Raw genomic sequence first — 230,686 nt, forward strand, 5'->3', positions numbered from 1 at the left:
GGTCGCGTTGCCACCCTTGTCGGCGACGGCGACGGCGGTGCCGGCGTTGCTGGAGTCCTCGGCGAATGCGGAGCTACCGGGGCCGGCCTTCGCGCCGCAGCCACCGTTGGCGATGGTGCGTTCGATCTGCCGGCCGTCGTTGGCGGAACAGGTGTTCGCCGACGCGTTGCCGCCACCGATTCCGACCAATGCGACACACGCCGCCCCGCCGAATACGAGCACTGCGGCCCGAGCCCCAAGTTTGTTGACACGCATAGTATTCGACTCCTCGATCGCCACCCGAACACACCGATCCGGCGCGTGAGATCAGCGTACTCATCGCGCGGTGTCACCCGCGGTCGGGGTGGACTTCCCCGACCACTGCGAAATGCGGGTGGGACTCAGCCCGCGGCGCGCCGCTCGACCTCGGCGGTCAGTCCTTTACGCGCGGTGTCGACGGCCATCTTCTGTGCGCGTTTGACGATCAGGCCGGGCATCTTGATCTTCAGCTCGACCTCGAGGGTGAACTCCACGTGCGAGCCGTCGTCGGTGGGCGTGACGACGTAGACGCCATGCTGTTCGCTCAGCTGATTCGCCTCGATGAGATCCCAGGTGCACGAGTTCTCGGTCCACGTGTAGGCGAGTGTCTGTTCGTCGGAGATACCGGCTGCGGTCACCACCACCCGAACCTTCTGGGGCGCTCCGTCATCGTGCTCGCTGAGGACCTCCGCTTCCTTGTGCGGGCCCGACCATTCCGGCAGGGACGCCACATCCATCAGCACCTCCATCACGACGGACGGGGGCGCGGCGACATCGAACTCGGTTTTCGCGGAGACAGCCATGGGAAGAACCTACCCTCCGCCCGATTCCTCGATGGGTGGAACCGGAACGCTTCGGCGGACGGTCAATGCTCGCGGTCGACGAGTTCCAATGGCCAGGCCTCATCGGGTATGTCACGCAATGTGCACGGCTGATCGGCGGCGGTGAACCAGCCGCGGAAATGCAGGATCTCACCGATCACCGGGTTGCGTACGGTTGCGTCGCACCGGAACCGCTGCCGCGACTCGTCCCAGCCCTCGATGTACTTCATCTGCGTGGCGAACATGCCCTTCATGCCGAGCTTGGGTCCGCGCAACCATCGCATCGGCCCGCTCTCGAGCAGCAGTTCGCCCGCTCGGGTCACCGACGGCTCGATCGGATAGAGGAGTTCGGGCCCGTCGCCGAAGTAGTCGACGAGACCCTCACGGCCAGACACCAGCAGCGAGTTCAGATTGCGGGTGCCGTTGGTGTACTCGAAGGCGCGCAACACCGCGAGACACTCTCGCCCCAACTCGTCGACGTAGCAATAGTGGCCCTGAGTGAAGGGAACCATCCGGCTCGTCTTCGGCGGCAGCGCGTTGCGCTTGGCGTAATGCCAGAAGAACGGCGGCGGCAGGGCGGACGTCACGTAGACCGACTCGTAGATCCCCGTGCCGACCTGCGCCACCCCCGATGTCGAATCGATGCTGTACCGCCACGCCACGTTGGGATGCAGCCGGTCGAAATCCGAGCCCAGGATCTGCCGGTACACCGGCGCCATGACCTCAACCTCCCCGTTCACCCCGGCGTCGACGCGGTCGGACCGCGAAACGCCCCGTGCTTTGGGGAAAGAACCTACTCGATCGGTGTGGTGGCGGTCACGCCGGGCCTGCGCTCGCGGCGGCGGCCGAATCGCAGAGGCGGGCGAGTTCGGCGATCACGCGGTCGAGCGGTTCGACGCTGCGTCGGGTCTGGCAGAGCCCGACGGCGCCCTCGATGGCCGCGATGATCAACTGCGCCAGCGAATCCGCCCGGTCGATCTCCACACCCTCGTGGACCAGACGGGTCGAGATGAGCCCGGTCCATCGCGCGAAGATGCCGTCCGCCTCGTCGGCGACCTCGGGCTCCGATCGGCGCGCCAGTCCACCTGCCAGCACCGGACAACCGAATTCGAAGTCGGTGTTGACCAGCATGCGACGCCACACATCACCGATTTCGGCGACGGCCCCGGCCGGCGTGGCCGAGCTCTCCCGGCTGATGCGGTGCGAGATGAAGTCGCCGCCGTACCGGACCGCCTCGATCATCAGTTGCGTCTTGCCGCCCGGGAAGTGGTGATAGATCGAGCCGCGCGGCGCGGAGCTCGCCGCGATGACGTCTCCGATCGAGGTGGCCGCGACACCGTCACGACCGATCAGATCGGCGGCATGCACCACCATCCGGTCCCGCGGGCCCCGGTTGGCAGCTGTCCCGGACGCCACCGACGTCGGGTCCGATGTCATCGCTCACTCCTCGCGTTCGCAAAGCCCGGCCGAGTGTTCACGGCCACAGTTCTATGCAGACCTTCATATTCCCAGGCTTCTATGCAACCATACATAATCATGACGACCTCACCGCAGACTTCGGTCGAATCCCCCGCCGCAGATTCCCCCTCCCCCGTCGATCCCCTTTCCATGTCCGGACTCGACCTTCTCCGCGCGTGGATGAACGACCCGAATCGGGACTCGCGACCCAGCATCGGCCGACTACTCGGCATGACGCCGAAGGAGATCGATGAAGGGTCGGTGACGTTCGCCGTCACCCCGCAGGCCGACTTCGCCAACCCGCTCGGCACCGTGCACGGCGGGATCTGCGCGACGCTGCTCGACTCGGTGATGGGTTGCGCAGTCCACACCACCCTGCCCGCCGGGGTCGGGTACACGACGCTGGAGTTGAAGATCAACTACATCCGCTCGGTGGCGACCGATGCGGGCGACCTGACCGCGACCGGAAATGTCATCCACGTCGGCGGACGCACCGCGACCGCCGAGGGCAAGGTGTTCTCCGACGACGGCAAGCTCGTCGCGCACGGCACCACCACGTGCATCGTGTTCCGCTGACCGGGCGTGAGTCAGGGGCGGGCGGGGACGTCTGGGGCCGATGCCCCGTCGTCGCCGGTCCCTGACTTCTTCGCATCGGGGAAGAACCTGTGCATCAACCGGATTCCGACCGCACCCACCACGACGAGAATCCACCCGAGCACGTTGGTCGTGGCATCGGTGACCAGACCGGCGATCCCGACGATGAGCACAAAGACCGGCACCCAATCGAAGAGCCGGGCAATCGATACAGGCGGGTCGGTGTCGAGGCCCATCTGCTGCATCGCCCTGGGCGGACCATAGTCGGGATAGAACTCGGTGAACGCGATCGCGAACACCGTGGCGCCGATCGGGATGATCCATCCGAGCCAGAAGTTGTCCGAGGTGCCGAGCACCGCATCGCCGATGAGTCCGGCGATGGCCGATACGCCGAACGCGGCCACCCACGCACACGTGATCACGTAGTTGGTCCGGATGAAGATCGGTGAATCCCAGAACTCTTCGGGCGTCTGCTCCTTGGCGTACTCAAGGGTGAACGGCCGCCGGATCAGGACCGAACCGAGCGCGAACGAGACCAGCGCGAGATTGACGATCTCTCCGGCCCAGAGCTCGAGCCAGGTGATCATGGACGGCGACGCGAACAGCCCGATCCCGCACAGGACCGCGAAGAACGCGACGTCGAACCACTCGAGCAGCTTGATCGAGTTGCCCAGACGCCAACTCGCGAAGAGGACGAGCAACGCCAGACCGAGTGCCGCCGAGACCGATTCCTCGAATCGGCCCGGCCCGCTCAGCACCGCCATCAGAATCCACGGCGCCAACCCGGACAGCGGCGAGTTGACGAAGGCACGCACGAGCGACGAGCCCCTGGCCGGATGTGCGGAGCCGCCCGATGCGGATGTCACACGACAAATCGTACGGCCGCTATGGCATCGTCGCAGGTCATTGGGCAGGAAGCCGGGGCTCGAGACTGTTCGTGCCGGCTACTGGCCCGCGTCGAGGTATTTGTCGCGGAGGGCTCGCTGCCCGTCGGCATCGATGCCCAATCCCTCGGCGAAGTAGTTCTCGAACGTCCCGAAGCGATCGTCGACCTCGGCGAATGCGGCGTCGAGATACGCCGCCTGTACCCCGAGCAGCGGACGGAGCAGGTCGGGATTGCCGCCTGCGGCCTCGAATCCGTCGAACACGTGCCCGATCGCGGGCAGGAACATGTCGTTGGTGAGCAGGTAATCGGCGTAGACGGCGTCGCGGTCGACGCCCAGGATCGTCAGGAAAGACGCTGCCGCCCAACCGGTCCGGTCCTTCCCGGCGGTGCAGTGGAAGAGCGCGGGCGCAGCGCCGTCGAGCAATTGGGTGAACAGCCCCTGGTAGGACTTCTGTGCGCTGGGCAGGTTCACGAGATCGCGGTACGCGCCGTACATGTGCTCGACGCCACTGCCGTCGGCGAGCTTCTCGTTGGCCGCGGCAACCGTCTCCGGATCGGACAGCACCTTGTCCAGATTGGCGGGGGCGCTCACCGACTCGGCGTCGGCGAGTACGTCGAGGTGCACGCCGACGGCTCCGTCGATCGTCGGGTCGGGCTCGGCATCGGTCTCCGCCACCGAACGCAGGTCGAAGACGGTGCGGATACCGAGCCCCGAGAGGAATGCGCGGTCGGCGTCAGACGCGTCGTGCAGCGCGGCCGATCGGAACACCCGACCGATCGCCACCCGCCGCCCGTCGGCGGTTTCGACCCCGCCGACGTCCCGGAAATTGGCGACGGTGGTGAGTTCGAGGCGGTCGACGCTGCGTTCGGTCATGGGTTCATCGTGGCAGAACGTGTCCGATGCGACGCACTCGAGCGTATCGACATCACAGACCGTAGACGTTCACCCAGTCGACGAACATGGCTCCCGTCGGGAAGGTGGGGCCGCCGAAGTGGTCGAGTTGGAGGGCCAGACGCATCGGTCGGGGTGGGAGCCGTCGGGTGTCGGTGCTGGTCGCCCAGCGCTGCCCGTCCCGGTAGACCGCGATCCGTTGCGGGGTCCACTCTACGGCCCAGCTGTGCCAGCGGGTGGCGTTGACCCTGGTCACGTGCTGTTCGACATGGTTGGCCGCGCCGTAGTGCAGGTTGTACTCGACGCGCTGACGCCACGGATCCGAGATCTCCATGAAGTCGATCTCGCCGCCGACCGGCCAGTCCTCGGCGACCGGCCACAGCAGGGCCACCGGGTGCCAGGTGGACGCCGCCATCGTGGAGCGCGCACAGATCTCCCAGCGTCCGTATTTCTGGCCGACCCATCGTGGTGTGAGTCCACCCGAGTTTCCGCGCAGGTCGGAACGGATGACCAGGTCACCGCCCGAGACCGACACCGCATCGGGTGTGCGACGGCCGTTGCCGTCGTGTCCGGGACCGTCGTAGAGGTGCCAGTTGTTCAACGACGCAGAACCGGTGAAGTCGTCGGATCGCGCGGGGCTCCCCCATCCGTGTGTGTCCGCCGCGCTCGCGGGGCACTTGCCGGCCGCCACCGGCGTTGGTCCGGTCGACGGCGCTCCGGCCGCGCGGTCGTTGCCCGCCACCACTCCGAGCGAAGTCAGGAGTACGACGAGTATGCCGCGAATCAGATTGTGGGCGTTGAGAACAGGAACCGCTGATGTCGGACTGATCACAGGGAGAACGTAGCAGCGGAATCTGGTACGCGTGTCCGAATTGCGACAATCGCAAGCAGGACCTGGAGATGGCGAACCGCGGGGTGCGCGGGGATGTCACCGTGCGGCCTGAACCGGGAGGCCCCGAACAGCACTGAACCCGGCCACCTGATGGTGACCGGGTCCAGTTGGTTCACGAAAGGCGAAGCCTGGGTTTCTGGATCAGAAGCCCATTCCGCCCATCTCGTCGCCACCCGGCATGGCCGGGGCCGGGTTCTTCTCCGGCTTGTCGGCGACGACGGCCTCGGTGGTGAGGAACAGAGCCGCGATCGAGGCTGCGTTCTGCAGCGCCGAGCGGGTGACCTTCACCGGGTCGTTGATGCCGGCCTTGAGCAGGTCCTCGTACTCGCCGGTGGCGGCGTTGAGGCCGGTGCCCAGCTTGGAGTTGAGGATCTTGTCGGCGACGACACCGGGCTCGAGGCCCGCGTTGATCGCGATCTGCTTGGCCGGGGCCGACAGCGCAACCTTGACGATGTTGGCGCCAGTGGCCTCGTCACCGGAGAGCGTGAGCCCCTCGATGGCCGGCTCGGACTGCAGCAGGGCCACGCCACCGCCGGCGACGATGCCCTCTTCGACGGCAGCCTTCGCGTTGCGGACGGCGTCCTCGATGCGGTGCTTGCGCTCCTTGAGCTCGACCTCGGTGGCCGCGCCCGCCTTGATGACCGCAACACCGCCGGCCAGCTTGGCCAGGCGCTCCTGCAGCTTCTCACGGTCGTAGTCGGAGTCGCTGTTCTCGATCTCGCTGCGGATCTGCGCCACGCGACCGGCGATGGCGTCGGCATCACCCGAGCCGTCGACGATGGTGGTCTCGTCCTTGGTCACGACGACCTTGCGGGCGGTGCCGAGCAGCTCGATGCCGGCGCTCTCCAGCGAGAGGCCGACCTCTTCGCTGATGACCTCGCCACCGGTGAGGATGGCGATGTCGGCCAGCATGGCCTTGCGACGGTCACCGAAGCCCGGGGCCTTGACGGCGACGGACTTGAAGGTGCCGCGGATCTTGTTGACGACCAGGGTCGACAGGGCTTCGCCCTCGACGTCCTCGGCGATGATCAGCAGCGGCTTGCCGGCCTGGATGACCTTCTCCAGCAGCGGCAGCAGATCCTTGACGGTCGAGACCTTGCCCGACACGAGCAGGATGTACGGGTCCTCGAGGACCGCTTCCTGACGATCGGCGTCGGTCACGAAGTAGCCCGAGATGTAGCCCTTGTCGAAGCGCATGCCCTCGGTGAGCTCGAGCTGCAGGCCGAAGGTCTGAGCCTCCTCGACCGTGATGACGCCTTCCTTGCCGACCTTGTCCATGGCCTCGGCGATGAGCTCGCCGATGGACGGGTCGCCGGCCGAGATGCCCGCGGTGGCAGCGATCTGCTCCTTGGTCTCGACCTCCTTGGCGCTCTTCAGGAGGGCCTCGGTGACGGCCTCGGTGGCCTTCTCGATGCCGCGCTTCAGACCCATCGGGTTGGCGCCGGCAGCGACGTTGCGCAGGCCCTCGCGGACGAGCGCCTGAGCCAGAACGGTGGCGGTAGTGGTGCCGTCGCCCGCGACGTCGTCGGTCTTCTTGGCGACTTCCTTGACGAGCTCGGCGCCGATCTTCTCGTAGGGGTCCTCGAGCTCGATCTCCTTGGCGATGGACACACCGTCATTGGTGATCGTGGGGGCGCCCCACTTCTTCTCCAGAACGACGTTGCGACCCTTGGGTCCCAACGTCACCTTTACTGCGTCGGCGAGGCTGTTGAGGCCACGCTCGAGACCGCGGCGGGCCTCTTCGTCGAACGCGATTTGCTTGGCCATGGGTAAGTGATCCTCCGATAGGGGGTGACACCAGGTATCTATGGCCGGACTCGGTGCCCGCGACGGACGACCGGTGTGTCATTCGGTACCGGTCTCACCGTCCCGACCTGGCACTCACAGCTTGCGAGTGCCAAGGTCGTTTTTAGCACTCACCAGGGGCGAGTGCAAGGTGTGGTCACTTCCTCAGCAACCGCACCAGCACACCGGCGGCGTGGGCCTTCGCCGCGCGCTCGGCCTCGTCCGCGTCACCGGCCTCCAGGGCCGCGACGATCCGGCGGTGCTCGGCGACGGCGAGCCTGCGGTTGACGTCGTGGCTCCACATGTCCGAGCGATAGAGGTGCGACTGCGTGTCCAGCCGGAACAGCGCGTCACACAGCGGTTTGTTGCCCGAATGTGCCCGTACCGCGGTGTGGAAGTCGAGGTCGAGGTCGGCGTCGCGCCGATGATCGGCGGAGGTCTCGAGGTACGCCTCCTGCTCACGCACCCGCTCCCAGAGTTCCGCCAGGTCGGCGAGGGTGACGCGGGTGGTGGCCTCTCGCGCCGCGAGCCCGTCGAGGACTTCGCGGACCTGGAAGACATGACGCAGCATCTCGTCGTCGAGGTGGGCGACCTTCGCTCCGGCGCGCGGCGTATAGACCGCCAGCCCGTCGACCACGAGTTGCTGCACCGCCTCCCGTACGGGGCTACGGGACACCTCCAGGCGCGCGGCCAGTCCGGGTACGGAGAGCGACGTCCCCGACTCCAGCGTCCCCGCGAAGATCTCGTCGCGAAGCTGCCGCAGGACCGCCTCGGTGAGCAGGGCACCGTCGGAACCGGACGCGCGCAGCGACTGGAGGCTGTCGGAGATGCTCATGATCCACCCATTCTGACCCGTCGCCGGGTCACAGTGCCGCCTTCACGCGCTGGGCTTCGCGTTCAGCGAACTCCGGGGCCACCCCCGCCTTCATCCCGGCGAGTTTGGCGTCGATGTTCTCCGCCACGGTGATGGGTGGGTATCCGGGGCGCTCGGCGCTCGCGCAACCGGGCAGGGTCTCGATGAGCGCGTCGTGGTTGCCGTCGAAGAAGAAGGCCGCCGACCGGCGACGGATGATGCGGCCGTCCACCACGGGCGGATCCACCCGGTGGACAGTGGAGCGCCAACGGTCGTTGGTCCAGCGGGCCATCGCGTCGCCGAGGTTGACGAGAAGGGCACCGTCGGCGGGCTGCACGTCGTGCCAGACGCCGTCGACGTCGAGGACCTGCAGACCGGGCACCTGGTCGGCCCACAGGACGGTGAGGATGCCGAAGTCCGTGTGCGCGCCCATGCCGGTGAGTTCACCCGCCAGCTCGATCTCCCCTTCCGGCAGCGTGTAGTTGTTCATCTTCAATGCGTCGATCGAGTGGTCGGTCATGTCGTCGAAGTAGCCGGCCGGCAGGCCGAGCGCATCGGTGCAGGCGGTGAGCAACACCCGCGACACCGAGCGGACGGCATCGAACCAGGCCTCGACGGCCGGACGGAAGCCCGGCGCGGCGTCCGGCCACGTGTTGCTCGCGTAGCTCGACTCCGGCAACCCGGAGTCGGCGAACCAGGACCGCTCCGAACCGACGGTGAACGCCTCGTAGAAGTCGTTCATCTGATTCGCCGCCGCCACACCGAGACTCATGCTGAGTGACTCGCTCTTGGGTGGGCTGTAGCCCCGGTTCTCGCCGGGCCGGGTGTAGCGCTTCTTGACGTCGAGAGGCAGGGCGTAGAACTCGTCGAGGGCCGTCTTGAGGCCGTCGATGGTGGTGTCGTCGACGCCGTGCCCGACCACCTGGATGAATCCGACAGTGCTGCATGCCTCGTCGAGCGCTCGGGCGACGGGAGCGCGGTCGGCCGGGGTGCTGCTCGGGTCCAGGTATGGCGAGATGTCGATGGTGGGGACGGTGAACATGTTGTGCTCCTTGGTAGTTGGTGGCGGGTGGACTGAGCGATCTCGACTTCGACAAGCTCAGCCCGGCGGATACGGCTCCTCGCTGCCGCTCGTCACCTACTCGATCAGCGGGAGATTGCCACCTCCGCTGGTCGAGTAGTTTCGAGCCGCTAGGCGAGAAACGTATCGAGACCTCACCGCCGCCGGTTCACGAAAGCGTTGAGCACGCTGAAGATTCCGAATACCACGATCCCGAAGACGGACGCGAGCACGATCGCGGCGATGAGGTCGTCGGACTGCAGGCGCGCCCGGTAGATGTCCAGGAGGGTGCCGATGCCGGGCTCGCCCTTCGCGAAGAACATGTCGCCGATGATCGCGCCGACCACGACGAGTCCGGATGCGGTCCGGAATCCGGTCATCATCGACGGAAGTGCCGACGGGAACTCGAGTTTCGCGAGCCGCTGCGCAGTCGAGGCCTTCGTCAGCGTGAAGAGCTCATGCGCACCCTTGTCGACCGACACCATGCCGAAGTGGGTGTTGGCGATGATCGGGAAGATCGCGATGATGACGCAGACGATCGTCCGGGCGACCATCCCGTAGCCGAACCACAGGCCGATCAGCGGGACGATCGCCAGCACCGGGATCACCTGCAGCACAACCGCCCAGGGGTAGATGGCACGTTCGAGGAAGGACCCCCGGCTCATCACCACACCGATGGTCACGCCGATCAGCGCGGCGAACAGGAAGCCCACGAAGCTGACCTTCGCGGTCACCCACAGCGCGTCGATCATCGGTCCGACATGGTCGGGATCGAGCAGCGAGTTGGTCAGCACCTCGTGCGGCGGCGGCAAGAGGAAGCGCCGCTCCGGGCTGAGGATCAGGTAGCTGACGCAGTACCAGAGTCCGATCGCGGCGGCGAATGAGAGTGCCGGCGGCAGGCCGTAGCGCACAACGGCTTTGAGAACCCTCCTGCCGCGTGCGGATTCGGCGACAGGGGTGCCGGGCATCTGGCCACCGGTCGTTGTCGGGTCAGTCGTGGTGCTCATCGGGGTCGACGGTGCGGTCGTGGTCATCGTGCGCCTCGCAGGGTCTCGGAGATCTCGGCGACGTGTTCGGTGAACCGGGTGTCGTAGCGGAGATCGGCATTTCGCGGATAGGGAAAGTCGATTCGGATGTCGGCGACGATGCGGCCGGGTCGTGCGGACATCACGATCACCCGATTGGCCAGGAACACGGCCTCCGACACGGAGTGGGTGATGAACATGGCGGTGAAGCGTCGGTCGGCGTAGAGCCGCTGCAACTCGAGTTGCATGTCGAGGCGCGTCATCTCGTCGAGCGCACCGAACGGCTCGTCGAGCAACATCACCTGCGGTTCGGAGGTCAGCGTCCGGGCCAGCGAGGCGCGCATCTTCATGCCGCCCGACAGCATGCGCGGCAGCTGCTTCTCGAATCCGCTCAACCCGACCGCGTCGATCGCGCGCTGCGCCCGGGCGCGACGTTCCGCCTTCGGCAGGCGGGCGATCTCGGCACAGAGTTCGACGTTGGCGCGCACCGACCGCCAGGGCAACAGTGTCGGCTCCTGGAAGATGAAGCCGACCGAGTCGGTGGCGAGTGCGACGCTGCCGTCGGTCGGCGTCTCCAGGCCGGCGGCCATCCGCAGGAGCGTGGACTTTCCGCATCCCGACGGACCCACGACCGCGACGAAGTCGCCGTCGGCGATGTCGATGTCGATACCGTCGAGAGCCCGGGTGCCCGACCCGAACTGCTTGGTCACGCCGGACGCCGAGATGACGATGCCCTTGGTGAGGTGACGCGCGTCGGCGTCGTTCATGGTGTCGAAGAGGCTCATGAGCAATCCAGTCGTCGGAAGTACATGTAGATGGCGACCCATCCGCTGGCCTCCATACTTCGTTACATGTATTTCGCACCGGTGTCGCTGTGTTAACTCTGGATGACAGAACATGCAGGGAATCTGCGCCGGTCAAGCCAATTCGTGCACTTAGAGCAAGATATTCGCGCGACAGCGACCCCGATGCTGCACACGGCGACTACATGCAACCGGTTGGCATCTAGCCCCGACTGCTCTTAGCTTTACATGTAGATCGCACAAAGCGACGATTCCGGCACGGCCCCACAGGAGATTCGATGACCAGACGTACACCGTTCGCCGCGCGCAGCACGCGCGCCCTCGCGGTCGCGACCGCCGCACTCTGCGCCGCTGCGCTGGCCGGATGCGGCAGCGACTCGGACAGCGACACGGCCGCCGCCTCGAGCCTGCCGCCGGCTCCCGCCGAATCCGCGCTCGCCGACGTGTGCCCGTCAGACCTCGTGGTGCAGCTGCAGTGGCAACCACAGTCGGACATGGCAGGGGTGATCGGACTGCTCGGTCCGGGATACAGCGTCGACGGCGACGCCAAGTCGGTGACGGGCCCCCTCGCCTTCGACGGAATGGACACCGGCATCGACATCACGCTGCGCGCCGGCGGCCCCGCGATCGGCTTCCAGTCGGTGCCGTCGGCGATGTACGCCGACGACTCGATCGACCTCGGTCTTGTCCACGGCGATCAGCTCATCGCGGCCGCCAAGGACCAGCGAGTGGTCGGGGTGACCCCGCTGCTGCAGTACAACCCGTCCATCCTGATGTGGGATCCCGAGACGCATCCCGATCAGCAGACCATCGCCGACATCGGCCAGACGGACGAGACCGTGGTGGTCAGCAAGGATCAGATCTTCCCGCAGTGGTTGGTTGCCAAGGGCCTGCTCAAGGAAAGCCAGCTCGACCGGAGCTACGACGGCGCGCCGGCCCGCTTCGTCGGCGACCCGAGCATCGCGCAGCAGGGTTTCGCCAACTCCGAGCCCTACACCTACGAGAACGAGACCCCGTCGTGGAACAAGCCGATCGCCTACGAGATGGTCAAGGACGCCGGCTATGACGTGTACGCATCCAACCTCTCGGTGCGCGCCGACCGCCTCGACGAGATGACGCCCTGCCTGCAGAAGCTGGTTCCGATGATCCAGCAGACCGGCAAGGACTATGTCGCCGCCCCGGACGCGATCAACACCACCATCGTCGATTGGGTCTCGCAGGACACCAGCTTCAGCCCGTACACCGAGGGTGAGGCGCAGTACTCCGCACAGATGCTGAAGGACGAGGGCGTCATCGGTACCGGTGCCGACGGCGTGTGGGGCAGCTACGACCCGGCGAAAGCACAGTCGATCGTCGCCGATCTGGTGCCGATCCTGAACGACGGCGGCGCGGATCTGCCGACGCAGCTCCCGGCGGACCAGCTGTTCACCACCGAGTTCATCAGCGGCGACGTGCGCTGACGCTCCTCACGGTGGTACCGGCGTGCAACTCCTGCCCGCCGGTACCACCGTTGCTGTCATTCACGTCCGCTATGTCGGTGTCGTCGCAAGGGCAGTATGGTCGGCGGCGTGGAGATCTTGCTGATCATCATCGTTGCCCTGCTGCTGATCATCGCGGTTGTGGTCGTCTTCAGATTCCTGAGCGATCGCAAGGCGCAGAAGGCGGATGCCGACGCGCTGCGCGACCGCGCCTACGGCCCGCGCGACCCGTTCTCGACCGCCGACGACGACGCCGTGCGCGGAGATCCGCGGCAGCTCAAGCCCGGTGATCTCGTCGAACTGCGCGGTGAGACGTTCGCGGTCCGCGGGACGCTGCGGCTGTCGCAGAGCGGCTTCGAATGGACCGAGAACTTTCTCGACACCGGAACCGGCCGCAAGGCCTGGATCTCGGTCGAGGACGATCCGGACCTCGAGGTCGTGCTGTGGCATGAGTGCAAGGGCGTCACGGTGAGCCCGGGCCCCGACGCCGTCGAGCTCGACGGCCGCCGCTACCACTCCGACGAAGCGGGTTCGGCGGACTTCGCCTCCACCGGCACCACCGGGCTGGGCGGCCGCGGATCGATGCGCTACCACGACTACGAGGCCGGCGACGAACGGCTGTCCTTCGAGGACTTCGGCTCGGGCTGGGAGTGCGCGCGAGGCGAGGTGATCGCACGCAGCGAATATCGCATCTATCCCACCAACCCCACGCCGGGTTCGTGACGGCGCCCGGCATTGCGGCCGGTCACGTCCGCCTGGACGTCGCCTACGCCGACACGAGTGCTCGACAACTCGCCTTCTCCCTGTCCGCCGCCATCCGCGAACCCCTGGCGCGCTGCGACCATCGGTTCGAATCGGGGACGGTGTCACTGCGACTGCTCGGAGCGAGCCACCAGATCCTCGTCGACGACGGAGACCGGCAGATCTGCGAAACCGTCGCCTGCCTGCCGGGTCTGGACCGGCCGCTGCCCGGTTCGGTCAGCGACGAGTCGTACTCGTTCACGTCGTCGGTCGAGCACTGCGACGCCGAACGCCTCGCCGAGGTCGTCGGCGACCTGCGCGATCGGACGGCCGCCCACCGCTCCGCGGGCCTCCCGGCTCTCCTCGGCGAGTTCCCCGGACAGCCCCTCGCGGTGACCGCGGCGATCGCGTCGGCGCGCGGCGACGACATCGTCTGGCAGACGTGGCACACGTATCCGCAGTCGGCCGAGGTGGTCACGACCACCGGTGAGCTACGCGGTGCGGGGAGCAGCCGATGAGTTACCCACCGCCACCCGGAGGTCCGCCACCGAGTGGTCCGCCCCCCGGCGGACCGCCACCCGGGGGTCCCCCTCCTCCTGGTGGTCCCCCTCCCGGCGGACCTCCCGGAGGTTTCCGTCCGACCCCGGGTTTCGGCGACGATCCCCGCCGCGGCCTGCATCGAACCCGCAACATCATCATCGGCGTGATCGTGGTGATCGCCCTGTTCGCGATCGTCGGCGCGTGCTCGGTGCGTGCGCTCGGCGGACTCACCGGCGACGATGCCAGTGCCCGCAGCTACATCACCGCGAACTACCAGCGCGACACCTCGCTCGACGAGGGCAGCGTCGACGCCTACGTCGCGCAGGGAACCCCGGCGTCGGTGGCGAGCGAACTCAGCGGCGTCGAGCAGCCGGTCGATCAGCGTGCGGGTGACACATCGAACGCGGCCGATGCCGAGGGCACCCAGTTCCTGCAGTACCCCGACTACGTCATCGGCCTGTTCCCCTTGGCCGCGGATACGACGAAGGTCATGCTGAGTCGCGACTACCGGTCCGGTTACAACCACTTTCTGCCCTTCGTCGGCGCATTCTGGGTTCCGACACCGAACTTCGGCGGATCGGGCAGCGATTTCCGCGGCGGCGGCTCCGGGAGCGGGAAATGACGAACCCACGACCCAGGACCGCCACCCCATGACACCGACGTCCCCTCTCCCATCCCTCACCCGACGCGCTTCACGACCTGAACCGGAGGACACGTGCTCGAAGATCTGATCCGAAATGCCTACTCCGCCGCCGCATACGGCGCGACGGGGATGGTGCTCATGTTGCTGTCCTTCGCGGTCATCGACGGTCTGACGCCGGGCAATCTGCGGCATCTGCTGTGGGCGGACCGCAACCGCAACGCGGGAATCCTGGTCGGCTCCAATGCCTTCGCGGTGGCGATCATCGTCACTGCGGCGATCGTGGCCAGTGAGGGCCGACTGTTCGAGGGTCTCACCTACACGGTCGTGTACACGATCATCGGGGTCGTCATCATGACGGTCACGTTCTTCATCATCGACCTGTTCACCCCGGGCAAGCTGGGTGAGCTCGTCGTGCACCCGGAAAGTCATCCCGCGGTGTGGATGCACGGTGTGGTGCACGTCGGCATCGCGATGATCGTCGCCGCCTCCATCCTGTAGCGCCAACCCCGCAGTTCCACCGTGACCACCTTCGACGAACCCGAACCCGGCGTGTCCGAACCGGGCGCGCCGGGCACCTCGTCGGCGCACGGTCGGGCGCGGTGGTCGCGTGCGGCGCTGCTGGCCGTCGTCTTCGTCTGCGCGGCATGTGGTCTCGTCTACGAACTCGCCCTGGTCTCGCTCGGCTCATTCCTGATCGGCAACACCGCCACGCAGGCCTCGATCGTGCTCTCGGTGATGGTGTTCGCGATGGGTGTCGGGTCGCTGGCCGCCAAACCCCTGCAGTCCCGGCCGATCACGTCGTTCGCGGCGATCGAACTCGGTCTGGCCCTGCTCGGCGGGCTGTCGGTGATGGGCCTCTACGCCGCGTTCGCGTATCTGTCGCTCTACACACCAGCGCTCGTGGCGGTCGCATTCGTGCTCGGTCTGCTCATCGGCGCGGAGATCCCGCTGCTGATGGTGCTGCTGCAACGGATCCGGCGTCAGGATGCCGGTAGCGCGGTCGCCGACATGTTCGCCGTCGACTACATCGGCGCACTGGTCGGCGGACTCTGCTTCCCCTTTCTACTACTCCCCCTGTTCGGTCAGCTCGAGGGAGCGCTGGTCGTCGGCCTCGTCAACGCCGCCGCCGGCAGCTTCCTGGTGTTCGGCGTGTTCCGCAAAGACCTCGGACGCCTGGCGCGCGGGATTCTCGGCATCGCCGCGGTGGCGGTGATCGCGGCGCTGGTCGCCGGGATGATCTGGGCCGACAGGTTCGAGGTGACCGCCCGGCAGGCGATGTTCCGGGATCCGATCGTGGCGGCCGAACGAACGCCGTACCAGGACATCGTGATCACCGAGCGGGGAACTCGACTCGGCACCGATACCCGTCTGTATCTCAACGGCGACCTGCAGTTCTCGTCGATCGACGAGTACCGCTACCACGAGTCGCTCGTACATCCGGCGATGGCGGGACCTCGTGACGACGTGCTCATCCTGGGCGGCGGCGACGGTCTCGCGCTGCGTGAGGTTCTCCGCTACCCCGACGTCTCCTCGGCCACGCTGGTCGAACTCGACCCGGAGATGATCCGGCTCGGCCGCGAGGACGACCGGCTCACGCGACTCAACGACGGGTCGTTGGACGATCCGCGGGCCTCCGTGGTCACCGCCGACGCCTTCTCGTGGCTTCGGGAGAACCGGCAACTGTTCGACGTCGTCATCGTCGACATGCCCGATCCCGACGAATCGGCAACGGCCAAACTGTATTCCACCGAGTTCTACAGCCTCGTGAGCGCCCACCTCGCCGACAGCGGACGGGCGGTGGTGCAGGCCGGATCACCGTACTTCGCGCCGAAGTCGTTCTGGTGCATCGAATCCACCCTGCGTGCCGCCGGTCTCGCCACCACCCCGTATCACGTCGACGTCCCGTCGTTCGGCGACTGGGGATACTTCCTGACCGGTCACACGCCACCCGAACTGGGCCTCTCGGCGCCGGCGCCGCTGCGCTTCGTCACCGACGATGAACTCGTCGCCGCCGCGGTGTTCCCGGCCGACCGGCCGCGCCTCGACCTACCGCCGTCCACCCTGATGGACCCCCGCATCCTGCGCTACGCGCAGTCGGAGTGGGCTGCCTACTGATCGGCGTGCGGTCGGTACCGACCTTTCGTGAACACGACGACCCTCAGGATGGAATCGTGGAGTCCATGTCCGGCCAGTTGGCGATAGCACTCGCGATCATCGCGGTGGTTGTCGTCGTGGCCGCGGCCGTGGTGCTCATCCGGACCCGCCGAGTCGTCACGACGCCGACGGAACGGGCCGTTCACTTCGCCCTGCAGACGGCGTCGCAGGCCGCGCGCTCACTGCGCACCGGGCTCTCCGCCGACTCCGCTCGTGAGGCGCTGCCCCACCTGCGCGACCTCACCACGGCGGACGCACTCGCCCTGTACGACTCGCACGGGGAACTGCTGGCATGCGAACCCGATGACGACTCACTGTGGGGCGGCGCTCTCACCGACGCCACCGCGCACGCGGCACACACCGCCGAGGTCGACCAGCGTCGCGTCCTGGTCAACGATCCCTGCGGGACGGAATCGCGTGTGCGAGCGCTGATCGCGCAACCGCTGGTCGCCGACGACGCCGGGGTCGGCACCCTGGTCGTCGTGACCAATCACCGTCCGGGGCCCGGCATGATGGGCGCGGTCGGCGAGGTCGCGCGGTACGTATCGAGCCAGATCGAACTGGCCGAACTCGAGGCGTCCCGAGCTCGGCTCGACCGCGCCGAGGTGCTGGCGTTGCGCGCCCAGATCAGCCCGCACTTCATCTACAACGCCCTCAACACGATCGCGTCGTTCGTCCGCACCGACCCCGACCGCGCCCGCGAACTCATCCTGGATTTCGCCGACTTCACCCGATACTCCTTCCGGGCGGCAGGCGAGTACACCGTCCTCGCCGACGAACTGCGCAACATCGACCGCTACCTCACCCTCGAACGAGCGAGGTTCGGGCCGTCCCTGGACGTTCGGCTGCAGGTGTCACCAGAGGTGCTCAACGTCGTCGTACCGTTCCTGGCGTTGCAACCACTGGTGGAGAACGCCGTACGGCACGGCCTGGCCGGCAAAGGCGGCGGGACCATCACGATCACCGCCGCCGACGAGGGTACCGACTGCGTGATCACCATCGAGGATGACGGCGTCGGGATGGACCCCGAACTGCTGCGATCGGGAGACATCGACGCGCTGGACGGCGGCAGGGACCCGGCGCAGCGGAGTGAGTCCGACGGCGCACACGTGGGGCTCACCAATGTGGACCATCGGCTGCGCGCCGCATTCGGCAACGACTACGGTCTAGTGGTCGACACGGGCGTCGGCGCCGGTACCCGGGTCGGAATGCGGGTCCCCAAATTCCGCGCCGGTATCCGGGCCTGACGATCCCGGTCGAGTCGAAGGAGGTGGGTCATGTCCCTGGTCGTCCTCGCGGTCGACGACGAACCGCCCGCGCTCGACGAACTCGCCTACCTCCTCGGCAGACAACCCGAGGTCGACGAGGTGTTCACCGCCGGTGACGCCACCCATGCGCTTCGCGAACTCAGTGAGCGGCGCATCGACGCGCTGTTCCTCGACATCAACATGCCCGGTCTCAGTGGCCTCGAACTCGCCGGCGTGCTCCGGCAGTATGCCGAGCCACCTGGCGTGGTGTTCGTGACGGCCCACGAGGACAAGGCCGTCGACGCGTTCGACGTCGGGGCCGTCGACTACCTCCTCAAACCGTTGCGCGAACAGCGTCTCGCGCAAGCGATCTCGCGCCTGACCGCCGCACGTGACAGTGCACAGCAGCGCCCCGCCGATGGGCCGTCACGCATGCCCGCTTCCGACGAGGTCATCCCGGTGGAGCTCTCGGGGGTCACATCACTGGTCCGCCGCGACAGCATCTCCTGGGTGGAGGCCGTGGGCGACTACGCTCGCCTACACTCGGACTCGGGCGCCCATCTGGTTCGAATCCCGTTGTCCACGTTGGCCACGCGTTGGCAGGACCACGGATTCCAGCGGGTACACCGCTCCTACCTGGTGGCGGTGCGGATGATCACGGGCCTGCGGGCCAAGGGATCGTCGACGGTCGTGTGCGTGCGCGCCAACGGCGCGTCGGAGGCCGTGGAGCTGCCGGTGAGCCGACGCCAACTCCGTGAACTCAAGGACCTGCTCGTCCGGGACCCGATGCGCCAGATCCGCGCTGACAGCGAAACATAAAGGCGATGAACCGATCTCGAGTGGCATCATGACCGACCACCCCCCGCGCCGCGAACGCGTCGTCCTCGCGCAACGCCGCGGAGCGCGCATGATGCGCACCCGCATGGAAGTCCAGGAGCAGACCGAGGTCGGCGATGCGCTCGTGCGGGGCCTGATGCGAGCACAGCTCGGCCTGGCGCTGCGCCTGGCGGTGGCCGTCGTCGTCGTGATCGTCGCGATCCCGCTGACCGGCACCCTCTTCCCTGCCCTGACGACCGTGAGCTTTCTCGGCATCCGACTGAACTGGCTGGTCCTCGTCTTCGCCCTCTACCCGCTGCTGTACGTCGCGGGGCGCATCTATGTCCACTTCGCCGAGCAGGCGGAGCGCGATTTCCTGCGCGTCGTCGACGACGAGACCTGAGCGCGTGAACACCGACGTCGACGCCCTCACCGCGGTCGCACTGGCACTCGCTGCGATCGCGACGGTCGCGGTGGGCGCCTACGGTGGCCGCCTGTCGCGGACCACGTCGGACTTCCTGGTCGCCTCCCGCAGCGTCGGCCCGCGGTGGAACGCTGCGGCCATCTCCGGTGAGTACCTTTCCGCGGCCTCCTTTCTCGGCGTGGCCGGGCTGGTTGCGAAGTACGGCGCCGACGCGTTGTGGTACCCGATCGGATTCACCGCCGGGTACCTGGGGCTACTGCTGTTCGTCGCCGCCCCGCTGCGACGCTCCGGCGCCTACACGGTCCCCGACTTCGCCGAGTTTCGGCTGAACTCGCGCGCCGTCCGGCTCACCGCCATGACCGTCGTCGTGGTGGTGTGCGTGCTGTACCTGATTCCGCAGCTACAGGGGGCGGGGCTGACGCTGAACATCCTGCTGGGTGCGCCGGTGTGGGCGGGTGCGGTCGGGGTCGGCGCGATCGTCATCGTCAACGTCGTCGGCGGCGGCATGCGATCGATCACGTTCGTCCAGGCGTTCCAGTACTGGCTCAAACTCACCGCCATCGCGGTGCCCGCCCTGGTGTTGCTGATGGTGTTCCTGAGCGACCGGTCGGCGCTCGGCGACCCGGTGCCGCCGCGGGTCGATCAGGCGACCACGGTAGACGTGACCACACCCGTCACCGTGACCGTGCCCGAGACCGGCGGCCTCACCGTCACCGGGATGCTCGACGGCGAGCAGGTCGAGGCGGCGCCGATCCCGTCGACCGGCACCCACGAACTCGGCGCCGGCACGGTGATCCGTCTCGAGGCGGGCGCCGCCACACCCGTCGTCGAGGGCGCGCCGACGACCGGCGAAGGGTGGATCACCTCCGGCGGCGGGCTCGGTGGGCGTCAGCCGTTGTTCGAGGTGTTGTCGCTGATCGTGGCCACCTTCCTCGGCACCATGGGGCTGCCGCATGTGCTGGTGCGCTTCTACACCAACCCGGACGGACGGTCGTCGCGCCGAACCGCGCTCGCGGTGATCGGGCTCTTGTCGTTGTTCTATCTGTTCCCCACCATCCTGGGCGTCCTTGCCCGGCTGTACGTGCCGCAGCTGCTCATCACCGGTACCTCCGACGCCGCGGTGCTGCTTTTGCCGGCCGCGGCGGTCGGCGGCATACCCGGCCAGATCCTGGCGGCGATGGTCGCGGCCGGTGCGATCGCGGCGTTCCTGGCCACGTCGTCGGGCCTGTTGGTCAGCATCGCCGGCGCACTCTCCACCGATGTGCTGCGCGGCCGGGTTCGTGACTTCCGGATCGCCGCGCTCATCGGCGGCCTGATCCCGATCGGACTGTCGCTGGCGGCGGCGTCTCTCGAACTGTCGCGTACGGTCGGGCTCGTCTTCGCCGTGGCCGCGTCGACGCTGTGTCCGCTTCTCGTGCTGGGCATCTGGTGGCGTGGGCTGACCGCGCCGGGAGCTGTCGCGGGGCTCGTGGTCGGGGGACTGAGTTCAGGCGCCGCGACCAGCCTTGCGATCGCCGGCGTGGTGCGCAACGACATCCTCGGCGGCTGGCCTGCCGAGATCATCGGTTATCCCGCGCTGATCACCGTCCCGCTGGCGTTCGCCACAATGATCGTCGTCAGTCTGGCGACCCGACGCAGGGTGCCCGACGACCTCTCACGCACCTTCGCCCGCATGCACGTCCCCGAACGGCTCGGGATGGGAATCGAGCGGTTGCCGAGCGAGTAGGTCCGTTCGCGTGGCCTCGATCTCGACAGAGCTCGATCCGGCGGATCCGCGTCGGGCTCGCAAGCTCGCACGCCGCTACTCGACCGGCGGAAATCGCTCGCTGGTCGAGTAGCCTCCGAGCGCAGCGAGGACGCGTATCGAGACCTCCCACTCGACCGCTCGTCGGCCGTCACCGACCGCCCGTCGCACAGTCAACCGACTTCGACGTGTGACCCGCGCCACGGCATTCTTCTGTGACCTGCACCTCAATACGCTTGCAACCCGAGAGTCATCACAGACATTTTCAGGAGGTAGGCGTGTCCACGACCGAACATCCGCCCGGCGCGGCGGCGACCTCGCCGACGGGCGAGCAATGGCTTGAGGTCCAAGCCAGCCCGGAGTTCCAGGACCTGCGGCATCGACTGCGCCGGTTCGTCTTCCCGCTGACGGCGTTCTTCCTGCTCTGGTACGCCCTCTACGTGCTGCTGGGCGCCTTCGCCCACGACTTCATGGCCACGAAGGTGTGGGGCGACATCAACATCGGGCTGATCCTCGGACTCCTGCAGTTCGTGTCGACGTTCGTGATCACCGGGCTGTACGTGCGGTTCGCCAACCGTGAGCTGGATCCGCGGGCCACCGCGATCCGCGAGAAGATGGAAGGAGAGCTCACGGTATGAGCTCCGTACAGACCTACGACCTCGCCGCGACCGTCGGCAGTCCCGTCGCCAACATCTCGATCTTCCTCGCGTTCGTCGCGGTCACCATGTACGTGGTGATCCGGGCGAGCAAGAACAACAAGTCCGCGGCCGACTTCTTCACCGGTGGTCGCGGCTTCTCCGGACCACAGAACGGCGTCGCGATCGCCGGTGACTACCTGTCCGCGGCGAGCTTCCTCGGTATCGCGGGCGCGATCGCCGTCTACGGCTACGACGGGTTCCTCTACTCCATCGGCTTCCTGGTGGCGTGGCTCGTCGCGCTGCTCCTCGTCGCCGAATTGCTGCGTAACACAGGCAAGTTCACCATGGCCGACGTGCTCAGCTTCCGGTTGCGGCAGCGACCGGTGCGCTTGGCGGCGGCCATCTCGACACTGATGGTGTCGCTGTTCTACCTGCTCGCTCAGATGGCCGGTGCCGGTGGCCTGGTCGCGCTGCTGCTCGACATCGAGAGCCGCGTCGGTCAGTCGATCGTCATCGCGATCGTCGGCGCGCTGATGATCGTCTACGTGCTCATCGGCGGTATGAAGGGCACCACCTGGGTGCAGATCATCAAGGCGGTGCTGCTCATCGCGGGCGCCGCGATCATGACCGTCATCGTGCTGGCCAAGTTCGGCATGAACCTGTCGAGCATCCTCGGGTCCGCGCAGGACGCGATCAGCGGATCGTCGGATGAGCAGGTCGCCGCGCGTGACGTTCTCGCACCGGGCGCCCAGTACGGCGGGTCGCTGGAGTCGCAGATCAACTTCATCTCGCTGGCCGTCGCCCTGGTGCTCGGCACCGCGGGTCTGCCGCATGTGCTGATGCGCTTCTACACCGTGCCCACGGCGAAGGAAGCGCGTAAGTCCGTCGTGTGGGCCATCGCCCTGATCGGCGCGTTCTACCTGTTCACGCTGGTCCTCGGTTATGGTGCGGCCGCGCTGGTCGGGCCGGACGAGATCCGCAATGCGGCTGGCGGACAGAACTCCGCGGCGCCATTGCTGGCGTTCGAGCTAGGTGGTGTGGTGCTACTCGGCATCATTTCCGCGGTGGCGTTCGCGACCATCCTCGCCGTGGTCGCCGGCTTGGCGATCACCGCGTCGGCATCGTTCGCCCACGACATCTACGGCAGCGTGATCAAGCGCGGCCAGGCCAGCGAGGACGATCAGGTGAAGGTGTCGCGGTACACCGTCGTGGTGCTCGGCATCATGGCGATCATCCTGGGCATCCTGGCCAACGGGCAGAACATCGCCTTCCTGGTGGCATTGGCATTCGCCATCGCCGCCGCGGCCAACCTGCCGACGATCGTGTACTCGCTGTACTGGAAGCGGTTCAACACTCGCGGCGCCCTGTGGAGCATCTACGGCGGTCTGATCTCGACGATCGTCCTGATCGTGTTCTCGCCGGCCGTGTCCGGTTCGGAGTCGGCGATGATCCCAGGCGCCGACTTCGCGTGGTTCCCGCTGTCCAACCCCGGCATCATCTCGATCCCGGTGGGCTTCATCCTCGGTATCGTCGGCTCGCTGACGACACCGAAGGACGCCGGCACCCCGGAACGCAACGCCGAGATGGAGGTTCGCTCGCTGACCGGTGTGGGTGCGGAAAAGGCTGTGGCGCACTAACACTGCCGCTCCCGCGCATTCTCGTTCCGTTCCCGCTCCCTCGACCGAAGGAGCGGGAACGAAACGTGTGAGCGACAAGCTTCGACTCACCGCAGGGCGATGATCTCCGTCCCTGAAGGCCGTTGCTCGTCAAAGGGAAGCGGACAGACCAGGAGAAGTGAGCCGGGAACCGGCACCAAGCGGCCGGACGCGCGACCACACGGTGACGGTCGACGGCTGAGCGTGTTGTCGGGATGCACCGTCACCATCTGGTACGGCCTGTCACGGGCGAACACGGTCGCCGTCACGAGGTCATCCCCGACCATCGCCCACCGACCGGTGTTGAGCGCCGGACTCGACCATGAGGTCCGCGCCTCGACGCCACCGATCCGGCGCCGCTCCCCCGAAGGCATCATCAGCACGTCGGTGACATCGTCACCGGGATGCGCCACCAACTGCGCCACGTCGCCCGGAACCAGCCCCTCCTCCGGGGCCAGGTGAAGCCACTCGACCTGCCCCCAATCGACTCGCGCTGTCGCGGTCGCGGTGTCGATCACCGCCAGGGCCTCGTTGCGCGTGACGCGGTCCAGGTTGTAGCGAACCGCCACCCGCGACCCCATCACAGCGAGAACGTCCCACATGATGACAGCGTCGGCATCTCTCCATCGCGGAAGGTCGATGGGTATCCGTTGTGGTTCACCGGTTGTGAGATCAAAGGAGACGGCCGCGACATCCTTCGGACCCGGACACAGCTCGAACACCACCACGGAGTGCGTCGCAGTCGTGGCGCTCCAGCGGTCGGCGCACTCGGGTATCGACCGATTCCACCGCACGTGTCCGGTTCGGATGTCGAGGGCACCGATCCGCGCATCAGCACCCTCGCCACGCACCACGCCGACGGCTCCGTCGCCGTCCGACACCGCCCGCGACCGCACGGCCCAGCCCTCGGAGTTGGTCCACAGGTGCCGGCCGGACATGGCATCGAATGCGATCAGGCCGGCATCGGCCTGCTCATCGAGCGCCGCAGGTGTGTAGTCGTCGTCTTCGGCACATTGCACGACGACCACACTGTCGACGTCGGTACCGGTCGACCACGCCGCATAGGGGGAACACCCCTCTGGCAATTCGTCGGTCGCGAATCGCCAGCGGCTCCGACCAGACGCTCCGTCATAGGCGGTCACTGCTTCCTCGTCGACCGTGACAAATCCGGGGCCGGCCGGGACCATGTGCTGCGAGATCGTGCTTCGAAGTCGGTAGGCCACCTGGTGACCGACCGAAGTCGGGGTCATCGGTATGGCGATCGGGGCGGCGAGTGCTGCGCCGGCACGGGAAGCGGACGCAACCGCGACACCCGAAACGCTCACCGCCAGCGCGACGACGAGTGCGATGACGGTCCCGGTCCATCGACTCCTCGGACCAGAGCGGGCGCGCACGTCGTCGGTGACGGCAGCCGTGAGCAACGCGAGCGATGCCACGGCATACAGCACCCACGTCAACCGGGAGAGTTCCACGACCGGATACGCACCCGGACCCGAGAGCGCGAATTCAGCATCCTGCGCGGGCTCACCCAGGTAGACGAACGCCACCACCGCAGTGACACAAGCAGCAAACGCCGCCACCGGCATCGTGATGGGTCGGCGGTGCACCAGAAACACGGTGAGTGCAATTACTATCGCGCCCACCGCAACTCCGGCACTGAGCGAGATCGCCAGGTACGTGGTCGCGGCGCCGAAATCACCGCCAATCCAATTCTCCGGCCTCCGGAACACGAGCGCGACAATCGCCAAAACAGTTGCGCCGACGGCTGTGCCGACGGCCACACCCAGACAGACCCGACGCAGCACCGCGGGTCACCCCCGATCGATTCAGTATGTGACAGTTCAGTCTCAGGTCCCGGACCCATGCCTCCCCCAGCGGGGTCCTGCCGTGAGAGTGTCGCATCAGTGCGACGAGTGCTTCGGTCTGTCGTCCGAGCGAATGACCGGGCGGAGGCGGCCGATACGCTCACGTGGTGGGGGAACAGACGGTGGAGGAACGCGACCTACCCGACGAGCAGAACACTGACGCCGTCGACGACGAGACGATATTGCAGCCGGGACTCTGGGTCGGTCTCCTCATCGGTCTCGTCGTCGTCTCGATCGGCGCCGTGAGTTGGGCGTGGCTCAACCGGACGCCACCGGTGGTGGTGGACGACCTCGACGACACGATGACCGCACTACGTCAGACCTCCACAGTCGTCGTGACAACTGCCCTGCTGACTGCCGTCTACCTCACCGCGGGCGCGTTCAAGGCCACCGACACCGCTCGTGCCAAGTTCTTGGCGTTCACGTCACCCACGCTGATCGCGGGTGCCGTCATCGTTTTCATCGGATGGCATCGGTCTGAGACCCGCGAAGTACTCGACGATGCGTCGGCCGAGCAGGCGATTCCCGGGGCGGCTGACATCCAGCCGGTCCTCACGGTCGCATGGCTGATCGCGTGCGCCACACTCGTGGTGCTGGCCTTCGTGGCGGCACGGTCCTACCTGCCCTTCTATGAGCTTTCATTGGACGAGCCGACGTCCCGTCGGCCGATCCGCGTCGCCGTCGTCACCGTGACCATCACCGCGATCGTGGGCAGCGTGATCGTCGCCGTTGTCGACTACCGCATGTCGCCCTACGAGGGAGAGGTCGCAACAGACGTCGTGGTCGCGCCGATCCCCGGTGTCCCTGTCCAAGAGAACTACCCACTCGAGTCGGTGAACGGATTGACCATCACCGGGGCCGGATACGCACTCCGCGACTCCTATGCGATCGGCGCATCCGACCGGCAGGAGACGATCGAGGGCTTCGACGGCAAAACGGGCGAACGATTGTGGTGGTTTGCTGCGCGCGGCAACGAGGTGACCGAGCTGTGGACGACCGGCACCGGCGAGAACAGCGTCCTGGTGGCCAGAGTCGACGGAAAAGGTGCAGACGGTTTCGCAGGCTCACCGTTCATCGGCCTCGACGCAACCACCGGAGAACGCTTGTGGACAAAGTGGTTTCAATCTCTTGTCAATTACGGGTACCCGTTCGTTCTGACCACCGCCGACGTCCTCCTGCTCCGCGAACGGACTCCTGGGACGCCTGCCCGAACGGTCGCCACGCCGTCGGAACAGTGGACGGCGCTATCGCCCCGAACGGGTGAGGTCATGTGGACGCGCCGCCTCCCCGACGACTGCCGAACTGAGGCCCACGCCGCCGCCGACGCAATCGTGATGACGACCTGCGAGGGCGACCCTGACATCATCGCAACGCTTCTCGATCCCGCGACCGGTCGCGATATCCGGACCATCCGACAATCGTCACTCGGTGTCCACGCTCCGCCGGGCACCTCTGTCCGGGTCCGTGAGACACAGGGCAAGCACGCGGTGGTGAGCTTGAGCGGTCCGCACGACCACGACTGGGTCGACACCCTGCTCGACCTTGATACCGGACGCGTGGTCCGTACCTTCCCGGACGCCGCCCTCGTTCGGTTCATCGGCCAGGGCTCACTGTTCGTTCAGACATATCGGCCGGATCACGGCTACTCGGTGTCAGTTTTTGACATCCTCTCCAGAAGGACAACCGAGACCGGCCTCTATGTGGGGGAGGAAATTTCGCCTACGCAGCCTCTGCCGTGGGTCTCGCTGGGAGACAGCGTGGTCGGTACCGCAGCGGACACGGTCAACGATGAGGCCCGATCACGCGGAGCACGATGGGACTACGACCTGTGGGTCGTCAGCTCCACGGGCGAACACACACCGCTACCCGATCCCTGCGGTTCGGATGAGACCGGGTTTCCGCAGGTTGCGCCAGGGGCGCTGCTTGTCAGCTGCGACGGAGACGTCACGGCCATGAACTGACGTCTCAGCGCAGCCCGATGACCTCGACACCATCCCGAGTGGGTTCGTCATTCCGTCCCGGGTAGCACACGAGAACGACCGAGCCGGGCACCACCGTGACACCTCCCTCGACCTCCTCCCCACAGGGCGACACCCGACGATCGACGATGCCGCCGCGATCAACCGTCACGAGTTCGTAGTCCCCGTCATACGCGGCGGCGGTCATTGACTGATCGCCCACCTGAGCCCATATCTGATCGGCATAGAGATCGTCGCGCGCCAACATGCGCACACCCGGGATTCGTCGAACGTCCCCACCGGGCATCGTCAGCAGCTCGACGAAGTCCGGATAAGACATGTTTCTCAACTGGGTCACCTCGCCCGGATAGCGCCCCTCCCGCAGCTCTCGATAGCCGGGATCCGTGGCGTCGCCGTACAGCGGCTCCGGAGTGTCCGCTTCGGTGTCGAGCAGGAAGCTCAGTTGTTCGCCGTAGTCGTCGTCGGGCTGTAGTCGAATGGCGGCCGACGCACCACTGACGGCGAAGATTTCGGCGGAAACGCGCTCGGCTCCCGCAATGGCAGGTGGTGCGGGCAACCGCAGACGTCGCTCATTCCCGCTCGTCGCATCGAACACGTGCACTGCTACCGCCTCACGCCGAGCGCATGACTCGGCCACGACGACGGATCGGTCTACAGTGGCCATTCCGGCCGGGTCGAAGCAATTCGGCGCCGACCTGCTCCACCGAACGGTCCCAGTGCGGGTGTCGAGTGAACCGATCTCGATGTCGTCGGCGGCGACGCGCGAGACCGCAACGGCAACACTGTCGGTGACGGAACGAGCTCGCACCGTCCAGTTCTCGGCGTTCGTCCATAGGCGCTCTCCGGTCATCGCATCCACACCCATGATGTAGCTATTCGACTCCGGATCGTCGACATCCACAGCGCAACCGACCAGGACCACGCTCGTTGTCGAGGTGCCGGTCGACTGCACCCGGGAGGGCGCACACTCGTCGGCGAGATCGGCCGACGTGCTCCACCTGGCGGCTCCGGTGGCTCCGTCGTGGGCGGTCACCGTTTCACCGTCGTAGGTGACGAAGCCCGGTCCGGCGGGGATCACCTGCATCCCGCGCACGCTCTCGATCCGGTAGGCGACCTGGGTTCCCACGCTGGCGGGTTCCTCCGGGATCGGAACGGGGGCTGCCGAAGTCGCGGTGTGTGCCACGACAGCCGCTGCGCCACCCACTCCGACCGGAACAACGGCTGCAATGACCACACTCGCTGCGATGAACGAGATGCGTCCGGCACCGCGAACCGGTTTCGACTCGGGCACAACCGACGCCGCGAGTAGGGCGATAGCCGAGCACGCCAGGACAACCCAGGACAGCTGGGCCAGCGCGATCGAAGGATGTGCGCCGGGGACGGAGAGATCCGAGTACGCGGCATCTGTGATGTCGGACAGGTACACCCACGCGGCGATACTGACGTAGGCGGCGAGAATCCAGGCGGCCGATTTTGCCGTCTGACGGCCCCGTACGACAGACCAGCAGCAGAGGCCGACGAGCACCATCGCCAGACATGTCGACGCCAAGGAGAACGCCAGGAACTCCGACGCGGAGCTCAGATCACCGCCGACCAATCGGTCGGGCCGTCGAGAGACGAACGCGTACAACGATGTCAGCGACGCGCCAACCGACAGGCCGACGGCGCACGCAACGAAGATCCCACGCCACATGGCGTCGGAGAGTTGAGGCCTCACTCAGCTCTCCTGAATCCGCGCGAACGGCCTCGCGGCCTCCAGTTCGAACGCCAGTTCCAGCAGGAGGCGCTCCCGCCCGAAGTCCGCGGCGAAGTGGATGCCCAACGGCAATCCGTCCGAGGTTCGGCTCAGTGGCAGACTCATCGCGGGTGTGCCGGAGGTGTTGTTCGCCGGGGTATAGGCGACGTAGTGCACCAGTCGGTCGAAGATCTCGTCGAAGTCGCCTGCCGGGTCCAGGTATCCGATCCTCGGTGTGGTGTGTGCCAGTGTCGGCGACAGCAGTAGGTCGTATCGGTCGTAGACGGTCCGGAAACGTGCAGTGGCCCGCTTGAGTCCGATGATGGTCGACGGCGTCCGCCAGAATACGCGCGCGAACCTCCGCGACAGCCCTCGGGTGAACGGATCGAGGGCGTCCGGGTCGAAGCCTTTGCCGACCAAGAGCTTTCCGGCACGCTCCATCGAGAACGCGAGCATCGACCAGTAGTCGGTGAACTGTCGCACGAATGTCTCGTCGAGCGGAACCGGCGTCGACTCGACGATATGTCCCAGCGAAGTGAGCAGGTCCGCGACGTCGGCCATCGCCGCCGACGTGTCGTCGTCGATCGGACGGCCGGTCACCGTGTCGGTGATCATCCCGATTCGCAGTCGCCGCGTGCCCGGACCCTCCACGAGCCCGACGATCGGCATCCCGTCCGGCCGCCGGAAACGTTCGGCGTCGGCGATGAAATGCGCTGTGTCGCGGACGGTTCTGCTGAGAATGCCGTTGGAGATGATGTCGACCGGGAGAATCCGGCCCGTCTCCGACGGCGCCACCCGCCCGCGACTCGGTTTGAGCCCGACCAGTCCGCACGCTGCCGCCGGGATACGGATCGATCCACCGCCATCGTTGCCATGCGCGATCGGCAGGGCGCCCGCCGCCACGAGCGCGGCCGATCCGCCCGACGACGCGCCGGCGGAATAGTCGGTATCCCAAGGGTTTCGCGTTGGCGGTCGGTCGACGAACTCGGTCGTGGCCGTGAGCCCGTAGGCCGGCAACGTCGAGGCGCCGACGATGTTGATTCCGGTCGCCAGGAACTGCTCTGTGAACGGTTCGTTGCCCTTCGCCGGTAGATCGGGCATCGCTGCCGAGCCGTTGCCCACCGGTAGTCCCTCGAACACGGTGTTGTTCTTGATGATCGACGGCACACCGGCGAACGATCCGGTGGGGAAACGACGGTAGAGGGCACGGTCGCGGGCGCGTTCGCGGTCGTCGACGGCGATCGCGTTCAGGTGGGGTTCGACTTTGTCGATCCGGCCCAATGCGGCCTCGAGCGCCTCGTCGGCCGACATCTCCCCGGACCTGATCGCGGCAGCCACCCCCACCCCGTCCAGGTCTCCGAGTGCATCATCGCCGAAGGCATGAACGCAGCGCATCAGCCGAGCCTAACGCCCGGCACCGCCCCCTAGCGCGATGCGCTGCCCGATTCGGTCATGCGCATGACATCGGCGGTCAGCGTCTCCGCGTAGGTGTCGTCGAGCGCGAGGCCGAACACCGCATGGTGGTAGAGGGGCGCGATCACATGGTCGAGGATCTGACGCACCGACGGCGTCGCCTCGCCGCGCTGCGCGGCGCGGCCCACCATCTCCTCGGCCTGCTCGCGGCGGATCTCCCAGCACGGGCATTCCTCGACGACATCGTTGCGGGCGAACACCATCGCGCGCAGGTACGCGCGGCGTTTCGGTCGGCCGATGTCGGCGGCGATGATCCGCGACCACTCCGCGAGGTCGTCGTCGAGCACGCCGGTGTCGGGCAACGGCTCACCCTGGGTCAAGGCGGCGACGGCCACCTCGCCGAGCAGAGTCTCGATGGAACCCCAGCGCCGGTAGATGCTGGTCGGGTTCACGCCGGCGACCTCGGCGACCTCCGGGATGGTCATGGTGTCCCGCTGCCCGGAACCCACGAGTTGCCCGACCGCGGAGAACACCGCCGACTGCACACGCGCACTGCGTCCGCCCGGTCGCCGCGCCCTGTCCGCGGAGGCGGAAGGACGCGGGGAGGCGGCGCTGGAACCACTCATACACGCCATTATTGCAAATCCAGTTGCTTTAGCGAAGGCGTCTGGCTAGGTTGAATCTAACGCAAATGGCTTTGCTTTAGGAGATCGGCATGACTCGGCTACACCCGCACCGCGCGTTCTGGGTGATCGCAGCCACGTTCGTGATGGTCCTCTTCTCCTCGGCCGCGCCGTCGCCGCTGTATCCCGTCTACCAGGAACTCTGGGGATTCTCGGCCTTCACGCTGACCGCGGTCTTCGCGATCTATGTGGTCACGATGCTGGTCAGTCTGCTCACCGTGGGATCTCTGTCCGACCACATCGGACGACGACCCGTGCTCGCGGTGGCACTCGCGCTGTTGATCGCGAGCATGATCCTGTTCGTCGTCGCCGACGACGTCGGCGTTCTGATGGCCGCCCGCGCACTGCAGGGCCTCGCCACCGGCGCAGCCATGGGGACCTTGACCGCGACCGTCGTCGACCTACAGCCGACACCCCGACTCGGGTCCGCGATCACCGGAGCGGCACCAGCCATCGGACTCGCCGGCGGCGTAGCAGTTGCCGGACTTCTCGTCGAGTACGCCCCGGCCCCGCGCTTCCTGATCTACGAGGTGATCCTCGGCCTGTTCGCGGCCCTCCTCATCGCCCTGCTCGTGGTGCCCGAGACGTCCGAGCGCGTGGGCTTCACCTCCCGACGACACCTGGTGACGACCCTCGCCCCGCAGGTACGCCTGCCCGCCGCGGTGCGTGGAGCCTTCTTCGCCGCGGTGCCCGCCCTGGTGGCCACCTGGTCGCTCGGCGGACTGTATCTGTCCCTCGGCTCGTCGGTGGTGGCCCGTGTCTTCGGGGTCGACAACCACGCCGAGGCCGGAATACTGCTGTTCGTCTTCTTCGCCTCCGCGGCCGTCACCTCACTGCTGATCACCGGGCGCGAGGCGAGCACCAAACTCGCCTACGGCTACCCGGCTCTCGCCGGCGGCGCGGTCATCTCACTGGCCGGCGTTCTCACCGAGACGCTGCCGCTCTACATCGTCGGCTCGATCGTGGCGGGCTCCGGATTCGCCGCCACGTTCCTCGGCGCGCTCGACAGCATCATCGCCGCGACACCGACACAGCAACGCGGACAAGTGTTCTCATCGGTGTTCGTGGCCAGCTATCTCGCGTTCAGCCTGCCCGCGGTGGTGGCCGGACTGGTGGTGTCCCACATCGGACTGCGGGAGACCGTCGTCGGGTACGTGGCCTACGTGCTGACGCTGGCGGTGGTCGGCGCGCTAGTGACCGCGGGCATCCGCCGCCGGTCGACGAGAGGCAACCGGCCGGACACGGCACTCACCACGGAGTCGGAGGACGCGATCTCAGCGCGGAGCTGACCCTTCGGCCCGAGCACCGACGATCCGCGCGGCCATGTCTGCCTGGAACTCACCGATCTGCTCGGGCGTCATCACGCCGGACTCCCGGTACCAACGCGCGACGTCGACGCCCATCGACAGCAGCAACGTCGTGGTCGCCTTCGGGTCCGCGACGTCGAAGACCCCGCTCTCGATCCCTGCATCGACGATCGCGCCGAAACGTCGGGCCACCTCTTTGCGCAACACCCCGATGGCGTCGCGATGCTCCGTCGACAGCGAGTCCAACTCGTAGTTGACGACCCTCGACCACACGTGATCACGGGCGTGATGGGCTGCCAGCGCGCGGATCACGGCCCGCAGCCGCGCGGCGGGCGGTTGGGCAGGGTCGTCGGCGTCGTCGATCAGCGACAGGAACGAGCGATGTCCGGCGCCGGAGAGCTCGTAGAGCACTTCCTCTTTGGACCGGAAGTGCACGTACACCGCCGCCGGGCTCATCTGGGCCCCGGTCGCGATGTCACGGGTGGTCGTCGCGGCGAACCCCTTGGCAGCGAACGCCTCGACAGCGGCTCTCAGCAGTCGCGAGCGAGCCGCCGCGCTGCGGGACGGCTGTTCCACGACTGACACCGCACCGGCTCCATTTCCGTTGACTTTGCGTTGACATTGACAGGGGCCGCTGGTCGCGGCATAGTGCACAGTATCACTAAGCAAGCGCTTAGTCAGCAGACGTCGGGCCACCGGCACGACCGAGTTTCGCGTCTGCGCCCCACATCCCCTGACCAGGAGTAAGACAGAACTCATGCAGCTGAAATTCAGTCCCGAAGAAGAGGCGTTCCGCGATGAGTTGCGGGCCATCTTCGCGAAGGTTCCCGAGGAAATCCGCCGTCGCTCCGAGGCGGGCCAGATGAACTTCCCCGAGGACCTGGTCACCACCACCCGGGTTCTGAACGAGCACGGCGTCGCGGTTCCGGGCTGGCCGAAGGAGTGGGGTGGCCGCGACTGGACGCCCATTCAGAGCCACATCTACCGCGAGGAGATGAGCCTGATGCACGTCCCGGAGCCGCTGGCGTTCAACGCCAGCATGATCGGGCCGGTCATCGCGCAGTTCGCGTCGCAGGAGATGAAGGAACGATTCCTGCCCAAGACCGCGAACCTCGACATCTGGTGGTGCCAGGGCTTCTCCGAGCCCGAGGCGGGCTCCGATCTCGCGTCGCTCAAGACCCGCGCGGTCCGCGACGGTGACCACTACATCGTCAACGGCCAGAAGACATGGACCACGCTCGGACAGTTCGCCGACTGGATCTTCTGCCTCGTGCGCACCGACCCGGAGGTCAAGAAGCAGGCGGGTATCAGCATGCTGCTGTTCCCGATGGACACCCCGGGTGTGGAGCTGCGTCCGATCCAGCTGATCGACGGCGGCTTCGAGGTCAACGAGGTCTTCTTCAACGACGTCCGTGTGCCGGTCGAGAACCTCGTCGGCAAGGAGAACGAGGGCTGGACGCAGGCCAAGTTCCTGCTCGGCAACGAGCGCAGCGGCATCGCCCGCATCGGCTACACCAAGACCAAGCTCGCCAAGGCGAAGGAACTCGCCCGCGAGATCACCACCGCGTCCGGCGGCACCCTGCTCGAGGACCCGCTGTTCGCGGCCCGTCTGGCGGAACTGGAGAACGATCTCCTCGCCCTCGAGATGACCCAGCTGCGTGTGGCCGCGTCGTCGGCGGACGGCAAGCCGAACCCGGCGTCGTCGCTGCTCAAGCTGCGGGGCAGCCAACTGCAGCAGGACGCCATGGAGTTGCTCGCCGACATCGCCGGCGCCGACTCGCTGCCGGTCGCCGGCCTCGACGCATCCGCCGACAACGGCACCGCCGACATCGCGGCGCCCGAATGGGCGCAGCTGTCCGTCCCGACCTACCTCAACTACCGCAAGGTCAGCATCTACGGCGGATCGTCCGAGGTTCAGCGCCAGATCATCGACAAGGCCGTGCTGGGCCTCTGACAGCCCACCGCCTCAACACTTTTCACGACTCACGAGAACCTGGGAACCTTTCATGGATTTCGAACTTTCCGACGAACAGACGATGCTGCGCGACACCGTGCGCGAGGTGCTGACCCGCAAGTACGACGTCGAGACGCTGCGTAAGGTCACCGACACCGAACTCGGTTGGGACAAGGGGGTGTGGAAGTCGTTGGCCGAGATCGGCATCCTCGGCCTGACCTTCCCCGAGGACGACGGTGGCATGGGCGCCGGCCCGGTGGAGTTCACCAGCGTCATGACCGAGATCGGTCGTGCCCTGGCACCCGAGCCCTACCTCGACGCCGTCCTCGTTCCGGGCTCGCTGGTCGCCGCGACCGCCGACGACGACACCCGCGCCGAGCTACTCGGCGGGCTGGCCTCCGGTGAACTGCTGATGGCGTTCGCTAACCTCGAGGCCGGCGACCGCTGGCCGGGCGCGAAGGTCGCCACCACCGCCACCGGCGACAAGCTCAACGGCACCAAGGTGCTTGTGGGACACGGCGACTGCGCAGACAAGCTGGTCGTGTCGGCGCGCACCGACGACGGCGTCGGCCTGTTCCTGGTCGATGCGAACGCCGACGGCGTCACCCGCACCGCGTACCGCACGCACGACCGTCGCCGGGGCGCACAGATCGAGTTCGCCGATGTCGCCGCGGTCCGCCTGGGCAGCGGCGACGCCACCCAGGTCATCGCCGACGCCGAGGTCGGTATCCAGACCGCGCTGTGCGCCGAGGCCGTCGGCGCCATGGAGCGCTCCCTCGACCTCACCGTCGAATACCTGAAGACCCGCAAGCAGTTCGGCGTCACGTTGTCGCACTTCCAGACGCTCACCCAGCGCGCCGCGGACATGTACACGCAGCTGGAGCTGGCCCGCAGCATGAGCCTGTACGCGACGACCGCACTCTCGGACGGCATCTGCGACCCGACCATCGCCTCGCGCGCCAAGCTGCAGATCTGCCGCTCGGGCCGGGCCATCGGCCAGGAAGCGGTGCAGATGCACGGCGGTATCGGCATGACCGCCGAGTACCCGGTCGGCCACTACCTGAGCCGGCTCACCGCGATCTCGCACACTCTCGGCGATGCCGCCGACCACGTGTCGGTGCTGGCACGCTCGGTCGGCGACCACGAGATGGTGATGGTCGGCTGAGGCCGATTCGACGCTGATCGTCCAGGCCCCTGCCGCCCCTTACGGGAGTGATCCCCACCGGGTGGCGGGGGCCTGGGCGTTTTCGGGCGCCGTGCACCGTCTCGGATCGCTACTGTTTCTGCCATGGATCAACTGCGCGACAACCTGGGCGACGCGGCCGCCTACAGCCTCATGGGAATCGTGTTGCTGGTCCTCGGATTCGTGGCACTGGACCTGGTGACCCCCGGCCGGTTGCGCAACCTGATCTGGCTCGACCACAACCGCAACGCGGTGATGCTCGCGACCGCGCAGGTCATCGGTCTCTCCCTCGTGCTCGTCGCCGGTGCACGCGATTCGGTGGCCCTCGAACTGTGGCGGGGCGTTCTCTACACCGCCATCTATGTGGTGCTCGCGATCGCGGTGATGATGTGGTCCTTCGTTCTCGTGGACTGGCTCACGCCCGGCAAGCTCGGCACCCTGCTCCTGGAGGACGACGGACATCCGGCGGGCTGGATCTGCGGTGCGGTGTTCATCGGGATCGGCGCGGTCATCGGTGCCGCCATCGGGCTGTAGGGCGCTCGAATCCGGTCTCCGGTGACCGGCTGGATCACCGCTGCGCATCGTCGGATGGATTATCCAGTCGACGGCTGCGAGGCGTGATACTCGCGGACATTTCGCAGGGCGCAGACGCCGTCGAACGCTATTGACTCGTGGACAGTTAGATATTGACCGCCAGACAACAAGCTCTTAGTCTCGTGGCAATCGCATAGCCACTCACCGAGGAGAACAGCATGGCCGCGCCCCTGATCGAGGAATCCATCGTCGTCAACGCCTCTGCGGAGGACGTCTGGGCGGTGATCTCCGACCTCAAGCGCATGGGCGAGTGGAGCCCGCAGTGCAAGAAGATGATCGTCCGTGGCGGCAGCGTCGGCCTGGGCACCAAGACGATCAACGTCAACCGCCGCGGCCCGCTCGTGTGGCCGACCACCTCGAAGGTCGTCCGCTTCGCCCCGAACAAGGAGCTGGCGTTCCGCGTCGCCGAGAACCGCACCGTGTGGAGCTACACCATCGAGCCGTCCGAGTCGGGCGTGAAGGTGACCGAGAAGCGGGAGGTCGGCGACGGCACCACCGCGGTGTCGGCGTTCCTGGTCGACAAGGTCATGGGCGGCACCACCAACTTCGAGGCCGAGCTGAAGCTGGGCATGGCCGAGACTCTCGGCAAGATCAAGCGCGCGGCCGAGGCGTCGGCGTCGCGAGCTGCGTGAGCCGGTCCTCCTCGCTGGTCGAGTAGTCGCAGCTGGTCGAGTACTTCCGAGCCGCCCTTCCTCGCTGGTCGAGTAGTTCCGAGCCGCCCCTCCCGCTGGTCGAGTAGTTCCGAGCCGCTAGGCGAGGGACGTATCGAGACCTCTTGCCGCACAGGAGGTCTCGATACGCGGGCTCGCCTAGCGGCTCGCCCGCTACTCGACCAGCGGAAAAAGACGAATCTCGACCAACGGAAGAAGGACGACTCGACCAGCGGAATAAAGACGACCCTCGACACCGAGGGGCCCGACCTACTGCTCTGACAACTTCTGCATCAGGTCCGGCAGGTCGGCGACCGAGTCGATGACGTGGTCGGGAACCGGTCCGAACTCGTCACGCTGCAGCGCCCGCAGCGCCTCCTCGCGGAACTTCCCGGTGCGGACCAGAACTCCGATCAGCGCCGCCGCCTGCGCCCCGAGCACGTCGTTGTGCATGTCGTCGCCGACCATCACGACCTGCGTCGGCTCGAGCTGCATGATGTCGACCGCGGCGCGAAAACCGAGTGGGGACGGTTTGCCGATCGCCTTGATCTTGCGGCCGCCCGCCTTCTCGAGCCCCTCCAGGTAGACCCCGGTGTCGATGGACAGGCCGTTGGCAGTCGACCACGTCATCGACCGGTGCATCGCGACGACCGGCACCCCCGACACCATCAGCTCGAGCACCTGCGAGAGCGACCGATGACCGAAGGCGGGTCCGGCGCCGCCGAGGACCACCACCTCCGCGTCCGAGGGCTCGTCGGTGAGGTCGACGCCCCTCATGTCGTCGGCAATCGGCCCCTCGTTCAGCACCCACACCCGCTTGCCGGGATGGGTGGCGGTCAGATACTCGGCGGTGAGCTTCGCCGCGGTGAGGATCTCCTCGGCCTCGACGTCGAAACCGCAATCGTTGAGCGCATTGGCGATCTCGCTCTGCGACCGCGAGGTCGTGTTGGTCAGGAACATGCGCGGATAACCCCGCTCATACAGCTCGGCCACCGCGACGACCGCTCCCGGCAGCGCTTTCCACGAGGTGACCATCACCCCGTCGATGTCGAGCAGCAAACCGAGCGCCATAGTCCAAAGTTAGTCCCGTCGGCGGCACCCTGCACGGCCGACGGGCCGGGATGGCATGCTGTGCGCATGCGATCGGTGTCCGACCACCAGGCCGTCGTCGCCGCGCTGTTCGGCGATCCCACGCCCCGGACCGTCCCGGTCGTCGAGGCCCTTGGATCCGTCATGGCTTCCGACGTCGTCGCACCGCTCGGGCTGCCCGGTTTCGATAACTCAGCGATGGACGGCTATGCCGTTCGTTCCGCCGAAACACACTCGGCCACAGCCGAATCGCCGATCGCGCTGCCGGTGGCCGAAGACATACCGGCAGGTCGGACCGATCACCTGACGCTGGCGCCGGGAACGGCCGCGCGCATCATGACCGGCGCGCCGATGCCGACGGGCGCCGACGCCGTGGTCCCGGTCGAGATGACCGATGGTGGCGTCGACGAGGTGCGCATCCGTGCCGCGGTTCCCGAGGGCAAGCACATCCGCCTCGCCGGCTCCGACATCACCGCCGGTGAGCCGGCCATCCCTGCCGGCACGAGGCTCGGCGCCCCGCAGGTTGGTCTGCTCGCCGCGCTCGGCATCACCGAGGTGGCCGTCATGCGACGTCTGCGGGTCGTCGTGCTGTCCACGGGTTCCGAGCTCGTCACACCGGGTGAGCCGCTGAGCCACGGCCAGATCTACGAATCCAACGGACCGATGCTGACCGCCGCGGCCACCGAGGCGGGTGCCGATGCGACCCATCTGCACTACGTGACCGACGATGTCACCGCGTTCCGGGCCAGACTCGACGAGATCAGCAGCTGGGCCGACCTGATCGTCACCTCCGGCGGTGTCAGTGCCGGAGCCTTCGAAGTCGTGAAAGACGCGTTGACCGGCGCCGACGACATCGAGTTCGTCAAGGTCGCGATGCAGCCGGGGATGCCCCAGGGCTGCGGCCACTACCCCGGTCCGAACAGTCGTCGGGTGCCGATCATCACGTTGCCCGGCAATCCGGTGAGTTCGCTGGTGTCGTTCGAGGTGTTCATCCGGCCGTCGTTGCGAGCCGCGATGGCTCTACCCGACGATCGCCGCCGACTCACCGCCCGACTCAGCGCCGACGTCCGCTCGCCCGCCGGTAAGCGGCAGTTCCTGCGGGGTGTGCTGTCTTCCGACGACTCCGGGCCGGTCGTCGACCCGATCGGTCCGCCCGCATCGCATCATCTGCGCTACCTCGCTCGCGCCGACGCGCTGATCGACATTCCTGCCGACACCGACGCCGTTGCCGCAGGCTCATCGGTCCAGGTGATCGTGTTGTGAGCGTCCTCTGCAGCGGTCTCGAGGGGCGTCCGACACGGGGTCGGCGCGATCGCACACTCTAAGCTGGTGCCTACGGGCCATGACGACGCATGTGCCCGGTCGATCTTGCAGGAGGTAGATGGTGGCCAGGCGTCCGCGGCCGAACGGAACGCGCAGCGGAGCAGGTCATCTCGTCGACCTGGCACGTGAGACCATCCCGCCCGTGCACAAGTCGGGTCTGCCGTTCGTCGCCGTGCCCGCAGCGGTGGCCATCGTGGGCCGCCGACACAGGTGGATCGCCCGCCCGGCGGCGATGACCGCAGCCGCCTGCGCCCTGTTCTTCCGTCACCCGCGGAGGGTCCCGCCGACCCACGTGGGCGCAGTCGTCGCCCCCGCCGACGGCACCATCTCACTGGTCGACACCGCCGTCCCGCCACCGGAGGCCGGCCTCGGCGACGACCCGCTGCCCCGGATCTCCACATTCCTCTCCATCTTCGACGTCCACGTCCAGCGTGTTCCGGTCGCCGGCCGGGTCACCTCGGTGACCCACACCCCGGGCGCATTCGTCTCCGCCGACCTGGCCGAAGCCAGCTCGATCAACGAGCGCACCACGATGACGCTGCGCTGCCCGGTGTGCCCCGAAGCCGAACGCGACGTCGCGGTCGTGCAGATCGCCGGTCTCGTCGCCCGCCGCATCGTGTGTGAGCCCACCGTCGGCGACGACCTGCAGATCGCCGACACCTACGGCCTCATCCGTTTCGGCTCGCGAGTCGACGTCTACCTGCCTGCGGGAACGACACCGCAGGTGCGGGTCGGACAGCGCGCCGTCGGCGGCGAGACCCTGTTCGCGACCCTCGGCTGAGCCATGGCCACGACCCGACGGCCCGAGCGCCCCACGTCGCATCGCACGCCGACCACGCATCCGACACGCGGCACCCGCACCACCGTCACCACGGCGGCCCAACCCGAGCGAAACCGATTGCGCGGACCGGCGGCGGCCGGTCGCCTGTTCGTCCCGTCGGCGCTCACGATTTTGGCGATCTGCGCCGGCCTGACCGCGATACGGGTCGCCGACGGCGGTCAGATCGACCTGGCGATGGCCCTCGTCGTCGCGGCAGCGCTGCTCGACGGCATCGACGGCCGGGTCGCCCGGATGATGGGCGCCACCACGCGGATCGGCGCCGAGATCGACTCCCTCGCCGATGCGATCAACTTCGGCGTGGTCCCGGCGCTGATCGTCTACCTGACGCTCACACCCGACAAGGACATCGGCTGGGCGTTCGCCCTCATCTACTGCTGCGCGATCGTCCTACGCCTCGCGCGTTTCAACACGATCATCGACGACGAAGAGGCACCCGGATACACCCGCGACTTCTTCGTCGGCGTTCCGGCGCCGGCCGCGGCGATCATCGCGCTGCTGCCGGTCGGGCTGTCACAACAGTTCGGTTCGGGCTGGTGGACCTCGCTGCCCGTCGTCGGCGGTTGGCTCGTGTTCGTCGCATTCCTGGCCGTGAGCCGCATCCCGACCGCGTCACTCAAGACGACGTCCATCCCGCCGCGGGCGCTCGCCGGTCTACTGATCCTGGTCGCGATCGGCGCGGCCCTGCTGCTGACCTTCCCGTACACGCTGATGATGATCGCCATCGCGGCCTACCTGCTGCACATCCCGTTCGCCTGGCGCAACCAGCGATGGGTCGCGTCGCGGCCCGAACACTGGGAAGCCCACCCGTCCGAGCGTCGAGCCGAACGCCGCGCCGATGCACGCGCACAACCCCGCCGACCTCGCCTGACCCCCGCATCGCGCTCACAGGCCCGACTGGGGTTGCGGCGGCCCACCGGCGGCGAGGCGGGTGGTACCGACCGGCCGGGCCCCGAACCGACCACCGAGGAGTCACGGCGATGACCAGCCCCGGACAGCTGACCCTGACCGCGCGCGTCAACACCTCTGCCACCGATGCGCGACGCGGCATCGTGCGCGTTCACCCGGAGGTTCTCGCCGCACTCGGCCTGCGGGAATGGGATGCGGCGTCGATCACCGGGGCCCGGGCAACCGCGGCGGTCCTTGCCGCGGCCGGCCCCGACAACCCGCCCGGCATCGCCCTGCTCGACGACATCACCTTCGCCAACGCCGGCATGCGGGAGAACGCCTCCGTCGTCGTCGCCCCGGTCGAAGTCCACGGTGCGGGACGCGTGACGGTGTCCGGGTCGGCCCTGGCCACCGGCTCCGTCGACGAACCCACGCTGCGCCGCGCCCTGCTGGGCAAGGTCGTGTCCGTCGGCGATGCGGTCTCCCTACTCCCCCGCGACCTCGGTCCGGAGTTCACCGCCGCGCCGGCGACCCGGGCGCTCGCGGTGTCGGTCGGGATCACCTGGACCAACGAACTGCTGACCGTCACCGCCACCGAGCCCGGCGGCCCGGTGAGCGTCCAGACCAACACCGCCGTTCTGTGGGCGGGCGTGGAGGGTGCCGAATCGACGCGCCGGTCGGTGTCGACGCCGCCGGCGTCCACGGCACTGGGGTTCGCCGCCTCGTCGGCCGAGTCGGCGCCGGCACGACCGGCGAGTTCGACGGGGGTGACGTCGCATCGTGCGCAGGCAGGCCCGCCGGTTCGTCCGGTGTCCACCCTGGTCGGCGTCGACTCCCAGGTGAACCGGCTGACCGAATGGTTGGCCATCACACTGGACGAGCCGGAGGTCCTGCGTACGCTCGGGGCATCGCCGCGGTTGGGTGTGCTGATCACCGGGCCGGCCGGCGCGGGCAAGGCCACCCTCGTGCGTTCGGTGTGCGCGGACCGGCCGCTGACCGCCGTCGACGGGCCGACCGTCGGCGCGCTGGAGAGCAGCGCCCGCCTGGCCGCCGTACGGTCGGCGATCGCCGACCTGCGCGACACCGGTGGGGTGCTGCTGATCACCGACGTCGACGCGTTGCTGCCGGCACCGCGCGAGTCCGCGACCGCCGATCCGGTGTCCACCCTGATCCTCGACGAACTGCGTGCCGCGATCGACGGCGGCCACATCGCGCTCATCGCCACCACCGCCGAGGCCGTCCGGCTCGACAGCCGGCTGCGGGATCCGTCGCTGTGCGATCGCGAGCTCATCGTCGGGCTCCCCGATTCCGCGACGCGGGCCCGTCTGATGGGAGTCATCCTCCGCGACGTGCCCACCGACGGGCACCTCGACCTCGACATGATCGCTTCCCGCACACCGGGTTTCGTTGCCGGCGATCTCGCGGCGGTGGCCCGCGAGGCGGCGCTGCGGGCGGCGGCCCGCGTGACGGGTGCCGCCGACGATCGCCCGGCGCCCAGCTTGCGCACCGATGATCTGCTCGGCGCCCTCGAGGTGATCCGCCCGGTGTCCCGGATGGACTCACCCGAGGTGGCCGTCGGGTCCATCACCCTCGACGAGGTCGGCGACATGGCCGAGACCAAGCAGTCGCTCACCGAGGCGGTGCTGTGGCCGTTGCAGCATCCGGACACCTTCACCCGACTCGGCGTCGCACCTCCACGAGGTGTGCTGCTGTTCGGCCCACCCGGCTGCGGGAAGACGTTCGTGGTCCGCGCGCTCGCCGCATCCGGCCGGCTGTCGGTGCACACGGTCAAGGGCGCCGAGCTGATGGACAAGTGGGTCGGGTCGTCGGAGAAAGCGGTGCGCGACCTGTTCGCCCGCGCCCGCGAGTCCGCACCGTCGCTGATCTTCCTCGACGAGATCGACGCGTTGGCGCCGCGCCGCGGACAGTCCAGTGATTCCGGGGTCGGCGACCGGGTGGTGGCCGCGCTGCTGACCGAACTCGACGGCGTCGAACCGTTGCAGGATGTCGTCGTGCTCGGCGCGACGAACCGACCCGACCTAATCGACCCGGCGCTGCTGCGGCCCGGGCGACTCGAACGGCTGGTGTTCGTCCCGCCGCCCGACGCCGACGCCCGCGCCGAGATCCTGCGTACCGCCGGACGCAACGTGCCGCTGGCCGACGGGGTCGATCTGCGCTCGCTGGCCGACGACCTGGACGGCTACTCGGCGGCCGACTGTTCGGCGTTGTTGCGTGAGGCGGCGCTGTCGGCGATGCGGCGTGACATCGACACCGCCACCGTCTGTCCCGAGGACGTCGACGACGCTCGCCGGCGGGTGCGGCCGTCGCTGGATGCCGCGCAGGTGGAGAACCTGAGGGCGTTCGCGGAGCGGCGGGTTCAATAGCCGGTTTCGGGGTAACGATGATTCGGAGGATCCCGGGTAGTCAGTCCTGACGGAACTGTGATCAGAGGAGATCCGATGACCGATTCATCGATCGATGAGCTGTCGCCCATCCTGGGTCGTTGGCACAGCACCGGTGCGGTCCGCGACGAGCAGGGCTCGGTGATCGCCGAGATCGACGGCACCGATGAATACACCCTGCTCCCGGGCGGCACCTGGATCGCACACGAGGTCGACGTCCGGATGGGCCCGGACCGCGCGGTGGCTCACGAACTCATCGGAGGTGTCCACCCGGATGGCGGGTGGTGGATGTATGCCTTCGACGAGTCGCCGACCGCCGGCGTGATGCGGTTGACCCTCCACTCGCCGGACATGCTGTTGCTCAGCGGTGAGGGAATCCGCAGCTGGTTGTCGTTCCGGGCCGGGCGCGATCTCATGACCACCGAGTGGGAACGCATCGTCGACACGGAGTGGACGCCGTGGATGTCGATGCGGTTCGACCGGCTGTGAGACGTTCACACCGGTGACCGGCCGGCCCTCCGTAGACCGCGGACGACGGCCTCGGCAAGCGGGGTCGGCTCGTCGGCGTCGAGATCGAGTTCGCCCACGGGTTCCAGCGGCGGCTGGGCCATGAACCGCGGCACCCGGCCCCGATGCGCTTGAGCGGAGTGCACCAGGAACGGGTGGCACAGGAAGACGTCGCCGATCTGTCCGGTCGCGGTCACCACCTCACAGTCATCGGTGGCCGGGACGACGTCGGTGCAGACATCCATCCATGGGCGACCGTCGGGTCCCGCGTCGGCGAGAAAAGGCGGGACCGCCAGATGCGAGCCCACCCGGATGAGGGTCGGGGCGTCATCGTCGCCGACGTCCGAGAAGAGATACAGCATCAGCAACGCACGCCCGCGGGAACGCAGGCTGACGCGCGGAGCACCGGCGTCGTCGGCGAACGAGGCCTCGATGTGCCAGCCCGCGGCCTCCGGGGGTTCGGTGCTGGGGAATCGCAGTGGAAAGGTGCCAAGACCCAGCCGCGGCCGCCAGCGTCCGGGGCCAACCAGGGCGTCGTACGCGGAGGTCGACACCTCGGTGTTGGCGACCTCGGTGAACGGCGGCGAGCTCATGCCGTTCACCCAGATCAGCGACTCGGTCCACGACGACGGGTCGTCGGCGCTCGGTTCGATCTGATCCCACAGTTGTGCCGCACAGCGCTCGCCATCCGCGCGGTCGAATGCGCCGTCGACCTTCACGAACCCGTCGGTGATGAACCGGTTGACGGCTGCGTCGTCGAGGGCATGCATGATGACGATGGTCCGGTACCGGTGCCGGAGCGCTCAACCGGTTTTCGTCGCCGGCCCTTCGTGACTCGCAAGCTCACTCCACCCGATGATCGAGTAGCCCGCGAGCCGCCAGGCGAGCGTGCGTATCGAGATCGAGTTCCGAGGTCTCGATACGCCTCGTCGCAAGCTCCTCGGCTACTCGACCAGCGGTTGGGGCGACCCTTCGATACCCTTCGGCGCGCGCGCAAGCTCGCTACTCAGGGACCGAGGGTCACTCCGCACTCACCTGATAGAACACCGAACCCGGACCACCGGCGGCACCCGAGGTCGAACCGACCTGCACCCAGTAGTCGGTCCCCTCCTTGGTCGCCGACAACACGACGACCCGCTGCGCTCCCTCGGTGGTCCGCTGGGATTCGGTGAACCCGTTGTCGGTGAGGGTCGTCACCGCGGCGTCGAGAGTGTTGCCCTCGCCGGGCGCCGACTGGACGGTCACCGACCAGCCGTCGGCGCGCGAACCGTCGGCGCTCAACACCGTGCCGTTCACCAAAGGCACCTGGTCAGCAGGGAAATCCTGCGGAAGAGCAGCACCTGCGGGAGGGGCCTCCTCGGCCTCACCGCAACCCGCGAGAACCACGATTCCCGCCACCAGGACGACCAGCAGGCCCACCATCCTGTCGAAGCGCATCATCTTCGCAACGGTAAAGTAGTCGACGCGGGCCATGCCCGTGACACCCCGCCCTACACGTGAAAGACGGTGTGCCCACTTGATCGGTGTGCTGGTTGCGCTAGCGCTCAGCGCGCTGTGTGCACCCCCGATCATCCGCTGGTTGGGTACTCGGGGCTTCTACGTCCTCGCTCTGGCCCCGGCCGGGGCGCTCGTCTGGGTGATTCTCAACTGGCCGACCGCGGGCGAACCGCCGGCCGTCCAGACGATCGAGTGGGTCCCTGTCCTCGACATGGAGATCGTCACCCGGTTCGACACGCTCAGCGCGATTCTCTCGGTCCTGATCCTGGGCGTCGGCGCACTGGTGCTCTGCTATTGCGCCCACTACTTCGACGACGCCCGCCCGCGGGTGGCGGTCTTCGGCGGCGAGATGATCGCCTTCGCGGCCGCCATGTTCGGCCTCGTCGTCAGTGACAACATGCTGGTGCTCTACGTGTTCTGGGAGCTCACCACCGTGTTGTCGTTCATGCTGGTCGGCTTCTACGGCATCCGCGCCACCGCACGCCGCGCCGCCACCCAGGCCCTGCTCGTCACCACCGCAGGCGGCCTGGCGATGCTGGTCGGCATCATCATGCTCGGCGAGCGGACCGGCAGTTATCTGCTGTCCGACCTCCTCGCCGATCCCCCTGCCGACGGCGTCTACGTCAGCGTCGCCGTCGTGCTGCTGCTGATCGGTGCGCTCAGCAAGTCCGCGATCGTGCCGTTCCACTTCTGGCTGCCGGGCGCGATGGCCGCACCGACCCCCGTCAGCGCCTACCTGCATGCCGCGGCCATGGTGAAGGCCGGCATCTACCTGATCGCCCGCCTGGCGCCGGCGTTCTCCGAAACCCCGAGTTGGCACGTCGCGGTCGTCGTCCTCGGCATGATCACGATGGTCCTCGGCGGTTGGCGATCACTGCGCGAACTCGACCTCAAGCTGGTGCTGGCCTTCGGCACGGTGTCTCAGCTCGGGTTCATCGCCGTACTCGTCGGCATCGGCGACGCGAACGTCGCGATGGCGGGCCTCGCGATGCTCGTCGCACATGCCCTGTTCAAAGCTGCCCTGTTCATGGTCGTCGGCATCATCGACCACTCAACCGGTACCCGCGACATACGCAAGCTGGCCCGTCTCGGCCAACGACTGCCCGTCCTGGCACTGACCGCGGCGGTGGCGGGCGCCAGCATGGCCGGACTGCCGTTCACCATCGGATTCGTCGGCAAGGAAACCGCGTTCGCCTCCGTGTGGGACACCGGCGCCTATCTGCCATGGCAGTCGGAGACCATCGACATCGTCCTGGTCATCGGATCGGTGATCACCTTCGCGTACACGTGCCGATTCCTGTGGGGCGCGTTCGGCCGCAAGGTCCGCTCGACGCCGAGCCCGGCCGTCGCCAAGATGCACCCGCCGGGCCCGATGTTCTACTTCGCGCCGGTCATCCTGGCCACCGCCGGTGTGGCTGCCGGGTTCCTCAGCCCACAGATCGGCTCCCTGTTCGAACCGTATGCCGAGACGCTGCCCGCCTACGGCCACAAGCTGGAGCATCTCGCCATGTGGCACGGCTTCGGGCTGCCCGTGGTGTTCTCGATCATCGTGGTGGTCGGCGGTGCGCTGCTGTTCCTGCTGGTCCGGCAGCTCCGCGGACAGATCTTCCGCTATCGGCCGCTGGTCAACGCCGACCGCATCTACGACGCCGCGCTGCGCGGTGCGGACACCCTGTCCCTCATGCTGACCCGCAACACCCAGCGCGGGTCGTTGCCGATCACCCAGGGCGTGATCCTGTCGACCGCGATCATCCTGCCGACAGTGGTCCTCGCCTGGGGCGGCCGAAACCAGCTCGACTGGCGCGGTTTCGACTCGGCCACGCAGGCCGTCATCGGCGGCGTCATCGCAGTGTGCGGCCTGGCGTCGGTGATCCTGCGCAACCGTCTGGCATCGGTACTCGTCGTCGGACTGACCGGCTACGGCGCGGGCATGCTGTTCGCGCTCTACGGCGCCCCCGACCTCGCGCTCACCCAGTTTCTGGTCGAGACGCTCACCCTCGTCATCTTCGTGCTGGTGCTGCGCAAGCTGCCCGCCGAACCCGAACCGCGCCACACCACCGGCTTCAAGCCGCTGCGGGCGCTGATCGGGGTGGCGTTCGGCGCGAGCCTGGTCGTGATCGGACTCTTCGCGGCGGCCGCCCGTTCCGAACAACCGGTGCAGGTCGACATCCCGGCCGCCGCCTACGAGTTCGGGCAGGGCGCCAACGCGGTCAACGTGCTGCTCGTCGACATCCGCGCGTGGGACACCCTCGGTGAGGTGTGCGTACTCATCGTCGCGGCCACCGGGGTGGCGTCGATGGTGTTCCGCAACCGCCGCTTCGGCGCGGTGCCGCGCGTCGCCGACGCGGCACGCATGCAGGCCGGGATCAACGGCGAGGACGTCGACGACACGGTGCCACCCGACCGCACCCGGTGGCTGCTGGGCAGCGACTTCCGCGATCCGCGACACCGCTCGATGGTCCTCGAGGCGACCACCCGGCTGATCTTCCCGACGATGGTGGTGCTGTCGGTGTACTTCTTCTACGCCGGCCACAACGCGCCGGGCGGTGGCTTCGCCGGCGGCCTGACCATGGGTCTCGCGCTCGTGCTGCGGTACCTGGCCGGCGGCCGCTACGAACTCGGCGAGGCACTGCCGGTGGAACCCGGCCGCATCCTGGGAGCCGGCCTCGCGATCTCCGCGGGCACCGCGGTGACGTCGTTGTTCCTCGGGGCGCCGGCACTGTCGTCGGCGGTCTTCGAGGTGACCCTGCCCGTCCTGGGCGACATCAAACTGGTGACCGCACTCTTCTTCGACCTCGGGATCTACCTGATCGTCGTCGGGCTCGTGCTCGACGTGCTGCGCAGCCTCGGCGCCCGTCTCGACATCGAGCGCACGTCCGCCGAGCGGCAGCCGGCACCGACGCCGGCGACGGCCTCGGAGGTGCCGGGATGAGCATCAACCTCGGTTTCCTCCTCGTCATCGGCATCCTCGCCGCCAGCGGCGCCTACCTGCTGATGGAACGCAGCCTCATCCGGATGCTGCTGGGTCTGCTGCTGTGCAGCAACGCGGTCAACCTGCTGATCCTGGTGGTGTCCGGCGGCATGGGTAATCCGCCGATCATGGGTCGTGCGTCGGAGAACCGCGTCGCCGACGCCGATCCACTGGCCCAGGCGATGATCCTCACGGCCATCGTCATCACGATGGGCATCGCGGCGTTCGTCCTCTCGCTCGTGTACCGCCTGTTCGTGATCAACCGCGACGACGTCGACGTCGACGACGACCCCGAGGACCGCAAGGTGGCCACCGGGTCGCTGCACTCGGCGCCCGACCGTGACCGCAGTGACGACCCCGAGACCCTCGCCGACACCTCCGCCGGCGACCTCTTCGACGACGAGGGCAACCCGCTGACCGCTGAGGAATTCGCGGAACTACATCGCGAGGTGATCGAGACCGACCTGATGCCGGAAGACTCGGACGTCATCGACGAGGTCGGGCCCGAAGGCCGCGACTCCTCGTCCTCCGGCTCGACCGACGGTGGTGGCCGATGACTCCACAACCGTCCTGGATCCCCGTGCTCATCGTGCTGCCGACGCTCGTGCCGATCGTCGCGGCCGCCCTCACCCTGCTGCTGGGCCGCAGCCCACGCATCCAACGGCCGGTCACCGTCGGCGCCATCCTCACCGCGTTCGTCGCCTCGTGTGCCCTGCTCTATCTGACCAACGAGTACGGGACCTTCGCGGTCAACATCGGCGGCTGGGGCGACCGCGGATTCCCCAACGGCCCACTCGGCATCACCCTCGTCGTCGACCAACTGGCGGCGTTGATGCTGGTGGTGTCGACCATCGTGCTGCTGTGCGTGGTCATGTACGCCATCGGGCAGGGCATCCGGGACGGCACGACACATCAGCCGGTGTCGATCTTCCTGCCCACCTACCTGATCCTCACCGCCGGCGTCTGCAACGCATTCCTCGCCGGCGACCTGTTCAACCTGTTCGTCTCGTTCGAGGTGTTGCTGGCGTCGAGCTTCGTACTGCTGACCCTCGGGGCCAGCGCCGAACGTGTCCGCGCGGGTGCGTCGTACGTGATGGTGTCGATGGTGTCGTCGCTGATCTTCCTGTCGGGGATCGCCTTCGCCTACGCGACCACCGGCACGCTCAACCTCGCGGAGATGGCCGCGCGGCTCGACGACGTCCCCGACGGCACCCGCAACGCGCTGTACGCGGTGCTGCTCGTGGCCTTCGGGATCAAGGCAGCCGTGTTCCCACTGTCGAGCTGGCTGCCCGACTCCTACCCCACCGCCCCCGCCCCCGTCACCGCGGTGTTCGCGGGCCTGCTCACCAAGGTCGGTGTGTACGCGATCGTGCGTGCCCACACCTTGCTCTTCCCCGGTGGTTCGCTGGACACGATGTTGCTGATCGCCGGGCTCGCGACGATGTTGATCGGCATCTTCGGCGCGATCGCCCAGTCCGACATCAAACGGCTGCTGTCGTTCACACTGGTCAGCCACATCGGCTACATGGTCTTCGGGATCGCCCTGTCGTCGCGCTTCGGATTGTCGGCGGCGATCTACTACGTCGCCCACCACATCCTGGTGCAGACCACCCTGTTCCTGGTCGTCGGACTGATCGAGAGACAGGCGGGGTCGTCGTCGCTGCGTCGGCTCGGTGGGCTGATGGCCAGCCCGCTGCTCGCGGCACTGTTCCTGATACCCGCGCTCAACCTGGGTGGGATTCCGCCGTTCTCCGGATTCGTCGGCAAGGTCGCGCTGCTCGAGGCGGGCGCTCAGGACGGCTCGGTCCTCGCCTGGACCCTGGTCGCTGGGTCGGTGGTGACCAGCCTGCTCACCCTCTACGTGGTGGCACGCGTGTGGACCAAGGGATTCTGGCGTCCGCGCGCCGACGCGCCGGAGGGAGACCTGTCCGACAAGGCCCCGTCCGCGTTGCTCGACGAGAGCACCGACGTCGCGTTCGACGACCGCGACGATGTCGGGCGCATGCCGGCCGGCATGGTGGCGCCGACCGTGGTGATGGTCGCCGCCGGACTGGTCCTCACCCTGTTCGCCGGGCCGATCTTCGGTTTCACCGACCGCGCGGCCGCCGACATCACCGACCGCGGCATCTACATCGAGGCCGTCCTGGGAGGTGACCGATGAGCGACCGAGAGCCCGTGCGGTTGCGGTCCCGCGTCATCACGGTGTGGCGGGTGTCGTTGCTGTTCCTGTTCTGGCACACGGTGAAGGTGTTCGTGTGGATTCGCGAGCGGGTGCGCATCCCGCGCTGGCTGGGCAGCGACTCACGCGAGGTGGCGGTTCGCCTGTGGACGCTGGCATGGTTGACGTTCGTCTGGGTGTTGTTGTGGGGCACCATCTCCTGGGCCAACATCATCGGCGGCCTGGTATTGGCGATCGCCATCGTGACGGTGCTGCCACTGCCGCGGGTGCCCGTCGAGGGCCGCATCCATCCCGTGGCGGTACTCGCCATACTCGTCCGGCTGGTCGTCGACTTCTTCGTCTCCAGCGCTCAGGTGGCGTGGGCGGCGATCCGGCCGGGGAAGCCGCCGTTGGGTGCGGTCATCCGCGTACGGGTCGCGATCAAGTCCGACATGGTGCTGACGCTGGCGGTCGACTACCTCAACCTCGTGCCCGGCACCATGGTGCTCGACATCGACCACCGCCGTCGCATCCTCTACATCCACGTGTTCGACGTGCGGACCGAGAAGAAGGTCCAGTCGTTCTACGACACGGTCGCTTTCGTCGAGCGGTCGTTCATCCGGGCTTTCGAGCGGGACAGCGAATGGCATCCCAGCCCCTACCACGGCATCGACGACGACTACTACCACCGGGTGCAGGAGATCGGGCGCGCCGAGACGGAATCCACCGGCACCGAGATCTATGCCGATGGGAGTTCAGGCGATGGGGTTTCCGGCGATGGGAGCGGCCGGTGAGTTACGTCTGGATCCTCGTGAGCGCGTTGCTCATGGTTGCCGCGGTCCTCACCACGGTGCGGGTGCTGCGCGGTCCGTCCTCGCTGGATCGTCTCGTCGCGCTGGACACCATGATCGCGCTGTGTATGTGCGGTCTCGCCGCGTGGGCCGCCTACAGCCGTGACTCCACCGTGGTGCCGGCGATCGTCGCGCTGTCGCTGCTGAGTTTCGTCGGTTCGGTGGCCATCGCGCGGTACCGGGTGAGGGACGACGAGACATGATCGGCGACATCATCTCCTCGGTCTTCCTGGTGCTCGGGGCGCTCCTCGCGCTGACCACCTCGATCGGCATGCTGCGGTTCAAGGACACGTTGAGCCGGATGCACGCGTCCACCAAGCCACAGACCTTCGGGCTGCTGCTGATGCTCATCGGCGCCATGATCCGTCTCGGTCAGCACGTCGATGTCGGGATGCTGGTGCTGGCGGGACTGTTCGCCCTGATGACCGCGCCCGTCATCGCCCACCGCATCGGCCGGCTCGTGTACCAGGAGCAGCGCGCCCGCGACGGGCTGATCTCGCGTGACGAGATGGAGAATCCGGCGGAGGATTAGTACGCCGCCGATGAGTTCCGACCACGGTCGCGGTCCATCTCATCGGAGCGTTTGTCGGCAGACGAACGTCGAGCCGAGCTGACAGCTGACGAATGGGGCCATGGCGTGCGACAAGACCGAGACCTGATGGCGTCGATCCACGCAGAGCGTGCGGCGCTGGCCGCGGATCTGACCGGGCTCGATGCCGCACAGTGGCATCATGCGACGCTCTGTGCGGAGTGGGATGTCGAGCAGGTGGTCGCTCACCTGACCGCTGTGGCGAGTGTCGGGCGCTGGCGGTGGATACGGAGCATCGTCGGCGCACGATTCCGGCCCGACGTTCACAACCGACGCCGGCTGGCGGAGCACCTCGGCGCCACCCCAGAGGAGACGCTGGACCGTTTTCAGCGAGTCATCACGAGTACGGTCACCCCATCCGGGCACATACCGGCCTATCTCGGCGAGGTCGTGGTCCACGCCCAGGACATCCGTCATCCGCTCGGACTGACTGCCACACCGAGTGCCGATGCGCTGGTCCCGGTCGCCGAGTTCTACGCGCGACGCGACTTCACCGTCGCCGGACGCACTCACAGCGCCGGCCTGCACCTACGCGCAGACGACGCGCCGTTCTCCGTGGGTGACGGCGCGACCGTCACCGGGCCGATACTTGCGTTGGTGATGGTCTTGGCCGGCCGGACCGCCTACCTCGACGAGCTCGACGGTGTCGGCGTCGAGGTCCTTCGACAACGGCTGGACCCCGTCGCCGCGGTATGACGGCGGGCTCGGGACGTCAGCCGAGCTCCGCGACCACCGACGCCACCACCTCACGCAGGCTGCGGGACCGCCGATACACCTCACGCTGCCGTTGATAGCTCGTGCCGTGTTCGGCGATGTGGGCGACACGACCGAGCTCGGTGACGCAGTTGAGTTCACGCGCAATGGGTTCGAGGCGGACGAGCAGATCGGCGAGGTCGTCGGTGACGAGCCGCTCGGTGCAATCGGCATCGAGAATGACGATGGCGTCGAGTCCGTACCGCGCGGCGCGCCACTTGTTCTCCTGGACCAGCCAGGGCGCCATCTGCGGCAGTGTCTCGCCTGCCTCGAGCCGACGGTCCAATTCGACCACCAGACAGTGGATCAGCGCGACGATCGCCGCGAGATCGGTCAGGTTGGTCATCCCGTCGCACACCCGGACCTCGATGGTGCCCAGATGTGGCGAGGGTCGGATGTCCCAACGGATCTCGTTGATGTGGTCGATGATGCCGGTGGTCTTCTGGTCGGCGACGAAGGCCTCGAACTCTGCCCAGGTACCGAACTGGAACGGCAGCCCCGCAGTGGGCAACTGTTGGAACATCATCGCCCGGTTGCTGGCGTAACCGGTGTCCTGGCCCGCCCACATCGGTGACGACGCGGACAACGCGAGCAGATGCGGGTAGTAGTTCAGCAGCGCGTCGAGAATCGGCAACACCTTGTCGCGGTGGCTGATCCCCACATGGACGTGGACACCCCAGATGAGCATCTGCCGACCCCACCACTGTGTGCGCTCGATCAGTTCCGCGTAGCGATGCCCCTCCGTGAGGAGCTGGGTCGACCATTCGGCGAACGGGTGGGTACCTGCGCCGTAGAGATCGACACCGAGTTGCTCGGTGTGGTCACGCACCGAATCGAGCGTGCCGCGCAGATCCGCCATCGCCTCCGGTGTGTCCCGGCAGACCCCGGTGACTATCTCGACGGTGTTGCGGAGAAGCTCCTTGTGCACCTTGCCGCGCCGGTCCGGTGACTGCTCGGACACCAGCGCGAACAGGTCGGCCGCCGAGTTCGACAGATCGCCGGTTCCCTTGTCGGTGAGGGCGAACTCCCATTCGACTCCCAGGGACGGGGTCGGTGATCCGTCGAACTCGATCGGGGTGATCACGGCGTCAGCTCAACCGAGCTGCCAGGGTCACTCTTGTGCCTCGATGACCCCACACGCGATGCGGCTGCCGGCGTCACCGGTCGACATCGTCTCCTCGTCGGGGGCCGGGGCATAGCGGGTGGGGATGTTCGCGAAGTTGCTGGGCCGCTCGTGGATGATGATCGACTTGCCCACGATCTGTTCCAGCGTCACCCAATCAGTGGTGGTGACCGTTTCGGCCGTGCCGTCCTCGAGGACGTTGACGTTGACGAGGTCTCCGCTGGCCGGGTGCCCGGTGTTGCCGTCGACCTGCAGGTGACCGCCCGCGCTCGTGAACGCGCTGTCGCCTTCGGTCTCGCAGACGCCGTTCTCGTGGATGTGCATCCCGTGGAATCCGGCCGGGATCCCGCTGTCGGCGTTGAGACGCACGGTCACCTGCACCGACGAACCGCTGGGCATGAACATCGCCTCGCCGACGGTCTCGCCCTGGTCGTCGATCAGGTCGGCGGTCGCTTCCTCTTCGGGCGACGGGCCGATGCCGTCGGCGTCGTCGACCTCACCCGGAGGTGCCTGGTTGCCGGTGACCACCGACGGGGTCGTGCCGGGTGCGTCCGTCGGCTCCTCGTCGGGGCTGCACCCGGCGAGCGCCGCGCCGGCGATCCCGGCCGAGGCGAGCACGGCGAGCGTGCGACGGATGCGGTTGGTCCTGGCGGTCATGTCACTCCTTGGTCGTCAACGGGCCGAGATGTCAGGGTCGAAGAGTTCGCGGGGTCATCTGTTGACCACGATGACGGGAATGCCGTCGGCACACTCGGTGAACGACGACGGACGCGGATCGACACTGGCGTCGCCGCCGAGCGCTTCGGCGACCTCGTCGGCGGCCGAACGCTGCCCGTCGTCGTAGAAGATCGTGTTCTCGGTGATCGACGCGGTGGAGAGGTTACCCGGCTCGGCGGTCTCAAAACCCGCTGCCTCCAGCGTTTCCGTGACCTCGGCGGCCAGCCCGGCGATCGAGCCGGCGTTGAAGACGCACAGCTGGGGACTGTCTGCGGAGACCGACGGCGACGACGGCGCCGAGGAGGCTGTCGTGGTGGCGACCTGGCTCTGCGCCGCCTCGAGTTCCTGTTCGGGATCGTCACCGCTCGTCGCTGCGGAGTGCCAGCCGAGGCCGAGGAAGACGATGGCCACCGCCATCAACAACATGGCCCCCGCCCGCAGCGGCAGGCGACTCGGCTCGCGATCAGGATTCATCACCGAGAACCATACTTCACATCCGAACCTCTGCCCGTCGCGGTCGCGGCAGCCGCGGATGCGGTCGGATCAGGTGATCTCGAAGCCGAGACGGCGGGCGGCGCGGGCCTTCTGACGCGAGGCCCGCAGACGGCGCAGACGCTTCACCAGCATCGGGTCCGCGGCCAGCGCCTCCGGCCGGTCGACGAGGGCGTTCAGCACCTGGTAATAGCGGGTGGCCGACAGCCCGAACAGCTCCTTGATGGCTTCTTCCTTGGCGCCGGCGTACTTCCACCACTGCCGCTCGAACGACAAGATGTCGTGCTCCCGACGGGACAGACCGTCGGAGCCGACCTCATGCGGATCGACCGGGTTCGTCGTTTCGGCGGATGTATCTGTGGGTGTGGGTTGATCGCCCTGCTTCTGGCTTCGCGCAGCTGCGCCGTCCATCTCGCTCCCTCAAGATCGCCTCGTGCACATCACATCACCGACCTGACCGGCGACCACCGCCCCGATCCGATTCGGTCACACCGGCCGGATGATTCAGGTCACCGAACAAATCACAGCAATGTGGTTCGGAGATCATCTAACCACGATCGGCCATCGGCTTCGCGGTGTGACTCGCCACGAGAAGGGGCGACCCGCGACGACCCGGCCGAGGGCGGGAAGTCGCTCGGTAATCTGTCCCGCATGGCAATTCTCCCGATCTGCATCGTCGGCGAACCGGTTCTGCACCATCCCACCGAACTCGTCGAACTCGATGCCGACCGCCGGCCGGCGCCGGAGCTCGTGCAGCTGCTCGACGACATGTACGAGACCATGACCGCCGCCAACGGTGTCGGACTGGCCGCCAATCAGGTCGGGGTGGCCAAGCGGATGTTCGTCTACGACTGCCCCGACGGCGATCGCCACGAGCCGCGCCGCCGCGGCGAGGTCATCAACCCGGTGCTCGAGACCTCCGAGATCCCGGAGACCATGCCGGATCCCGACGACAACGACGAAGGCTGCCTCTCGGTGCCGGGCGAACAGTTCCCGACCGGACGGGCCGAGTGGGCTCGGGTGACGGGCCTGGATCGCAACGGCGACGAGGTGATGATCGAGGGCACCGGGTTCTTCGCGCGGATGTTGCAGCACGAGGTGGGTCACCTCGACGGATACCTCTATGTGGATGTGCTGATCGGGCGCAACGCCCGCGCGGCGAAGAAGGCCATCAAACGCAACGGCTGGGGTGAGCCGGGCCTGACGTGGCTGCCCGGTTCGGTCGATGACCCGTTCGGTCACGACGACGACTGACCCCGGTCGCGCGGTGACTCCCGACGACTCCGATGTCCTCCCGTCCGGCGACCGGGTCCCGTTCGTCGGCGACCGAGTGGTGGTGCGCTACCGCCTCGGCGACGCCACCCCGGCCGACTGGCGTGGCGATGCGTCCGCTGCCCTCTCCGATGTCACCGGCATCCTGCTCGACGACGGCGACCCGCTGGTCGTCGACCGGGACGGGCCGCAGTCGATCCCCCGCTCAGCGGTCGTGTCGATCCGACAACTGTCCCGCGTGACGGTGCGCAATTCCGAGATCCGCAGGTTGGAATCCGCGGCCGCCGACGGCTGGCCGGGTACCGACACCGCGACGATCTCGGGATGGATGCTGCGCGCAGGCGGCGGGTTCACCCGGCGCGCCAACTCGGCGCTGCCCCTGGAGTTCGGGTCGGGCACCGACGAGACCACCCTGGCGGCCGTGCGTGGCTGGTACCGGGCGCGGGGTCTGCCGACACTCGTGGCGCTGCCCGAACGGCTCGTCCCGGCGGGCCAGATCGACGGCCGCCCCGTCAGCGGCGAGATCCAGATGCTGGTCCGCGACATCGAGGTCGGCGTCGAGAACTCCCCGACACCGACAAACGTGCGGCTCGACGAGGCGCCGACCGCGGCGTGGTTACGGGCCTACCGAGGTCCGGAGGTCGACGTGCCGACCGCCGCCGAAGTCGTCGCGGCCTCTCGCGGACCGGTCGTGTTCGCATCAGTGGGCGACGCCGAGCCGCAGGCGATCGGCCGCGCCACCGTCACCTCGTCGCCCGATGGCGCCCGTTGGCTCGGCGTGAGCGCGCTCTGGACGGCACCATCGAGGCGACGGGAAGGCCTGGCGAGCTCGGTGCTGTCCGCGCTCATCGCATGGGGTGCCCGGCAGGACGCGACGCGGATCCATGTGCAGGTCGAGTCGGAGAATCGCACCGCCGGGACCTGGTACCGCAGGCACGGTTTCGGCCTGCACCACACGTCCCGCTATCTGGAGCTCTGATTCGAGGACATACGCTGAGCGCGTGACGACGGGGAACTCAGCGACACGACGGCGGACCGTGTGGTCGGGCCTCGGACTGCTGGTTGTGGTGGCCGTCATCGCGTTGACCTGGGGATTCACCGGGTCCGACAACTCCGGGCAAGAGCAAAGCACTGGCCGGGCCGCCGTCGGCACCACGTCAGCGCAGTCGGCCGGGGTGCCCGATCATGTGATGGCGACGTTGGCGTTGATCGACGCGGGTGACTGGCCCGAGGCAGCGGACGCTCCCGGCACACGTGGCGGGGGCGTCTTCCGCAACAACGAAGGACTCCTCCCCGACTTCGACTCGCAGGGTCGGCCGATCAGCTACCAGGAGTGGGACGTCAATCCCAAGGAGCCCGGCCGGAGCCGCGATGCCGAACGCATCGTCACCGGCAGCGACGGCTCCGCCTGGTACACCGACGACCACTACCGGTCCTTCGTCCCGATCCGGGGTCCCGACCAGTGAGCACCCCGCGAATCCCACGAGTACCCACCGAGCGCTTCCTCACCGACGCCGGACGCGACGGCCCCGTCGTCGGTGTCGTCGTCGGTGTCGTCGTCGGCGACCGCACACCGGGCGACGCGGCAGGGGTTGTGGTGCGCCGGGTCGACGGTCGCGAGATGCCCACCATCGCCAACCTGCTGGACGAGTTCGCGCGGGCGTGGCAGTTCCCGGAACACTTCGGGCACAACCGGGATGCCTTCGACGACTGCATGCGTGATCTCGACGGGATGCTGGGCGACGACGAGCCCCGCCCGACGGCCTTCGTCACCGTCGTCGACCACGCCGAGAGCCTGCTGCGCCGCGAACCCGACCAGTTGCGCTGGCTCGCGAACTCCCTGTCGTTCTATCGGGAGCACTACCGCGACGTCGCGACCCCGTCGGCCGGGTTCGCGGTGCTGCTGCTGACCCCGCAGCCGTTGGCGACGTGGGTGGAGAACCGCTGGCAGGAGGCTGGTTCCGACATCGCCGAGATCGAGGATCTGTAGATAGATGCGTATCGCCACCTGGAATGTGAACTCCATTCGCGCGCGGTCGGAGACCGTCGTCGGATGGATGGAACGCAACGACATCGACGTGCTGGCCATGCAGGAAACCAAGTGCCGTGACGATGAGTTCCCGCTGATGAGTTTCCTGGCCGCCGGCTACGACGTCAGCCACATCGGTACCGGTGGGTTCAACGGCGTCGCGATCGCCTCACGGATCGGGCTCGAGGAAGTCGAGATCGGCTTCGAAGGGCAGCCGACATTCGGCGCGGAGACCACCACGCCTGCGCGCGAGGCCCGCGCGATCTCCGCACGCTGCGGCGACGTCCGGGTGTGGAGTCTGTACGTACCCAACGGGCGTGCCCTCGACGATCCGCACTACCGGTACAAGCTCGACTGGCTCGGCGCACTGCGGGACATCTCGGCGCTGTGGCTCGCCCACGATCCGGCCGCACAGGTGGTGCTCGCCGGCGACTGGAACGTGATCCCGACCGACGACGACGTCTGGGACCCCACGGTGTTCGACGGACACACGCACGTATCCGACGCGGAACGCTCCGCGGTGCAGGCGTTCGGTGAGATCGGGTTCCGAGACTCCGTACTGCCGTATGCCGACGGCTACACGTTCTGGGACTACCAGCAGCTCCGCTTCCCGCGGAACGAGGGCATGCGCATCGACTATCTGCTCTGCTCACCGGCTTTCGACGACCGGGTGAGCGGCGCTTTCATCGACCGCGAGGCCCGCAAGGGCAAGGGCGCCAGCGATCATGCGCCGGTGGTCGTCGACTGTTGATCCATGCAGGTGAAGCCTTAGGTTAGGCTGCACGCATGACCCGTGCGTTGCGTGTGCTGCTCGTGTCGATCGCCTCTCTGTTGGTGGCGTCTCTCGCACTGAGTGCCTGCAGTTCTCCGGATGAATCGGCCGATGAGGGCGCCCCGATCCAGGTCAACACGTCCAAGGGATCGGTGACCATCAACGGCGTCCCCCAACGGATCGTCGCGCTGGGGGCGCAGTGGATCGACGTCACCCTGGCGTTCGGGATCACCCCGGTCGCATACCTGGACAACATCCAGATCCTCACCGGTAATCCGCCCCCGTGGTCGAACAACCAACTGCAGGAATCCACTCCGCTCACCACCGATGACATCGTCGCGCAGGTCGCGAAGGCCGAGCCCGACCTCATTCTGGCCACCTCGTACATGGCCGACGGGCAGCCGGAGCTCTACGAGAACGTCAGCAAGCTCGCGCCGACCATCCCCGGCATCACCGGCCGGCAGATCGATCCGTGGCAGGACATGGTCACGTTCCTCGGCACGGTTCTGCGCGAACCCGACAAGGCCCAGGAGATCACGGCCGGCGTCGACGAGAAGATCGCCGCCGCCAAGGAGGACATGCCCGGGCTCGAAGGCAAGACCTACTCGATGGCCTACATGTTCTCCAACGATCAGATCCAGGTGATGGCCGATCCCGAGGACGGCGCCACCTATCTGTTCCGATCGCTGGGGATGAGCATCGCCCCGCAACTCGTCGAACAGTTCCGGCGCAACGGGCAACCCCGGTACCCGATCTCGACCGAGAACGTTCCGATGCTCGACTCGGATCTGCTTGTGGTGACCGCGAACACCGATCAACAGATGAGCACGTTGGAGGGGCTGCCGGGATATCAGGGCCTGCGGTCGGTGGAGAGCGGAGCGGTCAGCCGGCTCTCGGTGGCCGAGATCAGTGGGCTCAACGAACCGACGCCGCTGTCGATCCCGTACGTGCTGGACAAGATGTATCCGGCGTTGCAGCGCGCGGCCGCCTGATCAGCTCTGATGGCCGACGGCGGTACGGTGCAGACCGTCTACGCGCTCGCGCCGGGCGCCCGCGTCCTGCTGGGCGGCGGCGGCGTCGCGGTGATCCTGCCCGCGAAGGTCCGGCTCGACGGACTGACCCGAGCGCAGATGGTGCTACTACGGTCACTCAATGCGGGTCCGGTGACTTTGCCTGAGGGGCCCGATGCGGACGTCGACGGCCTCGTCGAGCGGCTGGTCGACGCCGGCGCGCTGTCCATGACCGTTTCTGAGGGCAGCCGAGAGTTGTACTCGCTGCGACCCTTCCGACGACCGCCGACTGCGCGTCCCGCGCCCGCCGACGTCCGCGCCGGCGCCGGCGTCGAGTTGTCGCGCTTCACGGTGATCCGACGTGAGGATGGCACTGTCGTCGCCGAGAATCCCCGTAGCTGGTGCGACATCGAGATCCACGATCCAGAGATCCTCGCCGCCGCGAGTGGCCTTGGTCCCGATTCGTCGGAATCGGCACTGCATCGGCGGCTGCAGTCCGATCTCGTCTGGTCGGGTCACGCGGTCACCGCCGGCCGCGAGCGGGCCGAGTTCCCCACCCGCAGTTGGAGTCCCCACGAACTGTGGTTCCATCGCCACAGCACCGTCGGCGACCGGGCGACCAACTGGCAGCATTTCGGCCCGACGCGTTGGGCAGACGGCACCTTCGAGCCCGTGCCCGCCCGGCGGCATGTCTACCCCGGCGAGCCGATCCCCCTGCCCGTGCCCGACCTTGCTTCGCTGAGGTCCGCCGACCGCCCATTGACCGCCGTGGTCGAAGACCGGAAGTCGGTGCGCGACTTCGACGACGCGCATCCGATCTCGTTGGCCGAACTGGGTGAGCTGCTGTTCCGGTGCGCACGTACCCGCGGCGTCCGGACAGTGAACGCCGACCGCCCGGTCCCCGAGGAGCTCCCGTCCCGGCCGTATCCGTCGGGCGGATCACTGTACGAGCTGGAGATCTACCCGGTCGTGCGGACCGCCGACGGCGCGGAACCGGGGATGTACCACTACGATTCGTTCGACCATGTATTGCGGCCGGTCGCGTCCTACGACAGTCCCCCGGTCTCCAAGCTGGTCGCACCCGCGTCGCTGACCCTCGCCGATGGCCAACCGCCGCAGGTACTCCTGGTGTTGGCGGCACGGCCCGGCCGGATCATGTGGACCTATGAGCAGATGCCCTACGCGGTGATCCTCAAGCATGTCGGCGTGCTGACCCAGACGCTCTACCTCACCGCCACCGCCATGGGACTGGGTGGCGTGGCCCAGGGCTACGGGGACACCGCCGCATTCGGCGAGGCCACCGGGGTCGATGAGCTCGTCGAATGCAACGTCGGGAGTTTCGTGGTGGGGACTCCGCGGAGGTAGTTGCGCTGCGATTCGAGGGTCACTCAGCGTGCGGACCATGCCGATTGACGGAGTAGACGCGCCCCGTTGAGTGCAACGAGAATGGTGGAGCCTTCGTGACCGGCGACCGCCAGAGGCAACGGGAGGCTGCCCACTAGGTCCCAGGTGACCAGTGTGAGTATGACGGTGGCGGCAATGCACAGATTGGCGGCGACATACCGTCGCGCTCGGCGCGACAAGCGAATGAGAGCGGGCACCGCGCCGAGGTCGTCGCGCGTGATGATGGCGTCCGCGGTGTCGAGCGCAAGGTCTGATCCGTAGCGGCCCATTGCGATGCCGGTGCTGGCGGCCATGAGCGCCGGCGCGTCGTTGATGCCATCGCCCACGAGGAGCACGCGTTGGCCCGCACACTCGGCATCACGAACGATGCGAGTCTTGTCCTCGGGGAGGAGTTCTGCGTGGATCGACCCGATGTCGCAACTCTCGGCGACCTGCGCTGCCGCGGAAGCGTGGTCTCCGGTGAGCACGTGAACTGGCTCGGCGGTGAGACCGCTGACAGCTCGAACAGCGGCCGGAGCGCCATCCCGCAGTTGGTCGGAGAGCTCGATCCGTCCGATCTCCTCACCGTCGACGAACACCCCGACCACGGTGCCGAGCGAATCAGCCGCGGTCGCGCGCTCGACCGTGACCCGGTGCCCGTCCACCCGGCCCACTACGCCATGGCCGGGTAAGGCACGGAACTGCGCCACGGGGGACACATCGAGGGATCGCTCGACAGCCGCTCTCACGAGGGCGCGTCCGAGTGGATGTTCGCTTGGTGTTTCGACTGCGGCCGCGTAGGCGAGGACTTCGGAGCTCTGCCACCGTGACAGCGTGGTGACGTGTGTGACTTCTGGCCGGCCTTCGGTGAGAGTGCCCGTCTTGTCGAACGCGACCAGGGTGGTCTGGCCCACGGTTTCCATGACCGCAGCCGATTTCACCAGTACGCCATGTCTTCCGGCGTTGGCGATCGCGGCCAAGAGTGGTGGCATCGTCGAGAGAACAACGGCGCACGGCGATGCGACGATCATGAACACGATCGCTCGCAGCAGTGCGTCTTCGAACGAGCTGCCGAACACCATGATCGGCACGCTCAGAACCAGCAGCGTCGCAACGATCACGGTCATCGAGTAAGCCTGCTCGACCCTGTCGACGAACAACTGGGTCGGAGCCTTGGTCGCAGACGCTTCTTCCACGAGCGCAACGACGCGGGCGATGACCGATTCCGACGCCGGTCGAACCACCTCGACCGTCAGCGCCCCGGTTCCGTTCACGGTTCCCGAGAGCACTTTATCACCGACTTCTCTTGCAACCGGCACTGATTCGCCGGTCACTGCCTGCTGGTCGACCTCGCTCACGCCGCGCACGACCACCCCATCGGCACCGATCCGCTCGCCTGGGCGGACGAGGACGTGCTGCCCGACCTGCAGTTCCCGGCATTCGATCAACCTGGTCGTCCCGTCGGCATCGACCAGAGTGGCTCGCTCGGGAGCCAAGCCGAGAAGTGAGGTGACGGAGTCTGCGGTGCGTTGGGTCACGACGTTCTCCAACGCCCCCGATGCCGCGAAGATCACGATGAGCAGAGCACCGTCGAATACCTGACCGATCGATGCCGCAGCGATCGCAGCGACAATCATCAGCAAGTCGACGTCGAGAGTCCGCTCGCGCAGCGCCTGCAACCCGGCCACCGCAGGACCCCAGCCGCCGCTGATATAGCACGCCAGATACGCCATCCACCACAGCCATTCAGGAGCGTCGGCAAGCTGCAGTCCCCACCCGAGAACGAACGCCGCAAAGGAGATCGCCGCCCATCGCACAGCCGGCAACCGCATTCCGGTCCGGACGATCGACGGGGGCGGCGCAAGCACACGTCCGGCGCCCTTCTCGGCGACCCGTGTCGTCGCGGTCATCGCTGGCCCTCCTCCGGTGACTCGGCAACTGGCTGACCCTCAAGACAGAATGTATGAAGATGTCTTCATATTTCAAGTCGGCGGTATGATCGTGTTTCATGGGACACGGAGTCGAGGGGCGACATCGTCCGAGCGCTCGCTTGGATCCGGACTCCGCCGCCCATGTCGCGACGACGCTGCAAGCGCTCGCCACGCCGAGTCGCCTCCTCATCCTCACCGAACTACGCCAGGGCCCCCGATCGGTGACCGACCTCGCCGACAGCATCGGAATGGAGCAATCGGCGGTATCCCACCAGCTGCGACTCCTGCGCAACCTCGGCCTGGTGACCGGCACACGCGCGGGCCGATCGATCACCTACAGTCTTTACGACAATCACGTCGCTCAACTTCTCGACGAGGCGATCTATCACAGCGAACACTTGCGGTTGGGCCTCGCCGACCGCCCGCGGGAAGCAACCTAGACGCCCCAGACGGTGCCACGGGAAAATTGGCGTCCGTCATCTCGCAGGACATCGGTGCCAGTCCGATGCGTCTTGGTGGTGACACTTCTTCGTCGGCACACGGCCCCAGGTGGCTGATCAAGCGTCTGTTGTGTGCGCATGTGCGCACATGTATGGTTAGCTCATCCGGTTTGCTGCGGATGGAGTCGTGTCGTGTGGGATGTGTTGCGCTACAGGACGTATCGACAGCTGTTCGTCGCTCAGGTTGTCGCTCTGATCGGTACGGGGCTGCTCACGATCGCGTTGGGTCTGTTGGCGTTCGATATCGCCGGCAGTGATGCGGGCGCGGTGTTGGGTACCGCGCTGGCCATCAAGATGCTCGCCTACGTGGGTGTGGCTCCGGTCATCACGGCGGCGACCGAACGTTTCTCGCGCGTGAGGGTCATGGTGAGCGCTGACCTCATCCGAGGCTCGATCGCGCTGCTGCTACCCTTCGTCAGCGACGTGTGGCAGATCTATGTCCTGATCTTCTGTCTTCAAGCCGCCTCGGCAACGTTCACCCCCACTTTCCAGGCGGTCATACCTGTGGTGCTCGAGCGCGAGGACGACTACACGAAAGGGCTGTCGCTGTCGCGGCTTGCCTACGATCTGGAGTCGGTCACCAGCCCGGCCATCGCCGCGGCGTTGTTGACCGTGGTCGGCTACACCCAGGTGTTCCTCGCGACGTCGGTTGGGTTCATGCTCTCGGCGATCCTTGTCGTGAGTTCCCGACTGCCACAAGCGTCGTCGAACGATCAGCACCGGCAACCGCTGCGTGCGCGGATCACCAAGGGTGCCCGTGTGATGCTGCACCGTCCGCAGCCACGAGGCCTACTTGCGCTTAACTTCGTCGTCGCGGCCGCCACCGGGGTGGTCGTGGTGAACACGGTGGTCTACATCCGCGACATGCACGGGGGATCCGACACAGGTGTGGCGATCGCGCTGGCGACCTATGGGGCGGGATCGATGCTCGTGGCCCTGGCAACACCCAGACTGCTCGCCATCTTCACTGATCGACAGGTGATGCTGGCCGGCGCCGCCATCGCGCCCGCCGGGATCACGCAGCTGTGCGTGCTCATCGCTTCTGGCCCGTCGCCTCCCGTCGGCTGGGGGCTACTGATTCTCACCTGGGCGATCTTGGGTATCGCGACCTCGCTGATCAATACCCCCTCCGCCCGACTGCTGCGCGCATCCTCTGACGAGGGCAACCGTCAGGCGGTGTTCACTGCGCAGTTCTCGCTGTCGCACGCGTGCTTCCTGCTCACCTACCCCATCGCGGGATGGGTAGGAGCCGGCGTCGGTCAGCTCTATGCTGCGCTCATTCTGTCCTGCCTCGCTACACTCGCAGCCAGCACAGCCGCCACGCTGTGGCCGGCACGCGCCCCTCTCGACGTGCCGGCAGAGGCCGAAAGGTGAGCGTCATCGATACTCGAGACCGCCGACGCGACCGCGGCGCCGATTCCGCGGCGAGTCTGGCCCACCTGAATGAACCAGACGACGCGCGCCTGGCGGTGGCCACCGAAACATTCCGCATGCTCGCCGACCCCACCCGCCTGCACATCCTGTGGCTACTCGCCCACGCAGAGGCCGACGTCACCACCCTCACCGAGGCCTGCCACACCTCACGCACCGCTGTCAGCCAGCACCTGGCGAAACTTCGATTCACCGGCCTCGTCGCGAGCCGCCGCGACGGCCGACGCATCATCTATACCCTCGCCGACGGTCACCTCGCCCGCCTCGTCCGAGAAGCCCTCAACTACGCAGACCACCAAGTCACCGGCGAAGCCCCCCACGGCTGACACGCCCCGCCTGAACACCCACAACGCTGGCACCCTGGTCCTCAGGTTCACGCTCGACGCTCGACGCTGGCCGTTGATGAACCTATCGACCCTGTCGCGCGGCTGGCAGTCTCGCAGTGGCCTGACGATACACCCGGCGGAGCAGTCTCGATTTCTTGCACCGAGCACCGGGTTTTCCGAAAGTCGTTCTACGAGTTACGCAAACAGGCCAGATAATAGGAGCCATCGCCGATCCTCGAACCCCAGACCCGCCGCCCGAAATCGAGCCCGTCAGCACTGAGCGACGGGGTCAAAACGCTGGCGGTAGCCGTGCGCGCCGCGCTGGAGGCCTCCGGCCTGGATCACGGACCGATCAGCGTGCACGACAAGATGCAGTCGATGGGCGAGTGGGATCGCATCTTCGGCTCGTGCCGGAACCGTCACCGATGACCCGATACAACACTCGGAAAATTGGCACCACAAAAGGGTTGACATCGAACACAAGTTCGAATACCTTGGTTGTCAGCAGGCCGAGATGATGACGAAGAAACCGCACCGGATAAGCACGCACAGGAGCGAATGCGCTGCTCGGGCGCGGTAGGAAACCCAGAACGGCCGCCTGCATCACCGGTTACACCGGTGCCGTTGTCGTATCTGCTGGGGAGTCGTCATGTCTGTTGCTGCTGAACTGTCTGTCACTGCTGAACTGTCCGCATCTGCGGATCTGTCTCCATCTGCTGAGTTGTCCGCGGTGGGATCGATACTGCGCGAGCTACAGTGCGATGATCTGTCCGGCCGCGCCACCTTCGACGCCATGGGTCAGCTGCTGACGCTACGCAACCTCGTCGATCACCAGGCCGCCCGTCTGGCCGCGCAACTCGACCGACTCGGCGTGGCCCGCGACCACGGCCGCAGCACCCGCGAATTGCTGATCGTGATGGGCTTCGCACCATCGGTCGCCCAACGGCTCCTGCGGGTCGCCGGATCGCTGGAGGCGTTGCCGACCCTGGATGCCCACGCCGCCGACGGCGCGATCCCCGCCGAACACGTCGACGCCATCGCCCGCGGAGTCAGCCACATCGCCGGCAGAACAACGGAACCGATCGACGACGCGCTGCGTCTAAACCACGTGACCGACCTTCTCGGACAATACTTCTCCGGCGCCACCCCCGCCGACATCGACAAACGTGCCCGCACCCTGGGCAACCAACTCGCCGACGACACCGACGGACTGCCCGCCGCCGAAGACCGCCAACTCAACGAACTCGCCACCCACACCGACGACGACGGCCGCCTCCACCTCGAAGCCAGCCTCGACATCGAAGTCGGCGAAAAACTCTGCGCCGCACTCAACGCCCTCGGCGCACCCCGCCCCCAACCCGACGGCTCCCGCGACCCCCGCACCATCGCCCGCCGCCACGCCGACGCCCTCGACACCATCCTCGACATCGCCGCCCGCATGCCCAGCGACATCGCCAGCGCCGCACCCAAAACCCAACTGCTGCTCACCATCCCCGCCGACACCCCGACACTGGCCGAACTCGACCTCATGGGCTCGGTCACCCAAGCGACCCTGCGCCGACTGTCCTGCGATGCCGCCACCACCACCCTGCTCATCGACGACGAACGCGTCCCCCTCGACATCAGCCGCGAGAAACGACTGGTACCGCCACACATCCGAAAAGCGTTGCACGTCAGAGACGAATGCTGCGTCAAATGCGGCGCACCCGCCAACCGCACCCAAGCCCATCACCTCACCCACTGGATCGACGGTGGCGACACCAGCCTCGACAACAGCTGCCTACTCTGCAGTGCCTGCCACACCGACATCCACCACAACGGCTGGGAAGTGTTCCTCGGCAACGACCGACACCCCTGGCTCATCCCACCCGCCGCCGTCGACCCGCAACGGCGACCGTTGCCCGCCCACAACCGGCGGACCCTGAATCTCGACAACCTGACCGCCGCCGCCTGACGCGCTCGCCCTGAACAGCCCGACCTCGCACCCGACCTCGTCGGGACCGCATCTGTACCTTGACAACTCCACAGTGTGAATGAGTCTGCTGATCGACTGACGCGAACGTCAGCGACGGGCGCGACGCCGTCGCGGCCAGTCGATCAGCAGGCTCGGTCTGCAACCACCGACGCCAACACGGTCACCGACAGCTGCCACAGCTCGGTGAGTCGCTCGGCCTCAGCTGCGGTCAGCAGGTTCTCGCCGTAACGCCAGTTGGCGACAATTTGTGGACCGTCGTCAGTGGCGCGCACCACGGCCACCACGTCGAGTGTGTAGCGCAGCGGCAGTTCGGGTTCCGGATCGGTGGGGAGTCGATCGTTGAGCTCGAGGTCGGTGATCGGACTCCAGGGCTGCCACGGAACGTCACCACTGCTCGAATCCCCACCAGTGCGCGGATCAGCACCGTGCAGATCGAAGCGGCCGAGATAGTTGAACTCGATCTGTGGTTCGCGCGCATCGACCAGTTCGTCGACGCCGCGGACATACTTGAGGATGCCGAAATCGATTCCGCTGCCGGGGATCGTGGACAACTCTGTGGCGACAGCGTCGAGCAGACGGCGGCCAGCGGCGCGATCGACGGACGCCTCCGCAGGATCGAGATCGTGTCCGGCGCCGAGCCGAACCGGATAGACGGTGGTGAACCATCCGAGGGTTCGGGTCGTGTCCACCGATGGGCCGGCGAGTTCGTCCTCGCGTCCGTGTCCTTCGAGTGCCACGTAGGCGCCCTGGGTCGGGTCGTCGCCGCGTTCCCGCCGCCATCCGGCGATCGTCAGGGTCAGTGCGGCCAGTAGGAATTCGCGCAGGCCGGTGCGCTTGTCCAGCGCGCCGAGGATGGTCCCGGTGATGTCGACGGGCGTCAGGGTGACCGCGGACCGCAACGACGACCAGGTGTCGACGGACGGGTCCGGCATTCGGGCACCGATCGGGCCGTCGGGTGCGGACACCTGCGAGATCCAGTGGTCGAGTTGCGCCGACAACTCCGGACGTTCGGCGCGGGCACGGATCTCGGTACACCAATACCGATAGTCGGTGCGTTCGGCGTCGATCGTCGGGGTTGTACCGGCGGCCAGAGCTGCCCCGGCGCCGGCGAGGGCGCCGAAGATGATCTGCCAACTGACCGCGTCGACGGCCAGGTGATGAATCGCGAGCAGCAGGATGTCCTGGGCGCCCAGTCGGTTCAGTCGAACCGCGGCCAGCATTCGCCCCTGATCGGGGTCGACGGCGTCATTCGCGCGTCGGGCGGCGGTGGTGATGGTCGTGGACAGATCGGCGCTCGGCATCGAGTGGAGAACCGTTGCGGCGTCAACGGTTCCCTCGTCACGGGTGACGACCCCCGCTGGGGTACGCGTGGCCCGCAGCATATCGTGACCGTCGATGAGGGTCTGCAGGACCGAACGCAGGTCGTCGTCGGCGAGGCCATCCGGCAACGCGAACAGCACGGTCTGGGTGAATCGCCGATCGTTGCCGTACTCGTAGAGCCATTCCACGATGGGCAGGGCGGGCACGATGCCGGGACCTGCGCGCGTGGCGTCGGGTTCGTCGACGTAGCGGTCGATGGCATCCGCGAGGTCGGCGACCGTGGGATGCGCCAACACCATCCGCGGTGTCACGGTCAGGTCGTGCTCGCGCAGTGCGTGCACCGCCGCCATCGCGACGATGCTGTCGAGGCCGAGGTCGAAGAAGTCTTCGTCGGCCGCCGGGGTACTCCCCAAGACCGCAGCGATCACCGACGACACCACGCGGCCGGTGGGGGTCAGGTCGGCGGTGTCCGCGGCGGAGCGCGCTTGCAGCGCCTGCGCCGCAGACTGGGCCAGGGCACGGCTGTCCACCTTGCCGTTGCTGTTCATCGGCAACACCGGCAGCGTGACGATCCGGGTGGGCACCATGTGCGCGGGCAGCAGTTCGCCCAACTCCGAGCGCACCCGGCGCGCGTCGAGTTCGGTACCGGCTGCGAAGCCGACGAGCGCCGGACCGGCCGTACGGTCGACCACCACCACAGCGGCCGCCCGAACCCCGGGCAGCCGCCGCAGCGCCGCCTCGATCTCGCCCGTCTCGATACGGTAGCCGCGGATCTTCACCTGATCGTCGCGGCGACCGACGAAGATGATGTCGCCACGTTCGTTGCGCCGCACCAGATCTCCGGTGCGATACATCCGTTCGCCGACGACAAACGGGTCCGCCACGAAGCGGCCGGCGGTCATCGCCGCCTTGCCCGCGTAGCCGCGGGTGACCTGCGCACCAGAGAGATACAACTCCCCGGCGATCCCGGTGGGCACCTGACGCAGACGGGAGTCGAGGATGTAGGCGGCCATCCGGTCGGTGGGTGAACCGATCGTCGGTACGGGCGAGTCCGGAATCCGCGCCACCACGGCCTCCACCGTGGTCTCGGTGGGGCCGTAACAGTTGTGTGCGGTGGTGCCGGGAAGCGCACTCAACTGACGCCAGAGTGCGGGTCCGATCGCCTCACCACCGAGCGCCAGCACGGACAGATGGGCATGGCCGACGCCCTCGTCGCCGACCAGCCCGGCCGCGGCGAGCTGACCGAACATCGACGGTGTCGTGTCGATCATGTCGATGGCGCGGTCGGCGAGTCCGGCGACAAGGCGGCCGGCGTCGCGCATCTCGTCCTCCCCGAACAGGTGGACGGCGTGGCCATCGAGGAGCGCCGCCAGTGGCTGCCACGATGCATCGAAGCTGAATGTCCAGGCGTGCGCCACCCGCAGCGGCCGGCCGAGCCGCTGGCGCGCCGGGGTGAGCATGTGGTCGCGGTGGTCGCGGCAGTAGCTCACCAATGCCCCTTGGGTTCCGATGACACCCTTGGGTTCTCCCGTCGACCCCGACGTGAAGATCACATATGCGGCGCTGTCGGGACATAGTGCGGGAGGTGCGATCTCAGCAGGGCGGGCGGCAATCCGGTCGGCTGTCACCGCGTCGTCGAGGGCCACCGCGGTGACCCTGCCGGAGGTCTGGAACCGCGCCAGATCGGCCAGATCGGTCACGACAACCCGCGCACCGGATTGCTCGAGCATGTTGGCCACACGCTGATCGGGTAACGCGAGATCGACCGGGACGTATGCGCCGCCGGCAAGCATGATGGCCAGGATGGTGATGACCGAATCCGCTGATCGCGGCAGCGCGATCGCGACCACCGACTCGGGTCCGACGCCGAGGTCGCGGAGTTCGCCCGCGAGCCGCGCGGCACGTGCGCCGAGTTCGGCGTAGCCGAAGGTCTGTGTGGCATCGACGAGCGCCGGCGCCTCGGGTGTCCGGCGGGCCTGATCGAGGAACGCCGCGATCACCGACGGTGCGAGGTCTGCGGCTGCGGCCCGCCGCACGGAGGTCCGCTCGATCAGTGCGCGCTCGGCCGGTAGCAGCACGTCGAGAGCGTCTGCGGGACCGTCACCCGCCGCGGGCAGCTGTTCGAGCACCCGCAGCAGTCGTGCCGCGATCTCCGCCGGCCGGAGATCGCCGAGCGCACCGTCGACCGCCTCGGTGGTGATGACGAGTTCACCGTCGAGCACGTAGGCCACGACGGTGAGGGGGTAGTGCGCCAGGCTCTCCATGGCGAGCGGCAGAAAACGGGTGCCGTCGGGCGCGGAGACGGGCTCGGTGGCCGACCCGATCGGGGCGTTCTCGAACACGAAGAGGGTGTCGAACAATGCGGAATGCCCGGAGGCCCGTTGGATGTCCGACAGACCCAGGTACCCGTGGTCGCGCATCTCGCTGGACGTGCGTTGCAGGACAGCACAGTTCGCGGCCACCGTGTCGGGTGCACCGGGGACCGCGGTGAGTCGGACGCGCGCCGGGACGGTGTTGATGAACAGGCCGATCATCTCGTCGGCGCCGGCCAAGTCCTGTGGACGCCCGGAGATGGTGGTGCCGAACACCACGTCGTCTCGATCGGTGAGTCTGCCGAGCACGGTGGCCCACGCGTATTGGACGGCCGTGTTGACGGTCAGGCCCGCCGATCTGGCCCATGTGATCAGACGTTCGGTGTCGGCGACCGGCAGGCGATGACGTGTGCGCACGGGTTCGGTGATCGTCGTCCCCGCTTCACCGAGCATCAACGGCTCGATCCCCGCGAGGTGGTCCACCCAGCGTGCGCGGGCGGCGGCGACGTCCTGCGCGGCCAACCATGCGATGTAGTTGCGGTACGGCCGAACCGGCGGCAACGTCGCGCTGGAGGCGCCCGCGGTGTAGATCGTGAGAAGTTCAGAGAAGAACAGCGCGATCGACCATCCGTCCATCAGGATGTGATGTGCGGTGACCAGCAGTCGCCATCGGCCGTCGAGCTCGACGAGCTTCACCCGGATCGACGGCCCGCGACGCAGATCGAACCGGCGGGCGCGTTCGGCGGTGGCCAACTCATCGAACTCTGCCGCGGTGGCGCGGAGCTCCTCCCAAGGCACCTCGACGCGACTGGGCACGATCTGCACCGGCTTCGGAAGGTCCTTGTCCCACAGGGACACCCGGAGATTGGGGTGTCGGTCGATGATCGCGTCGACGCTCCGATGCAGCCGGTCGACGTCGAGCGGGCCGGTGATCTCCACGACGAACTGCATCGAGTAGACGTCGAAGCCGTCGTCGGACATCTCCGAGAGGGTGAACAGCCCGTGCTGCAGCGGACTGAGGGCGAGAACATCCTCGATCTCGGGCGCGGCGCTCACTGCTGTGATTTCCAGGCCGCCCCGAGAGATTGGAGCATGTCATCGCTGAGCCCGGAAGCACTCATCGGCGCGGCGTCGGTCGGCTCGGCGCTCGATCCTGAACCGTTCGGCCCCGAATCGTTCGTCCCTGAACCGTTCGAATCATCCACCGCAGCAGCGAGTTCGGCGATGGTGTAGTAGTCGAAGATCTGCGCGGGTGCCAGCGGCAAACCCTCTGCGGCGGCTCGGGCCGCCCACTGGATCGAGATGACACTGTCCCCGCCTACGGCGAAGAAGTTGTCGTCGCGGCCGAGGCCGTCGATGCCGAGCAGGTCGGACAGGATCGCGATGAGCCGCTCCTCGGTGGGGGTCTGCGCGCCACCTCCCGCGGTTGCCATCGCCATGACGGTCGGCGCCGGCGCCGCGTCGGCAAACGGGTCGGTGAGTCGCGATCCGGGTGCGAGAGCCGCCAGGGTTTCCGCAAGGTTCGGAGCGGCACCCGGTTCGGTGGCCACCCACTCGCGGACCGCGTCAAGGTCGGTGATGCCGGTGTGTGGGAGCGCTGCCAGGGTTCTGGGGGACGCATGAACGCGGTGCGGACGTTCGCGGGTGATGATCGCGGCCAGTCCGGCTGGGTCGTCGAGGTGCTGGTCGACGGTGACGACGCCGGGCAGCGGCGGGAGTGCGATCGCTCCCACGTGAGTGTCGGCGCCGGTGGCCATGGCGTCGATCATCGCGGTCAACGTCGCGGCGATTCCGTCGATCGTGTTCTGCTCGTACAGATCTGCGCTGCCGACCACGCGCCCGTCGTAGCCGCCGTCCGCGGTGACGGTGAGGATGACGTTCAGGTCGAGGAACGACGTGTCCTGTTCCACGGGCAGCAGCGAGATGGACGTGTCCGTGCGCTGGAGGGTCGGGTCCCCGAGGGGGCGGCCGTCAACGTTGCGGTCGCGATCCCGGAAGTGGATCATGCTCTGGAACAACGGGTTACGCGAGCGGGTTCGGCGGGGATTGAGCGCTTCGACCAGGCGCTCGATCGGCACGTCCTGATGGGCGAAGGCGTCGAGGACGGTGTCGCGACACCGGCGGACGAGGTCGCGCACGGTGGGGTCGCCGTCGGTTCGGGTCCGCAACGCAACCATGTTCGCGAGGAGACCGACGAGGTTCTCGGTTCCGGGGTCGAGACGACCCGCGACGGGTGTGCCGATGGCGATGTCGTCGCCGCCACCGAGGCGCGACAACACCGCCGTGAGCGCCGCGGTCACCATCATGAACTCGGTGGCGCCGCACTCGTCGGCGACGGCACGCAGGCGTCGGCGCGGATCGGGGGGCAGCGTGAGGTCGGCCAGCACTCCGCGCTTGCTCAGCGCCTGCGGCCGCGGACGGTCGGTGGCCACGGTGATCTCGTCTGGTTGACCGTCGAGCACGGAACGCCAATGGTCGATCTGCCGTCGGCCGAACTCCGCGAATCCGTCGGCGGCGGTATCGCCACTGTCGACGGTCACCGGGAAGACGCGGTGCTGCCACAGGGAGTAGTCGGTGTAGGTGAGTGCAGGGGCGGGAAGATCCGGCGTCGCCCCCGCGGTGCGTGATCGGTAGGCGGTGACCAGGTCGTCGAGCACGACGTCGGTCGACCAGTGATCGATCACCATGTGATGGACCACGAGTGACAGCACGTGCCGGGTGTCGTTCTCCCGCAACAAGGTCGGATGCAGGAGCGGCCCGGCGGCGAGGTTGAACACGTGACCGCGCGCGGAGGCGAGCGCGGATGCCAGAGCATCGGCGCCGTCGACGTCGACTGTCGGTAGGTCGATGTCGGCGGCCGGGGCGATTCGCGCGGTCGGGAGGCCCTCCTGCTCGACGAAGGTGGTGCGCAGAGACTCGTGCCGCGCGACGACGTCGGTGAGCGCCGACCGCAGCGCGGTGGCGTCGAGGGGGCCGTCGATGCGCAACGTGAGCGGGATGTTTCCGGCGGCACCGGGACCTTCGAACCGATGTTGGAACCACATCGCCAGCTGCGAGAACGACAACGGAATCGGATCGGGCGGCTCCGCATGGCGCAGCGGCGGTCGGGCGGAGCCATCAGTTGCCGGGCGGGGCGAGACGCCGGTGATGCCCGACACCGCGGAGGTTCCCGGTTCGTCGGCGTTCCCCAGATCGCCGGCGTTCCCCAGATCATCGAGGTCCCCCAGGTCGTCGAGATCCCCCAGATCGTCCAGATCAAGGCCGAACTCGTCGAAGACGGCGGCGTTCACCGCGGAAGCGAGATCGGCGACGCTCGGATTGTCCAGCGCCAGCCGGACATCCACGTCGATGCCGAACTCGGTGGTCAGCGTGGTGACGAGTCGTGCGGCCAACAGTGAATGGCCGCCGAGGTCGAAGAACGACGATCCGGCAGTGATGTCGTCGCGACCGAACAGTTCCGCGTAGACCGCGGCGATCCGCTTCTCGGTCGGTGTCCGCGGGGCGCGGGCCGACTCCGGACTCGTGCCGGCGGCAACGGTGGTGACGATGGGCAAGGCGTCACGATCGAGTTTGCCGTGTGTGGTCAACGGGACCTCGTCGATCACCGCCAGTCCGGACGGCACCATGTACTCCGGCAGACGGGTACGGGCGTGGCGGATGACGGCGGCCACATCGATCGTCGACCTGGCGTGCGATTCGGGGATGACGTAGCCGAGCAGTCGGGCGCCGCTGTCGTCGGCTTCCACGATCACCACCGCGTGTGCGACGTCGGGGTGGTCGGTCAGGCCGGCTTCCACTTCGCCGAGTTCGATGCGGTACCCGCGGACCTTGACCTGTTCGTCGGCGCGGCCCACGAACTGCAGGTTGCCGTCGGCGTCGCGGAGGGCCAGGTCTCCGGTGCGGTACAGCTGGCCGCCGGGGGTGAAGGGGTCGGCGATGAAGCGGGTGGCGGTGAGGATCGGACGCCCGAGGTATCCGCGTGCGAGTTGTGTTCCGCCGAGATAGATCTCGCCCACGATGCCGTCCGGAACCAAGTGGAGGCCCGGGTCGAGAATGTAGGCGGTGACGTTGGTGTTCGGGGTGCCGATCGGCACCACCGTGTTGCCTTGCGGCGTGGTGATCGGGAAGTGGGTGGCGGCTACGACCGCCTCGGTGGGCCCGTAGTTGTTGGACAGCGCCGCATCGAAAGTAGTGGTGAACGCGTCGGCGACCTCGCCCGAGAAGGCTTCACCGCCGACCGGGACGGTGCGGAGCATGGTCCACTGCTTGACCTCGGGCACCATCAGCAGGCTCGACAGCAGTGTCGGAACCATGTGCATGACGGTGACCCGTTGCCGCACCAGCAGATCGGCCATGTATGGGATGTCGTGTACCGCGCGGGGTTTCGGTATGACGAGGGTGGCGCCGACCGAGAGGGTGGCGAAGATCTCGAACATGGAGGCGTCGAAGCTCACCGACGATGTCTGCACGAGTCGGTCGTCGCGCCCGAGGATCTCGCCGGCCCCGAAGCCGAACAGGTGGTCGGCGATGGCGTCGTGCGCGACCGCGACACCCTTAGGGGTGCCGGTCGACCCGGATGTGTAGATGACGTACGCGAGGTTCGTGGGCCGCAGCGGGGCACGACGATCCGCGTCGGTGGGTGTCGCGGCGGACAGCATTGCCGCCGCGACCTCGGCGGCTCGGAGGTCGGTGGCGTCGAGCACCAGCCGGGGCCGGGCGTCGGCGATGAGGAACTCGGTGCGATCCGCCGGATAGTCGGGGTCGATGGGCAGGTAGGCGGCGCCCGCCTTGAGGACTGCGAGAGCTGCGACCACGAAGCCGACGGTGGCGCCGACGCGAAGCCCCACCACGTCGTCGGGCCCGGCGCCTTCACGGATCAGCCAGTGCGCCAGACGGTTCGACCGTTCATCGAGTTGACCGTAGGTGAGCGTGAGATCGTCGGCGGCGATGGCCTCATGATCCGGCCGCTGTGCGACGGCGGTCGCGAACAGGTCGACGACCGTGGTCGGTGGGACCGGTGCCGAATGGCCGGCCGAGGTCGCCACCACTGCGATGCGTCGGTCTGCGGTGAGCAGTTCGTGATCGCGCACCGGCCGTCGGGGTTCGGCGAGCATCCGTCCGAGGAGGTGCACGTATCCGTCGGCGATGTCTGCGGCGAGGTCGGGACCGAACTGTGCGGTGTCGTACTCGATCTCGAGTTGCGCGGGATCGTCGGCGACGATGCTGAACTCGAGTGGCAGCTGCCCGTTCGGGGTGCCGAGTTCCGCGAGGTGCGTGGTGGTGAGATCGGGCAGCACGAACTCGCCGACACTGCTGCGTGCGCTGAGGCTGACTTCCACGAGGCGGCCGATCGCGTCGTCACCGGCGCTTCGCGGCGGGTTGAGCGCTCCGACAACGGTGTCGATCGGTGCCGTCTGGTGTGTAAGCCCGGCAGTCAGCCGTCGACCGGCAGCGGCGACGAGGTCGTCGAAGGTGTCAGTGGTGGCCACGCGGGTGCGGGGCAGGATGGTGTTGCCGAAGTAGCCGATCAGGTCGACGGCGCCGGCCGGGCGGTGGGCGACGGGCACGGCGACGGTGAAATCGGTTGCGCCGGTGAGCCGGTGGATTAACGCGTCTAGACCGGCGGCATACACCGTGAAGGGGCTCACCGCAGCCGCGCGTGCGACGCGGTCGACGTGTGCGGTCAGCTCGCCGGGCAGTGCGCGGGTGAGCCGCTCGCTGGTGCGGCGCCCGCTCCCGGTTGCCGCGGGTAGGCCGAGCGGTTCGGGCAGCGGGGACAGTTCGGCACGCCAGTACTCGAGGTCGGTGTCCACGTCGGCGGCTGCCACGTCGGGCAGGTCGACGTAGTGCCGGGTGAGAACCGGCAGCGGGGTCGCGTCGCCACGGTAGGAATGGCCGATCTCGCGGAACAGTATCGGCCACGACTCGTCGTCCCAGGCGATGTGGTGGACGGTGAGCATCAGTACGTGCTCTGCCTCGGCGGTGCGGACCACCAGCACCCGGATCGGCGGCTGCGTGGAGAGGTCGAACGGTGTGCCGAACTCGCGTCGGGCCAGCACCTTGAGTCGTCGGTCCAGGCGGCTGCCGGTGAGGTCGGAGACGTCATCGGTGTGCCACGGGAAATCGGTGGTGCCGTGGTGGCGTACGCGGGGCACGCCGTCGGGACCCATCTCGTAGGTGGCGCGCAGGATCTCGTGACGACCGACGACGGCGGTGAACGCGTCGTGGAGCCGTTCGAGGTCGAGGGGTCCGGCGAGACGGTAGGCGACGCCGACGTTCAGGGTGGTGTCGGCGGCGTCGCGGTGCGACACGAACCAGAGACGACGTTGGGCTGCCGACAGTGAGCTGGTGGCACCATCGGGCCGTTGTGCCGCGGGTTGCTCGGGGTGGGCGCCGGTCAGTCCGTCGGCCTCGAGTCGGCGGCGGAGCAGCTCTTTACGTCGGGTGAGGTCGTCGGTCATGCCGTCAGAGGCTGCACGGGATCTGCGCGTACGACCCGATGTCGCAGATCGACCGGTTGGACAGCTTCCATCGCCCGTCCTGCCAGACCCAGTACACCGGCATCCGGGCCGGCTGATAGCCGGGCGAGCGCAGCTCCATGGTGGCCTTCGCGGTGTTGCCGTTCACCGTGACCGGTCCGGCGACCGTGAACTCGAAGCCGAGCGGCTTGAACCGCTGCAGCAGCATGATCACCGGCTGTGCCTGGTTGACCGCACGCTGCCCGCCCTCCAGGCGCTGCGCCTTCTGTCCGTTGGGTGCACCGCCGACCAGATAGTCGAGGTCGTTCTGCAGCTGTCCCACGGTGGGGGCCGAACGCGATCCGCTTTGGGTCTGTGACTGGGGCGCCTGCTGTTGTGGCGCCTGCTGTTGAGCGGGGGGTGCGGCTTCCGGGACTGCGCCGGGCGCGAGGCCGCCGCCGGATGCACCGCCACCGGCCGGGAGGTCGGCGCTGCTTCCTTCGCCGGGCGGACCGAGAGGCTCGCCGAGGGCGCCGCCCCCACCCTTCGGGCCGGGGGGCATCGCCGGATCGGCGGCGCCGGCGGCCGGCGGGACACCCGCCGACGGCACGGCGGAACCGGGCGCTTGCGGAACCTGTCCCTGCGCCGAGCCGAGATTCACCACGGTCGGCTGCGCCGACGACGCGCTCGACTCCTGGCCGATGTCGGACAACAGCAGGCCCACCACACCGATGGTGACCACGAGCGCGGAGATGATCGCGGCGACACCGCCGGAGACCAGCACCGTCGGCCAGTTGACTCCGCCACCGCCCTGGTCGCCACCGTCGGGTTCGGTGGGCGGGGTCGACGACGCGGAGTCGTCGCCTGCCGATGGCGCGGCCGACTGATCGGGTGCGGCCGAGTAGGCCTGGGCACCGATCGGCCCGGTGTCGGTGTCGTCGAACTCAGACGACATGGTGCGCTCCCCTCGCTGCGTCGCGGTCCGTCATTTAGCCTGACCTTACTGGATTTGCTGTCCAGGTCAGTCCGTGCCCATCAGGTCGATGACCTCGCGCAGGCTGGCTCCGCCGAGGATCGCCTCGACAGGCAGGTCGCGCCCGAGCACTGCCTGCACTCGTTTGCGGAGGTCAAGGGCCTGCAGGCTGTCCAGGCCCAGCGCCACCAATGGCAGATCGGGATCGAGGTCGACGTCGCCGTCCGAGAGTCCCATCGCCGCGGCGAGCTCGGCTTTCAGCACATCGCCGGGCGCCGACGACGCGGTCGGGTTCTCCTGCGTGACCTGCGGCGCGGGGTCGCCGGCCGGCCGCGCCGGGCTCGGCACGGTCTCCGGATCAGCTTGTTTGACCTGGGCCTGCGTAGCCGACCACTCGGCGGGGATCTCCGCGAGGATCTGCTGGGCTCCCAGAACCCCCAGCAGGTCACGCAGTTGGTCCCAGTCCGCCGACATGACGATGCTGTCCGACCCGAGACTCCTCTCCGTCCCGAGGGTGTCCGTACCGAGGCCTGCGGCGATCGCCGACGGCGGGGCCATCGGGATCACCCCGGCACCCGCGACCCGGGACAGGGCGGTGTCGTCGAGGGGCCCTTGGACCCGCCACAGGCCCCACTGCACCGATGCAGCGCGGACGCCGTCCGCCCGCAGTTCGGTGGCCATGATGTCGGTTATCCGGTTCGCGAGTGCGTAGAGCGCCTGGTCTCGGCCGCCGAGGGTGGCGGCGACGGACGAGCAGATCAGGACGGAGCAGTCGTCGGCGCGGGGTGCCGCCCGGACGATGTGTCGTAGGCCGGCGACCTTCGCTGCGATCGCGGTGTCGATCTGATCGGCGGTGATGTCGTCGAGCGACGTCGACACATAGTTCATCGCGGTGTGCACGATCAGGCTGACCGGCACCGTCATGGTGCCGACGAGTTCGTCGATGGCTGCCTCGTCGGTGATGTCGCAGGCGAGGGCGTGGACGTCGACTCCGTACCGGCGGGCGACGTCGTCGACACGACGCCGCACGTCTGCCGAGCCGCCGGACCGGCTGAGCAGCGTGATGCGGCCGGCGCCGGCCGCAGCGAGATACTCGCAGAACTCCATGCCGAGTTTGCCGGTTCCTCCGGTGATCAGGATGTGTGCGAAATCCGGGCTCGCCGCATCCGCCGGGACCTCGACAGGGGCCAGCCGCTTGACGAACACGGTGCCGCCGCGCAGTGCCATCTCGGGTTCGTCTGCGACGTGCAGCGCCGACACCACGGCTGCCGCGGAACCGTCGGCCGACTCGGTGGACCTGGCGTCGAGGTCGAGATGGCGGAACCGGACTGCCGGGTGTTCGGTGGCTGCGCAGCGCAGCGCCGAGGTGATGGCGCCGTGCACGACGTCGGGCGTCGGGTCGTCGGCGGTCACCCGTTCGCCGCCGACGGTCAGCCACCAGAACTGTTCGGGCAACCGCGCCGCTCCGGCGCGCCATCGGCCGCCGGCCAGGATCGCGGTGAGGTGATCGGTGACCGCATCGGGTTTCGTCCCCGCCGTACCGGCGAGCATCAGGACGGTGTCGGCGTCGAGGCCGGGCGTCTCGAGCGACCCGACGACCTCGGCGACCGCACCCTGGTCCGCAGCCGCGGCGGCAATCTCCGCGGCGAGTCCCGCGGCCTGACCGGTCGGATCGATGATGGCGATCCGTCTCGGCCGCAACAGTTTCCGTCGCTTCAGCGGTCGCCACTCGACCGCCAGCCGTCGGACTGCGGACCCCGCGTGACGCGCAGCCCATTCCGGCGAGTTGACGTCGTCGCCGACGCCGGATTCCCGGTCCGCCCACAGGTGTACGCGTCGCATCACCGTGTTGGGGAACCCTTCGAGCGGCAGTGCGGGGGCCTCGTCGACCGTCCCGGCCAGCGCTTCCCACCGGAAACCGGTGTCGGCCACTGCCACCGCGGCGACGTTGCGGGTGAACTCGGCGAGTCCGTCGGCATCGCGGCGCGAGGTGCCGATCACCTGTCGCGCACCGGTGGTCGAGTCGCCGACCTCGGCGAGGGTCTCCCCGATCGCCAGCAGCAGCGTCGGATGCTCGGACATCTCGACGAAGTAGTCCGCGTCGTGGCGGGTCGCGGCGTCGGCGATCGCCTTGTCGAAGCGCACTCGGTTGCGCAGGTTCCAGAACCAGTAGTCGGCCAGGGACATCTCGGGGTCGGTGGCGGCTCCGAGGGTGGCTCCCACCGACGGGATGGTTCCGGGCAGCATGTTCGGGTTCTGCAGCGACGTGCCGAGGGCGTCGATGAACAGGGGCTGGTACTCGCTGACGTAGCTGGTGTGGGCGGGGTATTCGACGCGGATCTCCTTGGCGAATCTTCCCTGGGCGGTGAGGGTTTCGACCATGTCGAGGACGTCGTCGCGTTTCCCGGAGATGCACAGGATGTGCGCGGAGTTGACGACCGACAGTTGCGCCCACCCCGAGTGGCGGGCCAGCATGTCCTCACATTCGTCGACGTCGATCCCCACGACCGCCATGGTGTGACCGCGCGGCGAGTGTTCGTGGACCAGGCGCGCACGGATGGTGACGATGAGCAACGAATCCGCCAGGGTCATAGCGCCGCTGCGATGACATGCCGCGATCTCGCCCTGTGAGTGCCCGACCGTCAACGCCGGGGTCACGCCCGCCGCATCCCACATGGCGGTCAGCCCGACCATCTGCATGAACAGTGCCGGCTGGACCACGCGGACATCGGCGGCGGACGGGTCGTCGGCGGCGACGTCGCCGAGCACGTAGTCGCGCGGCGAGGTGCCGAACAGCCGCATCGACTCGATGTGGCATTCGTCCACGGCACGTCGATAGTGTTCCGACAGTTCGTAATACCCGCGACCCATCCCCGGTCGCTGGCCGCCCTGTCCGGGAAAGGTGTAGGCGATGCGGCGGCGGGTCGCGGCTGTGGCGCCACGGACGACATCGGGGTGTGCGCGGTCGTCGGCGAGGGCGTCGATCGCATCGATGAGTTGGTCGCGGCCGGTGGCCAGTACGAGCGCGCGGTGGCGGCGCGCGGGTCGGGTCCGCAGGAGGTGAGCGGCCACCGCCGTCGGCGATACGTCCGGATGTGCGCGCAGGTAGCCACCCAGCGCGGCCGCCTCGGCGGGCACGAGTTCGGCGGCGTCGGACGACACCAGGACGGGCACACGGCCGTCAGGAAGGCGGGGGCCGGACAGTATCGACTCAGACCGTAGCGAATCAAGCACTGACGGCCTCACTCTCGACGCCGGGTCGATCGGCCGCCGGCATGGCGACGATGGCGTGTGCGTTGGTTCCGGAAACCCCGAAGCTGGACACCGCGGCGTATCGCTGTCCGTCGCCGCGGGGCGCCCAGGGGCGCAGTTCGGTCGACAGCGCCAGGGCGCCGCGATCCCAGTCGAGCGCGCCGGTGGGTGTGTCGGCGTAGAGGCTGGGTACCGTCTGGCCGTGCCGACCGCAGAGCAGCACCTTGATGAGTCCCAGGATGCCTGCCGCGGCCTGCGCATGTCCCGCATTGGATTTCACCGAGCCCAGCAGCACCGGCCGGTCCGGCGGGCGGGACGCACCGTAGGTGTTCTGCAGCGCCTCGAGTTCCATCGGATCACCGAGCGGGGTGCCGGTGCCATGGCCCTCGATGACGTCGATGTCGGCTGAACTGACACCGGCTGCGGCGATGGTGCGTTCGACGAGCCGTTGTTGGGCCAGCGCATTCGGCACGACGATCGGACCGCCACCGCCGTTGTGGTTGACCCGGGTGCCGAGCACGGTGCCGAAGATGCGATGACCGAGGCGGCGTGCCCTCTCTTCGGGCTCCACGATCACCACGCCCACACCTTCGCCCCACAGGGTGCCGGTGGCGGCCGAGCTGTAGGACTTGCAATGACCGTCGGCGGACAGCCCGTTGTTCTTGGCGAACTCGAAGAACGCGCCGGGCGAGCCCATCACGCACACACCACCGGCGAGCGCCCAGTCGCATTCGCCGGTGCGGATCGCGTTGGCGGCCAGATGGAGTGCGGTCAACGACGACGCGCACGCGGTGTCCACCGTCATCGACGGTCCGACGGTGCCCAGCACGTGGGAGATCCGGCCGGCCACGGCGCCCAGCGCGGTACCGGCGACCCGGTGCCCCGAGTAGTCGTTGACGGCGGCGGCGCGCGGCCCGTATTCGGCGATGGAGGCGCCCATGTAGACGCCCACCTCTTGGTCGCGCAACGTCGTCGGGTCGATGCCGGTGTTCTCCAATGCCCGCCACGCCACGCGCATCGCGACGCGCTGCTGAGGATCCATCGCGACCGCTTCACGAGGGCTGACCCCGAAGAATAGTGGGTCGAATTCCGCTGCGCCATGCAGGAATCCGCCGGCATCGGGCACGTCACCCCACCCGTCGAGCGCACCGAGGGCGAGGACCTGGTCGACCGGCCAGTCCCGGTCGCGCGGAAAGGGTTCGACGAGTTCGACACCGCCCGCCAGCGCCGCGTAGAAGCCCTCCGGCGTCTCGATGCCGCCGGGCGCCTCCACCGCCATGCCGGCGATGACGACGGGCCCGGTGGTGGTGATGGCAGTGGTGGTGCTCATCGGCCGGCCGCCCGGTGGGAGTCGGCCGCGTCCCGCGTCTCGGTGAGCACCTCGAGGATGTCGGGGCCAGCGGTCTCGAGGTAGAAGTGTCCGCCGTCGAGCACGCTGACGGAGACGTCGTCGGAGTGGGCGGACCAGGTGTGCAGGTCGTGCGGTCGGATCACGGGGTCGTCGACGCCACCGAGAACCGTGATAGGGGCGGCGATCCGGTCGACGTCGGTGGTGCGGTAGGCGTCGAACGCCTGATAGTCGGCGCGCAGCACGGGCAGCGCCATCCGCATCACGGCGTCGCTGCCCATCACACTCTCGCTGGTCCCGGACAGGGCGGATAGGTGGGCCATCAGCCCTTCGTCGTCGGTGGGATGCGGCGGCAGGTCGATGACCTTGCTGGGTGCGGTGGCCGACGAAACCACCAGACCGGTGAGCGGCGGCCCGGACACCTCGGCGCGCCGGGCGAACTCGAACGCGACGATCGCGCCGAGGCTGTGGCCGAACACGGTCAGTGGCGCCGTCTGGGCATCCGGTCGCTCGAGGTAGGCGGCGTGCGCTTCGGCGGCGAGGTCCGGCAGGGTGGTCGCGGCGGGTTCGCGCATGCGGTCCTGCCGGCCCGGGTACTGCATGATCAGGACGGTGAACTCGCGGCTGAACAGTTCCGAGGCCGACCGGTAGGCGGATGCGCCGGCGCCGGCGTGCGGGAAGATCAGCAGTGGCGGCAGGTCCGGCCGCAGCGGCTGATGGAACTGGCGGAGCGCGCCGAGGGCGGGTCGGGCGGTCTGGTGCTGCGTCATGACGCCTTCCTGGGTGGGTTAGCCTGGCCGGGACGTCCCCTCGACACCGAACGGAGCCGACCGCAATGGATTCCGCTGACACCGGCGCGCACGACGAGTACACGATCGGGCGTGAGATCACCGATGTGAGTGCGGAGGTGGCGGCCGCGGGCGGTCCGGTGGTGCCGGTGCTGACCGGCCGATTCCGGTTGCGTCGGGTGGACCCGGACGGGACCGATCCGGCGATGCTGGTGTCGTGGTTCGCCCGACCGCATCTGGTGCAGACGTGGGAGCAGGAATGGACCGAGCAGCGCTGGCGGGCCGATGCGGCGCATCGTCTCGCCGGTGACTACTCGGTGCCCTTCATCCTGTCGTTCGACGGCGTCGAGGTGGGGTACGTGGAGTTGTACCGTCCGGCGCGCGACGAGATCGCCCGGCTCTATCCGGCCGATCCGCACGACATGGGATTCCACATCGCGACCGCCGACCCGGCGCTCACCGGCCGCGGCCTGATCTCGGCGTGGCTGGCCGAGCTCGCACAGGCCATCTTCGATGCCGATTCGCGTTGTCGCCGAATCGTTCTCGAACCCGGCGCGAGCAATGGGCCCATTCGTCGGGCGTTGACGAAACACGGCTGGGTCGACCTCGGCGAGTTCGACGTCCGCCCCGATCGGCGGATCGCCCTGCACGCCATGGGCCGGGAACCGGGCGACCTTCCCGTGCTGTGATTCGGTCACCGCACGCCCTCCTCACGTGCGGCGGCGGCACGCGCGCCGCGTCCCCGCCGTTCGGTGATGCGCAGGATGCGGTTGGAGAGTTCGCCCAGTGAGCTGAGGTTGGGGAAGCCCGGGCCCTGGGCGAAGCCGGCGAGGTTGGGCAGGTACAGCTTCGGCGTCAGTCCGGTGACCGCGAGGTCGTGGCCGATGGCCGCCTCGATGTTCTCCAGGGTGGGTGGCCATCCGAGGGTGAGTTCGAGCAGGTCGGCGGCGTCGTCGGTGAACAGGTCGAGGAACCACAGTGGTTGTCCGCCGGTGGCGTCGACGACGAGGTCGAAGGTGAGGGTCTGCGGTGGCCGCCCGTCGTTGTGCAGGGTCACCGCGACCACGTCGCCGGCGCGTCGCGCCGACACCACCCGGCCCTGGAGGTGATGAATCCGTTCGTCGCCGAGCAGGTTCTCCTGGACCCGGACGGAGAAGACGCCGCGATCGGTGCGCCGGATGACGTCACGCCGCTCGGCCGCCGAAATGGCCGCCCACCCGGTCGGATCGCTGAACATGGCGTTCTCGAAGTAACTCTCGCCGCGCGTGTAGATCGTCGCACCCGGGGAGATCACCGAAACCGACATGACCTCGTGGCGGGCCAGTTCGTCCAGCGCCGACCCGGCGGTCTCGCCGCCACCGACCACCGCGGCCCGCGAGGCGACCGGCAGATCTCGTCGTGACACCCGGTCCCAGAACGCGGCGATGGACAGCACGTGTTCGTCGTCGAGCAGCGCGGCCTCGCTCGATCCGGGCCCGGTGATCATCAGCGCGTCGCCGATGACCTCTTCAGCCGAGCCGTCCGGGGCGGCGACCTCGAGAAACCACTGCTCGTCGTCCGCGGACACTGCCGTCACCCGGCCGATCACGACGTCGAGATCGATTCGGGTGGCCACCCATTGCAGGTATCGCGCCCAGACGTGATGCGCCGGGCTCGGGCGGCCCCGGTCGACCCATTCGGCGTAGGTCTGGTGCTCGACGAGGAACGACATCCAGCTGTAGGCCAGCATCCGTCGGCTGATCTCGGCGTTGAGTTCGCTGTGTTCGGTGCGGCCGGCGACGGTTGAGCGGTACGGGAACCCGATGTCCTTCTCGGGGCCGGTGCCGAGCCGATGCCGTCCGTCGGTCCAGCCGCCGATGGACTGCCAGTTCGCCCCGACGGCATGTGCCTCGACGACCCGCACGTGCGGTGCGGGCAGACCCAGGTCGCGCATCACTGTCGCCTTCGCGGCCACGGCGATGGCCTTCGGACCGGCGCCGACGACGAGCAGGGTCTGCGGGGAGTTGGCGGTCATCGTGTGCCCGTCAGCGAGTCGTCGGGGTCACGTGAGGTCGCGGCGGCGACCTCGTCATCGTCCATCGCCGCCACCTCCAGATACAGCGCCGCGACGCGTTCCAACCGGCCGGGCTGCGCGTCCGTGGAGTCGATCCGGCGGGCCAGGTCGCGCACGGTGCGCTCGGTGAAGATGTCGCGAACGCCGATCTGCGGGGCGTCGAGCCACTCCCGGGTGCGCGCGACGAGCGTGGTGGCGAGCACGGAATCGCCTCCGATGGCGAAGAAGTCGTCGGTCACGCCGACGCGGTCGGCGTCGATGCCGAGGACCTCGGCGACGAGCATGAGTAGGGCCTGCTCGAGATCGCCTGCGGGAGCGGCACGCTCGCTGACGGTGGTTGCGCCGGCGAGGACCGTTGCGATTGCTCGGCGGTCCAGTTTGCCGTTCCCGGTCAACGGGAGTTCCGGCAGTATCTCGATAATGTCGGGAATCATGTAGCCCGGCAGGAGTTCCCGCAGTTTCTCGGTCAGCGATGTGATTGTAGTGGCCGGCTCGGCGGTGATCGCCGCGGCCAGAGTGCGGGTTCCGCCGGGGGCGGTGACGGTCGTCGCGACCGCGGTGCGGACGCCGGTGATCGAACGCAAGGCGCCCTCGACCTCGCCGAGTTCGACGCGGAATCCGCGGATCTTGACCTGGTGGTCGGCGCGCCCGAGGAATTCGATGGTGCCGTCCGGCCAGTAGCGCGCGAGGTCTCCGGTGCGGTACCAGCGGAGGCCGTCGATGTCGATGAATCGTTCGGCCGTGCGTTGCGGCTCGTTGCGGTAGCCGTGCGCGACGCCCGCGCCACCGACCCACAGTTCACCGGTCACCCAGTCGGGGCAGTCGCGGCCGGCCGAATCGACTATGCGGCACACCACGTTGCGCAGCGGTGTGCCGAACGGTACCGACGTCCAGTGCGGCGGTGGGTCGGTCACCTCGCAGACGGTGCCGTGGATGGCGATCTCGGTGGCCCCGCCCAAGCCGGCGAATCGGGGGTGCGGGGCGAGCGCGTGCAACCTCCGGGGTAGGTCGACGCCGACCCAGTCGCCGCCGAGCAGTGTCGCCCGCACCGAGTCGCCGAGACCGCGGTCATCGCTTTCGGCCGCGGTCAGCAGCATGTCGAGGGCGCTGGGGACGCAGGTGAGGATCGACGCGTTGTGAGTCCGGAGGAGTTCCAGCCATGCGGCCGGATCACGCGCGTCGTCGGCGCCGACGGCGATGACCGCCCCACCGGCGCTGTAGAGGCCGAAGATGTCGTAGACGGAGATGTCGAACTCGAGCGCGGCGACCGTCAGTGAGCGGTCCCCTTCGCCGACGTCGAAGCGGTCGTTGATGTCGTCGATGGTGTTCATCGCCGCGCGGTGCGGTACCTCGACGCCCTTGGGGGTGCCGGTGGAGCCGGAGGTGAACAGGATGTAGGCGACCGATTCCGGTTGCGGTAGCACGGGTTCGGTCATCGGCGACGAGTACCGCACGGCCTGTACGAGGTCGATCCCGCGGACCCCGTCCGGCAGATCGTCGAGCGCACCGTCGGCGCCGAGCACGATCCGAATGTCACCGGTGCTGAGGATCGCCGCGCGCCGCGCGACAGGCTGGTCATGACCGATCGGCACCCAGATGGCTCCCGTGGCGAACACCCCGAGGGTGGCCACGACCTGGTCGGGCCCCTTCGGGATCTGCACGCCGACGGCGTCGCCGGGCCGCACGCCTGCCGCCTGCAGCGCGCCGGCCACCGCGAGAGCCCGTTCGGACAGCTCGCCGTAACTCATGGCGCCGTCACGCCAGATCAGCGCGGTCCGCTCGGGAGTGGTGCCGGCTCTGGCGAAGAACTCCTGGTGCAGCACCCGACCGGTGGTGGGGGCGGCGGTGTCGTTGACGCGGCGACGCACCGCCTGTTGCTCGGCGGGCAGTGCCGGCGCTGCGGTGCCCAGCCACCCGGCGTCGCCCTGGGTGAGCTTCTCGATGGCCGAGATATATTGCGCGAACATCGATTCCACGACACCGTCGGGAAAGGCGGAGGCCCGGACATCCCAGTTGAGCAGCAGGCCGCCGCGCACCTCGGTGACCTGCGCGTCGAGCGTCACCTGGGGACCCTGCGACACGATCCAGGAGGGGTCGCCGAGCCGTTCGAGAACCGCGTCGGAGAACAGTTCACCGAGGCCGAGTGCACTGGTGTAGACGATCGGCGCGAGCACCTGTTCCCCGCGATGCCGTCCGAGGTCGCGGAGCACCTCGAGTGCGCCGTAGCTGGAATGGGAACCGTTGGCGTGCATCGTCGCCTGCATCGAACGCGCGAGGTCGAGCACCGACCGGTCGCGGCGGGTGTCGACGTCGATGAGGATCGACGAGCTGAAGTCCCCCGACACCCGGTCGATGTCGGGGTGAGTCGATTCACGGTGGAACAGTGGGACGTTGAGCAAGAAGCGATCCTCGCTCGACCATCCGCCGATCGTTGCGGCGAACACGGCCGCGAGCGCGATGGCGGGGGTGACACCGCGCTCATGCGCAGCCGCGAGCAGGGTCTGCTTGGCGGCGGCATCGAGCCAATGATGGTGGCGGACCACGGTGTTCGCGCCGTCGGTCGCGGGCCGGTCGGGTCGGGCGGGCAGCACGGGTCCCGCGGGCAGGTCGTCGAGCCGGTCGGCCCACCAGGCGCGGTCGGTGTCGCGGGACGGATCGGGGTGTGCGGCACGGTGTTCGAGGTGGTCGCGGTAGGTGATGTCGATGCGTGGCAGCACCGCGCCGTCGTACAGGGCGACGAGGTCGGCGAGCAGGACGCGGTAGCTCATCGCGTCGGCGACGAGCATGTCGACGTCGACGTGCAGGCGATGACGGTCCTCGGGTAGTAGCGACAACGTCACGTCGAACACCTGCCCGGCGGAGACGTCGAGCATCTGGTGGCTCTTCGTGTCGCGAACCCGGGTCAGCGCGTCGTCGACCGACTCGGGTGACAGATTCCGGAAGTCGTTGAGTGCGAAGGGATCGTGATCGAGGTGGGCCATCACCTGTTGGGTGCCGTCAGAGTGGAATCGGGCCCGCAGCATCGGGTGCCGCTCGACGAGACGACGGGTGGCGTCGCGGAGCCGGTCGGCATCGAGTCCCGACCCGTCGAACTCGACGTAGAGGTGGGCGGCGACTCCGCCGAGGTCGGCGACGTCGGTGCGACCGATCCAGTACGCGTGCTGCATGGGTGCCAGCGGGAACGGTTCGTCGGCGCGATCTTGGGTTCTGTCGGCGCGATTCTGGGTTCCGTCGGCGGGATTCTGGGTTCCGTCGGCGGGATTCTGGGTTCCGTCGGCGCGATCTTGGGTTCCGTCGGCGCGATCCTGGGTTCCGTCGGCGCGATCTTGGGTTCCGTCGGCGCGATTCGGGGTTCCGTCGGTGGGGGCGGTGGCGTCGAGCATCGCCGCCCACGCGTCGACCGTGGGCTCGGCGGCCAACTGGGCGAAGTTGAGCCGATGACCTCGTTTGCGCCAGCCGCCGGCGATCTTCATCATGCGGATCGAGTCGAGGCCCAACGCGATGAGGTCCGCGTCGTCGCCGATGTCCTCGGGTGTCAGCCCGAGACTGTCCGCGATCGCCGCGCGTACCTCGTCGTGCGCCGTCGTCGATCCGCTCATCGGCCGCCTTCCCCGCGTCGCACCACATGCGGCGCGACGCTTCCCAACTTCTCGCAGGTCTCCTCGAACTCGCGGTCCGGGGTCGACTGCGCGACGACACCGGCACCCGCCCGCAGCCACGTCGTGCCGCCGGCGGAGAACACGGTCCGCAGCGCCAGCGTCGCCTCGAGATCTCCCGCCGAGGACGCGGTCAGCACGGCGCCGGAATACAGTCCGCGCCGACCGGGCTCGAGGCGATAGATGGCGTCAAGAGCAGGCGCCTTCGGTATCCCCGACGCCGTGATGGACGGGAAGAGCACCGACAGCGCTTGCCACACACCGGCATCCGGCGACAGGTCACCCCCGACAGTGGAGGCCAGGTGTTGCACGCTCCCCCGTTCCCGGATCGCCATGTACTCGTGCACGGCGGTCGTACCCGGGATCGACACCGACGAGATCTCGTCGAAGCAGGCACGGACCGACATCGCGTGTTCGGCGATCTCCTTCGGGTCGGTCAGCAGCTCCGCCCGGGCCGCGGCGTCGAGGTCCGCACCGCGCCCCGCCGCGCGGGTGCCGGCGAGGGGTTCGGTGACGACGCGGCCGTCGGTGTCCGCGGCGACTACCAGCTCGGGGCTGAAGCCGGCTGCCGACAGCTCACCGATGTGGAACAGATAGGAGCGGGCCGGGTCATTGGCCTCCCGTCCACGCACGAACGTCGCCGGCAGGTCCACGTCGAAGACGATGTCCACCCGCCGCGACAGGATCACCTTCTGGTACTCGCCCCGGGCGATCTCGTCGACGGCGAGCGCGACCCGGCCGCGATAGTCGTCGGCGTCGTCTCCGACGTCCACCGGCGTGGCAGGCGGCGGGCCGGTGACCGCGTCAGCGATCGCACGCAGCCGATCGGCTCGGCGCGGATCGAGGTCCCCGGTGTCGATGCCGTCGTCGGTGACCACGACCTCGAACTCCGGGACGATCAGATGCGCGAGGTGCGCGTCGCCGGAGACGTGCCCGAACAGGTCGTGCCGTGCTGCGCAGAAGTCGAAGGCCACCCACCCGTACACGCGCCACTGGCCGGACAGTTCTGCCAGGGCGTGCGCGATCGCCGCGGCCGGATCACCGGTCCACGAAGTCGAGGTCCGACGGTCACCATCGGTGACATCGATCGTGTGATGGTTGAGGACCACGCGGGCCCGAACACCCGCGGCGAACACCCAGCGACTGTCGCGTTCGTAGACGAGGTACTCGTCGAACTCCCCGGAAGCCGCCCAGGCCGCGCACACGCGTGCGGCCGCATCCGGTCGCGACTCGGCGCTGTGCGCTGTCCCCGCGGTCGTGTCGATGGTCAGCGACATGACCGGGCCCCTCCTCATGACTCTCGACAGATCGGACACCCCCGATTAGGCAAGCCTAAACGACATCGCCCCCGAGCCCCACCCTCACCTGCGGTAAGGCTGGCCTCATCGCCCGTGTGTTTGAATACCCCCATGAGCCGACGCGGTTCGTCGTGGTGGCGACGGGTGAACGTTCCCGTCGTCATCGCCGCCGCCGGTATCGCGGCCGTGATCTCGGCGTTCGTGGTGACCATCCTGCTGATGGGCCTGCTGATAGCCGACCGCGAGGAGCCCCCGCCCCCCGTACAACCGAGCGTCGTCGACATCGGCTGGGCCCCGCCCGCCACCCCGCAACCTCATGTCTGAGCCCCCGCAGACCGCAGCCGACCTGGCCGTCGGCGACCTGCTCGCCGGCTTCGCCCCGCACCCCGACGACGCCGCGCAGCGGTACCGCGATGCCGGGATCTTCGACGACCGGCCCCTGTGGCACATGCTGGAGCAGGCCGCTACCGCGCGGCCCGACGCGCCCGCGGTGACCGACACCGGGGGCGACCACCGCACGTTGTCCTATGCGGACCTGTGGTCGGCCGCCCTACGTCGGGCCGCGGGGTTCGCCGCCGCTGGCCTGGCCCCGGGCATGCGCGTGATCCTGCAACAACACAACTCCGCCGAGTTCGTGATCACGCTGTTCGGACTGTTGCGTGCGGGGGTCGTGCCGGTCATGACGCTGCCCGCGCACCGGATCAGCGAGATCGCGCATCTCGCCGCCGGCGCCGGTGCCGTCGCCTACGTCACCGAGGACGGCCGCCGCGGCTACGACCATCGAGAGCTGGCCGCCGAACTGCAGCAGCGTGTCCCCGCGGTGGCGCAGGTTTTCGTCGCCGGCGACCCCGGGCCGTACCGTCCGCTGCCCGACACCGACCCCGACGCAGTCACCCTGCCCGACGCGGACGACGTCGATCCCGAAGCACCGGCGCTGTTCCTCATCTCGGGTGGGACCACCGGTCTGCCGAAGCTGATCGCCCGCACCCACAACGACTACGCGTTCAACGCCCGCCGCTCGGCGGAGATCGCGGAACTGAGCGCGGCGGACACCTACCTGGTGGCGTTGCCCGGCGCGCACAACTTCCCGCTGTGCTGTCCCGGCATGCTGGGCATGATGGCGGTCGGTGGTCACGTGGTGTTCACCGACAACCCCAGCCCGGACAACACGTTCGACCTGATCGAGCAGTATCGAATCACCGTCACCGCCCTGGTTCCGGCGCTCGCGCAGGTGTGGTGCGCGGCCACCGAGTGGGAGCCGGCCGACATCAGCAGTCTGCGGCTGCTGCAGGTGGGCGGCGCCAAGCTGGCCGAGCCGGATGCGGTCGCCCTCGACGCAGCGCTCGGGGATGTGGTGCAGCAGGTGTTCGGCATGGCGGAGGGACTGATCTGCTACACCCGCCTCGACGACCCGCGGGACCTGGTGCACGCCGTGCAGGGCGCCCCGATGTCGGAGTTCGACGAGGTGCGCGTCGTCGACGAGCACGGTGCCGACGTCCCCGACGGGACGGACGGTGAGCTGCTGGTGCGCGGGCCGTACACCATCCGCGGCTACTACCGCGCGGCCGAACACAACGCGCGTTCGTTCTCCGCCGACGGCTACTACCGCTCCGGTGACCGCGTGCGACGGTTGCCGTCCGGACATCTGGCCGTCACCGGACGGATCAAGGACACCATCGTCCGCGGCGGCGAGAACGTCGCCGCCGACGACGTGGAGGAGAACCTGCTCGCCCACCCGTCGATCCGCGCGGCGGCCGTCATCGGCCTGCCCGACGAGGCGCTGGGCGAAAAGATCTGTGCCGCAGTGGTGTTGTCGCACGACCATCCGCCCGGCCGCCCGCTGGAATTGCCCGACGTCCGCGGTTTCCTGACGGAGAAGGGGCTCGCGTCGTTCAAGTTGCCGGATCGGCTGGTCGTGGTGCCGACGCTGCCGGTCACCGCGGTCGGCAAGATCGACAAGGCGGCGATGCGGGCGTCTCTCCTCGGTCCCTGAGGAGCGAGCCTGCGAGCGTCTCGAAGGGTCTCGAAGGGTCACGAAGGGCGGCCCTTCGTGACGGTCCTCCGCTAGCGCTCCGGACCTCCTCAGGGACCGGGTGGACGGCTCCCCGCTAGCGCTCCGGACCTCCTCAGGGACCCGGGGGGCTACTGCACCCGCGCCGTCGCCTCGGCCAGCATCGGCGTCAGCCGCTCGAGTGCGAACCGCAGCGACGCGGGCGTACCGGCAGACATCCCCTGCACGATCGGGTCGGTCTCGGCGAGCTCGATCGCGCGCCCGTCGCGGACGACCGGCAACGAGTTGATCAGGTTGTCGTTCTGCAGCTGCGCCAACGGCATCCCGATCGGGGCGAACACCGCCACCTGCGAATCGAGGGCCGAGACCCGTTCGACCGGCACCGAGGCGAAGAAGCCTTGCGCATCGAGGTCGGCGACCGGCGGGAACTGCACGAAGCCCAGTTCGGCGACGGTGTCGAACCGCGCGTCACCGGGCAGATAGGCGCCGTAGGCCTCACCGAACTTGGCGCCCCAGACGAACGTCTTGCCCGCGAAGTCCGGGTTCTGCTCGCGGAGCGTGTCCTGCAGGGCGGTGGTCTCGGCGATCTGCGCATCACCTTCGTCGGACCTGCCCAGCGCGGCCGCGATGAGTTGGGTCTGCAACTGCCAGTTGATGGCGTAGTCCGGGGTGCCCGCGGGTGCGGTGACGACCGGTGCGATCTCGCGCAGGCTCTGCGTCACGGCGGAGTCGTCGGCGGCACGCACGTTGAGGATGAGATCGGGGTTCATCTCACTGATCTGCTGGTAGTTGAACTCGCCGGCGCTCGCCGCCGGGATGATCTCAGGGGTGTCGGTGCCGAATTCCGCTGCCGCCCACTCGCCGACGCCCTTGTTCTCGGCGCCGAAGGACATCCAGTCATAAATGGCGACCGGCTTGACCCCGAGGCTCAGTGCGATCTCGCCGTCGGACCACCCGAGCGCCACCACCCGCGGATTGTCGGGAAGATCGAACTCCGGTTCCGCCGACGGATGGGAGTACACGGTGTTCTCGGTCGTGTCCGACTGGATGCACGCGGTCAGTGCGAACACGAGAACGACGACGAGCCCCAGCGCGCGGGACAGTCGACGAAGATGAGCGGTCATCGGATCTCCTCGGTCGTGGTGGATGTCTGCGCGGACGACTGTGGGGACGCCCGGAGGTTGGCGGTGTCGCCGGGCACTTCGTCGAACGACACCGCGCCGTCGCCCAGCGGGATCACCAACGGGGTGTTGGTCTCGGGGTCGTCGATGATCCGCGCCCGGACCCCGAAGGTCCGGTGCACCATATCGGCGGTGATGACCTCCGACGGCGCGCCCTGGGCGACGATGTCACCGCTACGCATGGCGATGATGTGACTGGCGTACCGGGCTGCCTGGTTGAGATCGTGCAGCACCGCGACGAGGGTGGTCCCGCTCTGGTTGAGGGTCGTGCACAACTCGAGGACCTCGATCTGGTGGGCGAGATCCAGATACGTGGTGGGCTCGTCGAGCAGCAGGATCGGGGTCTGCTGGGCCAGCGCCATTGCGATCCAGACACGTTGCCGCTGACCACCCGACAGGGCGTGCACGGGGCGCTGCGACAGATCGGTCAACCGGGTGACCTGCAGCGCGAAGTCGACCGCTGCCTGATCCTCGTCGGTCCACTGCCGGAACATCGTCTGGTAGGGGAAACGGCCGCGCGAAACCAGATCGATGATGGTGATGCCCTCGGGTGCGATGGACTGCTGCGGCAGCAACCCGACCTCCCGGGCGAACTCCTTGCCGCGGAAACCCTTCACATCCTTGCCGTCGAGCAGCACACTACCGCCGCGTGGCGTCAACAGTCTCGAAAGAGACCGCAGCAGAGTGGATTTGCCACATGCGTTCGGTCCGACGATCACAGTGAACGACGCGTCCGGGATCACCACGTCGAGGTCGGCGATGATCGTGCGATCGCCGTACCCGATCTCGAGGCCGGCTCCGGTGAGGCGGTCGGCGCGTGTCCCGTCGGTACCCATCGGGTCGGTGGTGTTCGGGTCGGCGCTGGTTGGGTTTGGGGTCATGGCCTGGCCTTTCGTGACTGGGCGATGAGCAGTCCCAGGAGATAGACGCCACCGATGGACGTGGTGACCACGCCGACCGGCAGCTGCACCTCGGGCGCCAGGATGGTGCGGGCGATCGCGTCGCAGCTGACGAGCAGCACGGCACCCACCGCGGCGGAAGTCACCAGGGGAATTCCCGGGCTCGGCGAGATCCGCGCCGCCAACTGCGGAGCAACGAGTGCGACGAAGGCGATCGGACCTGCGATGGCGGTGATGACGGCGGCGAACCCGACACCCAGGACGAGCAGCATCATCTGGGTCCGCGCGACGTCGACGCCCTTGCTCTGGGCGGAGTCGGCGCCGAGCTCGAACATCCGCATCCGCGGGGCGACGACGATCAGGGCGGGCACCAGGATCACCAGTCCGATGATCACCGGGACGGTGTCTGACATCCGGATGTCGTGCAGGCTGCCCATCCCCCACGAGGCTGCGGCGGCGGCGTTCTGCACGTTGGAGGTCGCGATCAAGTAGCCGTTGAACGCCACCAGCATGGCGTTGATGCCGATCCCGACCACCACGAATCGGTAACCGCTTGTACCACCACGCATCCCGAGGTAGTAGACGGCAACGGCGGTCGCCAGCGACCCGATCAGCGCACCCACCGTCGACCCGGCGGAGTCCAGGTTGAGCACGAGCATCGCGATCAGCGCCCCGGTGTAGGCGCCGGTTGTGAAACCGATGATGTCGGGGCTGCCCAGCGGATTGCGGGTGATGGTCTGGAAGATCGCGCCCGACAATGCCAGCGCGGCCCCGCCGACGAGCGCGATCACCACCGCGGGCAGTGCGGCGGCGACGAGGTCGGCGGGCGCGCCGGATGTCATGCCGGCCAGCACCTTCAGGGTGTCGACGATGCCGAGGCGCGGGCTGTCGGTGGTGCTCACGCCGAGTGACCACACCCCGACCGCGAGGGCGACGACGACGAGGGCGGTCCCGATCACCACGGCGGCGAGATCCACTCGGACACTGATCGTCCGGGTGCGGATCATCTTGATACGGCGCGGCCAGTGCGCCGGAGTGGGGGTCGGCCGCTGCTGCTGGACCGTCATTGTTCACCTCTGCGCTGCCGACGGACCAACGCGATGAGAACCGGCGCGCCGATGAACGCGGTCACCATCCCGACCGGCAACTCGCTGGAGGTCAGCACGCGGGCCAGCAGATCCGACCCGACCATCACGATCGGTCCGACCACGACGCACACCGGCAGCAGCCAGCGGTTGTCGGGCCCGAAGAGAATGCGCACGACGTGCGGAACCATGAGTCCGACGAAGGTGATCGGCCCCAGTGCCGCGGTGGCCGCCCCGCACAGCACGGTCACGACGACGAAGCCACCGAGCCGCACCCGCCCCACGGGCACCCCGAGTGCACGGGCCCGGTCGTCGCCGAGCGCCAGACCGTTCAGATATGGGATCAGTATCATCGCCGCGAGCGCTCCGACGACGATCGGGATCCACACCACCGACACCTGCGACCAGTCCCGCCCGTCGAGAGTGCCGACCTGCCAGGAGCGGATCGCGTCGAACGACTTCGGATCGATCATCGTCAGGCCGAACCCGATACCGCTGAAGATCGAGCCCGCCGCGACACCGGTCAGCACCAGTTTCTCGGGGCTGGCGCCGCTGATGCCGCGCGAGCCGACGAAGTACACCAGGGTCGCCGCCAGGAATGCGCCGACCATCGCGGCCGCCATGTAGCCGCCGGTGGAGCTGACATCCCAGGCGACTGCGGCGACGACCATCGCGAAATATGCTCCCGAGTTGACGCCGAGAATGCCCGGGTCCGCCAACGGGTTTCGGGTCAGGCCCTGCATGATGGCGCCGGCCGCACCGAGGGCGACGCCGACCAGGACCGCGAGCAGCGTACGTGGCACGCGGTTGTTGCGGATGACCTCGAGAGTGGTCGGGTCGCCGTCGCCGAACAAGGCGCGCCAGGCGTCGGTGACCGTGTAATCACCGGAGCCGACGAAGAATCCGAGGAAAGTGAGGCCGACCGCGGTGGCGATGAGCAGCACGACCACGGCGAGTCGCGACATGGACCGCAACCCCGACGGAGATGGCGCAGGGGCACCCGGCCCGGCCGGGGTTACCGCGGTGTCAGTGGTCAACAGGGTCGCCTGTCGTCGAGGTACCGTGGCCCCCACTATAGGTTAGGGAACCCTTAAACACGCGGGTTCGAATGATCGCGCCACGCCGTGATTCGGTGGCTGCTCACCCGTTCGGCCGGTCAGGACTCCGGACCGTTGTCCCGCCAGTACGCCTGTGACTTCACATCCGACTTGCCGAGCTTGTAATCGCTCTTCAACGACGCGGTGACCGCGCGGGTGCTCGTCATGTCCAGGGCGACGAATCCGAAGTGGTCGGTGGCGTCGAATGCCGCGTCACGCACCGCATCCGACAATGACGACCCGTCACGCTTGATCCAGTTGATGGTGTCCTGATCGCGCAACCGCAGTGGCAGTGTCGTGTCGGACTCGTGGACGTATTCGAGCCAGACGGTCGCGGGTGCCGACGGATTGGCCGAGCCCGAGATCCCGTCGAGCAGCGAGTTGATCGCCGGCAGGGCCGCGATGTCGCCGGCGAGCAGCCAGCCCTTCGGCGCCGGATCGGGGATCGCGAACTTGGAGCCCATGAACGTCGACGAGATGGTGTCGCCGGGCCGCGCGGCCTGCGCCCACCGGGCGGCCGCGCCGTCGTGGATGGCGAACTCGAGGAAGAAGGTGTCGGTGGCCGGGTCCGGGTCGACCAGCGTGTAGGCCCGCTGATGCAGCTTGCCGTGCTTGTTCTCGAACCAGATGCGAATCCACATCGTGGGGTGCACCGGACGCTCGGTGAGCAGACCACCGCCGGTGAAACCCAGGCGGATGTAGTGGTCGGTGACCGGCTCGTTGCTGGTCACCGTGATCTCGTAGTCGTCGGCGCCGAGGAGTTTGAGGACCGCCCCCTGCCACCCGCGCGACTTGGTCTTCGTCTGTTCCGCCATGCGACAACGGCCTTCCCTCGACTGCAGCACGTTCTGTCAGGGTAGCCTAACTTCGCCTGCGGGCAAGGCCGCCTCCCCGCCGGTTGAGTAGCGCCGCGCGAGCCTGCGAGCCGGCGCGTATCGAAACCCCCCGCGAGCCGGCCGTTCCCCGCCGGTTGAGTAGCGCCGCGCGAGCTTGCGAGCCGGCGCGTATCGAAACCCCCCAGCACCCTAGGCAGGCGCCAAAGCCACGATCCCGGGATGCGCATCGAGGTAGGACTTCGTGAACGAGCACACCGGCCGCAACCGGGCACCCTGATCCCGCACGTACCCGATCGCACCGACCATCAGGCGGGTGCCGAGACCGTGCCCGGTGTACTCGTCGTAGAGCACCGTGTGAAGGATCGTGATGGTCGACGTCCCGCCGACCGTCTCCCTGCTGTAGCCCAGGACGCCGACCAAGTCGCCGGCGACCCACAGTTCGAATCGATCCCGGTCGGGATTGTGGACGACCTGAGCAATCTGCTGCAGGATGGCCTGCGCGGACTGCGGTGGCCGATGTCGATGTTTCCGCTGCATGATCCCCTCCTGCGCACTACAGATCGCCGTTGCCGAAGCTCCCCTTCCGGCAGCGGTGACGGTCGTTTGTGATTCGTGTCACAGCCTACCTTACGCAGGCGTAGGTCGCCGCGCCGCCGACCCTGCCCGGCCCCCGACGCCGCGACGTCGTAGGGTTGGGTTCGACCACGGCACCCTCCGTGGTCGACAAATTGAACAGCGCGGGGGCTCCCACGATCACCGGGGGCTGAGATGGCGACAGGCGGTCGTCGACCGCCCGAACCTGTCCGGGTAATGCCGGCGTAGGGAGTCGCAATCATGGGAACACGTGTATCCGAAACTGCCGTCTCGACGGTCACCCAGGGGCCGATCGAGGGAAGCAGCAAGCACTACCGAGAGATCGACCATCTCCGTATCCCGGCGCGACGCATCCACCTGACCAACGGCGAGCATCTCGACGTCTACGACACGTCCGGTCCGTACACCGACGCGACCGCGACCATCGACGTCGAGGCGGGGCTGCCGCCGACACGGGATGCATGGCACCGGCCCGAACCGATCGACGGCGCATCGACGCAGCTGGCGTGGGCGCGCGCCGGGGTCGTCACCGATGAGATGCGGTACATCGCCGCTCGCGAGGGTGTCGACGTCGACCTCGTCCGCGAGGAGGTCGCGGCGGGCCGGGCGGTGATCCCGGCCAATCACCGTCACCCCGAATCGGAGCCGATGATCATCGGCAAGCGATTCGCGGTGAAGGTCAACGCGAACATCGGCAACTCGGCCGTCACCAGCTCGATCGCCGAGGAGGTGGAGAAGATGGTGTGGGCCACCCGCTGGGGTGCCGACACCATCATGGATCTGTCCACCGGCAAGGACATCCACATGACCCGGGAGTGGATCATGCGGAACTCCCCGGTCCCGGTTGGCACGGTGCCGATCTATCAGGCGCTGGAGAAAGTCAACGGCGATCCCACCAAACTGACGTGGGAGATCTACCGCGACACCGTGATCGAGCAGGCCGAACAGGGTGTCGACTACATGACGGTGCACGCCGGTGTCCTGCTGCGTTATGTGCCGCTGGCCGCCCGACGCGTCACCGGCATCGTCTCGCGCGGCGGGTCCATCATGGCGGCATGGTGTCTGGCGCACCATCAGGAGTCGTTCCTCTACACCCATTACGAGGAGCTGTGCGAGATCTTCGCGCGCTACGACATCACCTTCTCGCTCGGTGACGGCCTCCGCCCGGGGTCGATCGCCGACGCCAACGACGAGGCGCAGTTCGCCGAGCTCCGCACGCTCGGAGAACTGACGAAGATCGCCAAATCGCATGGCGTGCAGGTGATGATCGAGGGCCCGGGGCACGTTCCGATGCACAAGATCGCGGAGAACGTGCGCCTGGAAGAAGAACTGTGCGAGGAGGCCCCGTTCTACACTCTCGGCCCCCTGGCCACCGACATCGCGCCGGCCTATGACCACATCACGTCGGCGATCGGTGCCGCGATGATCGCGCAGGCCGGCACCGCGATGCTGTGCTACGTGACTCCCAAAGAGCATCTGGGACTTCCCAATCGCGACGACGTCAAGGTCGGTGTTATCACCTACAAGATCGCCGCACACTCGGCGGATCTCGCCAAGGGGCATCCGGGTGCGCAGGAACGTGACGACGCATTGTCCAAGGCGCGCTTCGAGTTCCGGTGGACCGACCAGTTCAATCTCGCTCTCGACCCGGACACCGCGCGGGAGTACCACGACGAGACGATGCCCGCCGAACCGGCGAAAACCGCCCACTTCTGCTCGATGTGCGGGCCGAAGTTCTGTTCGATGCGCATCTCGCACGACGTCCGGACCTACGCCGAGGAGAACGGCCTGGTGACCGCCGAGGACATCGACCGCAAGATCGCCGAGGAGATGGCCGCGAAGTCGGCGGAGTTCGCCGAGCACGGCAACCGCGTCTATCTTCCGTTGGAGGCCACCACCGCCACTGCCACTGCAGGAGGGTCGCCCACACGATGACCGACGATCTCCGCCTACCCACCGCCGAACCGGGTGCCACACCGCGGCGCGTGCTCACCATCGCCGGTTCCGATTCCGGCGGGGGTGCCGGCATCCAGGCCGACATGCGGACCTTCGCGCTGCTGGGACTGCACGGCTGTGTGGCGGTCACCGCGGTGACCGTGCAGAACTCGCTCGGCGTCCAGGGTTTTCAGGAGATCGAGCCGGAGACGGTGGCCGCGCAGATGCGCAGCGTGGTCACCGACATCGGTGTCGGTGCCGCGAAGACGGGGATGCTGGCGTCGGCGCCGATCATCGAGGCGGTGGCCAAGGAGTGTGTCGGACTCGGGATCGGCGGCGCGGGGTCGGTGCCCCTCGTCGTCGACCCGGTCTGCGCGTCGATGCACGGTGATCCGCTGTTGGCGACGGAGGCACTGGACACGTTGCGGTCTGCGTTGATCCCGCTCGCCACGGTGGTCACCCCGAATCTCGACGAGGTCGCTCTGATCACGGGCATCCAGGTCGTCGACCAGCAGACCCAGCGTGCCGCGGCCCGTTCGCTGCACGCCCTCGGGGCACGCTGGGCGCTCGTCAAAGGCGGGCACCTGCGGTCGTCGACGCACAGTCCCGATCTGTTGTTCGACGGCGAGAACTTCCACGAGTTCGACCATCCACGCATCGACACCACCCACGATCACGGCGCCGGCGACACCCTGGCCGCCGCGACCACCTGCGCGCTCGCACACGGCCATTCGGTGCCCGAGGCGATCGGCTTCGCCAAGAGCTGGGTGACCCGAGGGCTCGAGGCGGCCTACCCGCTGGGGGCCGGCCACGGTCCGGTCAACCCGTTGTGGCGTGTACACAAGGGGTGAGTGCAGCCGCGGCCGAGTTCCATGGATTCGCCGAGTTTTCACCTCCTCGTCGGACTGCGGGTCGATAATTCGGGCATGGATGGCGCAGAGGAGACCGCGGGCTGGAACTATCTCATGGACATGGATGGCGTTCTCGTCCGCGAAGACCACCTGATCCCGGGAGCAGACACGTTTCTCTCGGAGTTGCGCGACAACGAGATCCCGTTCATCGTGCTCACCAACAACTCCATCCGCACGCCGCGCGACCTGCGTGCCCGGCTGCTGCGCACCGGCCTCGACATTCCCGAGGAGGCGATCTGGACCTCGGCGCTGGCCACCGCCCGCTTCCTCCAGTCGCAGCGCCCGGGCGGGTCGGCCTACGTGGTCGGGGAATCCGGGCTCACCACGGCGCTACACGAGATCGGCTATGTGATCACCGATTCGGCACCGGACTATGTGGTGCTCGGCGAGACACGGACCTACTCTTTCGAGGCGATCACCACCGCGATCCGCCTGGTCGAGCTCGGATCACGGTTCATCGCCACCAATCCGGACGCCACCGGCCCGTCCGCGGCCGGATCACTCCCGGCGACCGGCGCGGTCGCCGCGCTGATCACCCGCGCCACCGGCCGCGAACCGTACTACGTGGGCAAGCCGAATCCGTTGATGATGCGATCCGCGCTGCGCCAGATCGGGGTGCATTCGGAGCACACGCTGATGATCGGCGATCGCATGGACACCGACGTCATCTCGGGGATGGAGGCCGGCCTGCAGACCATCCTGGTCCTGTCCGGAATCTCGACCCCGACGTCGGTGGAGTTGTTCCCGTACCGCCCCACCCGGGTCATCGACAGTGTTGCCGACCTGGTCGGTCACACCGGCGACCCCTTCGCAGTCTGACCTACGTTTCGCGCCCGGCACCCCGCAACCTCACCTACGTTTCGCACCCAGAGCGCCGTCACCTCACCACCCACGCGCCCAGCACGGTAGCCGACAGAACCCGGTTTTTCGTCGACAGCACCCGCCCCACAACAGAAACAGCACCCGCCTCCACAAAGAAGCGGGTGCTGTCGGCGAAAAACCGGGTTCTGTCGGCGCGAAAGGCCATGCCGTCGGCGCGAACGACGATGCTGTCGGCGAAAAACCGGGTTCTGTCGGCGCGAAAGGCGATGCCGGCGCGATGCCGTCGGCGCCAAACCAGATGCTGTCGGCGAAAAACCGGGTTCTGTCGGCGCGAACGGCGATGCCGTCGGCGCGAAACCGGGTTCCGTCGGCGATCAGCTCAGCTGAGCGCCTTGCTCTTCAGCGCGTCGAACTCGTCCTGCGTGATGGTGCCGGAGTCGAGAAGCTGCTTGGCGTCGGCGATCTGTTCGGCCGGGCTCTTCGGGGTCGCGACCGACTGGATGTAGCTGTCGGTGGCCTGCTTGGCCTCCTTGACGGCCTCGTTCTGCCGCTCGGCCATGCCGCGTCCCTTGGCGAGCAGGTAGACGATGGCGGTGATGTACGGGATGAGGACCAGGAAGATGATCCAGACGGCCTTGACCCAGCCGGACGACTTGTCACGGAAGAGGTCGACGATGATGTGCCAGAGGACGATCAGGTAGGCCACGAACGCGAAGATGACGATCGTGTACCAGATGAAGTCCCAGAACGAATCCCACATCGGGCATACTCCTTAGCCAGGTTGTGTAGGTCGGCGGTCATCGCCGATGCGTTCCATAGCTTCTCACAGCCGTGGTGCAGGGGCTGGTATTGGCTACGATTCGCACTCATGGAACTCGGTCTCGATACGTTCGGCGACATCACGGTCGACGACAGCGGAACGGCGCTCTCCGGGGCGCAGACGTTACGGAATGTCCTCGAGCAAGGGGTGTTGGCCGACGAGGTCGGCGTCGACTTCCTCGGTGTCGGAGAACACCACCGCGACGACTACGCGGTGTCGGCACCCGAGGTGGTGCTCGGCGCGATTGCGGCCCGCACCCGTCGAATCCGTCTGGGATCGGCGGTGACGGTGTTGAGCTCCGACGATCCGATCCGGGTCTTCCAGCGGTTCGCGACGGTCGATGCGCTGTCCGATGGTCGCGCGGAGGTGATTCTGGGACGCGGCTCGTTCACCGAATCGTTCCCGCTGTTCGGCTACGATCTCGCTGACTACGAGGACCTGTTCACCGACAAGCTGTCGCTGTTCGCGCAGTTGCGGACGGGCGAACCGGTCACCTGGTCCGGATCGTCGCGCGGACCGCTGTCGGCGCAGCCCGTCTATCCGCAGCTGGAGTCGGCGCCACTGCCGACGTGGATCGCGGTCGGCGGCAGCCCGGAATCGGTCATCCGCGCCGCGAGCTACGGTCTGCCGCTGATGCTCGCGATCATCGGCGGTGAGCCGGCCCGCTTCAAGCCCTACACAGATCTGTACCGCCGGGCTCTCGGCGAACTCGACCAACCGACAGATCTACCGATCGGCGTGCATTCACCCGGCCATGTCGCCGACACCGATGAGCATGCCCGCGAGGAACTCTGGCCGCACTATCGCGGCTACATGACGCGGATCGGACATGAACGGGGATGGCCGCCGCCCACCAGGATCGAATTCGAACGGTCCGCGGGACCGGCCGGCTCACTGTACGTCGGTTCCCCCGAAACGGTGGCCCGCAAGATCGCGTCGACGTCGACGATGCTGGGGCTGAGCCGATTCGACCTCAAGTACTCGCACGGCACACTGCCGCACGCCGCCCTGATGCGCAGCATCGAACTGTATGGCACGCAGGTCATCCCGCGTGTCCGGGAACTGCTCGCCGGCGACTGAAGCAGGAGCGACTGAGGCAGGAACGACTGTGGGTCAGCGACGACTGAGGGTCAGCAGGAAGTCGCCTTTGTCGTCGGTCCACTGGTGTTCCACCACCACACCGGCCTCGGCGAGTTCGTCGGCGAGATCCGTCCGGTCGAACTTGGTGCTGATCTCGGTCAGCACCTCGGCGCCGCGGGCCAACTGCCAGCGCCGCTCGACCGCCGTGAAGTACACATCGACGTCTCGCCGTGCCCGCAGCCACATCTCGATGCGGTGCCGGGCGGGGTTCCAGCGTGCGATGTGATCGAAGTCGTCGACGTAGAGACCGTGGGCGTCGAGGCCGCGGCGCAACACCTCGATCATGTTGCGGTTGAAATCCGCGGTCACTCCCGCCTTGTCGTTGTAGGCGGCCACCAGACGCCCGGTGTCCTTGATGAGATCCGCACCGAGCAGGAAGTAGTCACCTTGGTCGAGCGTTTTGGCGAGGCGACTCAGGAAGGCCGCGCGCATCGCGTCGTCGAAGTTGCCGATCGTGCCACCGAGGAACACCACGATCCGGGGCCCGTCGGAGGGCGGGAGCGTCATGTCTGGTGCAGTGAAATCGGCGACGGTCGGTTCGATCCGGATACCGGGAAAGTCCTGCGCCAGTTCGGACGCCGACGATTCGAGGATCTCGGTGCTCACGTCCAGCGGCACGTAGGTGAAGCTCCGCCCGTCCGCAGCCGCCCGGTCGGCGAACGCCTGCAGCAGCAACCGGGTCTTCGTCGAGGTCCCCGAACCGAACTCGACCAGCGTGGCGGCGTCGGTGAGGGCCGCGATCTCGGTGGCACGGGCGTGCAGGATCTCGGTCTCCCGCCGCGTCGGATAGTACTCGGGCAGGCGGGTGATCTCGTCGAAGAGCAGGCTGCCCCGCTCGTCGTAGAGCCACTTCGTGGGCAACGTCGGGGGATTCGACCACAGGCCGGCCACTGCGTCCGCGGCGAGCGGATCGTCGACACCGAGCGTCATCGGGCCAGCCGCAGTCCGGAGAAGGCCCAGCGGGCCGAGGCGGGGAAGAAGTTGCGATAGGTCGCACGCTCGTGTCCGGGCGGGGTCACCGCACTGGCGCCGCGCAGCACATGCTGATCACACATGAACTTCCCGTTGTACTCGCCCACGGCGCCGTTGGCGGGCACGAAACCGGGATACGGCAGGTACGCGCTGGCCGTCCACTCCCACACGTCGCCGATCATCGTCGCTCCCGCGCGGCCGGGATGGCAGCGCTGCGGATCGAGCAGTTGCCCGCGCGCAATGTCGCCGGTGTCCGCGGCGGCTTCCCACTCGAATTCGGTGGGCAGACGCGCCCCCGCCCACCGTGCGTAGGCGTCGGCCTCGTAGAAGGAGACGTGCATGACGGGTTCGTCGCCGACCAGCCGGCGCCGCCCGGACAATGTGAACGTCGTCCACTCGCCGTCCGTCTGAGCCCAGTATTCCGGTGCCTGCCAGCCATTTTGGGTGATGTGGGCCCATCCCTCCGACAGCCAGAACTCCGGCCGACGGTAACCGTCGTCGGCCATGAACTCGAGCCACTCGGCATTGGTGACGGCCCGTTCGGCGATCTCGAAATCCTCGAGGTAGACGCGATGACGCGGCCCCTCGTTGTCATAGGTGAAGCCCGAGGCGCCCTGGGTGGCACCGACCTCGGTCACTCCCCCAGTCACCGAGCGCCAGGTGAGCGGATCCGGATCGCCCGGATCGTCGACGGCACGGTCGACGTAGACCGGACCGAATGCGTGGGTGGAGAACAGGTGCTTGATGTCCATCAGGAGCAGTTCCTGATGCTGTTGTTCGTGGTTGCACCCGAGTTCGAGCAGGGCCAGCGCATCGTCGCCGAGTACCCCGCGCTCCAGGGCGTCAACCATGGCGTTGTCCACGTACTCGCGGTAGTGCCCGACGTCGGCGACGCCGGGTCGCGTCACGAGCCCCCGTTCCGGTCGGGGATGGCGTGCGCCGACCGCCTCGTAGTAGCTGTTGAACAGGTAGCGGTAGGTGTCGTCGTACACCCGGTACGACTCCACGTTGCGCAGGATGAACTCCTCGAAGAACCAGGTCACGTGCGCGCGATGCCATTTCGCCGGACTGGCGTCGGTCATCGACTGCGGCGTCTGGTCTTCTGCGGACAGGTCGGCGCTCAGCGCGTCGGTCAGCGCCCGCACCTCGAGAAATCTGTGGGCCTGCGATGGCGTGGACCGAGTCGGCCCAGACCGGATAGGGGCAGTGCGATTGGTGATACTCACCGGTACCTCCCGTTTGTGGTGTGGCCCGGTGTGATGACCGGGGCGGACGGGCAACCCTGGCTTCCATCGTTACCAGCCTCGCTGCGGCTGTCAACGAGACTGGAAACCTGTCGACGACACTGGACTGTCGACGAGACTGCGGCGGGCGACGGACAGGGCCGAGCCCCATCGCAGCACACGCCACCGACAATCTCGGCGACCGGCGAGGACAGAGCCGACACAACCGTCAACCGATGGTTGACGGAGCAACGATCGTCAACCTATCGTTGACGCATGCCCGAACCGATCCAACTCAGTTCCGTCCGCCTCGACGACCTCATCGCCGGCATCCGCGCGACGCACGACGATCCCCTGGATCAGCTGACCGCGGCGATGGTCGCCGCCGACCATCTCGGGGATGTCGCCGACCACCTGATCGGCCATTTCGTCGACCAGGCACGACGATCCGGGGCATCCTGGACCGAGATCGGCGCCGGGATGGGGGTCAGCAAACAGGCCGCCCAGAAGCGTTTCACCCCGCGCACCCCGGCCACGTCCGAGACGTCGTCGATGTCCGAGGCGAGTAATCCGTTCTCGCGATTCACGCCGCGGGCGCGCAACGTGATCGCGGAGGCTCACAACCTGGCGGTGGCCGACCGCGGCGACGCGGTCACACCCGAGCACCTCGCGCGTGCACTCGTGGTGGCGCCGGAATCGGTGGCCGATGTGACCCTGCGCGCGCAGGGCGTATCCCTCGCCGACCTCGCCGCGGCCTGTCGGCCCACCGAGGCCATGAAACCGACCGCGGATTCCGATGATGCGGGCACGGACGGGGAGAAAACGATTGTGCCCTATGACGATCGGGCTCGAGCGGTACTCGAGACCACCGTCGAGGTCGCGATCGAGCTGGGCCACAACTTCGTCGGTACCGAACACATTCTGCTCGCCCTGTTCACCGATCCGCCGATCGCAGGCACGTTGTCAACGCTGGGTGTCCAGGCCGACGCGGCGCGATCCACCATCCGCGCAACGCTCGCCGAGATCGAGGCAGATCGGCGCGGTTGAGGCAGCGCCGAACTCGGGTGTCGTCGGGGCAGGAGTGCCGCTACTCCTCGAAGTCTTCCGAGTCCTCGACATCGTCGGCGTCGATGTAGTGCACGGCGGCCTCCTCGGCCGACGCGCCGGCACCGTCGATGCCGACGTCACCGGCCACCGCGTCCTTCTCGTTGTCCAGACCGGTCCCCTCATCGGGAGCGACCAATCGTCCCGACCTGCCGTCACCGGACTGGTCGGCGTCGTCGAACTCGGCATCACGATCGGATTCGTGTGAGCGCCAGTTCTTCTCGACGTTCTCCTCGGCCTCGATGTCGTCGAGCGGATCCGTGGCGCCGACATCGGCCTCCTCCTCGGCGAGACGTTCGTCGAGGGTTTCGCCCTCACGTTGCTCGCGTTCGGTGAGCCCGTGCCGCGCACCACTGGGCTGATGATCGGGCGGCGAATACCCCTCGTCGAGCACGTCGTCCACGCCGCGGTCGACGAGCGTGTCCTCCGGTTGGAGCTGGTCGTCGTCGTCGAGGCTGTACTCGCCGTCGGAACCTTCTGGGGTGCTGCCGATGTCACTCACGTCCTCCACGATGCCAGTCGATCGGGGCCGGATCCAGGAGTGAGCGGGCAGAATCATCGACGACACCGATCAGGACTCGATTCGTCATCCCACGACACGACGCAGGGCCGCAAACACTGTTCGCCTCGGGCGGTGTTCCGTATCCTCCCTGCCATGACAACTCCGCAGGACCCGCAGAATCCCGGCCCGCCCGATCCCGACCAGGGGGGCGGTGGGGCCTCGGGGCCCAACCCGGAATACCCCAACCCGGAACCGTCTGCCGGCGGCACGCCGCCTCCCTCATATCCGCCGCCCGGTTCGGTTCCTCCGCCCCCGCCGGGACCGTCCGGGCCTCCGCCACCATCGGGCTACCCGCCGCCGGGCTCGTATCCCCCGCCGGGAGGTTCTTATCCGCCGCCGGGACCCCCGCCGTCCGGTCCGCCTCCCGGCTACGGTGCGGCGCCCGGATACGGTTCACAACCGGGCGGCTATCCTCCGCCCCCCGGACCCGGGTACGACCCCGGAGCCGGCGCACCGGGCGGATATCCTCCTCCGCCAGGGAATTACGGCGAGTACGGCGCCGGTGGGTACGGCGCACCGTCGGCCGATCAGTTCTCGATCGGTGAGGCCTTCAGCTACGGCTGGAACCGGTACAAGGAGAACGCGGTCTCGTGGATCGTGCTGATCCTCATCGGGATCTTGGTCTCGGCACTGATCAGCTGGCTGAATCAGGTGTCCTCGGACGGCGGCCGCATCCTCTGGATCGGTGCCATCTTCAGCATCATCTCCACGATCGTGGGCTACATCTTCCAGGGCGCGTGGGCGCGCGGTGCGCTCGACGAGGTCTCCGGCTCCAAGCCGGCGATCGGTCGCTTCTTCGACCTCAACTTCGCCGCTGTGATCATCACCGCGTTCCTCGTGGGCCTGGGTACCTTCATCGGCCTGATCCTGCTGATCATCCCCGGCATCGTGTTCGCGTTCCTGGCGTACTGGTCACTGACGTTTGTGGTTGACCGCGACATGGACCCGATCGAGGGCATCAAGGCGAGCTTCTCGGTGATCAGCAAGAACGCCGGTACCTTGTTCCTGCTGGCGCTCGCGGTGATCGGCCTCAACCTCGTCGGCGCACTGCTGTGCCTCGTCGGGCTGTTGGTGACCATTCCGGTCACGACAATCGCCACCACCTACGCGTACCGGTACTTCACCGGCGGCCAGATCGCGCCGGTGGCGTCCGCGGCACCGATGGCTCCGCCGCCGTATCCGCCGAATCAGTACTGAGTCTGCGCTATACGAAACGACCCGGCCACTGCGGTGGCCGGGTCGTTTTGTGTTCAGCCGGAGGCAGTCCCGCTCTCAGTAGCGCCCGTCGCGCCGGTGGACGTCCTCGGACATCCTGACGACGGCGTAGTAGAGCTCGAGCGTCACCCGAAGGAAGGCGAGATAGACCAGACCCACGATCGGAGCGACGACCAGTGCAATGATGCCGAGCACGGGATCATTGGCGAACGACGAGATGACGAACACGAGCACACCGATCGCCAGGAGGATCGTCCCGAGGATGTAGACGACCTTGACCAACGATGGCGTGACGAACGAGTTGAAATTGAAGTCGAACAGCGAGGCGAAGAATCCCTTGGATGCCTCGACCGGCGACGAGATCGGTGATGGCGGCTGCTGATACCCGCCGGACGGCGGATAGCCGCCGGGCTGCGCACCGTAATTCGGCTGCGGCGGTGGCTGGTAGCCGCCGGGCGGCGGGTACCCAGGCGGTTGTGCTTGCGGATTCTGGTTCGGATCGTTGGGATCACCGGTTGTCATGGCGCGACGTTAGCAGCGGACCGCAGTCGAGTTGCGGACTTACGCGGGCTCTGAGGTGACCGAATGATTTCTGCCCGCCGGGTGTGGGATTGGGCGACAATCGATACATGCTCGCGGAGATGCAGGACGAGGCCGAGGCGTACCTTCTGGCAGGCGAGTACTCGCACGCGCTCGCCGAGTTCTCGGTGTTGCGGGAGGTCCGCTCCCGCCGCGAGGGCCCGTATTCGGTGATGTACCTGTCCAACCTGCACGATTGCGTGCGGTGCATGTCGCATCTGCACCTGTGGGCGGATTCGACGCCGCTGTGCCGCGAATTGCACGGCAAGTACGTCCGCACGCACGGGCGGGCACAGTCCGACACGGTCGACGTCGCCAAGCACTGGGCGTGGGCCCTGGTGCATCTGCACGACTACCCGCCCGCGGTGCGGCTCTACCTGACGACTGCCGATGCGCTGTGGGACTCCCAGCCCGACCAGGCACGACGGCTGCTCGCCGCTGCCGCCGCCCATCGGAGCGAGGCAGACCCCGTGCTGATGCTCGAACCTTCCGACGACGGCACGGCGCGCATCGACCGGGCCCGGTTGGCGCACAGTCACGACGTGCTGCTGACCATCAATCAGCTGATCGACCGCCTTCCGGAGGATGTGACCACAGTTCGCGCGGCGGTCACCTTCGACGGTCTCGAACTCGCTTAAACATTAGTGACTCCGGCGCGCACAAAGACGTCGAAGTCGACGCCTTTCCGCCAAACAATCTAATTTTCGGCCGCTCGGGTCTTACGTCGGCCTGCCCGCATATGCTCCTTCCATGGCGGATGTCGGCAGCAACGTCGGACCGTACCGATTGGACGAACTGCTAGGGCGCGGCGCCATGGGTGAGGTATTTCGCGCTTTCGACACAGCTCGTAATCGTGCAGTCGCCCTCAAGCTGCTGAAACCCGACCTGTCGGATGACCCGACCTATCAAGAGCGATTCCGCCGCGAGTCGCGCGCGGCGGCCGCCCTCGATGAACCGCACGTCATTCCTATCCATGACTGGGGTGAGATTGACGGTCAGCTCTATATCGATATGAGGATGGTCGACGGGGAGAGTCTTCGCGCCGTACTCCGACGAGAAGCCGCGCTCGAACCACAGCGTGCAGTGAATATCATCGAACAGGTCAGTTCAGCGCTTTCTGCCGCCCATCGCAAAGGTCTCGTCCATCGAGACCTAAAGCCTGAGAACATCCTGGTGACCGATGAAGACTTCGCGTATCTGGTCGACTTCGGAATCGCCCACGAGAACGCCGACACGCGCCTCACTGGCTCTGGGGCAACAATAGGCTCCGTTTCATACATGGCCCCAGAACTCTTCGATGGGCAGGACATTTCTCCCGCTGCCGATATCTACTCTCTGACGTGCGTGCTGTTCGAGTGCCTCACCGGCCGTATGCCGCACGCCGCGAAGACCGTGAGCGCAGCCATCAAAGCGGCCGTGCTCGACCCAGTACCGTCTCCAAGCAAGCTGAATACGTCAGTCCCACCAGCATTCGATTCGGTCATCGAACGCGGCCTCCACCGAGACCCTGGTTCGCGCTACCACTCGGTGAGATTGCTGTCCGCTGACGCACGCCGAGCTCTTGACGGCTCTGCTGATCCTCCAGCTTCCGTCGCCGACCAGCCGACGATGAGCTTCGCCGCCACCGAACGGGAGAAATCTGCGCCCCCGCAGACAACTGCCGTACCGGCAACTGCCTACTCGGCGCTAGAACCGCAGCACTCTCCGGTTTCGCAACAAATGGCCCACTCGAACCATAGCGACTCAGCGGGCCCCGATCGGGAGCAAAGGTCACTACTCCCGCTCGTCATTGGCACGATCGTGTTCTTGGTCATCGGAGTTCTCGGCGGGCTCGCGTACTTTCTGTATGCACTTCAGTCCGATACCGATGCTGCCACCGAGACCACGCCAACTGTCACGCAGACAGTCACACCCGAACAGGCTGAAACTCCGACCCCTGCTCCCGCACCACCAGCGGATTCATCTTCATGCGCGCCAGGAGTTTCGGTCGGAACCGCGGTCACCAGCTGCCCTTTCGCCGTTGAGGTGAGGAATGAATACTTGCGAACGGGCCCCCAAGGCGCTCCACGAGTCGTTGTCGCCTACAGCCCGGTTACAGGAACGGCCTACCAAATGTCGTGTCTCCCCGAGGGCGGCCTTGTGACCTGCCGAGGTGGAAACAACGCTGTTGTGTACGTCTACTGAGCGATTGATCCTCGATGAGACGATCGCAGATATCGCTGCTCTCAGCGGCAGCGGCACTTGTACTCGCCGGATGTGAAGTCGACCTTCCCGGTGGGGAGATCACTCCAGTCACTGTCACGGTCACCGCTGGGAGTTCTCCAGCGCTTCCCGCAACAGATGCCTCGACACCACGTGATAGTCCGGACCAGATCAAGTTGCGGTCCGGTTTCAATCGACTGTCGGCGTCGATCGGCGCACCGGTCGGGATTGCGGTCGCGCCGGTCGGTGGAGTCGCCGATCCCCGGCTTCAATTCGGTGATCAAAGCTCACACGTCGCGTGGTCGACCATCAAGGTTCCACTTGCGCTTGCTGCTCAGCGAGCGATTGGTCCAACCGCCGCCGAAACGGCAGCCATCGTCGACTCAGACAACGAATCAGCCGAGCACTTGTGGGCCGCGCTAGGAACACCTGCCCAAGCTGCGGCCGCTGTCACCGGTATCTTGCGGGAGGGCCGTGACGAGGAAACGATCGTTCCCGAACAGCGCCGGCGACCAGGATTCACGGTCTTCGGACAAACGGTGTGGGCATTGCCTGCCGCCGCGACGTTCACAGCAAACCTGCGATGCCTACCCGGGGGCCGCCCCGTGGCGGCCCTGATGAGCCGGGTCGCGTCCAATCAGAAGTGGGGCGCCGAGATCATGCCGAGCCCAACATCCACTGCTGTCAAGGGCGGGTGGGGCCCCGGCATTGCCGGTGGATACCTCGTCCGCCAGATTGCGCTTGTAGATCACAGCGATGGCCGCGCCACAGCTGTCGCAATGAGCGCTGTCGCCGACTCGCTCGACAGCGGGGTCGCGCATCTCAACGCCATCGGCAACTGGCTCGACGCAGTTCTGAACCAGCTACCCCGGGGCCGCTGTTGATACGCCTCAGATCTGCGGCTCCTCCACCTTCTTGGGCAGCGTCAGCAGGGTCACCACGCTGACGACGATCAACATGATCGCCGCGATGATCAGGAAGGTGGTCAGAGCGAGACCCGGGATCAGCATCATCACGATGCCGGCGATGATCGACACGACACCCGACAGGATCAGCAGCCACCGCGGAGTGTGCAGTGACCCGGCGGAGGCGTGGGTCAGGTCGGCGATGCCCTGGAAGATCCAGCCGATGCCGATGAAGATCGCCAGGAACACCAGCGACTCCTCCGGATTGAACAGCGCGATGATCCCGGCGGCGAGGATCAGGACGCCGATCAGCCCGAGAACGAAACGCCAGCCGCCGGATAGCAGCGAGGACGCGAACGCCCCGTAGAGCCGGAAGAGTCCGGCGACGATGAGGGAGATACCGAAGAGCACCCCGATGACAAGCAAGGTAGCGGCCGGCCACACCAGCGCGATGATGCCCAGAACGATTCCGACGACCGAGGTCACGATCATCGTGGTCCGTACCGCGGCCACGAGTTCGTTCGGGATCTGCCTTGCGTAGTCTGCAATTGTCATGGAGGCAGGTTAGTACGTGTCGAAGCCCTCGACACCACATTCACCGGCCGAACAGAAGGGAAATTCGTGTCGTCGATCGCGTTCTTCACCCACGATGCCGAGATCGCGGATGCAGCCGCCGACAACGGATCCGACCTCTGGTTCACCCCGACGCGATACGCCGCCAGCCTCTGGGCACCGGGCACACTCAACGGTCCCGCCGTGTGTGCACTGGCCGCCCGGGCCGCCGAACACACGTACTCGGTGACCGGCTTCCGGCCCGCCCGGTTCACCATCGACCTGTTCAAGGTCGCCCGGGACTCCCCGACGACGACGCGTAGCCGGCTGGTGCGCGACGGCGGACGGATCAAGGTCGCGGAAGTCGACGTGGTGCAATCCGTCGACGGCGCGGAGGTCCTGGTCGCCCGGAGCACGACGGTTTTCGTCAAAGAGAGCACGAATCCGCCGGGTGAACGCTGGGAACGCCCGCCCGAGACGATCGAGTTCCATCCGCCCGAGACCGACGCCGACGACCGGTTTCCGTGGTACGGCGCGACCACGGAATCGGGCGAGATCGAGTGGAGCCAGGACATGGGCGCTCATCAGAACGCTCGTCGCAACAGGTTGTGGACACGTGCGGTCTCCACCGTCGTCGGCGAACGGCCGTCGGCGTTCGAGCGCGCGGTGATCAGCGGCGAGTCGACCAGCCTGGTGGGCAATTGGGGCAGCGAGGGCATCGCGTTCATCAACTGCGACCTGACCGTCGCCCTGTCACGTCTGCCGGTCGGATCACGGATCGGCGTCGAGGCCGCGAGCCACGTCGAGGTCGACGGGATCTCGACGAGCACCACGAACCTGTACGACATCGAGGGACAGTTCGGTGTCGGCATGGTCACCGGCGTCGACAACTCGGCCGCGACCATCGACTTCACCGCCATCGACACCGGCAACCGCTACAGCGAGGCCTGAGTCGACGCGACGGGCCAATTTCGAAAGGGGCAATGTCACACCCCGATGACTCTCAGGTCTTGATAAGGTCACGGCCATGACGCGGCTCACAGGACGGTGGAGGGCGGCCCTCGCAGTCACGGCATTGGCGACGACGCTGACCGCAGGCCTCGCGACGGTTCCGCAGGCGCAGGCGAGCAATGTCGCCGCGGCCGACGGACGTATCGTCGCCCGGATCACCGGCCCCGGTTCCATCAACGACACGATCGGCAAGTACAACATCGTCGGCACCGACCTGGGTGTCCTGTGGGACAACGGGAACGGCGAGATCATGGCCGCGTTCGGTGACACCCAGTCGTTCAACGGGTGGTCGCTGCTCTACGGCGAGCTGTGGTACTGGCGCTCGAATGTGCTGCTGCGCAGCACCGACCGGAATCTCGCGGACGGCATGACGTTCACCGGTCATGCCGGTCATCCGGGTCATGCGAAGCGACTGCTCAAGCCCGATCTGCGTCGTGAGGTCACGATCATCCCGACGGCCGGCGTCGCCGCGAACGGCAAGCAGTACATGAACGTGATGTCGGTCAAACAGTGGGGCCCGCCCGGCATCTGGTTCACGAACTGGTCCGGTCTGGTGGTCTCGGGCGACAACGGCCAGAACTGGCGGGCGGTCAACGCGTTCCGGCCCAACGGCGGCGGCAACCACAAGTTCCAGATGTCGGCGTATCTGAAGGTCGGCGACACCATCTACACCTACGGCACACCCGATGGCCGCTGGGGCGCGGTCTACCTCGCCCGGGTCGCCGCCAAGGACATCGAGAACCTCCGCAAGTACGAGTACTTCTCGTGGGGTCGGTGGGTCCGCAACAACCCGGACTCGGCCACCCCGGTCATGTCCGCACCGACCGGCGAGCTGTCGGTGGCCTGGAACGACTACCTCGGCAAGTACATCTCGCTCGGCCAGAAGGACACCGGCGTCATCCTGCGTACCGCCGACCGGCCGGAAGGCCCGTGGACCTCGGGTGAGCTCATCGTGCCGGCCAACAACCCGTACACGGGCTACGCGCCGTACATCCATCCGTGGTCGAAGGGCAGCAGCCTGTACTTCACCTACTCGGTCTGGAACGGCTACCAGGTCTATCTGATGCGGGTGCCGCTGCAGAAGCCCTAGCGCCGCCGGGTTCCGGCCGCAGCTGCAGGTTCCGGCCGCAGTTCGGTTCCCAAGCCGGAACCCGGAACTGCGGCCAGAACCCACGACCACGGGGGCTCTATCGCTCCGCGAGGATGGAGTTCATCTCCTCGATCTCGTCCTGCTGCGTGGCCTTGATCCGCGTCGCGAGCTCACGCGACGGTTCATGGATGCCGTCGGCGAGCTCGGTGTCCGCCATCTCGACCGCGCCTTCGTGGTGGGCGATCATGCCCTCGAGCCACAGCCGGTCGAACTCCGCTCCGCGGGCAGCCGACAGCGCGGCCATCTCGGCCGGCGTCATCATGCCGGCCATGTCATGCCCATCCGGCGACATGTGATCGCCGTGCCCCCCGTCGTCGCTCATGTGCCCACCGGAGGTGGACGGGTCCGACGTGGACGCGTCGGCCACACCCCACTCGCGCAGACGGGCCGACATCTCGTCGATCTCGGGCTGTTGGCCCGCCCGGATGCGGTCGGCCAGGTCCCGCACCGCGGGTGTGCTGGTGCGCTCGGGCACCAGGTCCGCCATCATCAGCGCCTGCATGTGATGCGGGATCATCATCTGGTTGAAGGCGATGTCGGCGTCGTTGTGTGTCTCGGCCTGCGGTGAGTCGGCCGAGCTCTCCAGCGACAGCGAGGTGGTGGAGACCGCCGGGCCGGATGACGAGGCCGCCGGTTCGTCGTCGGCCGAACATGCGCCGAGAAGAGCGACCGCGACCACGGTCGAGCACGCGAAGATCTGTCGTTTCATTGGTGAGGTTCCTTTGCAGGGTGAGGAATCCGCGCTGCGTCAGGGCAGGCGGAGCTGTCGACGTCTCGGACACGAGGTCCGGCGGACGCCGATCAGCAGCGGATGACCTGCAATCGGAGATGTGTCGGCATGGCCCACGGTGGTGGCCGGCCGCTTCGGCCGTGCCGTCGTCTGTGGATTGACCGCAACAAGGGCGGGAGCGGGAAACCCCAAGCGAGAACGAGAACGGCGACCGCCGGGACGACCGGGTCGTCGTGCCGCAGGAACACGCACGGGTGGGTGTGGGTGTCGCAGTCGCCGGCATCGTCCATCACCGGCGTCGGTTCGTGCTGCGCGGCATGCACGACCGTCGGGCCGTGCGCGGCCGCCGCCTCGCCGTGGCTGCCGTGGTCGCGGTGGTCGGCGAGGGCGACCACCGAATGCATCAGCAGAATCGCGAACGCGATCCCCAACAGCAGACCGGTCCGCGTCGCGCCCCACTGGCGGGGTCGCGATGAACGGCGGACAGTCGACACGACTCCGAGGTTACCGAGGAGGTGCCGGGTCGGACGGGGTCGTGCCGGACTCAGCTGTAGCGGACGCAGCCGTGTCGGATTCAGCCGGATCGGGCTCGGCCGCCTCCGACGAACCCGCGGCGGCACGTCGTCGTTCGTTTCGCGGGATCACCCATGTCCGGTCGACGACATTCACGATGAAGATCACGAAGCCGGCCAGCGCCCACCCCAGGAGGATGTCGAACACGTAGTGCTCGGCGGTATAGACAAGGGTGAACGCCATCGCCAGGGCGTATCCCATGAACAGCGTTTTTCCGAGGGCCTTGACGCGCGGCCACATGAACAGGGCGAGCAGCATGGTCAGGCCGGCATGCAGGGACGGGATGGCCGCGACGAGATTGGCCTTGCCCTGCCCGACCTCGACCAGGGTCGACGCCGCGTGGATGTTCAGGAAGTTCCAGCCACGGGCCGAGATCCGCTCGACGTAGGGTGCGGCCTCGGGGTTCGTCGGCGTCACCTCGCCGAGGATGCCGCCGTTCGCCACAGCGCCCTCGGTGGCCATGCACACCGGATCACGCGGGTGGTCGACGAGTTGCTCCGCGGTGCATCGCGCGGCGGCCCACGGAGGTGCGGCCGGCACCAGGGTGTAGCCGATCAGCGCGAGGAACGTGGTCGCGAGGAAGCACGCCGCGTACCTGCGCCACGTCGCGCGGTTCTTGATCCACAGCACAGCGGCGACCGCGTAGGGAACGATGAAGTACGACATGTAGATGACGCTGGTGATCACCTCCCACCACGGCGGCGATGCCTCCTTGATGTGGCTCTGCAGCCACACGGTGGGGTTGACCCCGAACAGCCAGCTGTCGACGTCGGCGGGCAGATGCCACTGGGTGGGCATGTCCACGATGCGTGCGACGTCACGGGTCCAGTCGTAGAGCAGCAGGATCAGCGCGAACGGCAGCCAGTCGATGATGACGCTGATCGCCTTGCGACGGCCGATCGTCGCCGCGAGCATGCCCAGGCAGAGCAGGATGATCAGCCGGGTGCGGTCGAACGCCATGCCGTACACGGAGAACTGGTAGATGACGAACAGCACCCAGGCGCCGATCGCGATCCGCCGGACCATGGTGAGGTCACGTTTGCGGTCCGGTCCGGTGTCGATCTCGGCGGCGGCTGCGACGTCGTCGATCACGGGCTCGACGCCGTTCTCGACACGCTCCTTGGCAGTCTTGCCCGCCGCAGGCACGTCGTCGACCGCGTCGTCAATGCTCACCCGTGATGATCCTGCCCGCCCACGCCCGCCAGGGCTCCCTGCACGTTACTTGGCGTAAGCCTAGTGATCACCCGGCGTTCGGGAACCGGCAAACCGCCGGACAGGTGCCGCCGATGTCGGAATTCACCCGCCCGACGGTGACCGGAATCACATCAATGCGGCCCACTATCGTTGAGGGATGCGCATCGGAGCACATCTACGCGAGGACGCCGACCCGTTGTCCACCGCCGGCGAACTCGGCATCGACGTCTTCCAGATGTTCGTGACCGACCCACAGGGCTGGAAGAAGCCCGAGGCCCGGCCGGACGCGGCCGCGATCCGCGACTCCGACATCGACGTGGTCGTGCACTCGAGCTACCAGATCAACGTCGCGAGCCTGAACAACCGGCTGCGGATGCCGTCCCGCAAGGCGGTCGAGCAGCAGGCCGCCGCGGCCGCGGAGCTCGGCGCCTTCGGCCTGGTCGTGCACGGTGGTCATCTGCGCGACGGCGAGGACGACAAAGAGGGATTCGCCAACTGGCGCAAGCTCTTCGACCGCCAGGTGGACAAAGGTGGGTTCGGGGTGCCGATCCTCATCGAGAACACCGCGGGCGGCGACCACGCCATGGCCCGCACCCTGGAGGCCATCGACCGGCTGTGGGAGTCGGTCGGCGACTTCGAGCAGGCCGGCTTCTGCCTGGACACGTGCCACGCATGGGCCGGCGGCGAAGACCTCGTCGGACTGGTCGAACGCGTCAAGGCCATCACCGGCCGGATCGACCTGGTGCACCTGAACAACTCCCGCGACGAGTTCGACTCCGGCCGGGACCGGCACGCCAACATCGCCGACGGCCACATCGATGCCGACGTCCTGGTCGCCGTCGCCGCCGCAGCCGGCGCACCCGTCATCCTGGAGACTCCGGCCGATGGCATCCCCGCTGACCTGGCCTATCTGCGCGACGCGCTGTAACCCACCCGGGTACGTACCGCGGTCGGTGGAGATCACAGACCGAGCAATTGCTCTGTGTTACCGATGGCGCTATCCTGTAGTTACCGGCGAGTAACTTAGCTTCTGCCGACCGCGCCGAACGACCCGCGTAGCCCACACCGCCCGTCAGATAAGGAACCTTCATGGGCCATTACAAGAGCAACATTCGCGACCTGCACTTCAACCTCTTCGAGCTGTTCGACCTCGACAAGGTGCTCGAGGAGGGCGACTTCGGCGACCTCGACCACGAGACCGCCGTCGACATGCTCCGCGAGGTCAAGACCCTCGCCGAAGGCCCCATCGCCGAATCGTTCGCCGACGCCGACCGCAATCCGCCGGTCTTCGATCCGGAGACCCACAGCGTTGCCATCCCGGAGAGCTTCACCAAGTCCTACAACGCGCTCATCGAGGGCGGCTGGGACAAGATCGGCATCGACGAGGAGCTCGGCGGACTGCCCGCGCCGCGGTCGCTCTACTGGGCCATCGGCGAGATGATCCTGGGCGCCAACCCGCCGGTGTTCATGTACGCCGCCGGTTCCGGCTTCGCCAACATCTTCTTCGACAACGGCACCGACGAGCAGAAGAAGTGGGCCGCCATCTGCTCCGAACGTGGTTGGGGCGCAACGATGGTGCTCACCGAGCCCGACGCCGGCTCCGACGTCGGCGCGGCCCGCACGAAGGCCGTCCAGCAGTCCGACGGCACCTGGCACATCGATGGCGTGAAGCGTTTCATCACCTCCGCCGACCAGGACATGACCGAGAACATCTTCCACCTGGTGCTCGCCCGCCCCGAGGGCGCGAAGCCGGGCACCAAGGGTCTGTCGTTGTTCTTCGTGCCGAAGTTCCACTTCGATCACGAGACCGGCGAATTGGGCGAGCGCAACGGCGTTTTCGTCACCAACGTCGAGCACAAGATGGGCATCAAGTCGTCGGCGACGTGTGAGCTGAGCTTCGGCCAGCACGGCACCCCGGCTGTCGGCTGGCTCGTCGGCGAGGTGCACAACGGCATCGCGCAGATGTTCGACGTCATCGAGCATGCGCGAATGATGGTGGGCACCAAGGCCATCTCCACCCTGTCGACCGGTTACCTGAACGCACTCGAGTACGCCAAGGAGCGCATCCAGGGTGCCGACATGACCCAGATGACCGACAAGGCCGCTCCGCGCGTGAGCATCACCCACCACCCGGACGTGCGTCGCTCGCTGATGACCCAGAAGGCCTACGCCGAGGGCCTGCGCGCGATCTACCTCTACACCGCGTCGCATCAGGACGCCGCCGCCGCGAAGATCGTGTCCGGCGCGGATGCCGAACTGGCACACAAGGTCAACGATCTGCTGCTGCCGATCGTGAAGGGTGTCGGCTCCGAGCGTGCCTACAGCGTGCTGTCCCACGAGTCGCTGCAGACTCTCGGTGGTTCCGGCTTCCTGCAGGACTACCCGATCGAGCAGTACATCCGTGACTCGAAGATCGACTCGCTCTACGAGGGCACGACTGCCATCCAGGCGCAGGACTTCTTCTTCCGCAAGATCATTCGTGACAAGGGCGCCGCGCTGGCGCACGTGTCGGGTCAGATCCAGAGCTTCCTCGACTCCGAGGGCGGCAACGGTCGCCTCAAGGCCGAGCGTCAGCTGCTGAAGACCGCGTTCGAAGACGTGCAGGCAATGACCGCGACGCTCACCAGCTACCTGATGAACGCGCAGGAGGATCCGAAGGAGCTCTACAAGGTCGGGCTCGGCTCGGTTCGCTACCTGCTGTCGGTCGGCGACCTGCTCATCGGCTGGCTGCTGCTCCGTCAGGCCGAGATCGCCCTGGCCGCACTCGATGCCGGCGCGTCGGACGAGGACAAGTCGTTCTACGAGGGCAAGGTCGCCGTCGCGAGCTTCTTCGCGAAGACGATGCTCCCGCCGCTGACCGCCGTCCGCGGCACCGTCGAGAACATCGACGCCGACGTCATGGAGGTCGACGAAGCGGTCTTCTGATCGCCTGAACCTGGTTCGTCCCCCGGAAATCGCCGAACTCTCCGTACGTTTGTGGAGAGTCTGGTGATTTTCGGGGGACGAACTGTTTCTGGGGTCGAAACCACCACGTCAGAGAATGCGGAGGTCGACGCCGAGGGCGCGATAGACCGGTTCGGCGCGCCGGTCGACACTGAGCAACGGGAGGCCCGCCGAGACCGCTGCCGCAGCGACCAGCGCGTCGTAGACCGCTCCACCCGAGATCCCCGTGGCCGCGAAGGAGGCGACGAGCTCGCCGGCCGCATTGGGAGCGAGGTGGCACGCAATCGGAAAGTTGGTGGCGATGAGTCGCGCAGCCGCGGCCGGCGACAATCGTTGCGGTGGGGGTAATCGCGTCAGTACCGAGTAGGTCTCGAACGTCGCGTGACCGCTGAGGCCCAGGCTTCGGCCGCGCACGGCTTCTCGGACGGCGATGTGCCCTGCCTGTTCGGGTCGGACCAACGCGATGGCAGCGCTTGTGTCCAGCAGGACGGTCTCAGCGCTGGTCGCCAAGGCGAAGCTCGCGAATATCGTCGGTCGTCAGGTCGGGTCCGCCCGACGGGAGAAGCAACAGTCCGTCGTCGTCGATGAGGTCGTCGGTCGCCACCGGCTCGAGCACAAGACCGCTGCCCGAAACCGTGATCTCGACCTCGCCCGGGATGAGTCCAATACGATCACGTAGTTCCTTGGGAACGACCACGCGACCGGCACGATCAATGGTCGTTCGCATGCCACGATGCTACCACTGAGATGGTAGCGGCTGCCGTGCTGACAACAACGCGCACCCGCTCGGCAACCGCGCACGTCTCGACGTGCGCGCAAGCCGAACGGGTGCGCGTGAGTGTGTGTCGCAGCCCTACTTCGGAGGCATCCGGATGCCGCCGTCGACGCGGATCACCTCGGCGTTCATGTAGGAGTTGGTGACCAGCTCGATGACCATCGAGGCGAGTTCGTCGGGCTTGCCCAGGCGGTGCGGGAACAGCACGGACTCGCCGAGCTTCGCCTTGAACGCCTCGGCGGCCTCGCCCTCACCGTAGATCGGGGTGTCGATCAGGCCGGGGGCGATGGTGTTGACGCGCACACCGACGGCCGCGAGGTCGCGGGCGACCGGAAGGGTCATGCCGACGACGCCACCCTTTGACGACGAGTACGAGGCCTGACCGATCTGACCGTCGAACGCGGCGACCGACGCCATGTTGACGATGGCACCGCGCTCGCCGGACTCCAGCGGGTCGTTCTTGCTCATCGCGGTGGCGGCCAGACGGCAGGCGTCGAAGGTACCGACCAGGTTGATGGCAATCACCTTCTTGTACGCATCCAGGTCGTGCGCCGACGAGAACTCACCGTCGCGGCCGATGGTGCGCTGCGCCCAGCCGATACCGGCCGAGTTGACCAGCGCACGCAGCGGGCCGAGCTCGGTGGCCTTGTTGACGGCCGCCTCGATCTGCGCGGTGTCGGTGACGTCGACGCGCACGAATGCACCGCCGACCTCCTTGGCGAGGGCCTCACCCTTGTCTGCCTGCAGGTCGGCGACGACGACCTTGGCACCCTTTGCCGCCAGCTGGCGGACCGCGGCCTCGCCGATACCCGACGCGCCACCCGTGACGATTGCACTTGCTCCATTGATATCCACGATCCGGAGCCTATCGAGCGTTACATCGCTCGGTCCAGAGGGGCGCCCTTCGTGACGGCCCTCCGCAAGCTCCGGGCCTCCTCAGGGATCGGGTGGTGACGCCTCCCAAGCTCCGGGCCTCCGCAGGGATCGATCCGGTCGTCACACGCAGGCGACGTTGGGCGCCGGGTCGTACTTCACGGTCCGCGTGTTGCGACTGATCTCGGCGCCGCTACCCGCATCGGTGATGATGCGGGTGTCCGAGGTGGTGAACCCGCGGCTGCCGGTCGAGGCGATACAGTTGTCGCCCTTCGGCAGCTTCAGGGACGGCGGGTCGGTGTAGGAGTGCCGCTCACCGGTGATCGACTGCACCTCGACGGTCTTCGTGCTCCACAGCCGGACCGTGATCCCCGACGGAGACCACCCGGTGTCGATGTAGATGCCGTGTTTGGTGTTGTTGCGGAACACCAGGTCGATGGCACCTTCGAAGACCGTCGCCTCGCGGGCTTCGGGGTATCGCGAGATGTAGTAGCTGTGCTCGGTGTGCGCGACGTCCTCGAGCCCGGCGAAATAGGCGGCGTTGTAGAGCGTGGTCGCGAACTGCGAGATGCCGCCGCCCACGGCCTTGTCCGCGTGGCCGTCGTCGATGATCGTCGACGTCACGTATCCCTGCGCCGTGCCCCGCGGACCCGTGTAGCCGTTCAGCGAGAACTTGGCCCCCGGCCGCACCAGCGCGCCGTCGACCTCGGCGGCGACGAGACGGATGTTCTCCCCCGACGCACTCGAGAATCCGGAGGTGGTGAACTCGCTGACCACTTCACGCACACCGAGCTTGCGGGCCTGCACGGTCGTCAGCTTGGGCCGGATCGGGTCGTAGGCGACCTCGACGACGCGGACGTCGGAGGCATCGGCGCCGGTCACGGTGGCCGCAGTGGAGGCGAACGTCTTGTCCCAGTCGATCCGCCGACCGTCACGCGACGGCACGACGGTGGGGCTGCCGCCGGCCATCGTGAACGTGGCGTCGACCGGCTTGCGTTCGGTGTCGGCGAGTTCGGGTCCCAGCAGCTTCACACCCGCTTCGGTGTCGATCTCGGGCTGCAGACCGCCACGGCCGTCGGCGACGAACGACAGGATGGTGCCCAACTCCGCGGGCGTGACCCGGACCGACGCGTCCTCGGAGCCCTCGAGCGTGACCGGAGCGGCCACCGCACGCGTCGCGGCGCCGGCGACGGTCGACTGCACCACCTCGGCCGACACGGACGGATCGAAGTCCTCGAGCGGCAGGTCCACGGGCTCGGCGTCGAGCCACTGGCGCGACAGCGTCGTGACCGCCGCATCGCGGGCCACCCGCTTGCCTGCGGCCGGCAGGTCGGCGACGGGGGTCGCTACGTCGCCCGAGACGTCATAGTGCACACCGCCCTCGACGGCGGCCTTCTCGAGCGTGGGCCGCAGTTCATCGAGGGTGGCGTCGAACGTTGCGCGGTCGACGGTGACGACGGGATCGACGGTGTGGGTCCGGCCGAGGATGGCCAGCAGCCGTGTCAGCGGGTTACGAGGCTGCTCCAACAGCTGCGCCTTCGTCGCATCCGGATCGAAGTGCAGTCCCAGGTCGCCGGCCGCGACGGTCGCCGAGCCGGATTCGGTGCGCAGCTCGACCGGCTGGGCGGCACGCGCGGACAGGTCGTCGACGACGGCCTGCGCCGAGTACGGGTCGAGATTGCCGGCCGGAATACCGGCGACGACGGCGCCCCGGGCGGTCGCGTCCTCGGTGATGACGAGATCGGTCGCCAAGACCAACCCGAGAACAGCGGTCACCCCGACGAAGACACGCACCACCGCACGGACGGCGGGGTTTGAGTTCACGGAGACAACCATAAGGAAACGATGATGAGTGCGCCCGACCAGCAGACGGCTGTGGGGCACCCCACACAAGTAGGCGCCCCGACCGAGCTGCCGGGTCGGGGGTCTGGCAGCTCAGCCGGAGCTACTCGTATATCTACGCTACTTCTCTCCGCGTTACATCTTTCCGTGAGAATTTCTCGGGCGAGTGTGACCGGATCGTTGCGGATGCCACGATCCGGTCACGATCAGGGCGTCAGCCCTCGACGATGGCCGTGACGCCCTGGCCGCCGGCCGCGCAGATCGAGATCAGTGCACGACCGCCACCGTTCTCCCGGATGGTCTTCGCCGCCTGCGCGACGATGCGCCCGCCGGTCGCGGCGAACGGGTGTCCCGCGGCCAGCGACGAGCCGTGCACGTTGAGCTTGGCCCGGTCGATGGAACCGAGCGCGTTGTCGAGGCCCAGGCGTTCCTTGCAGTACTCCTCGGATTCCCATGCGGCCAGCGTGGCCAGCACGACCGAGGCGAAGGCCTCGTGGATCTCGTAGAAGTCGAAGTCCTGCAGGGTCAGACCGTTGCGTTCGAGCAGCCGCGGCACCGCGTAGGTGGGGGCCATCAGCAGGCCGTCCGGTCCGTTGACGTAGTCGACGGCGGCGGTCTCGCTGTCGACGAGGTAGGCCTGCACCGGCAGGCCCTTGGCGTCGGCCCACTCGTCGGTGCCCAGCAGGACGGTCGACGCGCCGTCGGTGAGCGGGGTGGAGTTGCCCGCGGTCATCGTGGCGTCGCCGAGGGAGACGCCGAACGCGGGCTTGAGCTTGGCGAGCTTCTCCACGGTCGAGTCGCCGCGCAGGTTCTGGTCGCGGGTCAGGCCCAGGAACGGGGTGATCAGGTCGTCGAAGAACCCGGCGTCGTAGGCGGCAGCCATGTTCTGATGGCTGGCCGCGGCCAGGGCGTCCTGGTCGGCGCGCTTGATGCCGAATTCCTTGGCGGTGATGGCGGCGTGCTCGCCCATCGACATGCCGGTGCGCGGTTCGCCGTTGCGCGGGATCTCGATCCCGAGCTTCGGTAGCAGCTTCAGCGCGTTGACCAGCTGGTCCTTGGTGCTGCGCGACCGGTTGACCTCGAGCATCTGCCGGCGCATGGACTCCGAGACGCCGATCGGGGCGTCGGAGGTGGTGTCCACGCCACCGCCGACGGCGACGTCGTAGCGGCCGGATGCGATGCCGTCGGCGACCGCGACGATCGCCTGCAGGCCGGTGCCGCAGGCCTGCTGGATGTCGAACGCCGGGGTGTAGGGCGACAGCGCCGAGCCGAGCACGCATTCGCGGATGAGATTGAAATCACGGGAGTGTTTGAGCACCGCGCCACCCGCGACCATGCCGAGCCGCTCACCCTGGAGGTTGTAGCGACTGACGAGGCCGTCGAGGGCGGCGGTGAACATCTCCTGATTGCTGACCTTGGCGTAGGCCTTGTCCTGGCGGGCGAACGGGATCCGGTTGCCGCCGAGGATCGCGACCGGGCGCTGGGTGCGGGTCTTGGGTGTCTGAGCCACTTGGATCTCCCAGGGGGTGTAGTCCGATGTCTGTACAGTATTCTTACTCATGAGTAAGTTAGTTGTCGAACGTCGCTCGTGGTGAGCGTCATCGCACAGCTCTCGCGACCGATCCGACCTGCCGACAAGACTGAGGAGATCTCCCGTGGCAGCCACTGGCCTGTACTCGAACATCGTTCATTCCGGACCCGGCGCGTTCATCGCGAAGCAGGCGGGTCTTCCCGTTCCGCCGACGCTGCGCCGCTACAAGCCGTCCGAGCCGCCGCTGCCCGGGCCGGTACTGCTCGGTGGGTCGGGCCGTCTGGTCGAGCCGTTGCGCGAGATGCTCTCGGCTCCTGACTACACCCTGATCCAGAACGCCACCACCGGCCGCGGCGCCGACAAGTACGGCGCGCTGGTCTTCGACGCCACCGGCATCACGTCGCCGGGTGAACTGCGCCAGCTCTTCGAGTTCTTCCAGCCCCAGATGCGTTCGCTGGCGCCGAGTGCACGCCTGCTGGTCCTCGGCACCACCCCGGAGCTGGTGTCCGAGCCGAACGAGCACGTCGCACAGCGGGCGCTCGAGGGCTTCACCCGTTCGGTCGGCAAGGAATTGCAGAAGGGCGCGACCGTCCAGCTCGTCTACGTCTCCCCCGACGCCAAGACCGGACTCACCGGCCTCGAGTCGACCGTCCGGTTCGTGCTGTCGGCGAAGTCGGCGTTCGTCGATGCCCAGGTGATCCGGGTGGGCGACGCCGACGCGACCGCACCGAAGGACTGGGATCGCCCGCTCGAGGGCAAGGTCGCCGTGGTGACCGGTGCGGCCCGCGGCATCGGCGCCACCATCGCCGAGGTGTTGGCCCGCGACGGCGCCCACGTGATCTGCGCCGACATCCCGGCCGCCGGCGAGGCGCTCACCGAGACTGCGAACAAGGTGAAGGGCACCGCGTTCCCGCTCGACGTCAGCGCCGACGACGCCGGTGCGAAGCTGGCCGAGCATGCGCTCGAACGCCACGGCGGCATCGACATCATCGTCAACAACGCCGGCATCACTCGCGACAAACTGCTCGCCAACATGGATGCGGCACGCTGGGATTCGGTGATCGCGGTGAACCTCATCGCGCCGCAGCAGCTCGTCAACGGCCTGCTCGAGAACGACGCGCTCAAGGAGGGCGGCGCCGTGGTCGACGTGTCGTCGATCGCCGGTATCGCGGGCAATCGCGGCCAGACGAACTACGGCGCATCGAAGGCCGGTGTCATCGGCCTCGTCGACACCTACGCGCCGATCCTCGCGGAGAAGAGCATCACCATCAACGCCGTCGCACCCGGCTTCATCGAAACCAAGATGACCGCCGCGATCCCCCTGGCCACCCGTGAGGCCGGACGCCTGATGAGCTCGCTGCAGCAGGGTGGGCAGACCGTCGACGTCGCCGAAACCGTTGCGTACTTCGCCAATCCGGCGTCGAGCGCCATCACCGGCAACGTCGTCCGCGTCTGCGGCCAGGGATTCCTGGGTGCGTGATGACCAAGACGATCACGCTGCCCAGCGCACCCGGAACCGCTGAGGTCTACTCGAAGGCCGTCGGAGCGATGCTGCCGGTGATCGGCAAGCCCGCCAAGGTGCGGGCCGACGCCGCGATCCCCGATCGCAGCTACCGGATGGAGAACGTCCGCGTCGACCCCGACAAGCTGCACGCCTACACACGCGTCACCGGTCAGCGGTTCGGTTCCACATTGCCGCTGACGTACCCGTTCGTGCTGCAGTTCCCGCTCGCCATGAAGGTGATGACCGACGGCGATTTCCCCTTCGGCGCAGTCGGTTCGGTGCATCTGGAGAACTCGATTCATCGGGTTCGTCCGATCGGCGTCGACGAACCGCTGACCATCGAGACGCACGCGGAGAACCTGCGCGAACACCGCAAAGGGCTGCTGATCGACATGATCTCGCAGATCAGCGTCGGCTCGGAGCTGGTGACCACGCAGACCGCGACGTTCCTCAAGCAGCAGCGCACCAGCCTGTCCGACGAGCCGCGCGGCCCCGAGCCCAAGCAGTACGCTCCCCCGCCGCCGGATTCGATCCTGTCGGTGGACCTCGGTCGCATCCGCCAGTACGCCGAGGCGTCCGGTGACCGCAACCCGATCCACATGGGTAACCTGACCGCGAAGGCGTTCGGCTTCCCGAAGGCCATCGCACACGGAATGTGGAGTGCCGCAGCCGCGGTCGCCAACGTGGAGGCACAGCTTCCCGACGAGGTCACCTACACCGTGCGCTTCGGCAAGCCGATCCTGTTGCCAGCCAGGGTGAATCTGTACTCGCGGCGCATCGACGGGAACGGCAACTTCGACATCTCGGTGCTGGATCGGAAGAAGGGTGCGCCGCATCTGACGGCGACCACGCGCGGAGCATAGCGACCCGCAACTCACGCGGCCGAGTCTTGGGACGGCGGCCGAGAGAACCCTGTTGTGCGTCGAGAGAACCCAGCCACCGGCCCAAAATGGATTCTCTCGGCACAACTCTGGGTTCTCTCGGCGCAGAACAGGGTTCTCTCGGCGTACGCCGGTAGCAAGTTGGGGACGAACTATGACGGCTCCGCGAGCAACGATGCGTAGTGGTCGCGGAGCTTCACGACATCTTGGCGGTCCTCGTCGACGGCGCCGGTGTCCACGAGACTCTGCAGGGCGTCCAGGCAGGCGTGCCATCCGGCCGCGGTCCCGGCGTGGCCCATCGGTCCCGGCTCCCCCGGCCAGGTGGTGAATACCAGCCGCGTGCCGTCGGCGGTCGGTTCGAGTTCGAATCGCAGCACGTCGGCCTGACCCTCAGGGTTGCCCCAGACCAGTTCGAAAACCTTCGGCGGATCGTACTCACGGATCTCGCCGGGCAGCACTTCTTCGAAATCGAAGCTCGACGTGTCGACGCCGGCGTCCTCCATCATCGCCTGACTCTCCGCCGCCCCGTCGGGCCAGAACGGCAGCTTCACCGACGCGCCACGGGCGCGCTCCCCGACGATGTCGGCGGGAAACCAGTGCCGCAAGCTGTCCGACTCGGTCAGCGCGCTCCACACCTTCTCCGGCGAATGCGCCAGGTGCCGTTCGTATCTCAAGGCCAGCCTGTCGCCATCGTGTACGACAGTGCCGAATCGGTCGGTCGCCTTCTGGTCCATGCCTCAGTCCTCCTTGTTGGTCTCATCCAGATGCTGCTCCAGCGCGTCGAGCCGGTCGGCCCAGATCTCCCGGAACGGCGCCAGCCACGCATCGAGGTCGCGCAGCCCGTGGTCGTCGAGTGCGTAGTATCGCCGGGGCCCGTCGATGCGGACTCTCACCAACTCCGCCTGGTCCAGAACCCGAAGATGTTTCGACACATTGGGTTGCGAGATGCCCAACGACTCGACGAGTTCACCGACCAGACACTCCCGGCTGCGCAACTGATCGAGGATGCGCCGTCGGGTCGGCTCCCCGATCGCCGTGAAAACGTCTCGGTCGACCATGCAGCCAACATGCCATAGTTGGCATATGCCGGTCAAGGCATATAGAGCGGTTGGGGGTTGCCAGCGGGCTTCGAGACGCGGCTCCTTCGTCGCCGCTCCTCAGCCAGCAGGGCGAGATACCTCACCAAGCCTCACCACGGCGGCCGAGAGAACCCTGTTTTGCGTTGAGAGAATCTAGGCATCCAACCCCGCTGGATTCTCTCGGCACAACTCTGGGTTCTCTCGGCGCAAAGCAGGGTTCTCTCGGCGTACGCCGGGGAGAACTCCAGCGGAGGGTCAGTCGGCGCCCGGGTCGGTGCTCCCGACCCCCTTCAGGCCGCGCCAGGTGATACCGACAAGCAGGTCGGTGGCGGTCTCGAGGTCGACGTCGCCCTCGGTGATGCGATCGGCCACGGCCTCGCCGGCACCGACGAGGGCGACGGCGGTGAGTTCGAAGTCGATGTCGCGGGCGCCTTCGACGGTGGTGCCGGCGCGGATGAGTTCGGTGACCATCTCGGTGACGCGCTTGCGGCTGTCGGAGACGAAATGGGAGAAGGTCTGGGTGCCGACGGCAACGCGGTAGAGCACCTTCCACGACTGCCGGTGCTCATCGACGAAGCGCAGGAACTCCTTGACGACGGTGCGGGCCTGGTCACGTTGCCGCAGCGACGGGTCGAAGCCGACGCTCATCGCCTCGATGAAGCGGGTCGACTCACGTTCGATGCAGGCGCTGAACAGTTCGTCCTTGGAGCCGTAGTAGAGGTACAGCATCGGCTTGCTGATCTCCGCCTCCGCGGCGATGGAGTCCATCGACGCCTCGCGGTAACCGTTCTCCGAGAACACCTTGACGGCCGCATCGAGCATCTGCTGTTCGCGTACCGCACGAGGCAGCCGCTTGGTACCTCCGGCCATCGTCACTCCTCCACCACCGGTCGTTCACGCACTGGACGTTCGGACCATCTTACCCAGGGGTAAGTTCAGTGGTAGCCGGCATCACGAATTGCGGCCATCAGCTCCGAGCGGGACCCGGCCTCGAGTCGCCTGCGGATGTTGGCGACATGATGCTCGACGGTTTTCGCCGAGATGAACAATCTGTCACCGATCTCCCGATAGGTGTACCCGGCCAACAGCTCACGTGCCACTTCGGCCTCCCGCTCGGTGAGCGGCCCGTCGACGACAGTTGTGGGCGACGATCCGGACGTTGCGACGTGAGCGCCTTCGTCTCGGACGGTCTGCCAAACGCGCTGCCACGCGGAGCCCGAATCGAACCCGGCGAGCAGATTGTCTACAGCGGTCAGCTGCCTGTCCAGGCGGTCGGCATCGCCGAGCCACATGGCGACGCGTCGGCATTCGCCGAGGACGAGCAGGTCGAACAACGCGACCTCCATGGTCGCCACCGTCGGCGCGATCATCCGCCACAAGGGCGAGGCCAGATCCTTGCGGCCGGCGATCCGCGCCACACCGAGCGCAGCAGCGGCCCAGCGCAGGCGGCGATCCGGACGTGTCTCGACAGCAATCCGGGCCGGATCGGTGGTCTGTTCGATGTCGAGCCCGGCGAGATCCCCCGCGGCGACGGCGCTCCAGGTTCGCAGCAGACCCTGCCGGTCGGCAGAGGTCGGCTCGAGGATGTCGGCGAGCGCGCGTGCAGCGTCGTTCTCTCCGCGCTGAATTGCCGACGCGAACACCGGCCACACACAGGCCCGCAGTGTCACGGCGTCGCCGACCGCCGCCCATGCATGGACGACCGCGTCGCCCGATACCTCCTCGTCGTCACCGCCGAGGAGGTATCGGATCACCGTGCCGTGGGCATGCCGCAAGGTCGATGGCGGACCTGTTCCGCCCACACCGAATGTCTGCGCGGCGCGCCGATCCCCGACGGCGAGGAGCACCGCGACCGCGGCGGGACGGTGACCGGTGCAGTGGTCAGCGCCGAGCCAGCGGAACAGGTCCGCGGCGTGCGTGGCGCGGCCCGCGGCCGTGGCGACCTCGGAGGCGACGACCACCGCATCGGCTGCCTGGTCCGATGGCGCCCGAAGTCCGACGAGAACTTCGTCGATCAGCGCGCCGGCGGCGACGACGTCACCGCCTCCGAGCGCAAGTCGGGCACGGCGGGGCCGCAGCACCTCCGTCGCTCCGCCACCTCTCTCGGCGGTCGCGAGCAACGCCGCGGCACGGTCGCGTGGCGCGTCGCCGGCCGCCGCGCAGAGCGTCTCGACGATGCGAGGGTCGGTGAGGCCGGCGTCGACCGCGCGGATCGCGTCGTCGGCGGTCATCGTCCCGGATGTGAGTTGCGCCAGCGCGACGCGACGCTGCACGGCATCGATCCGCATGCCCCCGACGACGTCGCGCAGGGTGCCGGTCAGCGCCGGTAGGAACCGGTCCCGAGGACTGAGAAACCCTGTGCCGCGGGCGCGATCGACAACGACGGCAGCGTCGGCGGGATCCAGATCGAGCAGCGCCGCGACCGTGTGGGAGTCGAGTCGCCCGCCGGACGACGCGAGAACGAGGACGTCGAGGGTGTCGTCGTCGAGGTCGCCGAGCAGCCGGTGATGCCAGTCGCGGGAGATGCGGGCCGCGATGTCGACCGGCGACAGCTCGTGCACCGCTTCCGGGTCTTCGATGTCGTCGCCGTAGACGGCGTCGAGTACGACGTCGATGAGTGCGCTCGCGCCCCCACACGTCCGTCGGATGTGTGCGGCCTCGACCGGGGTCAGCGCAAGGCCCGACCGTGATGCCGCGTCGATCACCTGTCCGGTCGACATCGGTCGGCGGGCCAGCAGGGTGTCGCTGCGGCGAGCGCGTGCGATCAGTGCGGCGATGCGCGGTTCGCGGCGACGCTCCTCCGTCGAGGCGACGAGACGCACGGCGCCATGGTCGAGTCGGTGGACGAGGTCGTCGACAAGGCCCGCGGGCCAGGTGTGCAAGTCGTCGGCGACGACGATCGGACACCTGCCGGGTGATCGTGCATCACATTCGACGACGAGCTGTTTCGGCAGGCCGGCAACGACATCGGCACCTGCGTCACGCAGACGTTTCTCGGCTGAGCCGAGGACCGCGGACCGCCCGGTTCCCGGCGGTCCGGCGACGAGTGCGCAGTCCGCCCACTCCCCGGTGTCGGCCAAGGCGCCGGAACCGATCAGCAGTTCGACGGTCCTGTCGAGCCAGCGACCGGGCACGAGGTCGGCGGCTGGGCCACTCGCCGCGTTCACCGGCATCTCGCTACTCCCGGCACAGCAGGCCCGCGACTCCGCACACGGCGTCACCGGTGCCGCCGACGATCTCCCCGGGTAGTTGCGTAAGGCCACCACCCCTGCCACCGCCGCCGGTGTTGCCTCCGCCGCCACCGCTGCCACCGCCGGTGTCCGGTGACGGTGGAGTGGTGGGCGGAGGAGCAGGCGCAGGATTCGAGGTGCCCGGTGTCTGTCCGCCCGGGACCCCGGTCCCCGGTGACCCGGTGCCTGGCGTTGCCGTACCGGGCGGTGCGGTACCGGGAGTTCCGGTGCCGGGCGTCGGGGTGCGTGGCGCTTGAGTCCCGGGTGCTCCGACGCCACGTCCGGCGGTGCCGGTCGTCGGCCCCGGTGCCTCTGCCTCGCCGGGGCCGGCCTCGGTGTCGCCGGGTGCACCGCGGGTCGTCGCGGGATCGCCGGCGCCCTGGGCGCCTGGTTCGTCACCCGGTGGGCGGGTCACGGTCCCATCGGCTGTGGTGGTCGGCGCTTCGGTCACGGCCGCGCCCGCCGGAGCCGCGGGCGCCGGCTCGGCGGGGCCGACCAGTCCGGTGCCCACCGAGAGTCCGGTCGCGGTGATCACCGCGAGTGCGGCGGTGCCGACGGCGACGAGGGTGCCGCGGCGTCGGCGATTCAGTCGCGGCGGACGGTCGTCGACCGGCAGCGCGGGGGGCGGGATGATCTCGCGCATCGGGGGCTCGGCCGGGGACGGAGCCGTTTGGGTCGGTATGACCTCGGTGGCAGCCGACCCGGTGTCCGTTGCGACAGGGGTGCGTATGGCCACGAGTGCGGCGCCGGCCGCGGACGCGGAGACCGGGTCGGGGTCCACCACAACTGGTGCGTGCACCCCGGCCGTCGAGAGCAGCTCGGCCACCAGCGGGATCGATGCGCCTCCGCCGGTCGCCACGATCGCGGCCACGTCGGCCGGGGCGACGTCGGCAGCGACGAGTGCTTCCCGGATCAATGCCGCCGATTCGAGAATCGGCGGGCGAAACAGGTTCTCCACGTCCTGCCGGACGAGGCGAGCGTCGGTACGCACCGATCCCACGGCGACGTCGACCACGGCGTCGGTGTCGACCGACAGCGCCTCCTTGGCCTCGCGGCATGCGGCACGCAACCGGGCGAGATCGTCGAGCAGCGTCGGATCGTCGGAGGTGAAGACGCCTGCCGAACGCCCGGCATCGGTGACGTCGAGGACCTCGGCGGTCAGGAGACGATCGAACTCGCGGCCACTGATCGCCGACGAGGCCAGCGGGCGTCCGAGCACCTCGGGCGTCTCTCCGGTCCGCACCACCGTCACCGTCGACCCGGATGCTCCGAGGTCGTGAGAGACGATCACCGAGCCGTCGGGGAAGGCCCCGGCGGAGTGTTCGACGGCGGCGATGGCCGCGACGGCCGAGCTGTGCCAGCCGATCTGCAGGCCGGCGAGCGCGGGGCGGGCGGCGACGGCGGCGCGCGCCTCCTCGAGGGCCGCGCCACCCCAGGTGTCGGGGTGGACGATCACGAGCCGAGCCGCGGTCACGTCACCGACCTCGCCAGCCACGAGAGAGGTCAGTGCCGCCACGGCATCGGCGAACACGTCGGCGGCGGGCACCGCGGTGCCGTCGGCGGCGACGAGTCCGACGGGGTCGCCGACCCGGTCGACGAAGTCGTCGCGGCCGACGAGCTCGGTGGTGTCGCGCGTGATCGTCGCCTCCCAGGCGTCGCCGGACGCCACGGTGGCGACACAGGTGTCGGCGCCGATCTTCACACCGATTCCGAAGGTCATCGCCCACACTCCTGTCGTCTCACTTGCCGAGTGTGTCGTGCTCAGGGCACATTTCGTTAGCGCGACAGCCCAAGATGGGGGTAAAGACCGGAGGTCTCCCGGGGTCGCCCCGGGGATGTCGGAGAGAACCCGGGATTTTCCCCGATGCGTGATCGGGCGCCGCCGACCTAGCGTCGTCGGCAACACGGGATCACTCCGCGATCCCGTCTGACGAGGGGACTCTTCCGATGGCCTCCAACGCCGTGCTCGACTTCATTCTCGGTTTGCTGCGCGACGAGGAATCGATCGCCGCGTACTGCCGCAACCCGCAGGCCACGCTGGACGCGGCCGGCCTCCACGGCGTGTCCCCCGCGGACATCTCGGCGGCGACCCCGCTGATCGCCGATGCCGGACTGGTGTCGGTGGGCGCCGGGCTGGGGGCGATCACCGGCGCGGCGGGCGGTGCTGTCGGCGGCGGTGCCGTCGGCGGCGGTGCTGTCGGTGTGGGCGACCTGGGGCTGGGCCTCGGGGGCGTCGGATTCGGCGACGTCGCAGGCGGCGGCTTCGGCGACATCGGCCTGGGCGGCTTCACCATCGGCGACATCGACTTCGGTTCGGCGCTCGGCGGCATCGGGCTCGGCGACGTCGACCTGTCGGGATTCGGGGTGGGTGACCTCGATCTGGGCGGCATCGCGTTCGGCGAACTCGATCTGGCCGGACAGCTCGCGGTGATGCTGGGCGCCACGTTGTCGGCGGGGTTGGCCGCGGGCGGAGAGATCGCCGGACAGTTCGGCGGCACCATCGGCGCGGCGATCGACACGTTGCTGGCCGGCGGACTGTCCGCTGCCGCAGGTGTCGGTGGGCAGGCCGCCGCGGTGTTCGCGGCCGCGATCGGCGCCGAAGGCGCGCTGGTCGGTCAGTTCGCGACGGCACTCGATGGTGTGCTCGAGGCCGGCGGTGGCGCGGCGGCCGCGCTCGGCGGTGGCCTCTCCGGTGCGTTGAGCGCCGGACTGGAACTCGGCGGCGCGGCCGCCGGTGCCTTCGGCGCCACACTGGGCGGCCTGGTCGGTGCCGGCATCGGTGCCGGCGCGGGTCTGAGTGCAGAGCTCGCGACAGCACTGTCGGCCGGCCTCGGTGCGGGTGGCGCGGTGTCCGCGGTCCTCTCCGGCGCGCTCGGCCTCGACGCCGCTCTGGCCGGCGAGCTCGCCGCGGCGTTCGACGGCACCCTGGCCGCTGCGGGCGGCGTGGAAGCAGCGCTGTCCGGCCTCCTCGACGCACAGGCGATCAGCGCACTGTCCGGCGAGCTCGGCGCCACCCTGAGTGGTGGTCTGAGTGCCGGACTCGGCGCAGGCGGTGTGGTGGCCGCAGAACTCGGCACCGCGGTGACGGCGGTGCTCTCGGCAAGTGCTGCCGCGGTCGGTGGGATCGCACTGACCGGGGGTGCCGGACTCGGCGCGGTGATGGGTGGCGCGGTCGCCGCGGTGCTGGGAGTCGGCGGCGGCGCCGAGGCGGGTCTGTCGGCTGCACTCGACGCGGCGCTGGGCACCGGGCTGGATGCGGTGATCGCGGCCGGCGGTGAGCTCGAGGCGTCGGTCGGCGCCGCGTTGTCGTCGACGCTGGCCGCCGGCGGTGACGTCGCCGCCGATCTCGGCGCGACGCTCGGCGGCGCGTTGGGTCTCGCACTCGACGGCTCCGGTGGTGTCGGTCTCGACCTCGGCGGGGTCTCCGCAGGTGCCGCCCTCGACGGCCTGCTCAGCGCGGGCGCCGGGCTCGACACGTCACTGTCGTCGGTGCTGTCGGGTGCCGGTGGGGTCGGCGCGGATCTCGGCGGCGCCCTGGCCGGTGCGCTCGGCGCGGGCGGTGTGGTCGGCGCCGATCTGACCGCATTGCTCGATGGTGGTCTCACCGGCGACCTGGCCGCGAGCCTGTCCGCGGTGGGCGGGGCGGGTGGCGACCTCGCCGCCGCCCTGGGTACCTCGCTGGGCGGGATGCTCGGTGGCGCCGCCGGTGTGGACGGCCTGCTGACCGCCGCATCGGGCATCAGCGTCGGTCAACTGCTGGCCGCCGACCTCGGGACCGCACTCGGTGTCGACGGCGCGCTCGTGTCGAACCTGGGTGGCGCACTGGACGCCGCGCTCGGCGCCGATCTGGCCGGTGGCGTGGCCGCCGGGACCACGGGTGAACTCGGCGGCGCACTGTCGAGCGCACTCGGCGCCGGCGGCGACCTCGGCGCCGATCTCGGCGGTTCGCTCGGCGCGGTGCTGGGCGCCGCCTACTCCGGTGGCCTCGGCGCCGACCTGGCCGGCCAACTCGACTCCGGCACCGACCTGGCCACCGCGGTCACGTCCACACTCGGCACGGCGCTGGACCTGGATGCGTCGGCCGCCGACGGCATCACCGCCTCGCTGGATTCGAGTCTGCACTCGGTCGGCGGGCTGGGGAGCCTCGTCACCGGACAGGTCGATGCGATTGCGAATCCGACTCTGGGTCTCACCGACGCCGGGTTGTCGGCGACCGGCCCGATCTCGGTCGGCGGTTCGCTGGCGTCGGCCGGCGTGCTTGACGACGGACTCGCCGTCACCGGCGAGACCGACCTGGTGGGTGGACTCACCGGCACGGTGGACAGCGGCCTCGACAGCGGCCTCGGACTGACCAGCGGGCTGGGCCTCGACGCGGCTTCTGGCGCCGGTGGACCCGGCGACGGACTGGGGCTCGACGGTGGTCTCGGCCTGGCCGGGGCCGGCGCCGGTGCGATCGACTCGACGTTGCACGGTGTCGGCCTGGATGCCGGACTGTCCGGCGACGGTGCGGGCTCGGCGGCCGGAGGTGCCGCCCTCACCGGTGATCTGACCGACGGTCTGGGCCTGCAGGGCGATCTGGGACTGTCGGACCAGTCCGGCATCGAGGTCGGCGGAGTCGCCGATGCCGCCACCGGACTGGCCGGCGGCCTGGCCGGTGAGGTGGCCGGCACCGGTCAGGGTGGAGTCGGCGGCGGTCTGGACTCGGCCGTCGGCGGCGCACTGTCATCGACCGCGGATGGCCTCGCGGGTGGTGTCGGCGGGGCCGCCTCGGCAGATGCCTCCGGTGGGGTCGATGCGTCGGCCGGCGCCGGAGGGGACGCCGACGCGTCGTCGACCGGAGCGCTCGACAGCACGCTGTCCGGCACCGCGGATACCGCAACCGGGTTGACCTCCGACCTGTCCGGAGGCCTGACGAGCGGACTCACCGGCGGCCTGTCCGGTGGTGCCGACACCGAAGGGTCGGCGGCGCCCCATGCCGACGGCGCGGACCACGACGGCCTGCTCGGCAACTGAGTACGTCCGCCCACCCCGCACCCCGTCCCACCGTCGATATCGTGAGAGCACCATGACCGTGACACCACCCGCGTCCCCAGGCGATCGGCAGGGGCCTGCCCTGCCCGAGCTGATCGATCGGATGGTGTCCATCGCACAGGACGCCGGACGCGGCGATCTGGTCACCAGGTTGACCGGGGCACGCACGCGGTTGACCGATCCGCGGCTGCGGATCGTGGTCGTCGGTCAGCTCAAGCAGGGCAAGAGTCAGTTCGTCAACGCACTGCTCAATCTGGACGTGTGTTCGGTCGGCGACGACGACGCCACGGCGGTGCCCACGGTCATCGGGCATGCGGCGCAACCGACCGCGCACCTCGTCGTGGGTGGCCCCGCCGAGGATCGAATCCCGGTGCCCATCGGGGAGATCACCGCGATCACCCCGGCCACCCCGTTCGCCGAGGGACGAGAAGTGGCCCGCCTCGAGATCGATGCGCCGGGACCGCTTCTCGCGGACGGTCTCGTCGTGGTCGACACCCCGGGCGTGGGAGGTCACGGACATCCCTATGCCGCAACCACATTGGGGATGGTGGCCACTGCCGACGCGGTGCTGTTCGTGTCCGATGCGAGCCAGGAGTTCACCGCACCCGAGATGAAGTTCCTGCAGCAGGTGACCGAGCTGTGTCCGACGGTTGCATGCCTGCTGACCAAGACCGATCTGTATCCACATTGGCGTGCCATCGCCGATGCCGACCGCGACCATTTGCGCACCAACGGCATCGACGTCCCGCTGTTGCCGGTGTCGTCGGCCCTGCGCATTCACGCGCTCCGCTTACAGGACGAGCAACTCAACGCCGAGGCAGGCTTCGTCGACCTCTACCGCTACCTGCGGGGCAGCGTCGTCGCCACCGCGCAGGAGTCGACCCGGGCGGCGGTTGCCGACGACCTTCGTGTGGTGTCCGAACATCTCGCGCTGACCTACGGCAGCGAGTTGGCCGGGCTGCGCGACACCGATACCGCGCGTCGTGCCGTGTCGGGTCTACAGGAGGCCAAGGAACGCGCGGAGGGGATGCGTCGGCGCTCCGCACAGTGGCAGCAGACCCTCGCCGACGGTATCGGGGATCTCGCCGCGGACATCGACCACGACCTGCGGGATCGGTTGCGGGCGGTGACGCGCGAAGCCGAACGCGCCATCGACGAGGGCGATCCCGGCGCCGAATGGGAGCAGTTCGCGCAGTGGCTCGCCGAGCAGACCGCCGCCGTCGTCGGCGACAATTTCGTCTGGGCGCATGAGCGATCGGTGTGGCTGGCACAGCGGGTGGCCGGGCATTTCGCAGAGTCCGGGGACGAATCTCTGCCGGACATCGACATCGCCGACCTCGAGGGTGTGTTCGACTCCGTCGCCCAACTCGCCGAGGTGGATGCGCAGAAGATCGGCGTGAGCCAGAAGCTACTCGTCGGGATGCGCGGCTCCTATGGCGGGGTGCTCATGTTCGGGCTGATCTCCACGATGATGGGCATGGCGCTGATCAACCCGGTATCCGTGGGTGCGGGAGTCCTACTGGGCAGCAAGGCGTATCGCGACGACAAGCAGGCTCGGATCCTCGAGCGCCGCGCGAAGGCGAAGAGTGCCGTGCGGGCGTTCACCGATGACGTGAGCTTCCAGGTCGGTAAGGAGTCCCGTGATCGGCTGCGGGTGATCCAGCGGGTGTTGCGGGATCACTTCACCATGGTCGCCGAGCAGACCTCCCGGTCGATCGCCGAGTCGCTGAGCGCCGCGCAGTCCGCGGCAGCGCTCGCCGACTCCCAACGCGCCGAGCGCGTGGCCGCCGTGGAGTCCTCACTCAATGCCGTTGCCGCACTTCGACGTGCGGCAGATGGTCTGAACACCCCAGCGGTGACGGCATGAGCGCAGGACTGTCGCGCGCAGCCGATTTCATCGCAGCTGCCCGCGATGCCGTCGCCGGGGACCGCACCGCAGGTGCGGCGGTGGACCGGTGTGCGCGACGGCTCGACGAGCCGGTCCGGATCGCCTTGGCCGGCTCACTGAAGGCCGGGAAGTCGACGTTGCTGAATGCGCTTGTCGGACAGGACATCGCACCGACCGACGCCACCGAGTGCACTCGCGTCGTCACGTGGTATCGGCGCGGGCAGGTGGCCGCGGTGACCGCCCGCACCACTGATGGTGACGCCCGACCGATCCCCGTCACCCGGACCGCGGGCCGGCTCGGTTTCGACTTCGGCGCGTTGACCGCCGCCCAGGTCGACCATCTCGATGTGGAGTGGCCGTCTCGGGCGTTGCACACCCGCACCATCGTCGACACCCCCGGAACCGCGTCATTGTCGACCGAGTTGTCCGCCTCGACGATGTCGCTGCTCACGCCGGAGGAGGCCCAATCCGGTGTCGATGCGGTCGTCTACCTGATGCGCTCGTTGTCGGCCGCCGACACCGACATGCTGCGCCGGATCTCGGCCTCGATCGGCGGCGGCTCCGGCCCACTCGGTGTCATCGGCGTGGTCTCGCGCGCAGACGAACTCGGCGCCGGGCGGATGGATGCGATGATCTCGGCCGAACAGATCGCCGGACGCTTCGCGACCGAGCTGTCACGAACAGGACTCTGCCAGGCAGTGGTGCCGGTGGCGGGGTTGCTGGCCCTCGGCGCGCGCACCATGCGCGAAGTCGAGTTCCGCGCCCTCACCGACCTCGCCGCGGTGCCGCCGAACGACCTGGAGTCGGCACTTCTCAGTGTCGACCGCTTCCGACGGCCCGACCTCCTCCCCCACGTCGACGCCTCCCTACGAGCGGCACTGCTGGAGCGGTTCGGGGTCTTCGGCATCCGACTCGCCGTCACCCTGATCCGCTTCGGTGTGACCACGTCCTCGCAGCTTGCGGCCGACCTGGTCACACGAAGCGGCCTGGCGGAGCTGAGCAACGTGATCGATGTCCAGTTCGGGCAGCGCGCCGACCAGCTCAAGGCGCACTCGGTGCTGGTGACTCTCGATCACGTCCTGGCACGGCACGGCGGCACCGCCGCCACCGACGTGCGCGCGGCGGTCCGGGGCGCCCTCGCCGATGTCCACGGCTTCCGGGAACTCCGTCTACTCAACGTGATCCGCTGCGGCGGTGTGGCGCTGACCGACGAGCAGGCCGACGAGTTGGGTCACCTCATCGGCGGCCACGGCGTCGACGCGACCTCTCGGCTGCGTCTGGCCCCGGACTCCGAGGAGCCGGAGATCCGCTCGGCCGCTGTGGATGCGGCCCAGCGGTGGCGCGCTCTTGCCGACCATCCGCTCCTGCCCGTCGACACCCTGTCCGCGTGTACGACCGCGGTGCGCAGCGCGGAAGGCATCGTCGCGGAGATCGACTCTCACGCGACGCCGCTGCGGTGACCCGTGCGCCCGATCCGATAGGCGATGGCCGTCGAGATCCCACCGAAGGCCGCCCCCACCGCGGCGACCGGCCACTGGAACATCACCGGAACCCCCGCATCGGCGACCGCAGCTGACGACGGCCCGATGACGATCGCCTCGCCGATCGTCGCCGCCACCGCCGCGACCACCGCCAGAACCATCCAGCCGCGTCCGGATCGGGTTGCCTCCCAGAGTCGTATGCAGCCATACACCGCCGCGACGACGATCACCGCCACCAAGAGTGCACCCGCCCCGAATGCGATGTTCACCGCGCGCACCACCTCGTCCGGCGCCGCGTCGGGCTGGTCCCGGGCGAGGTCCAGGGCGAGGACCTCCCGGACCTCGGACAGATGGACGACGATCAACGCCGTGGTCGCGGCGACGAGCACGAGCGCCACCGCCCACAGTCCGATCACCAGCCCGGTGGCCCCTTCACGCCGCGGCTCCTCCGCCCGCATCGGCGTGATCTCGACCGGCGGGCGTGGCGGCGGATCGTTCAGCACGTCAGCACACCCTTCGACCGCAGAATCCGCACCACCGACCGGTCCACCCGCTGCTCGGTGAGACGGTTCGCCGCGACCTCCTGTTCGAGGGCGTCCAGCACCGACGTCACGCGATCCGTGGAGAGCCACAGCGCGATGTCGGAGCCGGCGCGGATCGCCATCGGCGCGGCCTGCTCGATCGGGTAGCGGGCGCTGATCGCGGCCATGCCGGACAGGTCGTCGGAGAACACCACGCCGTTGAACGGCGGTCCGCCGTATCCGCGGCCCGTGCGCAGCATGCCGATCGCCTGCGGGCTGATGCTCGCCGGTGTCTCCGGGCCGGTCAGTCCGGGGACGATCAGGTGGCCGACCATCACCGCCGCGGGCCCCGGGTCCTGCAGGAGCGTGCGATACGGCACCAGGTCACTGTTCTCCAGCGTCGACAGCGGCGGTGTCACGACCACACCCAGATGGGAGTCGCCGGAGGCGTGGCCGTGGCCCGGGAAGTGTTTGAACACCGGGGTGATCCCCGCCGACGCGAGGCCCTCCGCGTAGGCCGACGCGTATTCGGTCACCACGGCCGGGTCGTTGCTGAACGATCGGTCGCCGATCACCTCGTTGTCGGACTCGTTGCTCACGTCGACGACCGGCGCGAAGTCGACGGTGACACCCAGCTCACGGAGTTGCCGCCCGGTCGACGCCGCCAGTTCCCGGACCTGCGCCGGGGTCTGCGTCTGCGCGAGAACTCGCGCCGACGGGCTGTCGATGCCGATCCCGGACAGCCGCGAGACCCGGCCGCCCTCCTGGTCGACCGTCACCATCAACGGGATCGGGCTGTTCTGCGAGATCCGCGATGCCGCACCGCTGGTGAGGATCGACTTGTCGGTCCAGCTGCCGACGAAGATGCCGCCGATCTGCTCGGACTCGACGATCGCCTGGGCGTCGGCGGCTCCGGTCACACCGACCACGATCAACTGAGCGAGCTTCTGCCGCAACGTCATCCGTTCGAGTTGCGTATCCCCGCACGCGGCGACCGGGACGGCAGAAGCCACCGCCGACGAACTCGGCGACGACGCGGCGCTGCTGTAGACCGATGTGGCGCTGGGCGGGTCGGCCGATTCGCTGCTCGCACAGCCCACCGCGGCGAGCGCGACGGCCGCGACCACGAACATCGACAACACGCCCCGCACACCGGATCCTCGCCTGGTTGAGCCCATGTGACGAGTCTGGCATGTAACCTGGGGCAATGGACGTGGGGTCCAGCCCGAGCGCCGCCGACTCGGCTTCTTCTGCCGACTCGAGTCCGGCTGCCACCGCACCGGCCGCACCGGCCGCCCCGGAAAGCGGCGGCTGCGCTGAGCGTGTCCGCCAGACCCTGATGATCGCCTACGACGGCTCCGACAACGCCGACCGCGCCATCCGTTATGCCGGACGATTCCTGCGCGCCGAGACCGCACACGTGGTGACCGCCTGGCAGCCGGGCGAGCTGTCGCCGACAAGGCTGTCCACACTGTCCGGCGGCATGCAGCCGTTCATCGACACCCGTCTCGAGGTCGGTGTCGACGAAGCTCTCGAGCAGGAGGCGGAGAACATCAACCGCCGCGGCGTCGACCTTGCCACCGAGGCGGGCCTGTCGGCCAAGGGTTCCCTCGTCGAGGTCGAGTCGACGGTGTGGGGCGCGCTGGTCGCCGCCGCCGATGCGCTGTCGGTGGATCTGTTGGTCACCGGGACCCGCGGTTCGTCGGGCCTCAAGGCGTTGCTGCGATCCAGCGTCGCCGAACGCGTCCTGAAGCACTGCCATCGGCCGGTGTTCATCGTCCCGGCGCAATGCGAGAAGCAGCCGCCGGTGACGCTGTAGGGCGGCTGATCGGACCTTGTGGTCACGAGGTGATCACAAAGCGGTGACCTGGCTAACAGATTCGCGCCAGTGCACGCTCAACCTCATGGGGGTACCCAGACGCCCAACTCATCGAGGACCCATGTCACGTCACCACTCACTCCGTACCCGGGTCGCCGCCACCGCCGCCGCGATCGCCGTCACCGGTGCCGGCATCGTCGGATTGTCCACCGCCACCGCCGGCGAGGCCACCGCCGACAGGCATCCGCTGCCCGGTTGCATCGGGCTCAGTCCGAACATCGTCGACCTACCGTTCTGGCCCGAGACCGTAGACGTTGCCCAATACACGGGAAAGACCTACATCAGCGTCGACTTCACCAGCTACTGGCTGTTCGTCGGCTACCGGTCCGACGCTCGCCTGGACTGGCACAACCCGGGCGCCAAGAAGCGCGGCGTGCTCTTCTCGAGCACGCAGGTCCAGTCGCCCTACGTGGGCGTCCACTGGTTCGTGATCCCGACCAACGCCATCGGCCGCGGCAACGTCAACGTGACCCTCAGTGCGACGAACAGCAACGCGCTGTGGTCCATCCCGTCGATCCCGTGCAGTGGAACGATCGTGGTTCGCTGAGTGGAGGGGGACACCGAAGCGGTCGTTTGACTGACCGACAACTTGATCGTTCGTTGTGCCCATTCTCGGTCGTTTCAGACCCGTATTGCTAAATTCGGGCCTTAGACGCCAGACAGGGGGACACATGCGCGTCGATCCAGATGAACTGCGTGGCGCTGCCGCAGACTTCACCGCCCTGGGGGGCGACCTGAACGGAGCATCCTCGCCCGCGGTGAGCGATTCAGGGGCCGGAGTGGCCTGGTCCGCGACTGCCGCGGCCCTCGGACCCGTCGACGATGCTGTCAGCAACGCGATGAGTGTTCTGACCGGCCGAATGGAGACCTTCGCATCCGAGTTGGGCAACGCCGCCGCGGTCTATCAGGACTCCGATGTCGACGCCGCGAAGGCCCTGAAGGCGATCGGTGACCTCAACGATCGGCCGACCTCCGGATGACCCCTACGTGGGGTCAGGTCAAGGGCTCCGACGCCTCACCGATTCCGAGTTCGGCCCAGACCCTCAGCGACTCGATCAAGAGCATCCTGGCGACCGCACCGAAGGTGTCTTCGACGATTGACCAACTGGATTGGTCTGGCATCGCACGAGGCGCCGCGGTCTCACGCGGGAGCAGCGAACAGACGCAAATGAAGCGTGTGGCGTCCGCAATCTCGGACCTGAAGTCGGCTGTCGCCGATGGCGGGTCGGCCCTGGATTCCATGATCGAGTCGCTAAAACAAACCGCCAACGCATTGGAGTACGACTTCTTCGAGGTTGCGGACGACTGGACGGTAACCGACGGGTACAACTGGCCGCTTGCGTTCGCGATCGCAGCCGACGATCCTGCGACGACTGCCAAACTCAAGTCGCTGCAGGCCCAACGGGCGCGTGAAGCTGAGCAGAACTCGGTCTCGCTTAAACGCCGGGCCACGGAACTGGCGACCGTCGACAAGCAGACCGCCGACGCGATCAACGCAGCCCTCACATCCATTTCGTCCACCGCTCCTACCGCGGCTGGGCTGAGCATGGGCCAAGGAGCCGCGGACGCCGAGGCGTTCCGCGAAGGACGGGCCACCCCGACCCAACTGGCCCGGCTTCGAGCGGCAACACAGCTCACACCCGCCCAGCAAGCGGCACTGGACCGCGGCGATCCCGCTCTCTTGCCTCCCGGCCAGTTCAAGTACCTCCAGTCATTCATGCATGGCATGGATGGCCTGACGATGGATGAGATCGAGCAACTAGGGGCAAAACTGCCACCCGACAGTCGATCCACGTTCAACGGAAGCATCGGCGACGGTCTCCGTGTGATCTCGACGCCCGGTGTTCACTCCGCAGGCGCCGGGAACCAGCGTGGTGGTTTCGATCACCTTCCCGACCAGGTCCAGACACTTCTTCGTGATCACCCGGTTCGATACTGGGACAAGCACTATCCCGGCGCTCGAGGATCGTTCGCCAGAGCCGAGGTCCCGCGCCTGAAAGAGTTCGACGCCCTCAACCGTGTTCTCGACGACGCCACTCCCGGCATGTCCAACGGTTCGTTTGTCGACAAAGGTCTCATCAAACAGGCTGCCGAGATCGGCGCTGCCCGCGAAATTCTTGCTCAATCCCATGATCAGGGCCTGCCCGGCGCCGAGGCTGTGGCGAGCGCGATGCTCACCCACGCCAGTCACGATTCCGTAGCCGTGCATGACGCCGTCACCGGAGTCAACATGGACGATCTGGTCGAGTCGGGCCATCGGTACGACGCGGATGACCATTTGAAGGGGCTGCTCAACGCGCCATGGCGTGACAACGATCAGGGTATGCGTGACTTGCTCGCGGCAGTCGAACGCAACGCGCACAGCGATATACCGTTCGCCAATTCACAGGCCGGTCAAACGGCGAGTGCCATCTCGCATCACATCGCGGAGAACGTTTCCGATTACCTGCCTAAAGACAGTCAGGCACTCGGCGAACGAAACCCTGGTGTCACACAGGCGCTCGCGGATCTCCTCGATGAGTACGCTCCGAATATGGTGGGCGTTCCCGGCGATGTGAACGACACTTCGGGATTCACGCCCCTCAGCCGCGGCGACGACGTCGACAATCTGTTCGCAGTCCTCAATTCCGACGAGGAAAGCGCGGTCTCGTTCAACCGCTCAGTGCTCGCCGCCACCGCACAGCTCGAGTACGACTTCGGCAGAACCGGCCAAGCGGAATACACGGAATGGGCCAGCCGACTATCGCATTCGGCCAGCGACGGCGTCGCCAAGTGGACTGCCGACGTATACGCTGACGACAGCAAGGGACGCACCCTATTCAGCGACATCATGAACGATGCGGTGTCGATCACAGGCACTGACGTCGCCGATATCCCGGTGTTCTCCGAGTCTTTCGGACCAAAGAAGCTCGAGAGTCTGCTGTTTGGACAGGCTCTGACAGCTGAGGAGTACTACCAACAGAACACGGACGGCGAGACCCAAGATGTTCACGCGGACGTGCGCGACCAGTCCATGCTCAGCGGGCAGTACCACTCGATTCTCCAAGGGGCCATCGACGCGGGAGAAGTCGATGTCAACGACCCTGAATTGCGCGACTATGTCCAGGATGGACAACTGAAGTCAATGGAGGAAATCTATGGCGAAGGCGGGAAGGAAACGGAGGGTCCACGGTTCAATGCACGCGCGCAGGAGTTGATCCCGCAAGGATTTATTGACGCGTGGTTGCGAGGCGCGGAATGGTGAGGCGTCTCCTAGGCGCGCTCATCGCGATCGCAACAACGTGCATCGCAGCCTCGTGCGCGCAATCGACCGAATCACCCGAGCCGACGCAGTCGACTACAACACAGCCACCCGGCTTCGATGTCACATTCCGCTGGAAGGCCACACCAATGGTCGATCTGACATCACCGCCGGCGATTGTGACTCGAGCGCTCGTCGAATCGATGTACACCCATCTCGCCACCCGGACAGACGCTGTCTACCCGGGTTACTTACGGGTGACGAATGATTTTCCTGACTTTCGCTTCGAAGCGATGAGCACCCCTGAACGCTCCGGAACCGTGTACTCCAACCTTCTGCGACTCACAGAGCGGAGTGGCCGATGGGTCGCTGTTGTGTGCTTGAACGACTCAGAGGGGCTTTCCCGAAGAGCCGAGGACGGTAGCTGGATTTCGAACGGGTGGAATGATGGCAGAGCCTCGATCGATATCGCGGTGGAATGGCAACCACCAGCAGACCCAGCTGAGTTCCGAACCTCCTCAGGCCAGGGTCCGGCGCGCTACCCGGTGACCGACGTCTTCGGCGGCTGGAGAATCACAGAGACCTACCCGAATCCGTTCAATGGCGCGAGCGACGAAGAGATCATCGCGTGCGACCAACCCCAGAACAACCCCGTCCCACCCGACCAGCGCCATGAAGACGACATCACCCTCGAGCAACCCCTCCCACCCCAGTCCCCGACACCCGGCTGGCCGTCACCCGATCGCGCCTGAGGACTCCCAATTGAGCGCCAATTACCGAGAGCAACTACCGGATGAGATCCTGCGCGCGCTCAAGACGCCCAAGTCGGAGAACAGCAAGCTGATCCCGGCGGTCGAGAAGGTACTTGCGCGGCGGGCGCGCACAGGATCTCCGAATCCACCAACGCGTAGCGGAAACCCGCACTTGACCCCTGAGGAGCAGGAACAGGAAGCGCGCGACCGCGGGACCTACGAAACGCTGGACGAGGCCTTTGACGACTGGCACAAAGCTCATGGCTGGAACATGCCACCGGCGGTCCGTCAACGGATCATCGCGGATCACAAGGCACATCTGGCCCAGCGGATCGCTCTTCGCCGGCAGACGCCGTGACTCTGAGCTGGATACCGACTGCGCTCGACGACCGCGCCCCCGGTCGATGGTAGTTTCGTCGCCATGACCAACAACCGCCTCGTCGCCGGAGCCGTGGCCGGAGTCGCCGGCATCCTGGTGGGTCTCGGGGCCGTGTTCCTCGGTGGATTCCTGTCCACCGAGACGAGCCCGTCGACGGACGTGAACAGCGTGAGCCCCGACAGCGGGTTCGTGCAGGGGTCGGTCGACTACGGCACGCGCGGCGATACCGGGTCCGACAACTGACCTTCGGGCGGTCGGTCCTGACGGCGCACACACCGGCGTCGCCGGACACATCCCAGCAGGACGGAACGCTGTCGCGCCGCGGCGTCGCCATCGCGACCCTCGTCGCCCTGGTCGTCTCGTTCCTACAGTCCCCCGGCCGGATCTCGGCCGACACCAAACTCGATCTGACCGCCGACCCGGTCGGCTTCCTCGCTCGCGCCGCTCACCTGTGGACGCCGAACGCCCCGCTCGGCCAGGTGCAGAACCAGGCCTACGGCTACTTCTTCCCCCACGGCGGCTTCTTCGCCGTCGGCGATCTGCTGCACCTGCCGCCGTGGGTGGTGCAACGACTGTGGTGGGCGTTGCTGCTCGTGGTCGGTTTCGTCGGCATCGTGCGGCTCGCGGAGGCGATGCGGATCGGTTCGCGGGGTTCTCGGATTCTCGCCGGTGTCGTCTTCGTCCTGAGTCCGCGGGTACTGACCACGATCGGGTCGATCTCGTCGGAGACGTTGCCGATGGTGCTGGCGCCGTGGGTGCTGGTGCCACTCATCCGGGTCCTCGACCGCACCGACGGCCCGCTGTGGCGTCCCGCCCTGCAGTCCGCGGCCGCGGTCGCGCTGATGGGCGCCGTGAATGCCGTCGCCACCCTCGCCGCCCTCGGTGTCGCGGTGCTGTGGTGGCTGCTGCACGCCCCGTTCGTGTCGTCGGTGCCGGCCCGACGGTGGTGGCGGTTCGGCGGATGGTGGGCACTCGGCCTGACCATGGCGTGTGCCTGGTGGGTGATCCCGCTGCTCATCCTGTCGCGGGTGAGTCCCCCGTTCCTCGACTTCATCGAGTCGTCGCGGGTCACCACCGAATGGACCTCGCTCACCGAGGTGTTGCGCGGGACGAGTTCCTGGACGCCGTTCGTCTCCCCGGAGCGGGTGGCCGGTGCGGTGCTGGTGACCCAGCCTGCGGCGGTCCTCGCGACCGGGGTGCTCGCGGCAGCCGGGCTCGCCGGACTGTGCATGCGGCACATGCCGTCTCGGGGACGACTGGTGACCGTACTGTCGGTCGGTCTGCTGCTGATGTGCGTCGGGTTCGCGGGCGAACTCGGATCGCCCATCGCGGAGCCGGTACGGGTGTTCCTCGACGGCGACGGCGCATTCCTGCGCAACATCCACAAGTTCGAGCCGTTCGTCCGCATCCCGCTCGTGCTCGGCGTCGCGCACCTGCTCGCCCGCGTCCCGCTGCCCGGCAGCGCACCCTGGCGCGACACCTCGTCGGCGTTCGCCCATCCGCAGCGGTCCCGACCGGTGGCGGCGGCGATCGTGGTGATGGTCGCCGCGATCGGCGCTGGTTCGCTGATGTGGACCGGGCAGCTCGCGCCTGCCGGCGCCTACCGCGACATCCCCGACCATTGGCGTGACACCGCGCAGTGGCTCTCGGCGCACAGCAGCCCGCCCGGATCGACCGCACCCACACGCGCGCTGGTGGTGCCCGGGGCGCCGTTCGCCGACCAGCTGTGGGGACTGACCCGGGACGAACCGCTGCAGCCCCTCGCCGACGACCCGTGGGCGGTCCGCGACGCCATCCCGCTGACCCCGCCGGGCGCGATCCGCGTCCTCGACTCCGTCCAGCGCGCGATCGCCGACGGCCGCGGATCCCCCGGCCTCGCCGCGACCCTCGCGCAGCAGGGCGTCGGCCACGTGGTGCTGCGCGCCGACCTCGACCCCGACACGTCGCGTTCGGCCCGACCGCTGCTGGCCCAACAGGCACTCGACACGTCACCCGGGCTGGAGCGGGTCGCGACATTCGGTCCCGACGTCGGCCCCGGAAGCGTTCCGGGTGTGGTGCGCGACAACGGGTTACGACCACCGATGCCGGCCATCCAGATCTACGCGGTCCGGTCGGCGACCGGATTCCCCGGCACCGGGCCGGTTCTCGTGGACGCCGCCGACACCCCGCGGGTGGCCGGTGGTCCGGAGGCGCTCGCCGCCATCCAGGAGCAACGCGCGCGGACCGACGCGCCGCCGATGGGTCCGGCAATCCTGGAATCCGACGCCCGGCGCGCCGGTCTCGGCCCCGGCAGCGGGGTCCTGGTCACCGACACCCCGACCGACCGTGAGACCGATTTCGGCCGCGTCGACGACCACAGCTCGGCGATCCGGGCCGACGGCGATCCGCGTCGGACCCAGAACGCGGTGGCGGACTATCCCGTCGAGGATCAACCACTGGTGCGCGGCGAGTGGCTGCTGGACAACCGGCCCGGCGAGGTCCGGGTGACCACCTCCGGATCTGCCTCGGACGCAACCCAGTTGGGGCAGACGTCACCGGCGAACTCGTCGGCCGCCGCATTCGACGGCGACCCGGACACCGCGTGGGTGTCGAGCGGCCTCGAGTCGGCCGTCGGCAAGTGGCTGCGGCTCGACTTCACCGAGCCCCGTTCGGATCTCGCGGTCACCCTCACCACCGCACCGGCACTCGGCGCCGACGTGTCGGCCGTCCTCGTCAGCACCGAATCCGGCAGCTCGGTGGCCGAAAACGTGGAACCCGGTCGACCGGTCACCGTGACCGCGCCGAGCGGACCGACACGGTGGATTCAGATCCGGGCGATCCGCACGTCCGACGGCACGTCCGGTAACCAGTTCGCGCTCGGCGACATCTCGGTCGCCGATCTGGCCACCCGCACCCCACTGAGCATCCGCCATCGGGTGACGCTGCCCGAGCTGCCCGCCGGGACACCGGTATCCGGGTGGCTGCTGACCCAGGAACTCGCCGGACGCGCCGCATGTGTCGCCGACGGCGCGGCCATTCGCTGCGCACCGGGCCTCGGCCTGCCGCCGGAGACACCGGGAATCTTCACGCGCGCGCTGTCGGTGCCCGGCCCGGTGGCGGTGGACCCCACGGTGGTGTTGCGACCGGAACCCGGCGACGGCTTGCGGGCGTTGCTGCACACCCCGGGTCAGGTGATCGCCGACGGACCGGCCGCGGTCGACGATCCGCGCGGTAATGCCGGAGCCGCCGTGGACGGAAACCCGAGCACGACGTGGACCGCCCCGGAACCCGATACGCGCCGCGACGAGAACAGCGACGACGGGAGCGGGACCGAGGAGAGCGCGGACGAGGACGGCCGGGACGAGGACGGCAGGGACGCGGAGCTGATCATCCGGCTGCCCGAACCGCAACGCGTCGAACGCCTGCGTCTCGTCGTCCCGGATCGCTACCCGGCGGCGCCGCAGCGGGTGACGGTCGACCTCGGTACCGGCACCCAGGCACGCGACGTCGGACGCGACGGCGTCGTCGACCTCGAGCCGGCGGTCACCGACCGCATCCGGTTTGCGGTCACCGAGGACGCCGACCTCATCGATGTGAACAGCCTCGGGTTCGCGCGTCCGGCCCCGACCGGCATCAGCGAGGTCGAGATCCTGCCCGGACCGACACCGCTGCCCGACGACGACCGGGTGGTGGAGATCGGGTGCGACGCCGGCATCGGCATGACCGTGTCCGGCCAGGTGATCGGACTGTCGGTACGCACCACGGCCGGTGACCTGCGCGCCGCCCGACCGGTCATCGCCCGACCGTGTGCGCCGGGAGGGGTGCCCCTTCCGGCCGGCGAGCAGGAACTGTCGGTCAATCCCGGTGACGCGTTCAGTGTGGACTCGGTTTCCCTACCGGTGGCCGGCGCCGACCCCGCACCGATGAGCACGCCCGTCTCCGCCGAGGTCACCGCCTGGGAGGAGACGCATCGGCGGGTGCCGGTGGACGCGTCGTCGGACCAGCGGATTCTCGTCGTCCCGGAGAGCACGAATCCGGGGTGGGAGGCGTCCCTCGACGGCCGGGAGCTCGAACCGGTGGTGATGAACGGCTGGCAGCAGGGATGGGTCGTGCCCGCCGACACCGCCGGAACCGTCACGCTCACCTTCCGGTTCGACTCGCTGTACCGCTGGTCGCTCGGCGTCGGCTTGGCGCTCGTCGCGGTACTGCTGCTGCTCGCGTGGTGGCCGCGGCGCGACGCGACGACCGGGCCCGCCGAGGCCGACGACGAGGCAGGTCCGTCGGCACCCCGCGGCTGGGTCACCGCAGGCGCGGCTGTCTCGTGGCTGGGTGCGGCCTGGCTGCTCACCGGGTGGTGGGGTCTGGCGGTGTCGGTGGTTCTCGGCGGGATCGCGTTGTGGCTGCGGCCGAGAGCCATCGTGGTCGGCGCCTTCGTCGCGATGATGCTCGCGACGCTCGGGCTGGCGAGCGGGCCGTGGCACGCGTCGAGCGGCTACAACGGATTCGAGTGGTGGGTTCAGTTGCCGGCGCTGATCGCCGTGTCGCTGACCGTGTGGTCGACGCTGTGGGGAGACGAGTCGGGTTCCGCTCGTCGGTGGCTGCGGGACCGTGCGGCGCGTGCCCTCTCCCGGGTCCGTAGCCAGCGCCGGGCGGGTTCCTCGACGAACGCGTAGCTCGCCGCGGACACGCCGATGGTCAGCAGCACGGTGATGGTCCAGACGAGGAGGAAGTTGCCGTTGAACGGCACGATGCCGAACAGCGGGAAGACGGCGGCCAGCACCGCGAGATGCCAGATGAAGATGCCGTAGGACCAGCGGCCGAGGGCCAGCATCACGCGCGAGCACAACAGCCGGAACGGACCGGCGCCCAGGACGAGCGGAGCCAGCAGCGCGAACCCGCAGATCGCGCCGAGGACCATCTTGACGGCGAACTGCCACGGCGCCAGATCCCCGAGCCCGGTCGGACCGGCGAGCGGCGTACATGCCAGCACGTAGGCGACGACGAGGGCACCGGCCATCACCCAGCGGCGTGACCCGATTCGGGCCGCGACGCGAATCCACGGTGCGACCGGCCGATGGGTGTCGAGTTCGATCGCGCCGACCATCTCTGCGAGGACCAGCCCGGCGAGAAACCACGGCAGGTGACCGAACACCCAGTTCTTCGGCTCCACGCCGGCCGCGACCGGTAGCACGATGGCGAGCCACGCCCAGCCGAGGCTCAGCGCCCCGAGCCCGAGCAGTGCCGGGATGCGCCACCGGACGCGACCGTCGTCGTCGGCGCCGGCACGTAGCCGCAGCATGGCGAACCCGAGGACCGGCAGCAGCGCATAGAACGCGACCTCGACCGACAGACTCCACATCTGGGTGAGACCCGCGGTCAGCGACAACGGCACGAACACCTGGGTGAGCGTGAGATTGGCCAGCCACACGGTGAGGTCGGCGCCCTTGGCGTCGGGCAGCACCGTGAGGACCACGAACACCACGACGATGTAGGCCGGCCAGATCCGGACCACGCGATGCGCGAGATATCGGCGGACCGACGGCCGCGGGGTGGTGCGGTGCGCGGCGGCCACCCATGGTCGCCACAGCAGGAAGCCGGACAGCGCGAAGAACAACGCCACCGCGAGGTCGAGGCGGCCCAGCACCGGCCCGATGAGCGGGAGCTCGACCGCCCGCGTCTGGAACGCGACGTGGGTGGTCAACACGCCGATCGCGGCGAGCGCACGCATCCCCTCGAGCTGGCCGAAGAATCGACGCATCTCGGGGGCGGGTGTCACGCCGGCGGCTTCGGGGGCGGGTTCGGTACTGGTCATGCTGGTCAACCAGGGTAGTCGTGCGGTCCGTGCGGCCATGGTCAGTACGCTCGCCCTCATGCCCACGCCCGGACCGAGCCGCTTGCAGACCAGAGATCTGATCGGGCCGGTGCTGCTGTTCGTGGGTGGATTCCTGCTGGCAGCGGCCATCGCGCTGCCCACCGTGTTCGTCGACGGACTGCGTACGATCCCGCTGAGCACCGACGTGACGACCACCGCGGTCAGCTCCGGCACCGGCGGTTCGGCCGACGACCCGCCGGCGCGGGTGTTCGACCGGTGTTCATTGGCGACGCCGACCGCACGTGTTGTCGACGCCGAACTGGTGCGCCAGCAGCGGTTCGTCGCCGTGCAACCCTCCGACGCCGAACGCGTGACGTTGCAGGCCGGCACGTCGATCCAGGCCGACCACATCACCGTGGACGGCCGCGAGGTCGATCCGCAGGCACCGCGGCCCGGCAGCGACGTGGAGCCCGCGCCCGGCGACTCGGCGTGCACGGACCCGACGATCACCGCGGTGCGTGACCGGATCACCCTCGACCGCACCTCCGCGCTGCCCGACCTCGGACCCTCGGGCGGGGCGCCGGGCAGCTCCGAGATCCAGTACGCCGCCACGGCCGCGCCGATCCGGGTCCCCGACCGCGCCGGCTACACCTATCTGCTGCCGTTCGATGTGGCGGATACCGAGCACACGTGGTTCGACGTCACGACCCGACGCGCGGTGCCGCTGCGCCCGGCCGGTGACACCACCGTGCACGGCCGTGACGTGACGCGGTTCGTCGCCGACATCCCGGACACGGATCTGCACCAGATCACCGGCGCCGCCCAGAGCAACCCGCCCACCGCCATCACCCGGCCCGCCGTGTGGTTCGGCGTGCCCGGTGTCGATCCCGCCCGTGATCTGACCGCCACCCTGCATCACACCGGCCGCACCGAGATCGCCGTCGACCTCGCCACCGGAACCATCGTCGACCAGCAGATCACCGTCGAGCAGACCTACCGCTTCATCGATCCCGATCTGCCCGACCAACGGCTCACCGCGCTGTCGGCGACGTTCGGCTTCGATGACGCGACGCAGGAGCGGATGAGCGAACGGGCCACCTCGTTGGCCACTCCGGTGACCGTGTGGGGGCGGGTCGTCCCGATCGTCGCCGCCGTGGCCGGTGTCGCCGTTATCGCCGTCGGCCTGATGTTCCTCAGTCCGGGGTGGCGGCCGCGACGGCGTCGTCGCGGGTCCGAGCCCGACGAAGACCCAGCACCGTCGTCGTGACCGCCGCGACGGTCGCGGCGATCGCGGCGGTGGATGCCAGCGCGATGATGCCGTCGACCACGGTCACGATCACCGCCACCTCGACGGCGACGACGACCCAGGTCACCACCGACACCGCGGTCGCCGACCGGGCGATCGCTGACAGCAGGGCCACCTGCAGGATCGCGAGCATCGCGCCGGTGTAGGCGTACAGCCACAGGATGGGGACGAGCGGTTCGTAGTCGGGTCGCACCAGGACCGGGACGAGTGGTCCGGCCAGACCGGCGCCGAGGGTGAGGATCGCCCCGATCGCCGCGACGACACCGACCGCCGCCACCAGCGATCGACGTGAGGTGGCGGGATCGGCGAGTCCGGGATAGAAGACGACACCCACGGCCTGCGGGAGCCAGAACGCCACCTTGGTCGCGATCGCGCCGAGTGCATAGATCCCCGCGTCCTCCGGTGTGAGGACCGTCCGCGACAGCAACAGGTCGATCGAGGCCGCGACCACCAGCACCAGTTGCACCCCGGAGGCGCGCGCCACGGCGAGCAGGTCGAGGCCGGCGCCGCCGGGTGCGGCGGGAGCAGACGATCGGGTGTGCCCGGCCGTCCGGACCGCCGCCAGCACCACCAGCGCCCCGGCTGCCGCCCCGCCCGCACCGGCCAGCAACGCACCGGCCGGACCCGCACCCAGCGCGAGCGCACCGATCACCGGCACGGTGCGCAGCACACCCACCGCCGCCAGCACCCAACCCAGCAGCCGAAAGTGACTGTGCCCCTGCAACACTCCCTGACCCGCACCGATCACCGTGAGCAACGGGGCGGCCACGAGAGCGGCCGCGGTGGTGTCGACGCCCATCGACGTGACCCAGGCGGTGGGTGCGGTCGCGACCACCACGAGCAGACACACCAGCAAGGTCGTCTGCACGCTCACCCGCCGAATCCGGTCGGGATCGGCCCGCCGCACCACGGCTCGGGCCACGACGGCCTGCAACGCCAGCGCCGCCACGGTCAGCACCAGCATCGCCGACAGCCCGACCGCCAGTTCGCTGTACCCGGCGGTGTCGAGCCACCACCGGCTCGCGGTCAGGTGGATCGCATACGAGCACGCGTTCGCGACCATCGATCCGGCCGCCACCCAGCCGAGGGCGCCGAGGACACCGCCACGTCCGCTCCATCGCGCAACGCGGTTGTCCGGCCCGGCCATGGGGTCAAGTGTGCACGTCGCGGCCACGACTCCGGGGAGACGGGGCGTTTTGCACGCCGCACACGGGATAGGCAACGATGGTGACGACCCCGCTCGCCGCCGCAGGAGTGAGAACGCCGGAGATGTACGACCAGAACCCGACCCAGGACGCCGCCGGCGCCGAATCCGATCCGCTCGGTTTCCGCATCGACCCGGTGCTGGCGCGTAGTTGGCTGCTGGTCAACGCAACGCAGGCCGGCCGCTTCGAGGCGGCCCACCGATCCCGTGCCGACATCGTCGTCCTCGACATCGAGGATGCCGTGGCGCCGAAGGACAAACTGGACGCCCGCCGGCACGTGGTGGACTGGATGAACGCCGGTCATTCGGACTGGGTCCGGGTCAACGGTTTCGGGACCCCGTGGTGGGCCGACGATCTCGACGCGTTGGCGAGCACGTCCGTCGGCGGGGTGATGCTGGCGATGGTGGAATCCGTCGACCACGTCACCGAGACCGCCAAACGGCTCCCCGACGTCCCGATCGTCGCGCTGGTGGAAACCGCCCGCGGGCTCGAACGGATCAGCGAGATCGCCTCGGCGAAGAGCACCTTCCGGCTCGCCTTCGGCATCGGCGACTTCCGTCGCGACACCGGGTTCGGCGACAACCCGGCCACCCTCGCCTACGCGCGGTCGAGATTCACCATCGCCGCCAAGGCGGCTCACCTACCCAGCGCGATCGACGGGCCAACCGTGGGGTCGAGCGCCCTGAAGCTGTCCGAGGCGACCGCGGTGAGCGCGGAGTTCGGCATGACCGGGAAGATCTGTCTCACCCCCGAGCAGTGCCATCCGGTCAACGAAGGGCTGTCGCCGTCGCAGGATGAGATCAGCTGGGCAAAGGAGTTCTTCGCCGAGTTCGAACGCGACGGCGGTGAGATCCGCAACGGTTCGGATCTGCCGCGGATCGCCCGCGCGACCAAGATCCTCGATCTGGCACGGGCGTACGGGATCGAGGTGTCGGACTACGACGACGACTCGGTGCATTCACCCGCCCCGTCGGACACCTACCACTACTGACCGGTTTCCCGCGTCGGACCCATGACAGCGCCCCGCCACCTGCTGCCGATGCTCTTCGCCGTCGGCGCGGGTCTGGCGGCCCTGATCATGGCGCCGCTGCTGCGTCCCGGTCACCTGCTGTACCGGGACGCGGTGTCGACACCGCGTAGCCATGTCACCGACACGACGCTGGGCATCGGAGACGGTGCGCCACGGGCGGTTCCGCAGGACTGGGCGATTGCGCTGCTGTCGGGGGTGATCGATGGCGGCGCGGTGGTCGTCGCGATCACGTTCGCAGCACTGGTGTTCGCCGGCGTCGGGTACGGTCTGCTCGCGCACCGGCTCGTCGGCGCGGCCGGACGAACCGGCGCGGTGGTCGCCGCCGTGGTCGCGATCTGGAATCCCTATGTGGCCGAACGACTCCTACAAGGCCACTGGAGTCTGCTGGTGTCCTACGCGGCGCTCTCCTGGGTGGCCGTCGCGGCGGTGACGATCCTGGGTGGCGACGGTCGATCCGCGGGTCACTCCGGGTTCACGCGCGCCGATCGTGTCCCCGCGCGTGACGCTGCGCGTGCGGATGGTCGGTGGACGCGCGAGAACGGCCGGTGGGTGCCGTGGGCGCAGCTGGTGGCCGCGCTCGGAGTCGCCGGCTTCACGCCGACCGGGTCGGTGCTGTCGGCGCTGCTGATGGTGACCCTGCCGGGTGTCGGCATGATCCTCGCCCGCCGGTGGCTCGCCGTCGTGCTCGTCTGGGTGGCGTGGCTGGTCGCCGCGCTGCCGTGGCTGGTGGCCACAGCGGTCGGGAGTGCCGCCGTCACTTCGGGTTCCGGCGGGTTCACCGTGTTCGGGGTGCGCGCGGAACCCGGGCTGGGAACGGTCGGCACCGTCCTGGGACTCGGCGGGATCTGGAACGCCGACGCCGTACCCGCCAGCCGGACCATCTGGTGGGCGGCGGTGGCGACTGCGTTGCTGTTGGTGGTCGTCGTGACCGGCTCCGTGTGGCTGTGGCGTCATCGGGGCCGGGACACGTGCGCCGTCACGGCACTGGCTGCGCTGGCGGCGGTGACCGCCGTCGCGGTGTCGGTGGCGGCGATCGGGCCTGTCGCGCAGATGCTGTCGGACGCGGCCGCGCAGCTGCCGGGACTGGGCTTGTTCCGCGACACCCAGAAGTTCCTCGCGCTGATGGTGCCGTTCGTCGCGGTCGCCTCGGCGGCCGCGGTGGCCGCCGCGCGGCGGTGGGTTCCGTCGGGATTCGCACTGGCCGCGGCGATCCTGCTGATCGTGGCGCCGCTCCCGGACCTCGCCTGGGGCGTCGGCGGAAAGATCGCACCCATCACTTACCCGCCCGACTGGGCCGCCGTCGCCACCCGGATCTCCGCCGACCATGGTGCCGTTGCGGTCTGGCCGACCGGCACGGTGCGTCAGTACACGTTCGCCGATGTGCCGTCGCTGGATCCGCTGCCACGTATGGTGCGGGCCCCGGTCACCGGTTCCGGGTCACTCGTGGTCGATTCGGCGGTCGTGGACGAGGCGTCCGGACGCGGCGCGGCCGTCGACACGGTGCTGGCCGACGGAGGTTCGGCGCGAGCGCTGGCCGATCTGGGCGTGGGGTGGGTGGTCGTCGAGAACGGCGCGCCTCCCGAAGCACTGGCACGTGAGGCCGAAATGGTGTTCGACGGGGCGGATCTGCTGCTCTACCGGGTGCCCGGCCCGATCGCCGACGTCGACGCATCGACGGCCGCACGTGTGGCGGTGATCGGCACGCACGTCATCTGGGCGATGACGACATCGATCGCCGTGGCTGTCGCGCTCGTCGGCGCACGTCGTCGAACACGTCGATGAATCCGTCCGCCGTCGCCGACCACGAGTACCCGGCGGCCTTGCCCTGCGCGTTACGTCCCAGCCGGACCGACTCATCCGGATCGTCGATGAGCTTGCGTGTGGCACTGATCAATTCGGCGACGCCGTCCACCAGCAGTCCGGTCTCGCCGTCGTCGATCGATTCCGCCAGACCGACCGCGCTTCGGTAGCCGATCGTCGGGACACGGTGTTGCGCCGCCTCCACCACTGCCAGACCCCAACCCTCCTTGCGGGACGGCATGAGGTGGATGTCGGCCTGCGCGAGGAGCTCGTGCTTGCGGGCCTCGTCGACGTGGCCGTGAAAGGTGACGAATTCGTCGACCCCGAGTTGTGTTGCGGTGCTGCGTAGTTCGTCGGACCACCACCCGTCGCCGATGACGTCGAGGTGGATGTCGGGGCGGGCGTGGCGGAGGTCGGCGACCACGGCAAGCGCGTCCTCGACCTGCTTGTGCGGGACGAGGCGGGAGAGGACGCAGAGGCGGGGGTGCGGGTTGGGGTTCGAGCGAGGTCTCGATACGCCACTCACTTCGTTCGCGGCTACTCGACCAGCAGTAAGGGAACCGTTCGCGGCTACTCGACCAGCGGTGGTGGCAGGGGTCGGGATCGGGTCGATGCCGTTGCGGATCACCGAGATCCGTTCGCGGGCGACCCCGAGCGCGACGAGTTCGTCCGCCGACGGCCCGGACACGGTCACGTAGTGGTTGCGGCGGTGGACCCGCGGGGACACACGCGATTCCAGGAACCAGCCGAGTCGGCCGAGTAGACGACCGGCGACCGGCCACTGCTCGCGGTGGCAGTGGTGCACCAGCACGACGGTCGGGGCGTGCGACACCGCGGCGGCGAAGAACGGGATGCCGTTCTGCGTGTCGACGACGACGTCCGGCATCGTCGACAACCGGCCCCGCCCCCATCGGCCGGCGACGATCGTCGCGAGTGCTCGAGGGTAGACCGACAACCGTCCGCCGGCCCGGAGGATGCGGATGCCGTCACGCTCCTCCTCTGCCCGTGCGCCGTCGTGGCCCGCGGTGAGGAGGGTGACCCGCATGCCGCGATCGACGAGTTCGGCGCCCACCCGTTCCAGGTAGCGCTCGCTGCCGCCGCCTTGCGGGTGCGTGGTGTCGCGCCAGCAGAGCAGCAGGACGTGGGTCGGTTCGGACATTGCGACCAGAGTAGGCGATCAGGACGCACAAAAGCCCTCGAGGTCGTACGCGGCATCCCCTCCACACCACGTCCGACCTGAGGGCCTTTGCTGAGCTACGGCTGAGAACTCCGTTGCGGCTACACTGTAGCCGATACCCGTGCAGGCGTCTACAACGGTAGTTGAGGAAACTCGGTCGAGCCACTCGTACTCCGACGTAGACGCCGCTCCACCTGCAAGGACGATCCCCGCCATGTCGGATTCACCCCGCGGGCGGCCACCGCTACCGCTCGACGAGATCTTCACCGAAGCTCTCGCGCTGATGGCGGACGGCGGGCTGGAGACCCTCGGCATGCGAGCGCTGGCCCGCCGGCTCGGCTCGTCCACCTCGACGCTCTACCGCCAGTTCCCGGGCGGGAAGGACGAGCTGTGCAACCGGCTCGCCGAGCACGTGCTGGCCGACATCCTCGGCGCGATCGCCGCGGCAGATCTCGGCGACCAGTGGGACGTCGTCGTCGAACGGTCCGCGATCATCACCTTCGACGTGTTGCGCTACCACCCCCATTCCGCGGCGCTGTTCGCCGGGCAGGTGCGGTTCGGTCGGGCGGGTCTGCTGCGCTACGAGCATTCGCTCCGCCTGCTCATGGACGCGGGGCTCTCACCCGCCGCCGCTGCGGCGGCCGACCACGCGCTGGCCCGGCTGATCGTCGGGTATGCGCTGCAGTCGGCTGTCGACACCGCCGACAGCCGGGCCACCGTGATCGAGCACTACCGGGAACTCGATGACGCCGAGTTCCCCTATGTGGCGACCGTCGTGCCGGCCCTCCCCAAGGATCTGCGCACCGAGTTCGAGTTCGCGCTGCACACCTTCATGGCGGGACTGCGCAGTTTCGTCGCGGACGGGCCCGGCGATGCCGCCCTCCGGCAGGAGCGCGGCCACCCGTGACCCGCCCTGCCTTCGCCCGGCATGCGACTCTCGCCCGGGCCGCCCGCCTGCTCAACGACTTCCGCTACGAACAGTCCGATCCGGCCCGGTTCTACGGCGCCATCGCCGACGACACCGCCGTGATGGTGCGCGACTGGCATTCGGCACCCCTCGACGACGCGGTCGTGCTCGACGTCGGCGGTGGCCCCGGCTACTTCGCCGACGCCTTCGACGGTCTCGGCGCGCACTACATCTCCGTCGAACCCGACCCGAGCGAGATGCACGCCGGCGGCCTCGAGCACCGCGCCGGTGTCCGCGGCTCCGGCCAGCAGTTGCCGTTCGCGGATGCGTCGATGGACGTCACGTTCTCGTCCAACGTCGTCGAACACACCTCGCGCCCATGGCAGATGGCCGACGAGATGCTGCGCGTGACCCGGCCCGGCGGCACCGTCATCATCAGCTACACCCTGTGGTGGGGGCCGTTCGGTGGGCACGAGATGGGGCTCACGCATTACCTCGGCGGCCATCGCGCTGCGCGTCTCTACACGCGCAGGCATGGTCACCCGCCGAAGAATCTGTTCGGCACGTCGTTGTTCCCGGTGACCGCGAGAGATGGTTTGCGGTGGGCGGATTCGGTCACCGACGCCGACGTCGTCGCGGCCTTCCCCCGGTACCTGCCGTCCCGCCTGTGGTGGATCATGCGCGTGCCCGGCCTGCGTGAGGTGTTCGGGACGAACCTGGTCCTCGTGTTGCGGAGGCGGTGAATCAGGCGGGCTGCCCGATCGACCCGTCTGCTGGACCGGTCAGTGCGCGCTCCCGGTCTCGACGAGGAGCACCCCGCCGACGATGAGGACGATGCCGAAGCTCATCACCACGGTCAACGGTTCCCGGAAGATGACCTTGCCCAGGACGGCGATGAGGGCGACGCCGACGGCCGACCAGATCCCGTACGCGACGCCGAGCGGCATACCGTTCGCGAGGGCCCCGGACAGCAGCACGAACGACACCACGTAACCGATCGCGACGACGATGTACCACCGCCGCGAACCGCTCACCGCCGCTCGCAGACTCATCGTCGCGGACACCTCACTGAGGATCGCGAAGGTCAGGAAGATCCAGGCGGTCATCGCACGACCTCGACTTCTGCCGCGGATCTCGCCTGGGCGCGTTGGGATCCGAACTCAACCAGCAGAACGCCGGCCATGATCAGCACCAGACCGGCCACCATCACGGCGGTGAGCGGCTCGTCGAAGACGAGGAAACTGAAGACGGCTGTCAGCGCCACACCGAGCGCACCCCAGATGCCATAGGCGACACCGATTCCCATCCCGGCACGCAGCGCGGCCGCGATCAACACGAACGCGGTGACGTACCCGACCGCGACGACCACGTACCAGGCGGGATTGTCGAGGGCAGCCTTCAAGGAGAGCGACCCCGCCACCTCACACACGATCGCGGCCACCAACAGTGCCCAGCGTCTCATTCGGATCCTCCGAGCAGGTCGTCGACAACCCCGCGGACCAGTTCCCGGTCCGCGGCGTCAGGGTCGAGAACATCGGTCGCGCTCGCCACCCACACCCCGTCCGCCAGCAGCCGAACAGCCAGCAACCGGCCCCGCATGCCGCTCGGGACGTCCGCAGGAATCGCCACCAATGGGGCAATCCGCTCTTCCCACCGTGCCGAGAGGGTGGCTCGCAGACGCGGATCGGCCAGCATGACCACGTCGGATTCGTCGAAATCCGCGGTCAGGGAGAACTCCGCGTATGCGCGAATGCGTTCCACGGCCGAGACCTCCGCGGCCGGCGCTCCCGCCGCAGCCGACAGTTCCCGCTCCCACCGATCGATCACATGGTCGACGAGCGCGACCATCAGGGCCTCTTTGGTCCGGAAGTGATACATCAGGCCCGGTTTGGTCAGCCCGGCGCGTTGGGCAGCACTCTCCAGCGAGATGCTCTGACCCTCACGCAGCAGGTCGAGCGCGCCGGAGAGTATTCGGGTGCGGGATTCGGACGACACCCGCCGAACTTTACCATCCGGAAGGTTGGTATCGCCCGGCACTCAAGCGATGGTCAGTTCAGCGTCGCCGCGCACCGCAGCGGTCCGCCGCGGCTCGTCGACGACGCCAGCAGATCCCCGCCGCGCAGGATGTTGCAGGTCACCGGTCCGCGGAGCACGATCGCGGTGATCTCCGCCGACGACCCGGCCACGGTCGCGGCCTGCGTCCACGGCGTACCCGCCGCGGCCACCACCACCGAACTGCCCTGGTTGAGGTACCGGATGCCGACGACATCGCCGTTGCCCGTGAGCTGATAGGTCACCTGCCCCGGCGGCTCGGGCGGAGGTGTCGTGGTGGTTTCCTCGGGTGTCGTCGTGGTGGTGGTCGTCGTGGTGGTCGACTCGTCGGAGGTCGTGGCGGTGGTCGACGACGACGCACCGCCGGCCGCGGTGCCGCCTGAGTCGTCGGTGCCGCCACGCGCGATCAGCACCCCGACGAGCGCCACCACGACCAGTGCGCCGAGCACCGCCAGCGCGAGGCCCACCGTGCGTCCGGTGTTCTTCGACGGCGGCTGCTCCGGCGGCATCGGCCCGCCGTACCCGGGACCGTAGGACGACGCCTCGGTGTAGGCCTGCGGGGCGTCGTACGGCCCGGGATAGGCGGCCGTCTGCGGCGGGGGTTGATTCGGTGGAGGCTGATTCGGCGGGGGCTGCTGCGGCCCGCGCTGACCCGGGATCTCGTCGGTGGGCCCGTAGGCGGCGGTGTCGTCACCGCCGTCATAGGCCGTCTCGTCGGAGGGCTCGAAACGCCGCGTCTCCGGACTCTCGCGGTTGGGGTCCCAGGGTTCGTCGGGGGGTCGAGTCATGCGACCGATTGTGTCACTGCGGTCGACTCAGGCCTCGGCGATGGCCTCCAACGGCCTGGTGCGTGCCGCCCGGACCGCCGGCCAGAGGGCGGCCAGCACCCCGACCACGGCCGACGCGATCAGCGTGATCAGGATCAGATCCCAGGGCAGGACCGGGGCCCCGAGCCCCCACTTCGCCAGCGTGCGCACCAACGCGACCCCGATGACGGTGCCCAGGATCACCCCGAGCAACGCACCGAAGATGGCGATCAGCACCGATTCCAGATAGATGCTGCGACGTACCTGCGACCGCAGCATGCCGACGGCCCGCAACATGCCGATCTCCCGTTTGCGCTCCACCACCGACAACGCGAGGGTGTTGACGATCCCCAGGACCGCGATCAGCAGCGCCAGGCCGAGCATCGCGTAGAGCGTCGCCAGCATCTGGTCGATCTGGCTCGACACCGCGCTCTTGAACTCGGTGCGGTCCTGGATCTGGACCGTGAGGTAGGACGCGGTGGCGTCCTCCAGGTTGGTGCGCAACTCATCCGGCGACACCCCCGCGGCGGGCGCCACGAAGATCATCGCGCTCATCTGCGCCGACGCCGGGACCAGGCGGTCGTAGACCTCCGGACCCACCATCCACGGCTGCAGTGCCTCGTTGTCGGCGTAGACGCCGGCGACGGTGACCGGCACCTCTTCGCCGGTCGGTCCGGTGAAGGTGACGACGTCGCCACGGTTCCAGCCCCGCTCCTGGCTGGTGCGCTCACTGACGAACATGCCGTCGGCGGGCAGCTGATCAGAGGCGCCGTCGCGCATGTCCAGGACCGCGACGTCGGCGGGTTGTCCACCGACCGCCCCGTACCCGAAGACGCCCTGTCCGTCGACGGTCGCCTGGATCATGCCGAAACTCAGCGACGTCCCGACCCCGTCGACGTCGGCGACCACATCGGCGACCGCCTCCGGGATCGGCATCTGATTGCTGCCGACGACGATGAACTCGGCGGTCATGCCGGTGTCCACCGCGTCGTCGATGGTGCCCTTGAACGAGGTACCGAGCGTGCCGATCACCGCGACCAGCATCAGGCCCAGGGTGAGTGCGAACGCGGTGGCCGCGGTCCGCCGCGGATTGCGGGTCGCATTGGTGCGGGCGAGGCGGCCGATCCGACCGAACGGTGCACCGATCACCGTCCCCAGGGCGCCGACGACCGGCCGGGACAGCGCCGGTCCGGCCAGGATCACGGCGGCGATGGCGCCGGCGGCGCCGGCACCGACCGCGACGGCCGGCCCGACACCTTCGCCCATCGCACCGATGATGATGGCGGCCAGTGCGATCACGCCGACGATGAGCCCGATGAGGGTGCGTGTCCGCAGCGGGGCCGATCCTTCGGCCATTCCGGCCCGCATGGCCTCCACGGGTGGGACGCGTGCCGCCCGGACCGCCGGGACCCACGCGCTGACCATCGTCACCACGACGCCGACGAACAGCGCGGCCGCCACCGCGGGCACCCCGATCTGCAGTGGCGCCTCGGGCAGTCCCGATGCCGCGGTGAACGCCTGCAGCAGCGCGGCCAGGCCGATGCCGATGGCCAGGCCGACGGCCCCGCCGATCACGCCGACCACGAACGCCTCGAACAGCACCGACCGCGAGACCTGCGGCCGGCTCGCGCCCACCGCACGCAGCAGGGCCAGCTCCCGGTTCCGCTGCGCGACGATCATCGAAAAGGTGTTGTAGATGATGAACGTGCCGACGATGAGTCCGATCGCGGCGAACGCCAACAGGATCGTGGTGAAGATGGTCAGGAACTCGTTGACCTGGTCCTTCTGGTCCTGGCGGACCTGATCGCCGGTGCGCACGTCGTAGGTGTCCGGCGGGAGGGTGGCCGCCACCCGCTCCTGCAGCTGTTCGGGGGTGACGCCCTGCACCGCGGACATGTCGAGGGTCGCGGCGTGTTCCCCGTCGGAGAACAGGGTGCGGGCGGTCGCCTCGTCGAACTGGACGTTCACGTAGCCGCCGGTGGAGCCGGGCAGGTCGAGCAGGCCGACGACGGTGACCTCTCGCGGCGCGGCGGATCCCTGCCCCACGACGAGCTGGGTTCGTGAGCCGACCTCGAGGCCGGCGTCCTCGGCGGCCGACGTGTTGATCGCCACCTCACCGGCGTTGGTCGGCCCGCGACCACCGGGGAGGATCTTGCTGGTGTCCGGCGACAGCGCTTCGTCCGGCGGCAGATAGGCGGTGCCGACGCTCGGCGCGCCGCCGGTCTGCAGTGCCTTGCCCTCCGAGTTGGCGATGGTGACCGACCCGGAGTAGTCCGCGACGATCCGGTCGATCCCTAGCTGCTGCTTCTGCGCGTTCAGGTCGTCCATCACCGAGAGCGGCACGCCGGGTGACTGATTGCTGTCCGGCGTGATCTGCACAGCGACGCCGGGCGCGGCCGAGTCGAAGATGTCGTTGAACGCCTTGGAGACGGTGGAGGTGAACACGATCGAGCCGGCGACGAACGAGGTGCCGAGCACGATCGAGAAGACGGTGAGGAAGAGCCGCAGCTTGTGTGCGCGCAGGTTCCGCAGGGACACCCGGCGCATCACCGACGACGAGGCCATGATCTCAGTGCACCTCGTACGGGTGGGACTCGGTGGCGGCGTGCTTCGGCCCGGTGGTGTCATCACCGGAGGCAGCCGTCCCGGCATCGGCGGGGGCGGCGTCAGTGGGAGCACCGTCGAGGTTCTTCATCACCTCGAACACGTCGTCGGCGGACGGGCGGGCGAGCTGCCGCACGATCTGCCCGTCGGCGAGGAAGACGACACGGTCGGCGTAGGACGCGGCGCGGGGATCGTGCGTGACGATCACGACGGTCTGCCCGAACTCGTCGGTGGCCGCACGCAGGATCTCCAGGACCTCACCGGAGGACCGTGAATCGAGGTTGCCGGTCGGTTCGTCGCCGAAGATGATCTCCGGTTTCCCGACGAGGGCGCGGGCACACGCCACCCGCTGCTGCTGCCCGCCGGAAAGCTCACTGGGCAGATGATCGAGGCGGTCGGCGATGCCGAGCCGGTCGATCACGGTGTCGAACCACTCCTTGTCGATGTCGCGGCCGGCGATGTCGACGGGCAGGGTGATGTTCTCGGCGGCCGTGAGGGTGGGCACGAGGTTGAACGACTGGAACACGAAACCGATGCGGTCGCGCCGCAACTCGGTCATCGCCTTGTCCGACAGGCCGGTGAGGTCGACGTCACCGATGTGCACACGACCGTCGGTGGCCACGTCGAGCCCGGCGAGGCAGTGCATCAGCGTCGACTTCCCCGAGCCCGAGGGCCCCATGATGGCGGTGAACTCGCCGGCGGCGAACTCGATGCTGACGCCGCGCAGGGCCTCGACGACGGTGTCACCCGTGCCGTAGACCTTGGTCAGATCTGCCGCTCCGGCGGCGACGGTCCGGGTGTCGAGGGCTGAACCCTCCGTATGAGCCGATGTCATGGCATCAACGGTGCCATGACTTCGGGACGGATGGCCATCGGGAATATCCCTGAGACCACCCCGAGGTGTGCCCGCGGGTCATTCGGCCGACGGACCGGGACCCGGCTCACCGCTTGGGCAGGTGCACCTCGAGGCCGTGGACCCGGGTCGGACCGGCGAACATGTCATTGGTCACCACGTACAGCACCCGAGCCCGGTAGGCGTGCGAGCTGCGTTCCGGAAGCCAGTTGCCCCAAGCCAATCCCGACATGTTGCCGGCGGCGAGACGCGGCAGCGGTGCGGTCGAGAAGATCTGCTTCTTACGCATCGGGGTCTCGCGGCCGGACAGTTTCTGCTTGCCGCCGACCGGCGTGGCCCCGCTGGTGGTGGTCCAGTAGATGCGGGCGGCCCGGCCGCCGCCGCGTTCGAGGACCAGATAGTCGGTGTTGTTCACCGCGATGACGTCGGCGGCGACATTGCCGCGGTCGGTGCGGTAGACGTGCTCCGACGTTCCGCGGCCCGCCCAGGTGATCAGCCGCGCCGAGGTCGGCCGGTCCTGCTTGAGGCCGCCCGCGGTGATCGCGCTGATGCGGTCGCCCGGGGCGACGGCCACGCCGGTGAGCCCGCGCTGGCCGTTCAGGCCGCTCTTGGGGGTGACCCGGTAGGCCGCCGGGAGCGGCAGATCCCGGACATGATTGCCGATGGGGCCGGTCAGCCGGACGAACTGGTGATTGCCGCCCCCGGCGACCACGAATCCGTCACCGACGCGGCGGATGCCCTCGAACTGCGCCCCGCCCGGCAGGATCGGGAGATTGTTCGGCCCGAAGACGGTGCCGGCGCCGGTGATCCGGCCGCCTGCCGTGAATCCCTCACTCGACAGGAACGGGATGTGGGCGTTGTACGTCCGCGCCGGACCGAAGCGCCCGACGTCGGTGGAGATCAGCACGTACGTACCGTTTCCGGTGCGGTCGAGCCCAGAGATCCCGCCAAACGTGGGTACCGCACCGACGATCGTGGAATCCCGGTACAGCGCAACGACGTCGGATGGGGCGGCCGCGGCCACACCGGTTGACATCGTCGAAACAGCTACGGCACACGCAGACACGAGCGCCGCCCCCCACAGGCGAATTCTCATGGTCGGCACCCTACCGCATGGTTGCCAACGCAACCCGCCACACGGAGGCCGACCCCTTTCGCGCCGACAGAACCCAAAAAATCGCCGAGAGAACCCAGATTTACGCCGAGTGAACCCAGCCCGGAGACGGGCTGGGTTCTCTCGGCGATTTTTTGGGTTCTGTCGGCCTCCGTCGCTTGCGCTGGGAGGTGAGCTTACGTCAGGACAATCGCTGCTTCAGCTGATCCAGCTCATCTTGCAGCGAGCTCGGCAGCTTGTCGCCGACGAACTCGAAGAGCTCCTCGATCAGCGGGATCTCCTGGCGCCACTCGTCGGCGTTCACCGCAAGCGCGGCCGCGACGTCCTCGGCGGGCAGGTCGTCGAGACCCGCCATGTCGATTTCTTCTGGCTTGGCGACGATGCCGACCGGGGTGGAGACACCTTCGTTCTTGCCCTCGATGCGACCGACGATCCACTCCAGCACGCGGCTGTTCTCGCCGAAGCCGGGCCACAGGAAGCGGCCGTCGTCGCCGCGGCGGAACCAGTTGACGTAGAAGACCTTCGGCAGCTTCTGGGCGTCGGCGTTCTTGCCGAGATCCAGCCAGTGGGCGAAGTAGTCGCCGACGTGGTAGCCGAGGAACGGCAGCATCGCCATCGGGTCGCGGCGCACGGTGCCGACCTTGCCCTCGGCCGCGGCGGTCTGCTCGGAACCGACGGTGGCGCCCATGAACACGCCGTGCTGCCAGTCGCGGGCCTCGGTCACCAACGGGACGGTGGTCTTGCGGCGGCCACCGAACAGGATCGCCGAGATCGGCACGCCCTGCGGGTCATCCCACTCCTTGGCCAGCGACGGGCACTGGTCGAGCGGGGTGCAGTAGCGCGAGTTCGGGTGGGCGGCCTTGTGATCGGAGTCGGGCGTCCAGTCGTTGCCGAGCCAGTCGGTGAGGTGAGCCGGCTTCTCGCCGCCGATGCCCTCCCACCAGATGTCTCCGTCGTCGGTGAGTGCGACGTTGGTGTACAGGGTGTTGCCCGCCTCGATGGTCTTCATCGCGTTGGGATTCGAGTCGTCGCTGGTACCCGGTGCGACACCGAAGAAGCCGAACTCGGGGTTGATCGCGTACAGACGACCGTCGTCGCCGAAACGCATCCAGGCGATGTCGTCGCCGACGGTCTCGGCCTCCCAGCCGGGAATGGTCGGCTGGATCATCGCGAGGTTGGTCTTGCCGCAGGCACTCGGGAACGCGGCCGCGACGTAGTAGACCTTCTTCTCCGGGCTGGTCAGCTTCAGGATCAGCATGTGCTCGGCGAGCCAGCCCTCGTCGTGGGCGAGGACCGACGCGATGCGCAGCGCGTAGCACTTCTTGCCGAGCAGCGCGTTGCCGCCGTAACCGGAACCGAACGACCAGATCTCCCGGTCTTCGGGGAAGTGCGAGATGTACTTCTCGGAGTTGCACGGCCACGGGACATCGGCCTGGCCGGGCTCGAGCGGGGCGCCGACGGAGTGCAGCGCCTTCACGAAGAATCCGTCCTCGCCGAGGAGTTCGAGGACCTGGGGACCGACGCGGGTCATGATCTTCATGGACAGGACGACGTACTCGGAGTCGGTGATCTCGACGCCCAGCTTGGGGTCGTCGGAGCCGAGCGGGCCCATGCAGAAGGGGATGACGAACATGGTGCGCCCGCGCATGCATCCGCGGTACAGCCCGTTCATGGTGGCGCGCATCTCGGCCGGATCGACCCAGTTGTTGGTGGGGCCGGCGTCTTCGGCGGTCTTCGAGCAGATGTAGGTCCGGGATTCGACGCGCGCGACATCGGCGGGGTCGGACTGGGCGAGGAAGGAGTTGGGCTTCTTCTCTTCGTTCAGCTTGATCAGGGTGCCGGCGTCGACCAGCTGCTGGGTGAGGCGATCCCATTCCGCATCACTGCCGTCGGACCACACGACCCGTTCCGGCTGTGTCAGCTCCGCGATCTCGGCGACCCACGCCAGCAGTCCGGCGTGTTTCGTCGGGGCGGTGTTGGGGTCCAGGCCGGGAATGGTGGCTGAGGTCATGAGCAGTTCTCCTCCGAGGTGACGGCGCGATGCAGAGCCGTCGCGATGTCGTCGTCACCACAGGATACGTTCACCGAGCGCCCGCTAGGTACCGGGGTGATCCAGATGGGGTGAATCCCACATCACGACATCTGTCGTTGGCGGATGCGAACGCCCGACCCCGATCAGCCGAGCCGGCCGGTGTCGGTGGACTTCCACGTGCCGCTGGCCGGATCCAGGACGCGGGAGGAGAACACGCCCTCGGTGTCGACGTCGGTGATCTTGTCGACCTGGCCGTCGCGGTCGGTGTCGGTGTAGACGGTGATGCCGCCGTCTCCGGTCCTGGTCAGCGAATCACGGATGCCGTCGTCGTCGGTGTCGACATCGGCCGGCCCGAGATCCCAGATACGCCCGTCAGCGTGAATCCACAGGTGGTCGTCGGGCGACGTCGAGTCGTCGGCGAGGTCGAAGACCGCGCCCGCCTCGTGCCGACCCGCGACCGCACCGTCGGTGTCGATCGACACCCGGTCGCCGGATGGATCGTCCCCGAGCGCGTCTCCCCCCAGGAATGACATGTCCATCACGCTCTCCTCTCCCATGTCGCCGTTTCGCCATGTCGCCGTTTCGCCATGTCGCCGTTTCGCCAGGTCGCCGACTCTGCCGCACGCCACCTTGATGGTAGGACGCGCCGGGGCGCCGATCGGTTCCACCGAATTGCTCAACGACTGCCCGAACCGGTTGCGGCATCCGACCGCAGCAGCTCGCTTCGGGCGGCGCGCAGCCGCGCGAGGCGCTCGCGGTCGGCGTGTGCGGTCGCACCCGCTCGCTGCGCGCGCACTTGTTCGTCGATCGCCACGATCTCGGCAGCCGCCTGACGCGCACGCCGTTCGTGGAACCGGCTGATCTGGCTGATCAGGGCCGGTTCAGCTGCGGCGACGCGCGCCCCGACCCGATGCTCGAGACGACCGCGGGTCTCGTTCAGGACCTCGCTGCCCCAGTTCCGCAGGTCGACGCGCACGGTGGCGGTCCGGCGCACCCGGATGACCAGCGCCGCGACGAGGACGCCCAGGACGAGGGTGAGCGGCATGCTCACCCACTGCAGGGTCTGGACCGATGCCATCGGGGCGACGATCAGCCTCCCGATGCCGAGCCCGGTGGACGCACCGATCAGGACCAGCAGCGCATCCTCGCCACTGCGCCGTCGTGACGGGACGGGCCGTTCGAATGGCGGGCCGGTGATGTCGTCGGCGCGGGCCGGTCCCGGTTCCGCCGGCGACGCGTCGATGCCGAGCAGGGCGGACGCGCGGACCTCGTCGAGGCGTTCGTCGGTGGCGGCATCCACCCGGTCGCGCAGCATGACGGTCTCGTCGGTGAGCCATCGAACGAAGTCTCCCCCGGTCCTGGCGGTGAGCTGGGACGACTGGGTGGTGGCCTCGGCGGCCAGCGCGCGGGTGCCGACTGCGACGCCGGCGTACGACTCGCTGCGGACGCGGGCGAGGCCGGCGCGGGCGGCTGCGAGGCGGTCCGCGCGACCGCGGTCGCGGGTGTCGGCGAGGGCCCGTCGGCGGCGCACCAGTTCGTCGGTGTCGACGCCACGATCGTCGGCGGTGGCGATCAGCGCGTCCTCGGCCCGACCGAGCGCCGCGAGGGCAGCGCCGAGACGAGCACGTTCACGACGCACCGCGGGCGGGGCGTGCAGCTCGTCGTCGACCCACTCCAGCAGTCCGGGAATGCCGGAATCCGCGGTCGCGTCGTCGAGGGCGATCACCGACGACACCGCGAACACCGGCACCTCCGCACGCGGGTCGAGCGTCGCGCGATGCGCGCGGAGGATGCGTGGCCAGTCCCAGAACGCGTCGATCTTGGTGCAGACGAGTGCGACGACGCCGAACCGCACGCGCAGGTCGTCGAGCAGCGCCCGTTCCTCGGCTCCCACCGACGACGTCGGGTCGACCACCAGCAAGGCAACCCCGACGGCACTGTCGTCGGGGTGGTCGACGCTGCGCCCGACGTCGACCGCGACACCGGCATCGACCCGGCGGCACGCCGACACCAGGCTGCGGACCCCGGTCCCGCCGATCCCGAATACCGCGACGTCGGTGCCCGGCCCGACCATCGTTTCGGGATCGAATCCGGTCAGGGCGGCCACCTCGGCTCGCACGTCACCGGCGGACGCGGTCGTCGTCATCACGCCACCTCCGTCGCGGGCCGGTGCGCCTGTTGCAGGAGGTGTTCCACCGCGTCGCGATCACGGCCGCGGGCGGCGACGATCTCCAGGCGGGCGCGGAGCTCGACCAACCGCCACTGTCGGACGGGCTCCATACAGCCTCGGATGACCGGGATCAGGTCATCGAATCCGCTGCGAGCCCACAGCGCCCCATTTATCTCGGCGGGGTCATAGTCGGTGCCGGCGTCGGGCTCGCGGGCCAACAGGTCGAGCGCGATTCCGATACCGGCCCGATCGAGACCACGCAGAAGCGAGGCGCGCGTCGACCGTTCGTCGTCGGCGCCGACTGCCAGAAAGCCACCCGACATCACGGGTACGGACTCGCCGGTTGCCGACATCCGCCGCAGGAGGGTCAGTTCGGCCTCGGTGACGTCGGCGCACGCCAGCAGCGCCGACACCGGGTGGACCGGGCGGCCGATCCCCTCGGCGCACTCGGCGGCGACCGCGTCGGCCACCTGCCGGTCGCGGTGGGTGTCGGATTTGCCGAGCAGTACCAGTGTCCGGTCGGTGGGCAGGGTGTCGAGGACATCGCGATCGGCGTGCCGAGCCGGGCCGGTGAGGACGTGAACCCACAGGTCGGCGTCGTCGTCGGACGCGCCGTCGCGCGCGGCCGACACCGCCAGTCGCGCACCAAGCGCCCGTACACAGGTGTCGCGTCCGCTGCCGGGACGCCCGGACACCCGCACGTGCAGGGGCCGGGTGTAGCGGCGGGCGGCCGCGTCGAGGTCGGCCCGCACGGGCGACGCGACGTCGACGACCTCGGCCAGGCGCCCGGACTCCGCGAGGCGCGCCAGCGCGCTGTCCTGCGCGGTCGTCTCGTCGTGCGGCATGCCTGGAAATGTAGCGTCCGGGCGGCCCGATGTCGTGCGCGTGATCACAGGTGGGACCGGCGCCGGGAGCGAAGCGAGCGGGCCGCATGTCACGGCGCCGGGAGCGAAGCGAGCGGGCCGCATGTCACGGCGCCGGGAGCGGTGCCGACTGTCCTGAAACCCACCTGATGCGCAACGATGGTCGGGTGAGCGAAAGCGTCGACCAGTCACGGCTGTATCCGCGGGTGACCAGTTTCCGGTTCCGTCGCGGCACCCTGACGACGGGGCAGCAGCGCAACTGGGAGGAATTGTGGCCGCGGCTGGGCCGCGATCTCGCCATCGGAACCGACCGCATCCCCGAAGAACCCCTGGACCTTCCGACGCTGTTCGGGCGCACCGCACCCGCCGTCCTGGAGATCGGCAGCGGCACCGGGATCTCGACCGCGGCGATGGCGACCGCGGAACCCGACGTCGATGTCCTCGCGGTGGAGGTCTACAAGCCGGGCCTCGCGCAGCTGCTCGGGCTCGTCGACCGAGGTGGTCTGACCAATGTCCGGATGGTGCGCGGGGACGCCGTGGTGGTCCTGACCGAGTTGCTCCGACCGGAGTCGCTGACCGGGATCCGGGTGTTCTTCCCGGATCCGTGGCCGAAATCACGCCACCACAAACGCCGCCTCATCCAGAGCGGGACGTTGGAGCTGATGGCCGACCGGCTCAAGCCCGGCGGGGTCCTGCACATCGCGACCGACCATGCGGGGTATGCGGAATGGATCGCCGAGCATCTCGCCACCCAGCACCGCGACCGCCCGCACGTCGTCCAGGCGACCACCGGCGCCCCCATCCTGCTCGCCCGTCCCACCACCAAATTCGAGGGACGCGCCGAACGAGAGGGCCGCGCGGTGAACGAGTTCGTATATGTTCGGCCCCAACCGTCCCCTTCTCGACCGACCGAAAGCGGCGGAGCATGAGCGACGACGTCATCGCAGACGGGGCAGCCGAATCCGCGCCGCCGAACCGGTTCGCCGACACCGTCTCCGGGCAGAGCGGCACGCCCCGGGTCCTGCTGGTGTGGGACGCCCCGAACATGGACATGGGGCTCGGCGCGATCCTCGGTGGGCGGCCCACGGCGGCCCACCGTCCCCGGTTCGACGCCCTCGGACGCTGGTTGCTGTCACGCACCGCCGACATCTCGGCGGCGGGCGGGCCGGCGACCGTCGAGCCCGAGGCGACCGTGTTCACCAACATCGTGCCGGGCAGCGCCGACGTCGTCCGGCCGTGGGTGGACGCCCTCCGCAACGTCGGATATGCCGTCTTCGCGAAGCCGAAACTGGCCGACGACAGTGATGTGGACAGCGACATGCTCGACCACATCGCACTTCGCAGGCACACTGTGGGACTAGCTGGCCTCATCGTGGCCTCGGCCGACGGCCAGGCGTTCCGGGAGCCGCTGCTCGAAGTGGCGGCCGACGGGATCCCGGTCACCGTGATCGGGTTCCGCGAACACGTCAGCTGGGCACTGAGCACCGAGGAGTTGGAGTTCGTCGACCTGGAGGACATCCCGGCGGTGTTCCGGGAGCCATTGCCGCGAATCGGTCTCGACTCGCTGCCCGACGATGGGGCGTGGCTCACACCGTTCCGGCCACTGCAGGCACTGCTGCACTGATCAGGGCCGGAGAGGCCCGGTCGGACTCAGGGATCCCTCAGGACCGCTTGTAAGAATCCCGCTAGTCACCACCCCCACGACCGTCCGGCCGACCGGGACACCACCGGCCAAGACCCCGCCGGCAAGGACAGGGCCCGCGACCGAGAAAGGAACAAGGCGTGTTCGGAGCGATCGGCACATTCGTCTTTCGAATGCGCTTCGCCGTGATCGCGGTTCTCATCGCGCTCATGGGCGGGCTGGGCCTGTACGGCCTCGACCTCGGCAAGTACCTCAGCCAGAGCGGCTGGTTCGACCCGACCTCGGAGTCGGTTGCCGGATCGGTGGTCGCCGACACCGCGCTGGGCCGTGATCACCGCTCCGACGTCATCCTGCTGGTCACTCCTCCCGAGGGCACCACCGTCGACGATCCGGAATTCGGCGCGAAGGTGGAGAACTTCGTCGACGATCTGATCGCCCAGCACGGCGACATCGTCAACCGCGAGGACCCGGGCATCATCGACCCGTTCTATCTGCGCGACCAGACCGCGACGTCGCAGGCCGCGCAGGCGACGATCCGGGAACGCACCTTCACCGACGACGGTCGCCACGCGTTCATCAGCATCGGCGTCACCGGCAACGACGACACCACGGTCCTGAACAACTACCAGACCATCGAACCGTTCTTCGACGACATCCCGGAGAGGTTCAACCTCGAGGGCACCACCTTCGAGCTCGCCGGCCTGCAACCGGTAGCCGGCAGTATGGCCGACGGCATGGACAAGGACATCCACCGTGCCGAGGTGATCGCCCTGCCCTTGGTGGCGATCATGCTGTTCTTCATCTTCGGCGGGGTGATCGCAGCGTGCCTGCCGGTCCTCATCGGCGGTCTCACGATCGCCGGGTCGCTGGGCATCATGAAGATGCTCGCGCAGGCCACCGAGCTGAACATCTTCGCGCAATCGGTGGTCACGCTGATCGGCCTCGGCATCGCGATCGACTACGGGTTGTTCATCGTCAGCCGCTTCCGTGAGGAACTCGCGGAGGGCTATTCGACGAAGGCCGCGGTACGAAGAACCGTGATGACGGCCGGGCAGACCGTGGTCTTCTCGGCGACCATCATCGTCGCCGCCCTGGCCTGTCTGCTGATCATGCCGCAGGGCTTCCTGAAGTCGGTGGCCTACGGCGCGATCGCGTCCGTGTCGCTCGCGGCGATCCTGTCGATCACCGTGCTCCCGGCGATCCTGTCCATCCTCGGCCCCCGCATCGACGCACTCGGTCTGCCGTTCCTGCGGCGCACCAAGACCAAGCAGGAGATCGAGAACGGATTCTGGGGCCGACTGGCCGGATGGGTCATGCAACACCCGGTCGCCACGGCCGTCCCGACGATCCTGCTGCTGCTGGTCCTGACCATCCCGTTCGGCGGGATCAAGTTCGGCGGCATCAGTGAGGCGTATCTGCCGCCGGATAATCCGAACCGGGTGGCGCAGGAGAACTTCGACGAGTACTTCCCGACCGAGCGCACCGAAGAGATCAAGCTGGTCATCGCCTACGATCCGAACGACGGGGGCAGCGGCGAGAAGATCCAGCAGATCGCCGACGAGGCCAACCAGATCCCCGGTTTCACCAAGGAGTTCAGTCCGTCGTCCGACGGTGGCGCACTCACCGGCCAGTATGGCGACAACGGCCCGCAGATCATCCAGATGTCGGCCGGCCTGGTGGACCGCAACACGGCGGCCCCGGCGATCGACGACCTCCGCGCGATCGACACCCAGGGCCTCACGATGTGGGTGGCCGGCACCCCGACGCTGACGCAGGACTCGATCGACGCCTTGATGTCGCGGCTGCCGCTGATGGCGGTGCTGCTCGTGCTCGTCACCGGGTTCCTGATGTTCCTGCAGTTCGGCTCGCTGGTGCTGCCGATCAAGGCCGCGCTGATGACCGCCCTGGGACTCGGCGCCACACTCGGCATCCTGACCTGGATCTTCGTCGACGGACACGGCGCGGAGATCGCGAACTTCACCCCCGGCCCGCTGTTCGCGGCCGTCCTGGTGCTGATCATCGCGATCATCTTCGGGTTGTCGACCGACTACGAGATATTCCTGATGTCCCGAATGGTCGAAGCCAGACAGAAGGGCGCGAGCACCACCGAGGCCGTCCGCCTCGGTACCGCCCACACCGGGCGCATCATCACCGCGGCCGCCGCGATCCTCGTGGTGGTCACCGGCGCCTTCGGTCTGTCCGAGATCGTGATGATGAAGTACATCGCCTACGGCATGATCGCGGCGCTCATCCTGGACGCCACCATCATCCGCATGCTGCTGGTGCCGTCGGTGATGAAGATGCTCGGCGACGACTGCTGGTGGGCGCCGCGCTGGATGCGTGCGATGCAGCAGAAGATCGGCCTCGGCGAGACCATCCTGGACGACGAACCCGACGAGATGCGCGACCAGGCCGTGGCCGCGCACAACCGGTCGGCGGGCACCCTGGTGGCCGAGGCACCGACATCGGCCATGCGCGCGGCCCCGCGGACCGCGAGTGTCGCGGCATCCGCGGCCACTGCCGGCCGAGGGTCGGCGCGCGGCGCCGAACGGCCGCAGCGCCCGGCGACACCGCCGAACCGTCCGACCCCGGGCCCGTCCCCGGCCGCACCGCAGCGACCCGCCCGGCCGGAGGGACCCCCGGTCCCGGCCGGAACGGACCCGACCCCGCCGTCGACGGATGCACGGCCACCGGCCCGACCGACACCGACCTTCTCCCGGCTGACGAAGTCGCGGTCGGACCGCCCCGACACGGGTGGCTGGCGACTCGGCGCAGGCGGAATCCGGATGGGTGACGACTCCGGCCGCCCGGCCGCCCCGGTGTCCCCCACCGGCTCGTCGACCCCCGCCGCGCCGGCGGCACCCGCTGCCCCGAACGCACCGCAGCCGCCGCGAACAGCGCCGCGCGCTCCGCAGCCGCCGACGCCGCCGCCTGGTGGCGATTCGGCGCTGGGTCGGCGACCGAGTCTCGACTCGACCGGCAAACGACCGCTCGCGGCGTCGCTCGCACCCGAGGCGCAGCGTCGTGGCCCCGACTCACAGCGTTCCGACTCACAGCGCCCCGAGCCGCAGCGCCCCGGGCGGTCACCGATGGACCGCGGGCTCGGCGAATCGACGCCACCACGCAACATGTCCCCGGCCGACGCGCCATCTGCCAACGCGCCCTCGTCCAACGCGAAGGGGTTCAACGGCGACCGTCAGGACGCCGACGGTGGACCCGCCGGGCAACGTGACGCGTCCGGTTCCGACCGGTCGAACGCGGCCGAGGGTCGTCGTCGCGCCACCGATCGGCACGCCCGATCCGACAGTGACGGCGACGGCGCGCAGATCAGTGTTCAGGAGTTGTTGCGGCGTAGCCGCTCGGAGAGCTGAGCGGCTGCGGGCTGTTTATCAATCACACGCCGCCCGCTCTCAAAAGCGCCCTTGGTCAGGACTGGGCATAGCCCGGATGTGATCGACCCCACATAGCAGCAGGATTGTCTCCCAGCACACCAACCACGGAGGCAGCCCCATGAATGCACCCACGACCTGGAACGGTCCCGAGCATCGCCGCAGCGTGCTCTGGATCGTCACCCTCGCCGCGATAGCCATCGTCTTCGACGGCTATGACCTCGTCGTCTACGGCACCGTGCTGCCGACCCTGCTCGACGACCCATCCCAGCTGGGTGAGCTCAGCCCCGGCACCGCAGGCGCGCTCGGCTCGTACGCACTGATCGGCATGATGGTCGGCGCGTTCATCGCCGGCACGTTCGGCGACCGTGTCGGTCGACGCCGGATGATGCTCATGAACATCGTGTGGTTCTCGATCGGGATGGGCGCGACCGCGCTCGCCCCCAACGTCGCCACCTTCGGCATCCTGCGATGCCTCACCGGCATCGGGATCGGCGGCCTGGTCGCCACCGTCGGCGCACTCATCGCCGAGTTCGCACCGACGTCCAAGCGCAACCTGTTCAACGCCATCGTCTACAGCGGCGTCCCGGCCGGCGGTGTCCTCGCCGCGGTGCTCGCACTCCTGCTCGCCGACCACATCGGCTGGCGCGGACTGTTCTGGATCGGCGCGTTGCCCCTGGTCACCCTGCTGCCGCTGGCGTGGCTGAAGATGCCCGAGTCACCGCAGTGGCTGGTCACGCGCGGACGCCTCGACGAAGCCGCCGCCATCGGCCGTCGCACCGGCATCCCGGTCGACCTCGCTCCGCAGCCCTCCGCCGACGCGCGCCCCGACGAGGTGGCGAAGGTCGGCTTCGCCGCACTCGCGTCACGTCGGTTCCTCGTCCCCACCCTGCTGCTGGGCATGATGAGCTTCGCCGGACTGCTGTTGACCTACGGCCTCAACACCTGGTTGCCGCAGATCATGGAGTCCGCCGGCTTCAATGCGAAGGGATCGTTGTCGTTCCTGCTCGTGCTCAACGGCGGCGCCATCGTCGGCGGCCTGATCGCGGCACGCCTGGCCGATCGTCGCGGCCCGCAGCGCATCGTCGCCACGTCGTTCTGCCTGGCGACCTTCGCCCTGATCTGCCTGACCCTCGGATTCCCGCTCCCGGTGCTGCTGGCCGCGGTGGCCGTCGCGGGTACCGGCACCATCGGAACCCAGGTGCTCATCTACGGGTACGTGTCGAACTTCTACCCGACGTCCGCCCGCGCCGCCGGTGTCGCGTGGTGTGCCGGGTTCGGCCGACTCGGCGGCATCGTCGGCCCGGTGATCGGTGGACTCCTGATCGGTGCGGGCATCTCGTCGAGTGCGGCGTTCTACATCTTCGCCGGGATCGCGCTCGCCGGTGCGGCGGCCACGATGCTGGTGCCGCGGGATCGGGGCGACGTCGTCGCGACGGCCGGGCGGCGTCCGGCGTCGGAGACGGCGGGTCTCGATACGTCACTCGCCTAGCGGCTCGCTCCTACTCGACCAGCGGATGAATCGTCCGCTGGTCGAGTGAAGTTTTCCGCTGGTCGAGTAGCCGCGCGAGCCTGCGAGCCGGCGTATCGAGACCTCGCAACATCCGCTGGTCGAGTAGCCGCGCGAGCCTGCGAGCCGGCGTATCGAGACCTACTCTCACAGAGCGTTTCTCACTCATCCAACCCGTGTTCGATGGCATACCTGGTCAATTCGACCCGGTTCCCCAATTGGAGTTTGCGGAGGGTGGCCTGGACATGGTTCTCGACGGTCCGGTGACTCAGGGACAGCTTGCGCGCGATCTGCTTGGCGCTCAACCCCTTCGCGACATACCGGAGGACTTCGGTCTCCCGCGCCGTGAGAGTGGGCCGATCGTCGGCCGGACCGGGTTCCGCCGAAATCCGGCGGTACTCCCCGAGGATCAACCCGGCCAGGCCGGGCGTGAACACCGCCTGACCGTCGGCGGTGGCCCGGACCGCGGCGACCAACTCGGTCCGCGACGCACTCTTCACCAGATAACCACTCGCACCGGCCTTCACGGCCTGCAGCACGTCATCGCGCTCATCGGAGGCCGACAGCACCAGCACCCGACTCGACGGCGACATCTCCAGCACGCCGGCGGTCGCCTCGGCCCCACTGCCGTCGGGCAACTGCATGTCCATCAGCACCACGTCGGGCGCCACGGCAGCGGCCCGCCTACGCGCCGCACCCACACCGTCGGCGGTCGCGACGACGTCGAATCCCTCTTCTTCCAGGTCGCGGGCAACCCCGTCACGCCACATCGGATGATCGTCGACAACCATCACCCGCAGCCGTGGTCGCTCCTCACCTGTCATGGCCTGTCCCGCCTGTCGCGTCATGGGCCCTGCCGCCCACCGGAATCGTCAACTCCCATTCTGTGCCGCCGCCCGGTTCGGAATCGAGCATTGTCGTTCCGCCGAGGGACTCGACGCGACCCACGATCGATTTCGAGATCCCCATCCGCCCCTCCTGGCGCGCCTGGTCGAGCCGTCCCGGCGCGATCCCCACTCCGTCGTCGCGGATGCTGACCACCACCCGGTCACCGAGGTCCTCCAACAACACGAACGCGCGGGCGCCCGGACCCGCGTGGTCGGCGACGTTGTCGAGGGCGTTGACGACGGCCGCCCGGATCTCGGCGGCGACGCCCGCCTGCACATCCACCGGGGTCGCAGGTGCGCTGACCGAGATCCGGTCGGACGCGAAGCCTCGCAACACCGCACCGAGATCGGTCGTACCCGCCGCGACGTCGATACCGCCGGCCTCCGACACCAACCGCCGCAGCGCGCGTTCCTGTTCCCCTGCGAGGTCCGCGAGGCGGGTCGTCTCACCGCCGATCTCACGGCCCTGCTTGGCGATCAGCGCCAGTACCTGCAGAACCCCGTCGTGCACCTCCCGCGACAACCGTTCGCGTTCCGCGGTGGCGGCGGCCATCCCGGCGGCCTGCGTGAGCACCGCATGCGCACGCCGCGCGATGACCGCCGCCAACCCGACCGCCATGCCGGTGGCGACGACGATGATGATCGTCGCGTTGCGCCCGAAGTTGAGGTCGAAGGCACCCTTGACGAATGCGCTCGTGCCGCCGACGAACAGACCGGCCGCGATGCCCCACACGGGTCCGGCGAGCAGCGCCACGGAGATCACCGAGTTGACCGCCCACAGGGTCGTCGGCCAGCTCTGGTTGTTCAGCGCCCACTCCTCGGTCGCCACGTACGAGGTGGACAGCATCATCACGCAGGCGACCGCCACATCCACCGCGACCCAGTACCGATTACGGCCGAACCCGACGTAAATGGCGATGCCGGAGGCCAGCGTCCACGCGCTCAGGATGCCGAACAACACCCACGCCACACCCCGATGCAGCAGATCGTCGTTGATCGCGATCTGGAATCCGAGCGCGTACATGAAGGAGATCAGGCGGAACAGCTGCGCAGCTCGCCACAGCGGTCCCACCGGATCGCTGTCGACGATGACCGCCTGCTGCCCGGCACGACCCGGGATTCCGCGCGGCTCAGGCGTCGCGATCATCGCCCCGCGGGCGGTCGGTCCGTGGGTCGCCGCCCTGTTCCTCGTCGCCCGGGTCCTCGTCGCCCGGGTCCCCGTCCCCTGTGGCGTGCTCGGCCCCGTTCGTATACGACGGCCGCAGGGCCTCGACCGTCTGGGTGTGGACGGCGTCGGCGTCCTCGGCGTCGCGATGGTCGACGCGGTCCCAGCGCGGCTCGTCGGGCGCGGCGGAGTACATCGGTTCGTCGGCTCGTTCGTCGCGACGTCGCGCGCTCGGAGAGCTGCCCGACAGGTGCCGGATCGCGGTGTTGGCGAACGCGATCAACGGCACCGCCAGCAGACCGCCGATGATGCCGGCCGCGACGATGCCCGCCGCGATGCTCAGCACCACGGCGACGGGATGCAGCCGCACCGACCGACCCAGCAGGAACGGCTGGAGCACATGACTTTCCAACTGCATCACCCCGATGACGATGGCGAGGGCGATGATCGCCGCGATCCACCCCTGCGTCACCAGGGCGACCAGCACGGCCAGGGTGCCGGTCGCCAACGCACCGACGATCGGGATGAAGGCACCGAGGAAGATCAGCGACGCGAGCGGCAGCGCCAGCGGCACGTGCAGGATGGCCAGTCCCACCCCGATGCCGAGTGCGTCGACAAACGCGACCGCCACGGTGGCGCGGACGTATCCGACGAGGGTGGCGAAGCCGGCGGTGCCGGCCGCGTGGACCCGCGCCCGCGTCTCCGTGGGGACGGCTTTGGTGACGAAGGTCCAGATGTGGCCGCCGCCGTACAGGAAGAAGATCAGCAGGAAGAACGCGAGCAGCGCGCCGGTGACGATCTCGGTGGCGGTGGTCGCGGTCGCGAGTGCGCCGCTGGTGACCTGGCTTTGATTGTGCTGCAGGAAGCCGGTCACGTCGTTGCCGATGTTCTGCACCTGCTCGCGGTCGATCCCGAGCGGCCCGTCGACCAGCCATTCACGGGTTCGATCGATGGTCGTGGTGATCTCGTCGGTGAGTTGCGGGATGCCGCGGATGAACTCCTGCACGACGAAGGTCAGCACCGCGGCCAACAGGCCCAGCACCACGACGATCGCCACCAGGACCGCCAGTGACCGCGGGAAGCCCACGCGGTCGAGCAGGTCGACGACCGGCACCAGCATGGCTGCGCCGAGGATGGCGAGCGCCACCGGCACCAGCACTTCCTCGAACTGGTTGAAAGCCAAGACCAGGACGTACACCGCACCGGCGATCACCAACAACCGCCACGACCATTCGGCCGTCGCTCGCACCAGGGGGTGGACTTTCTCCCGATCGGCGACTGCCACATCGTCGGACCCATCCGACCGACGGGATCGATCGGAGGTGTCGGGATCGCTCACGGGTCTCAGCCTAGCTGCGGTTATGGTGTGGGCTATGTCGTCGGAGCGGCCCGCCATCGGGAGTGTGACCACGCGGCCACGCTTCTGGTGGCTGCGGTGGGTGCTCCTGGCGATCGTGGTGGCGATCCTGGCTGTCGAGATCGTGCTCGTGTCACCCAGCCTCGAGGAGGCGTGGCAGCGGATCGGTGACCTGGAGTGGGGCTGGATCGCGGCCAGCATCGTCGCGGCGTTGCTCTCCATGGACAGCTACGCGCAGGTGCAACGGGCGCTGCTCCGTTCGGCGGGCGTGCGGGTCGGCCAGTGGCAGTCGCTGTCGGTGATCCTCGCGTCGAATGCGGTGAGCCAGACGATGCCCGGCGGTCCCGTTCTGTCACCGGCGTTCGTGTACCGCGAGACCAGGAAATGGGGTGCGACACCGGTCGTCGCGTCGTGGCAGGTGGTGATGTCCGGGCTGCTCGCCGGCGTCGGCCTGGCAGTGCTGGGCTTCGGCGGCGCCCTGCTCGCCGGCGCGAAGACGAGCCCGTTCTCCGTCGTCTTCTCGGTCCTCGGGTTCATCGCGGTCGCCGTGGTGTTCCAATACCTGGCCAGCCATCCCGAGTCGTTGCAGAGCACATTGCTGCGGGTGATGGACTGGATCAACCAGGTGCGCAGCAAGCCGCAAGGTCACGGCCACGACCGCATCATGGAGACACTCGAACAGCTGCGCGCCGTGCAGTTGTCCAAGCGCGATCTCGGCGTCTCGTTCGGGTGGAGTCTGTTCAACTGGGTCGCCGACGTCGCCTGTCTGGCCTTCGCGTGCTGGGCGGTCGGCGCGCATCCGAGTATCGCCGGCCTGATGGTCGCCTACGCGGCCGGGAAAGCGGTGGGTACGGCGGTGCCGCTCCTGCCCGGCGGGATCGGTGTCGTCGACGCCGTCCTCGTGCCCGCGCTCACGTCCGCGGGAATGCCCGCGGCCGACGCCATCACGGCAGTCCTGGTGTATCGCGTCATCAGCTACATCCTGATCGCGGCCATCGGCTGGGTCGTGGTGATGTTCATGTTCCGCAGCTCGTTCCGCACGGACGAGACGCTCGAGGAGGAACTCGACCGCGACCTCAGCACTGGGGATCGGGGCGCCGGCGATCGGGCGGACGTCACGCCGGAATCCGACCCGGGCCGTGATCGCGACGCGGACCGTGATGATGGTCCCCGGCCCGACGACCAGCTACCGTAGGGGACCATGTCGAGGCCACCCACTGTCGCACCGGCCGACGCCCTGGCATCTCCGGGGCGCACACTGCCGATGCCGGTGGTCGCGCTCATCGATCTCGTCGCGATCACCGTGTTCGTCCTCATCGGCCGGTCGAGCCACGAAGAGGGCCTCGCGGTCTCCGGGGTCCTGCAGACGCTCTGGCCGTTCGCCGTGGGCGCAGCCGCCGGGTGGTCGATCGCCTACGTGTTCTCCCACGCCTGGTCCAGCGACTGGTTCGGCCACGATTTCCGACCCGAACGAATCGTGCCGGCCGGGGTGATGATCTGGTTCTGCGCGGTGGCGATCGCGATGATCCTGCGGTACCTGCTGCACCAGGGCGTCGCGGTCAGCTTCGTCATCGTCGCGACCATCACGCTGGGAGTGTTCCTGCTGGGTTGGCGCGCCCTGTTCGTGCTGGCCCGCCGCCGATCAGCCGTCTCGCGCGCCGACTGAGCTACCGCGCGCGCAGCTTCACGCGCGGATGCTCGTTGAGTGCGCGATGACCCACCCGCACGAACGGACGGGTTACTTGATCCGGAAGTACTTCTGCGCCACCTGCAGTGCCGCCGTCCCGGACCTGTCGCCCTCGGTGTAGATGACGATCACCTTTCCGCCCTGCAGGCCGAGGAACCAGCCGGGTCCCTGCGGCCCGTTGGTGCCGACGAGCGCCTTGAGACCCGGCGCCCCGGTGAGGTCACTCGCGTCCCCGGTTTTCGCCACGGTCGTCATCGCCCGCAGGATCGGTGCGGTCGTCGCGGCGTCCAGTTCGCCCAGCTGTCCACCCGCAACCGTCGTCGAGACACCTTTGACAATGTACGGCGCGACCGACGTCATCTGGCCCATCGAGCTGCGGGCAAGGGCGACGCCGAGGGCGCCCATGTTCATCATCGACATCCCGATGCCATCCGGGCGGAAGTCCACGGTGGCCACGCCCGGCTGATCCTGGGACGGTGCACTGGCGCCCGGGACGGTGAACTGCACGCCGAGACCGAGCCGGTCCATGACGGCGTCGCTGGACTCCTGATTGGCGTTCGCGGTCCGATCCACCTCCGTGAGCACCGGGTTCAGCGTCGTGCCGACCGGATACACGGTGTCGACATTGGTGCCGCGATCGACCGCATAGCTGTTGCGGGCCATCGCCAGGATCGCGCCGGTGGACGCGTCGAGAGCCATGATCGTCGCCGGCTGTCCGACCTCGACGGCGGCGTCACCGAGGGTGAGCTGCACGCTCTGGTCGACGGTGGTCTGCACATCCGGTCCGGGCGGGCCCTGTTCGCCGGCCAGTTTGCGGGGCTTGATCCCCGGGCCGACCATCTGCACCTGCCAACCCGCGGTGGCGTTGCGGATCGCCTGCCAGTAGTTGGTGAGGCCCGATTCCAGCGGTGAGGACAGCCGCCGGTCCTTGGTGACCAACATGCCGGCCTTGCGGACGACCACACCCGGAACAGCCTCCGGATCGGACCGCAGCACCTCCATGTCCGGGTCACGCAAGGTCACCGCGGTGATCGCCTCACCGGGCGCCTCGGCCAACTTGTCCGAGATGACCTGGGTGGTGATCAGCGGGGCGATCGGTTCGATGGTGCGGGCCAGGGCTCGGACCGACCGCCGCACGTCCTTGGTCTCGTTCGGATCGAGGATGATCTCGTTCACCGGCTGCAGGTACATGAACGTCTTGCCCGAGCGGCTGTTCACCGTCGGGGCCGGTGACGCATCCGTGCGGATCTCCCGCAGTTGCCCGCCGTAGGGCAGGCCCGGATGGATGATCGACGGATCCCAGGTGATCTTCCAGCCCGTCGACAGATGTCGGGCGGTACCCGAACTCGTGGTCTCGAACGTCCGGTCCTCATCCCACCGCCAGGTGGTCGTGAGCCCGAACGACGCCGTGCCATCGCTGTACTGGACCGGGTTCTGCACCTCCATGTCGACGTGCTCGGCGTCCATGGACTGGAGGGTCTCGGTCAATGCCTCGCCGGCCTGACCGGGCGCGGTGGTGAACTTGGCGGCGCCACCGGCGTCCTGGCGTTCCATCGCCGCCGCGAACTCGCGGACGGCACCGGCCGCATCCTTGCTCTCACCGGAGGTGGCACCACACGCACTGATCGCCACCACGAGGCCGCAGGTCGCCACGGCACAGGCCATCTTCGGCGCTCGCCTGACCCAGATCTTCATAGTCTCAATTTTCACTCGCGTAACACTGGAATTCGATGTCGTCCGCTTCCATTCGGGGATCCGACCGGTCACGATCGGGTCTCGGGTATCCACCGGCGCCGCAGGCGATGTGGGCGGCGCCACATCCCCCTGGGCTGCCCATACTGGGGTATGGACTTCTCCGTGATTCCGGCCGTCGACCGTGCGGTCACGACCACCGACTGGCTCACGTCCCGCCATAGCTTCTCCTTTGGCGACCATTACGATCCATCCAACACAAATCATGGGTCTCTGTTGGTGAATAACGATGATGTGGTCGCACCGTTACAGGGCTTTGACCCACATCCGCACCGCGAGTCTGAAATCGTCACCTGGGTCACGTCCGGCTCACTGGTTCATCGGGATTCGGAGGGACACTCGGGGATCGTCTATCCCGGTCTGGCACAACGGATGAGCGCAGGCACCGGGGTCCTGCACTCCGAGCGCAACGACACCTGGTCGGAGCGGCCGGGCGCAGGCACGGTGCCGGTGCGTTTCGTCCAGATGTGGGTCATGCCGGACGAGGCGGGACTGACCCCGTCCTACGCCGCGGCCGACATCACCGACGAGCTCACGGCGGGACGTCTCGTGCCGGTCGCGTCCGGGGATCCGCATCGTGACTCCGCCATCCGGATCGCCAACCGGACCGCCACGATGTACGCCGCCCGACTGGACTCGTCGAGCGTCATCGAGCTGCCCGCCGGTCGCCACACCCACCTCTTCGTCACCCAGGGATCGGCGCGGATCGAGGACCGGACCCTGAGCGAGGGCGACGCGGTTCGCGGCGGCGACCTGGGTGGGGCGAGGCTGACCGCCGGTGACAATGCCGAGGTGCTCGTCTGGGTGATGGATCGTGACCTGCGCGAACTGCTCGGCTGAGCCCCTCGCCGACAGAACCCCGAATCCCGCCGACAGAATCCGGAATCACGTCGAGAGAACCTCAGCGCAGCGACTCCAGCAGCCGCAGCCAGACCTCGCTGACCGTCGGATACGACGGAACCGCATGCCAGAGCCGGTCGACGGGCACCTCCCCGACCACCGCGACGGTCGCCGAGTGCACGAGTTCTGCCGTCCCGGCGCCCACGAACGTCGCACCGACGACGACGTCCCGCGCGCGGTCGATCACCAGCTTGGCGTGCCCGCTGTAGTCGGGGTCGAGCAGATATGTGCCCGCGACCGCGATGTCCATGTCGGCGACCGTCACGTCGATGCCGTCGGCGCGGGCCTGCTCCTCGGTCACCCCGACCGCGGCCACCTCCGGGCGCGTGAACACCACCTGCGGCACGGCGCCGTGGTCGGCGAATGCCGAGTACCGCGGGCTGTCGAGGTTACGTCCCTCGGCGCGCGCGGCGATCACGTCGCCGGCGACCCGCGCCTGGTACTTCCCCATGTGCGTGAGCGCGACCCGGCCGTTCACGTCGCCGACCGCGTAGAGCCACGGATGGCCGGGAACGATCATGTGATCATCGACCCCCAGCGGTCCGGACTCCTCGACACCGATGCCGCTCAAGCCGAGTTCGCGGGTGGCCGGCTTGCGGCCCGCCGCCACCAGGATCTCGTCGACCTCGACGACGTCACCGCCGCTCAGCGTCACCCGGGCGGGACCGCCGTGCAGACGGCCGTACCCGGTGTCGGCCACGTCCGGCCGCTCGACGGACTCGAACTCGGTGCCGAAACGGATGTCGGCACCACGCGCGGTGAGCGCGTCCGCGACCATCTCGCCGGCGAAGGGCTCGTTCTTGGGCAACAGTCGGTTGCCACGGACCACCATCGTCAGTTCGCGCACCCCGAGATCGAGCAGCCAGGTGACGGCCTCGCAGGCGACCACACCGCCGCCGAGCACCACGATCCGATCCGGCACGTCGATGAGGTTCGTCGCGTCTCGCGACGTCCACGGCCGGGCCTCCCGCAGGCCGGCGATCGGCGGGATCGACGCGACACTGCCCGTCGCCACCACCACCGCTTCCCGGGCGACGATGCGGCGCTCGTCCACCGCCACCTCCCGCTCACCGACGATTCGTCCGTGCCCGCGGATCACGTCGATGCCTGCGCTTCGCGCCCATTCGACCTGCGAGCTGTCGTCGCGACCGCCGGTGATCTCATCACGCCGCCCGAGCACCCCCGTCCGGTCCGGAGCGGTGTCGGAGAGCCGCTCGCGGGCACCGGGCAGCGCGGCCGCGGCAGCCAGCGCAGACCCGGGCCCGAGCAGCCCCTTGCTGGGCATGCACGCCCAGTACGAGCACTCGCCGCCGACGAGTTCGTGTTCGATGATCACCGCGGTTCGGTCGCTGCCCCGGATCGCGTAGTCCGCGGCGTTCTCACCGACCGGACCACCGCCGATCACGACCACGTCGTAGGTGCTGGTCTGCGAGTCGCCGTCCATACCCCCACGGTAGGTGAGCAGGCTGACGAATCGGGGCCGCGATGACAGGATGTACGGGTGACCGCTTCGCAGACTGACACCCCACAGATTTCCGGTATCGATCTCAGCTGGGTGGACGACGGCGTCCGCGTCCAGGACGACCTGTTCGCCCATGTCAACGGCAAGTGGCTGGAAAGCCACGTCATCCCCGACGACCGCCCGCTCGACGGCGCCTTCCACGTGCTGCGCGACCGGGCCGAGGAGAACGTCCGCGACATCATCACCGAATGTGCCGACGCCGAATCGCTCAGTGGCTCCGACGCCCAGAAGATCGGCGATCTGTACGCCTCGTTCATGGACACCACGCACATCGACGCCCTCGGCATCGGACCGATCCGCGGTGAGCTCGACAAGATCGCGGCGATCAGTTCCGCCGACGATCTGAGTCATCGCATCGGGCGCCTGCAGCGGCACGGTGTCAGCGGCCTGTTCGGCTTCTACGTCGACACCGACGCCAAGCAGTCCGACCGTTATCTGGTGCACGTCGTGCAGTCCGGACTCGGCCTGCCCGACGAGTCCTACTATCGCGAGGACAAGCACGCCGAGACCCGTGACGCCTACGTGGCCCATGTCGGCGCGATGTTCACCCTCGCCGGCTTCGACGAGGCCGACACCCGGGCCAGCACGGTCCTCGATCTGGAGACCGCGCTCGCCGGTCATCACTGGGACGTCGTCCGCCGGCGCGATGCCGAGCTCACCTACAACCTGCAGACACTCGCCGACTTCGCGGACTCCGCGGGTGCGTTCGACGTGTCGTCCTGGCTGGGTGGCCTCGGCACCACCGGGGACACCACGTTCGCCGAGATCGTGGTGGGGCAACCGTCCTTCGTCACCGGCGCCGGCGAGCTGATCGCGTCGCGGCCGCTCGACGACTGGAAGACCTGGCTGACGTGGAAGTTGCTGCGCTCGGCGGCGCCGTACCTGTCGTCGGACTTCGTCGACGAGAACTTCGCCTTCTACGGGCGCACCCTGACCGGCTCCGAGACGATCCGGGACCGGTGGAAGCGCGGCGTCGGCTTCGTCGAGGACGCCATGGGATTCGCGGTCGGGAAACTGTACGTCGACAAGCACTTCGGCCCCGAGGCGAAGGCCCGGATGGACGAGTTGATCGACAACCTGGTGGCCGCCTACCGTCGCAACATCACCGAACTCGAGTGGATGACGCCGGCCACCCGGGAGAAGGCGCTGGCCAAGCTCGAGAAGTTCACCCCCAAGATCGGTTTCCCGGCGCGCTGGCGCGACTACGGAACCCTGACCGTCGACCGCGGTGACCTCATCGGAAATGTCGCTCGCGCATCGTCGTTCGAACAGGACCGGGAGTTCGCGAAGATCGGTGGCCCGGTGGACCGCGACGAGTGGTTCATGACGCCGCAGACGGTGAACGCCTATTACAACCCGGGCATGAACGAGATCGTCTTCCCGGCAGCCATTCTTCAGCCGCCGTTCTTCGACCCCGAGGCCGACGACGCCGCCAACTACGGCGGGATCGGCGCGGTGATCGGACACGAGATCGGCCACGGATTCGACGACCAGGGCGCCAAGTACGACGGCGACGGCAACCTCGTCGACTGGTGGACGGACGAGGATCGCACCGAGTTCTCCACCCGGACGCGCAAACTCATCGACCAGTACGGCGATTTCACGCCGATGGGCCTCGACGAGGAGTACAAGGTCAACGGCGATTTCACGATTGGTGAGAACATCGGCGACCTCGGCGGTCTGTCGATCGCGCTGGTTGCCTACCGGCTCGCGACCGAAGGAGAGACCGTACCGACGATCGACGGACTGACGGGCGACCAGCGCGTGTTCTTCAGCTGGGCTCAGATCTGGCGCACCAAAACCCGTGATGCCGAGGCGATCCGACGCCTGTCGATCGACCCGCATTCGCCGCCGGAGTTCCGGTGCAACGGCGTGGTCCGCAACATGGATGCGTTCTACGACGCGTTCGACGTGACGCCGGGCGACGCCCTCTATCTGGACGAATCCGAGCGCGTACGGATCTGGTAGAGCAGGTGGGGACCGGCATCGGGGATCTGGCGGAGGCACGCAGGAACGTCGGTCGACGGCAGGTCGCGATGGCCATCATCCGGCCGATCCTGGCCACGGTGATCCTGTTGTTCGGCTACTTCCTGTTGCCGATCGACCGGGCCAGTTCGGTCAATTTCGTCGGCCTGACCATCGGCGCGGTGCTGCTGATCGCGTTCTGCGCCTGGGAGATCCGCCATTTCATCCGGTCGCCGTACCCGGTGGCGACGGCGATCGAGATGCTGGTGGCGATCGCTGCGCTGTACATCGTCGGCTTCGCGACCGTGTACTTCCTGTTCTCCGAGTACGACCACGGCAGCATGAGCGACCACCTCACCCGGGTCGACGCACTCTATTTCTGCCTGACGGTGTTCACCACAACAGGTTTCGGTGACATCACCGCGGAATCCCAGGGTGCCCGGGTGGCGGTGTCCATCCAGATGGTCAGCACCCTGGTCCTGCTCGGTCTCGGCATCCGCTTCCTGAATGTCCTTGTCTCGGAACGCGTCAAGCGCTGAGACCCCACCCCCGACCCCTTCGGAGCCCTCACCCCCGATCCCTGAGGAGCTTCCGAGCGAACGTCACCCCCGATCCCTGAGGAGCTTCCGAGCTTGCGAGGAAGCGTCACGAAGGGTCGCCACCCTTCGTGACCCTTCGAGACGCTCGCAGGCTCGCTCCTCAGGGCGGCGCGCTCGCAAGCTCGCTCCTCAGGGACCGTGGGAAAGGAACGCTCGCTCCTCAGGGTTCGGGAGGAGTGACGAACGATCAGTAGTCGTCGTCGCCGTAAACGATCATGCCGCGGATGTTGTTGCCCGCCAGCATGTCGTCGTAGGCCTCGTTGATCTGATCGAGCCGGTAGGTGTTGGTCACCAGATCGCTCAGGTTCAACTTGCCTGCGCGGTACTCCTGGAGCAGGTTCGGCACCTGGGTGCGCGGGCTGGCCCCACCGAAGATCCCGCCCTGCACACGCTTCTGCAGCAACGTGAGCTCGAACAGGTTCATCTGCGCGTCCATCGACGCGAAGTTGCCCATACCGACCACCACGACCTGGCCGCCCTTGCCGGTGAGCGACAGCGCCGGCTGGATCATCGATCCGTCGATCTCGCCGACGGTGAGGATCGTGGTGTTGGCCATCTTGCCCCAGCTGATCTCGCCGATGACCGGAAGTGCTTCCTCCATCGATTCGAAGGTGTGGGTGGCACCCAGCTTCTCGGCCATCTGCCGCTTGAACGGCACCGGGTCGACAGCGGCGACGATCCGCGCGCCGGCCTGCGCCGCACCCTGCACCGCGTTGATGCCGACGCCGCCGATGCCGACCACGACCACCACGTCACCGGCGTGGGTGCCGCCGATCTCGACGGCCGAGCCCCAGCCGGTGGCGACACCGCAGCCGAGCAGTGCCGCCTGCTGGAGCGGGATGTCGTCCTCGATCTTGATCAGCGAGGCCTGGTTGACCGTGATGTACGGCGCGAACGTGCCGAGCAGACACATCTGCGCGAGCCCGAGCCCATCGCTGGTGTGGGCGCGGTGGGTGTCGTCGGCGATGGACAGGCCGGTCAGCAGCCGAGCCCCCTCGTCGCAGATGTTCTGGTCCCCGCGCGAACACGGCTCGCACACCCCGCACGCCGGGATGAAGGCCGTGACGACGTGGTCGCCTTCCTTGAAGTTGGTGACCCCGGGGCCGACCTTGTGCACGATGCCGGCGCCCTCGTGGCCGCCGAGGACGGGCATCGGCGCCGGACTGTCACCGGTGCGCAGATGGTGATCGGAGTGGCACAGGCCGGAACTGACGAGCTTGACCTGGACCTCACCGGCGACCGGATCGCCGAGGTCGAACTCCTCGATCTGCCACTTCTCACCCGGATTCCGGAGGATTGCTCCCTTGGTCTTCATGCCGCATGACCCCTTTCGTTCGGACGGCGATATGCGATCTGGTGACATCGTCGCCGCATATGCATCACCGCGCATACGAAACGCCTACACACGTTGCGGCGGTGGGCAATTGGGCCAACTTATCGATCGTTAGATCGGGAGTTGTGGTTCAGCCCGATCCTGCCCTGCCCGGAACAAGGGTTTCCACCGCGTGGCGCACGCCGAACGCTGGACATCTGACCAAGATCAGCCGCCTCGGAGACCACCGAGGGGAATACGCCCTCGGACGGCCCTCACACGGCTGATTGTTGCCAGTCGCCGGGCTTCCCGGTCCGGCCACGCCGTCGAGAATGCCGACAATCCGGTCGTGTAGACAGGAACTCATGGCGACCACGCCCCGGCTCCGCTGGTTGATCCCCGCGCTCCTGCTCCTCGGTTGGCTCGTCATCGGAGGTGTGACCGGCCCCTATGCCGGGAAGCTCTCCTCTGTCGCCACCAATGACAACAGCGCGTTCCTCCCGGCATCGGCGGAGTCGACCGAGGTCAACGACATGCTGAGCGGGTTCACCGATTCCGACACGGTGCCCGCGGTCGTCGTCGCCGAGCGGACCTCGGGCCTGACCCCCGCCGACACGGAGTTCCTCGCGACGGCCGCTGCGCCGCTGGCCGGCACCGAGGGATTCGGGCCGGCGTTCTCCCCGCCGGTCCCGTCGACCGACGGCCAGGCGGCGCAGATGTTCGTCCCCATCTCGGCGGAGGGTGAACCCGCCGACCATGTGGAGAAGCTGCGTGAGGCTTTGGAATCCCCACCGGACGGGCTGACCGTCAAGGTCACCGGACCGGCCGGTCAGATCGCCGACCTCGGGGAGGCCTTCGGCGGCATCGACGGATTGCTGCTGCTGGTGGCCGGATCGGTGGTGATCCTGATCCTGATCGTCGTCTACCGCAGTCCGATCCTGCCGATCGTGGTGATCATCTCGGCGATCTTCGCGCTCGGACTCGCCTCGGGCCTGGTCTATCTCCTCGCGTCCAACGACGTCCTCGAACTCAACGGCCAGAGCCAGGGCATCCTGTTCATCCTCGTCTTCGGCGCGGCCACCGACTACGCACTGCTGTTGGTGTCGCGCTTCCGTGAGGAGTTGACGCGCACCGACGACAAGTACGCGGCCGTCCGATCCGCCTGGCGGGCGACCATCGAACCGATCTCGGCGTCCGCCGGCACCGTCATCCTCGGTGTGCTGTGCCTGCTGTTCTCCGACCTCAACTCCAATCGCAGCCTCGGGCCGGTCGCCGCGATCGGCATCGCCACCAGCTTCGTCGCGTCGATGACGTTCCTGCCCGCAGCACTCGCCCTGCTGGGTCGCACCGCGTTCTGGCCGCTGCGCCCCAAACACACCGAGTCCTCCGAACCGGGCAGCACCCACCGCCTCTGGGCGGGCATCGCCGACCGCGTCGCCGCGCGGCCGCGCACCATCTGGATCACCACGCTCGTCGTCCTGCTGATCGGCGCCGCGTTTGCGCCGATGTTCAAGTCCGACGGCATCGCGCAGACCGACTACTTCCTCACCTCGGTCGACTCGGTCGAGGGCGCCGAAATCCAGGCCGAGCACTTCGACGCCGGCAGCGGTTCGCCGACCTGGGTGATCGCCGACCAGCCGCAGGGACAGGCCGTCCTGGACACGGTGCGTGGCGTCGACGGCGTCGCCTCGGCCGAGTTGGTCCAAGAGGGCGGGGCACCCGTCGTCGTCGACGGCAAGGTGGCGGTCCAGGCCACCCTCACCGACACCGCCGACTCGCTCGCCGCGCAGGACACCGTGGTGCGCATCCGCGACGCGGTGCATCCCATCGACGATGCCGACGCGCTCGTCGGCGGTACCACCGCGATCGATCTGGACACCCGCACCACCGCCGTCCACGACCGCAACCTCATCATCCCCATCGTTCTGGTGGTGGTCCTCGCGGTGCTGATGCTGCTGCTGCGCAGCATCGCGGCGCCGGTGATGTTGCTGGCGACGACCGTGGTGTCGTTCGCCGCGACGATCGGCGTCGGCGCGTTGCTCTTCAACGGACCGTTCGACTTCGCCGGCGCCGACCCGGTGGTCCCGCTGTTCGCGTTCGTGTTCCTTGTCGCACTCGGCATCGACTACAACATCTTCCTGATGACCCGCGCCCGCGAGGAAGCGAAGACACATGGCACGCGCGAGGGGATGCTGCGCGGGCTGACCGCGACCGGCGGTGTCATCACGTCCGCCGGCGTGGTCCTGGCCGCGACGTTCGCCGCGCTCGCGGTGATCCCGTTGTTGTTCCTCGTGCAGATCGCTTTCCTCGTCGCATTCGGCGTCCTGGTCGACACCCTGATCGTGCGCACCCTGCTCGTGCCCGCGCTGACCCTCGACGTCGGCAAACGGGTGTGGTGGCCGAGTTCGTTGTCCCGCTGAGGTTTTCGCCGCCCGCCTCGGCGAAGTGCGGACATCTGGCGAGCCCGAGACCAAACAGCGACCTGAGAGTTCGGAGAATCCGAACACGCCCTGTGACCGCGCGGGCTAGCGTCGATTCATCGTATTCAAACGATCGTTAGCTGGTGATCTCGATGACTCTCGCCGAACACAAGGCGCACGGACGTGAAGACTTCGCGTCGCTGCGCAGCGGCGGCCTCAACTGGGATGCGTTCCCGTTGCGGCTGTTCGTCAAAGGCAATGGCCGCTTCTGGGATCCGGCCGCCATCGACTTCTCCCGTGACGCCGAGGACTGGGGCGAGATCACCGACGAACAACGCCGCAGCGCCACCTACCTCGTCAGCCAGTTCATCGCGGGCGAGGAAGCGGTCACCCAGGACATTCAGCCGTTCATGCATGCGATGGCCGCCGAAGGCCGCTTCGGCGACGAGATGTACCTGACGCAGTTCTGCTTCGAGGAAGCCAAGCACATCCAGGTGTTCCGTCGGTGGATGGATGCGGTGGGCCTCGACGGCGACCTGCAGTCCTACGTCGCCGACAACCCGTACTACCGGCAGCTGTTCTACGACGAGTTGCCGTCGTCGCTGAACGCCTTGAACACCGACCCGTCGCCGCGCAATCAGATCCGGGCCAGCGTCACATACAACCACGTCATCGAGGGCAGCCTCGCGCTGACCGGGTACTACGCCTGGCAGAAGGTGTGCACGCAGCACGGGATCTTCCCCGGTATGCAGCGCCTCATCAAATTCATCGGCGACGACGAGCGGCGGCACATGGCGTGGGGCACGTTCACCTGCCGCCGCCACGTCGCCGCCGACGATTCCCTCTGGGAGGTCGTGACGGGCCGCATGGAGGAACTGATGCCCCTGGCGCTGGGAATGATCAACTGGGTGAACGAGCAGTTCGACGAACAGCCCTTCGGCCTCGACAACAACGAGTTCATCGCCTACGCCGCCGACCGCGGTCAACGACGACTCAGCGCCATCGAGTCGGCCCGCGGCCGCCCCGTCGCCGAGATCGACCTCGACTACTCACCGGAGTCCCTCGAGGAGCGGTTCGGCGAGGAGGACGCCGCGGCGATGGGCGCCTGACCCCGATGCCTGAGGAGCTTCCGAGCCTGCGAGCGTCACCCCCGATGCCTGAGGAGCCTCCGAGCCTGCGAGGAAGCGTCACGAAGGCCGCCTTCGTGACGCGCGCTCGTACCTCGCACGCTCCTCAGGCATCGGGGTGACGCGCGCTCCTCAGGCTTTGGGGGGGTGACGCACGCTCCTCAGGCTCCGGGGCTGGCCCCCAACGCGACGATCCGATCACTCCGCGCCCCCACCAGCCGCCGGTTGTGACTCACCAGCATCATGCCCACGCCGTCGTCGACGAGCCGTTGCAGGATCTCGACCACGGCCCGCGCCGACACCGGATCGAGCATCGAGGTCGGCTCGTCGCAGAACACGAACCGTGGCTGCTGGACCAGCAGGCGGCCGGAACACGCACGCTGGAGCTGACCATCGCTGACCTGCGACGGAAACCGATCGAGCAGGTCGGGGGCGAGTCCGACGCGTGCGGCGATGGCCTCGGTGTCACAGGGCCTCCGGCGGATCGCCGACGGTTCCGCGATGATCCGGCGCAATGTCCATCGCGGGTTGGTCACCTGCCGCGGGATCTGCGCGAGAAGTCCGATCGCGCCCGCCCGCAGTTCTGGGCGAACCAGCGTGCCGGCGCTTGGGGTCGCCAGGCCGGCCAGCACCCGCAGCAGGGTCGTCTTACCGCTGCCCGACGGCCCGAGCACGCCGGTGATCGAGCCGGGCTCGACCACCACGTCGACGCCGCTGAACACGACGCGCTCACCGAACTGCGCCGACAGCCCGGTTCCCGTGATCACCCCGGCGGTCGGCCGGCGCAACGACACGCTCATGACACCGGCTCGAAGAGTCCGCCGACATACGCATCCGACGATCCGAGCATTTCCTCGGGTGAACCCTGCGTGACGACCCGGCCGGCCCGCATCACCGCGACCGCATCGCAGCCACCGTCGGACAAGGCGTCGATGTCGTGCGTGATCACCAGCACGGCCGCGCCGTCGCGTGCGGCGGAGGCGAGCAGTTCCCATGCCGCGCCGGCGAGTTCGCGGTCGAGCGCGGACGTCGGCTCGTCGGCGATGATGACCGCCGGGTCCCCGGCCAGCGCGGCCGCGAGCGCCGCGCGCTGCGCCATCCCACCGGACAGTTCGTGCGGGTAGAGGTCCAGCGCTCCGGGTTCCAACCGCACCGCCGCGCCCAGTTCGGCGCTCGAGCGCGTGCCGTCCAGCGTGCGGACGACCTCGTCGAGCTGCGATCCGACGGTGCGCACCGGAGTGAAGGACGTGGCGGGCGACTGCGGCACCAGCCCGACACGGTGGCCACGTACCGCCGACCAGCGCGGATCGTCGGGGCCCAACTCGACGCCGTCGACGATGACCGCGCCGCCGGTGCGCGCGCCGGGCGGCAGCAGTCCGGTGAGCGCCGACGCGACCATCGACTTCCCGCATCCGGACTCCCCGACCAGGGCGGTCATCTGTCCGCCGACGAGCCGGAGGCTGACGTCGTGCAGCACCCGGACGTCGACGTGGTCCCAGCGGCGGCGGGACGAGACGTCGACGGTCAGTTCCTGCACGGCTGCCCGCACGGTCATCGCCACACCTCCCCGGTCGGGGGAAGGATGGTCCGGCGCAATGATGCGGCCGCGGCGGCGAATGCGAGCGCGGTGATGATCAGGGCGACGCCCGGCACCACGAGCGTCCACCAGGCTCCAGAAAGGATGTCGCCGCGCGCCTGGCCGAGCAGCGTGCCGAGACTCGCCTCGTTCGGCGACAGTCCGACACCGAGGAACGACAGCGTCGTCTCGTGCCAGACCGCATGTGGCAGCAGCACTGTCATCGCGACGAGTGCCTGGCCGGTCACCGCGGGCAGGAGGTGCCGGCGCGCGATGAACCACCGCGACGCCCCGGCGAGCCGCGCGGATTCGATCCAGCCCGCAGACGTGTTGTCCAACAGTTCGGCGCGTACCACGCGGGCCACCGCAGGCCAGTGGGTGAGCGCGATGGACGCGACGATGGCGACCGGTTCGCCGCGCCACATCGCCGCGATCACCACGCCGATCACCAGGTGCGGCAACGCGTTCACCCCGTCAACGACCCGCATGACGATGGCGTCGAACCATCCCCCGACGGTCACCGACCCCACCCCGATGACCACGCCGAGCACGGTCGCCACCACCGCGCACACCGCGGCAATGAGCAGGGATATCTGCAGTCCCTGGGCCGTTCGGACCCCGAGGTCGTAGCCCGAATGGTCGGAACCGAGGAGGAACTGTCCGCCCGGCGCGAGCAGCGATTCCGAGAAGTCCGCGGATTGGTCACCGGCCAGCAACGGCCACCCGATCGCGATCACGGCCACCACGCCGAGCACCACCCAAGGCGCCAGCAGCCGCGCCCGCAGCGTCCAGTTCCCCTGCGGCGCAGCGGTTGTCGCGGTCACGCCGTCATCCTGACGCGCGGATCGATCCATACCGCCGCCGCGTCGGACAGCGCAGACCCCAGCAGCACGAGCACCGCCGACCCGACTGCCAGGGCGGCCAGCAGCGAGAAGTCCAGTGCGACAGCAGAATCGACCAGCGACTGGGCGAGCCCCGGCCAGCCGAAGACGGTTTCGACGATCGCGGCGCCGGCGATCAGTTCGGGCAGCCGCGTTCCCAGCAGCGCCAGCGTGGGCAACACCGAGACGGGTGCGACATGCCCACGCAGCAACGCCCAGCCGCCGATCCCCCGGGCGCGCGCCGCACGCACCGCGTCCGACGCCACCGCCTCGACGACTGCGGCCCGCATAGTGAGCAGCAGCCACGGGATCATCGACAATGTCAGCGCGATGAACGGCAGCACGGCGTGGCTGAGGATGCCGTCGACGGTGTAGGGGTCACCGGGTCGACGCGCTCCCGATGTCGGGAACAGGCCCAGCGACACGGCGAGGACACTCACCAGCAGCAACGAGATGACGAACGGCGGCACGGCGACCAGGGTCGCCGCCAGCGCCGTGACCGCGCGATCCAGGAAGCCGCCGCGGCGCATGCCGATCACGGCACCCACGACGACGGCGATCACGGTTGCGGCGGCCAACGCCGCAGCAGCCATGCCGAGGGTGAACGGGAGACGTTCGGCGATGACGTCGGCGACCGGCTGACTGCGCGTCGACGACCAGCCGAGATCGCCGGTGAGCAGGTGCCCCCACCAGCTCAGCCACGCCGTGAACCAGTGCTGATCCAGGTTGTACGCCTCGGTCACCGCGTCGCGCTGCGCCTGGGTCGCCGACTGGTAGTTGTCCCCGAGGTGAGCGGCGAGTGGCTCGAACGGCGACATCGCGGCGAGCGCGAAGATGCCGATCGACACGAGGATCGTCGTGGGGATGGCCACCATGAGACGACGGAACAAGAGCCGCCCGACGGCGCGCAGCCGTTCACGACGACGTCGGGCGCTCGGCCGAGGCGTGACCGCTGCCCCGTCGTCGATGGACCGGGCATCGGTCGCGGCTGTCGGCCGAGCGAGGGTCATGACGCGTCACTCCGCCAGGACGGCATGTTCCACCACGGACCCCATGAGACCCCGTGCGAATGCGGCTCGAGTATCGGCGCGTCGTAGCTCCATCCGTCGCTACGCGCGGCGTACGTGTGATGCAGGAAGGCCAGGAAGACCGCCGACGGTGCAGACTCGTACACCGTCTGGATCTGTCGGTAGCGGGCGTCGTTCGCCGGGCCGGGCGCACTCTGCCGCGCCTCGTCGAGCAGGGCGTCGAGGCCGGGCGCGGTGTGATTGCCCGGGTTCGAGTACGGCGAGGAATCCGGCACCCGGGTGTGCAGGGTGTCGTACACCTGCGAATCGATGCTGTACGGCGTGGACCCTCCGCCGAGCAGCACGGCGTCGGAGTTCAGCCGGGTGTCGATCTCATCCCAGCTCGTACCCCGCGCGTTGACCTCGATACCCAGCGGCTGCATCGCGGTGGCGAATGCGACGGCGAGGTCGCGGCGCAACGTGTCCTCCGCGTTGTAGAGCAGGCCGAACGACGCACGGTCCGCGCCCCGGACCCGCACGCCATCCGGTCCGGGCCGCCACCCCGCCTCGTCGAGGATTCGGTTCGCCTGCGCGACGTCGAACGAGAACTGCGCATCAGGGTTGTAGGCGTCGCCGTAGACCGTGGCGATCGGGGTGCTCGCCTTCTCGCCGCGGCCACTGAGCACGTCGCGCACCACCGCGTCGCGATCGATGCCGAGGTTCATCGCGCGCCGCGCCGCGACATCGTTGGTGAAGGCGTTGGTCGAGGGCAGCGACACCCCGCGCCAGTCCGCGGATTTCACGGCGACCACCTCGACCCCGGGTCGGTTCTCGAGGCTGCCGGCCAGTCGCGGCGGCAGATTCGCCCCGTCGATCTCGTCCGCGGAGATCCGCTGCGCCCGGGTGTTGTCGTCGGGCACATAGGTGTAGACCAGTCGGGTGACCTGCGGCGCTGCATCCCAGTAGTCGTCGCGGGCGACCAGCACCGCCTGGTCCGGGTCGAGCGATTCCAGCTCGTAGGCGCCCGTCCCGACCGGCTCGGTGTTCAGCGCCCAGTCGGCCGCCGGTGCGGATTCGACCTTCTCCGAGGGCACGATCCCGAGAAGCAGATAGGGAGACGGGTCGGCGTCGGTGTTCATCCGCACGGTCACGGCCGTGGGACCGTCGGCCGTGATCTCCACGATCGGCGCGAACGCCGTCGAGATGTCGGAGGCGACTGCGGGGTCCCGGACGGCCCGATACGTGGCGACGACGTCGGTCGAGTCGAAGGTGGTGCCGTCGGAGAAGGTGACGTCGGATTTGAGCGGTAGGCGCCACAGTCGCTCACCCACCGGCTGTGGCTGCTCGGCGGCGAGTGCTGGTAGGAAGTCGGGGACCCGGGAGTCCCCGTCGCCGGCGGGGATGAGCAGACCGTCGTAGATCGGCGACACCCCCAGCTGGCCGTAGCCCAGCATCGGGTTGAACTCGCCGAGTTCCTGACTCTCCCCGAGCACGACGGTGCCCGATGCCACCGCGTCACCGCTGTTGGAGCCGCCGGAACCGCATCCCGCGATCGTCGTCGCGACCGCCACCGCGACAGCCGTCGGGGTCAGCCAGTTCCTCGTCCGCATCCTCGCCTCTCGCCACAACGCACTCACACATGTGTGTACTGACATATGTTCTCTCACACACATATTTGCCGCATGTCGAACCGTAGACCACGATGGAAGCCGGGAGAAACAGCGGAGGTGTGGGATGCGCGATCTGGACGTCGATTCGTGGGCTGCGCGGTTCGCGGTGCTCAGCGACGCCACCCGGCTGCGGCTGGTGATCGACATCCACCAGCATCCGAGGTCGTCGGTCGCCGATCTCGCGCAGCGTGCCGAGATCACCGAGAATGCCGCGTCGCAATCGTTGCGCGCACTGCGTGACCTCGGCTGGGTGCACGCCGAGAAATGCGGTCGGACCGTCCTGTACGAGGTGGTGCACGACGCGATCGTGCACCGAATCCTGCACGACATCGTCGGCGTCGCGCATGCCGATGGGACACACCCGGTGACAGCCGACTAGAACACGTTCTAATCTGGCAGGCGTGGATGTCTCATACGACGCGATCAGACGCGAACTGACCACCGACCAGGGCACCCTGCGCTACCACGAAGCCGGCGACCCGGCCGCGCCACCGCTGATCCTGCTGCACGGTTCCGGCCCGGGCGTCACCGGGTGGCGCAACTACCGCGGCAACCTCGGACACTTCGCCGAGACCCATCACTGCTACGTGCTGGAGTTCCCCGGCTTCGGCGTCAGCGATCCGGTGGAAGGTCATCCGGTGCTGTCGGCGGGGTCGTCGGTGATCCGGTTCATGGATGCCCTGGGCATCGACTCGGCCGCGATGATCGGCAACTCCATGGGCGGTGTCGTCGGCGTCAACCTCGCAATCAAGAAGCCCGACCGCGTCGAGAAGCTGGTGACCATCGGCGGAGTCGGACCGAATGTGTTCAGCTCCAGCCCGAGCGAGGGCTTGAAGTTGTTGCAGGAGTTCACCGACGACCCCGATCGGGACAAGCTCGTTCGCTGGCTGAACTCTATGGTCTATGACAAGAAGCTCGTCACGGACGAGCTGATCGAGGAACGTTGGGCCGCCGCCATTCATCCGGATGCGCAGAAGACCGCGCAGATGATGTACGGCTCAGCCGCTTTCGAGATGCAACAGCAGTTCATGGCAGCGTCGGACACACCGCCCTACTGGGCGATGATGCACAAGGTCGCCTGCCCGACGCTGCTCACCTGGGGCCGCGACGACCGGGTGAGCCCACCCGACATGGCGATGGTGCCGATGCGCCTCATCCCCGACGCCGAGCTGCACGTGTTCCCCAAGTGCGGGCACTGGGTGATGATCGAGGCCAAGGAGGCGTTCGAGTCGGCGGTGCGCGCGTTCCTGCTGCGCTGACTACCGGTCAAGTAGCCCGCAACACCTCTCGCCGCAACCCATTCCGCCGGTCGACCAGCGCCGAGCCGCAACCCTTTTCGCTGGTCGACCAGCGCCGAGCCGCAACCCATTCCGCCGGTCGAGTAGCGGCGAGCCGCAAACCCTTTTCGCTGGTCGAGTAGCGCCGAGCCGCTAGGCGAGGCGCGTATCGAGACCACGCAAGCAGCCTCGATACGCGCCCACCTACTCGGCGTCGGACGGCACCTCGGCACCGTCAACCGACAGCACGACCCGCGAGCCGTACGGAACCGCCTGCACCAGCCGCAGCTGCGCCAACGCGGGGTGCGCGTCGAGCAGCCGACCGGCGTTCGCCAGCGCACGCAATGCTGCGGTCTCCGCGCGTGCGGCCTCCAACTTGGCCTGGCCGCGCGCCTTGGCGGTGACCACTTCGATTGCTGCCGAACGCACCTCGGACGGCACGATGACGTCCTTGACGACGACGTCGCGGACGTCGATGCCGAGGGCGGCACCGGCGTCGACCGCAGCCGCACGGACCGGTGCGGTGTCCAGCGCGTCACCACGACCGATCAGGTCATCGGCCGACACCGACGCGCAGACCTGACGCAACGCGATCTGCGTAGCCACGTAGACGATCGAGATCGGCTCCGCAGCAAGCTCGCTGAACGCGACCGGGTCCACGACCGCGAGTCGGATGCTCATCGACACCCGGATCGACATCGCATCCGAGGTGAGCACTTCCTGCGGCGCCACCGGCACCAGACGCTCACGCAGGTCGACATCGACATAGCCCGCGTCGGAGCGCTGCGAGTACACACCCGGACGGAGTACCCGGGCGAGCTTTCCCTCTCGGTACTCGAGGACGGCGTGACCGGGATCGACGGTCACGCGGGCGAACAGTGACATGGCGGGCCTCCTTTCCGTTGTGTTGCACGGCATGTCATCGGTTTTCGGTTGTCATTGCAGTTGGAGTTGCGAGTCGTCACCCGTTGACTGGACGTCGCCCGCGGGTCGGCCGACCGGTGGGGTCATCCGTCAACGTTCGACGACGACCGCATAACCGTTCGGTCCGTTGGCCCCGGGGGCGACGCCACGGTGAGGAGTCGAACCTCGAGGGTTAGCAGCCCTTGTGCCATCTCAGAGGGAGCGCCAGAGTCCAACGCGCAGAAACGGTTCACGGTACCCCGCTCCGTCTGCTCCCCGACGCCCGACGAGAAACCTTGCCACTCCCCCAGCGTCGACGCAACGGCTTTTTCGGAAACACCGACGGATGCCGCGAGTACCGGGCGGAACGACAAAGGCCCCGACCGGAACGAATCCGGTCGGGGCCCTGTGTCTTTGTCAGCTCAGGTCAGCTCAGAACTTTTCGCCCTTGGCTGCCTTGTCGACGAGCGACTGCGGCGGCTCGAAGTTGCTGCCGTACTTGGACGCGAGGTCCTTGGCCCGGTCGACGAAGCCCTGCAGGCCACCCTCGTACTGGTTGATGTACTGGATGACACCGCCGGTCCACGCCGGGAAGCCGATCCCGAAGATCGAACCGATGTTGGCGTCCGGCACCGAGGTCAGGACGCCCTCGTCGAAGCACTTGACGGTCTCGAGCGCCTCGGCGAAGAGCATGCGCTCCTGCATGTCCTCGAACGGGATCTGCTTGCTGCCCGAGTTGAACTGCTCACGCAGTCCCGGCCACAGGCCGGTGCGCTTGCCGTTCTCGTCGTAGTCGTAGAAGCCCTTGCCGTCCTTGCGGGCGGTGCGGCCGTTCTCGACCATCCAGTCGACGACGGCGTTGCTGCCGTGCTGCGGGATCGACTTGCCCTCGGCCTTGAGCGCCGCTTCGGTCTCCTTGCGGATCTTCTGCGGCAGGGTCAGGGTCAGCTCGTCCATCAGCTGCAGCGGCGGCGCCGGGTAACCGGCCTGCGAACCCGCATGCTCGATGAAGACCGGGTCCACACCCTCGCCGACGGCCGCGATGGCCTCATTGACGAACGTGCCGATCACGCGGCTCGTGAAGAATCCGCGGCTGTCGTTGACGACGATCGGGGTCTTCTTGATCTGCAGCGTGTAGTCGATGACCTTGGCCAGCACCTCATCCGAGGTCTTCTCACCGCGAATGATCTCCACCAGCGGCATCTTGTCGACCGGCGAGAAGAAGTGGATGCCGATGAAGTCCTCTTGGCGCTTCACGCCCTGCGCGAGGATGGTGATCGGCAGGGTCGAGGTGTTCGAACCCAGGATGGCGTTCGGCTCGACGATGTCCTCGATCTCCTGGAAGACCTTGTTCTTCACCTCGACCGACTCGAACGCGGCCTCGATGACCAGGTCGACACCCTTGAAGTCCTCGGCGTCAACGGTCGGCGTGATCCGAGCGAGCAGCGCGTCGCTCTTCTCCTGGGTGGTCTTGCCCTTGGCGAGCGCCTTCTCCTCGAGCTTCTCGGAGTAGCCCTTGCCCTTCTTGGCGGCGTCGAGGTCGATGTCCTTGAGCACGACCTCCATGCCGGCCTTGGCCGACACGTACGCGATCGCGGCGCCCATCATGCCCGCACCGATCACACCGACCTTCTTGGCGGTGTACTTCTCGATGCCCTCCGGACGCGAACCGCCCGAATTGATGTGCTGCAGATCGAAGAAGAACGCCTTGATCATGTTCTGTGCGACCTGGCCGGTTACCAGCGAGACGAAGTAGCGGGTCTCGATGATGTCGGCGGTGTCGACGTCTACGTAGGCGCCCTCGACGGCGGCGGCCAGGATGGCGCGCGGAGCCGGCATGTTGGCGCCCTTGATCTGCTTGCGCAGCAACGCCGGCAGTGCCGGGAGGTTGGCGGCGAACGCCGGGTTGGTGGGTGCACCGCCGGGGATCTTGTAGCCCTTCTTGTCCCACGGCTGGGCGGCTTCCGGGTTCTCCTTGATCCATGCCTTGGCGGCCGGGATCAATTCCTCGATCGAGCCGACGACCTCGTCGATCAGCCCGGTCTCCTTGGCCTTGGTCGGGTTGAACCGCTGACCCTGCAGCAGCACACCCATCAGCGCGTTCTGGATGCCGAGCAGTCGCACGGTGCGGACCACGCCACCGCCGCCGGGCAGCAGGCCGAGGGTCGCCTCGGGCAGACCGATCTGGACACCCTTCACATCGGCAGCGATGCGGTAGTGGGTGTGCAGCGCGATCTCCAGGCCGCCACCGAGTGCGGCGCCGTTGATGGCGGAGACGACCGGCTTACCGAGGGTCTCCAGTCGACGCAGCACCTTCTTCATGCCGAGGGTGCGTTCGGTGATCGCGGTGGCGATCTCTTCCTTGGACTCCGAGCCGCGGTCGCTGCTCATGTCCTTGAGGTCGCCGCCGGCGAAGAAGGTCTTCTTCGCCGAGGTGATGACGACACCGGTGATGTCGTCCTTCTCCGCCTCGAGGCGGTCGACGATCTCCGGTACCGAGGTCATGAACAGGTCGTTCATGGTGTTGGCGCCCTGGTTCGGGTCGTCCATGGTCAGGATGACGACGCCGTCGGCGTCCTTCTCCCAATTGAACATGTTGTCACTCATGGTGTTTCAAAGATTCTTTCTGTAAGTGCCACACCGGTCCCTGAGGAGCCTCGCGAGGAACGAGCGAGGCGTCACGAAGGGGCGAGGCGTCACGAAGGGCCGATGGGGCGAAGCGGAAGGTCAGAGACGCTCGATGATGGTCGCGACGCCCATGCCGCCGCCGATGCACAGGGTGACCAGGCCGTAGCGGCCGCCGGTGCGCTCGAGTTCGTCGAGGCAGGTGCCGAAGATCATCGCGCCGGTCGCGCCGAGCGGGTGACCCATGGCGATGGCGCCACCGTTGACGTTGACCTTCTCGTGCGGGATCTTCAGATCCTTCATCCACTTCATGACGACCGACGCGAACGCCTCGTTGAGCTCGAAGACGTCGATGTCGTCGACGGTCATTCCGGCCTTCTTCAGCGCCAGCTCGGTGGCCGGGGTGGGGCCGGTGAGCATGATGGTCGGCTCGGAGCCGATCTCGGCGAAGGTGACGATGCGACCGCGCGGGGTGAGGCCGTTGCGCTTGCCGGCCTCTTCGCTACCGAGCAGCACCAGGCCGGAGCCGTCGACGATGCCGGAGCTGTTGCCGCCGGTGTGCACGTGGTTGATCTTCTCGACCGAGTGGTACTTCTGCAGCGCCACGTCGTCGAAGCCGGCCATGTCGGCCAGCGCCTGGAAGGCGGCCTTGAGCTTCCCGAGCGACTCGACGGTCGAGCCGGGGCGGCGGTGCTCGTCGTGATCGAGCACGATGACGCCGTTGATGTCGCGGACCGGGACCACGGACTTGGCGAAGTAGCCACTGGTCCAAGCCTTCTCGGCGCGTGCCTGCGACTCGGCGGCGTAGGCGTCGACGTCTTCGCGGCTGAAGCCCTCGATGGTGGCGATCAGGTCGGCGCCGATGCCCTGCGGAACGATGTAGTTGTCGTACGCGGTGGTCGGGTCGGTGAACAGAGCGCCGCCGTCGCTACCCATCGGGACGCGCGACATCGCCTCGACACCACCGGCGAGCACCAGGTCGTCGAAGCCCGACGCGACCTTGGCCGCGGCGAGGTTGGTGGCCTCCAGACCGGATGCGCAGAACCGGTTGATCTGGGTTCCGGGCACGCTCTCGGGCAGGCCGCTGTTGAGCGCGGCGGTGCGGGAGATGACCGCACCCTGCTCGCCCACCGGCGAGACGACGCCGAGGACGACGTCGTTGATGTCGGCCGGGTCGAGCGAGCCGTGCCGGGCGAGGACCTCGTCGATCAGCCCGGAGACCAGGTCGACCGGCTTGACGCTGTGCAGCGAACCGCCGCGCTGCTTGCCACGGGGCGTACGGATCGCCTCGTAGATGAATGCTTGATCAGCCACGATTGAGTGTTCCTTTCGCATGAACCATGTGTGGTTACTCTACGAGGCTAACGCGGAATAACTTGTTTGGCCATACCCGGTGGTCAGACGGTGACTCGCATCGCGAAATATGAGCTATGGTCGATTAACCATGGCTACCGAGAAACCGACCCGGCGCACCCGCCCGGCCGACCGCAAGCGACAGCTCGTCGAGCATGCCGCCACGCTGTTCGCCGACCGCGGGTACCTGCAGGTCTCGCTGGCCGACATCGCCCGGGCCGCGGGCGTCACGGCGCCGTCGGTGTATCGGCACTTCGATGACAAGCAGTCGCTGCTCGACGCCGCGGTGCTGGCGGGGGTCGACGACCTCGAGGCCTGTACCAACCGCGCGCTCGACGGAGACACCGACACGTCGGTGACCGATCTCATCGCCGCCGTCTGCTCGCTCGGTGTGCGACGCCCGCAGTCCACATCCCTGTGGCGCTGGGCCAGCCAACATCTCACCGACGACCAGAACCGCGAGGTGGTGCTGCGCACCCGGGCCATCCTGCATCGGTGGGGCGCGGCGCTGGCCGAGGGCACGGATCTCTCCGAGCGCGAAGCCGTCACCCTCGCCTGGGCGGTGTTGAGCGTGGCGGGGAGCCTGTCCGTACACAACTCGAGGATGTCGACGACCCGGTCACTCGAGGAGGTCGATCTGTTGGTGCGGCGGGTGATCGTCCTGCGCCCGGCCACCGCCCCACCACTGCCCCCGTTGCCGCCTCCGGGCGCCGGCGTTCCCACCCGACGCGACGAGATCCTGGACGCCGCCGCGGCTCTGTTCGCCAAGCGCGGGTACAGCGGCGTCGGCGTCGACGACATCGGCGCCGCCGTCGGCATCACCGGCCCCAGCGTGTACAAGCACTTCAGTTCCAAGATGGCGATCCTCGCCGGCATCGGTCAGCGCAGCGCCACCCGCCTCGAAGCCGGCGTGATGGCCGCCTATGCGTCCACCTCCGACCCGGCGAAACTGCTTGCGCTGCTGGTCGACTCGTATGTCAACGTGATCACCTCCACACCGGATCTGTCCGTGTCGTTCAACAACTCCTATGCACTGGCCGGCCAGCCGACGGCGCACGACCTGATCGACATCCAGCGCCGTTACGTGGCCCGCTGGGTCGATCTGCTCACCCAGGCCCAGCCCGAGTTGACACGCGAGCGCGCGGCCATCGACGTGCACGCCTCCCTCTCGGTCGTCAACGACGCGATCCGTATGCGGCGCGGCGTACATCGGCCCGAGTTCGGGGCTCAGATGGCGTATCTGATGAAGGGCGTGTTGGGGGTCTGAGTCCCCAACCACTGGTCAGCAGCAGGGACGAGTAGCGACGACGAAGCAGCCGCCCCAGCCCGCTGGTCGAGTAGCGGCGACGAAGGAGACGCGTATCGAGACCCACCAACCGAGTCGTTCACCGGAACGACTCCGATCACGCCGACGACACGCAGCTGAACCCGACAGGCTATCGTCACCACCGACTATCTACGCTGACGTCGGGGAATCTCAGGGGGAAATGTGTCGGAGTTGATTGTCGAGCCCTCAGCGGTCGGCGCCGCTGCCACAGAGATCTCTCGCTGCGCATCGCGCCTGATGTCTCTGGAACTCACGTCGTACGCCGGCCTGAACGGCACGACATCCACGTTCAGTGAGCTGGCGGGCCAGTTCAAGGGCGCGACGAGCGACATGTCGGTCGTTGCCGCAACCGCCGACCAGAAGATCGCGTCGGCACTGGAGAACGTGTCGGGCGCGGTGTCGGCGTTCTCTGAGCTGGTCGTCACCTTCAAGAACACCACCGTCGAGAACGACGAGGCGAGCGCTTCGCGGATCCGGGACGCGGTGCCCTACCCGGCTCGGCAGGGCGGGCAAACCGATCACACGATCCCGCTCGACGTCTTGTTGTCGGTGCAATAGGCAAGCGATGCCACCCAGCTACAACGAGGTCATGGCCTGGAATCCCGAGGTCATGACGACCATCGCCAACGGGATCACCCAACTGCAGGCTCGTCTCGAGGTCGAGGCTCCGAAGGCCGGGGACCCGGTCCGCAACCTGACGCGCGAACAGTGGACCGGGCTGTCGCGGGGGCCGGCTGACGATCGAGGGGCCGACCTCACCAAATGGATCCGTGGTGTCGGCGACGAGTTCGGTGACATCGCCGCCGCCCTCACCTCCGGCCAGGCGAACATTCGTGGCGCCATGACCGCCCTCGCCAACCGAACGACGCTCTCCGACAGCGACGGCTACGTGCTGGACCGCGGCAGCCGCGGGTACACGGTGAATTTCGACGAATCTAGAGCACCCGACGGCGCAGAATACGACGCCGGAAAAGCATACGAACACCACTCCGCTCTTATCGGTCTCGGAACCGCAGCCGACACGGCGGTGACCGCGGCCAGAGATGCGATCAACTCCGCGCTCGGCGAGATCGGCGCCATGACACCGGCAGCGAACGCCGCCAACAACGGCATCGTCGACTCGTCGCTCGGAGCCGGTGACGCCGCCGCCCTGCGCGATGGCACCGCCACCCCCGAACAACGCGGGCGATACCTCCGCGCAATGAATCTCACCCCAGAACAGCTGGCCACGTTGAAGGCCGGTGAGGATGCGGGGCTTGATCCCTCGCGAGAGGCATACATCAAGAACGCGTTGGGGCTCGACGCCGGGAGCAGCTTGGCGAGTCCAGCGGTGACTGCGGCGATCGGGGCAGTGCAGCGAAGAGGGAAAGACATCGGGTGGGCATTCGATACAACCGACAGGAAGGGCGGTCATCGCTCAGCCAGCCGAGCGGGGATGGGACCCGATGATGTCGAGCGCTTGGCTTCCGTCGGAAAGAACGTCGCCCGTGGTGCCAACCTGGCCGGAGCGGCTGTGACAGTCGCGGATGAAGTACTGAAGTACTCCCGCGACGAACAAGACGGGGGTGACACAGCGGCTGCCGTCGCTGGCGCGATCGGAGGCGGTTGGGCTGGCGGAGCACTCGCTGGTGCGGCAGTGGGCTCGTTCGCTGGCCCAATCGGGACGGCGGTCGGCGCGGGCATCGGTGCCGCAATTGGGAGTAGCTTGGGTGCGGGCGCAGCCAAGTGGCTGACAAGCTGGGGTGATTAGTGTTGCCAAGCAATCGTGCAGGTCGGAGAGCGAAACCTCGACATGAGGCCAGATCATTCCCGAGGGGAGCATCTTACTGGCTGTCCGACATCTGGTCCTGGACCCAGATCTACTTGGTCAACCTGCCCTCAATCGCGACCTTCGCGTTAGGCCTTCTTCTCGGGATAGAGCTGTCTTCCTGAGATGTGGAGCTCGAATGCGCCGCTACTGTCGCCACCCGGCACGAAGTGGTCGACTTCAGCAGGGGCGAACGTTTCACACCGCTCGCCGCTGCGCTTCATCGCATCTTCGGTGCCGGGCGCGACTTGAAGATCGAGGTTCGCGAAACCGAAACCGGCACCAAGAAACGGAAGATCAATGACTGACCGCGACAGCCAGGCCTCCAAGTGGCCCCATATCAAGACGTACTTCACCGGAAAGTTTGCCACGTTTGTCACTTTTCCCCTTCTAACGTTCGTTCTCGGTTTTGGTCTCGGGTACTTCGTGCTGTGAACTGCGGTCCACTCAATTGTTGTGCCGGGCAACTCGGCTCACTACCACTGGCGAATCCTCTCGCCGCGAATCGCTCCATCCCCGGCCCGTTGCGGCCTTACACCCTGTCGGACTGAGACAATCGCATCGGAGGCAAGCGCATGATTTCCGCAATCGAGTACGCCATCGTCAACCTCGCAGCACCGGCCACGCTCCACGCGACGACACCTTCGCTAGACTTCACTCCCCCACCGGCTTGGTACGACATGGATACCGAAGCGGCCCACGCGGCAATGGCAAGCCGTGTCCTCCTGCGCTCGGAGACACCAGTTCCGCCCTTCGTTGCCAACGTCGCCATCCAGTACTTCAGCCTCGACACCACTGAGGTGATCCGCCTCTCTGAGATCGACACCAGCCTCGACATCTCAGCCCTCGGAGACGCCACCATCCTGGAGCACACCGTGGATCGCGATGGATACCTCTGCATCGATGACGGCACGTACACCTCCGACGACAACGCCCTTCGGGTCCGACGTTCACAAATGACCTACCGGCTCCCCGACGGTCAGTCGGCGTTGTCGATCCTGACCGCCACCACGACCGTGTCCGTGTGGGACGCCATCGAATCCGAAATCAAAGAAATGGAGGACCAGTGGCTGACGACGACCGCGGTCCCGACAAGTGGCGCCGGTTGAGCACGTACTTCACCGGCAGGGTGTCCATGTTCATCACCTACCCGATCCTGACGTTCGGGCTCGGGTTACTCCTCGGCCACTACACATTCTCGTGAATCCAGGCGACGCTGCCGACAGCGATGACGGGAGGGTTTGACTGATGGGCATAGCGGTATCCCGTCGCCGACGCCGAAAGCCTCGGCACCTGGCGACGTCCTATCCCCGAGGATTCTCCTACTATTTCGGGGACGCGTTGTCGTACATGAGCTCCACACTCGTCTCCCTACCATCTGGCCTCGCCTTCATCGCCGGCCTTCTCACCGGCGACGCCCTGCCAGGCTGACCCTGACCAGCAAGCACGGAACGACTGATGAGCCGGCCACGGAACACGATCGCCACGCAAGCGGATCAGACCACGCTCCACCGCCAGCACTGAGCGTCGGCCCCTGCGGTCTCACCGGAACTACAGTCGGACGCTCAATCCGTCTCGCTGACGTACGCAACCACCCGAACCCCTCAGACTCATTCCCTAAGCTGACACCATGACTGCACCGGGCCCGGCCGAACCCCGCTACACCCGCGACGAACTCGTCGACGAGCTCGGGCTCACGGCCGAGTACGCCGAAAAGATCTGGAATGCTTTCGGTTTCGCGCGGGCTTCGACACCGGACAAGATCTTCACCGAGAACGAGCTGCAGGCATTACGGCTGTTCGCGGCTTCCGCCGCGGCCATGCCCCTCGACGCGCAGGTGGCGACTGCCCGCGCGATCGGGCAGACGATGTCGCGCCTGGCCGACTGGCAGGCCGATCAGCTCCGGGAGTTCGATCGCGACCCCGATGTGCCGTGGACGATCGATCAGATGTCCGCGGCGCTGGGCCAAGTACAGCAGCTCATCTGGCGACGACACCTCGCTCTCGCGCTCGACCATCACATCGAGCTGGAATCGGACGAAAGTCAGGATCTGGTGGTGGGTTTCGCGGACATCGTCGGCTACACCAGCCTGTCGCGGCGTATCGCTCTCGACGAACTCGAACTGTTGCTCGCGTCCTTCGAAGAGGAGACCTTCGACATCGTGACCCGCGGCGGCGGGCACGTCATCAAGACCCTCGGCGACGCGGTCATGTTCACCGCTCACGAGCCCGCCGAGGCAGCCACCATCGCCATCGCGATCCACGAGCTGTCCGCCGACGACGAGATCCCGCCGCTGCGAGTCGGCCTCGCGCGCGGGCGGGTGCTCAGCCGGCTCGGCGACGTCTTCGGCGAGCCGGTGAACATCGCCGCACGCCTGGCCGGATCGGCCCGTCCCGGAACCACTCTGGTCGACGACTCGGTGTCGGCAGGCCTCGCCGACGACGAACGCTTCTACCTGCGCTCCATCCCGTCGCTGAGTGTGCGCGGCTACCGGCGGCTGAAGGCCAAAACGGTGGAGGCCAACAAATACTACGACGGCCCCGTCGTCACATTCGGACGCTCCTCCGACGTGACCCCGTAGACCCGCACCTCACTCGCCTTCACCACCAACGTCACGTCGAGCCCCGCGCGGAGCCCCAGATCGGCCACCGCCGCCCACGTCACCTCGGCGTCGACCATCTGCCGGCCGCACAGTGTGCGCACGACAGCATGGTCACCCCGCGGCAGAACGTCGGTGACGGTCGCCGACAGTTCGTTTCGCGGACTACCGTGTGGCGCTTCGAGATACACCGCGACAGCTCGCGGCGCGAACGCGGCGGCACACGTCTGCCCGGCACTCATCTGATCGGCGGCGACACCCACCACACGGCGACCGGCCCCGTCGTCGACCGTCTTGCCGGCGAACGTTCCGACGAACAAGTTGAGTCCGGACAGCGACGCCGTGAACGGATGCCCCGGCGAGGTGAGGACCTCCCGCGTCGGGCCGGCGTCGACAGCGCGGCCGTGGTCCATCACGACGACATCCGACGCCAGACTCACCGCGTCGATGAGGTCGTGGGTCACCAGGATCGTCGACCCGACCCTGTCCGCCAGAAGATCCCGTAAGAGCGACCGGATCTGTTGGGCCACCGACACATCGAGTGCCGCGAAGGGTTCATCCAGTAACAGGACGTCGGGTTCAGCGGCGAGCGCCCTTGCGATCGCCACGCGTTGAGCCTGTCCACCGGACAACTGATGGGACATGCGGTCGGCGAGCGCCTCGACCCCCGCCGCGGCCAGCCACTTCTCCGTGCGAGCAGCCACCTCGGCACGGCCGAGGCGTGCGGCCGCAGGACCGAACGCGACGTTTCGGCGCACGTTCAAGTGCGGAAACAGACGCGGCCGCTGGGCGAGCAGCACAACCGATCGACGATGCGGCGGCACGAATCGACGGCCGTCCTGCATCGCGACATCACCGATGTGCACTTCGGATCGCGGCGTGCGGCGCAATCCTGCGACCACCGACAGCGCGGTGCTCTTCCCTGCACCGTTCGGCCCCATGACGGCCAACGTCGTTCCGCCGGGAACATCGAGATCGATTGTCACGTCGGGTTTCTCCACTCGTACCCGAGCCGTCAGCCCCGTCACGCGGTGACCGCCCGTGCCGGCCGCAGATGCACCGCGACGACGACAACCAGCGCGACGACCATCAGCACCAACGCCAGCGGAAGGGCCGCGGTGGGGTCGTTGATCGCGTCGAGGTAGATCTTGAGGGGCGCGGTCTGCGTTGTCCCGGGCAGGTTCCCGGCGAACGTGATCGTCGCACCGAACTCGCCGAGCGCTCGCGCGAAGGCCAGCACCGTGCCAGCGAGCAGCGACGGGACCACCAGCGGCAGAGTCACTTTCCACAGGGTCCGGGTCGGACCGGCACCCAGTGTCGCGGCGATCTGCTCGTAGTCGCCGTCGGTCGAACGCAGCGCACCCTCCACGCTGATGACCAGGAACGGCAGCGCGACGAAGGTCTGCGCGAGCACGACGGCGGTGGTGGTGAAGGCGATGGTGATGCCGGCGTCATCGAGATACTGCCCGACGATCCCGTTTCGCCCCAGCGCATAGAGCAGCGCCAGGCCACCGACCACCGGCGGTAGGACCAACGGCAGCAACACCAGTGCCCGGATGATCCGCACCGCGACGCCCTCGGTCCGTGCGAACACCACCGCCATCGGAACGCCGACGAGCAGGCACAGACACGTACTGATCAGCGCGGTGACCAAGGCCAACCGCAACGCGTCCAACGACTCGGGAGAGGTCACCGATGCGACGAAGTCCTCCCACGGCATACGCACGATCACGGCCGCCGGGCCGATGAGGATGAACACCACACCGATCACGGCGGGCGCGTACAACCAGAGCGGGATTCGTCGCATCGTCAGGCCGGGGCCGGCGAGAATCCGTCGGCCCGGAGCACCGCCGCGCCGGTCTCGCCGAGCACGAGGTCGACGAACATCTGCGCGTCCTGCTGCCGCGGGGACCCCGTGAGCGTCGCGATCGGATAGGCGTTCACCACCTCGGCGAACGCGGGATCGGTCACCGCGGACACCTTGTCGCCCGCACCCCGCGCGTCGGTGACGTAGACGATCCCCGCATCAGCCTGACCCGAGGTCACCTTGGCGACCACGGCGCTCACCGACGACTCCTCGCTGACCGGCTTCAGATCGATGCCGGTGTTCTTCTCCACCTGCGCGGTCGCGGTCCCACAGGGCACCTCGACCGCGCACACCACGGTCGAGAGCTCGGGGTTCGTCAAGCTCCGGAGCCCGACGATGTTCTCCGGGTTGCCCGGCTCGGTCACGATGACGAGGGTGTTGGTCGCGAAGATCTCGGGATCGGCTGCCGTCGCTCCGAGTCGCGCCATCGTCTTCTCGTCGGCGGTCGCGATCACGTCGGCGTCGGCGCCCTGCTCGATCTGGGTCACGAGCGCCGACGACCCGGCGAAGTTGACCCGCACATCGACGTCCTCGTGGACACGTGCGTACTCATCGGCGATCTCGGTGAACGCCTTCTTCAGCGACGCGGCGGCGTAGACGTTCAGGACGGTCGTCGCCTCGTCTGCGTCATTCGAACAACCGACCGCGCCTGCCGAGACCACCGCCGCCACACCGAGTGCCGCCAACGAGCGTCGAAACACCGAAGAATCAATCAACTGTTCGCCTCTTCGTCATCTCCGCTCGCACCCTCGACCTGCTCACGTCATCTGCCTTTCGACGATCACGGTGGTCGCCTTGACCACCGCGGTGGCCACCACCCCCGGCTCCAGCCCGAGATCACGGACCGCCTCCGAACTCATCAACGAGGTGACCTCGAACGGCCCACACTGCATGCTGACCTGCGACATCACCTTGTCGGAGGTCACCTCTGTCACCAGTCCGGTGAACCGATTTCGTGCCGACCGCTTCACCCCGCTGCCGTCGTCGGGCAGCTCGCCCGCCCGCTCCCGCGCGAGGGCGGCCAGCTCGGAGCCATCGACGGTCGCGACCGGCCCCGGGTCCGTCGACGCGGTCAGCCGGCCGGATGACACCCAGCGACGGACGGTGTCGTCGCTGACACCGAGCAGCACGGCGGCGTCGCGGATTCGAATGCCGGTCATTCGCCGACAATATCCGCACACGCGTTCCAGTCCAACCGTTTCCTCCGCAAATGCGTGTCTTCACCGTGTGATTGACTTCAAGTTAACTTGAGGTTCTACGCTCGTGAAACGAGCCGGACACCACGACGGTGCCGGAGCGATGAATTCCGCCGGGCGAGCGGGTCTGTCTGTGCGACGGCCCACCACAGCCCGGCACCAGAAATTGGCTCGCACTTTGTCAGACCCCATCGATACCGTGGAGAATTATGAGCTCACCCACCGTCCCGGCCGTGGCGCCGGCAACACAGTCGACGCGCGACGTCGCGATCGAAGCCGTCGATCTGGTGAAAAAGTTCGGTGATTTCACCGCCGTCGACGGCGTCAGCTTCACCGTGCCCCAGGGATCCGTCCTCGGCCTCCTCGGGCCGAACGGAGCCGGCAAGACCACCACCGTCCGAATGATGACGACGCTGTCACCGCCGACCAGTGGCACCGCGCGTGTCGCCGGCTTCGATGTGAGCGAGGACCCCGACATGGTGCGCCGCAGCATGGGCCTCACCGGCCAGGCGGCGACGGTCGACGAGATCCTGACCGGACGAGAGAACCTCCGGATGATCGGCGGTCTCTACGGCATCGGCCGCAGAGACCTGGCGCGTCGTTCCGAGCAACTGCTCGAGCAGTTCTCGCTCACCGAAGCAGGCGACAAGCAGGTCAAGTCGTATTCGGGTGGCATGCGTCGGCGCCTCGACCTCGCGGTGAGCCTCTTGGCGGCCCCGCCGGTGCTGTTCCTGGACGAGCCGACGACCGGTCTCGACCCGCGCAGCCGAACCGAACTGTGGGACGTCCTGCGAGGACTGGTCGCCGAGGGCACCACGCTCCTGCTGACCACGCAGTATCTCGAGGAGGCAGACCAGCTCGCCGACGACATCGTCGTCATCGACAAGGGCAGGGTCATCGCGCACGGCACCCCGCTGCAGCTCAAGGAACAGGCCGGTGCCGCCAGCCTGGTGTTGACGGTCTCCAACCCCGATGACATCCCCGAGGCGGAGGCGCTGCTACGCAAGACCGGCGCGGAGGTCTTCGTCGACCAGGGCGCACGCCGCCTCACGGCCCCCGCCGACGGACTCGGTGATCTCACCCGGGTCGTCGCCTGGTTCGACGAGAGCGGCATCCGGGTCGACGACCTCGGCCTCGCCCGCCCCAGCCTCGACGACGTCTTCCTGTCCCTCACCGGCCACCGCGCCGAAGACGACGAGACCTCCACCGAAGAGGAGCAGAGCGCATGAGTACCACCACCACGACCCTCACCGGCAGCGGTATCACCCAGCGGCCGGAGATCCGCCAGACGAACATCTTCGAGCAATCGTGGATCATGGTGAAACGCAACATGATCCACACACGGCGGATGCCGGAGATGCTGGCGGACGTGACCGTCCAGCCGATCATGTTCGTGCTGCTGTTCGCCTACGTGTTCGGCGCCTCGATCAGCACCGGCGCGACCTCCTACAAAGAGTTCCTACTCCCCGGCATCATGGGCCAGACGATCGTGTTCACCGCGTTCATCGTGTCCACCGGGATCACCGCGGACCTGGAGAAGGGCATCATCGACCGGTTCCGGTCACTGCCCATCCGCCGGTCCGCGGTCATCATCGGGCGAAGCATCGCAAGCGTGCTGCACTCGTCGATCGGCATCGTCGTGATGGCGGTGACCGGTCTGGCCATCGGCTGGCGGATCCGCAACGGCTTCGGTGACGCCGTGCTGGCGTTCGCGCTGCTGCTGCTGTTCGGCTTCGCGATGATCTGGTTCGGCATCCTCGTCGGGTCGTGGCTCAAGTCGGTCGAGGCGGTGAACGGGTTCATGTTCACCACGTTGTTCCCGATCACCTTCCTGTCGAACGCATTCGTGCCCACCGATCCGATGCCCGGATGGTTGCAGACCATCGCCGAATGGAACCCGATCTCGTCACTCGTGCAAGCGCTCCGAGTCCTGTGGGGCAACGGGCCGGCCGCGGGTCCGGGCGAGCCGTGGCCGCTGCAGAACCCCGAGCTGGCCACCCTGTTGTGGTCGATCGCGCTGACCGTCGTGTTCGCACCGATCGCCCTGTACGCCTACAACCGGCGCACCATCGACTGAGCAGCGACCCTTCGTGACATCCCTCCGCAAGCTCCGGGATTCCTCAGGGACCGGAAGAAGTTTCGGTCCCTGAGGAGCGAGCTTGCGAGCGCGCCGCCCTGAGGAGCGAGCCTGCGAGCGTCTCGAAGGGTCTCGAAGGGTCACGAAGGGCTCAGAAGCACGCTCACGCGGTGACCGCGAGCGCCTCCAGCGGATCGACGTAGATAGCGTCGAGCGAGACTGCGCCCGCGGCTTGTTGCTGCACCGTCGAACCGGAATGGGACACGCGCACATCGCGATTGGGCACCACCGACGTCGCCTTCAGCGCCTTGGCCACGGTCGGCAGGGTGGCCGGGAAGTCCGTGAACGCCTGACCGCCGAGGACAATGTGGTCAGGGTTGAAGATGTCGGAGATGAGGGCGACGGTCCGTCCGAGCACGTCCGCCCGCTCCTCCAACAATGCTCGGGCGGTGGCGTCGCCTGAGCGTGCTCGAGCGTGGACGCCTTCGATGTCGTCGACCGGGAGGCCGAGCGCCTGCGCCGCGGCCACCACACCGGTGTCGCTGGCGGTCGGCTCCAGACGGCCGGTGTTCTCCGGGTCGAGCAGAGTCGTCGGCCCGGTCGGGAAATGTCCGATGACCGGCGGCCCCGCCGCAGGTGTGTGGACCATCCCATCGACGCAGAACGCCGTGCCCACCATTTCCCGCGCATAGAAGTACAGGAAGCTCGACTTCTTCTGCTCCGGGTTGATGACGAGTTCCGCCGCGGCCATCGCCTCGACGTGCGAGGCGACCGAGACCGGCAGCCCCACGGTCTGGGCGATCACCCGACCGACCGGCGCGGCACTCCAACCGAGCCGCGGATGGTCGACGAGCCCGCCGGGCGCCACCCGCCCGCCGAGCGCGACGCCGGCCCATAGCACCCGACGCCCCGGCCAGCGGGTCAGGAAGCGTGTGGCACTCTCCCCGATCGCGGTCAGGGTCGCCTCCGGGCTCCCACCCGGCGTCTCGATCTGGATCGCGCCGACGACCCGGTGCAGCAGGTCGTGGGCGGTGATCGATGTGACCTTGTAGCCGATGTGGATGCCGAGGGTGAGCAGGTCGGTGACGTTGAGTTCGAACGGCAGTCGCGGCCGGCCGATCGCACCGGCCGGTGCCAGATCGGCGCGTTCACGGATCAGACCTGCCTTGAGCAGAGCTCCGACCTGGCGGTTCACCGTGGAGACGCTGAGCCCGGTCTGCTCGGCGACTTCGTCACGGAACACCGGCCCGGCGAGTCGCGCAGACCGGAGCACGAGGGCGGCGGGCTTCGAGGACAGCTGCAGTTGCGGGGTCGCGATGTGAATGTCGGGACCCCCCTTCCGAACGCGGTCCGTACGCGACGGCGACGTCCGGGCCGGTCCCGAACCGCCTCCCGATCGGGTGTCGGCGGCGCGCCGCTGGGTAGGGGCGGCGGTGAAGGTGGGAGATCGGTGGTCGAGCGTTGCGGTCATCTGTGTGTCCTCATCGAATGTGCCACATCCTGGACGCAAACGCGCTGATGCACGCCGGTATCCGGGATGGAGCGGGGAGTCGGGCGATCACGCCCGGGGCGAATGCTGCGATCAGCGCATTCGGCGACAACACAGGAGGCGGGCGAACGGCAGCCGACAACCCAGCGCGGTGATCACGTAGGTGACCTCCGGGATGTGCGGCTGACGCTTGTCCATGTCGATCAAGCTAGCAACGCCGCGTTTGGGCGGGCAACCGGTCGCAGGCGGCAGGCAGCCTTCGCTGACCGGCGACAACGCCGCTCACCGGCGAGAATAGTTCCGTGCGCGGCCGACCCGCCGATTACACGCACCCTGATTTCAACCGACGGCCACCCGTCCCCGGCGATGCCCGGGTCCGCCCGGCCGGCGATCCCCCTCACAACCGCCGGCCGACGGCACCCTCGAACCGCGCGCGTCCACGTCCGCGCATCGGCTCGACACGGCTTGGACGCACCGGGACGACGATCGGTTCCACCCGGATTCGGCTGAGTTCGTAGGGCTGACCTTGTCGGTGCAGTCCAGTAATCTTTGTCACATGTCCACAGCGACCACCGGCACCGCCTCCGACGCCGACTTCGTCGACGTCTTCGAGCCCTATCGGCGTGAGATCCTCGCGCATTGCTATCGGATGATGGGGTCACATCACGACGCCGAGGATCTCCTGCAGGAGACCTTCGTCCGGGCGTGGCGCGGGTATGCGAAGTTCGATCGTCGGGCGTCGGTGCGGACGTGGCTGCACAAGATCGCGACCAACACCTGCCTGACCGCACTGCAGAGCCGGCAGCGCCGGCCGATGCCCTCGGGCCTCGGTGGAGATGCGTTCGATCCGACCGACGACCTCCTGCAAGACCACGAGGTGCCCTGGCTCGAGCCGTTCGCCGGGACTGTGGACGAGATCGCTCCCGGCGACGATGCCGATCCCGCCTTTGTGGTGGGGGCACGCGAGTCGATTCGCCTCGCCTTCATCGCCGCGCTGCAGCACCTTCCCGAGCGACAGCGTGCCGTGCTGATCCTGCGCGACGTCCTCCAATGGAAGGCCGCCGAGGTCGCGGACACGATCGGCGTCAGCACCGCGACGGTGAACAGCCTGCTGCAGCGTGCACGAGAGCAGCTCAAGAACACCCCGGGGCGCGACGAGTCCCCGACCGAACTCGACGACGACGGCAAGCGTGAGTTGCTGGCCAGGTACGTATCAGCGTTCGAGCGCTACGACATCGACGCCATCGTTGACCTCTTCACCGACAAGTCGATCTGGGAGATGCCGCCGTTCACCGGTTGGTATCAAGGCGCCGAGGCGATCGGCGAGCTCATCCGACGCAACTGTCCGGCCGAGAAGCCGGGCGATCAGATCCTGCTGCCAACCGTGGCGAACGGGCAGCCCGCGTTCGGCCTGTACATGATCGAACCGGACGGGGTGCACCGCCCGTTCCAGCTTCACGTACTCGAGCTCGGCGCGGATGGCTCGGTCGACTATGCGGTCGCGTTCTTCAGCCAGACGATGGAGGAGGACTTCGCCCGGTTCGGTCTACCTCCCACGCCGTACGACGCACCGGCGCGAACCGCCCCGACTCCCTATCACTGACGTAGGCCGTCGAGGAGCGTCAGACCTCCGAGTCCTGCGGGATCTGCGACGGGTCCATCCACATCACTTCCCAGGCATGTCCGTCCGGGTCGCAGAAGCTGCGGCAATACATGAAGCCGAGGTCCTCGGCGTCGCGTAGGTGCGTTCCCCCGTTGGCCAGTGCGGCGTCCGCGCGCCGGTCCACCTCGTCGCGCGACGGTGCGGAGAGCGCGACCAATGTCTCTCGTCCCCCGTTGCGTGGGTCCGCGATGCTTCCGGCGGTGTATCCGGCGAACCGCTGTGCGCCGTGCAGAACCACCCGACAACCGTCGTTGACCTCGAAACACACTGTGCCCTGATCGCAGAACAAGGCGTCGAAGCGGAAGCCCAGACTGGTGAAGAAGGCACGCGAGCGCATCACGTCGGCCACCGGCAGGTTGACGAACAACATCGTCGACAAAGCGGACACACTCCTCGATCGCGGGATTCCCCCACAGGGGCAGACCGAGGAGGCGGCCCGAACTCATCGCACGCAGCAGGCACGCCATAAGGTGGTGGCCATGGGCGTCATCTATCTGGTGCGGCACGGGCAGGCCGATCCCAACGCGTACGGCGTCTACGGCGCCGACGAACCACCGGTCAACGGACCAGGCGGTCTGACCGATGCCGGCGAGATGCAGGCCCGACTCACCGGCGCTCTGCTGGCCGGCCTCACCGATCGGGTGACCGCGGCGGTCAGCGGCGACCTGCCGCGGCAGTCACAGACCCTCGCTGGCGTCCTCGCTCAGTTCCCCGACGCGCCCACCCCCGAGGTCGACCCGGATTGGAACGAGTACGCATTGCCCGCGCTCGTGGGCACGGCGAGCGCCGAGGAATACCGCGACGGGCGCAGCTATCAGCGCCGGCTCGACGAGGGACTCGCCGAGTGGATCACCGGCGCCACCGAGCACGGCACGGGTGAGACGTTCGCGGACTTCGCCAAACGTGTCCGCGCCGCCGCCGAGCGTGCGACCGCACTCGCCGGGTCGGGTCAGACCGTCCTCGTCGTGTCCTCGGCGGGGACGATCACCCAGTGGCTCGCCCAGCTGTGGGATGTGCCGCCGGTGGCGTGGCCCGCGATGTCGCGCACGATGGTCAACGCCTCGGTGTCCAAACTGATCGTCGGACGTAGTGGTGTCTCGGTGGTGTCGTTCAACGAACATGCGCACCTCGCCGATCGAGAGGGCGGGTTGGCGACGTTCCGGTGAGGGGAAAGCCTTGCGCGGCAGACCCTTCGTGACGGCCTCCGCAAGCTCCGGCCTCCTCAGGCACCGGGTGGGAGACGAGCGTCCAACCGATCCCTGAGGAGTGGGGGTGGCGACCGTCCAACCGATCCCTGAGGAGCGAGCTTGCGAGCGTCACGAAGGGTCACGCCCGATGCAGGTTCTCCCCCGGCCGGGTCAGGATCACGTTGGGTAGCACCGCATATCGCGACAACTGAGTGACCGAATGCGCGATGGTCGCGACGTCGCCGACGGTGATCATCTCGTCGCCCGGGATCTGGTCCTTGAGCCAGTCGGACATGTCGGTGTCGACGTATCCCGGCGCGATGGTCGTGGCACTGACGCCGTTGACCGACTCCTCCAGATTGAAGGTCTCGCACAACGAGATCAGAGCGGCCTTGGTGGCACCGTAAGCCGACAACTCCGGCTCCGGATACACGCCGGTGATCGACGCGACCGCGATGACCTTCGCCGCGCCGTTCGCGTCCGCGGTCGAGCGCAGCACCGGGATCAGTGACTGCAGGAGGATGTACGGCGCACGGACATTGACCTGGTAGAGGCGGTCGAAGCGGCGCACCGGAAGGTCGGCGACCTTGCCCTTTTGTCCCATGCCGGCGTTGATCACCAGTGCGTCACACCGGCCGAACGCGTCACGATGGGCGGCGGCAAGGGCCTCCACCGCGTCGGCGTCGGTCATGTCGGCCGGTATCACCTCGACCCGACCGGCGCCGAGTTCGGTGAGTTCACCGGCCCGCTGCTCCAGGGCCTCCCGCCCGCGCGAGCTGATCGTCAGATCCCAACCGTCTGCGGCCAGGCGCTCGGCGATGGCCGCCCCGATACCACGTGATGCGCCGGTGACCAGCGCAACCTTGTTGTCAGACATGATGTTTCCCCCTCAGGGTGTTCAGTCCGGCGGCGATGAACTCGCCGGTCGCCTCGGCCGCACGCTCGGCTCCGTCGGATGCCGCGCCGGCGCGGGCCCGATGGGTGATGCCCTCGGCGATGACGCCCAGTTTCAGATTCGCCAGCGCCAGATAGAAGTCCCAGTCACCCAGGTCGCCGCCGGTGCGGGTCGCGTAGCGTTGCGCGATCTCGTCGCCCGACGGATATCGGTCACTGGTCCAGGCGGCCTCGAATCCGACGACACGGTCGAAGGGCTTGCGTCGGTAGACACACATCAGCGCCACGTCGGTCAGCGGGTCGCCCAGTGTGGACATCTCCCAGTCCACCACTGCGCGAACGACTCCCGGATCGTCGGCGGACAAGATGGTGTTGTCGACACGATAGTCGCCATGGACGATGGTCGTACCCGCCTCGGTCGGGATGCGCTCACTCAACTCGGCGACCAGACGCTCGACATCGTCGAGTTCGCGTGTCTTCACATGGCCCCACTGCCGCGCCCAGAGCTTCACCTGGCGGGCGGCGAATCCGTCGGGTCGACCGAACTCGCCGAGCCCCACGGACCGGTAGTCCACCGAGTGCAGGCGGGCCAGGGTGTCCACGAGTCCGTCGATGTTGCGCTCGATCTGATCGTCGGACAGAGCGCCGAGATCCTCTGCGGTGCGGATGATCAGACCGTCGACGAACTCCACAACGGTGAACGGCGCGCCGAACACCACACCCTCGGAATCGATGGCGACCGTGCGTGCCACCGGCACATCGGTCGATTGCAGAGCGCTCGTCACCGCCCATTCGCGGTTCATGTCGTGCGCCGACGGCGTGAGTCCACTGGTCGGCGGTCGACGCACCACCCACCGCGAGACATCGTCGCGGACACTGAAGGTGAGATTCGACTTGCCGCCGCTGATCAGCTCGACACGCAGATCACCGGACACCGGGACGCCTTCACGCACCAGGAAGTCGCGCAACTGAACGGAGTTCAGCGCAGGGTGCTCGCTCATCGGGCGGCCACCGCCTGCGCCGCCTTCTTCGCCCGGCCGATGGCGCGGCGCGCGATGGCCCAACGGTGCACTTCGGACGGTCCGTCGTAGATCCGGAACGGCCGCAGTTCCTGCTGGAGCCGCGCGATCGGTAGATCCTCGGACACGCCGAGCCCACCGCACATTTGCATGCTGCGGTCCGCGATCCGGGTGTATGCCTCGGCAGCAAAGGTTTTCGCGATGGATGTCTCGTTGGACGCGTGGCTGCCGGCGTCGAGTTCGTGGCACGCCTTGACCAGCAACGCCATGCTGGCCGCGAGATCGATCTCGTTGTCGGCGACCATCTGCTGGATCATGCCGAGGTCACCGAGCTTGCCGCCGAAGCCTTCCCGCTTCGACACATAGTCGACGGCGACGTCGTGGCAGCGCTGGGCGGAACCGAACCACCGCATCACGTGGGTCATCCGCGCCGGGCCGAGGCGGACCTGCGCGTAGCGGTAGCCTTCGTCCACCTCACCGAGGATGTCCTCGTCGGGAACGAACACGTCGGTGAAACTCACCTCGCAGTGCCCACCGATCATCGACCGGTCGGTGGTCACGATGTGGCGGTCCACGGAGATGCCCGGAGTGTCCGCGGGAGCGAGGAACATGGTGGCCCCACCGCGGTCGCCGGGCGCGCCCGCCGTACGGGCCATGATGATGAAGAATCCGGCACCCTCGGCGCCGGTGATGAATCGCTTCTCGCCGTTGATCTTCCACCCGCCGTCGACCTTCACCGCGTTGGTACGCAACGCATTCGGGTCCGATCCGGCACCCGGCGACGGCTCGGTCATGGCGAACGCCGAGCGCAGATCACCGGCGGCGAGGGGGGCGAGGTACTTGTGCTTCTGCTCGTCGCTGGCGATGTGCGCGAGCATGTGGACGTTACCTTCGTCCGGCGCTCCGATGTGCAGGGCGATCGGGCCGAACGTGGAGTAGCCCGCGGCCGCGAACACGGGGACGCGATCGGACATGTCGAGCCCGAGTCCGCCGAACTCGACCGGCGCGTGCGGTGCGAAGATGCCCTCCGCCTTCGCTTTCGCGTTCATCTCTCGCCGCAGGTCGTCGCCGCCGGCCGCGTTGATGTCTCCACCGTGCTCGTTCTCCAGCGGCAGAACGTAATCCCGCACGAACTGGGTCGTCTTGTCGACGATCTCGGTCACGCTGGGGTCGTAGCGCAGGTCAACGGACATTGCATCTCCTCATCGGGGTCTACCGACCGAGCGATCGTTCGGCGACAGCCACAATGCCAGCTGCAACGGCGGGGGTCAACCCGGACCGCGCGGCGCAAAGGAGGATCAGGCCGGATCGATCAGGCCGGTCCACCGGACGCGCGATACCCGACCAGCGCGCGGGCGAGCTCCAGATTTCGCGCGATGAGCTCGTCTGCATCCAACTCACCGTCGAGTTTGAACCACGTCGACACCCCGACGCACATGGTCGCCACGGCTCGCGAGGCGTCCTTGGGGTATCGGGTCGCGAAATCGCCCGCCTCGACACCCGCGAACACGATCTCGTCGACCATGCGCTGCTGACGGTCACGATGACCGATGTAGGTCGACTTGTACCCGTCGTCGAGGCTGCGGATCTCGGTCGATCCGACGAACGCCTGTTCCCGCCGGTACATGTGGAAGCGCAGGAGGGACTCGACGACCGCGTCGAACTGGTCGACGGGGCGATCACCGGCCTCCGCGATCGCCACCTCCGAACGATGGAGCAGGTCGCTCATCGTGCGCTCGAGCAGGCCCTGCAACAGCGATTGCTTGGACGGGTAGTGGTGATAGAGCCCCGGTACGGACAGATTCGCCCGCGCCGCGATCTCCCGGACCGACGTGCCGTGGTAACCCTGCTCGGCGAAGGCCGCGAGCGCCGCGGCCAGCGGCACGGGCAGTTCGGCCTCGCCGTAGTCGCGCCACTGACCGACGGACTCCGGGCGCACATCGGTGTCGCCGGTCCCGCTAGTCATGGCCTCCAACATAGTCGTAGCGCTCCTGGGGCCCCGCATCCGGCACTATTCGAAACGCGCCACACCGTCGGCCAGCGCCATCATCAAACCGACACTCACATCCACGACGCCGTCGCGGTCCAGATCCAGATGCCCTTCCAGCCAGGCGGCCAGCACCCGCGCCAGACCGCCGACCTGGAAGTGCGCCGCCGCCATTCCTCGCTGTCGCGACTTGACCGAGATGACCCCGGACGCCGATTGCAGTGTGAGCGCGGCGAAGATCTCCGTGGACTCCATGCGTTTATGCGCGATCGTCGGACTCAGCAGCGCCTGGGAGAACAGCAGCCGACCTTTGCGGCGGTCGTCGTCGATCACTGCGACGATGGCGCCGACCGCCCCGCGGACCTTGGCCTCCACGTCCCCGCCGGCGTCGAAGGCGGCCACACCAAGGTCGGAGATCTCGCCGATGACCTCGTCGAACGTCGCGCCGACCAAGGCCTCGATGGAGTCGAAGCTCTCGTAGAAGTAGCGCGTCGTGAGACCCGCCTCGCGGCAGACGCCCCGGACGGTGATCGATCCGCCGTCGGAGGCGCCCAACAGTTCCAATGCGGCATCGATGAGGGTGGCCCGCCGCCGGGCGACACGGATGCCGCCGTCCTCGCCACCGTAGGCCCGCAGATTCTCGCCGCCGGACACGTCGGCGGTTCTGGTCAACGAGGTCTCACCTGATGTGCTCGCCACCCGTCCATAGTGACATTCCGGCCGCTTGACACAGACAACCTTGACAACGTTGAATGAAAGAGAAAACGGCCGTACTCAGATGCGGCCCGGGGACGAGCACCGAAACAGGGGGTCCATGATGAGTGCCGATCCGATCATCGACGACGTCACAGATCTGCCGGCCGAGTTCGCAGCGGTCGAGCCCGACACCGAGTACATCCCGCCGCGAGCGCGGATGACACGCGGCGAACTGGACGCGTTGCCGACGCGACAGAACGAGATGAAGGGCATCTCCGCTCTCGCCGGTCCTGCGAACGTCATCATGCAGCTCGCGATGCCGGCCGTCGGCTACGGCGTCTACGAGAGCCGCGTCGACAGCGGCAACCTGTTCAAGCATCCGATCAAGCGCACCCGCACCACGCTCGCCTACCTCGCGGTGGCGACGATGGGCAGCCCGAAGGATCGGCGTCTCTACCGCAAGGCCGTCGGTCAGGCGCACGCCAAGGTCCGGTCCACCGAGGACAGCCCGGTGAAGTACAACGCCTTCGACCCGAAACTGCAGCTCTGGGTGGCGGCCTGCCTCTACAAGGGGTGGGAGGACATGCAGTACATCTACGGCGATCCCGCGGACATCACCGATGAGGCGTACCAGAACGGCGCAGTGCTGGGCACCACGCTGCAGGTGCCCCGGGAGATGTGGCCCGCCACCCGCGCCGACTTCGAGACGTACTGGAACGAGACGGTCGAGACCTTCGAGATCGACCCCGTCATCCGCGAACACCTCATGTCGATCGTGCGCGCCGAGTTCATGCCGCGCTGGTTCAGCTTCCTCGTCGGCTGGTGGTTCGAACTCCTGACCATCGGCTTCCTCCCGGAGAACTTCCGCGACAAGATGGGCCTCGAGTTCAAGCCCTGGCAGCGACGAATCTTCAACGCACACAACAAAGTCGCCAAGGGCGTCAGCGATCGGCTACCGAAGGTGTTGCGCGAGTTCCCCTTCAACCTTCTGCTGTGGGACGTCCGCTGGCGCATCCGGACGGGGCGTCCGCTGGCCTGAGGGGTGGCGCGAGGTTTCGATACGTCCTCGCCTAGCGGCTCGGACTACTCAACCAGCGGTTGAAGATTCACCTCCCCGCCGGTCGAGTAGCCTCCAGTCCCCCGCCGGTCGAGTAGCCTCCGAGCAGAGCGAGGCTCCCCCGCCGGTCGAGTAGCCTCCGAGCGAAGCGAGGAAGCGTATCGAGACCCCCGCACCCGACAGCGCTACGAAACCCGCTGCACCGCATCCCGATTCACGTCACCAACCGACGTGTGACCGCTCAGCCCGAGCGTGAGATCGAGTTCGGCGATGATGTTGGCGACCACGTCACGGGCGCCGTCGGCACCGGCGAGCGCCAGCCCGTACATGTGTGGGCGGCCGATGCACGCGGCGTCTGCGCCGAGCGCGAGAGCCTTGAACACGTCCGCGCCGGTGTGGATGCCCGAGTCCACGAGCACCTTGATCCGCCCGTCGACGGCCGGGGCGATGGCGTCGAGGGCGTCGATCGAACCGATCGCGCCGTCCACCTGACGTCCGCCGTGGTTGGACACGATGATCCCGTCGACGCCGACGTCGACGGCCTGGCGCGCGTCATCGGGGTGCAGCACGCCCTTGAGCACGATCGGCAACGACGTGCGGTCCCGCAGACCGGCCACGTCGTCCCAATTCAGCGACGGCCGCGAGTAGATGTCGAGGAAGGTCTGCACCGCGGCACGCGGCTCCGGCGCCCTCAGGTTGTCCAGCATCTTCCCCGGCGCGTTGCGCGCGATCGAGAACAACGTCTTGATGGCACCCAGCGTGATCTCGGGCCGCTCGGCCGCGGCAGAACGCACCCGCTCGGCGACGATCTCGGTGAACCGCGGATCCGAGGTGTACTGGTCGATGCCCTCGCCACGCGCGAACGGCAGCGACCCGAGATTCAGATCCTGCGGACGCCAGCCGAGCATCGTCGTGTCGAGGGTGACGGCGACGGCGTCGGCGCCCATCTTCTCCGCCCGGGCGAGGAGACTGTCGACGAGGTCGTCGTCGGTGGACCAGTACAGCTGAAACCACCGTGGTGCGCCCGAGGCCACCCGGTCCATCTCCGCGGCCACACGTTCCATCGGCGCGCTGCCCTGGTTGGAGAAGATGTAGGGCACACCGAGCTCGGCGGCCGCGTGCCCGATGTGCACGTCGGCCTCATGCGCCGCGAGCGCCCCGGCACCCACCGGTGAGAAGAGCACGGGCGCCGGCAGGGTCCGACCGAACAGTTCGATCTCCAGCGACCGCGACGACACATCCCGCAACACCCGCGGCACGATGGCCCACCGATCGAGAGCGGCACGATTGGCCGACATCGTCGTACCTTCGCCCGCACCCCCGGCGATGTAGGCCCACGCCCGCTTCGACATCGCGCGCCGGGCCTGACGTTCGAGTTCGGCGTGGTCGGTCGGCACACGCGGGGTGCGCCCGTGGATTCCTTGCGTATAGATCTCGTTCTGCCGTGCCCGTCCGGCACCTGGCGACACGCTGTGGTCATCCGACACGTCGGACCTCCTGACTCGTCACGTCGAACACGAGGCCATCATAGGAACCTGGCCTGTGCTTGCGGTCACATCGCACTGTCGCCTCCCCCGACTACCCTGGGCGGAACACCAAGGGGAGGTCCGCCGTGGCGTTGTATTTGTACCGACTGG

The 230,686-nt window shown here is 67.9% G+C and carries 201 protein-coding genes, 2 pseudogenes and 1 riboswitch (2 of these 204 cut by a window edge); of the genes and pseudogenes, 101 read left to right on the forward strand and 102 right to left on the reverse strand.

The genetic code is table 11. The features are described from left to right. From VZC37_RS05850 to VZC37_RS05865, 4 genes are all read right to left on the reverse strand, one after another. Nucleotides 1-255 carry the 5' portion of a DUF6764 family protein gene (locus tag VZC37_RS05850; RefSeq protein ID WP_330431457.1) on the reverse strand. The gene continues 261 nt to the left of window position 1, outside the view, so only the first 255 of its 516 coding nucleotides appear in the window; its start codon is at nt 253-255; the stop codon falls past the left edge of the window. A gap of 125 nt (nt 256-380) precedes the next feature. Then, nucleotides 381-821 carry an SRPBCC family protein gene (locus VZC37_RS05855; protein ID WP_330431458.1) on the reverse strand — a complete coding sequence of 147 codons (441 nt, stop codon included), beginning with the start codon at nt 819-821 and terminating at the stop codon, nt 381-383. A 62-nt stretch (nt 822-883) separates the two neighbouring features. Continuing rightward, nucleotides 884-1,558 carry a DUF4166 domain-containing protein gene (locus VZC37_RS05860; RefSeq protein WP_330431459.1) on the reverse strand — a complete coding sequence of 225 codons (675 nt, stop codon included), beginning with the start codon at nt 1,556-1,558 and terminating at the stop codon, nt 884-886. 97 nt (nt 1,559-1,655) lie between these two features. Continuing rightward, nucleotides 1,656-2,276, reverse strand: a complete 621-nt coding sequence (locus VZC37_RS05865) for a TetR/AcrR family transcriptional regulator (RefSeq protein ID WP_330431460.1) — start codon at nt 2,274-2,276, stop codon at nt 1,656-1,658. Nucleotides 2,277-2,357: 81 nt separating this feature from the next. On the opposite strand from VZC37_RS05865, the gene VZC37_RS05870 reads away from it, so the two are divergent. Continuing rightward, nucleotides 2,358-2,873 carry a PaaI family thioesterase gene (locus VZC37_RS05870; RefSeq protein ID WP_330431461.1) on the forward strand — a complete coding sequence of 172 codons (516 nt, stop codon included), beginning with the start codon at nt 2,358-2,360 and terminating at the stop codon, nt 2,871-2,873. An 11-nt stretch (nt 2,874-2,884) separates the two neighbouring features. Here VZC37_RS05870 and VZC37_RS05875 read toward each other — a convergent pair whose 3' ends face one another. The 8 genes from VZC37_RS05875 to VZC37_RS05910 all read right to left on the reverse strand — a co-directional run bounded on the left by VZC37_RS05875 (nt 2,885) and on the right by VZC37_RS05910 (nt 11,069). Continuing rightward, the gene (locus tag VZC37_RS05875) at nt 2,885-3,757 is read right to left on the reverse strand and encodes a hypothetical protein (RefSeq protein WP_330431462.1); all 873 of its coding nucleotides are present in this window, start codon (nt 3,755-3,757) and stop codon (nt 2,885-2,887) included. A gap of 78 nt (nt 3,758-3,835) precedes the next feature. Further along, nucleotides 3,836-4,651, reverse strand: coding sequence for a tyrosine-protein phosphatase (locus VZC37_RS05880; protein ID WP_330431463.1), 816 nt, complete (start codon nt 4,649-4,651; stop codon nt 3,836-3,838). Between the two features lie 52 nt (nt 4,652-4,703). Further along, entirely contained in the window at nt 4,704-5,411 is a 708-nt protein-coding gene (locus VZC37_RS05885; RefSeq protein ID WP_330431464.1) for a glycoside hydrolase family 16 protein, read from the reverse strand. Nucleotides 5,412-5,702: 291 nt separating this feature from the next. Beyond that, complete coding sequence (gene groL, locus VZC37_RS05890; RefSeq protein WP_330431465.1) at nt 5,703-7,328, reverse strand: chaperonin GroEL; 1,626 nt, start codon at nt 7,326-7,328, stop codon at nt 5,703-5,705. Between the two features lie 175 nt (nt 7,329-7,503). Next, a complete protein-coding gene (locus tag VZC37_RS05895; RefSeq protein WP_330431466.1) occupies nt 7,504-8,181 on the reverse strand; it encodes a GntR family transcriptional regulator in 678 nt (225 codons plus the stop codon). Between the two features lie 28 nt (nt 8,182-8,209). Next, nucleotides 8,210-9,241 (reverse strand): isopenicillin N synthase family dioxygenase, encoded by a 1,032-nt coding sequence (locus VZC37_RS05900; RefSeq protein ID WP_330431467.1) that lies wholly within the window; start codon nt 9,239-9,241, stop codon nt 8,210-8,212. A gap of 173 nt (nt 9,242-9,414) precedes the next feature. Then, a complete protein-coding gene (locus VZC37_RS05905; RefSeq protein WP_431309326.1) occupies nt 9,415-10,266 on the reverse strand; it encodes an ABC transporter permease in 852 nt (283 codons plus the stop codon). Between the two features lie 23 nt (nt 10,267-10,289). Then, the gene (locus VZC37_RS05910; RefSeq protein ID WP_330431469.1) at nt 10,290-11,069 is read right to left on the reverse strand and encodes an ABC transporter ATP-binding protein; all 780 of its coding nucleotides are present in this window, start codon (nt 11,067-11,069) and stop codon (nt 10,290-10,292) included. Nucleotides 11,070-11,365: 296 nt separating this feature from the next. Here VZC37_RS05910 and VZC37_RS05915 point away from each other — a divergent pair, with 296 nt between their 5' ends. The 12 genes from VZC37_RS05915 to VZC37_RS05970 all read left to right on the forward strand — a co-directional run bounded on the left by VZC37_RS05915 (nt 11,366) and on the right by VZC37_RS05970 (nt 23,149). Next, nucleotides 11,366-12,547: a nitrate ABC transporter substrate-binding protein gene (locus VZC37_RS05915; RefSeq protein WP_330431470.1), complete on the forward strand. Its 1,182-nt coding sequence runs from the start codon at nt 11,366-11,368 to the stop codon at nt 12,545-12,547. Between the two features lie 108 nt (nt 12,548-12,655). Then, nucleotides 12,656-13,288, forward strand: coding sequence for a DUF4178 domain-containing protein (locus VZC37_RS05920; RefSeq protein ID WP_330431471.1), 633 nt, complete (start codon nt 12,656-12,658; stop codon nt 13,286-13,288). Beyond that, nucleotides 13,285-13,824, forward strand: coding sequence for a DUF2617 family protein (locus tag VZC37_RS05925; protein WP_330431472.1), 540 nt, complete (start codon nt 13,285-13,287; stop codon nt 13,822-13,824). Before VZC37_RS05920 ends, VZC37_RS05925 begins: the two co-directional genes overlap by 4 nt. Next, entirely contained in the window at nt 13,821-14,468 is a 648-nt protein-coding gene (locus VZC37_RS05930) for a DUF4247 domain-containing protein (protein ID WP_330431473.1), read from the forward strand. Before VZC37_RS05925 ends, VZC37_RS05930 begins: the two co-directional genes overlap by 4 nt. Nucleotides 14,469-14,561: 93 nt before the next feature. Continuing rightward, complete coding sequence (locus tag VZC37_RS05935; protein WP_330431474.1) at nt 14,562-14,987, forward strand: DUF350 domain-containing protein; 426 nt, start codon at nt 14,562-14,564, stop codon at nt 14,985-14,987. A gap of 51 nt (nt 14,988-15,038) precedes the next feature. Beyond that, nucleotides 15,039-16,604, forward strand: a complete 1,566-nt coding sequence (locus VZC37_RS05940; protein ID WP_330431721.1) for a polyamine aminopropyltransferase — start codon at nt 15,039-15,041, stop codon at nt 16,602-16,604. A 65-nt stretch (nt 16,605-16,669) separates the two neighbouring features. Then, nucleotides 16,670-17,890 carry a sensor histidine kinase gene (locus VZC37_RS05945; protein WP_330431722.1) on the forward strand — a complete coding sequence of 407 codons (1,221 nt, stop codon included), beginning with the start codon at nt 16,670-16,672 and terminating at the stop codon, nt 17,888-17,890. A gap of 30 nt (nt 17,891-17,920) precedes the next feature. Beyond that, nucleotides 17,921-18,709 carry a LytR/AlgR family response regulator transcription factor gene (locus tag VZC37_RS05950; protein WP_330431475.1) on the forward strand — a complete coding sequence of 263 codons (789 nt, stop codon included), beginning with the start codon at nt 17,921-17,923 and terminating at the stop codon, nt 18,707-18,709. A 28-nt stretch (nt 18,710-18,737) separates the two neighbouring features. Beyond that, complete coding sequence (locus tag VZC37_RS05955; RefSeq protein ID WP_330431476.1) at nt 18,738-19,109, forward strand: hypothetical protein; 372 nt, start codon at nt 18,738-18,740, stop codon at nt 19,107-19,109. Nucleotides 19,110-19,113: 4 nt separating this feature from the next. Then, nucleotides 19,114-20,856 carry a sodium/solute symporter gene (locus tag VZC37_RS05960; protein WP_330431477.1) on the forward strand — a complete coding sequence of 581 codons (1,743 nt, stop codon included), beginning with the start codon at nt 19,114-19,116 and terminating at the stop codon, nt 20,854-20,856. 296 nt (nt 20,857-21,152) lie between these two features. After that, nucleotides 21,153-21,512, forward strand: a complete 360-nt coding sequence (locus VZC37_RS05965) for a DUF485 domain-containing protein (protein ID WP_330431478.1) — start codon at nt 21,153-21,155, stop codon at nt 21,510-21,512. Next, nucleotides 21,509-23,149: a solute symporter family protein gene (locus tag VZC37_RS05970; RefSeq protein ID WP_330431479.1), complete on the forward strand. Its 1,641-nt coding sequence runs from the start codon at nt 21,509-21,511 to the stop codon at nt 23,147-23,149. Before VZC37_RS05965 ends, VZC37_RS05970 begins: the two co-directional genes overlap by 4 nt. Before the next feature lie 86 nt (nt 23,150-23,235). Here VZC37_RS05970 and VZC37_RS05975 read toward each other — a convergent pair whose 3' ends face one another. Further along, nucleotides 23,236-24,972, reverse strand: coding sequence for an outer membrane protein assembly factor BamB family protein (locus VZC37_RS05975; protein WP_330431480.1), 1,737 nt, complete (start codon nt 24,970-24,972; stop codon nt 23,236-23,238). 167 nt (nt 24,973-25,139) lie between these two features. On the opposite strand from VZC37_RS05975, the gene VZC37_RS05980 reads away from it, so the two are divergent. After that, entirely contained in the window at nt 25,140-26,993 is a 1,854-nt protein-coding gene (locus tag VZC37_RS05980; RefSeq protein ID WP_330431481.1) for a PQQ-binding-like beta-propeller repeat protein, read from the forward strand. Nucleotides 26,994-26,997: 4 nt separating this feature from the next. Here the strand turns inward: VZC37_RS05980 and VZC37_RS05985 are convergent, their stop codons facing one another. The 3 genes from VZC37_RS05985 to VZC37_RS05995 are packed head-to-tail and all read right to left on the reverse strand — an operon-like array spanning nt 26,998 to nt 30,785. Beyond that, on the reverse strand, nt 26,998-28,728 hold the full coding sequence (locus tag VZC37_RS05985; RefSeq protein WP_330431482.1) for a PQQ-binding-like beta-propeller repeat protein: 1,731 nt from the start codon (nt 28,726-28,728) through the stop codon (nt 26,998-27,000). Next, nucleotides 28,729-30,141: an amidase gene (locus tag VZC37_RS05990; RefSeq protein WP_330431483.1), complete on the reverse strand. Its 1,413-nt coding sequence runs from the start codon at nt 30,139-30,141 to the stop codon at nt 28,729-28,731. Between the two features lie 29 nt (nt 30,142-30,170). Further along, on the reverse strand, nt 30,171-30,785 hold the full coding sequence (locus tag VZC37_RS05995) for a TetR/AcrR family transcriptional regulator (protein ID WP_330431484.1): 615 nt from the start codon (nt 30,783-30,785) through the stop codon (nt 30,171-30,173). A gap of 89 nt (nt 30,786-30,874) precedes the next feature. Here VZC37_RS05995 and VZC37_RS06000 point away from each other — a divergent pair, with 89 nt between their 5' ends. Next, nucleotides 30,875-32,131, forward strand: a complete 1,257-nt coding sequence (locus VZC37_RS06000; protein ID WP_330431485.1) for an MFS transporter — start codon at nt 30,875-30,877, stop codon at nt 32,129-32,131. On the opposite strand, the gene VZC37_RS06005 is transcribed toward VZC37_RS06000, so the two are convergent. Continuing rightward, complete coding sequence (locus VZC37_RS06005; protein ID WP_330431486.1) at nt 32,117-32,734, reverse strand: TetR/AcrR family transcriptional regulator; 618 nt, start codon at nt 32,732-32,734, stop codon at nt 32,117-32,119. The genes VZC37_RS06000 and VZC37_RS06005 overlap by 15 nt on opposite strands. Before the next feature lie 172 nt (nt 32,735-32,906). On the opposite strand from VZC37_RS06005, the gene VZC37_RS06010 reads away from it, so the two are divergent. From VZC37_RS06010 to VZC37_RS06025, 4 genes are all read left to right on the forward strand, one after another. Continuing rightward, nucleotides 32,907-34,103, forward strand: coding sequence for an acyl-CoA dehydrogenase family protein (locus VZC37_RS06010; RefSeq protein ID WP_330431487.1), 1,197 nt, complete (start codon nt 32,907-32,909; stop codon nt 34,101-34,103). Nucleotides 34,104-34,155: 52 nt separating this feature from the next. Next, nucleotides 34,156-35,268 (forward strand): acyl-CoA dehydrogenase family protein, encoded by a 1,113-nt coding sequence (locus VZC37_RS06015; RefSeq protein ID WP_330431488.1) that lies wholly within the window; start codon nt 34,156-34,158, stop codon nt 35,266-35,268. A gap of 123 nt (nt 35,269-35,391) precedes the next feature. Beyond that, a complete protein-coding gene (locus VZC37_RS06020; RefSeq protein WP_330431489.1) occupies nt 35,392-35,820 on the forward strand; it encodes a DUF350 domain-containing protein in 429 nt (142 codons plus the stop codon). Between the two features lie 218 nt (nt 35,821-36,038). Beyond that, on the forward strand, nt 36,039-36,512 hold the full coding sequence (locus tag VZC37_RS06025; RefSeq protein WP_330431490.1) for an SRPBCC family protein: 474 nt from the start codon (nt 36,039-36,041) through the stop codon (nt 36,510-36,512). 288 nt (nt 36,513-36,800) lie between these two features. Here the strand turns inward: VZC37_RS06025 and VZC37_RS06030 are convergent, their stop codons facing one another. Then, nucleotides 36,801-37,601: an HAD-IIA family hydrolase gene (locus VZC37_RS06030; protein WP_330431491.1), complete on the reverse strand. Its 801-nt coding sequence runs from the start codon at nt 37,599-37,601 to the stop codon at nt 36,801-36,803. Between the two features lie 66 nt (nt 37,602-37,667). Here VZC37_RS06030 and moeA point away from each other — a divergent pair, with 66 nt between their 5' ends. From moeA to VZC37_RS06055, 5 genes are all read left to right on the forward strand, one after another. Next, complete coding sequence (gene moeA / locus VZC37_RS06035) at nt 37,668-38,882, forward strand: molybdopterin molybdotransferase MoeA (RefSeq protein ID WP_330431492.1); 1,215 nt, start codon at nt 37,668-37,670, stop codon at nt 38,880-38,882. A gap of 121 nt (nt 38,883-39,003) precedes the next feature. Continuing rightward, nucleotides 39,004-39,723, forward strand: coding sequence for a phosphatidylserine decarboxylase (locus VZC37_RS06040; protein WP_330431723.1), 720 nt, complete (start codon nt 39,004-39,006; stop codon nt 39,721-39,723). Between the two features lie 3 nt (nt 39,724-39,726). After that, nucleotides 39,727-40,764 (forward strand): CDP-alcohol phosphatidyltransferase family protein, encoded by a 1,038-nt coding sequence (locus tag VZC37_RS06045; RefSeq protein WP_330431493.1) that lies wholly within the window; start codon nt 39,727-39,729, stop codon nt 40,762-40,764. Beyond that, nucleotides 40,761-43,052 carry an AAA family ATPase gene (locus tag VZC37_RS06050; RefSeq protein ID WP_330431494.1) on the forward strand — a complete coding sequence of 764 codons (2,292 nt, stop codon included), beginning with the start codon at nt 40,761-40,763 and terminating at the stop codon, nt 43,050-43,052. Before VZC37_RS06045 ends, VZC37_RS06050 begins: the two co-directional genes overlap by 4 nt. A gap of 75 nt (nt 43,053-43,127) precedes the next feature. Continuing rightward, nucleotides 43,128-43,559, forward strand: coding sequence for a hypothetical protein (locus VZC37_RS06055; protein ID WP_330431495.1), 432 nt, complete (start codon nt 43,128-43,130; stop codon nt 43,557-43,559). Nucleotides 43,560-43,564: 5 nt separating this feature from the next. Here the strand turns inward: VZC37_RS06055 and VZC37_RS06060 are convergent, their stop codons facing one another. Both VZC37_RS06060 and VZC37_RS06065 read right to left on the reverse strand, forming a co-directional pair. After that, nucleotides 43,565-44,347, reverse strand: coding sequence for a phytanoyl-CoA dioxygenase family protein (locus VZC37_RS06060; protein WP_330431496.1), 783 nt, complete (start codon nt 44,345-44,347; stop codon nt 43,565-43,567). A 250-nt stretch (nt 44,348-44,597) separates the two neighbouring features. Then, the gene (locus VZC37_RS06065; protein WP_330431497.1) at nt 44,598-45,017 is read right to left on the reverse strand and encodes a hypothetical protein; all 420 of its coding nucleotides are present in this window, start codon (nt 45,015-45,017) and stop codon (nt 44,598-44,600) included. 76 nt (nt 45,018-45,093) lie between these two features. Here VZC37_RS06065 and VZC37_RS06070 point away from each other — a divergent pair, with 76 nt between their 5' ends. The 7 genes from VZC37_RS06070 (at nt 45,094) to VZC37_RS06100 (ending at nt 52,339) form a co-directional block, all read left to right on the forward strand. Continuing rightward, nucleotides 45,094-48,006 carry a Na+/H+ antiporter subunit A gene (locus tag VZC37_RS06070; protein WP_330431498.1) on the forward strand — a complete coding sequence of 971 codons (2,913 nt, stop codon included), beginning with the start codon at nt 45,094-45,096 and terminating at the stop codon, nt 48,004-48,006. After that, nucleotides 48,003-48,602: a Na(+)/H(+) antiporter subunit C gene (locus tag VZC37_RS06075; protein WP_330431499.1), complete on the forward strand. Its 600-nt coding sequence runs from the start codon at nt 48,003-48,005 to the stop codon at nt 48,600-48,602. Before VZC37_RS06070 ends, VZC37_RS06075 begins: the two co-directional genes overlap by 4 nt. After that, the gene (locus VZC37_RS06080) at nt 48,599-50,206 is read left to right on the forward strand and encodes a Na+/H+ antiporter subunit D (RefSeq protein WP_330431500.1); all 1,608 of its coding nucleotides are present in this window, start codon (nt 48,599-48,601) and stop codon (nt 50,204-50,206) included. The genes VZC37_RS06075 and VZC37_RS06080 overlap by 4 nt, the downstream gene beginning before the upstream one ends. After that, nucleotides 50,203-50,997: a Na+/H+ antiporter subunit E gene (locus VZC37_RS06085; RefSeq protein ID WP_330431501.1), complete on the forward strand. Its 795-nt coding sequence runs from the start codon at nt 50,203-50,205 to the stop codon at nt 50,995-50,997. Before VZC37_RS06080 ends, VZC37_RS06085 begins: the two co-directional genes overlap by 4 nt. Next, nucleotides 50,994-51,257: a monovalent cation/H+ antiporter complex subunit F gene (locus VZC37_RS06090; RefSeq protein ID WP_330431502.1), complete on the forward strand. Its 264-nt coding sequence runs from the start codon at nt 50,994-50,996 to the stop codon at nt 51,255-51,257. Before VZC37_RS06085 ends, VZC37_RS06090 begins: the two co-directional genes overlap by 4 nt. Then, nucleotides 51,254-51,586, forward strand: coding sequence for a monovalent cation/H(+) antiporter subunit G (mnhG, locus tag VZC37_RS06095; protein ID WP_330431503.1), 333 nt, complete (start codon nt 51,254-51,256; stop codon nt 51,584-51,586). Before VZC37_RS06090 ends, mnhG begins: the two co-directional genes overlap by 4 nt. Nucleotides 51,587-51,712: 126 nt before the next feature. Beyond that, the gene (locus VZC37_RS06100) at nt 51,713-52,339 is read left to right on the forward strand and encodes a maleylpyruvate isomerase family mycothiol-dependent enzyme (RefSeq protein WP_330431504.1); all 627 of its coding nucleotides are present in this window, start codon (nt 51,713-51,715) and stop codon (nt 52,337-52,339) included. A 16-nt stretch (nt 52,340-52,355) separates the two neighbouring features. On the opposite strand, the gene VZC37_RS06105 is transcribed toward VZC37_RS06100, so the two are convergent. The 4 genes from VZC37_RS06105 to napA form a co-directional block, all read right to left on the reverse strand. Beyond that, the gene (locus VZC37_RS06105) at nt 52,356-53,477 is read right to left on the reverse strand and encodes a glutamate--cysteine ligase (protein WP_330431724.1); all 1,122 of its coding nucleotides are present in this window, start codon (nt 53,475-53,477) and stop codon (nt 52,356-52,358) included. Nucleotides 53,478-53,507: 30 nt separating this feature from the next. Next, nucleotides 53,508-54,176, reverse strand: coding sequence for a superoxide dismutase[Cu-Zn] (gene sodC / locus VZC37_RS06110; protein ID WP_330431505.1), 669 nt, complete (start codon nt 54,174-54,176; stop codon nt 53,508-53,510). A 54-nt stretch (nt 54,177-54,230) separates the two neighbouring features. After that, complete coding sequence (locus tag VZC37_RS06115) at nt 54,231-54,710, reverse strand: LytR C-terminal domain-containing protein (RefSeq protein ID WP_330431506.1); 480 nt, start codon at nt 54,708-54,710, stop codon at nt 54,231-54,233. Nucleotides 54,711-54,779: 69 nt separating this feature from the next. Then, nucleotides 54,780-55,139, reverse strand: a complete 360-nt coding sequence (gene napA, locus VZC37_RS06120) for a nucleoid-associated protein NapA (protein WP_330431507.1) — start codon at nt 55,137-55,139, stop codon at nt 54,780-54,782. Between the two features lie 240 nt (nt 55,140-55,379). Between napA and VZC37_RS06125 the strand changes: the two genes are divergently transcribed. The 7 genes from VZC37_RS06125 to VZC37_RS06155 are packed head-to-tail and all read left to right on the forward strand — an operon-like array spanning nt 55,380 to nt 61,176. Beyond that, nucleotides 55,380-55,982: a peptide deformylase gene (locus tag VZC37_RS06125; protein WP_330431508.1), complete on the forward strand. Its 603-nt coding sequence runs from the start codon at nt 55,380-55,382 to the stop codon at nt 55,980-55,982. Beyond that, nucleotides 55,954-56,979, forward strand: a complete 1,026-nt coding sequence (locus tag VZC37_RS06130) for an N-acetylglutamate synthase, CG3035 family (RefSeq protein ID WP_330431509.1) — start codon at nt 55,954-55,956, stop codon at nt 56,977-56,979. Before VZC37_RS06125 ends, VZC37_RS06130 begins: the two co-directional genes overlap by 29 nt. A gap of 22 nt (nt 56,980-57,001) precedes the next feature. Beyond that, on the forward strand, nt 57,002-57,466 hold the full coding sequence (locus VZC37_RS06135) for a guanyl-specific ribonuclease (protein ID WP_330431510.1): 465 nt from the start codon (nt 57,002-57,004) through the stop codon (nt 57,464-57,466). After that, on the forward strand, nt 57,463-57,990 hold the full coding sequence (locus VZC37_RS06140) for a barstar family protein (protein WP_330431511.1): 528 nt from the start codon (nt 57,463-57,465) through the stop codon (nt 57,988-57,990). Before VZC37_RS06135 ends, VZC37_RS06140 begins: the two co-directional genes overlap by 4 nt. Before the next feature lie 4 nt (nt 57,991-57,994). Next, on the forward strand, nt 57,995-58,780 hold the full coding sequence (locus VZC37_RS06145; protein ID WP_330431512.1) for an exodeoxyribonuclease III: 786 nt from the start codon (nt 57,995-57,997) through the stop codon (nt 58,778-58,780). Between the two features lie 35 nt (nt 58,781-58,815). Next, entirely contained in the window at nt 58,816-59,793 is a 978-nt protein-coding gene (locus VZC37_RS06150) for an ABC transporter substrate-binding protein (RefSeq protein WP_330431513.1), read from the forward strand. 9 nt (nt 59,794-59,802) lie between these two features. Next, nucleotides 59,803-61,176, forward strand: a complete 1,374-nt coding sequence (locus tag VZC37_RS06155; RefSeq protein WP_330431514.1) for a SagB family peptide dehydrogenase — start codon at nt 59,803-59,805, stop codon at nt 61,174-61,176. Nucleotides 61,177-61,199: 23 nt separating this feature from the next. Here the strand turns inward: VZC37_RS06155 and VZC37_RS06160 are convergent, their stop codons facing one another. After that, entirely contained in the window at nt 61,200-63,104 is a 1,905-nt protein-coding gene (locus VZC37_RS06160) for a heavy metal translocating P-type ATPase (RefSeq protein WP_330431515.1), read from the reverse strand. Between the two features lie 98 nt (nt 63,105-63,202). On the opposite strand from VZC37_RS06160, the gene VZC37_RS06165 reads away from it, so the two are divergent. From VZC37_RS06165 to VZC37_RS06180, 5 genes and pseudogenes are all read left to right on the forward strand, one after another. After that, nucleotides 63,203-63,565: an ArsR/SmtB family transcription factor gene (locus tag VZC37_RS06165; RefSeq protein ID WP_330431516.1), complete on the forward strand. Its 363-nt coding sequence runs from the start codon at nt 63,203-63,205 to the stop codon at nt 63,563-63,565. Nucleotides 63,566-63,757: 192 nt separating this feature from the next. Beyond that, the gene (locus tag VZC37_RS06170; RefSeq protein WP_330431517.1) at nt 63,758-64,999 is read left to right on the forward strand and encodes an MFS transporter; all 1,242 of its coding nucleotides are present in this window, start codon (nt 63,758-63,760) and stop codon (nt 64,997-64,999) included. Beyond that, entirely contained in the window at nt 64,996-65,382 is a 387-nt protein-coding gene (locus tag VZC37_RS06175) for an ArsR/SmtB family transcription factor (protein ID WP_330431518.1), read from the forward strand. The genes VZC37_RS06170 and VZC37_RS06175 overlap by 4 nt, the downstream gene beginning before the upstream one ends. 66 nt (nt 65,383-65,448) lie before the next feature. After that, nucleotides 65,449-65,766: pseudogene (locus VZC37_RS24680) on the forward strand (IS481 family transposase); the annotation flags it as partial. A gap of 265 nt (nt 65,767-66,031) precedes the next feature. Continuing rightward, nucleotides 66,032-67,336 carry an HNH endonuclease gene (locus VZC37_RS06180; protein ID WP_330431519.1) on the forward strand — a complete coding sequence of 435 codons (1,305 nt, stop codon included), beginning with the start codon at nt 66,032-66,034 and terminating at the stop codon, nt 67,334-67,336. 143 nt (nt 67,337-67,479) lie between these two features. Here VZC37_RS06180 and VZC37_RS06185 read toward each other — a convergent pair whose 3' ends face one another. From VZC37_RS06185 to VZC37_RS06210, 6 genes are all read right to left on the reverse strand, one after another. Next, on the reverse strand, nt 67,480-72,045 hold the full coding sequence (locus tag VZC37_RS06185) for an amino acid adenylation domain-containing protein (protein ID WP_330431520.1): 4,566 nt from the start codon (nt 72,043-72,045) through the stop codon (nt 67,480-67,482). Continuing rightward, the gene (locus VZC37_RS06190; RefSeq protein ID WP_330431521.1) at nt 72,042-77,450 is read right to left on the reverse strand and encodes an amino acid adenylation domain-containing protein; all 5,409 of its coding nucleotides are present in this window, start codon (nt 77,448-77,450) and stop codon (nt 72,042-72,044) included. The genes VZC37_RS06185 and VZC37_RS06190 overlap by 4 nt, the downstream gene beginning before the upstream one ends. Before the next feature lie 4 nt (nt 77,451-77,454). Next, nucleotides 77,455-78,402: an MTB12 C-terminal domain-containing protein gene (locus VZC37_RS06195; RefSeq protein WP_330431522.1), complete on the reverse strand. Its 948-nt coding sequence runs from the start codon at nt 78,400-78,402 to the stop codon at nt 77,455-77,457. Nucleotides 78,403-78,468: 66 nt separating this feature from the next. Then, nucleotides 78,469-81,666 (reverse strand): nocobactin polyketide synthase NbtC, encoded by a 3,198-nt coding sequence (nbtC, locus tag VZC37_RS06200; protein ID WP_330431523.1) that lies wholly within the window; start codon nt 81,664-81,666, stop codon nt 78,469-78,471. Further along, complete coding sequence (locus tag VZC37_RS06205; protein ID WP_330431524.1) at nt 81,647-83,002, reverse strand: beta-ketoacyl [acyl carrier protein] synthase domain-containing protein; 1,356 nt, start codon at nt 83,000-83,002, stop codon at nt 81,647-81,649. Before VZC37_RS06205 ends, nbtC begins: the two co-directional genes overlap by 20 nt. Further along, entirely contained in the window at nt 82,999-83,790 is a 792-nt protein-coding gene (locus VZC37_RS06210; RefSeq protein ID WP_330431525.1) for a thioesterase II family protein, read from the reverse strand. The genes VZC37_RS06205 and VZC37_RS06210 overlap by 4 nt, the downstream gene beginning before the upstream one ends. Nucleotides 83,791-83,855: 65 nt before the next feature. On the opposite strand from VZC37_RS06210, the gene VZC37_RS06215 reads away from it, so the two are divergent. Then, on the forward strand, nt 83,856-84,497 hold the full coding sequence (locus VZC37_RS06215) for a GNAT family N-acetyltransferase (protein WP_330431526.1): 642 nt from the start codon (nt 83,856-83,858) through the stop codon (nt 84,495-84,497). Between the two features lie 5 nt (nt 84,498-84,502). Here VZC37_RS06215 and VZC37_RS06220 read toward each other — a convergent pair whose 3' ends face one another. From VZC37_RS06220 to VZC37_RS06230, 3 genes are read right to left on the reverse strand one after another with little or no spacing between them, the layout of a single operon-like run. Then, a complete protein-coding gene (locus VZC37_RS06220; protein WP_330431527.1) occupies nt 84,503-85,822 on the reverse strand; it encodes a SidA/IucD/PvdA family monooxygenase in 1,320 nt (439 codons plus the stop codon). After that, entirely contained in the window at nt 85,819-89,460 is a 3,642-nt protein-coding gene (locus VZC37_RS06225; protein WP_330431528.1) for a non-ribosomal peptide synthetase, read from the reverse strand. Before VZC37_RS06225 ends, VZC37_RS06220 begins: the two co-directional genes overlap by 4 nt. Beyond that, nucleotides 89,457-90,794, reverse strand: coding sequence for a salicylate synthase (locus tag VZC37_RS06230; protein ID WP_330431529.1), 1,338 nt, complete (start codon nt 90,792-90,794; stop codon nt 89,457-89,459). Before VZC37_RS06230 ends, VZC37_RS06225 begins: the two co-directional genes overlap by 4 nt. Nucleotides 90,795-90,926: 132 nt before the next feature. Between VZC37_RS06230 and VZC37_RS06235 the strand changes: the two genes are divergently transcribed. Together VZC37_RS06235 and VZC37_RS06240 are read left to right on the forward strand one after the other, a co-directional pair. Beyond that, nucleotides 90,927-91,139: a hypothetical protein gene (locus VZC37_RS06235; RefSeq protein WP_330431530.1), complete on the forward strand. Its 213-nt coding sequence runs from the start codon at nt 90,927-90,929 to the stop codon at nt 91,137-91,139. After that, complete coding sequence (locus tag VZC37_RS06240; protein WP_330431531.1) at nt 91,132-92,808, forward strand: (2,3-dihydroxybenzoyl)adenylate synthase; 1,677 nt, start codon at nt 91,132-91,134, stop codon at nt 92,806-92,808. The genes VZC37_RS06235 and VZC37_RS06240 overlap by 8 nt, the downstream gene beginning before the upstream one ends. 149 nt (nt 92,809-92,957) lie before the next feature. On the opposite strand, the gene VZC37_RS06245 is transcribed toward VZC37_RS06240, so the two are convergent. The 6 genes from VZC37_RS06245 to VZC37_RS06270 form a co-directional block, all read right to left on the reverse strand. Beyond that, a complete protein-coding gene (locus VZC37_RS06245; protein WP_330431532.1) occupies nt 92,958-93,950 on the reverse strand; it encodes an ABC transporter substrate-binding protein in 993 nt (330 codons plus the stop codon). Next, on the reverse strand, nt 93,947-94,888 hold the full coding sequence (locus tag VZC37_RS06250) for an ABC transporter ATP-binding protein (protein ID WP_431309327.1): 942 nt from the start codon (nt 94,886-94,888) through the stop codon (nt 93,947-93,949). The genes VZC37_RS06245 and VZC37_RS06250 overlap by 4 nt, the downstream gene beginning before the upstream one ends. Next, complete coding sequence (locus tag VZC37_RS06255; protein WP_330431533.1) at nt 94,885-95,973, reverse strand: FecCD family ABC transporter permease; 1,089 nt, start codon at nt 95,971-95,973, stop codon at nt 94,885-94,887. The genes VZC37_RS06250 and VZC37_RS06255 overlap by 4 nt, the downstream gene beginning before the upstream one ends. Then, nucleotides 95,970-96,956 (reverse strand): FecCD family ABC transporter permease, encoded by a 987-nt coding sequence (locus VZC37_RS06260; RefSeq protein ID WP_330431534.1) that lies wholly within the window; start codon nt 96,954-96,956, stop codon nt 95,970-95,972. The genes VZC37_RS06255 and VZC37_RS06260 overlap by 4 nt, the downstream gene beginning before the upstream one ends. Nucleotides 96,957-97,147: 191 nt before the next feature. After that, nucleotides 97,148-97,903: a siderophore-interacting protein gene (locus VZC37_RS06265; RefSeq protein ID WP_330431535.1), complete on the reverse strand. Its 756-nt coding sequence runs from the start codon at nt 97,901-97,903 to the stop codon at nt 97,148-97,150. A gap of 210 nt (nt 97,904-98,113) precedes the next feature. After that, nucleotides 98,114-98,461, reverse strand: coding sequence for a GNAT family N-acetyltransferase (locus tag VZC37_RS06270; protein WP_330431536.1), 348 nt, complete (start codon nt 98,459-98,461; stop codon nt 98,114-98,116). 190 nt (nt 98,462-98,651) lie between these two features. Next, nucleotides 98,652-98,766: riboswitch (TPP riboswitch) on the forward strand. Between VZC37_RS06270 and thiC the strand changes: the two genes are divergently transcribed. The 3 genes from thiC to VZC37_RS06285 all read left to right on the forward strand — a co-directional run bounded on the left by thiC (nt 98,759) and on the right by VZC37_RS06285 (nt 102,183). Further along, complete coding sequence (thiC, locus tag VZC37_RS06275; protein ID WP_330431537.1) at nt 98,759-100,453, forward strand: phosphomethylpyrimidine synthase ThiC; 1,695 nt, start codon at nt 98,759-98,761, stop codon at nt 100,451-100,453. (Overlaps the previous riboswitch by 8 nt.) Then, complete coding sequence (gene thiD, locus VZC37_RS06280; protein ID WP_330431538.1) at nt 100,450-101,304, forward strand: bifunctional hydroxymethylpyrimidine kinase/phosphomethylpyrimidine kinase; 855 nt, start codon at nt 100,450-100,452, stop codon at nt 101,302-101,304. The genes thiC and thiD overlap by 4 nt, the downstream gene beginning before the upstream one ends. Before the next feature lie 75 nt (nt 101,305-101,379). Next, nucleotides 101,380-102,183: an HAD-IIA family hydrolase gene (locus tag VZC37_RS06285; RefSeq protein WP_330431539.1), complete on the forward strand. Its 804-nt coding sequence runs from the start codon at nt 101,380-101,382 to the stop codon at nt 102,181-102,183. A 382-nt stretch (nt 102,184-102,565) separates the two neighbouring features. Here VZC37_RS06285 and VZC37_RS06290 read toward each other — a convergent pair whose 3' ends face one another. After that, nucleotides 102,566-102,946: an SHOCT domain-containing protein gene (locus VZC37_RS06290; RefSeq protein ID WP_330431540.1), complete on the reverse strand. Its 381-nt coding sequence runs from the start codon at nt 102,944-102,946 to the stop codon at nt 102,566-102,568. Nucleotides 102,947-103,054: 108 nt separating this feature from the next. Between VZC37_RS06290 and VZC37_RS06295 the strand changes: the two genes are divergently transcribed. Continuing rightward, complete coding sequence (locus VZC37_RS06295) at nt 103,055-104,086, forward strand: LLM class flavin-dependent oxidoreductase (RefSeq protein WP_330431541.1); 1,032 nt, start codon at nt 103,055-103,057, stop codon at nt 104,084-104,086. 33 nt (nt 104,087-104,119) lie between these two features. Here the strand turns inward: VZC37_RS06295 and egtD are convergent, their stop codons facing one another. Both egtD and egtB read right to left on the reverse strand, forming a co-directional pair. Then, nucleotides 104,120-105,076 carry an L-histidine N(alpha)-methyltransferase gene (egtD, locus tag VZC37_RS06300; RefSeq protein ID WP_330431542.1) on the reverse strand — a complete coding sequence of 319 codons (957 nt, stop codon included), beginning with the start codon at nt 105,074-105,076 and terminating at the stop codon, nt 104,120-104,122. Beyond that, entirely contained in the window at nt 105,073-106,344 is a 1,272-nt protein-coding gene (egtB, locus tag VZC37_RS06305; RefSeq protein WP_431309328.1) for an ergothioneine biosynthesis protein EgtB, read from the reverse strand. The genes egtD and egtB overlap by 4 nt, the downstream gene beginning before the upstream one ends. A 273-nt stretch (nt 106,345-106,617) precedes the next feature. Here egtB and VZC37_RS06310 point away from each other — a divergent pair, with 273 nt between their 5' ends. Further along, nucleotides 106,618-107,388 carry a Clp protease N-terminal domain-containing protein gene (locus tag VZC37_RS06310; protein WP_330431543.1) on the forward strand — a complete coding sequence of 257 codons (771 nt, stop codon included), beginning with the start codon at nt 106,618-106,620 and terminating at the stop codon, nt 107,386-107,388. A 40-nt stretch (nt 107,389-107,428) separates the two neighbouring features. On the opposite strand, the gene VZC37_RS06315 is transcribed toward VZC37_RS06310, so the two are convergent. After that, nucleotides 107,429-107,956 carry a DUF5709 domain-containing protein gene (locus VZC37_RS06315; RefSeq protein ID WP_330431544.1) on the reverse strand — a complete coding sequence of 176 codons (528 nt, stop codon included), beginning with the start codon at nt 107,954-107,956 and terminating at the stop codon, nt 107,429-107,431. 144 nt (nt 107,957-108,100) lie between these two features. Between VZC37_RS06315 and VZC37_RS06320 the strand changes: the two genes are divergently transcribed. After that, a complete protein-coding gene (locus VZC37_RS06320; RefSeq protein WP_330431545.1) occupies nt 108,101-109,204 on the forward strand; it encodes a DUF2189 domain-containing protein in 1,104 nt (367 codons plus the stop codon). A 75-nt stretch (nt 109,205-109,279) separates the two neighbouring features. On the opposite strand, the gene VZC37_RS06325 is transcribed toward VZC37_RS06320, so the two are convergent. Then, nucleotides 109,280-109,744, reverse strand: coding sequence for a DUF4282 domain-containing protein (locus VZC37_RS06325; RefSeq protein ID WP_330431546.1), 465 nt, complete (start codon nt 109,742-109,744; stop codon nt 109,280-109,282). 107 nt (nt 109,745-109,851) lie between these two features. Here VZC37_RS06325 and VZC37_RS06330 point away from each other — a divergent pair, with 107 nt between their 5' ends. The 3 genes from VZC37_RS06330 to VZC37_RS06340 all read left to right on the forward strand — a co-directional run bounded on the left by VZC37_RS06330 (nt 109,852) and on the right by VZC37_RS06340 (nt 112,887). Continuing rightward, nucleotides 109,852-110,439: a hypothetical protein gene (locus tag VZC37_RS06330; RefSeq protein ID WP_330431547.1), complete on the forward strand. Its 588-nt coding sequence runs from the start codon at nt 109,852-109,854 to the stop codon at nt 110,437-110,439. Between the two features lie 112 nt (nt 110,440-110,551). Continuing rightward, a complete protein-coding gene (locus VZC37_RS06335; RefSeq protein WP_330431548.1) occupies nt 110,552-111,985 on the forward strand; it encodes a serine/threonine-protein kinase in 1,434 nt (477 codons plus the stop codon). Nucleotides 111,986-111,999: 14 nt separating this feature from the next. Further along, nucleotides 112,000-112,887 carry a hypothetical protein gene (locus VZC37_RS06340; RefSeq protein WP_330431549.1) on the forward strand — a complete coding sequence of 296 codons (888 nt, stop codon included), beginning with the start codon at nt 112,000-112,002 and terminating at the stop codon, nt 112,885-112,887. A gap of 6 nt (nt 112,888-112,893) precedes the next feature. Here the strand turns inward: VZC37_RS06340 and VZC37_RS06345 are convergent, their stop codons facing one another. After that, nucleotides 112,894-113,463, reverse strand: a complete 570-nt coding sequence (locus VZC37_RS06345; protein ID WP_330431550.1) for an HdeD family acid-resistance protein — start codon at nt 113,461-113,463, stop codon at nt 112,894-112,896. 66 nt (nt 113,464-113,529) lie between these two features. Between VZC37_RS06345 and VZC37_RS06350 the strand changes: the two genes are divergently transcribed. Both VZC37_RS06350 and VZC37_RS06355 read left to right on the forward strand, forming a co-directional pair. Continuing rightward, nucleotides 113,530-114,411 (forward strand): acyl-CoA thioesterase domain-containing protein, encoded by an 882-nt coding sequence (locus tag VZC37_RS06350; protein ID WP_431309329.1) that lies wholly within the window; start codon nt 113,530-113,532, stop codon nt 114,409-114,411. 76 nt (nt 114,412-114,487) lie between these two features. Further along, a complete protein-coding gene (locus VZC37_RS06355; RefSeq protein WP_330431551.1) occupies nt 114,488-115,561 on the forward strand; it encodes a glycoside hydrolase family 183 protein in 1,074 nt (357 codons plus the stop codon). Nucleotides 115,562-115,658: 97 nt separating this feature from the next. Here the strand turns inward: VZC37_RS06355 and VZC37_RS06360 are convergent, their stop codons facing one another. The 3 genes from VZC37_RS06360 to VZC37_RS06370 all read right to left on the reverse strand — a co-directional run bounded on the left by VZC37_RS06360 (nt 115,659) and on the right by VZC37_RS06370 (nt 118,097). Then, complete coding sequence (locus tag VZC37_RS06360; protein WP_330431552.1) at nt 115,659-116,330, reverse strand: DUF305 domain-containing protein; 672 nt, start codon at nt 116,328-116,330, stop codon at nt 115,659-115,661. 92 nt (nt 116,331-116,422) lie between these two features. Continuing rightward, nucleotides 116,423-116,845, reverse strand: coding sequence for a hypothetical protein (locus VZC37_RS06365; protein ID WP_330431553.1), 423 nt, complete (start codon nt 116,843-116,845; stop codon nt 116,423-116,425). A gap of 10 nt (nt 116,846-116,855) precedes the next feature. Beyond that, nucleotides 116,856-118,097 carry a phosphatase PAP2 family protein gene (locus tag VZC37_RS06370; protein ID WP_431309330.1) on the reverse strand — a complete coding sequence of 414 codons (1,242 nt, stop codon included), beginning with the start codon at nt 118,095-118,097 and terminating at the stop codon, nt 116,856-116,858. Nucleotides 118,098-118,275: 178 nt separating this feature from the next. Between VZC37_RS06370 and VZC37_RS06375 the strand changes: the two genes are divergently transcribed. Both VZC37_RS06375 and VZC37_RS06380 read left to right on the forward strand, forming a co-directional pair. Continuing rightward, nucleotides 118,276-119,046 carry a deoxyribonuclease IV gene (locus VZC37_RS06375; RefSeq protein ID WP_330431554.1) on the forward strand — a complete coding sequence of 257 codons (771 nt, stop codon included), beginning with the start codon at nt 118,276-118,278 and terminating at the stop codon, nt 119,044-119,046. 161 nt (nt 119,047-119,207) lie between these two features. Continuing rightward, entirely contained in the window at nt 119,208-121,043 is a 1,836-nt protein-coding gene (locus VZC37_RS06380; protein ID WP_330431555.1) for an acyl-CoA dehydrogenase, read from the forward strand. A gap of 108 nt (nt 121,044-121,151) precedes the next feature. Here the strand turns inward: VZC37_RS06380 and VZC37_RS06385 are convergent, their stop codons facing one another. From VZC37_RS06385 to VZC37_RS06405, 5 genes are all read right to left on the reverse strand, one after another. Continuing rightward, on the reverse strand, nt 121,152-121,571 hold the full coding sequence (locus VZC37_RS06385; protein ID WP_330431556.1) for a PIN domain-containing protein: 420 nt from the start codon (nt 121,569-121,571) through the stop codon (nt 121,152-121,154). After that, nucleotides 121,555-121,788, reverse strand: a complete 234-nt coding sequence (locus tag VZC37_RS06390; protein ID WP_330431557.1) for an AbrB/MazE/SpoVT family DNA-binding domain-containing protein — start codon at nt 121,786-121,788, stop codon at nt 121,555-121,557. The genes VZC37_RS06385 and VZC37_RS06390 overlap by 17 nt, the downstream gene beginning before the upstream one ends. 126 nt (nt 121,789-121,914) lie before the next feature. Continuing rightward, entirely contained in the window at nt 121,915-122,691 is a 777-nt protein-coding gene (locus VZC37_RS06395; RefSeq protein WP_330431558.1) for an SDR family NAD(P)-dependent oxidoreductase, read from the reverse strand. Nucleotides 122,692-122,832: 141 nt separating this feature from the next. Continuing rightward, nucleotides 122,833-124,545, reverse strand: coding sequence for a VanW family protein (locus VZC37_RS06400; protein WP_330431559.1), 1,713 nt, complete (start codon nt 124,543-124,545; stop codon nt 122,833-122,835). 220 nt (nt 124,546-124,765) lie between these two features. Further along, entirely contained in the window at nt 124,766-126,061 is a 1,296-nt protein-coding gene (locus VZC37_RS06405; protein WP_330431560.1) for an acetyl-CoA C-acetyltransferase, read from the reverse strand. Between the two features lie 145 nt (nt 126,062-126,206). On the opposite strand from VZC37_RS06405, the gene VZC37_RS06410 reads away from it, so the two are divergent. Continuing rightward, entirely contained in the window at nt 126,207-127,562 is a 1,356-nt protein-coding gene (locus tag VZC37_RS06410) for a 3-oxoacyl-ACP reductase (protein WP_330431561.1), read from the forward strand. Beyond that, nucleotides 127,562-128,449, forward strand: coding sequence for a MaoC family dehydratase (locus VZC37_RS06415; RefSeq protein ID WP_330431562.1), 888 nt, complete (start codon nt 127,562-127,564; stop codon nt 128,447-128,449). The genes VZC37_RS06410 and VZC37_RS06415 overlap by 1 nt, the downstream gene beginning before the upstream one ends. Nucleotides 128,450-128,619: 170 nt before the next feature. Here VZC37_RS06415 and VZC37_RS06420 read toward each other — a convergent pair whose 3' ends face one another. From VZC37_RS06420 to VZC37_RS06440, 5 genes are all read right to left on the reverse strand, one after another. After that, nucleotides 128,620-129,201: an SRPBCC domain-containing protein gene (locus VZC37_RS06420; protein WP_330431563.1), complete on the reverse strand. Its 582-nt coding sequence runs from the start codon at nt 129,199-129,201 to the stop codon at nt 128,620-128,622. 3 nt (nt 129,202-129,204) lie between these two features. Further along, nucleotides 129,205-129,525 (reverse strand): ArsR/SmtB family transcription factor, encoded by a 321-nt coding sequence (locus VZC37_RS06425; protein WP_330431564.1) that lies wholly within the window; start codon nt 129,523-129,525, stop codon nt 129,205-129,207. Between the two features lie 276 nt (nt 129,526-129,801). Next, nucleotides 129,802-130,416, reverse strand: a complete 615-nt coding sequence (locus VZC37_RS06430; RefSeq protein WP_330431565.1) for a TetR/AcrR family transcriptional regulator — start codon at nt 130,414-130,416, stop codon at nt 129,802-129,804. A 65-nt stretch (nt 130,417-130,481) separates the two neighbouring features. Continuing rightward, nucleotides 130,482-132,719 (reverse strand): LuxR C-terminal-related transcriptional regulator, encoded by a 2,238-nt coding sequence (locus VZC37_RS06435; RefSeq protein WP_330431566.1) that lies wholly within the window; start codon nt 132,717-132,719, stop codon nt 130,482-130,484. 4 nt (nt 132,720-132,723) lie between these two features. Then, nucleotides 132,724-134,496 (reverse strand): Hsp70 family protein, encoded by a 1,773-nt coding sequence (locus VZC37_RS06440; protein WP_330431567.1) that lies wholly within the window; start codon nt 134,494-134,496, stop codon nt 132,724-132,726. 227 nt (nt 134,497-134,723) lie between these two features. On the opposite strand from VZC37_RS06440, the gene VZC37_RS06445 reads away from it, so the two are divergent. From VZC37_RS06445 to VZC37_RS06455, 3 genes are read left to right on the forward strand one after another with little or no spacing between them, the layout of a single operon-like run. Then, nucleotides 134,724-137,789 carry a beta strand repeat-containing protein gene (locus VZC37_RS06445; protein WP_330431568.1) on the forward strand — a complete coding sequence of 1,022 codons (3,066 nt, stop codon included), beginning with the start codon at nt 134,724-134,726 and terminating at the stop codon, nt 137,787-137,789. A 52-nt stretch (nt 137,790-137,841) separates the two neighbouring features. Continuing rightward, entirely contained in the window at nt 137,842-139,674 is a 1,833-nt protein-coding gene (locus VZC37_RS06450; RefSeq protein ID WP_330431569.1) for a dynamin family protein, read from the forward strand. Continuing rightward, nucleotides 139,671-141,155: a dynamin family protein gene (locus tag VZC37_RS06455; RefSeq protein ID WP_330431571.1), complete on the forward strand. Its 1,485-nt coding sequence runs from the start codon at nt 139,671-139,673 to the stop codon at nt 141,153-141,155. Before VZC37_RS06450 ends, VZC37_RS06455 begins: the two co-directional genes overlap by 4 nt. Here VZC37_RS06455 and VZC37_RS06460 read toward each other — a convergent pair. Both VZC37_RS06460 and VZC37_RS06465 read right to left on the reverse strand, forming a co-directional pair. After that, nucleotides 141,134-141,679 (reverse strand): hypothetical protein, encoded by a 546-nt coding sequence (locus VZC37_RS06460; protein WP_330431573.1) that lies wholly within the window; start codon nt 141,677-141,679, stop codon nt 141,134-141,136. The two genes, VZC37_RS06455 and VZC37_RS06460, sit on opposite strands and share 22 nt — an antisense overlap. Next, on the reverse strand, nt 141,673-142,830 hold the full coding sequence (locus tag VZC37_RS06465) for a glycoside hydrolase family 3 protein (RefSeq protein WP_330431729.1): 1,158 nt from the start codon (nt 142,828-142,830) through the stop codon (nt 141,673-141,675). Before VZC37_RS06465 ends, VZC37_RS06460 begins: the two co-directional genes overlap by 7 nt. Before the next feature lie 74 nt (nt 142,831-142,904). Between VZC37_RS06465 and VZC37_RS06470 the strand changes: the two genes are divergently transcribed. From VZC37_RS06470 to VZC37_RS24685, 7 genes and pseudogenes are all read left to right on the forward strand, one after another. Then, complete coding sequence (locus tag VZC37_RS06470; protein ID WP_330431574.1) at nt 142,905-143,516, forward strand: universal stress protein; 612 nt, start codon at nt 142,905-142,907, stop codon at nt 143,514-143,516. A gap of 121 nt (nt 143,517-143,637) precedes the next feature. Continuing rightward, on the forward strand, nt 143,638-144,123 hold the full coding sequence (locus VZC37_RS06475; protein ID WP_330431575.1) for a hypothetical protein: 486 nt from the start codon (nt 143,638-143,640) through the stop codon (nt 144,121-144,123). 124 nt (nt 144,124-144,247) lie between these two features. Then, nucleotides 144,248-144,556 carry a type VII secretion target gene (locus tag VZC37_RS06480; RefSeq protein ID WP_330431576.1) on the forward strand — a complete coding sequence of 103 codons (309 nt, stop codon included), beginning with the start codon at nt 144,248-144,250 and terminating at the stop codon, nt 144,554-144,556. Then, entirely contained in the window at nt 144,553-146,820 is a 2,268-nt protein-coding gene (locus VZC37_RS06485) for a TPR repeat domain-containing protein (protein WP_330431577.1), read from the forward strand. The genes VZC37_RS06480 and VZC37_RS06485 overlap by 4 nt, the downstream gene beginning before the upstream one ends. A gap of 759 nt (nt 146,821-147,579) precedes the next feature. Then, nucleotides 147,580-147,927 carry a hypothetical protein gene (locus tag VZC37_RS06490; RefSeq protein WP_330431578.1) on the forward strand — a complete coding sequence of 116 codons (348 nt, stop codon included), beginning with the start codon at nt 147,580-147,582 and terminating at the stop codon, nt 147,925-147,927. Nucleotides 147,928-147,990: 63 nt separating this feature from the next. Beyond that, a complete protein-coding gene (locus tag VZC37_RS06495) occupies nt 147,991-148,191 on the forward strand; it encodes a DUF2613 domain-containing protein (protein ID WP_330431579.1) in 201 nt (66 codons plus the stop codon). A 164-nt stretch (nt 148,192-148,355) separates the two neighbouring features. Next, nucleotides 148,356-151,526: pseudogene (locus VZC37_RS24685) on the forward strand (alpha-(1->3)-arabinofuranosyltransferase); the annotation flags it as partial. Between the two features lie 917 nt (nt 151,527-152,443). On the opposite strand, the gene VZC37_RS06505 reads toward VZC37_RS24685, so the two are convergent. Next, complete coding sequence (locus VZC37_RS06505; RefSeq protein WP_330431730.1) at nt 152,444-153,739, reverse strand: acyltransferase family protein; 1,296 nt, start codon at nt 153,737-153,739, stop codon at nt 152,444-152,446. Between the two features lie 58 nt (nt 153,740-153,797). Here VZC37_RS06505 and pgfA point away from each other — a divergent pair, with 58 nt between their 5' ends. Beyond that, the gene (gene pgfA / locus VZC37_RS06510) at nt 153,798-155,006 is read left to right on the forward strand and encodes a cell envelope lipid trafficking protein PgfA (protein ID WP_330431580.1); all 1,209 of its coding nucleotides are present in this window, start codon (nt 153,798-153,800) and stop codon (nt 155,004-155,006) included. Here pgfA and VZC37_RS06515 read toward each other — a convergent pair. Next, nucleotides 154,933-156,108 (reverse strand): polysaccharide biosynthesis protein, encoded by a 1,176-nt coding sequence (locus VZC37_RS06515; RefSeq protein ID WP_330431731.1) that lies wholly within the window; start codon nt 156,106-156,108, stop codon nt 154,933-154,935. The genes pgfA and VZC37_RS06515 overlap by 74 nt on opposite strands. Before the next feature lie 206 nt (nt 156,109-156,314). Here VZC37_RS06515 and VZC37_RS06520 point away from each other — a divergent pair, with 206 nt between their 5' ends. Both VZC37_RS06520 and VZC37_RS06525 read left to right on the forward strand, forming a co-directional pair. Continuing rightward, nucleotides 156,315-157,241, forward strand: coding sequence for an HpcH/HpaI aldolase/citrate lyase family protein (locus VZC37_RS06520; protein WP_330431732.1), 927 nt, complete (start codon nt 156,315-156,317; stop codon nt 157,239-157,241). Between the two features lie 21 nt (nt 157,242-157,262). Further along, a complete protein-coding gene (locus VZC37_RS06525; protein WP_330431581.1) occupies nt 157,263-159,062 on the forward strand; it encodes an MmpA family trehalose lipid delivery protein in 1,800 nt (599 codons plus the stop codon). Here VZC37_RS06525 and VZC37_RS06530 read toward each other — a convergent pair. Next, nucleotides 158,989-160,239, reverse strand: a complete 1,251-nt coding sequence (locus VZC37_RS06530; RefSeq protein ID WP_330431582.1) for a glycosyltransferase family 4 protein — start codon at nt 160,237-160,239, stop codon at nt 158,989-158,991. The two genes, VZC37_RS06525 and VZC37_RS06530, sit on opposite strands and share 74 nt — an antisense overlap. A gap of 232 nt (nt 160,240-160,471) precedes the next feature. On the opposite strand from VZC37_RS06530, the gene VZC37_RS06535 reads away from it, so the two are divergent. Together VZC37_RS06535 and VZC37_RS06540 are read left to right on the forward strand one after the other, a co-directional pair. Then, nucleotides 160,472-161,164, forward strand: coding sequence for a TetR/AcrR family transcriptional regulator (locus tag VZC37_RS06535; protein ID WP_330431583.1), 693 nt, complete (start codon nt 160,472-160,474; stop codon nt 161,162-161,164). Further along, on the forward strand, nt 161,161-161,907 hold the full coding sequence (locus VZC37_RS06540; RefSeq protein ID WP_330431584.1) for a class I SAM-dependent methyltransferase: 747 nt from the start codon (nt 161,161-161,163) through the stop codon (nt 161,905-161,907). Before VZC37_RS06535 ends, VZC37_RS06540 begins: the two co-directional genes overlap by 4 nt. 39 nt (nt 161,908-161,946) lie before the next feature. On the opposite strand, the gene VZC37_RS06545 is transcribed toward VZC37_RS06540, so the two are convergent. The 11 genes from VZC37_RS06545 to VZC37_RS06595 all read right to left on the reverse strand — a co-directional run bounded on the left by VZC37_RS06545 (nt 161,947) and on the right by VZC37_RS06595 (nt 173,640). Next, entirely contained in the window at nt 161,947-162,270 is a 324-nt protein-coding gene (locus VZC37_RS06545) for a DMT family transporter (protein ID WP_330431585.1), read from the reverse strand. Further along, nucleotides 162,267-162,626: a DMT family transporter gene (locus tag VZC37_RS06550; protein ID WP_330431586.1), complete on the reverse strand. Its 360-nt coding sequence runs from the start codon at nt 162,624-162,626 to the stop codon at nt 162,267-162,269. The genes VZC37_RS06545 and VZC37_RS06550 overlap by 4 nt, the downstream gene beginning before the upstream one ends. Beyond that, nucleotides 162,623-163,159, reverse strand: a complete 537-nt coding sequence (locus tag VZC37_RS06555) for a TetR/AcrR family transcriptional regulator (RefSeq protein WP_330431587.1) — start codon at nt 163,157-163,159, stop codon at nt 162,623-162,625. The genes VZC37_RS06550 and VZC37_RS06555 overlap by 4 nt, the downstream gene beginning before the upstream one ends. Nucleotides 163,160-163,212: 53 nt before the next feature. Further along, nucleotides 163,213-164,004 carry a hypothetical protein gene (locus tag VZC37_RS06560; RefSeq protein ID WP_330431588.1) on the reverse strand — a complete coding sequence of 264 codons (792 nt, stop codon included), beginning with the start codon at nt 164,002-164,004 and terminating at the stop codon, nt 163,213-163,215. Between the two features lie 27 nt (nt 164,005-164,031). Then, nucleotides 164,032-166,587 carry an ABC transporter permease gene (locus VZC37_RS06565; RefSeq protein ID WP_330431589.1) on the reverse strand — a complete coding sequence of 852 codons (2,556 nt, stop codon included), beginning with the start codon at nt 166,585-166,587 and terminating at the stop codon, nt 164,032-164,034. 4 nt (nt 166,588-166,591) lie between these two features. Continuing rightward, complete coding sequence (locus VZC37_RS06570) at nt 166,592-167,461, reverse strand: ABC transporter ATP-binding protein (protein WP_330431590.1); 870 nt, start codon at nt 167,459-167,461, stop codon at nt 166,592-166,594. Between the two features lie 106 nt (nt 167,462-167,567). Further along, on the reverse strand, nt 167,568-168,575 hold the full coding sequence (locus tag VZC37_RS06575) for an esterase-like activity of phytase family protein (protein ID WP_330431591.1): 1,008 nt from the start codon (nt 168,573-168,575) through the stop codon (nt 167,568-167,570). Nucleotides 168,576-168,774: 199 nt separating this feature from the next. Next, nucleotides 168,775-170,604 (reverse strand): phosphoenolpyruvate carboxykinase (GTP), encoded by a 1,830-nt coding sequence (locus VZC37_RS06580; RefSeq protein WP_330431592.1) that lies wholly within the window; start codon nt 170,602-170,604, stop codon nt 168,775-168,777. A 164-nt stretch (nt 170,605-170,768) separates the two neighbouring features. Continuing rightward, nucleotides 170,769-171,164, reverse strand: a complete 396-nt coding sequence (locus tag VZC37_RS06585) for a DUF6802 family protein (protein ID WP_330431593.1) — start codon at nt 171,162-171,164, stop codon at nt 170,769-170,771. A gap of 137 nt (nt 171,165-171,301) precedes the next feature. Further along, nucleotides 171,302-172,771, reverse strand: coding sequence for a hypothetical protein (locus VZC37_RS06590; protein WP_330431594.1), 1,470 nt, complete (start codon nt 172,769-172,771; stop codon nt 171,302-171,304). After that, entirely contained in the window at nt 172,771-173,640 is an 870-nt protein-coding gene (locus VZC37_RS06595) for a hypothetical protein (RefSeq protein WP_330431595.1), read from the reverse strand. Before VZC37_RS06595 ends, VZC37_RS06590 begins: the two co-directional genes overlap by 1 nt. A gap of 167 nt (nt 173,641-173,807) precedes the next feature. On the opposite strand from VZC37_RS06595, the gene trmB reads away from it, so the two are divergent. The 4 genes from trmB (at nt 173,808) to VZC37_RS06615 (ending at nt 180,181) form a co-directional block, all read left to right on the forward strand. Then, nucleotides 173,808-174,587 carry a tRNA (guanosine(46)-N7)-methyltransferase TrmB gene (gene trmB / locus VZC37_RS06600; RefSeq protein WP_330431596.1) on the forward strand — a complete coding sequence of 260 codons (780 nt, stop codon included), beginning with the start codon at nt 173,808-173,810 and terminating at the stop codon, nt 174,585-174,587. Next, a complete protein-coding gene (locus VZC37_RS06605) occupies nt 174,584-175,282 on the forward strand; it encodes an NYN domain-containing protein (RefSeq protein WP_330431597.1) in 699 nt (232 codons plus the stop codon). Before trmB ends, VZC37_RS06605 begins: the two co-directional genes overlap by 4 nt. Before the next feature lie 158 nt (nt 175,283-175,440). Next, complete coding sequence (locus VZC37_RS06610) at nt 175,441-178,671, forward strand: MMPL family transporter (protein ID WP_330431598.1); 3,231 nt, start codon at nt 175,441-175,443, stop codon at nt 178,669-178,671. 139 nt (nt 178,672-178,810) lie between these two features. Further along, nucleotides 178,811-180,181: an MFS transporter gene (locus VZC37_RS06615; RefSeq protein ID WP_330431599.1), complete on the forward strand. Its 1,371-nt coding sequence runs from the start codon at nt 178,811-178,813 to the stop codon at nt 180,179-180,181. 179 nt (nt 180,182-180,360) lie between these two features. Here VZC37_RS06615 and VZC37_RS06620 read toward each other — a convergent pair whose 3' ends face one another. Genes VZC37_RS06620 through VZC37_RS06630 form a run of 3 tightly spaced genes read right to left on the reverse strand, consistent with a single transcriptional unit; the run spans nt 180,361 to nt 183,590 of the window. Beyond that, a complete protein-coding gene (locus VZC37_RS06620; protein ID WP_330431601.1) occupies nt 180,361-181,023 on the reverse strand; it encodes a response regulator transcription factor in 663 nt (220 codons plus the stop codon). Then, complete coding sequence (gene macS / locus VZC37_RS06625) at nt 181,013-182,233, reverse strand: MacS family sensor histidine kinase (protein ID WP_330431602.1); 1,221 nt, start codon at nt 182,231-182,233, stop codon at nt 181,013-181,015. Before macS ends, VZC37_RS06620 begins: the two co-directional genes overlap by 11 nt. Beyond that, nucleotides 182,217-183,590 (reverse strand): AI-2E family transporter, encoded by a 1,374-nt coding sequence (locus tag VZC37_RS06630; RefSeq protein ID WP_330431603.1) that lies wholly within the window; start codon nt 183,588-183,590, stop codon nt 182,217-182,219. The genes macS and VZC37_RS06630 overlap by 17 nt, the downstream gene beginning before the upstream one ends. Before the next feature lie 34 nt (nt 183,591-183,624). On the opposite strand from VZC37_RS06630, the gene VZC37_RS06635 reads away from it, so the two are divergent. Next, nucleotides 183,625-184,803 (forward strand): lysylphosphatidylglycerol synthase transmembrane domain-containing protein, encoded by a 1,179-nt coding sequence (locus VZC37_RS06635; RefSeq protein WP_330431604.1) that lies wholly within the window; start codon nt 183,625-183,627, stop codon nt 184,801-184,803. 6 nt (nt 184,804-184,809) lie between these two features. After that, nucleotides 184,810-185,274: a DUF3054 domain-containing protein gene (locus tag VZC37_RS06640; protein WP_431309331.1), complete on the forward strand. Its 465-nt coding sequence runs from the start codon at nt 184,810-184,812 to the stop codon at nt 185,272-185,274. Nucleotides 185,275-185,346: 72 nt separating this feature from the next. On the opposite strand, the gene VZC37_RS06645 is transcribed toward VZC37_RS06640, so the two are convergent. Then, the gene (locus tag VZC37_RS06645) at nt 185,347-186,990 is read right to left on the reverse strand and encodes an NTF2-like N-terminal transpeptidase domain-containing protein (RefSeq protein WP_330431605.1); all 1,644 of its coding nucleotides are present in this window, start codon (nt 186,988-186,990) and stop codon (nt 185,347-185,349) included. 150 nt (nt 186,991-187,140) lie between these two features. Here VZC37_RS06645 and VZC37_RS06650 point away from each other — a divergent pair, with 150 nt between their 5' ends. After that, nucleotides 187,141-187,887 carry a pirin family protein gene (locus tag VZC37_RS06650; RefSeq protein ID WP_330431606.1) on the forward strand — a complete coding sequence of 249 codons (747 nt, stop codon included), beginning with the start codon at nt 187,141-187,143 and terminating at the stop codon, nt 187,885-187,887. A gap of 61 nt (nt 187,888-187,948) precedes the next feature. Here VZC37_RS06650 and VZC37_RS06655 read toward each other — a convergent pair whose 3' ends face one another. Continuing rightward, a complete protein-coding gene (locus tag VZC37_RS06655) occupies nt 187,949-189,391 on the reverse strand; it encodes a dihydrolipoyl dehydrogenase family protein (protein WP_330431607.1) in 1,443 nt (480 codons plus the stop codon). Between the two features lie 57 nt (nt 189,392-189,448). On the opposite strand from VZC37_RS06655, the gene VZC37_RS06660 reads away from it, so the two are divergent. Together VZC37_RS06660 and VZC37_RS06665 are read left to right on the forward strand one after the other, a co-directional pair. Further along, entirely contained in the window at nt 189,449-191,437 is a 1,989-nt protein-coding gene (locus tag VZC37_RS06660; protein ID WP_330431608.1) for a M13 family metallopeptidase, read from the forward strand. A gap of 68 nt (nt 191,438-191,505) precedes the next feature. Continuing rightward, entirely contained in the window at nt 191,506-191,973 is a 468-nt protein-coding gene (locus tag VZC37_RS06665) for an ion channel (protein ID WP_330431734.1), read from the forward strand. 247 nt (nt 191,974-192,220) lie between these two features. Here VZC37_RS06665 and VZC37_RS06670 read toward each other — a convergent pair whose 3' ends face one another. Continuing rightward, entirely contained in the window at nt 192,221-193,348 is a 1,128-nt protein-coding gene (locus tag VZC37_RS06670; RefSeq protein ID WP_330431609.1) for an NDMA-dependent alcohol dehydrogenase, read from the reverse strand. Between the two features lie 362 nt (nt 193,349-193,710). Here VZC37_RS06670 and VZC37_RS06675 point away from each other — a divergent pair, with 362 nt between their 5' ends. Together VZC37_RS06675 and VZC37_RS06680 are read left to right on the forward strand one after the other, a co-directional pair. Continuing rightward, nucleotides 193,711-195,765: an MMPL family transporter gene (locus tag VZC37_RS06675; protein WP_330431610.1), complete on the forward strand. Its 2,055-nt coding sequence runs from the start codon at nt 193,711-193,713 to the stop codon at nt 195,763-195,765. Nucleotides 195,766-195,917: 152 nt separating this feature from the next. Continuing rightward, nucleotides 195,918-196,874: a R2-like ligand-binding oxidase gene (locus VZC37_RS06680; RefSeq protein ID WP_330431735.1), complete on the forward strand. Its 957-nt coding sequence runs from the start codon at nt 195,918-195,920 to the stop codon at nt 196,872-196,874. A gap of 179 nt (nt 196,875-197,053) precedes the next feature. Here the strand turns inward: VZC37_RS06680 and VZC37_RS06685 are convergent, their stop codons facing one another. Genes VZC37_RS06685 through VZC37_RS06705 form a run of 5 tightly spaced genes read right to left on the reverse strand, consistent with a single transcriptional unit; the run spans nt 197,054 to nt 201,966 of the window. Next, nucleotides 197,054-197,692, reverse strand: a complete 639-nt coding sequence (locus VZC37_RS06685) for an ATP-binding cassette domain-containing protein (protein ID WP_330431611.1) — start codon at nt 197,690-197,692, stop codon at nt 197,054-197,056. Next, nucleotides 197,689-198,441, reverse strand: coding sequence for an ATP-binding cassette domain-containing protein (locus VZC37_RS06690; protein WP_431309354.1), 753 nt, complete (start codon nt 198,439-198,441; stop codon nt 197,689-197,691). The genes VZC37_RS06685 and VZC37_RS06690 overlap by 4 nt, the downstream gene beginning before the upstream one ends. A 2-nt stretch (nt 198,442-198,443) precedes the next feature. After that, nucleotides 198,444-199,292 carry an ABC transporter permease gene (locus VZC37_RS06695; RefSeq protein WP_330431613.1) on the reverse strand — a complete coding sequence of 283 codons (849 nt, stop codon included), beginning with the start codon at nt 199,290-199,292 and terminating at the stop codon, nt 198,444-198,446. Beyond that, a complete protein-coding gene (locus tag VZC37_RS06700) occupies nt 199,289-200,359 on the reverse strand; it encodes an ABC transporter permease (protein ID WP_431309332.1) in 1,071 nt (356 codons plus the stop codon). Before VZC37_RS06700 ends, VZC37_RS06695 begins: the two co-directional genes overlap by 4 nt. Further along, on the reverse strand, nt 200,356-201,966 hold the full coding sequence (locus VZC37_RS06705) for an ABC transporter substrate-binding protein (protein ID WP_330431614.1): 1,611 nt from the start codon (nt 201,964-201,966) through the stop codon (nt 200,356-200,358). The genes VZC37_RS06700 and VZC37_RS06705 overlap by 4 nt, the downstream gene beginning before the upstream one ends. A 124-nt stretch (nt 201,967-202,090) precedes the next feature. Here VZC37_RS06705 and VZC37_RS06710 point away from each other — a divergent pair, with 124 nt between their 5' ends. Next, a complete protein-coding gene (locus tag VZC37_RS06710; protein ID WP_330431615.1) occupies nt 202,091-202,405 on the forward strand; it encodes an ArsR/SmtB family transcription factor in 315 nt (104 codons plus the stop codon). A 22-nt stretch (nt 202,406-202,427) separates the two neighbouring features. Next, nucleotides 202,428-203,285 carry an alpha/beta fold hydrolase gene (locus VZC37_RS06715; protein ID WP_330431616.1) on the forward strand — a complete coding sequence of 286 codons (858 nt, stop codon included), beginning with the start codon at nt 202,428-202,430 and terminating at the stop codon, nt 203,283-203,285. Between the two features lie 222 nt (nt 203,286-203,507). On the opposite strand, the gene VZC37_RS06720 is transcribed toward VZC37_RS06715, so the two are convergent. The 3 genes from VZC37_RS06720 to VZC37_RS06730 form a co-directional block, all read right to left on the reverse strand. Then, a complete protein-coding gene (locus tag VZC37_RS06720) occupies nt 203,508-204,188 on the reverse strand; it encodes a slipin family protein (RefSeq protein WP_330431618.1) in 681 nt (226 codons plus the stop codon). Nucleotides 204,189-204,638: 450 nt separating this feature from the next. Continuing rightward, nucleotides 204,639-206,813 (reverse strand): 3-hydroxyacyl-CoA dehydrogenase NAD-binding domain-containing protein, encoded by a 2,175-nt coding sequence (locus VZC37_RS06725; protein WP_330431620.1) that lies wholly within the window; start codon nt 206,811-206,813, stop codon nt 204,639-204,641. A gap of 120 nt (nt 206,814-206,933) precedes the next feature. After that, nucleotides 206,934-208,145, reverse strand: coding sequence for an acetyl-CoA C-acetyltransferase (locus VZC37_RS06730; protein ID WP_330431621.1), 1,212 nt, complete (start codon nt 208,143-208,145; stop codon nt 206,934-206,936). A 130-nt stretch (nt 208,146-208,275) separates the two neighbouring features. Between VZC37_RS06730 and VZC37_RS06735 the strand changes: the two genes are divergently transcribed. The 3 genes from VZC37_RS06735 to VZC37_RS06745 all read left to right on the forward strand — a co-directional run bounded on the left by VZC37_RS06735 (nt 208,276) and on the right by VZC37_RS06745 (nt 211,261). After that, a complete protein-coding gene (locus VZC37_RS06735) occupies nt 208,276-209,451 on the forward strand; it encodes a TetR/AcrR family transcriptional regulator (RefSeq protein ID WP_330431622.1) in 1,176 nt (391 codons plus the stop codon). A 297-nt stretch (nt 209,452-209,748) separates the two neighbouring features. After that, nucleotides 209,749-210,069 carry a hypothetical protein gene (locus tag VZC37_RS06740; protein WP_330431623.1) on the forward strand — a complete coding sequence of 107 codons (321 nt, stop codon included), beginning with the start codon at nt 209,749-209,751 and terminating at the stop codon, nt 210,067-210,069. Between the two features lie 31 nt (nt 210,070-210,100). Next, nucleotides 210,101-211,261 carry a hypothetical protein gene (locus VZC37_RS06745; protein ID WP_330431624.1) on the forward strand — a complete coding sequence of 387 codons (1,161 nt, stop codon included), beginning with the start codon at nt 210,101-210,103 and terminating at the stop codon, nt 211,259-211,261. A 146-nt stretch (nt 211,262-211,407) separates the two neighbouring features. On the opposite strand, the gene VZC37_RS06750 is transcribed toward VZC37_RS06745, so the two are convergent. Beyond that, nucleotides 211,408-211,689: a hypothetical protein gene (locus VZC37_RS06750; protein WP_330431625.1), complete on the reverse strand. Its 282-nt coding sequence runs from the start codon at nt 211,687-211,689 to the stop codon at nt 211,408-211,410. Nucleotides 211,690-211,998: 309 nt separating this feature from the next. Between VZC37_RS06750 and VZC37_RS06755 the strand changes: the two genes are divergently transcribed. The 3 genes from VZC37_RS06755 to VZC37_RS06765 all read left to right on the forward strand — a co-directional run bounded on the left by VZC37_RS06755 (nt 211,999) and on the right by VZC37_RS06765 (nt 213,899). Next, nucleotides 211,999-212,427: an acetyltransferase gene (locus VZC37_RS06755; RefSeq protein WP_330431626.1), complete on the forward strand. Its 429-nt coding sequence runs from the start codon at nt 211,999-212,001 to the stop codon at nt 212,425-212,427. Next, nucleotides 212,385-212,522, forward strand: a complete 138-nt coding sequence (locus VZC37_RS06760; protein ID WP_330431627.1) for a hypothetical protein — start codon at nt 212,385-212,387, stop codon at nt 212,520-212,522. Before VZC37_RS06755 ends, VZC37_RS06760 begins: the two co-directional genes overlap by 43 nt. Before the next feature lie 426 nt (nt 212,523-212,948). Next, on the forward strand, nt 212,949-213,899 hold the full coding sequence (locus VZC37_RS06765) for an adenylate/guanylate cyclase domain-containing protein (RefSeq protein WP_330431628.1): 951 nt from the start codon (nt 212,949-212,951) through the stop codon (nt 213,897-213,899). Here the strand turns inward: VZC37_RS06765 and VZC37_RS06770 are convergent. Genes VZC37_RS06770 through VZC37_RS06785 form a run of 4 tightly spaced genes read right to left on the reverse strand, consistent with a single transcriptional unit; the run spans nt 213,848 to nt 216,944 of the window. Then, entirely contained in the window at nt 213,848-214,903 is a 1,056-nt protein-coding gene (locus VZC37_RS06770; RefSeq protein ID WP_330431629.1) for a sulfate/molybdate ABC transporter ATP-binding protein, read from the reverse strand. The two genes, VZC37_RS06765 and VZC37_RS06770, sit on opposite strands and share 52 nt — an antisense overlap. A 38-nt stretch (nt 214,904-214,941) precedes the next feature. Continuing rightward, a complete protein-coding gene (locus VZC37_RS06775) occupies nt 214,942-215,724 on the reverse strand; it encodes an ABC transporter permease (protein WP_330431630.1) in 783 nt (260 codons plus the stop codon). A 2-nt stretch (nt 215,725-215,726) separates the two neighbouring features. Further along, complete coding sequence (gene modA / locus VZC37_RS06780) at nt 215,727-216,485, reverse strand: molybdate ABC transporter substrate-binding protein (RefSeq protein ID WP_330431631.1); 759 nt, start codon at nt 216,483-216,485, stop codon at nt 215,727-215,729. A 57-nt stretch (nt 216,486-216,542) separates the two neighbouring features. Next, nucleotides 216,543-216,944 carry a TOBE domain-containing protein gene (locus tag VZC37_RS06785; RefSeq protein WP_330431632.1) on the reverse strand — a complete coding sequence of 134 codons (402 nt, stop codon included), beginning with the start codon at nt 216,942-216,944 and terminating at the stop codon, nt 216,543-216,545. A gap of 245 nt (nt 216,945-217,189) precedes the next feature. Here VZC37_RS06785 and VZC37_RS06790 point away from each other — a divergent pair, with 245 nt between their 5' ends. Both VZC37_RS06790 and VZC37_RS06795 read left to right on the forward strand, forming a co-directional pair. Beyond that, on the forward strand, nt 217,190-218,209 hold the full coding sequence (locus tag VZC37_RS06790; RefSeq protein WP_330431633.1) for an ATP-binding cassette domain-containing protein: 1,020 nt from the start codon (nt 217,190-217,192) through the stop codon (nt 218,207-218,209). Next, complete coding sequence (locus VZC37_RS06795; protein ID WP_330431634.1) at nt 218,206-219,057, forward strand: ABC transporter permease; 852 nt, start codon at nt 218,206-218,208, stop codon at nt 219,055-219,057. The genes VZC37_RS06790 and VZC37_RS06795 overlap by 4 nt, the downstream gene beginning before the upstream one ends. Nucleotides 219,058-219,220: 163 nt before the next feature. Here VZC37_RS06795 and VZC37_RS06800 read toward each other — a convergent pair whose 3' ends face one another. Continuing rightward, complete coding sequence (locus VZC37_RS06800; RefSeq protein ID WP_330431635.1) at nt 219,221-220,528, reverse strand: ROK family protein; 1,308 nt, start codon at nt 220,526-220,528, stop codon at nt 219,221-219,223. Nucleotides 220,529-221,102: 574 nt separating this feature from the next. On the opposite strand from VZC37_RS06800, the gene VZC37_RS06805 reads away from it, so the two are divergent. Next, complete coding sequence (locus VZC37_RS06805) at nt 221,103-222,149, forward strand: sigma-70 family RNA polymerase sigma factor (RefSeq protein ID WP_330431636.1); 1,047 nt, start codon at nt 221,103-221,105, stop codon at nt 222,147-222,149. A 19-nt stretch (nt 222,150-222,168) separates the two neighbouring features. Here VZC37_RS06805 and VZC37_RS06810 read toward each other — a convergent pair whose 3' ends face one another. Beyond that, nucleotides 222,169-222,588, reverse strand: coding sequence for a VOC family protein (locus VZC37_RS06810; protein WP_330431637.1), 420 nt, complete (start codon nt 222,586-222,588; stop codon nt 222,169-222,171). Nucleotides 222,589-222,688: 100 nt separating this feature from the next. Here VZC37_RS06810 and VZC37_RS06815 point away from each other — a divergent pair, with 100 nt between their 5' ends. Further along, the gene (locus tag VZC37_RS06815; protein ID WP_330431638.1) at nt 222,689-223,375 is read left to right on the forward strand and encodes a histidine phosphatase family protein; all 687 of its coding nucleotides are present in this window, start codon (nt 222,689-222,691) and stop codon (nt 223,373-223,375) included. A 160-nt stretch (nt 223,376-223,535) separates the two neighbouring features. On the opposite strand, the gene VZC37_RS06820 is transcribed toward VZC37_RS06815, so the two are convergent. From VZC37_RS06820 to VZC37_RS06840, 5 genes are all read right to left on the reverse strand, one after another. Next, a complete protein-coding gene (locus tag VZC37_RS06820) occupies nt 223,536-224,273 on the reverse strand; it encodes an SDR family NAD(P)-dependent oxidoreductase (protein ID WP_330431639.1) in 738 nt (245 codons plus the stop codon). After that, complete coding sequence (locus VZC37_RS06825) at nt 224,266-225,291, reverse strand: phosphotransferase family protein (RefSeq protein WP_330431640.1); 1,026 nt, start codon at nt 225,289-225,291, stop codon at nt 224,266-224,268. Before VZC37_RS06825 ends, VZC37_RS06820 begins: the two co-directional genes overlap by 8 nt. After that, nucleotides 225,288-226,502, reverse strand: a complete 1,215-nt coding sequence (locus VZC37_RS06830; protein ID WP_330431641.1) for an acyl-CoA dehydrogenase family protein — start codon at nt 226,500-226,502, stop codon at nt 225,288-225,290. Before VZC37_RS06830 ends, VZC37_RS06825 begins: the two co-directional genes overlap by 4 nt. 119 nt (nt 226,503-226,621) lie before the next feature. Beyond that, nucleotides 226,622-227,275, reverse strand: coding sequence for a TetR/AcrR family transcriptional regulator (locus tag VZC37_RS06835; protein ID WP_488803380.1), 654 nt, complete (start codon nt 227,273-227,275; stop codon nt 226,622-226,624). 45 nt (nt 227,276-227,320) lie between these two features. Beyond that, nucleotides 227,321-227,995, reverse strand: a complete 675-nt coding sequence (locus VZC37_RS06840) for a TetR/AcrR family transcriptional regulator (RefSeq protein WP_330431643.1) — start codon at nt 227,993-227,995, stop codon at nt 227,321-227,323. A 118-nt stretch (nt 227,996-228,113) separates the two neighbouring features. Here VZC37_RS06840 and VZC37_RS06845 point away from each other — a divergent pair, with 118 nt between their 5' ends. Then, nucleotides 228,114-229,031 (forward strand): oxygenase MpaB family protein, encoded by a 918-nt coding sequence (locus VZC37_RS06845; RefSeq protein WP_330431644.1) that lies wholly within the window; start codon nt 228,114-228,116, stop codon nt 229,029-229,031. 203 nt (nt 229,032-229,234) lie between these two features. Here VZC37_RS06845 and VZC37_RS06850 read toward each other — a convergent pair whose 3' ends face one another. Further along, nucleotides 229,235-230,518 carry an alpha-hydroxy-acid oxidizing protein gene (locus tag VZC37_RS06850; protein ID WP_330431737.1) on the reverse strand — a complete coding sequence of 428 codons (1,284 nt, stop codon included), beginning with the start codon at nt 230,516-230,518 and terminating at the stop codon, nt 229,235-229,237. 143 nt (nt 230,519-230,661) lie between these two features. On the opposite strand from VZC37_RS06850, the gene VZC37_RS06855 reads away from it, so the two are divergent. Then, nucleotides 230,662-230,686 carry the 5' end (the start) of an MMPL family transporter gene (locus VZC37_RS06855; protein WP_330431645.1) on the forward strand. The gene runs 2,216 nt beyond the window's last position, so the window shows 25 of its 2,241 coding nt (coding positions 1-25); its start codon is at nt 230,662-230,664; its stop codon lies off the right edge, out of view.

Source organism: Gordonia sesuvii, assembly GCF_036350415.1.
GTDB lineage: Bacteria > Actinomycetota > Actinomycetes > Mycobacteriales > Mycobacteriaceae > Gordonia > Gordonia sesuvii.

Coding starts and splice junctions, on each gene's coding strand:
- VZC37_RS05855 (WP_330431458.1), bottom strand. CDS start 821: ATGGCTGTCTCCGCGAAAACCGAGTTCGATGTCGCCGCGCCCCCGTCC.
- VZC37_RS05860 (WP_330431459.1), bottom strand. CDS start 1,558: ATGGCGCCGGTGTACCGGCAGATCCTGGGCTCGGATTTCGACCGGCTG.
- VZC37_RS05865 (WP_330431460.1), bottom strand. CDS start 2,276: ATGACATCGGACCCGACGTCGGTGGCGTCCGGGACAGCTGCCAACCGG.
- VZC37_RS05870 (WP_330431461.1), top strand. CDS start 2,358: ATGCAACCATACATAATCATGACGACCTCACCGCAGACTTCGGTCGAA.
- VZC37_RS05880 (WP_330431463.1), bottom strand. CDS start 4,651: ATGACCGAACGCAGCGTCGACCGCCTCGAACTCACCACCGTCGCCAAT.
- groL (WP_330431465.1), bottom strand. CDS start 7,328: ATGGCCAAGCAAATCGCGTTCGACGAAGAGGCCCGCCGCGGTCTCGAG.
- VZC37_RS05895 (WP_330431466.1), bottom strand. CDS start 8,181: ATGAGCATCTCCGACAGCCTCCAGTCGCTGCGCGCGTCCGGTTCCGAC.
- VZC37_RS05900 (WP_330431467.1), bottom strand. CDS start 9,241: ATGTTCACCGTCCCCACCATCGACATCTCGCCATACCTGGACCCGAGC.
- VZC37_RS05905 (WP_431309326.1), bottom strand. CDS start 10,266: ATGAGCACCACGACTGACCCGACAACGACCGGTGGCCAGATGCCCGGC.
- VZC37_RS05910 (WP_330431469.1), bottom strand. CDS start 11,069: ATGAGCCTCTTCGACACCATGAACGACGCCGACGCGCGTCACCTCACC.
- VZC37_RS05915 (WP_330431470.1), top strand. CDS start 11,366: ATGACCAGACGTACACCGTTCGCCGCGCGCAGCACGCGCGCCCTCGCG.
- VZC37_RS05930 (WP_330431473.1), top strand. CDS start 13,821: ATGAGTTACCCACCGCCACCCGGAGGTCCGCCACCGAGTGGTCCGCCC.
- VZC37_RS05945 (WP_330431722.1), top strand. CDS start 16,670: ATGTCCGGCCAGTTGGCGATAGCACTCGCGATCATCGCGGTGGTTGTC.
- VZC37_RS05950 (WP_330431475.1), top strand. CDS start 17,921: ATGTCCCTGGTCGTCCTCGCGGTCGACGACGAACCGCCCGCGCTCGAC.
- VZC37_RS05955 (WP_330431476.1), top strand. CDS start 18,738: ATGACCGACCACCCCCCGCGCCGCGAACGCGTCGTCCTCGCGCAACGC.
- VZC37_RS05970 (WP_330431479.1), top strand. CDS start 21,509: ATGAGCTCCGTACAGACCTACGACCTCGCCGCGACCGTCGGCAGTCCC.
- VZC37_RS05990 (WP_330431483.1), bottom strand. CDS start 30,141: ATGCGCTGCGTTCATGCCTTCGGCGATGATGCACTCGGAGACCTGGAC.
- VZC37_RS05995 (WP_330431484.1), bottom strand. CDS start 30,785: ATGAGTGGTTCCAGCGCCGCCTCCCCGCGTCCTTCCGCCTCCGCGGAC.
- VZC37_RS06000 (WP_330431485.1), top strand. CDS start 30,875: ATGACTCGGCTACACCCGCACCGCGCGTTCTGGGTGATCGCAGCCACG.
- VZC37_RS06010 (WP_330431487.1), top strand. CDS start 32,907: ATGCAGCTGAAATTCAGTCCCGAAGAAGAGGCGTTCCGCGATGAGTTG.
- VZC37_RS06015 (WP_330431488.1), top strand. CDS start 34,156: ATGGATTTCGAACTTTCCGACGAACAGACGATGCTGCGCGACACCGTG.
- VZC37_RS06020 (WP_330431489.1), top strand. CDS start 35,392: ATGGATCAACTGCGCGACAACCTGGGCGACGCGGCCGCCTACAGCCTC.
- VZC37_RS06025 (WP_330431490.1), top strand. CDS start 36,039: ATGGCCGCGCCCCTGATCGAGGAATCCATCGTCGTCAACGCCTCTGCG.
- VZC37_RS06030 (WP_330431491.1), bottom strand. CDS start 37,601: ATGGCGCTCGGTTTGCTGCTCGACATCGACGGGGTGATGGTCACCTCG.
- moeA (WP_330431492.1), top strand. CDS start 37,668: ATGCGATCGGTGTCCGACCACCAGGCCGTCGTCGCCGCGCTGTTCGGC.
- VZC37_RS06045 (WP_330431493.1), top strand. CDS start 39,727: ATGGCCACGACCCGACGGCCCGAGCGCCCCACGTCGCATCGCACGCCG.
- VZC37_RS06050 (WP_330431494.1), top strand. CDS start 40,761: ATGACCAGCCCCGGACAGCTGACCCTGACCGCGCGCGTCAACACCTCT.
- VZC37_RS06055 (WP_330431495.1), top strand. CDS start 43,128: ATGACCGATTCATCGATCGATGAGCTGTCGCCCATCCTGGGTCGTTGG.
- VZC37_RS06060 (WP_330431496.1), bottom strand. CDS start 44,347: ATGCATGCCCTCGACGACGCAGCCGTCAACCGGTTCATCACCGACGGG.
- VZC37_RS06065 (WP_330431497.1), bottom strand. CDS start 45,017: ATGATGCGCTTCGACAGGATGGTGGGCCTGCTGGTCGTCCTGGTGGCG.
- VZC37_RS06075 (WP_330431499.1), top strand. CDS start 48,003: ATGAGCATCAACCTCGGTTTCCTCCTCGTCATCGGCATCCTCGCCGCC.
- VZC37_RS06080 (WP_330431500.1), top strand. CDS start 48,599: ATGACTCCACAACCGTCCTGGATCCCCGTGCTCATCGTGCTGCCGACG.
- VZC37_RS06085 (WP_330431501.1), top strand. CDS start 50,203: ATGAGCGACCGAGAGCCCGTGCGGTTGCGGTCCCGCGTCATCACGGTG.
- mnhG (WP_330431503.1), top strand. CDS start 51,254: ATGATCGGCGACATCATCTCCTCGGTCTTCCTGGTGCTCGGGGCGCTC.
- VZC37_RS06100 (WP_330431504.1), top strand. CDS start 51,713: ATGGCGTCGATCCACGCAGAGCGTGCGGCGCTGGCCGCGGATCTGACC.
- sodC (WP_330431505.1), bottom strand. CDS start 54,176: ATGACCGCCAGGACCAACCGCATCCGTCGCACGCTCGCCGTGCTCGCC.
- VZC37_RS06115 (WP_330431506.1), bottom strand. CDS start 54,710: ATGAATCCTGATCGCGAGCCGAGTCGCCTGCCGCTGCGGGCGGGGGCC.
- napA (WP_330431507.1), bottom strand. CDS start 55,139: ATGGACGGCGCAGCTGCGCGAAGCCAGAAGCAGGGCGATCAACCCACA.
- VZC37_RS06125 (WP_330431508.1), top strand. CDS start 55,380: ATGGCAATTCTCCCGATCTGCATCGTCGGCGAACCGGTTCTGCACCAT.
- VZC37_RS06130 (WP_330431509.1), top strand. CDS start 55,954: ATGACCCGTTCGGTCACGACGACGACTGACCCCGGTCGCGCGGTGACT.
- VZC37_RS06145 (WP_330431512.1), top strand. CDS start 57,995: ATGCGTATCGCCACCTGGAATGTGAACTCCATTCGCGCGCGGTCGGAG.
- VZC37_RS06150 (WP_330431513.1), top strand. CDS start 58,816: ATGACCCGTGCGTTGCGTGTGCTGCTCGTGTCGATCGCCTCTCTGTTG.
- VZC37_RS06155 (WP_330431514.1), top strand. CDS start 59,803: ATGGCCGACGGCGGTACGGTGCAGACCGTCTACGCGCTCGCGCCGGGC.
- VZC37_RS06160 (WP_330431515.1), bottom strand. CDS start 63,104: ATGACCGCGACGACACGGGTCGCCGAGAAGGGCGCCGGACGTGTGCTT.
- VZC37_RS06165 (WP_330431516.1), top strand. CDS start 63,203: ATGGGACACGGAGTCGAGGGGCGACATCGTCCGAGCGCTCGCTTGGAT.
- VZC37_RS06180 (WP_330431519.1), top strand. CDS start 66,032: ATGTCTGTTGCTGCTGAACTGTCTGTCACTGCTGAACTGTCCGCATCT.
- VZC37_RS06190 (WP_330431521.1), bottom strand. CDS start 77,450: ATGACCGACGACCTCACCCGACGTAAAGAGCTGCTCCGCCGCCGACTC.
- VZC37_RS06195 (WP_330431522.1), bottom strand. CDS start 78,402: ATGTCGTCTGAGTTCGACGACACCGACACCGGGCCGATCGGTGCCCAG.
- VZC37_RS06205 (WP_330431524.1), bottom strand. CDS start 83,002: ATGAGCACCACCACTGCCATCACCACCACCGGGCCCGTCGTCATCGCC.
- VZC37_RS06210 (WP_330431525.1), bottom strand. CDS start 83,790: ATGACGCAGCACCAGACCGCCCGACCCGCCCTCGGCGCGCTCCGCCAG.
- VZC37_RS06215 (WP_330431526.1), top strand. CDS start 83,856: ATGGATTCCGCTGACACCGGCGCGCACGACGAGTACACGATCGGGCGT.
- VZC37_RS06220 (WP_330431527.1), bottom strand. CDS start 85,822: ATGACCGCCAACTCCCCGCAGACCCTGCTCGTCGTCGGCGCCGGTCCG.
- VZC37_RS06225 (WP_330431528.1), bottom strand. CDS start 89,460: ATGAGCGGATCGACGACGGCGCACGACGAGGTACGCGCGGCGATCGCG.
- VZC37_RS06230 (WP_330431529.1), bottom strand. CDS start 90,794: ATGTCGCTGACCATCGACACGACCGCGGGGACAGCGCACAGCGCCGAG.
- VZC37_RS06235 (WP_330431530.1), top strand. CDS start 90,927: ATGAGCCGACGCGGTTCGTCGTGGTGGCGACGGGTGAACGTTCCCGTC.
- VZC37_RS06240 (WP_330431531.1), top strand. CDS start 91,132: ATGTCTGAGCCCCCGCAGACCGCAGCCGACCTGGCCGTCGGCGACCTG.
- VZC37_RS06245 (WP_330431532.1), bottom strand. CDS start 93,950: ATGACCGCTCATCTTCGTCGACTGTCCCGCGCGCTGGGGCTCGTCGTC.
- VZC37_RS06250 (WP_431309327.1), bottom strand. CDS start 94,888: ATGACCCCAAACCCAACCAGCGCCGACCCGAACACCACCGACCCGATG.
- VZC37_RS06255 (WP_330431533.1), bottom strand. CDS start 95,973: ATGACGGTCCAGCAGCAGCGGCCGACCCCCACTCCGGCGCACTGGCCG.
- VZC37_RS06260 (WP_330431534.1), bottom strand. CDS start 96,956: ATGTCGCGACTCGCCGTGGTCGTGCTGCTCATCGCCACCGCGGTCGGC.
- VZC37_RS06265 (WP_330431535.1), bottom strand. CDS start 97,903: ATGGCGGAACAGACGAAGACCAAGTCGCGCGGGTGGCAGGGGGCGGTC.
- VZC37_RS06270 (WP_330431536.1), bottom strand. CDS start 98,461: ATGCAGCGGAAACATCGACATCGGCCACCGCAGTCCGCGCAGGCCATC.
- thiC (WP_330431537.1), top strand. CDS start 98,759: ATGGGAACACGTGTATCCGAAACTGCCGTCTCGACGGTCACCCAGGGG.
- thiD (WP_330431538.1), top strand. CDS start 100,450: ATGACCGACGATCTCCGCCTACCCACCGCCGAACCGGGTGCCACACCG.
- VZC37_RS06285 (WP_330431539.1), top strand. CDS start 101,380: ATGGATGGCGCAGAGGAGACCGCGGGCTGGAACTATCTCATGGACATG.
- VZC37_RS06290 (WP_330431540.1), bottom strand. CDS start 102,946: ATGTGGGATTCGTTCTGGGACTTCATCTGGTACACGATCGTCATCTTC.
- VZC37_RS06295 (WP_330431541.1), top strand. CDS start 103,055: ATGGAACTCGGTCTCGATACGTTCGGCGACATCACGGTCGACGACAGC.
- egtD (WP_330431542.1), bottom strand. CDS start 105,076: ATGACGCTCGGTGTCGACGATCCGCTCGCCGCGGACGCAGTGGCCGGC.
- VZC37_RS06310 (WP_330431543.1), top strand. CDS start 106,618: ATGCCCGAACCGATCCAACTCAGTTCCGTCCGCCTCGACGACCTCATC.
- VZC37_RS06320 (WP_330431545.1), top strand. CDS start 108,101: ATGACAACTCCGCAGGACCCGCAGAATCCCGGCCCGCCCGATCCCGAC.
- VZC37_RS06325 (WP_330431546.1), bottom strand. CDS start 109,744: ATGACAACCGGTGATCCCAACGATCCGAACCAGAATCCGCAAGCACAA.
- VZC37_RS06330 (WP_330431547.1), top strand. CDS start 109,852: ATGCTCGCGGAGATGCAGGACGAGGCCGAGGCGTACCTTCTGGCAGGC.
- VZC37_RS06335 (WP_330431548.1), top strand. CDS start 110,552: ATGGCGGATGTCGGCAGCAACGTCGGACCGTACCGATTGGACGAACTG.
- VZC37_RS06340 (WP_330431549.1), top strand. CDS start 112,000: ATGAGACGATCGCAGATATCGCTGCTCTCAGCGGCAGCGGCACTTGTA.
- VZC37_RS06345 (WP_330431550.1), bottom strand. CDS start 113,463: ATGACAATTGCAGACTACGCAAGGCAGATCCCGAACGAACTCGTGGCC.
- VZC37_RS06355 (WP_330431551.1), top strand. CDS start 114,488: ATGACGCGGCTCACAGGACGGTGGAGGGCGGCCCTCGCAGTCACGGCA.
- VZC37_RS06360 (WP_330431552.1), bottom strand. CDS start 116,330: ATGAAACGACAGATCTTCGCGTGCTCGACCGTGGTCGCGGTCGCTCTT.
- VZC37_RS06375 (WP_330431554.1), top strand. CDS start 118,276: ATGCGCATCGGAGCACATCTACGCGAGGACGCCGACCCGTTGTCCACC.
- VZC37_RS06380 (WP_330431555.1), top strand. CDS start 119,208: ATGGGCCATTACAAGAGCAACATTCGCGACCTGCACTTCAACCTCTTC.
- VZC37_RS06390 (WP_330431557.1), bottom strand. CDS start 121,788: ATGCGAACGACCATTGATCGTGCCGGTCGCGTGGTCGTTCCCAAGGAA.
- VZC37_RS06400 (WP_330431559.1), bottom strand. CDS start 124,545: ATGGTTGTCTCCGTGAACTCAAACCCCGCCGTCCGTGCGGTGGTGCGT.
- VZC37_RS06415 (WP_330431562.1), top strand. CDS start 127,562: ATGACCAAGACGATCACGCTGCCCAGCGCACCCGGAACCGCTGAGGTC.
- VZC37_RS06420 (WP_330431563.1), bottom strand. CDS start 129,201: ATGGACCAGAAGGCGACCGACCGATTCGGCACTGTCGTACACGATGGC.
- VZC37_RS06425 (WP_330431564.1), bottom strand. CDS start 129,525: ATGGTCGACCGAGACGTTTTCACGGCGATCGGGGAGCCGACCCGACGG.
- VZC37_RS06430 (WP_330431565.1), bottom strand. CDS start 130,416: ATGGCCGGAGGTACCAAGCGGCTGCCTCGTGCGGTACGCGAACAGCAG.
- VZC37_RS06435 (WP_330431566.1), bottom strand. CDS start 132,719: ATGCCGGTGAACGCGGCGAGTGGCCCAGCCGCCGACCTCGTGCCCGGT.
- VZC37_RS06440 (WP_330431567.1), bottom strand. CDS start 134,496: ATGACCTTCGGAATCGGTGTGAAGATCGGCGCCGACACCTGTGTCGCC.
- VZC37_RS06445 (WP_330431568.1), top strand. CDS start 134,724: ATGGCCTCCAACGCCGTGCTCGACTTCATTCTCGGTTTGCTGCGCGAC.
- VZC37_RS06450 (WP_330431569.1), top strand. CDS start 137,842: ATGACCGTGACACCACCCGCGTCCCCAGGCGATCGGCAGGGGCCTGCC.
- VZC37_RS06455 (WP_330431571.1), top strand. CDS start 139,671: ATGAGCGCAGGACTGTCGCGCGCAGCCGATTTCATCGCAGCTGCCCGC.
- VZC37_RS06465 (WP_330431729.1), bottom strand. CDS start 142,830: ATGTTCGTGGTCGCGGCCGTCGCGCTCGCCGCGGTGGGCTGTGCGAGC.
- VZC37_RS06470 (WP_330431574.1), top strand. CDS start 142,905: ATGGACGTGGGGTCCAGCCCGAGCGCCGCCGACTCGGCTTCTTCTGCC.
- VZC37_RS06475 (WP_330431575.1), top strand. CDS start 143,638: ATGTCACGTCACCACTCACTCCGTACCCGGGTCGCCGCCACCGCCGCC.
- VZC37_RS06480 (WP_330431576.1), top strand. CDS start 144,248: ATGCGCGTCGATCCAGATGAACTGCGTGGCGCTGCCGCAGACTTCACC.
- VZC37_RS06485 (WP_330431577.1), top strand. CDS start 144,553: ATGACCCCTACGTGGGGTCAGGTCAAGGGCTCCGACGCCTCACCGATT.
- VZC37_RS06495 (WP_330431579.1), top strand. CDS start 147,991: ATGACCAACAACCGCCTCGTCGCCGGAGCCGTGGCCGGAGTCGCCGGC.
- VZC37_RS06505 (WP_330431730.1), bottom strand. CDS start 153,739: ATGACCAGTACCGAACCCGCCCCCGAAGCCGCCGGCGTGACACCCGCC.
- pgfA (WP_330431580.1), top strand. CDS start 153,798: ATGCCCACGCCCGGACCGAGCCGCTTGCAGACCAGAGATCTGATCGGG.
- VZC37_RS06515 (WP_330431731.1), bottom strand. CDS start 156,108: ATGGTCGCGAACGCGTGCTCGTATGCGATCCACCTGACCGCGAGCCGG.
- VZC37_RS06520 (WP_330431732.1), top strand. CDS start 156,315: ATGTACGACCAGAACCCGACCCAGGACGCCGCCGGCGCCGAATCCGAT.
- VZC37_RS06525 (WP_330431581.1), top strand. CDS start 157,263: ATGACAGCGCCCCGCCACCTGCTGCCGATGCTCTTCGCCGTCGGCGCG.
- VZC37_RS06530 (WP_330431582.1), bottom strand. CDS start 160,239: ATGTCCGAACCGACCCACGTCCTGCTGCTCTGCTGGCGCGACACCACG.
- VZC37_RS06535 (WP_330431583.1), top strand. CDS start 160,472: ATGTCGGATTCACCCCGCGGGCGGCCACCGCTACCGCTCGACGAGATC.
- VZC37_RS06545 (WP_330431585.1), bottom strand. CDS start 162,270: ATGACCGCCTGGATCTTCCTGACCTTCGCGATCCTCAGTGAGGTGTCC.
- VZC37_RS06550 (WP_330431586.1), bottom strand. CDS start 162,626: ATGAGACGCTGGGCACTGTTGGTGGCCGCGATCGTGTGTGAGGTGGCG.
- VZC37_RS06560 (WP_330431588.1), bottom strand. CDS start 164,004: ATGACTCGACCCCCCGACGAACCCTGGGACCCCAACCGCGAGAGTCCG.
- VZC37_RS06565 (WP_330431589.1), bottom strand. CDS start 166,587: ATGGCCTCGTCGTCGGTGATGCGCCGGGTGTCCCTGCGGAACCTGCGC.
- VZC37_RS06570 (WP_330431590.1), bottom strand. CDS start 167,461: ATGACATCGGCTCATACGGAGGGTTCAGCCCTCGACACCCGGACCGTC.
- VZC37_RS06575 (WP_330431591.1), bottom strand. CDS start 168,575: ATGAGAATTCGCCTGTGGGGGGCGGCGCTCGTGTCTGCGTGTGCCGTA.
- VZC37_RS06580 (WP_330431592.1), bottom strand. CDS start 170,604: ATGACCTCAGCCACCATTCCCGGCCTGGACCCCAACACCGCCCCGACG.
- VZC37_RS06585 (WP_330431593.1), bottom strand. CDS start 171,164: ATGGACATGTCATTCCTGGGGGGAGACGCGCTCGGGGACGATCCATCC.
- VZC37_RS06590 (WP_330431594.1), bottom strand. CDS start 172,771: ATGACGACGACCGCGTCCGCCGGTGACGTGCGAGCCGAGGTGGCCGCC.
- VZC37_RS06595 (WP_330431595.1), bottom strand. CDS start 173,640: ATGCCGCACGACGAGACGACCGCGCAGGACAGCGCGCTGGCGCGCCTC.
- trmB (WP_330431596.1), top strand. CDS start 173,808: ATGCGCAACGATGGTCGGGTGAGCGAAAGCGTCGACCAGTCACGGCTG.
- VZC37_RS06605 (WP_330431597.1), top strand. CDS start 174,584: ATGAGCGACGACGTCATCGCAGACGGGGCAGCCGAATCCGCGCCGCCG.
- VZC37_RS06615 (WP_330431599.1), top strand. CDS start 178,811: ATGAATGCACCCACGACCTGGAACGGTCCCGAGCATCGCCGCAGCGTG.
- VZC37_RS06620 (WP_330431601.1), bottom strand. CDS start 181,023: ATGACAGGTGAGGAGCGACCACGGCTGCGGGTGATGGTTGTCGACGAT.
- macS (WP_330431602.1), bottom strand. CDS start 182,233: ATGATCGCGACGCCTGAGCCGCGCGGAATCCCGGGTCGTGCCGGGCAG.
- VZC37_RS06635 (WP_330431604.1), top strand. CDS start 183,625: ATGTCGTCGGAGCGGCCCGCCATCGGGAGTGTGACCACGCGGCCACGC.
- VZC37_RS06640 (WP_431309331.1), top strand. CDS start 184,810: ATGTCGAGGCCACCCACTGTCGCACCGGCCGACGCCCTGGCATCTCCG.
- VZC37_RS06645 (WP_330431605.1), bottom strand. CDS start 186,990: ATGAAGATCTGGGTCAGGCGAGCGCCGAAGATGGCCTGTGCCGTGGCG.
- VZC37_RS06650 (WP_330431606.1), top strand. CDS start 187,141: ATGGACTTCTCCGTGATTCCGGCCGTCGACCGTGCGGTCACGACCACC.
- VZC37_RS06655 (WP_330431607.1), bottom strand. CDS start 189,391: ATGGACGGCGACTCGCAGACCAGCACCTACGACGTGGTCGTGATCGGC.
- VZC37_RS06665 (WP_330431734.1), top strand. CDS start 191,506: ATGGCCATCATCCGGCCGATCCTGGCCACGGTGATCCTGTTGTTCGGC.
- VZC37_RS06670 (WP_330431609.1), bottom strand. CDS start 193,348: ATGAAGACCAAGGGAGCAATCCTCCGGAATCCGGGTGAGAAGTGGCAG.
- VZC37_RS06675 (WP_330431610.1), top strand. CDS start 193,711: ATGGCGACCACGCCCCGGCTCCGCTGGTTGATCCCCGCGCTCCTGCTC.
- VZC37_RS06680 (WP_330431735.1), top strand. CDS start 195,918: ATGACTCTCGCCGAACACAAGGCGCACGGACGTGAAGACTTCGCGTCG.
- VZC37_RS06685 (WP_330431611.1), bottom strand. CDS start 197,692: ATGAGCGTGTCGTTGCGCCGGCCGACCGCCGGGGTGATCACGGGAACC.
- VZC37_RS06700 (WP_431309332.1), bottom strand. CDS start 200,359: ATGACCCTCGCTCGGCCGACAGCCGCGACCGATGCCCGGTCCATCGAC.
- VZC37_RS06705 (WP_330431614.1), bottom strand. CDS start 201,966: ATGCGGACGAGGAACTGGCTGACCCCGACGGCTGTCGCGGTGGCGGTC.
- VZC37_RS06710 (WP_330431615.1), top strand. CDS start 202,091: ATGCGCGATCTGGACGTCGATTCGTGGGCTGCGCGGTTCGCGGTGCTC.
- VZC37_RS06720 (WP_330431618.1), bottom strand. CDS start 204,188: ATGTCACTGTTCGCCCGCGTGACCGTCGATCCCGGTCACGCCGTCCTC.
- VZC37_RS06725 (WP_330431620.1), bottom strand. CDS start 206,813: ATGAGTGACAACATGTTCAATTGGGAGAAGGACGCCGACGGCGTCGTC.
- VZC37_RS06735 (WP_330431622.1), top strand. CDS start 208,276: ATGGCTACCGAGAAACCGACCCGGCGCACCCGCCCGGCCGACCGCAAG.
- VZC37_RS06740 (WP_330431623.1), top strand. CDS start 209,749: ATGTCTCTGGAACTCACGTCGTACGCCGGCCTGAACGGCACGACATCC.
- VZC37_RS06745 (WP_330431624.1), top strand. CDS start 210,101: ATGGCCTGGAATCCCGAGGTCATGACGACCATCGCCAACGGGATCACC.
- VZC37_RS06755 (WP_330431626.1), top strand. CDS start 211,999: ATGGATACCGAAGCGGCCCACGCGGCAATGGCAAGCCGTGTCCTCCTG.
- VZC37_RS06765 (WP_330431628.1), top strand. CDS start 212,949: ATGACTGCACCGGGCCCGGCCGAACCCCGCTACACCCGCGACGAACTC.
- VZC37_RS06775 (WP_330431630.1), bottom strand. CDS start 215,724: ATGCGACGAATCCCGCTCTGGTTGTACGCGCCCGCCGTGATCGGTGTG.
- VZC37_RS06785 (WP_330431632.1), bottom strand. CDS start 216,944: ATGACCGGCATTCGAATCCGCGACGCCGCCGTGCTGCTCGGTGTCAGC.
- VZC37_RS06790 (WP_330431633.1), top strand. CDS start 217,190: ATGAGCTCACCCACCGTCCCGGCCGTGGCGCCGGCAACACAGTCGACG.
- VZC37_RS06795 (WP_330431634.1), top strand. CDS start 218,206: ATGAGTACCACCACCACGACCCTCACCGGCAGCGGTATCACCCAGCGG.
- VZC37_RS06800 (WP_330431635.1), bottom strand. CDS start 220,528: ATGACCGCAACGCTCGACCACCGATCTCCCACCTTCACCGCCGCCCCT.
- VZC37_RS06805 (WP_330431636.1), top strand. CDS start 221,103: ATGTCCACAGCGACCACCGGCACCGCCTCCGACGCCGACTTCGTCGAC.
- VZC37_RS06815 (WP_330431638.1), top strand. CDS start 222,689: ATGGGCGTCATCTATCTGGTGCGGCACGGGCAGGCCGATCCCAACGCG.
- VZC37_RS06820 (WP_330431639.1), bottom strand. CDS start 224,273: ATGTCTGACAACAAGGTTGCGCTGGTCACCGGCGCATCACGTGGTATC.
- VZC37_RS06825 (WP_330431640.1), bottom strand. CDS start 225,291: ATGAGCGAGCACCCTGCGCTGAACTCCGTTCAGTTGCGCGACTTCCTG.
- VZC37_RS06830 (WP_330431641.1), bottom strand. CDS start 226,502: ATGTCCGTTGACCTGCGCTACGACCCCAGCGTGACCGAGATCGTCGAC.
- VZC37_RS06835 (WP_488803380.1), bottom strand. CDS start 227,275: ATGACTAGCGGGACCGGCGACACCGATGTGCGCCCGGAGTCCGTCGGT.
- VZC37_RS06845 (WP_330431644.1), top strand. CDS start 228,114: ATGAGTGCCGATCCGATCATCGACGACGTCACAGATCTGCCGGCCGAG.